The sequence below is a fragment of the Aquipseudomonas guryensis genome, assembly GCF_014164785.1.
Classification (GTDB): Bacteria; Pseudomonadota; Gammaproteobacteria; order Pseudomonadales; family Pseudomonadaceae; genus Aquipseudomonas; species Aquipseudomonas guryensis.
Window position 1 is genome coordinate 1 of the sequence record NZ_JACJFN010000006.1, and the last position, 163,687, is coordinate 163,687.

Consider the following 163,687-nt stretch of genomic DNA (forward strand, 5'->3'; position numbering starts at 1 on the left):
CTTGGAGCGTCCATTGTGTATGACGTGTATCCAGGCCCGTAGTGTGAGCCCCTAACTAGTGGTTCAAGCCGCTCGCTTCGCTCACTCGGGACCGGCTAAAGCCGGCCCCTTAACCAAACGTTATGCACCAAAACCAGGAATGCGTACATGGAAGAATTTAATACATATGCATATTTCTGGGTTGGCGAATTTGACTGCGACCCATCAGAGATAACTGACCTGCTAAAAATACAACCTAGCAGAGTCGTTCTTAAAGGAGAGCAGTTAAACGTCGCAACTCATACCGTTAGGAAAAAAAGCTTTTGGGAGTTTAGAAGTTCGTTGCCAACCACAGAGATGTTCCAAGACGCACACTTGGAAAATTTACTTTCCATGCTTGCACCGTTAAAAAACGAAATAGCACAGCTACAGCTAAAATATGAAACAGGAATATCCTGCGTAGGTTATTACACAAATGTTAACCCTGGCTTCCATCTAAGCGCAGAGCTTATAAAGTCATGCGCATCATTGAACTTATGCATTGATTTCGATCTATACAATTATTCTGGAAATACAAATGGCGCATAACAACTGGTTCAAACCGTTCACTGCGCTCACTGGGACGGGCTAAAGCCCGCCCCTTAACCAAACGTTGTAGGCATGAGAAGGTCATGAGCATGGAAGCAGTTGCAACGAGAGAGCTTGAGTTCTCACCCAAAGGAGAAACAGCTCGATCCCCGCTTACGATTGAAGTATTCAAACCGTTTCAGCTTCAGCCGGGGCAGGTCTCGTTTAATTTCGCTCCAGGCACCTCAGGCTGCCGTGTTGAATTCAAAGGTTTAGGCACCAGTAAATTCAACTCAATATTCTATGGCGCAGATCTGTTACAAGCCCTTCAGCTTGCAGCCGACATTGACCCAATACTTCGGCGAATTAATAAAGAATATGAGCTTTATTTTCTTGATGGAGAGTCCTATTTTGAATAAAGCAATCGGAGTGCATTCCTACAACAATGCGCTCAAAGCGCTCACTTCGTTCGCTGGGACCGGCGAAGCCGGCCCCTTAGCTTAATCGTTAGCAGGCTTTAGCATGACTCCTACGCTCTCAGAAAGATATCGCGGAAGCTTACTTGGGCTGGCTTGCGGAGATGCCGTTGGTACAGCTGTAGAGTTTCGATCTCGGGGTTCATTCACACAAATAACAGACATGATTGGTGGAGGCCCCTTTGGCCTCCAGCCAGGTAAGTGGACTGATGACACCTCAATGACTCTCTGTCTCGCTGAAAGCCTCCTGAACAAAAATGGTTTCGACGCAAAAGACCAAATGGGACGATATCTCAACTGGTGGCAGTGGGGGTATCTAAGCTCCACAGGTGACTGTTTCGATATTGGAATGACGGTGCGTCAAGCACTCAATACGTTTCAAACAACAGGCAACCCCTACGCTGGGTCTACTGATCCTCAGAGCGCAGGAAACGGATCTCTTATGCGTCTTGCTCCCGTCGTGCTCTTTTACTACCCAGACGTAGAGCAAGTACTTACTTCTTGCGCAAATAGTTCGCGAACTACGCACGGAGCACCTGAGGCAATTCAATGTTGCATGCTTCTTGGCTTGCTGCTGACAAAGGCACTTGCCGGGGAGCCAAAATCCGCACTGCTTAAGCTTCAAAGTGAAGAATTCAATGAAACAAAGGTAGTCCAACTTGCAGCAGGAACCTTTATTGAAAAAACACGCGCCAATATCACTGGCTCGGGATACTCAGTCGAGTCACTAGAGGCTGCGTTATGGTGCTTTCACCATACAAATAGCTTCGAGGCTGCTGTTCTAGAAGCTACCAATCTTGGGGACGACGCCGACACGACCGCCGCTATAGTCGGGCAGTTGGCAGGAGCACATTACGGGGCTAGTAATATTCCAGCGCATTGGCTGGAGCTGCTTCACATGCGTAACGATATTGAGGCAACCGCAGATGCATTGCTCCGCGCGTCAAAAGCCCGCTAACAACTGGTTCAAGTCGTTCGCTTCGCTCACTCGGGACCGGCTAAAGCCGGCCCCTTAACCAAACGTTAGCGGCCACGGGGAGTTATATGAGACTCATAACAGCAATACTGTTAATTTTGTCCACGTACTCAGCCTTAGCCGATGAGCGCTATGAATTTTATAAATTCAACTGCTCCACAGTAATCCCCAGCTTCGAAGTCAATCGCATTAGTTACTGGAACATAAGGCAAGCCATCTGGCCAGAAGACTATGACTGGACAAAACACGTCCAACTACTTAAACGGCTTGAGCGCGAAAATAATATTTATGTCTTCAATGAATGGTACGGATATTACGATTCCCCTCAAGTCACTTTCAGTTGTGGAGAGTTTCAGGCAACGATCAACTACGACAAACAGAACCGCGAAATTGGCCCTGTTGGCTCTGAAAAGCCCGTGCGCAGAAATGCATCAATCAGTGTTACATCAAAAAATCGAGAAATTATTAAAAAAATCAACATGGAGTTGATTGCCAGAATGAGTCTTTACAAAGACGAATCAGGACTAATTCTTGCCGAATACTGTACAGGCAATAACTGCACAGAACACCACATTGAAAATATCGAACCACTTTCTAACGAAAGTTTTTTACGGTTAGGTGAAAGTGGCCGCTAACAATGCGCTCAAAGCGCTCACTTCGTTTGCTGGGACCGCGTTCCGCGGCCCCTTAGCTTAATCGTTAGGCAATCATGAACCATCTCAATTTCTCAATAAAAATATTCTTGCTTCTCGTTGGCTACATCATTGCAGCCTTCATAACAAAATTTATTATCATGCTTCCTCTTGCGAATGCCCTGCAGGGTGGAATAGAAAGTGTTTATCTTTCCTTGGTAATCTCCATAGCTGTCGCCGGACTTTGCATAGGAGCCATCTGCACTAAAACAATAAAGAACATCCCCCTTTATGGCGCGCTAGGGCTGGCAACATTAGCAACCACATATAAATTCTTTAGGCCGGATTTTTCGCCGCTTCCGCAAGTTTGGTTCTCAACGGCCTTAATTGTTACTTTTGCTTCCATCATGGTTGGTTCATATGCAGCCAAGCGGAAAGCCTAACAATTGGTTCAAAGCCGTTCGCTTCGCTCACTCGGGACCGCGTTCCGCGGCCCCTTAACCAAACGTTAGGGACAAAACATATGCAAAAGCTCGCCGGGCTTGCAGCACTCTTCCTTGCGACTACTTGTTATGGCTATGGTGACGCATACCGTGGCGACGACCTATACAGAATCAGTCTTATAAATTTAATAGCCACACCAGAAAAATATCACAATAAAAAAGTCAGGGTTATAGGTGCTGGTAGACTTGAATTCGAGGGAAATGCAATATGCCTATCAAAAGATGACATCGTGCATAGAATATCCAATAACTGCCTCTGGATCAGCGTCGATCCAGAGTCCATTAGAGCAACGCAAGAAAAGCTAGAAGAGCTCAATGGAAAGTACGTGCTCATTGAGGGAGTATTCAACTCCGAAAACACAGGTCACATGGGCATGAACAGCGGAGCAATCGAGAGCATAAACAGGTACGATCTCTGGGAGCGGAGCCGCCCCTAACAATGCGCTCAAAGCGCTCACTTCGTTCGCTGGGACCGCGTTCCGCGGCCCCTTAGCTTAATCGTTAGACGTAGGGCCATGAACAGCCACGCCGAATTTCTTGAGCTAGTCCGAAAGCATAAAACTGCTCAAGCAAATTTCAGCCTGAGCAGCAGAGTTGTTGATGATTTAGGTATCGACGGCGACGATGCTGAAGAACTTATTGAAGAGCTAAATACAGAATTTCAGCCTCAAACCATTGATGTGAACTGGTTTAAGTATTTCCACGCTGAAGCGGAGCTTCTGTCATGGAGCTACTACCTAAAGCTACTTGCACAAAAAGTAGGAATCAGAAACAAACCAGCTCTTAGACACATTGAGCAACTAACAGTTGAAAAGCTCATGGAGTTATACAATGCACATTCGCGTAACGTCTAACAATGCGCTCAAAGCGCTCACTCCGTTCGCTGGGACCGGCGAAGCCGGCCCCTTAGCTTAATCGTTAGGGCATCCAATGCATCGCTCACTAGCTGCCTGCCTACTAGCCTTATCTATTGAGGCATACGCAGAACCGGAGAACAACATTGACTGCGCCAATGCATTCTCAACGCCGGACATTGAGCAGTGCGCATCTATCTCTCTCGAAAATACAGAGAAAGAGCTGAATTTAACCTATAAAAAATTGGTGGAAAATCTTTCCCAACCAAACACTGAGTACGAAAATTACACCGAATACAGAAAAAAGCTTTTAACCGCCCAAAGAGCATGGATTACATTCAGGGAAGCGGACTGCGCTGCTCAGTACGAAATGCACAGATCAGGGACTATTCGCAATAGCATCTATCTAGCCTGCAAAGAAGAGCGCGCCAAACAGCGAATAAAGGAGCTTCAAAACTATGCTCCCTACTAGCCCTAACAAATGGTTCAAGTCGCTCGCTTCGCTCACTCGGGACCGGCTAAAGCCGGCCCCTTAACCAAACGTTAGGCTCATGGAGGAACTATGGCGTGGTATGCCATTAGATCTATCTACCACTTCGGCACTAAAGCTGATGGCACGAATATCTTTGAAGAACGGACTGTATGCTTTGAAGCAGAAACGCCTGATGAGGCGCACGAAAAAGCTGCATACGAGTCACAGCAATACGCCGAAGACAATGAGTTCATAGCCCACAATGAGCAAGTGGCCTACAAACAGGATGGAGAAAATCTAATTGATGGATACGAGCTTTGGTCCGAGCTGTTCGAGTCAAGAGAAAGCTTGTCGGAGTTCTGGATTAACCGCTATGAAAAATACACTTACCATCCAGAGCCACAAGCCTAACAATACGCTCAAAGCGCTCACTCCGTTCGCTGGGACCGGCGAAGCCGGCCCCTTAGCTTAACCGTTAGGTGTAGCTGATGTTCTACATGCGTCTTCACAGAACTTGGACCGACACTGATGGCATGATCCAAGTCAGCTTCCAAGCTTCTAATGGGCCGCAATCAGCGACTATTGAGTTCTATGCGTACCCAGAAGAGATTTCAGATTTTTCTAAAGCTCTTATAGAATTTCCGTTTACTCCGAATAATCACGCTAGTTTTGAGTACGGTACCGACCCAAGCTACTGCTGCCTATTCAAGCTTTCCGCGAAGCTTCGCAACCTAAGCGGGCATCCAGTTATCGAGCTAAAGTATGACAATCGGCGCGCAATTCCAGAAAAAGCAGAAGGCCTTTTCTACATGCCATGCGAAGCAACACTAATAAACAGCTTCGGGAAACAGCTTTCAAAATTTGCCACTGGTGAAAAATCAAACATAGAACTTGAGTGGAGCAACACCTAACAATGCGCTCAAAGCGCTCACTTCGTTCACTGGGACCGGCGAAGCCGGCCCCTTAGCTTAATCGTTAGAGATAATATTTGTGCACAATCCATTCAGAACCCCCACATATGAAGACGGCGGAGCCACAGCAAATTCAACAAGCTTGAACATCCTATTGCTTTTATTATCTATCATTGCCTCCTACATGCTGACGAAAGACTTAAGGCACTTACTTGTCACGCACAATGACTCACTGGCACAAGCAGCTAAAATTTCAATACTTCATTACATATATATAAAAGCCATCCCATTTGAAATCGCTTATTTCAGAGCTTTTTCCAGCATCGCCATGCTTATACTCATATTTTTTACAGCCCGAAACAGACATAACTTTTCAAGACACTACTTTTTTGCAATTGCTTATGGGATTACACAACTTGCATATCAAATATTGGCAATAACAGGTGTAATTGAAATTCTTAGGCAAGTATCCGGAAAAAGCATCTTCGACACAGACTTCTGGCTTCACCCAACAATAGCGCCAAGCATAATAGAAGCACTTATAAAACTCTCATTAACTATAGTTCCGCAAATAGCCTTTCTAGTACTATGCGTCACCGTCAAAGCAGCAATACAAAAGCAAAAAATTGAAAATCCATACTCCATGGGCATCTCTAACTAATGGTTCAAGCCGTTCGCTTCGCTCACTCGGGACCGGCTAAAGCCGGCCCCTTAACCAAACGTTAGAGAAAAACATGGAACGTAACCCGATACTACTTGGGCTGGCCGCAGCAGCAATTGCACTTCTAGTCGTTAAGCTTCTCAAAGCCACACTGGGCAGCAGCCTTGCAGACTTCATGCTGGAAGCTATCTATAACCTTCCATGGTTAGCTGGCGGCCTCGTCGCTGGTTACAAGTCTAAGTTTTCCCCAATCAGAAATGGCGCGATCGCAGGTGCACTCTATGGGTTCATCTTCTGCCTAATCGGAATAGCTCAAATTTCATCCCAAACCTATGGATTAGAAGAGAAAATTTCACAGCTTGGCATCGCAGCTGTGGCCATTATAAGATTTGCTTTTATGTTCTCCTTGGCGTCTGCTTTCGGATACTTACAAAAATCACAGCGTGCAATTCTCTAACAATGCGCTCAAAGCGCTCACTTCGTTCGCTGGGACCGCGTTCCGCGGCCCCTTAGCTTAATCGTTAGAAACCACGGAGGGATACATGCCAGAGAACATCGACCAATTTAACGACTATTGTGCAAAAATCCTCTCTCATCTATACGACAAATTTCCATCCCCAACAGCAATACAGACCCACATCTTAGTTGGCGGTGAAATAGATGAATACGAACTTAAAGTATGCCCAAAAACCTCTTTTGGCTCTGACACAGTTCGCTGGCTACGCAATGAAGGTTTTATTGTGGCGGAGGGCGGAAATTTTGGGACTTACCATGGTTGTTACCTTACAGCCAAAGGTCTTTCGGCACTAAATGCCACCCCCGAGTCGCTGGCTCCAGATGAAACAGTAATTGCAAAGCTCAAAAAAGGCTTAGCCACCGGGTCGTCAGAAGTAACTAAGAGCGCCATAGGTGCATTTGTTACATCAGTCATGAGTGGTGTTTTCTAACAATGCGCTCAAAGCGCTCACTTCGTTCGCTGGGACCGGCGAAGCCGGCCCCTTAGCTTAATCGTTATGCCCTAAAGGAGATGCCGTGAACTGTTACATACACGGAGACACTGGAGCAGTTGGAGTATGTAAGTCCTGCATGAAGGGGCTCTGCCATGAGTGCGCGCAGGAAGTAGATGCGTCGCTATCCTGCAAAGGCAGTTGCGAGCAACGGGTTAAATTACTTAACCGCCAGGCGTCAAGCCAAAGCTTTGCAAGCTTGTTCCGTGTCTGGCTGCCAATACTCACCATTATTTATGGGTCGTATCTAGCAGTATCTTGGTCTGGGCTATCCGGGTATCCGAGAGAAACTGGTTTGTTTCTTACGGGAGTGGCGTTCATAGCATTTGGCGTAGCCGTTCTCGTCAAAAATAAGCTTTCGAGTAAAGCATAACAATGCGCTCAACTACCGCTCACTTCGTTCGCTGGACGTCCAAAAGCTGCGCTTTTGGCCGCCCGTTAGCTTAATCGTTAGGTACCCATCGAATGCCTACAGGTGTATATAGAAGAGTTTTTATTACATCAAGATGGGCAATAAAGGTGCCTCGAATAAGAAATATTATTCGAGGGGCACGTTGCAATAGATGGGAAGCAGAGATGTGGAGAGAATGGAGGCCAAAATTCGGATGGGCACACTTATGCCCAGTTCGATTCTGCGACCCTCTGGGACTCGTTCTTGTTATGTACAGAGCACTCCAACCAGTAACTTTTGAAGAGATCAAAATCGCAAACGACGGAGAATATAGCAATTACTACCCCAACCCCGACATGGAGTATAAGCCAGAAAACTGGGGAAAAATTAAAGGCAAAATTGTTTGCTTGGATTACGGCATTGACGAGCCTGAACTAATCACAAAGATCAGGCGTAAATATCAAGAAATGAGTAGCACCTAACAATGCGCTCAAATCGCTCGCTTCGCTCACTGGGACCGGCTAAAGCCGGCCCCTTAGCTTAATCGTTAGGCACAAAATAAATATGCCAGCCATCTCCGTCACCTTGAATGGCAACCTAATTGCCAAGGTTTCAACAGGAAACCTCAACATTCTGTCCGTGAGAGTTAGCGGAGACATTCTTGCAGACACGTTTGCAACCATTGATTTCTCTGGCGGACGGTACGAACCAGATAGCGAGAGCAAACACCTAATTTGGTTAAACGAGCAGGTACTCCAACCTAACGATCAGATAGAGGTTTCCCTTCACGAACAAGGCGAAACATCCCTTATTGGCAAAACCATCGAAGAACTATACCCAGAGCCACCTCAAGCTCACGATGAGTCAATTACTCCAGAGGAAATATTTTCTGAACTATCCCAGCGCAAGGCAGTTCGCAGTGGCTTCCGGTTTGAAATTGTAACCCCCACTGGAGAGGTTCTGAACTCTCGCACCAATCCAGGCGATTACTGTTTTGGGTTTACAACTATATGGAACGGAAAAAATCCTGATCGAGCCAAAACCTGGCTAACATCAAATACTCTTGAACGCATTGCACTTCGAGAAAATGGCTCAGATCATGCGCGTCTCACGCTACAGCTTGGCCAATCAATATTTCTGCGTGTTTGCGCCTAACAATGCGCTCAACTATCGCTCACTTCGTTCGCTGGACAGTCAAAAGCTGCGCTTTTGCCTGCCCGTTAGCTTAATCGTTAGGCAAAGGAAGGCAGCACAGTGTCTGGCTGGCGACGCGAATTTATTAAACTTTCCCCACAACATCAGAGTGCCGCTCAAGCAGCAGCATATTCTGGCGCACTGATCCAACAACCTCTTTTCTTTATCCTCAAAGAAGCTATAAATCTTGGCGAGACCTGCAACCTTAAAAAGGTTATTTCTTACGTTAAGTGGATCGACCAAAATCCTGCAGCCAGTTGCAACGCAGAAATTGAAGAAGACCTATTTATACCGATAGCAAAATCCAGAGACCTACGCACAGGTCTGCTGAAGTCACTCAACAAGCAAGATTTCGAGTCAATAAAGAAATACTTCATAGAAAGTTGGCAGAACGAAGAATATCGAACAGGCAGAATTAAGGACCTCGAAAATGAGTTCAACTCAATACAAGGCTAGTATTTTCAACCTGACACATCTGCGTATCTGCCTAACAAACGGTTCAAGCCGCTCGCTTCGCTCACTCGGGACCGCGTTCCGCGGCCCCTTAACCTGAACGTTAGAGGCCAATCAAAAATGTACGATTGCTTCGGCACCGGATTTGTCGGGTACAGATTAATACTCAGCACCGTAGCAATTTACGCTTTTCTTCTAGGTCTACCTTTAGCAATCACATATGTCGCAACAGGTTTTAAAGAGCATTTTTCAAAGCAAGTTAAACTGGTGGCTCTTTGCACCATAATATTACTAGCTGGAGGCTTCTTCGTTTACGGCCCTGAAATCAGCTATATTGCAGCAGCGTTCATTGCTCTAAATTTCGGCATATCAATTCACGCAGTTATCGTACGAAACAAAACCAAGGGGAGCCTCTAACAAACGGTTCAAGCCGTTCGCTTCGCTCACTCGGGACCGCGTTCCGCGGCCCCTTAACCTGTACGTTAGGCATCAAAGAGGAAGCCTATGTGTCTCGCGGTCTATCTTGGAAGCAGTTGCCCAGTTCCAGAAGTTGAATGGGATAAAGATGCACCAGCGTTTTACGTTGAGGCTGTTGAAGAGTCTGCATCAGTTCGTGAGCGCTTCTCGGTTCCTCATGTCTACTACGCGGGCTCTCATGAAGGGTGCGGTTGCGGCTTCTCCAAGGATGGAGAGGTTGGCGAAGACTTAGAGAAATGCCTGGGGAACTATGCGGCACTTGGTCAAACCGTACGGAAAGCAATGAGTCAAGGTGCCAAAGTTGAACTCTTTGCTTGCTGGGAAGGAGATCAAACGCGGAAGCCGGAGTCATTTTTGTCCATTACTCCGGCCATGCTTGAGTCACGCGCCTTCGAATTCAAGCAGTTGGAGCTTGTGCGTATGGAGCAATCCGATGTCTATTCATCACCTGCGTCCGACTCAATGCCCGCTGCCTAAGAACTGGTTCAAGTCACTCGCTTCGCTCGTTCGGGACCGCGTTCCGCGGCCCCTTAACCAAACGTTAGGCGACAACTGAGCTTTCCCCTCTTAAGATTCATCAATCAACTCTTCCTACGCTGCTGAGGCCCGGCAGAAACTCACCTCATGCCCGCTCTCAGCGCCCAACCCTATGTGGGCTACCGCACCGAATGCGTGCCGTACAAAACGTACCCTCATACAGTTTTGAACGCGCCTCCCCAACGATTCAGTGCCCAGAGCACCGCAATGTCCGCTACGCCCCAGCCCGAACCGCAGCAGAATCATCTTCTGGCAGCCTTGTCACCGGAGGTACAAACTCGTTTGTTCCAACATTTGGAACTGGTGCCATTGCCGCTGCGTTCCGTTTTGTATGAGTCCGGGCGCCCGATGCGCCATGTTTACTTTCCAACTGACGCCATCGTCTCGCTGCAGTACGTGATGGAGAACGGAGCATCGACCGCGATTCTGGTGGTGGGCAACGAGGGATTGCTTGGCATCAGTTTGCTGATGGGCGGGGAAAGTACACCGAGTCGGTCGTTGGTACAGAGTGCCGGTTACGCTTATCGGCTCCCTAGGCAGCGAGTGAAAGAGGAGTTCAACCGCCACGGCCAGTTGTTGCTGCTGATGCTGCGTTATACCCAGGCGCTAATTACCCAAGTCTCGCAGACCGCTGTGTGCAATCGGCACCACTCGATCGACCAGCAGCTCTGCCGCTGGCTTCTGCTGTCCATGGATCGTCTGTCACACAACCATTTGACCATGACGCAGGAGTTCATCGGCAACATGCTCGGTGTGCGCCGCGAAGGTGTTACCCAGGCCGCGTTGAAGTTGCAGCACCTCGGCGTCATTTCATATTCGCGCGGATTGATCAAAGTACTTGATCGGTCAAAACTTGAGCAACTGAGTTGCGAGTGCTACTCAGTGGTAAAGAAAGAAACAGACCTGCTGCTTGACTACATACCGCAGCGTCAGGTGATCACCAATACCGATGCCATTCCCACTGCGACGCTGCCCAAGCCATAGGCATGAGTTTTGGCTCTGTGATCGAGACCGCCTGCACCACCGGGTTGAGCCGGAAACGGCTGCTGGCGTGAGCCAATTCGTACAACGATATTTACTGCCAAGATCCGTGCGCAGACGCGGCTCATACTTTGGTGCGCTTTGCGTGTTATTTGCTGGCCGATAATTCCGCCAGATTTCATGATGGTCAACGAGCAAAGATCCAAGCGCCCTCCCCGCAACAAAGCACTTTTTGACGGATGGGGATACAAGGATGTATCCGCGCCAACGATTAATGTTGACTAGCGCCTTTCTGGCCTTGATCAGCCAACTGCCAGGCTGCATGACCTCTACCCTGCACGCTGACTATAACTATCAAGTAGCGCTTTCCTGGGTGCTGATCACTCGCGATGGCAAGAACCTTGCCATATTGGGCGCCAAGCCTGGCCACCCGCCGCAAACGTCGGCGAGAATCCCACTCACCGCAGCAGACCAGAGGCCAAGGCAAGCGAGCTGCTCGGGATCTGCTTGATATGTTGCCTGTAAAGACTCACCCCATCACAAGGACCCGCGATGAAAACTACCCTCCTCCTGCTCACCTTGACCCTCGCCATGGCCGGTTGCCAGCTAGACGATGAAACCCTGGCTCTGGAGGCCAATGCCAAGGAAGAGCAGGTCTGGACCTTCGTCCAGTTCAACGTGCCGGAAGAAGATGAAGGGCTGGAGTCCTTTTATTACTACGGCAAGGTCTCGAAAAGCCTCTATCAGTTGATCAGCAGCAACCGCCTGCAGAGTGGTTTCCTGCGCTTGCAGGACATGCATTACTGGGGAGATGACGACCTGATTCACACCTACCGCGACCTGCAGAACAGCGGCGAGATGGTGTTTCGCATCGAAGACATCCGCAGCATGAAACTGGTACGCAAGGCGCCCACGCCGGGACTCGGCTATGAGCAGTTCGAGGAGCCGCAGAACAAGGGCATCAAGCCGGCAGCCGCGACACTGGAACAGGGCTCCTGAATCCAGTTCGTAGTCGTTGCACGCGCGGGTATCACCGCCCTGTCGGGCGCCATCGCCCCCCGCCAAACCGCTTCGTTGTGTAAAGGAATACCTGCGTGCGTAAAGGCCTCTCTGCCCTGCTCTGGCTTGCCACCCTGCTCCTGGCTGTGTGGGCCTGGAACCTGAAAGATCCCCATCTGCTGGCGCTGCGCCCTTATGAAAGCGCGTTGCTGATCGGCCTGTGCCTGCTGTTGGCGCTGCTGTTCCAGCGCTACCAGGGGCGCCGGGCCTGCGTGCTGGGTATGGCCGTACTGCTGGGCAGCGCCGGCTTTAGCGCTTATGGCGAGTGGACGCTGCAGCGCCAGAAAGCGGCGGTGCAGGCGGGGGAACTGAGCGGCGCCCGCGTGGTGGGCGCACATTTGCTGGTGGGCTACAGCGATCTCGATGAGTTGCGCATGCTGGTTGGCCGGGGCCTGGTCGCCGGGGTGTTCATCACCCGGCGCAATCTGCAGGAGAAAACCTTCAAGCAACTGCAGGCTGAAATCGTCGAACTGCAGCAGCTGCGCCACGCCGCCGGGCTGCCGGCACTGCTGATCGCCAGCGACCAGGAAGGCGGCCTGGTTTCCCACCTGTCGCCACCCCTGCCGCAGCGCGCGCCGCTGGCCAGCCTTCTCGCAGACTCGCCTAACACCGCGCAACAACTGCGGCGTGCCGAGCAGTACGGGGCTGTGCAGGGGGCAGAACTGGCCCGACTGGGGATCAACCTGAACTTCAGCCCGGTGGTGGATATCAAGCCGGAGACGCCGGGACAACTGCTGGACTTCCACAGCCGTATTAGCCAACGAGCCATCGCCAGCGATCCCGGCACGGTCAGCACCATCGCCCTGGGCTACAGCCGCGGCCTGCAGAGCCAGGGCGTGCTGCCAACGCTCAAGCATTTCCCCGGCCTGGGCAGGGTCAGCGCCGACACGCACCACTTCTCCGCCAGCCTGGATGCACCGCTGGCAGAGCTGAACCAGCGAGACTGGCGGCCTTTCCGTGAGGTCGCCGGGCAGACGCACGCGCTGATCATGCTCGGCCATGTGGTGTTAAGCGCGATCGATCCTGACAATCTGGTCGCCACCTCGCCACGGGTGATTGAGGATTTGCTGCGCGGCCAATGGCAGCACCAGGGCGTGCTGATCACCGATGACCTGACCATGGCAGCGGCCTACAACCGCGGGCTCTGCACAGTCGCAATCGGCGCGCTGAATGCCGGCGTGGATCTGCTACTGGTGTCCTACGATCATGAAAAGGTCTATCCACTGCTGGACTGCCTGAGCCAGGCTCAGGCCAACGGCACTCTGGATCGCAAACAGTTAGAGCGCAGCACCCAGCGGCTTGCCGAACAACAGAGCTGGCTGAGCGAAACGTACCCACAACCCTAAACCGCCGACGTTGACGCCGCAGAGTAGCAAGCACCCACCATCAGGAGTCGCCATGCCAAGATTCAAGCTGTTTGCCGCCCTTGCCACCCTGCTCTGCCTGCCGCCCGCCCTGGCGCTGGAGCAGAACAACAGCGTCAAGATTGCTACCGTGCTGAAGACCCAGAATAGTTGGGACGGCAAGCCACTGGCCTATCCCACAGGACAAGCCGAGGTCACCGGTATGCTCATCGAGATCGCAGTAGGTGGCGAGACAGGCTGGCACCTGCATCCGCTGCCGTCATTCGGCATGGTGCTGGAGGGTGAGCTGGAAGTGCAGCTGAGAAACGGCGCAGTCAAACACCTGAAAGCCGGCGAGGCACTGGCCGAGGTGGTCAACACCCTGCACAACGGGCGCAACACTGGCCAGGTGCCGGTCAAGCTGGTTGTGTTCTATACAGGGACCGTCGGCCAGGCGCTATCGATAAAGCCAAGGCTGCAGCCATGATGCATGGCTGCAGCGTTTCAGCCCAGGGCAGGGTTTAGATACCCGCCCGTCCCGGATCTTCCGGCGGGTTCTCTTCCTCGATTTCTTCCAGCTTCAGCTCCATGCCCCAGTTCGCGACATCGGCCGCGGGCTTCGGCGCGGCCGGTGCGGGAGCAGCCTGGGACGCTGCGGCAACCTGGGCGGCGGCGTTAGCCGGGTTCTCGCGATGCAGCTTGAGCTTGAGGCGCACGTTGTTCGCCGAGTCGGCGTTCTTCACCGCTTCTTCTTCATCAATGCTGCCTTCGTGGACTAGGTCGATCAGCGCCATATCGAAGGTCTGCATGCCGAGGTTCTTCGACTTCTCCATAGTTTCCTTGATCTCGGAGAAGTCGTTGCGCTTGATCTGGTCGCGAATGGTCGGCGTGCCGAGCAGCACCTCGACCGCCGCGCGACGCTTGCCATCCACAGTCTTGACCAGGCGCTGGGAGACGAAGGCCTTGAGGTTGTTGCCCAGGTCGTTGAGCAGTTGCGGGCGACGCTCTTCGGGGAAGAAGTTGATGATGCGGTCCAGCGCCTGGTTGGCGTTGTTGGCGTGCAGGGTGGAGATCGCCAGGTGTCCCGTGTCGGCAAAAGCCAGGGCATGTTCCATGGTCTCGCGATCGCGGATTTCGCCGATCAGGATCACGTCCGGCGCCTGGCGCAAGGTGTTCTTCAGTGCCGCGTGGAAGCTGCGGGTATCCACGCCGACTTCGCGCTGGTTGATGATCGATTTCTTGTGCCGGTGCACGTATTCCACCGGGTCTTCGATGGTGATGATGTGTCCGCCGCTGTTGCGGTTGCGGTAGTCGATCAGCGCTGCCAGGGAGGTCGACTTGCCCGAGCCGGTGCCACCGACGAACAGCACTAGGCCACGCTTCTCCATGATGGTCTTGAGCAGCACTTCCGGCAGCTTGAGGTCTTCGAACTTGGGGATTTCCATCTTGATGTTACGCGCGACGATGGACACTTCGTTGCGCTGCTTGAAGATGTTGATGCGGAAGCGGCCGATATTGGGCAGGGAAATCGCCAGGTTCATCTCCAGCTCACGGTCGAAGTCCGCGCGCTGCTCCGCATCCATCACGCCAGCGGCAATCGCCGCAACCTCACCCGGTTTCAGCGGCTCGGCGCTGAGCGGCTTGAGTACGCCATTGAACTTGGCGCAGGGCGGTGCTCCCGTGGACAGATAAAGGTCGGAACCGTCCTGGCTGGACAGGATCTTGAGCATTGCGGAGAGGTCCATGGGGCGCGCTTCCATCGGTGTGGAGTTAACAAGTTAGGCCATGTTTGCCGCTTCTTCCGGCGAGAACAAGCCTGAAAACCGGCGCCATTCTGATGGCGCAGCAAATGCTGGCACAATAGCAGCCCGAAGAAAATGAGGAGCCCGTCATGGCAAAGGCAATGGCCCGCCACATTCTGGTCAAGACCGAAGCAGAAGCCGCTGCGCTGAAGAAACGCATCGCCGCTGGCGAGGCCTTCGATGTGCTGGCACGCAAGTACTCGACCTGCCCGTCTGGCAAGAAAGGCGGCGACCTGGGCGAAGTACGGCCGGGGCAGATGGTTCGCTCAATCGACCAGGTGATCTTCAAGAAAGAACTGCGCACCGTGCATGGCCCGATCAAGAGCCAGTTCGGCTATCACCTGGTGCAGGTGTTCTACCGCGACTGAGCCACCTGTGCGCAAGCTTCTGTTATCCCGCCTGTCCCACGCGACTGCCCTTCGCCGCCCTAAACCGCTACAATCGCGCCCTTTTGCGCAGCCGCGCCCTCGCTCCCCGGGATTCCAGTCGTGATTTCTACCGCTAACATCACCATGCAGTTCGGCGCCAAGCCGCTGTTCGAGAACGTTTCCGTCAAGTTCGGCAACGGCAACCGCTACGGCCTGATCGGGGCCAACGGCTGCGGTAAGTCGACCGTCATGAAGATTCTCGGTGGTGATCTGGAGCCTTCCGGCGGCCAGGTGATGCTCGAGCCGAACGTACGTCTGGGTAAATTGCGCCAGGATCAGTTCGCTTACGAGCAGTTCAGCGTGATCGACACCGTGATCATGGGTCACGAGGAGCTGTGGACGGTCAAGGCCGAGCGCGACCGCATCTATTCGCTGGCAGAGATGAGCGAAGAAGACGGCATGAAGGTCGGCGAGCTCGAAGGTGAGTTCGCCGAGATGGACGGCTACACCGCCGAGTCCCGCGCGGGCGAACTGCTGCTGGGCCTGGGCATTCCGCTCGAGCAGCACTTCGGCCCGATGAGCGAAGTCGCGCCGGGCTGGAAACTGCGCGTGTTGCTGGCCCAGGCGCTGTTCTCCGACCCGGAAGTGCTGTTGCTGGACGAACCGACCAACCACCTGGATATCAACACCATCCGCTGGCTGGAAAACATTCTGGTGCAGCGCAACAGCACCATGATCATCATTTCCCACGACCGTCACTTCCTGAACTCGGTCTGTACCCATATGGCTGACCTGGACTACGGCGAGCTGCGCCTGTTCCCGGGTAACTACGACGAGTACATGATCGCCGCCACCCAGTCGCGCGAGCAGCTGCTGTCGGACAACGCCAAGAAGAAGGCGCAGATCAGCGAACTGCAGAGCTTCGTCAGCCGCTTCTCGGCCAACGCCTCGAAAGCCAAGCAGGCCACCAGCCGCGCCAAGCAGATCGACAAAATCCAGCTGGCCGAGGTCAAGCCGTCCAGCCGCGTCAGCCCGTTCATCCGCTTCGAGCAGAACAAGAAGTTGCACCGCCAGGCCGTGATGGTCGACAAGATGGCCAAGGGCTTCGACGGCAAAACGCTGTTCAAGAACTTCAGCTTCCAGGTCGAAGCCGGCGAGCGCGTGGCCATCATCGGCCCCAACGGCATCGGCAAAACCACCCTGCTGCGCACCCTGGTCGGCGAACTGACCCCGGATGCCGGCTCGGTAAAATGGACCGATAGTGCGGAAATCGGCTACTACGCCCAGGATCACGCCCACGACTTCGAAGACGACGTGACCCTGTTCGACTGGATGAGCCAGTGGACCCAGGGCGAGCAGATGGTGCGCGGCACCCTCGGGCGCATGCTGTTTTCCAACGACGAGATCCTCAAGTCGGTGAAAGTCATCTCCGGTGGTGAGCAAGGCCGCATGCTGTTCGGCAAGTTGATCGTGCAGAAGCCCAACGTGCTGGTGATGGACGAACCGACCAACCACCTGGACATGGAATCGATCGAGTCGCTCAACCTGGCGCTGGAGAACTATCCGGGCACGCTGATCTTCGTCAGCCACGACCGCGAGTTCGTCGGCTCCCTGGCCACGCGCATCATCGAGCTGTCGGCTAACGGTATCACCGACTTCAGCGGCACCTACGATGACTACCTGCGCAGCCAGGGCGTGATCGTCTGACCGAGCCTGACCGCAATGAAAAAGCCCCGCAGATGCGGGGCTTTTTTTGTTACGACGCGGCCGTTACGGACGACCGAGAAAATCCATCTTGCCGATCTCCAAGCCGTTATGACGGAGGATGGCGTAGGCCGTGGTCAGGTGGAAATAGAAGTTCGGCAACACGAAGTTGAGCAGGTAGTCCTGGCCCGTGAACTTCATCTCGGCGCCCGGGAACCTGAGCACGACCTCCCTGCCCTCGCTGCCGTCGATCTGCGCGGCACTGAAGCCCTCGATAAAGTCCACGGTCTTCTGAATGCGCGCCTGCAGCTCGGCGAAGCTGCTCTCGGTATCGGCGTAGCTGGGCATCTCCACGCCGGCCAGGCGTGCGGCACAGCCTTTGACGGCATCGCTGGCGATCTGCACCTGGCGGGTCAGCGGGTGCATATCGGGCGCCAGACGCGCATTGAGCAATACCGCAGGGTCGATCTTCTTCGCGTCGGCATAGGCGGCAGCCTTGTCGAGGATGGTCGAGAGGTTGCCGAACATACGCACGAACACCGGAATGGAAACCTGGTACATGGAAAGCGACATCGAAGAAACTCCTGTATGAAGAATGGCCATCGGACTCTGCTAGGGTAGCTGCAGTTCAGCCAAGGGAGACTGCATCTTGATGACCGCCGTACAGATAGCCGAGTTTTGCCTGAGCCTGCCCGGCGCCCGCGAAGACCTCAAGTGGGGCAGCAATCGGGTGTTCTCCGTCGCCGGCAACAAGATGTTCGCCATCCTCGATTTTCTCGGCAACGAGCTGGCCTTCAAGGTCGACAAGGAGCTGTTTCTCGGCTTCGTCGACCGCCCCGGCATCCGCCCTGCGCCCTATCTGGCGCGGGCCTTCTGGATCAGCATGGCGCCACCCTTGCCGCTCGGCGACGACGAACTGCGCGAGCTACTGCGTCGCTCGCACCAGTTGGTGGTGCGCAAACTGCCGAAGGTTCGCCAGGTCGGCCTGCTGCTCGATCAGTAAGGCAAGGCACCGCGCAGATAATCGCCAAGAAAACGGCCATCCAGCAGCAGATGGTCGAACCAGAAGCCCTGATGCAGCAAGATGATCAGCCAGAACAGCAGCTGGAACGGCAATTTGCGCGTCTTGTGCCGAAACACCTGCTGCGCCACCAGCGCACCGGGCCAGCCGCCGAGCAAGGCCACAAGCTGCAATTGGCTTTCCGGGATACGCCAGCGCCCCTTCTGCGCGCAGCGCTTGTCGTTCCAGTACTGGCCGAAACTGATCAGGCTGAGCAGCGGATAGGCGCCCAATGCCCACACAACCCCGGCGCCAAGCCAAAGCTGCAAGGCCCCGGCCAGAGGTAGCGCACACAGCATCAGCAGAACGACCAGCTTAAGCGGCAGTTGCTGAATAGCCCCTGTGGCAGCACGAGATGCGCGCGGCACGGACTCCTCTGCCGCAGCGCGCGGTTTGCGCCGAATCGCCGGACGATCCAGGCTCAAGCCTTCGAAGCGCATATGCTCGGCACGCGGGCGCCCCTGGGCATCCTTGCCGGGCACGAACAGCACCGTATCACCCGGCTGCGGACGGCGCTCACCGCGCAGCGCCGAGACATGCACGAACAGCTGCTCACCGCCCTGCTCCGGCAGGATGAAACCGAAGCCCTTGGCATCGTTCCAGCTTTTCAGGGTGCCGCGTTTCTCAGTCGCCAGCATGCTCTCAGTGGGCCTGCACGGTGGCCCAGTCGATCAGGCTGAACTGCCAGGTGGCGAGGATCAGCAGACCGAAACCAATGCGGTACCAGGCAAACACCGCATAGCTGTGGTTGGCGATGAACTTGAGCAGGGCGCGCACGGCGATCATGGCGAAAACGAAAGACACCACGAAGCCCAGGGCGAACACCGGCAGGTCACTGGGCTGGAACAGCTCGCGGTACTTGTAGCCGGAATATACTGCCGCGCCGACCATGGTCGGCATGGCGAGGAAGAAGGAAAACTCGGTAGCCGCACGGCGCGACAGGCCGAACAGCAGGCCGCCAATGATGGTCGAGGCTGAGCGCGAGGTGCCGGGAATCATCGCCAGGCACTGGGCACAGCCGATCTTCAAGGCTTCCTTCCAGGTCATGTCGTCGACTTCCTCGACCGTCACCTCATGCTGGCGCTGCTCGGCCCACAGCATGACTATCCCGCCCACTACCAAAGCCACAGCAACGGTGATGGGGTTGAACAGGTAATGGTGGATCTGGTCGGAAAAGGCAACGCCCAACACCACCGCCGGCATGAAGGCAATCAGCAGATTGAGCGTGAAACGCTGCGCCTGTGCCTGGCGGGGCACGTTGAACGCAACGGTGAGGATCTTGCGCCGGTACTCCCAGACCACCGCGAGGATGGCGCCGAGCTGAATGATGATATTGAAGGCCTTGGCCCGGTCGCCATCGAAGCCGATCAGGTCGGCGACGATGATCTGGTGACCGGTGCTGGAAATCGGCAGGAACTCGGTCAGCCCTTCGACTACACCTAGAATCACTGCCTGCAGGGCTGTCCACAAATCCATGAATTACCTCAGGCTGGCCTCCGATGGAAAGCGGCCGATAACAGGTTGAGCCTGACTTAGCAGGCGGAAAAACGCCGGCATGCTAGCAGATACGCCAGGCCCACGCCGCCTTGACCTACGGCTAATGGCACAGCTTCTAGACTGGTCAATAGTCTTGTGACCTGCCCCAGAACAAGAACAGGGAGTTGCCCCCATGAACAGTATGCGCAATCTGCCCATCAGCCGCCGCCTGTGGCTGATCCTGCTGTCCTCTATCCTCATGCTGCTGGCGCTGGCCGGCCTGATGCTGCAACAGATTCACGGCGACCTGTACCAGGCCAAGGCCCTGAAAACGCGGCATGTGGTGGAAAGCGCGATCGGCGTGCTCAAGCACTTCCATGGCCTGGAAAACGCCGGACTGGCGCGAGCCGAAGCGCAGAAACAGGCGATGGAGGTGATCCGCGGGCTGCGCTACGACCAGGACGACTACTTCTGGATCAACGATCTCGTCCCGGTGATGATCATGCACCCGACCAACCCGAAACTCGAAGGACAGAACCTTTCGGCCAACAAAGACCCGGACGGCAAGTTTTTGTTCAACGAGATGGTCGCCGTGGCGAAGAAGGACGGCGCCGGCCTGGTCGACTACCGCTGGCCCAAGCCGGGCTCGGCCGAGCCTGTGCCCAAGGTGTCCTATGTCGAGCTGTTCCAGCCCTGGGGCTGGATTCTTGGCTCGGGCATCTACGTCGATGATGTGCAGAACGAGTTCCGTGCCCAGGCCTTGCGCACCCTGGGCCTCCTGCTGATCATCGCTCTGCTGCTGGCTGGCCTGGTCATCCTCATCGCCCGCAGCATCGCCAGGCCGCTCGACGAAGCGGTGAATGCCATGGCCAACATCGCCAGCGGCGAGGCCGACCTGACCCGCAGCCTGGATCACAGCGGGCGTGACGAGCTGACGGCTCTGGGCAGCCATTTCAACGCCTTCACCGGCAAACTGCGCGGGGTTATCGGTCAGTCCCTGCAGGCCGCCGGCAGCCTGGATCAGGCCTCGCAATCGCTCGGAACGATTGCTGGCAATGCCCAGCAGCACAGCCAGCAGCAATCGCAGCAAATGGAACTGGTGGCCACGGCGATCAACCAGGTGTCCTACGCCGTGCAGGATGTGGCGAAGAATGCCGAACATGCCGCCAGCGAGGTGCGCCTGGCCGAGGAGCAGGCGTTGCAGGGACAGCACAACATCGACAGCAGCCTGCAGCAGATCGACCAGCTCTCCGCCACCATCGAGCAGGCCGTCGAAGTGATGCGCGCCCTGGCGGCGGAAAGCACGCAGATCGGTAGCGTGCTGGAAGTGATCCGCGCCATCGCCGAACAGACCAACCTGCTGGCCCTCAACGCCGCCATCGAAGCCGCCCGCGCCGGCGAGCAGGGCCGTGGCTTTGCCGTGGTCGCCGACGAGGTGCGCCTGCTGGCTCAGCGCACCCAGCAGTCTACGGCGGAGATCCAGGGCATGATCGAAAGCCTGCAGCGCAACTCGGAAGCGGCGGTCAGGGTGATCAATACCAGCAGCCAGGCATCCCGGCAGACTGTCGAGCAGGCGCGCCAGGCCGGGGAAAGCCTGAGCCAGATCGCCAGCTCACTGCGTAACCTCACGGGCTTGAATGCTTCGATCGCCAGTGCCACTCTGCAACAGTCGCATGTGGTCGACGATATCAACCACAATGTCACCCAGGCGGCTTCTTTGGCTCATGAAAATGCCCTGGCCGCCGATCAATCCAGTGAGGCCAGCCAGCACCTGGGCCACCTGGCAAGGCAACTCAACCAGTTGCTGGGACAATTTCGCGTATGAGGGCTGAATGAGCAGCATGGAACACCAGGAAGTCGACCTGAGCCGGCCACAGAACCAGGACCTGATCTGGGATCTGAACAGCATCGCCCGCCGCGAACTGGCCGAACGCTTCATCAAGCTGTTCGAGAACCGCCTGTGCGTCTATTCCGAGTCGGTACGCCAGCTCTATACCAACTACAACCTGCACTTCCCCAGTGACCAGGGGCGCAAGATGGTGGTGCTACCCAACCCCTACGCCTTCCACGACACCCTGCACGGCATCGAGATCGCCGCCGTGCGCCAGACCGGGCTCTGCGTACTGCCCGGTGTGGTGCTGGGCAAGCCGGGGCTGCTGCTGACCACGCAAATGAAGAATGGCGGCCCGGCGCCCAAGACCATGCCATTCAAACAGGCCCTGGCGCAGATCATCAGCAACCAGAAGAAGATCGGTGACGTGTTCCTGCCGATCATGATGAAAGGCGACCTGCGCGAGTTCGACCAGCAGATGCCCTACATCCACCTGCACCGCCTGCAGGTCCAGCGGCTTACTCGCCTGTCGACCTTCGAGCGCGACGATATCCAGCAGACTATCACCCGCAAGCTGCTGGCACTCTATCGCCAGGCCGACAGCCTGGACTGCTAGGGCATCAGCCCTGCAGTACACCACCCCAGGCCAGCAACAGACTCACGCAGACGATCAGGGTCAACGGCCTGCGCAAGGCCGGGTACCAACGCGGAGCCAGCCCCAGGCTCACAGCCCTTAGATCGCCCAGATAGAGTGCGACAAAGCACAGCAACAGCAAGGGCAACGCCAGGCCGTGCGGCAAATTGCCGGCAATCGCCAGCCAGCCCAGCAGGGGCGGAATCACCGAAAGCCCCAACTGCAGGCGTGCAGCGGTTTCCTGCTGGTCCGCACGCATGGCCAATCCCCAGTGAATGGCGCCCATGAAGGCCAGGATCACAGCAGCATAATCGAGCAAGGCCTCTAGTACCCAAGGGCGCCAGCCTATGGGGATGAGCCACACCCCCAAAGCGCCGGAAATGAACGGTAGCAAACCGGCATAACCCAGCAGCCTGGCCAACAGCGGCGGATGACTGGCATTGAAATCGTACATGTCTTGCTCCTTGTAAGGGTTAACAGCCAACTTAGCAGGCATCAGTAGGCTTCTGGCTGTACTCAGGCAGCTAACTGACAAGTTTGGAATGGCTACTTGCCATCCAGCCACCGGATTGGCATAAACGTACCCCATAACAAAATCGCCACACGGATGTTGAAGTATGCGAACCCTGCGCCGTGCCCTGTATCTGGTCGTACTGCTCGCCCTGCTCGCCGGCGCCGTAGTGCTCTACTACATCGCCAAGCCCAATTTGCCGCAGTTCAGCCCGCCCAGCCAGGTGCATTACCTCGGCCAATGGGATGAGAAAGCGCGCCAGACCTACTACTACACACCGCAGGGTACTCAGGTCAAAGGCCTGCGCTACGACTGGTTCACTGCGCTGGAACTGCCCTTCTCCACCGACAAGTTCGCTACCCCCGACTACCTGGCCCGCTTCGGTTTCCTCACCGATCCGCAGCAGCAAGCCAGCGCGCTCAACCCCGGCAACCTACCTGTAGGTTTCGCTCGCCACCAGGACGTGGAAAGTGGCGCGCAGTTCCTCGATATCACCTGTTCCGCCTGCCACACCGGCGAATTGCGCTACCAAGGCCAGGCCATCCGCATCGACGGCGGCGCCGCCCTGCACTCGCTGGCCTCCACCGTGCCTACCCTCAAGGGCGGCAGCTTTGGTCAGGCGCTGGGCATGAGCATGGCGTTTACCTATTACAACCCGATCAAGTTCAAGCGCTTTGCCAAGACGGTGCTGGGCGACAACTACGAACAAGGCAAAAAACAGCTGCGCAGCGACTTCAAAGTGGTACTCGACCGCCTGCTGGGCACCGCGATGAACGACTGGCACCGCGGCCTCTACCCCACCGAGGAAGGCTTCGGCCGTACCGATGCCTTCGGCCGCATCGCCAACAGCGTGTTTGGCGATGCCATCGACGCCAGCAACTACCGGGTGGCCAACGCGCCAGTCAGCTACCCGCAGGTGTGGGACATCTGGAAGTTCGACTGGGTGCAATGGAACGGCTCGGCCATGCAGCCGATGGCGCGCAATATCGGCGAGGCCCTGGGCGTAGGAGCCACCCTGCACCTGTTCGACGAGAATGGCGGGCAACTGAGCGAGGCCGAGCGCTATCCCTCCAGCGTGCGCCTGCGTGATCTCTACACCCTGGAAGAAACCCTCAAGCAGCTGAAACCGCCGGTTTGGCCGGAAGCAGTGCTGGGCAAGGTCGATATCGAGCTGGCCAGCCAAGGCCGCGCCCTGTTCAGCGAAAACTGCGCCTACTGCCATGCGCCTGATCCCAAGCCGCGTGACGAACGTCTGGCTGCAGCGCGTGATCCGGAATGGCGCATGCGCATCGTGCCGACGCGGATCATCGGCACCGACCCGACCACCGCCGACAACATCGCCGACCACCGCTTCGATATCAGCAAGCTGGGCTGGAAGAAGGAAGAACTGGCCAAGCTGGACGTCAAACTGTTCGGCGCCAGTCTCGACGAAGTCGATTTCGCCAGTATCTCAAGCGCCAAGGGCCTGGCCTACATCACCGCCTATGTGGAAAACCGCGCTTACCAGGATGCCGGCATCCAGCCGCGTGAGCGCTGGCGCATGGACGGCTACGGCCTGGCCATCGGCGTGCAGGAGAAGCGAGGTTACAAGGCGCGCCCGTTAAACGGTATCTGGGCCACCCCGCCTTTCCTGCACAACGGCTCTGTACCCAACCTGTTTCAGCTGCTGTCGCCCGTGGTCGAACGGGACAAGCAATTCTGGGTCGGCAACTTCGAGTACGACCCCAAGCGCGCCGGTTTCCTCACCGGCCAGTTCGACGGCGGTTTTCTGTTCGACACCCGCATCACCGGCAACAGCAACCGCGGCCACGAATTCCGCGACGGCTGCCGGGTCGACGGGGTAATCGGCCGCGCGCTGGCCCCGCAAGAGCGCTGGGCGCTGATCGAGTATCTCAAGGTCATGGGTGATCCGGCGCTGGAAGGCCAGCTCAAGCCCGTCGAAAGCAAAGCCTGGACCCCTGGCCCCAGCTGCCAGATCTGACAAGGATATCCACCATGCTCAAGCGTTTCTGGCTCTGGCTCGGCCGCCTGCTCGGCAAGCTGCTTCTCATCCTGCTCCTGCTCGGCCTGCTGGGCTGGGCGATCGGCGCGCTGTACTACGGCTGGAAGTTTTCCGGCCCGGTATCGACCGAGGAGCAGATCCCGGCCGATGAGGCCGCCCTCACCCAGGGCATCATCGAAGACGCCATCAGTGTGGTCGAACAGCACCGTGACAACACCCGCGTGCTGCGCGATGCCCATGCCAAGGCCCACGGCTGTGTGAAAGCAGAAGTCACCGTACTGCCGACCCTGGATGCGACCCTGCGTCAGGGTGTACTCAGCGAGCCGGGCAAAACCTGGCAAGCCTGGATGCGCCTGTCCAACGGCAACGCCTACCCGCAGTTCGACCGCGCCCGCGATGCCCGCGGGATGGCTATCAAGCTGCTCGACGTGCCCGGTGACAAGCTGCTCAGCAGCCCGGCCACGGCCGGCGACCAGGACTTCGTGATGTTCAACCACCCGGTGTTCTTCGTGCGCGATGTGGCCGAGTACAAACAGAACTTCGCAGCCCAGGCCAACGGTCAGAAGATCCTCGCCTTCTTCCCCAGCTGGGATCCGCGCAGCTGGGAGCTCCGTCACCTGATCATCGCCCTGAAGACCCTAAGCCCGGCGCCGGAGAGCCCGGTGGCAACCACCTACAACTCCATCGCTCCGTTCAAGCTTGGCCCACACAACATCAAATACCGGGTGATTCCCGACCCGGCCAGCTGCCCGTCCTACGCACTACCGGAACAGAACGAAGACCTGCCTAATTTCCTGCGCAGCGCCCTGTACCAGCAGCTGTCGCTGGATCGCGTGCCGGCCTGCTTCGCCCTGCAGGTACAGCGGCAGAACCCCGAACACTACATGCCGATCGAAGACCCCAGCGTGGAATGGAGCGAAGCCATCTCGCCTTTCGAGACCGTGGCAACCATCAAGGTGCCGGCCCAGGACTTCGATAGCCGCGAGCAGAACCTGCTCTGCGACAACCTGTCGTTCAACCCCTGGCACGCCCTGCCCGAGCATCGGCCGATTGGCGGCATCAACCGCCTGCGCAAGGCCGTGTATGAAGCAGTGAGCGTGTACCGGCACCAGCGCAACGACGCGCCGCAGGCGCACTGAAACAGCAAGGCCGCCCTTCGGGCGGCCTTCGTATTGCTGTAGCCCGGATGCAATCCGGGGAAGCAGGCAACTCTGTTCCCGGATTGCATCCGGGCTACGCTCAGAAACGCTGCAGGTCGATCACCGCAAAGCTGGCCACCGTGTCGTGGCCGCGCAGCTCGCCCCCTTCGCGGGCCAGGCCGATGGTCTGCAGACCGGCCTGCTGCGCGGCATCCAGCTCCTCGACGATATCGGAGAGAAACAGAATCTCGTCGGCTGGCAGGCCGATGCTCTCGGCGATACGCCGATACGAGCCCACCTCGCGTTTGGGTCCACTGGTGGTATCGAAATAGCCGCTGAACAGCGGAGTCAGGTCGCCCTCCTCGGAACAGCCGAAAATCAACTGCTGCGCCTGAATCGACCCCGACGAGTAGACATACAGCGCATAGCCCTCGGCCTTCCAGCGCTTGAGCGCCTCCACCGCATCCGGGTAGACATGCCCCTTGAGTTGCCCGGCCTGGTAGCCTTCGGCCCAGATCATGCCCTGCAGCGCTTTGAGCGGCGTGGCCTTGCGGTCTTCGGCGATCCAGCCAAGGAGGATCTCGATGAGCCGGATCAGGTCGGCATCCGCCTCGCCGCTTTGCGCCCGCACCGCGTCCAGTTGTTCGATCAGCAAGGGCTCATCGGCGTGGTGCAGCACGAAATCCGGCAGATGCCTCGCGGCATAGGGAAACAGCACATCGAAAACGAAACTCACCGAGCTGGTGGTGCCTTCGATATCGGTGAGGATGGCTTTGATCGGCATGGGAAAACTCCAGATTTCGGGTGACGATCTCCCCCACAAGCAGTGAGGTGAGACAGGCGGTTTGGCGCGCTCAGACGGGCTGACACGACACAGGCAGCTTCGCAACAGTCCCCTCTCCCGTAAACGAGCGAGGGGAGACAAACGGCTTGTGCTTTGCTGGCAACTACGCGCCGCCCTCCGCCATTTAGGGGGCGCTCGGTAATCAGTCTTCCAAACGCGGGAAGCGGCTGGCGATCTCGTCGCCGGTGAAATTGGCCACCCAGCCCTCGGGATTGTTGAACAGGCGAATGGCCACGAAATGCGGGAACTCGCCCATGTCGAACCAGTGGCGGGTGCCGGCCGGTACCGAGATCAGGTCGTTCTTCTCGCACAGTACGGCGTACACGTAGTCGTCGATGTGCAGGCTGAACAGGCCACGCCCGGCGACGAAGAAGCGCACCTCGTCCTCGCCATGGCGGTGTTCGTCGAGGAACTTGGCGCGCAGTTCGTCCTTCTGCGGGTGATCCCTGTTCAGGCTAACCACGTCGACCGTGACATAGCCCTGCTCACGCATCAGCTGGTCGATCTGCGGGCGATAGGCGGCAATCACCTCGTCCTGGCTGGCGCCGGGCTGGATCTTCGCGGCGGCCTGCCAGCGCTCGAAACGCACACCGACTTCGCCCAGGGTGCTGGCGATGTCTTCCAGGTGGGTCAGCACCTTGTTCGGCACGTCCGGGCTGGACTGGTGGTAGACGGTCAGGCTGCTCATGTTCAATCTCCGGCCCCGGCGGGCTCTCATGTTCCGTAGGGTGCGCCATGCGCACCACGCAGGCGCCTCAGCGTTGCAGGGCGCGTACCTTGAGTTCGCATTCGAAGAGGAATTCGAAGGCTTCGATCTGGCGCAGGGCGTCGCTCATCTGCGCGCCCCAGGTGTACAGGCCGTGGCCGCGGATCAGGTAGCCGACGCAATCCGGGTGTTCATCGAGCCAGACCTGCACCTGGGACGCCAGGCGCGCGATGTCCTGATCGTTGTCGAAGATCGGCACCTCGACCTGGCATTCGTGGGTGCTGACGCCGGCGAAGGCCTTCTGCAGTTCGTAATCGGCAAACACCAGTGAATCGCTCAAACACAGGCGCGACAGCACCGTGGCGTTGACCGAGTGGGTATGCAACACCGCGCCGATCTGCGGCTGCCAGCGGTACAGCTGGGTGTGCAGCAGGGTCTCGGCCGAGGGTTTCTTGCCCGGCTCCAGGCTGTTGCCGTCGAGATCGGTGGCCAGCACGTCGTCCGGCCCTAGCTGGCCCTTGTGCTTGCCGGAGACGGTGAGCAGCGCCTGCTCAGCACTCAGGCGCGCCGAATAGTTGCTGCTGGTGGCCGGCGACCAGCCGCGACCGTAGAGAAAACGCCCGGCCTCGATGATCTGCTCGGCGAGTTGTTCGCGGTTCATGCCTGCTCCTCGCGCAATCGGGTGGCAATGATAAGGGTCGCGGCCAGCGCGACCAAGCTGGCGATGGCAAAGGTCCAGGCCGGCCCCAGGCTGTTCCAGCTATAGCCGGAGTACAGCGCCCCCAGCGCCCCGCCAATGCCGGCCATGGCCGCGTACAGCGCCTGTCCCTGGCCCTGCTGGTTGGCGCCAAAACTGCGCTGGACGAAGTGGATCGCAGCCGCATGGAAGCTGCCGAAAGTGGCGGCATGCATCAGCTGGGCGAACAGCAGCACCGCCAGGTGATCGGCCAGGTTGCCCAGCAGTAACCAGCGCAGCGCCGCCAGGGCAAAACTGGCCGCCAGCACCTGACGCAGGGAGAAACGCGCGAGGATGCGGGTCATGAACAGGAACAGCACGATCTCCGCCACAACGCCCAAGGCCCACAGCAGGCCGATCACTCCGCGGCTGTAGCCAAGCGACTCCAGGTGAATGCTGAGAAAGGTGTAATACGGCCCATGGGACATCTGCATCAGCCCCACGCACAGGTAGAAGGCCAGCACACCCGGCCGGCGCAGCTGGGCCAGGAAACCGCCCTCGCTGGCCACGCTGTTGTTTGCCTGCGGCGTGGCGTTAGGCACCCAGAAGCTGCTCAGGGCAATACCGGCGATGATCAGCAGCAGCGTCCAGGGGTAGACCGCCAGGCTGTAGACCTCGAACAGCTTACCCAGGCCGACCACGGTGAGAATGAAGCCGATCGAACCCCACAGGCGGATCTGCGAATAGCGCGCCGTCTGTTCCTGCAGGTGGGCCAGGGTGATGACCTCGAACTGCGGCAGCACCGCGTGCCAGAAGAAGGCGTGCAAGGCCATCACCAGGGCCAGCCAGGCATAACTCTGATCGACGAAGATCAGGCTCAGGCTGAGCAGCGTGCAGACCGCGCCGAAGCGCACGATGCGCAGGCGCTGGCCACTGCGATCACCGAGCCAGCCCCACAGGTTGGGCGCCACGCAGCGCATCAGCATGGGGATGGCCACCAGCTCGCCGATGCGCGCCGGGCTGAAGCCGAGAAAGTCGAAATACAACGCCAGGAAGGGTGCCGTGGCACCCAGCAGGGCGAAGTAGAACAGGTAGAAGCCGGACAGGCGCCAGTACGGCAGCGCGGCTGTCGTCACAGTTGGCCGAGTACCGGTGTAGTGACCTGCACGCCGGTATTCTGCGCGCGGTGGCGCAGCAGGTGGTCGAGCAGCACGATGGCCATCATCGCCTCGGCAATCGGCGTGGCGCGGATGCCCACGCAGGGATCGTGGCGGCCCTTGGTGATCACTTCCACCGGGTTGCCGTCGACATCGATGGAGCGGCCCGGGGTGGTGATGCTGGAGGTCGGCTTGAGCGCCAGATGAGCAACGATCGGCTGACCGGAAGAAATGCCGCCGAGGATGCCGCCGGCATTGTTGGAGAGGAAACCTTCGGGGGTCAGCTCGTCACGGTGCTCGGTGCCGCGCTGGGCCACCGAGGCGAAGCCGGCGCCGATTTCCACGCCTTTCACAGCGTTGATGCTCATCAGCGCGTGGGCCAGTTCGGCATCCAGGCGGTCGAAGATCGGCTCGCCGAGGCCTGGCATCACGCCTTCGGCGACCACGGTGATTTTCGCGCCGACCGAATCCTGGTCACGGCGAAGCTGGTCCATGTAGGCCTCCAGCTCCGGCACCTTGTCCGGGTCGGCGCTGAAGAAGGCGTTCTGCTCGACGCTGTCCCAGGTCTTGAACGGGATCTCGATCGGGCCGAGCTGGCTCATGTAGCCACGCACCGTGATACCGAAGGCGCCCAGCACCTTCTTGGCGATGGCGCCGGCAGCGACACGCATGGCGGTTTCGCGCGCCGAGCTGCGGCCACCACCCCGGTAGTCGCGGATGCCGTACTTGTGGTGGTAGGTGTAGTCGGCGTGAGCCGGGCGGAACAGATCCTTGATCGCCGAGTAGTCCTTGGACTTCTGGTCGGTATTGCGGATCAGCAGGCCGATGGCGCAACCGGTGGTCTTGCCCTCGAAGACGCCGGCGAGGATCTCGACTTCATCGTCTTCCTGGCGCTGGGTGGTGTGGCGGCTGGTGCCCGGCTTGCGCCGGTCCAGGTCACGCTGCATATCTTCCAGGGACAGCTCGATGCCCGGCGGGCAACCGTCGACGATGGCGACCAGCGCCGGACCATGGCTTTCGCCTGCGGTGGTGACGGTGAACAGCTTGCCGTAGGTATTGCCGGACATGCAGAAAGCTCCGCGAGGGCCTGAACGAGGGGGCGCCAGTATACCTGCGGTGCCCGACCAGTTCACCCTCGATGGCGAGTTGCATCAGGCTGGCGCTCTGCCAGCCTCCAGAATGCGCAGAAACAGTCGATAATTCGCATACCAGTGCCCTGCCCGCCTGGCCCAAGGATGCCCGCCATGACCGATACCGACGCCCAGCAACCCGCAGATGAAGTGCCCGCCGCGCCACAGCCGCATCCCTGGCAGGATCTGCCGGCCGAGCAGTTGCGCCTGTTGCGCCTGGCTCCGCTGCCGACCGACCGACATACCGGTGCGCGGCCGCTGCGCTTTGTTCAACTCGGCCGCGCCGAACGCCATAGCCCGGAACAGAGCCTGCTGCGCCTGAGCATCGACCTGCCAGGGCAGCGCGTGCGCCGCGAGCAGAATGTGCTGGAAGTCTGGGCCGACCACCGCAGCCGCGAAGTGCGTTTCGGCGCCGACAAGGGCCTGCAGATTGAACCGGTCAATCGCGGCATCGGTCGCTTCCTGATGGCCCAGGGCATTCTCTGGGCCCGCCAGCGCTGGCCCAACTACCAGGTCGAGGGCGGCGCCCTGGCGGTCAAGGACATCCTCACCGACGACGCCCGCCTGCGCCGCGACCACTTCCTGCGCGCCCTGGGCTTCGAAGTCGAGTACCAGGACCTGCTGCAGCTGAAAGCCACCTACGGGGCAAAAAGCGTTAGCGCGCTGATCGGTGAATGGAACCGCGAACGTTTGCAGCAGGTGGAGCCACTTGAAGCCGGCGCCATGCTGCAGCAGGCCGACCAGAGCCTGCACGAGCAGGAGGTCAAGATCGGCAAGCTGGAACGCAAGATCGAACTGCTCAAGCGCGAAGACAGCAGCCTGCGCTTCACCATCGGCTGCCTGGTGACCCTGGCGCTATTCCAGGCCGGGCTACTGATCTGGATCGCTACCCGCTAAAGCGATCATTCATCAAGCAGCACTTAGCCGGTAGCCCGGATGCAATCCGGGAAAAACTGCCTGGCTGAACGCCCCCGGATTTCATCCGGGCTACATCGGTTCAGCCATTCAGCCGCGAGCGGAACAGAGCTTGATGCTCGCGGCACTGCTTGGCTGCCAGCAGGAACACGCCGTGACCGCCCTGTTCGAACTCCAGCCAGGTGAAGTCAACCTCCGGGTACAGCGCTTCGACATGCACCTGGCTGTTGCCCACTTCGACGATCAGGATGCCCTGCTCGCTCAGGTGATCGGCCGCCTCGGCCAACATGCGCCGCACCAGATCCAGGCCATCATCGCCGCAGGCCAGGCCCAGCTCCGGTTCGTGCTGGTACTCGGCCGGCATGTCGGCAAAGTCCTCGGCATCGACATAGGGCGGGTTGGACACGATCAGGTCGAAACGCTGGCCCGGCAACCCGGCGAAGCCATCGCCCTGCACGGTGTACACACGCTCTTCCAGCTCATGCCGCTCGATGTTCTGGTTGGCCACTTCGAGGGCCTCGAAGGACAGGTCGGCCAGTACCACTTCGGCCTCGGGGAAGGCATGGGCGCAAGCGATGCCGATGCAGCCCGAACCCGTGCACAGATCGAGGATGCGTGCCGGCTCGGCGGGCAGCCAGGGCGCGAAGTGCTGGCCGATCAGCTCGGCAATCGGCGAGCGCGGCACCAGCACGCGCTCATCGACGATAAAGGGCAGGCCACAGAACCAGGCTTCGCCCAACAGATAGGCGGTCGGCACGCGCTCTTCGATGCGGCGTTTCAACAACGCCAGCAGGTGTTCCTGTTCGTCCTCTTCGAGACGGCAATCGAGGTAGCCATCGGCGATTTCCCACGGCAGGTGCAAGGCGCCGAGCACCAACTGGCGTGCCTCATCCCAGGCATTGTCGGTGCCATGGCCGAAGAACAGCTGCTCGTCATGAAAACGGCTGACAGCCCAGCGAATGTGGTCGCGCACGGTGCGCAGGCGGGATTGGGACACGGGACAGACCTCCAGAACGGGTGGGCGATTCTAGCCGCAAGTGCAAGCGTTTTGCCCGGTCGAATCGGCGCGTTGTGCTGCAAAGGTTCACAGATGGCTCTAGCAAGCAGAGAATAGAACCACAGCCACATCAGGAGCCTGCGTCATGTCCGATCCCAAAACCCTGTTCCAGCTGACTGGTCGTGGTTATGCACCAGCCACCTTGAGCAAGGCCACCCTGTTGATCATCGACGCGCAGGAAGAGTATCGCAGCGGTGTCTTGCAGCTGCCGGACGTGGACGCCGCCGTGGCGGAAATCACCACCCTGGTACAGGCCGCCCGCCGCCTCGGCACCCCGGTCGTGCATGTGCGTCACCTCGGTATTCCCGGTGGCCTGCTCGACCCGCAAGGTCCACGCGGCCACTTCCTCGCCGGACTGGAGCCGCAAGGTGGCGAACCGGTAATCGAGAAGCGCCTGCCCAACGCCTTCGCCGGCACCGACCTGCACGAGCGTCTGCAGCAACTCGGCCACCTCGACCTGATCGTCTGCGGCTTCATGACCCACTCCAGCATCAGCACCACCGTGCGCGCGGCCAAGGACTACGGCTACCGCTGCACCCTGGTAGACAGCGCCTGCGCCACTCGCGACCTGCCCTATGCCGGTGAACTGATCGGCGCTCGCCAATTGCACCGCATGGAGATGGCTGCCCTGGCCGACAACTACGCGATTGTCGTGCCCCAGGCTCATGCGCTGATCTGAACCAGTCACTCAGCAGCTGCAAGGCTGCGCCCCGCGAATGGAACCCTGGCAGCCAAGGCCGGTCATAGCGCCGATAGCCCATGAGGAAATCGGGATGAAGTTGTCTGATGGTTTTGATGCTCGCCGACTGCGCCCACGCGGCCCCGGTGGCTTGCGCTGGCGCCTCGGCGCCGTGTTCGCAGCGTTGTTGGCCAGCCTGGGCGTCCTGCTGACGCTGGCTGGAGCGTCTACCCTGCTTGGCCGCCCGGCCGCGCTAGGCCCGCTGAATGACAGCATCGGCGCCGCCATTACCCTGTTGCTAGGTGGCTTGTTGCTGCTGTGGCTCGGCGTGGGCCTTTGGCGCCGCTGCCGCCGGCATATGCGCCAGCGCTACAGCAACGAACTGAGCCTGTCGCCACGCCTGCTGAAAAAGCGCGGCTGATCCCGGTAAACTGGCCTCCTGTGTGGAGGCACTATGCAAGAAGACGACGACCTGTCCCTGTTTCAATCCGCCGTGCGTGGCGTCAAACCGATCAGCCATGACCGCGCCGATACCGGCAAAGCCAAGGCCGACCGCCAGCGCCTGAACACTCTGCGCCAGGCCGCCACGCTGAAGACCGACAGCATCACGGTTGACGGCCTCTCCGACCTGTTCGTCATCGACGTCGGCGCCGAGGACGAGCTGTACTGGGCCCGCGACGGCGTGCAAGACAGCCAGCTACGCAAGCTCAAGGCCGGCCAGGTGCCTTTCGAAGGCAGCCTCGACCTGCATGGCATGAGCGTGGAAAAAGCCCGCGAAATCCTCTGGGACTTCTTCGCCGAAGCCGCCAAGATGGAAGTGCGCTGCGTACGCGTGACCCACGGCAAGGCCGCGCGCAAGGATGGCAAGCGCCCGCTGATCAAGAGCCACGTCAACACCTGGCTACGCCAGCACCCGCAGGTGCTCGGCTTCACCTCCTGTCTGCCCAGGCATGGCGGCGCCGGAGCAGTCTATGTGCTGCTCAAGCGCACCATGATGGATGGCCGCGACGAGTAACCCTCAGGCCGGGAAGCGCGGCGCGTGGGCCTCATGTTCCACGCGCAAGCTGTTCACCACAAACGACACCGCGTGGTAGAAACCGACTAGCAGCAGGCACTCGATCAACTGCTCGGTGCTGAAATGCTGCTCCAGGCGCAGCCACAGCCCATCGTCCACCTGCGCCTGCGCGTGCAGACCGTCGGCCAACGCCAGCAATGCCTGCTCGGCAGGACTCCACAAGGCTGGATCAATCGGCGTATTGCAGGTATCGGCAATCTGTTGCGGGCTGAATCCAGCCTTGCCGGCAAAACCCGCCACATGCACGCCCCACTCGTACTCCGCCCCGCACAGTGCAGTCGCCCGCAGGATCAACAGTTCGCGCTGGCGCAGCTCGATGCTGCCACGATCGAGCAAGCCGCCGGCGATCATGCGCTGCAGCACCCGCGGGTTGTGCGCCATGCTGCGAAACAGTTTCAGTGGCGGCATGCCCGGTGGCATGACCCGCTCGAAGGCGGCCTGCACCTCGGCGGCATAGGGTGGTTGCAGCGGCTGTACACGGGGTATGGACATGGGCAAAGCTCCTGCTCCACTGATATGCTACGAAATAAGTAGCAAACAGAACCTAACCCGCTACTAAAAAAGAAGCAAGGAACTGCAATGAGCTTTCCTCAGCCCGGCGACGCAGTACGCGGCTCGACCACGGGTCGCCCGATCATGGCCCTGCTCGATCTGCTCGGCCGCCGCTGGAGCCTGCGTGTGCTCTGGGAGCTACATCAGGCCCCGGCCAGTTTTCGCGATCTGCAGGCGCGCTGCGAAGGAGTCTCGCCCTCGGTACTGAATACCCGCCTGGGTGAATTGCGTGAGGCACAGTTGCTGGAGAACGGTGAGCGCGGCTATCAGCTCTCCGCCCTCGGTCGGGAGCTGGTGCAGCAGTGTCTGCCACTGGCGCTATGGGCCGACAACTGGGCCGCGCAACTGACTCCGCGGCCTTAAAAGCTGGGCGATCTGGCGTAGCGTGCCCTTGCCAGCCACGCTGCGCCGCCCTACCCTGCGCCCCTGTGCATTTGCATCCCCACAGGAAGATCCATGTCCCTGGAACAGAATTACACCGCGATCCTCGGCCAGCTCGGCGAGGACGTGTCCCGCGAAGGCCTGCTCGACACCCCGAAACGTGCCGCCAAAGCCATGCAGTACCTCTGCAAGGGCTACCAGCAGACCCTCGAAGAAGTCACCAACGGCGCCCTGTTCAGCTCCGACAACAGCGAAATGGTGCTGGTGAAGAACATCGAGCTGTACTCGCTGTGCGAACACCATCTGCTGCCGTTCATCGGCAAGGCCCATGTGGCTTACATCCCCAGCGGCAAGGTGCTGGGCCTGTCCAAGGTGGCGCGCATCGTCGATATGTACGCTCGCCGCCTGCAGATCCAGGAGAACCTCAGTCGGCAGATCGCCGAGGCGATCCAGCAGGTCACCGGTGCCCTCGGCGTGGCCGTGGTCATCGAGGCGCAGCACATGTGCATGATGATGCGCGGCGTGGAGAAGCAGAATTCGTCGATGGTCACCTCGGTGATGCTCGGCGAATTCCGCGAGAACGCCGCCACCCGCAGCGAGTTCCTCAGCCTGATCGGCTGATTGCCGCTGCAACAAAAAACCGGCCCCAGGGCCGGTTTTTTATGGCGAGCTAATCGATATCCGGTACAGCCAAGCACGAGCAAGTCGGGTACCCTGCCGCCCCTTTCAGACACTCCTACAGGAATGACCGGCGATGCTTATCAAGGCACTGCGGATTGGCCTCGGCCAGATCATCATCTTCATCGATTTCATCACTCGCCCACGCAAACTCAAGCGCAGCGCAGAAGCCCAGGCCCAGGTCGAACGCGAAGCCGCCGGCCTGGCGCTGTATCAGTTTCATGCGTGCCCGTTCTGCGTGAAGACCCGCCGCAACCTGCACCGTCTGAACGTGCCGGTAGCACTGCGTGACGCCAAAAACGACGCCACTCACCGCCAAGAGCTGCTGGAACAAGGCGGCAAGATCCAGGTGCCGTGCCTGCGTATCGATGAGTCGGGCGAGAGCCGCTGGTTGTATGAGTCCAAGGCCATCAGCACCTACCTGAACGAGCGCTTCGCCGCGCAGTAAGCCTGTGGGGCAAGGCGCAACGCCCTGCCCCTAAGGGCGTCAGCCGAGCATGCTCACATGCTTGGGGTGGCTGGCAACCCGAGCCAGCCAGGCCTGCACCGCCGGATAGGCGCTGAGGTCGAAGCCCCCCTCGTGGGCCACGTGGGTGTAAGCGTACAGAGCGATGTCAGCGATGGTGTACTGCTCGCCGACCAGATAGGGCGTGCGGCTGAGCTGCTGCTCCATCACCTTGAGCGCCTTGTGGCCGCGCACCATGCACACCTTGAGTTCTTCCTCGCGCTCGGCCGGGCGCCCCTGGTACAGGTGGATGAAACGCGCCACCGCCACGTAGGGCTCATGGCTGTACTGCTCGAAGAACTGCCATTGCAGCATCTGCGTGCGCAGGCGTGGCTCGCTGGGGATGAACTCGCTGCCATCGGCGAGGAAATTGAGGATGGCATTCGACTCCCACAGGTAGGTGCCGTCTTCCAGCTCCAGCACCGGGATCTTGCCATTGGGGTTCTTGGCCAAAAACTCGGCGGTCTGGGTTTCACCCTTGAGGATGTCGATCGGCAGCCACTCGCACTCGCGGCCGAGCAAGTGCAGCATCAGTTTGACCTTGTAGCAGTTACCCGAGCGGTAATCGCCGTAGACCTTGAGCATGGCTACTTACTCCCCTGAGCTTCGCGGCTCCCTTGCGCTTCGCGAACCACGGCCGCCAGGCGGCGCAGGCCTTCGCCGAGTTTTTCCGGCGGTACGTGGCTGAAGTTCAGTCGCAGGTGACCGGGGTTGGCATCCGGCTCGACGAAGAACGGCTCGCCGGGCATGAATGCCACGTTCTGCGCCATCGCCGGCTGCAGCAGAGTACGGGTATCCAGCTTGTCCTTCAGCGTAAGCCAGAAGAATAGGCCACCCTGGGGAATCTCCCAGGTAGCCAGCTCGCCGAAGTGTTCCTCCAGCGCCACCTGCATGGCGTCGCGGCGCACACGGTAGAAGTCGCGGAGCTCGGCCAGGTGCGCGCGGTATTTGTCGGTACCCAGCCACTGCAGGGCCTGCCACTGACCGATGCGGTTGGTGTGCAGATCGGCCGCCTGCTTCAGGCGCAGCAGATGCGGGAACAGGTCCGGACTGGCGATCAGGAAGCCGACACGCAGCCCCGGCAGCAGGGTCTTGGACACGGTACCGGTGTAGATCCAGCTGGTGCGCTGCAGGCGGCTGACGATCGGCGTGGCGCTGCCGGCATCGAACACCAGCTCGCGGTACGGCTCGTCTTCAATCAGGGTGACGTTGAACTCGTCGAGCAGCGCCGCCACCGCGTCACGCTTGGCCTCGCTGTAGCGCACGGCAGACGGGTTCTGGAAGGTCGGAATCAGGTAGGCGAAGGCCGGCTTGTGCTGCTGCAGGCGCTGGCGCAGGGCTTCCAGCTCGGGGCCGTCGGCTTCCTGCGGTACGGTGATGCAGTCGGCGCCGAACAGCTGGAAGGACTGCAGCGCGGCCAGGTAGGTCGGCGCTTCCACCAGGATCTCGGTGCCCGGGTCGATAAACAGCTTGCTGGCCAGATCGAGGGTCTGCTGCGAACCGCAAACGATCAGCACCTGGCTGGCATCGCACTTCACCCCCAGCTTGTTGGCCTCGACTGCGATGGCCTCGCGCAGCGCCGGCTCGCCTTCGCTCATGCCGTATTGGCCCATGCTCGCCGGCATGTCGCTCCAGTCCACCTTGGGCAGCATCGGCTCGGCCGGCAGGCCACCGGCGAAGGACATCACCTCCGGACGCTGCGCCGCAGCAAGGATTTCGCGGATCAGGGAGCTTTTCAGGCGGGCAACACGTTCGGAGAAGGCCATGACAAATCACCGGTAGCAAAGGCGGGACAAATTGGGTCAAACTGATTGACCGAAACTACGCCGACTCGGACAGATACGTCAATATGCTTGACCTGAAAAAGCCGACCAGCCAGCAGGCCGCCATGGAAGCCTTCTTCTTCGGTTACCAGGCCTTCACCGCCAAACCGGATGAAATGCTCGCCCGCCGCGGGCTGTCACGGGTCCACCATCGCATTCTGTTCTTCATCGCCCGCTATCCGGGGCTGAGCATGAAGCAGCTGCTCGGCTACCTGGGCGTGAGCAAGCAGGCGTTGAACATTCCACTGCGTCAACTGCTGGAAATGCATTTGGTGGAAAGCCTGGCGGCGCCGGATGACAAACGCAAACGTCTGCTGGCGCTGACCGACGACGGCGCCAAGCTGGAGCAAGCGCTGCGCCGCGAGCAGGTGAAACTGCTCGAGCGCATGCTCGCAGAAGCCGGCGCCGATGCGGTGAGCAGCTGGTTGGCGGTCAACCAGCGGCTCGGCAACACCCGCCAGGTGCTGCTCGGCGAAGACTGATCAGCCCTGGGCAGGCTGCCCGCGTAATTCCTCGGCACCGCGGAAGAACACCAGCATCATGCACAGCGTGGCGCCCACCAGCGGCACAACGGCCAGCACCATCAGCAGGATGGTGGCCAGCAAACCGCCACCGACGATTTCCATCCAGGCCATCACGCGGAACACCGGATAGACGTCCTTGACCTGCAACAGCCTGATCCCCAGCCACAAAGTCACTCCGCCCAGCATGGCCAGCAAACCGAAGTAGACGAACATCGGCCAGCCGAACTGAGCCAGCTCGACATCGCCGAAAGCCAGGTCCAGCCCCTCCAGCACCAGCATAAAGATGACCGAAAGCCACACCGGCAGGGTTAGGCCGTGGGCATTGAAACGCTGCTCGGCAAAGCCTTTGAAGCGCAGCAGCACGTACGTGCCGAGCAAGACGGTGACCAGCCCAAGGGCCACCAAGCCCTGCTGCAAAGCGGCATCGGCTTGCTCGTCGACGACGAACACCAGCACCAGGTCCACCAAGGACGCAAGCAGCGACACCAGGCATAGCCAACCAAGCACCTGCAGTTGCCCTGCACTCCAGCCCTGCAGTTGTTGGGGGGCTTGTTGATCGACCAGCGCCACCTGTGGCGCGGCATAAGGGTTGTTTTGCTCCATACGACTTCCTGTGTCTGCAATGAAAGGAACAGTACCGTGCAGTTTCGACTCTGGCGAAAACTGTATCGCTCAAAGCATGCACCGCTGTACCGCGACGCTCAGCCTAACAGGGCATAGGCTGCCAGCAAGCCCGGAGTGTTGCCATGACTACTGAACTGTTGCTCGCCTTTATCGCCTTTGCCTTCGTCACCTCGGTTACCCCGGGGCCGAACAACATGATGCTGCTCGCCTCCGGGGTGAATTTCGGCGTGCGCCGTAGCGTGCCGCACATGCTCGGCATCAGCCTGGGTTTCATGATCCTGGTGATTGCCGTGGGTCTGGGACTTGGCCAGTTGTTTGAACAGTTTCCGCCGCTGTACAGCGCGCTGCGCTACGGTGGCGCGGCTTACTTGTTGTACCTGGCCTGGAAGATCGCCGGCGCCGGCGCACCGGATGCCGCCAGCGGCAACAGCAAGCCGTTCACTTTCCTGCAGGCCGCCGCCTTCCAGTGGGTCAACCCCAAGGCCTGGATCATGGCCATCGGCGCCATCACCACCTACACCCCGCATGAAGGTTTTCTGCTCAACGTGCTGTTGATCGCCACCCTGTTCGCCCTGGTCAACTGCCCGAGCGTCGGCCTGTGGACCGTGGCCGGCAGTTACCTGCGCCGCTGGTTGGAGACACCGCGCGTGCTGCGAGCCTTCAATATCGGCATGGCCCTGCTGCTGGTGGCCTCGCTCTACCCTATTCTTAGCGATTTCCAAGGACAGCTCTGATGACCCAGGCTCAACCCCTGCCCTTGCGCCCGCTGGCAGACAGCTCGCCATCGGCAGTCGTCGCCGGCTTCGTTGCCATGCTAACCGGCTACACCAGCTCGCTGGTGCTGATGTTCCAGGCCGGCCAGGCGGCCGGATTGAGTACTGCGCAGATTTCCTCCTGGCTGTGGGCCCTGTCGATCGGCATGGCGATCTGCACCATAGGCCTGTCGCTGCGCTACCGCGCACCGATCGTGGTGGCCTGGTCGACACCCGGCGCGGCGCTGCTGATCACCAGCCTGCCGGGGGTAACGTACCCGGAAGCCATCGGCGCCTTTGTCGTCTGCGCCCTGCTGCTCAGCCTGCTGGGCCTGTCCGGCGCCTTCGAGCGGGTCATGCGCCACCTGCCGGCCTCGCTGGCCGCAGCGCTGCTGGCCGGCATCCTGTTCCGCATCGGCAGCGAAATCTTTATCGCCGCGCAAAGCAACAGCCTGCTGGTGCTGGCCATGTTCTTCACCTTTCTGCTCGGCAAGCGCCTGCTGCCGCGTTATGCGGTGCCGGCGGCGCTGCTGGTCGGCGCAAGCGTGGCCGGTGTGCTGGGCCTGCTGGATTTCAGCCAGTTCGAGTGGCAAGTGGCAGTGCCGGTGTGGACCACACCGAGCTTCTCCTTCAGCGCGGTGATCAGCATCGGCATTCCGCTGTTCGTGGTGGCCATGGCCTCGCAGAACATCCCCGGGATTGCCGTACTGCGCGCCGATGGCTATGACGTTCCACCTTCGCCACTGATCTCCACCACCGGCATCGCCTCGCTGCTGCTGGCGCCATTCGGCTCCCATGGCATCAACCTGGCGGCCATCAGTGCGGCGATCTGCACCGGCGCCGAAGCCCACGAGGATCGGCACAAGCGCTACACCGCGGCGCTCTGGTGTGGGGTGTTCTATGGCGTCGCCGGGATATTCGCGGCGACTCTGGCCGCGCTGTTCGCCGCGTTACCGGCCGCCCTGGTGCTGTCCATCGCCGCCCTGGCCCTGCTCGGCTCCATCGGCAACGGCCTGGCCCAGGCCATGCAGAACCCTGGCGAGCGTGACGCCGCGCTGATCACCTTCATGGTCACCGCCTCGGGCATGACCCTCCTCGGTATCGGCTCGGCCTTCTGGGGTTTGATTGGCGGCGCGCTGACCCTGCTGATCCTCAACTGGCGCAAAACGTAGCCTGGATCTAATCCGGGGGTGGTGTCGCCAGCAGTCCCGGATTGCATCCGGACTAGAAGCGTACTTCCAGCAAACAAAAAGCCCGGGCATGCCCGGGCTTTCTCGTGGCGCAGCGTATCAGGCGGCCTCGGCTTCCTCGCGGGCCAGCTCCTTGCCGTGGGCGAAGTTGACCCACCAGCCGAAGGCTGCAGCCGTGAAGAACATGATGAAGCTGTAGATCGCCGCCGGAATGGCCATGGTCGCGTTGTTCAGCAGCATCGGACTGAGCGCGAGGGCAATCGCCAGGGTGCCGTTGTGGATGCCGATTTCCATGCCGATGGCCACCGCCTGGCGCCGCGGTAGCTGCATCAGGCGGGGCACGCCGTACCCCACCGCCAGGCTGATCAGATTGAACAGCAGCGCTGCCAGGCCAACCACCGGGGCGTAGTCCACCACCGTCTGCCAGTCCTTGATGAAAGCCAGCACCACCACCAGCACCAGGAACAGCGCGGAAATGATCTTCACCGGCTTCTCCATGGCGTTGGCAAAGCCGGGCGCCAGACGGCGAACCACCATGCCGATGGCCACCGGACCGAGCACGATGGCGAACACCTGGACCACTTTGGCGAACTGCAGCGGCAGGGCCTGATCGGCCTCCATGAAGTACGCCAGCGACAGGTTGACGATGAACGGCATGGTCAGGATGGCCACCACCGAGTTCACCGCGGTCAAGGTCACGTTCAGCGCCACGTCGCCATGGGCCAGGTGACTGTAGAGATTGGCCGAGGTACCGCCGGGCGAAGCCGCCAGCAGCATCAGGCCTACCGCCAGCGCCGGTGCCAGACCGAAGCCCTTGGCAATGAAGAAGCACACCAGCGGCAACAGAAGCAGCTGGCAGCCCAGGCCGATCAGTACCGGTTTGGGAAACTTCACCACCCGGGCAAAGTCCGCCAGGGTCAGCGAGAGGCCCAGCCCGAGCATGATGATGCCCAGAGCGATGGGTAGGAACAGGGTATTCAAGGCACTTGCGGTCATTCTTGTTGTTCTCCGAAACGAGTCGGCCGATTCTTCACGACTACCAGCACTCTTGTAACTGGCTTTGCGCGCCAAGGGGCGGTGCTGCTGTTACATAATGCAAAAAAGGCGCCTTGCGGCGCCCTCTGGTTCAGATTGCGGTAGCCCCACCATCCACCGTCAGCGAGTGGCCGGTGGTGAAGCCTGCCCCGTCACAGCAGAGGTAGAGCACCGCAGTGGCGACTTCCTCTACGCGACCGATGCGCCCGACCGGGTGCATGGCGGCGACGAACTCGGCTTTCTTCGGATCGGTTTCAGCTGCGCGGCGGAACATGTCGGTGTCGATCACCGCCGGGCATACGGCGTTGACGCGCACTTTCTTCTTCGCGTACTCGACCGCAGCCGACTTGGTCAGGCCGATCACCGCGTGCTTGGAGGCGGCATAGATGCTCATCTTCGGCGCCGCCCCGAGGCCGGCCACCGAGGCGGTGTTGACGATCGCACCACCACCCTGGGCCAGCAGCAGCGGGATCTGGTGCTTCATGCACAGCCACACACCTTTGACGTTGACACCCATGATGGCGTCGAACTCGGCTTCGCTGCCTTCGGCAAGCTTGCCCTTCTCGATTTCGATGCCGGCGTTGTTAAAGGCGTAGTCCAGGCGGCCATAGGCGGCCAGGGTGCGTTCCATGAGGACCTTGACCTCGGCTTCGCGGGTCACGTCGCAGCGTACGAACAGCGCATCGCCACCGGCTTCGCGGATCAGCTGTACCGTGCCTTCGCCACCGGCCACGTCGACATCGGAAACCACCACCTGCAGGCCTTCGCCCGCAAAGGCCAGGGCAGTGGCACGGCCGATGCCGGCGGCACCACCGGTTACGAGAGCTACTTTGCCGGAAAAGGTCATGCTCATGTCTGTGTCCTCGCAGGGAGTTGGGAATGAGCGCAGTCTAGCCAGCCGCCCGCGTCACGAGCAGCACTATCAGGGTGCCGTGTAAAAGACTATCCATCCGAATGATGAAGACCCTGAGGCCTCCATCATCGATATGGATTAATCTTGCAGTTAATTGAGTTCGCCGACGATCTCGGCCAGGGCCTTGGCCGGGTTGCTGGCCTGGCTGATCGGACGACCGATCACCAGGTAGTCGGAGCCGGCCTGGAGTGCATCGGCCGGGGTGAGGATGCGCCGCTGATCATCGGCCGCACTGCCCGCCGGGCGGATACCCGGGGTCACCAGTTGCAGGCCCGGTTGCGCAGCCTTGAGGGCCGGCGCCTCCTGGGCCGAGCAGACCAGGCCGTCCATGCCGGCCTGGGCAGCCAGGCCAGCCAGGCGCAGGACCTGCTCCTGCGGGGCAATATCCAGGCCGATGCCGGCCAGGTCGTCCTGCTCCATGCTGGTCAGTACGGTCACCCCGATCAGCAGCGGCTTGGTGCCACTGAGTTTGTCCAGCTCGTTACGGCAGGCCGCCATCATGCGCAGGCCGCCGGAGCAGTGCACGTTGACCATCCACACGCCCAGCTCGGCGGCGGCCTTGACCGCCATCGCCGTGGTGTTGGGGATGTCGTGGAATTTCAGGTCGAGGAACACCTCGAAACCTTTGGCCTGCAGGGTTTCCACCACCGCCGGACCGCTGCGGGTGAACAGCTCCTTGCCCACCTTGACTCGGCACAGCTGGGGATCGAGCTGATCGGCCAGGGCCAGCGCGGCGTCACGGGAAGGAAAGTCGAGGGCAACGATGATCGGGGTCTGGCAGGACATGGCGGGCTCACAAGCAAGTCGAAAACGCCGCGCATTGTAGCGAAAGCAGGCGCCGGCGTCAGAACTGCTGCCCGCTAGCCTGCTAGCGCCAGGGCGGTCATGAAACCGGCCAGGGTGATCAGCCCGGTCAGCGCATGGGTACTGGCAAAGGCCTCGGGAATCAGCGTATCGACCAGCATGCACAGCACCGCACCGGCAGAAAAACCCAAAGCAAAGGCCAGCCACATCGGCGCCACACCGGCAAACAGGCCCGGCCCGGCCATCGCCGCTAGTCCGGACAACAGCACGATGCTGCCCCACAGGCCAAACACATAGCTCTTGCTGTGCCCTTCCGCGCGCAAGCCCACGGCACTGGCCAGACCTTCCGGCAGGTTGGCCAGGAAGATCGCCACCAGCAGCACCAGGCTCACTGAACCACCACCGAGCAGACCCAGACCGAGGCCAAGCGACTCGGGAATGCCATCGAGAAAGGCGCCGGCGGCGATCAGCAGACCGAGCATCGAGGTACGTCGCCCGACCTTCTGCCGGTGGCGCCGCTCAACGCGATCCAGCCAGGCGTTGGCCAGGACGAAGACCACACCGCCACACAGTAGGCCGAGCAGGGTCGGTGTGCGGCCACCCAGGCGCAGCGCCTCGGGGATCTGCTCGAAGCACAGCGCGGCGATCAGCACGCCGCTGCCATACGCCATGATCGACGCCACGACCTTGCTCGGCAGGCGCAAAAACACCCCGAGCAGCGCGCCAAGTAGCAGGCTGCTGGCCGCTAGTAGCCCCCACAGGCCGGCCTGCAGCGTTACGTTCCAGTCCATGTCCACTCCATCCGTTTGTCCGCAGCCTAGTCGCTGCCCATTCAACACAGCAATGCTTCCGCACCGGCACACCGCAGTTAGACTGTGCGCCCTCCTCCCGCACAGGCAGCAGTCATGGCCCGTCTCAAGCTCGATTTTTCCCAGCAGCAGTTCTGCTACAGCACCCATATGACCGTGCGCAGCACCGACATCAATGCCAGCAATCACCTGGGCAACGACTCGATGATCTCGATGATTTCCGAAGCACGGGCGCGCTTTCTGTTCGATTTCGGCATCCGCGAAGCGGCCGAGGCGGACGGCATCATCGTCACCGACCTGGCCACCATGTACCGCGCCGAATCCCATGCCCGCGACCAACTGCTGTTTGAAGTCGGGGTGATGGACTTCAACCGCTACGGCGGCGACATCATCTTCCGCATTACCCGTCCGGCCGATAACACGCTAATCGCCCTGGCCAAATCCGGCTTCGTGTTCTTCGACTACCGCCTCGGCAAGGTGGCGGCAATGCCAGCTGATTTCCGCGCCAAGTTCCCTGCGGTCAACTGGCTGGACTGAGGCTGGCGCCAGTTCTAGGGTTAACCACGGATTGCCCAATAAGAGGCATTAACCGAGGAGCCCTGATATGCGCATACGTCATCCCCTTCAACCCCTGCTGCTGGCCAGCCTGGCAGCCCTGCCCATGGCCAGCCAGGCCGAACCTTCCATCGAGCGTGGCCGTTACCTGGTACAGGTGGCCGGCTGCAACGATTGCCATACCGCCGGCTATATCATGGCCCCGGACCAGGTACCGGAAAGCGCCTGGCTGCTGGGCGACAGCCTGGGCTGGAGCGGGCCTTGGGGCGTTACCTACGCCAGCAACCTGCGCCTGGTACTGCCCAAATTGACCGAAGACCAGTGGCTGCAGCTAGCGCGCAATGCCAACTACCGCCCGCCCATGCCCAACCATGCGCTGCGCATCATGGAAGAAGACGATCTGCGCAGCATTCACCGCTTCGCCAAACAACTCGGTGAAGCCGGCCAGCCGGCACCCGCCGCGTTGCCGCCCGGACAAGCCGCTCAAGGCCCGGTGGTGCAGTTCCCGCAACCGCCTACACAACCTTGAGTGATGCGCATCAATACAGTGCGAAACCGGCTATTTGCGCACCGTATTGAGCCGCCCATATCGCCCGACTGCGCTGCACAGGCCGCACAACTTGCCAATAGGCACATTGGCCCGGCTCTTGCTGTAGTACTGCCATAGGCATCCAAAGGCGGTTGCCCCAGATACGACAAAGGCGTCGCACTACCCCGCTAACTAGCGATCAGGTGGTGCGGCGCTTTTTGCGTTTCAGCCCCAACGCATGGGGTGGGTCGACGGGCCGCGATCCGGACGTCGACCGGTAACTCTCTCAGAACCTGTTTACGATTTTCTGGACTAGAGCCAGACAAGGCACAACGACCAACGGGAGTAACAGCCGGAAGGCTGGCCCGAAGGGTGAGCGCTAGCGAATCAAGCAGCCGAGAAAGCGCAGTTTACGAGCTGTAAATGAGCATTTCGAGGCTGCTTTTAACGCGGGATGGCCGACGGCCAGGAGATCGTAAATAGGTACTCAATCTGGCTGTGGCTTCGGCCGCAGGGTTGGGCGCCACAAGCGCCTGGCTCCCCCGGCAACTGCAGGCGACGTGCCCACGATCACGGCAACCTGCAGCCTGCCGGGACTCTCTTTTGCTGACGAGGTGTTGGATGAATACAAGTTTCTGGAAAGCCGGCCACGCACCGACGCTGTTCGCCGCATTCCTCTATTTCGACCTGAGCTTCATGGTCTGGTACGTGCTCGGCCCGATGGGTGTGCAGATTGCCACCGACCTGGGCCTGACCACCCAGCAACGCGCCATGATGGTGGCCACGCCGATCCTGGCGGGTGCCGTACTGCGCTTCCTGATGGGCCTGCTGGCTGACCGCACATCGCCAAAGACCGCCGGCCTGATTGGCCAGGTCATTGTCATCGCCGCCCTCGCAGTGGCCTGGCTGCACGGCATCCATAGCTACGAGCAAGCCCTGCTGCTCGGTCTGTTCCTCGGCTTCGCCGGTGCTTCCTTCGCCGTCGCCCTGCCGCTGGCTTCGCAGTGGTATCCGCCGCAGCACCAGGGCAAGGCCATGGGCATCGCCGGCGCCGGCAACTCCGGCACCGTGCTCGCCGCCCTGTTCGCCCCTGGCCTGGCCGCCATGTTCGGCTGGAGCAACGTGTTCGGCCTGGCCCTGATCCCGCTGGTGCTGACGCTGATCATCTTCGCCACGGTAGCGCGCAACGCCCCGGAACGTCCGCCGGTGAAATCCATGGCCGACTACCTCAAGGCCCTGGGCGACCGCGACAGCTGGTGGTTCATGTTCTTCTACAGCGTGACCTTCGGCGGCTTCCTCGGCCTGGCCAGCACCCTGCCCGGCTACTTCCATGACCAGTACGGCTTCGACCCAGTCAAGGCTGGCTACTACACCGCCGCCTGCGTATTCGCCGGCAGCCTGATGCGTCCGCTCGGCGGCGCCCTGGCCGACCGCATCGGCGGCATCCGCTCGCTGCTGGTGATGTACACCTGCGCCTCGATCTGCATCGCCGCCGTCGGCTTCAACCTGCCCAGCTCGCTGGCCGCCCTGGCCCTGTTCGTGGTCGCCATGCTCAGCCTGGGTGCCGGCAACGGCGCGGTGTTCCAGCTGGTGCCGCAACGCTTTCGCAAGGAAATCGGCGTGATGACCGGTTTGATCGGCATGGCCGGCGGCATCGGTGGCTTCTGTCTGACCGCCGGGCTCGGCGCGATCAAGCAGTCCACTGGTTCCTACCAGCTCGGCCTGTGGCTGTTCGCCAGCCTGGGCATCCTGGCCTGGGTCGGCCTGTACGGCGTCAAGCTGCGCTGGCGCACTACCTGGGGCAGCGCAGCAGTAACTGCCGCCCGCGTATAACCCTGTGCCCGGTGCCGGGCTCACTGCCCGGCGCCACACAGGTCGGTTGCGACAAAGGCGGGGCGACCACAGACTCCCCGCACTGGTCAGGAAAGGTGGAGTGGCAACACTCCAGGGCGTCTAGGTGGCTCGGCCTTTGTCTCAACCGACTTGAATCCTCGGGCGCCTCAGGGCGCTCTTCGCACGAGAGAGCCCGATGGCCCTGCAACTCAGCTTCGGCGAAGCCACAGCAACCGGCCCCCGTGCCGAAAACCAGGACGCTATCCGGGTAGTCACGCCGGCGCCCGCGCTGGCGGCGAGCAAGGGTTTCCTGTTCGCCCTGGCCGATGGCGTCAGTCAATGCGCCGATGGCGGCCTGGCCGCCCGCGCCACTTTGCAGGCCCTGGCACTCGACTACTACGCCACCCCGGAAACCTGGGCCGTGGCGCAATCGCTGGATCGCCTGCTGGTCGCCCATAATCGCTGGCTGCAGGCCAACGGTGGCGGCCAGCCGCTGCTGACCACCCTCACCGCCTTGGTACTGCGCGGCCGCCGCTTCACCCTGGCGCATGTCGGCGACTGCCGGGCCTATCGTTGCCTGGACGGACAGATCGAACGCCTCAGCGAAGACCATGTCTGGGAACAGCCGGGCATGCAGCATGTGCTCAAGCGCGCCATGGGTCTGGATCAGCACCTGGTGGTGGATTACCTGGAAGGTGAACTGCGCGAAGGCGAACGCTTCCTGCTGGTCAGCGACGGTGTCTGGTCGACCCTCGGTGACCAGGGCATCCACAGCATGCTCAAGGACGAGAGCGACCCGGCTGCGGCCTGCCGCGCCCTGGTCAGCGCCGCCCATCTGGCCGGCAGCCAGGACAATGCTAGCGCCGTGCTGGTGCAGGTACAGAATCTGCCGGACAACGACCTGGCCGACACCCTGGCCCAGCTCAAGCACTGGCCGCTGCCGCCGCGCCTGCGCGAGGGGCAGAGCTTCGAAGGCTGGCAGGTCGAACGCCTGCTTGCCGAATCGCGCCAGTCGTTGGTCTACCGCGTGCGTGACAACCAGGCCCGGCGCTGGCTGCTGAAAACTCTGCCGGCCAGCCGCCATGACGAAGAACAGGCCGGCCCCGCCCTGCTCCTTGAGGAATGGTTCCTGCGCCGTGTGGCCGGACGCAACTTCGCCGAAGCCCACCCGCTGCCGCAGCGCCAACATCTTTACTACGTACAGCGCGAGCACCAGGGCCAGACCCTGGCCGAACACCTTCGCCTGTCCGGCCCGTTGGGCTTGCCGGAGTGGCTGGAGCTGGCGCCACGCCTGCTCAAGGCCCTCGGCATGCTGCACCGACGCAACCTGCTGCACCGCGACATCAAGCCGGAAAACCTGCTGTGGTGCGACGACGGCGAGCTGCGCGTGCTGGATTTCGGCCTGGCCTACTGCCCGGGCCTGTCCCGCGACGAGGCCCACGCCCTGCCCGGCACGCCCAGCTATATCGCCCCCGAAGCCTTCTCCGGCGGCAAACCCAGCGCGCAACAGGATATCTACGCCGCCGGCGTGACCCTCTATTACCTGCTCACCGGACACTACCCCTACGGCGAGATCGAGGCCTTCCAGCACCCGCGCTTCGGCAAGCCGACCGCGCCCAGCCGCTACCGGCCGGATATCCCGACCTGGCTCGACGACTGCCTGCTGCGTGCAGTGGCAGTCAACCCCGCAGAGCGCTTCGAAACCGCCGAGGAATGGCTGCTGGCCCTGGAACAGGGCGAACGCCAGACCCTCAGCCTGCGCCCGCGTCCATTGCTGGAGCGCGAGCCGCTCAAGGTCTGGCGCACGGTGGCACTGGTCTCGCTGCTGCTGAATCTGGGTTTGCTGGTGCTGTTGCTGAAATAAGCCAACGCACCACAACAGCGCGACTTGCTTTATAGGGGTGCGCCAGAGGCGCCCAGAGTCCCCGAAAAATCACTGGAAGCCCCTGAAAATCAGATATCTACAGAGTTGGCATGCTGCCTGCTTTAGAGAGATCGACAGTACATAAAAGCACTGCCTTCAACGTAGAAGGCGCTGCTTCCCGACAGATCGGGGCAGGACAAAGGCGTCCTCGCTAGGCAACTAGCGGGACGCCTTTTTTGTTTTATGGCTTGCCATCCCTGGCAGCCACTTTTCAAGTCGTCGCGGAGCGACGCTAAAAACTGCTCCCGACAGTTTTTTCTCGTGATTTCTACGCAGGAGATGGCCGGCATGAAAAAACTCAAGCTGGTAATGGTTGGCAACGGTATGGCCGGCGTGCGGACGCTGGAGGAGCTGCTCAAGCTCGCTCCCGACCTCTACGACATCACCGTGTTCGGGGCCGAGCCGCACCCGAACTACAACCGCATCCTGCTCTCGCCAGTATTGGCCGGCGAACAGAGCTTCGAGGAAATCGTCCTCAATGGCCTCGACTGGTACCTCGACAACAACATCGAGCTGCGCCTGGGACGCAAGGTGGTCAGCATCGACCGCAAGAAGCGCGTAGTTACCGCCGACGACGGCAGCACGGCCGAATACGACCGCCTGATCCTGGCCACCGGCTCCAATCCCTTCATCCTGCCGGTGCCGGGCAACCGCCTGGAAGGCGTGATCGCCTACCGCGACATCGCCGACACCGAGAAAATGATGGAAACCGCTCGCACCCACAGCCATGCCGTGGTCATCGGTGGCGGCCTGCTCGGCCTGGAGGCGGCCAACGGCCTGCGCCAGCGCGGCATGGACGTGACCGTGGTGCACCTCTCCGAGTGGTTGCTCGAGCGGCAACTGGACAAGACCGCCGGCAAGCTGCTGCAACAGGCTCTGGAGGCCCGCGGCATCCACTTCCGCCTGAGCGAGCAGACCGAGGAGCTGCAGGACTACGGCAACGGCCGCGTCTGCGCCGTGCAGTTCAAGAGCGGTGACGTGATCCCCGCCGACCTGGTGGTGATGGCCGCCGGCATCCGTCCCAACACCGAACTGGCCGAGAAGAGCGGCATCCCGTGCAACCGCGGCATCCTGGTCGACGACTGCCTGCAAACCTACGACCCACGCATCTATGCGGTCGGCGAGTGCGCCAATCACCGTGGCATCGCCTACGGCCTGGTCGCCCCGCTGTTCGAACAGGCCAAGGTCTGCGCCAATCACCTGGCCATGCTCGGCACCGCGCGTTACCAGGGCTCGGTGACCTCGACCAAGCTCAAGGTGACCGGCATCGACCTGTTCTCCGCCGGCGACTTCATGGGCGCCGAAGGCACCGAGACCATCACCCTCTCCGACCCCATCGGCAGCGTGTACAAGAAGCTGGTGATCAAGGACGACGTGCTGGTCGGTGGCTGCCTGTACGGCGACACCCTGGACGGCGGCTGGTACTTCCAGCAGATCTGCGGCGCAGCCGATATCAGCCAGGTGCGCGATCACCTGATGTTCGGCCAGGCCAGTATCGATGCGGCAAACGCCAGCGCAGCCAAGGATACCGCCCGTGCCTGACCTCAGCCTGCAACCCATCATGGCTCCGGCCACCCAGCACACCGCCGCCACCTGCTGCTACTGCGGCGTCGGCTGCGGCGTGCTGATCGAGCATGACGGCGAGAAGATCCTCGGCGTCCAGGGCGACCCGAATCACCCCGCCAACTTTGGCAAACTGTGCAGCAAGGGCTCGACCCTGCACCTGACCGGTGACCTCGATGCCCGCGCGCTCTACCCCGAGCTGCGCCTGGGCAAGGGCCTGGCCCGCTCGCGCACGGACTGGGACAGCGCCCTGGATCACGCCGCCAATGTATTCGCCGAGACCATCCGCGAGCACGGCCCGGACAGCGTGGCCTTCTACATCTCCGGCCAGCTGCTGACCGAGGACTACTACGCCTTCAACAAGCTGGCCCGTGCCCTGGTCGGCACCAACAACATCGACAGCAACTCGCGCCTGTGCATGTCCTCGGCCGTGGTCGGTTACAAGCGCAGCCTGGGTGCCGACGCCCCGCCGTGCAACTACGAGGACATCGAGCAGGCCGACTGCCTGCTGATCGCCGGCAGCAACATGGCCTACGCCCACCCGATCCTGTTCCGCCGACTGGAAGCGGCCAAGGCCGCACGCCCGGAGATGAAGATCATCGTCGTCGACCCACGGCGCACCGACACCTGTGACCTGGCCGACCTGCACCTGGCGATCCTGCCGGGCACCGATGTGGCGCTGTTCCACGGCATCCTGCACATCCTCATGTGGGAAGGCTGGGTCGACCACGCCTACATCACCGCCCACACCGAAGGCTTCGAGGCCCTGAAGAGCCTGGTACGCGAATTTACCCCGACAGCCGTCGCCGATATCTGCGGCATTGCCCAGGCCGACCTGCTGCGCGCCGCCGAGCTGATCGGCAAATCGCCGGCGTTCCTCTCGCTGTGGTGCATGGGCCTCAACCAGTCCAGCGCAGGCAGCGCCAAGAACAGCGCGCTGATCAACCTGCACCTGGCCACCGGGCAGATCGGCAAGGTCGGCGCCGGCCCGTTCTCCCTCACTGGCCAACCGAATGCCATGGGCGGCCGCGAGACCGGCAGCCTGAGCAACCTGCTGCCGGGCCACCGCGAGGCCGGCAACCCCGAGCACCGCGCCGAAGTCGCCCGCTACTGGGGCGTCGACAGCCTGCCGGACAGCCCTGGCCTGACCGCCGTCGAGCTGTTCGAGGCGGTGCGCGTCGGCCAGATCAAAGCCCTGTGGATCGCCTGCACCAACCCGGCCCAATCGCTGCCGGACCAGCAGAAAATCCATGAGGCCCTGGCCACCTGCCCCTTCGTGGTGGTGCAGGAAGCCTTCTTCACCACCGAAACCTGCCACTACGCCGACCTTCTGCTCCCGGCCGCCAGCTGGGGCGAAAAAGAAGGCAGCGTGACCAACTCCGAGCGGCGCATTACCCATGTGCGCCGCGCCGTGCCAGCGCCCGCAGAGGCGCGGCCGGATTGGGCGATCACCTGTGATTTCGCCCGTCGTCTGGAACAACTGCTCCGCCCCGGCCTGCCCAGCCTGTTCACCTTCCTCAGCAGCGAAGCGCTGTTCGAGGAATACAAACACCTGACCAGCAATCGCGACCTCGACCTGTCCGGTCTGAGCTACGCGATCCTGGATAACCAAGGTCCGCAACAATGGCCCTTCCCGGCCGGCGCCCAGCAGGGCACCGCGCGGCTGTACGAGAATGGCCACTTTCCTACCGCCAGCGGGCGCGCGCAGTTCGTTGCCGACCCGTACTGCGCGGGCAAGGAGAAGCGCGATACGCGCTATCCGCTACTGCTCAACACCGGCCGCCTGCGTGACCAATGGCACGGCATGAGCCGCACCGGCACCGCCGCGCGCCTGTTCGGCCACGCCGAGGAGGCCGTGCTCAGCCTGCACCCGGATGAACTGCGCCGACGCAGCCTGCAGACTGGCGAACTGGTCACCTTGCGCAGCCGCCGCGGCGAGCTGAGCCTGCCGGTACAGGCCGACGAAAACGTGCGCCCCGGCCAGGCCTACCTGCCGATGCACTGGGGCAATCGCTTCCTCAAGGGTCTGGGCACCAACGTGCTGACCCAGCCGGCCTTCGACCCGCTGTCCAAACAGCCGGAGCTCAAGCTCAGCGGTGTCGAAGTGAGCAAGGCCGAGCTGCCCTGGCAGTTCTTCGCCCTGGTCGAAGGCGACGTGCAGCACCGCTTCCAGGCGCTGCGCCCGCTGTTCGAGTCCTTCACCTACGCCAGCCTGACCCTCACTGGCCGCGAGCGCCCGGCCCTGCTGATCAAGGCCGCCAGCGGTGAGGCGCCGCCCGCCGAATTGCTGGCACAGATCGACGCCCTGCTGGCGGTCGACGCTGGCCCGGTGCTGGCCTACGACGATCCACGGCGCACTGTGGGCAAGCGCGTGCGCATCGAGGACGGGCGCATCGTCAGCATCCGCTTGGCCGGCGAAACCGCCGCCCGCGACTGGCTGAAAGGCCTGTGGAACGACGGCCAGGCCGACGCCGACCTGCGCCGCTGGCTGCTCGCCCCGCTGTCCACCCCGCCTGGCAGCGACGGCAAGAAGCTCAGCAAGACCCTTTGCAACTGCCTGAACGTCAGCCAGGACGCGGTGTGCGCCGGCATCGCCCGCGGCCTAGACCTGAACGGCCTCAAGCAGGAGCTGAAATGCGGCACCAGCTGCGGCTCCTGCGTACCGGAAATCAAACGTCTGCTGGCGACCCACGTCGTGCCAGCAGTAGCGACTGCCTGAGGAGATGACCATGAGCGCAAAAGTCTGGCTGGTAGGCGCAGGCCCTGGTGATCCGGACCTGCTGACCCTCAAGGCGGTGAAAGCCCTCAACCAGGCCGAGATCGTGATGATCGACGACCTGGTCAACCCGGCCGTGCTGGAGCACTGCCCGGATGCGCGCATCGTCCCGGTGGGCAAGCGCGGCGGCTGCCGTTCCACTCCGCAGGCCTTCATCCACCGCCTGATGCTGCGCTACGCGCGCCAGGGCAAGTGCGTGGTGCGCCTGAAAGGCGGCGACCCGTGCATCTTTGGCCGGGGTAGCGAAGAAGCCGACTGGCTAGCCGAGCACGGCATCGAAGTGGAAATGGTCAACGGCATCACCGCCGGCCTGGCCGGTGCCACCAACTGCGGCATCCCCCTGACCCTGCGCGGCGTGGCCCGCGGCGTGACCCTGGTCACCGCCCACACCCAGGACGACAGCAGCCTCAACTGGCCGGCCCTGGCGCAGAGCGGCACCACCCTGGTGGTGTACATGGGTGTGGCCAAGCTGCCGGACATCCGTGAAAGCCTGCTGGCCGGCGGCATGCGCGCCGACATGCCGGTGGCGATGATCGAGAACGCCTCGCTGCCCCACCAGCGCGAGTGCCGCAGCAGCCTGGCGAGCATGCAACAGGACGCCCACGACTTTCAGCTCAAGAGCCCGGCGATCCTGGTGATCGGTGAAGTGGCCGCGCAGCAACAGATTCACGCTTTGGCAGAGATTGCCTAATCCCCTTCGCTCCTGCGGAGAAATGCTTTGCCCGGCCTTTTGGCCGGGCATTTTTTTTGCGCAGATCCCAGGGTAGAGAGTGCTCCTTGGCCAGGTTGGGAGTGGCGAAAAGAACCCACTCACTCAGCGCTGGCCCAATACCAGACGGTAGCCCCCCAAGACGATCCCTTGAACTCCGGCATGGTCTCGCCCTGGGTGAAATGACGCCGCGAGTTGTGCTGGGCCGGGCTGAACCAGTAACCGGTTTGGGGGCAGGACTGGCCTGCGTGCACCGGGCCAGGGGTATTGTGCTTGGGTGTGTTGTTGCGCGCATAGGCGACCAGATCCTTGGGGTAGACCATATGGTCGATCTGGCTGTCATCGATATTGTAAAGATAGGCGATGGCACCAGCCTCGAAGGCCCAATAGCCAACATAGCTACCCTCATCGCCGTCTATGTCTAGATGACTGTCATGCCAATTGGTCTGAAGATCAGCAAAGGCCGAATACCACTGATTGCAGTACTGCTTCAGTAGAGCGGATGCTTCTTCTGGCGTAGGGGCATAAATGGCCTGGATCAGTGGCGTATAGAGATCGTGATACCACTCGTCTAGGTCAGAGCGATTGGGGAGCACCTTGCGCAACAGGTCTTCATAAAGGGTGTCATCACGAGCGTATCCGGCGTTGTCCAGCAGGGCGACGAAACGCTGTAACAGGTCTGTGCGATGCAGCAGGATGCACAAACTTATCACCTGCACACACTCTTCATATTCCCCTGGCCAGTCGTCGATGGCCAATGGCGATATATCAGGTATCTGCTCCTGGACTGCCAGGGCATGCTGATAAGTCTCGTAATCCTTGATCAGCTGCTCCAAACGTGTGGGCAGGGCCTCAATAGGATCGCCAGCGGTATAGCAGATAAACAAGCCATCCAAGGTCGCATCTTTAAAGTGCGCTGCACGCAGGGCTAGCTCTTGCTCCGGGGTGTCGGACTCCATTTTCCGGTTCGCCCAGCGATCAGGCGTTTCATCAAAGAAGGTAATGGCTGCCCGGTAGTAAGATTCGGTGATGAAGGGTTGGCGCCTATTCATACAGAGGCCTTTTCGAGTTGCAGAGTGGGCTGCTCGCCATACTTCTTGGCCAGAGCGGTTTTTCGCTTATTTACGGCGATACGAATCTCTTCTTCCCCATAGTGGAAAGCCTGATGATCGCTGTGGCTTTTTTCTGAGTGATTCTTCAGTCGTGCCTCGGCGTGCTTGCTGGGGCTTTGGCTGGGGTGATAAAGGGGGGTATAGAAGAGATGACGGCTATAAGAGCTCAATATACTGTCGCGGAGCACGCGGTTATTTAGAGATTTCAGGTTGTTCCTGATCCAGTCGCGACTCATTTGCACCAAAATTCGGCTTTTCTTGCTGGTGCTGGTTGAGTCGGCCGTTTTTCCCGCGCCCCCTGTTTTCCCACTGGCTTTGCTTTTCTTCTTTTCGGGGCTTTTCCCTGCTGTTGACTCTTCTTCTCGCGGCTCCAAGAGCTCGCTGGCGTCAGTGATGCCGGAAGTTCCCAGCTTTGAGGTGATGCTCGGCTTGCGTGTTGTGTTCGGCTTGCGCAGGAATTTTGGGGCATCTTCATTCTTGCTTGCTTTGGCCTCCACAATGGCAAAAAGCTTATTGTCGTTTTGATCTGGATCGGCACGCCAGATGGCATCTATTCCAGTACCGTTTGCCCCGTCGGTGAGTTTATAAAGTACATGTGGAGTTTTGGGGCTACCTCCCTTCGATAGCTTGCCCAGTTTGGTCGCGCTGGGTTTACCCTTTTGCCATCTGCCCTCGACGCCCTTGTCATGGCCGTCCCAGTCTTTTCCCCAACCCAGCTTATATGCGCAGATATAGTCGGCGATGTGTTCGCCGCTGACGCCGAGCCCTTCATTGCTTAGATCAGGCAGTGCCTGTTGCCCGAGTGTCGCATTGTCAGCTTTTTGGGCGGCGGTTCCGCGGCCACCGTCTTTACCTTCGGCGGCGACATTACGGTCTTTGCCTGCTGGTTTTTTCTGCTCTGCGGGGTTGCTGCTACCGGTGGCCGAAGCGGAGCTATTACGTTGCATTCGTTTCCATTTGTTCAAGCGTTTCTCAACGATGCCGACCATCATCGGCATCTGATCACGCGATGTAGCCAGTACGGTGAGCACGGCTGACTGGAGAAGTCTGGGGAGACTTTGAAAGGCCGAAGATCCCTTCACACCAGCAATAATTTCGTCGAGTTCGGATCGCAGTGCAGAGGCGTTGAAGATATCGGACAGCAACTCTTCGGGGCTGGTCTTAATACCGCACTCTGCCAGTACGAAGCGCAGAAGATCGAAGAGTACTGGAGCAAAGCGCTCGGGATCCTTGTTGACGATACGTAGGCTCTTTTTTACTCCGTCACCCGGACCTGGCACCCAACCTACAATGGCTAATAGCAGATCGAACTGGGCATCTTCCGTATGCGCAGGCGTATCGGCGTTATAGAGATGTACTGCTGATTCGATCGTGTCGTAGGCATCGACGGCCTGCCCCAAGAAAGGAACGGCCCCCAAGGCAATGCCTGCCGCCAGCTCTATCAATGCCTCTTCGTAGGCTGCCTGGCGCTCGAGTTCTTCCTTGCTTTTGGTTGTTGCCTTACTCATTCCAGCCTCCCTGCTGCTGCTTTGATCAAGTGCTGCAGATCCACATTGGCCGGATCTAGGCCAAGCTTGCGCAAATCATCGTTTATGTCTCGATCCGTGACCTGGAGGGTTTTGATGGAGCCTCTGGTATAGGGGCGAGGATCTTCTCCGTAATGAACTTTGGCGGGGCCTGGCGGCACATCCTCCAATCGAGCAAAGCCTCGCTTATCCAGTATCCCTTCACGTACCGACCCATCACTGAATTCGACACGGTAAGCAGCCTCTGGCACAGGTTCGAGATTCGGGTAGTGCAGGTTCAGTTCGAGCCAGGAGCTGTTTTTCTTGGCGCTTTCCAGCAGATTGCCCGCTTTGCTGGTATCGGCTTGCAGCATTGCTCCAGGCAGTAGGATGGCGATGCCGCTACCCACGCCCGGCGCCCCACCCGAGTTGATCTTGATCATCGCCCCGCTCAGGGTCACACCACCCGGATCGAGCTTGAGCCAGCTGCCGCCACCCTTGGCGGTGAGCTCCATGCCGGCCTCGATCACCACCTTGCTGCCGGCGTGGTAGTGGATTTCGTTGCCGGCCTCGGTGAACTGGGCCGAGCCCAGTTTGATGTGCTGAGTGCTTGCTACTGTGAGGTGGTCATTGCTGCGTGCCTCGACCTTGCGGTCTGCGTGGGTGATGCGGTGTTCCTCGGCCTTCAGTTCGGTGTAGCTGTTGGCCTCGACCGTGTCGTGGCGCTCGTGGCCGATGCGGATCCTCTGGTCGTTTTCGACGTTTTCGTCCCAGTCTTTCTGCGCGTGCAAGTAGATTTGTTCCTGGCCCTTGCGGTCCTCGAAGCGCAGTTCGTTGTAGCCGCCGCCACCGGGGGAGCTGAGGGTCTTGAACACGCTGCGGGTCTTGTTCGCCGGCAGGTCATAGGGCACCACGTGCTCGGCGTGGTACAGACAGCCGGTGAGCAGCGGTTGGTCGGGATCGCCTTCAAGGAAGGTGATCAGTACCTCCATGCCGACCCGCGGGATGGCGATGCCGCCGTAGCGGTCGCCGGCCCAGCTGCTGGCCACGCGCAGCCAGCAGCTGGTCTTGTCGTCGGCCTGGCCCTCGCGGTCCCAGTGGAACTGCACCTTCACCCGACCGTACTGGTCGCAGTGGATCTCCTCGCCTTTGGGGCCGGTGACCACGGCCGTCTGGCTGCCGAGCACTTTAGGCTTGGCATGTTGCAGGGCCGGGCGGAATGGATCGGCCCAGCGCGTGGCGCTGAAGCGATTTCGGTAGCCCTGCTGGAAATCCTCACCATCCAGCATCTGGCCGGCCCGGCTGCCACCGATGAAGTCAGTCACCGACTCTTCCAGCACCTGCGGCTGCTTGCCTTCGTGCCATACCTCACGTAGCAGCCACAGGTCATTCAATGCTGCGCTGGGGTGCTGCTGCAGGCTGAGGAAGTGGCCACAGGCCAGGTACGCATCGCTCTTGCCGTCGGCCTGGGTGTAGTCGCTGCGCAGGCGCTCCAGGGCGCGCTTGGCCAGATGTTTGCCGCGTTCGCGCTCAGTGAAGCGGCCGGGGAAATCGTAGACCTCCAGGCTGGGCTGGAAAGCGCTGCTCTGGGTGGCTTGCAGGGTCAGGCGCGGCTTCTCGAAATCGTAGTCGCGGTAGCTGGCCTGAGTACTGCGCGTGGCCAGGCGCACGTTGAACGCACGGACTACCGCATGTTCGGCTGCCAGGCCGCTGTCCTGCTGGTAGTTGAGCGGCGGCAGCTTGCGGAACACCGTCTGGTCGTCACCAAACACCAGTGCATGGACATTCGCGCTGTGCTGGAAGTGAAAGCTGATGCCCTCCTCTTCGCACAGGCGCTGAATGAAGTGCAGGTCGGATTCGTCGTACTGAGTGCAATAGTCGCGCGCGGGATAGACGCTGCCGAGCTGGAACTTGTAGGCGCCCTGTTGGATGCCGTGCTCCTCGAGCAGTTGCGCGATGATCTGCGGCACGCTCAGTTGCTGGAAGATGCGCTGGTTGTAGCGATGTTGCAGGTAGGCCAGCTGCGGTCTAAGGCTGATGTTGTAACGGGTCAGGCGCCTGCCGGAATCACCCTGTTCGATGGCGTAGACCAGGCCATGCACACCGCCTCCAGCGGGGCCGAAGGCGAGAAAGGCCGGCTGATTGAGCAGCGCTTGCAGATCCAGCTGCGAGTCCTGGCTGACCAGATCAATACTGAACTCATACGGCTGGTTGAGCTCCTCGCGGCCCTCGAACGCCAGTACCTGCAGGTCGCTGGCGATACCCTGAATGCTCAGGGAAATAAGCGTTTGATTGGCATCCCTCACGCCTTAACCTCCTTCCTGGAGTTTGCAGAAGGCGCAAGGGTGCCCAAGCGGGCGCACAGCTTCAATCGCCGGATTGCCGAATCATGGCCCCGGTCAAATAAATCGACTATTTAACCGCACCAGACCTGCTGCAATGGCGCGAGACAGCCGCGCGCATTGCAGCAGGACGCCAGCCGGCAGCTATTCCTGCCAGACCACCTCGCCGGAACGACTGCCCCAGGCGTGGAAATGCGGACTGTAAGCGCCCTCGACCGAGGCCCGCTTGATCTTCAGGGTCGGCGTCAGGAAGCCGTTCTCTACCGCCCAGACTTCCGGCACCAGCACCAGCCCGTTGAGCTTCTCGTGCTTGTCCAGCGCCTGGTTGGTTTCCTCCAACAGACGCTTGAGGCTGCCTTCCAGCTGCTCGCGCGGCTCCTTGCGACCGGCTTCGGAGAGCACGCACAGCGCCAGCGGCTGCGGCAGGCCATCACCAACCACGCAGACCTGCTCGATGTGCGAGTGCACCGCCAGGCGGTTCTCAATCGGCGCCGGGGCCACGTACTTGCCTTTGCTGGTCTTGAAGATTTCCTTGATGCGCCCGGTCAGGCGCAGGTTGCCGTCGGCATCTTGCTCACCCTTGTCGCCGGTCCGCAGGAAGCCGTCCTCGGTCATGGCTTCGGCAGTCTTGCCCGGTTCCTTGAAATAGCCCTGCATGGTCGAGCCGCTGCGCACCAGCACCTCGCCCTCCTCGCTGATGCGTACTTCCACGCCGGGGTTGTTCTGGCCGATCCAGCCCTGCTTGAACTTGCCGGGACGACAGACGTGCGAGTAGCCACAGTTCTCGGTCATGCCATAGACCTCCTGCAGCTCCAGGCCCAGGCGGCGGTACCAGTTGAGCAGCGCCTCGGGCACCGGCGCCGCACCGGACAGGCCATAGCGCACGGCATCCAGACCCAGGCCGCGCAGCACCTTGCGACCGAACAGTCGCCCGAGCAGCGGCAGGGAGAGAAGGAAATCCAGCTTGCTGGCGGACATCTTCGAATAGACGCCCATCTGGAACTTGGTCCAGATCCGCGGCACGCCGAAGAACACCGTCGGTCTGGCGCGGCGCAAGTCAGCGAGGAAGGTATCCAGGCTCTCAGCGAAGTACACCGTCAGGCCGCTGTACAGCGAATTGAGCTCGACGAACATGCGCTCGGCCACGTGGCACAGCGGCAGGTAGGACAGCACCCGATCATTATCGGAAACCCCGAACAACTCAGTGGCATGGCTGGCGGTGAAGCCGAAGTTGCCGAAGTTGTGCATCACGCCCTTGGGCATGCCGGTGGTGCCGGAGGTGTAGATGATGGTGGCCAGCTGGTCGGCTGCAGGACGCGGGGTGTCCTGGATCGGCGCACTGGCCTGCAGGTCCTGCCAGGTACGATCGAATCGGCCGTGCGGATGCAGCGGCAGGCATACAGTGACAACGCCCTCGGGTACGCCGGGAGCCATGGCCGGCCAGTCATCCAGCTTGCCGATAAAGGCCACGCGGGCCTCGGCATGCTCCAGCACCTGGCGCACGGAGTCACCGGTGAGATTGGGATACAGCGGCACCGAGACATGCCCGGCCATCCAGATCGCCAGGTCGGTGACGATCCAGTGTGCGCAGTTCTTCGAGATGATGGCGATCCGGCTGCCCGGTTCCAGCTCCAGGCCACGCAGCCAGCTGGCAGCGCGCCGCGCCTGCTCACCGACCTCGGACCAGCTCAGTTCCTCGACCTGGCCATTGCCCTGGGGCTGGATCAGGTATGTCTTGTTCGGATGACGCGACTCACGCTCGAAAAACACCTCGAGCGGTAAACGGACTGCACTGGCCACGGGGCCTCCTTGTTTTTTCTTATTGTCACAGGGAGCAACCAAGCACTTGCTTGGTTGAATATTCCATGCGTCAGGAGGCAGTGCAAGTTAAGAAATGTTTCAGTTCCCGCAACAGCTCTAGTGCGGGTGATGCAGCGCGTCGAGCGCCAGCGCGCCGGCCAGCAGGTGTTCGCCGGAGAGGCAAACCAGGCTGGCGGTATGCAGGGTGATCGGCTGTTGCAGGTTTCCATGCACCAGCAATCCGGCAAGAGAGCCTAGCAGCGGGTTGTGGCTGACGATCAGGTATTCATCGGCAGCGTCGGCATCCAGTTGCTGCAGCACGGCGCGTGGGTCGTCGTCCGGAGTGAGCCAGTCGAAGGTGGTCAGCGGCAGTTGCAAGCCGAGGGTTTCGCGTACCAGTTCGGCCGTCTGCTGGGCGCGCCGATAAGGGCTGACGAGAATTTTCGTCAGCGCCACGCCGCGCAAATGCTTGGCCGCATGGCGGACTTCCTTGCGCCCGTGCTCAGTCAGGGCGCGCTCCGCATCGCTGCGCGCCCTGGGCTCAGCCTCACCGTGCCGCAACAGCCATAACTTCACAGCTTGGGCTCTTCGTCCACCACCGGATGGGCCGCGGGCGGAATGCTGTGCGGCTCGTTGTCTTGCGGCGCTCGCGGGGTCGGCCAGTCAGCGAACGGCCAAGGCTTTTCTTCGGTGTTGAAAGTGCCAAAGCGGCCGATCTGCTGCAGGTACTGGCTGAGGCTGTCACCAAAGCCTTGCAGACCGCCATTGGGGGCGCCGTAGAACAGGCGGTAGCCCAGCTGCAGCAGCACCACACCGCCGAGGATGATTTCCGCCAGCTGCCAGACGATGGTGAAGATCACCATCCACAGAATGCGCAACAGGATGGATTCACGCTCCAGTTCTTTACTTGGTTCACTCATGTCGCTCTCCCAATCTCGCTAGGTTTCAAAAACCACTGGTGGAAATGAAATCGACGTCGGTCTTCGGCTCGGCGCGCATCAGCGCCTCGATCACCTGGGCCAGGGTACGCCCCTCGAAGAGAATGGCATGCAAACCCGTGACCAAAGGCATGTAAATCTGCAATTCCTCGGCCTTGGCCTTGAGCACCTTGATGGTGTTGACCCCTTCGGCCACCTCGCCAAGCCTGGCCACGGCGTCTTCCAGGCTGAGACCTTCGCCAAGGGCGAAGCCGACCTGATAATTGCGGCTCTTCGGTGACGAACAGGTGACGATCAGGTCACCAACCCCGGCTAGGCCGAGGAAGGTCATGGGATTGGCACCCAGCTTGACCGCAAAACGGGTCATTTCCGCTAGGGCACGGGTGATCAGCATGCTCTTGGTGTTCTCGCCCATGCCCATCGCCACAGCCATACCGGCGATGATCGCGTAGACGTTCTTCAGCGCCCCGCCCAGCTCCACGCCGAAACGGTCGCGGCTGGCGTAGACGCGAAAAGTGCGCCCGTGCAGGGCCTCTTGTACGCGTTGGCAGAGCGCTTCGTCTTCACTGGCGATCACGGTGGCGGTCAGTGCCTGCTCGGCCACTTCGCGTGCCAGGTTGGGCCCGGACAGCACGCCAATGCGCGCTTGTGGGGCTACTTCCTCGAGGATCTGGCTCATCAGCTTGAAGCTCTGCGCCTCGATGCCCTTGGTGGTACTGACCAGCAGCTTGCCGGCCAGCGCACCTGCTACCGGCTGCAGGGCCTGGCGCAAGGCCGAGGACGGCAAGGCGACGAATACCAGCTCGCAGGCGGCCAGGGTCTCGGCCAGGTCGGTCACCGGCTCGACGCCCGGGTGCAGCTTGATGCCCTTCAGGTAGCGCGGGTTCTCGCGCTGGCTACGCATCGCGGCGGCCTGCTCCGGATCGCGCATCCACTGGCGGACGCGCTGGCCATTCTGCGCCAGCAGGTTGGCGATAGCGGTGCCAAAGCTGCCGCCACCCAAGACGGCGACTGGTTGTTGCTCGGTCATGATCGATCCAATCAGAGCCATCGAGATGGCGAATGGGCGGCATTATTGCGGAGCATCCGCCGACCGACCAGCCCTCAGAGCGCTTGCGCGCAGCGACAGACTGGCAAATACGCGTTTGTCGATTAACATGCGGGGCATTCCGCCCTATAGCAAGGCCGTTGTGTGTACCCGAACCTGTCCCTCCGCCGCCCATCCCACTCACGCCAGCAGATTCCGCCGCTGCAGGCTCTGCACCTGTTGGCTGGAGCTGGACACCCATGATCTTCGGCCGTAACTGGACTATTCATAGTCGTACCCAGCTGATCAGCGTCGGCCCCGCCCTGTTGCTGACCGTGCTACTCATCAGTTTCTTCACCTATGAACGCCTGCAGGACCTGCGCCAGGAACTCAATCGTACTGGCCAGCTGATCGCCAGCCAGCTGGCCCCGGCGGCCGAATACGGGGTCATTTCTGGCAACCTGGAGGTGCTCGACAACCTGCTGCGTTCCACGCTGACCACCTCGCACGTACGCTTTCTCGAAGTACGTGACCGTGAAGAAAACATCCTGGTCTATGTCGAGCAGAACAGTCATCCAGGCAGCACGTCGGTGGAGGTTTTCCATGCCCCCATCCACCTGCAGCAAGCCGGCCAGCCAGGCATTCGCAACAAGCTCAGCGACGACTACCTGGGGCGTGTGGTGGTCGGCATGTCCGGTGAGGCATTCACCAGCCGCCAGCAGGCCATTCTGTTCAAGGCCGCCGTGCTGGGCCTGTTCGCCCTGCTCCTGACCTTTCTCCTGGCGCGCCAGCTGGCAAGGCGCCTGGCCCAGCCGATCAGCGACATGGGGCAAGCCCTGCAAGCCCTGCAAGCCCTGCAGAGTGGTAACTACCAGCCGCCGCTGGCGGAAACCGCCACCGGCGAGCTGGGCGACCTGGCCCGGCATATCAACAAGCTGGCGCTCAGCCTGGCCGATGCCAGCCATGAGCAGCAACTGGCCATGACCCAGTTGATCAAGACCCGCGAAGAAGCCGAGCAGGCCAGCCGGGCCAAGTCGGACTTTCTGGCAATGATGAGCCATGAGCTGCGCACCCCCATGAACGGTGTGCTGGGCATGTTGCAGCTGCTGGAAACTACCGAGATGACCCAGGAGCAGGACGAATACGCCGCCCTGGCCACCGAGTCGACGGAACATCTGCTCAAGGTGATCAACGACATCCTCGACTTCTCCCGCATCGAACGCGGCGCCCTGGAGCTGGAGCGCATTCCGTTCAATTTGCTGGAGCTGCTGCAGGGCTCGATCCAGGTGTTCCAGCACAGCGCTCAGCAACATGGCTTGCACCTGACTCTGGAGAACCAGCCGGGTCTGGAACAGTTCGAGGTACAGGGCGACCCGACGCGGATCCGCCAGATCCTGGTCAACCTGCTGGGCAATGCGCTGAAGTTCACCGAAGACGGCGGCATTCGCATCGAGACCCACTGGCAGCCGCTGGATAACGAAGTGCTGTGGTTCACCTGTGCCGTACATGACAGCGGCATCGGCATCGCACCGCAGCGGCTGGAACGCATGTTCGACGCCTTCCAGCAGGCCGACTCGTCGATCTCCCGGCGCTATGGTGGCACCGGCCTCGGCCTGTCGATCGCCCGCACATTGGCCGAGCGCATGGGCGGCACCCTGCATGCGCGCAGCACGGAGGGCCAGGGTTCGGTGTTCACCCTGGAAATCCCCCTGCCGTTCAGCTTGCGCACGCACACAGAGGAGCCGGGCAATCAGCCACTCGGTCACTATGGCGAAGGCCAGGAAGTGCTGCTGGTAGAAGACAACCCCGTCAACCAGACCGTGATCGAAGCCATGCTGCGCAGCCTCGGCTATCGGGTCAGCCTGGTCAGCGATGGCGTCCAGGCAGTGCACAGTGCCAGCCAATGCGCCTATGCAGCGGTACTCATGGATTGCCGCCTGCCGGTCATGGATGGTTACGAAGCCACCCGGCAGATTCGCCAGCTGCACACGTACAGTAAGACCCCGATCATCGCCCTTACGGCCAATGCCTTGCAGGGCGATCGCGAAGCCTGCCTGCAGGCCGGGATGAACGATTACCTGGCCAAACCATTCAAGCGCGCCGATCTCGAGCGCATATTGCTGCGCTGGCTCAGTAAACGGAGCCACTGAGGGTGCTAAAGTCAGAGCCAGAGTGGCCTGGCGGGGGTCGTCACGATTCGAGGACACAAGTGTTCACCGCGGACTGTGACTTTCACCACAACGCAACAGTCTATGACTACGCTGCCGCCAGACGGCAATCAGGATGTAACACATAGCCCCGTGCGGCGGGGCCATTGAGGAGCTCGCATGACCAAGCAAAACGCCTTTACCCGGGAAGATCTGCTGCGCTGCAGCCGCGGCGAGCTGTTCGGCCCGGGTAACGCGCAACTGCCCGCCCCGAACATGCTGATGATCGACCGCATCGTGCACATCAGCGAAACCGGCGGCAAGTATGGCAAAGGCGAAATCGTCGCCGAGCTCGATATCAATCCGGACCTGTGGTTCTTCGGTTGCCACTTCGAAGGTGACCCGGTGATGCCAGGTTGCCTGGGCCTTGACGCTATGTGGCAGCTGGTTGGCTTCTACCTCGGCTGGCAGGGCAATCCGGGCCGCGGCCGCGCCCTGGGTTCGGGTGAAGTGAAGTTCTTCGGCCAGGTGCTGCCCACCGCCAAGAAAGTCACTTACAACATCCATATCAAACGCACCATCAGTCGCTCGCTGATCCTCGGCATCGCCGACGGCACCGTCAGCGTCGATGGCCGCGAGATCTACAGCGCCGAAGGCCTGCGTGTTGGCCTGTTCACCTCTACCGACAGTTTCTAAAGGATTTTTCGCATGCGCCGCGTCGTGATCACCGGTCTGGGCATCGTTTCCTGCCTGGGCAATGACAAAGACACCGTTTCCGCCAACCTGCGTGCCAGCAAGGCGGGCATCCGCTTCAATCCGGCCTACGCCGAAATGGGCCTGCGCAGCCAGGTTTCCGGTTCGGTCGATCTCAATCTTGAAGAGCTGATCGACCGCAAGGTCCTGCGCTTCATGGGCGATGCGGCGGCGTATGCCTACCTGTCGATGGAACAAGCGATCAAGGACTCCGGCCTCACCCCCGAGCAGGTGTCCAACCCGCGTACCGGCCTGATCGCCGGCTCCGGCGGCGCCTCCACGCTGAACCAGATGGAAGCCATCGATACCCTGCGCGAAAAAGGCGTCAAGCGCATCGGCCCATACCGCGTCACCCGCACCATGGGCAGCACCGTGTCGGCCTGCCTGGCCACGCCGTTCCAGATCAAGGGTGTGAACTTCTCCATTTCCTCGGCCTGCGCCACCAGCGCGCATTGCATCGGCCAGGCCATGGAGCAGATCCAGCTGGGCAAGCAGGACATCGTATTTGCCGGCGGCGGCGAGGAAGAGCATTGGACCCAGAGCTGCCTGTTCGATGCCATGGGCGCCCTCTCCACCCAGTACAACGAAACCCCGGAAAAAGCCTCGCGTGCCTACGATGCAAAGCGTGACGGTTTCGTCATCGCCGGCGGTGGCGGCATGGTGGTGGTCGAGGAACTGGAACACGCGCTCAAGCGCGGCGCCAAAATCTACGCGGAAATCGTCGGCTACGGCGCCACCTCCGATGGCTATGACATGGTTGCGCCGAGCGGCGAAGGCGCGATCCGTTGCATGCAGCAGGCACTGGCTACCGTTGACGCCCCCATCGATTACCTGAACACCCACGGTACCTCCACCCCCGTGGGCGATGTCGCGGAAATCCGCGGCGTGCGTGAAGTGTTCGGCGACAAGGCACCACCAATCAGCTCGACCAAGAGCCTGTCCGGTCACTCCCTGGGCGCCGCCGGCGTGCAGGAAGCGATCTACTGCATGCTGATGATGGAAGGCAAGTTCATCGCCGGCTCGGCCAATATCGACGAACTGGACCCGGAACTGGCCGACATGCCAATCCTGCGCCAGACCCGTGAGAATGCCGAACTGAATACCGTGATGAGCAACAGCTTCGGTTTCGGCGGCACCAATGCCACTCTGGTCCTGCAACGCTACAAGGGCTGATCCTTCGGCCCCATGAAAAACGGCGCCTGCGGGCGCCGTTTTTGTTAGCGGGCAAGACTCAGATCTTGAAACGCGCCACCAGTGAATTGAGATCGACCGCCAGACGCGACAGCTCCTGACTGGCAGCGCTGGTCTGGTTGGCACCCGCCGAAGTCTGCAACGACAGATCGCGAATGTTCACCAGATTGCGGTCCACCTCGCGGGCAACCTGCGCCTGCTCTTCGGAAGCACTGGCAATCACCAGGTTGCGCTCATTGATAGAGGCAATCGCCTGGGTAATGTTATCCAGCGCCTGTCCCGCGGCACGAGCCACCTCCAGAGTGGAACGAGCGCGCTGGTTGCTGTTCTGCATGGAACTGACCGACTTTTCGGTACCCTGCTGGATACCGCTGATCATCTGCTCGATTTCCTGGGTCGACTGCTGGGTACGGTGAGCCAAGGCGCGCACCTCATCAGCCACCACGGCAAAACCTCGGCCTGCATCGCCAGCACGAGCCGCCTCGATAGCCGCGTTGAGCGCCAGCAGGTTGGTCTGTTCGGCGATGGAGCGAATCACGTCAAGCACCTGGCTGATATCGCGCACTTTGCCGGCCAACAATTCCACCTCGCCAGCAGTAGCCGTCACGTCGCTAGCCAGGTGACTGATCGAGTCGACGGTCTGGCGCACCTGCTCGCGGCCCTGCTGAGCGGTCTGATCGGTCTCCTTCGAGGCCTCCGAGGTGCTCACCGCATTACGCGCCACTTCTTCCACTGCAGCGGTCATCTCGTTGACCGCCGTAGCGGCCTGTTCGATCTCGTTGTTCTGCTGATGCAGCCCACGGGTGGAGTCTTCGGTCACTGCATGCAGCTCTTCCGAAGCGGAAGCCAGCTGGTTGGATGAGTCGGCAATGCTTTGAATGGTGCTGCGCAGGCTTTGCTGCATGGTGCGCAGGGCCGTCAGCAATTGTGCTGGTTCGTCCTGACCAATGATTTCAAAGTTCTGCGTCAGGTCGCCGGATGCCACTACTCGCGCAACCTCAACCGCCTCGGTCAATGGCCGGACGATACTGCGGGTCAGCATCAGCGCCAGGAAGATGGTCGCTACCAGCGCCGCGACGATCAATATGATCACCAGGCCCATGGCATCCTCGTATACCTTACTGCTGAGCTCAGCGGCTTCTTTGGCCCCTTTCTCGTTGAGATGGGTCAGGTCGATCAGAACCTTGGTCATATCGGCGGCATGCTGGTTGAGCTCACCGCTGGCGACTGCAATCGCCGAATCAATATCGTCCTGGGCAGACAACTGCATAACCTTGTCCTGCTCGGTCAGATAACCCGCCTGAGCAATCTTGTAGCGCTCATACAGCTCTTGCTCTTCATCAAGAGTAATCAACGCCTCAAAACGCGCCTGAGACTCGCTCAAATCGCTCTTGAGCTGGTTCAGCTGCGAGGTGTTCTGCTGCACCACGGCTGGATCGCGGATCACGATCAGGCGCAGGGTGGCGGCGCGGATGCGCAGGATGTTCTGACTCATGTCATTGAGCGCCAGAATAGCGGGCAGCCAGACCTCTTTGACTTCCGAAGCCGCGCCATTCATGCGCTTCATCTGCTGCAGAGAAAAGCCCCCAACCAGCATCACCAACAACGCCAGGATGGCAAAGCCCAAACCAGCGCGTGTAGCGATTTTAATATTTCTTAGAGACATGGCAGGTTTCCTGGTAATCACTCGACAAGCTAACGGTAGTTATAACCAGCGGCATGGTCTGATACCAGCCGACGAAAGATTGGAAATACTTTTCAGCAACAGGTTATCGACGCCAACAGTAAGGCCTTTAGCCAGCACGCTGGAAAAGCCCCCCTGCCAGGCCATCGATCAGTACCCGCAAGCGCGACCTTGTCGCTTGTATTGCCTGGCCCATGCCTGCGGTATAACGCAAAAGGCCCGACCACTTGCGTGATCGGGCCTTGCGGAAATTCAAGAGGGATCAGCGAACCTGAAATTGCTGCTCCAAAAGTTTGCGATCGCCCTGGAACACCATGAAGCGCCACTCCCCCGGCACCACTTCGTGATGTTCGGTGAACTCGAAGGCCATCACGTCCTGCTCCGCGCCTGGAGCCAGCTTCTGCAGCACCTCGATCTTGTCCTGACGCCGGCCATCCGGGCCGACCAGACCTGGGGTGAAGTACATCAGGGTCAGCGGCTCGCCGCTTTCGGTCTTGCCGGCCAGGCGATAACGTACGCCGAACTTGGTACCCAGCTGGGCCGGTACCTGCTCGGTCTGCTCTATCTGCTGGTTGGCACGGGTCAGTATCCGCTCGCCCGGTTGCGGGTCCTTGAACTGGGTGGCAAAAACCCCGTACTCGATCGGCCCCTCGACACGCACATCGGCCATCACCAGGCTGGATGCCAGGCTCAGGGCCAGGGCAGTCAGGCTCAACACTTTCATCTCGCGCTCCTTGTTTGGGATGGCGCGAGCCTATGACCAAAGCATGACAGGCTGATGACAAGCCAAAGTCCGCAGGCGTCATTGCGTGGTCTTCGTCGGTCAGCTGGCCAGCAACCCCGCAAGCAGCCATGCTGAACAACGAAGCCACCACCCATGAGTTACCCAATGCCTCGTCTGCTCGCCTTGCTTGCCCTGCTCTGCTGCGGCCACTTGCTGGCCGGCGAGCGCCTGGTCTACCCGCTGCATTCCAGCGAGGATGATCCCGAGGCCTATGTGGTCGAACTTTTGCGCCAGGCCCTCGACAAGAGTGGTGCCGGCCACCAGTTGGTGCCTTCCCGCCTGGCCATGCCGCAGAGTCGCGCGCAGCAATCGCTGGAGCAGAACGACAACAGCGTGCAGCTGATGTGGACCATGACCACCAAGGAGCGCGAGCAGATCCTCCTGCCGGTCCGCATCCCCATCTACAAGGGCCTGATCGGCTGGCGCGTGGCCTTGGTGCGCGAGGAAGACCGCCACTGGCTGAAGTCAGTGCGTAGCCTGGCTGATCTCAAGCCGATGCGTTTCGGCCAACGCAGCGACTGGCCGGACACTGCCATCTTGCGCAGCAATGGCCTGCAGGTGGTCACCAGCCAGAGTTACTCGAGCCTGTTCCGCATGCTCGATGCCGGGCGCTTTGACCTGTTCCCACGGGAAGTGGTGGTGGCCTGGGACGAGCAGGCCCGCGCCAATCAGCAAGGCTTGCAGCTGACGGTGGATGAACATGTGGTGCTGCACTACCCCACCGCCTTCTACTTTTTCACCTCACGGGCACGAGCCGATCTGGCCGCGGATATCGAACGCGGCCTGGAACGGATGATCGCCGACGGCAGTTTCGACCAGCTGTTCGACAGCCATCACGGCGCGACCCTGCGCAAGGCTCAACTGGACAAGCGACAGGTCATCGAACTCAAGAACCCCGACCTGCCTGAGCTGACGCCTTTCGCCCGTGAAGAGCTTTGGTACCAGCCGGCCACCCCCAAGTAGAACGAACAGCGCCACCGCCCCGGCCCAGCAACTGGCCAGCGCCCCTGGTTGCGTCCGCTGAGTGACGACCTGCGCAGCCCTATCACCCCGTTCTACTGCCACTCGGCTAGCAATTCAGCGTCGCGGTGCCGATCCGCCCTCAGAATGGCCGTCTGCCGCAGGTATTTGGCGCCGATGTGCGCCTATGCGTGCTGGTCTGAGGACAGTAGCCTGGGCTAGGCTGAAGCCTCTACCCGCCAGCCTGGAAATAGCCATGATCCGCATCAGTACAGAGAACGGCCTGCGCCACAGCATCGAAATCGGCGAGCACCTGCTGCACACCGACGTCCCCGTCGAGCTTGGCGGCGAGGCCTCCGGCCCCGAACCTCATGATCTGTTCGATGCCGCCATCGGCGCCTGCAAGGCGCTGACCCTGATGCTCTACGCCAAGCAGAAAGGCATGCCGCTGGACAGCCTGGACGTGCGCGTGGCCCGCGACGATAGCGAAGAGCGCAAAGGCATCTATCGCCTGGCTGTACAACTGGACCTGCACGGTGCGCTGGATGATGCCCAGCGCCAGCAGCTGCTGCGCATCGCCGACAAGTGCCCGGTGCACAAGCTGGTGACCAGCAGCGAGGTGCAAATCACCACCCAACTCGATGAGGCCTGAGATGGCTGGCCTGTTGCTGATCCAGCCGCGCGCGGAAGACATCGCCGGCCAGCCGATCCTGCGCCCGCTGCCTTCGGCCAAATGCCGCAGCGTCGGCCCCTTCGTGTTCTTCGACCATATGCTGGAACAGGCCTACCCGGCTGGCAGCGGCATGAACATCAACCCGCACCCGCATATCGGCCTGTCCACCCTCACCTACCTGTTCGCGGGCGAGCTGCAGCACAAAGACAGCCTCGGTTCGGATCAGCACGTGCGCCCCGGCGATGTCAGCTGGATGACTGCCGGACGCGGCGTGGCCCATGTCGAACGTACGCCCGAGGCACTACGCCAGAGCGGTTCACGCCTGCACGGCCTGCAGGTGTGGCTGGCCCTGCCGCAGGAACTTGAGCAGAGCGAGCCGAGCTACAGCCACCACCCGGCCGCCAGCCTGCCGCGCAGCGAGGCCATGGGCGTGCAGATCACCCTGATCGCCGGGGCTGGCTTCTGCCTCGAATCGCCCGTGCCCATGCACTCGCCCACCCTCTACGCCGAGTTGAAACTGCAGGCCGGCGCCAGCCTGCTGATCCCGGCCGAGCAGCGCGAGCGAGCGCTGTACCTGATCGACGGCGAGGCCAGGCTGGAGGACACCGATCTCCCCCTACACAGCCTGGCCGTACTGCCCGAAGGCGAGGAACTGCTGCTCAGCGCTTGCAGCGAATGCCACCTGGCACTAATCGGCGGTGAACCGCTGGGACCACGGCGGATGTACTGGAACTTCGTCGCCAGCGACCCGGCCCTTCTGGAGCAAGCCAAGCAGCGCTGGGCGAGCGGAGACTGGCCGCAGGTGCCGGGCGAATTGCAGCGTATCGAGTTGCCGAGATAGCCAAAGCAGACCACCCTCAATGGCAACCCGCCATCACCGATGAAGCGCCATGCCCTCTGCCCAACTGTTGTTCCAGGCGTTGTTGCTCAGCCTCGGCGTACTGCTCGTCACACCCACCACCCAGGCGGCGGGCGAATCCTTGCGGGTGGGTTACTTCGATCTGCCACCGCACACCCGAACCGAGGGCGCGCAACCGTCTGGCGGCATTAGCGTGGCGTATTTCGAGCTGATCGCCAGAAAGATGGATTTGCGCGGTGTCAGCTACAGCAGACTGCCACTGCCTCGGCTGCTGAAGATGCTCGAACGGGGCGAGCTGGACATGATCCTGCTCCTAGCCAAGGACGCGGAGCGCGACGCGCGCTTTCTTTACCCGCAACAGGCCCTGTTCAGTACCGCCTCAGTGCTGGCCGTACAGGCCAGCAACCCCCTTGCCGCGATCCACTCGGCAGAGGATTTGCTGGCGCTGCGTATTGGGATCTGGCAGGACGGCTATCGCTCTCCCCTGATGCGCGACCCACGGCTACAACTGCAAACCCTGAGCGGCGACAACGTGATGAACAAGGGTCTGAGAATGGTCGCCGCCGGGCGCGTCGATGCCTTCTACTTCCCTGACGACTTCACCCTGAAATACGAAGCAAAAAACCTTGGCAACCAGGTCCAGATCAAGGTCCTGACAATGCCCGAGCAGCCGCTGCGGGTGTACTCGGTGTTTTCCCGCAAGAACGGCAACCAGTATCTGCCCCGCTATGAGCGAGCCCTGCGCGAGGTGCAGGCGCAGCAGCCCTATGCGGAGTTTTTCGATGCATTCAACGAGGACTGAATTCCGCAACTGGCACTGCGCCACTTGGACTGCATAAGCGCCCCGCCCCATCCACACTTGGGGGTGCAACAGGCTATTCGAGTGCCGTGGCCGCAGCCACCTAGCTGAAAACCTGCCAGTACACGAGCATGCTGAACCGCGCACAGAGCTGTGCCATATCCATCTGCGCTTGCAAAACCAGCGCCGCCTCGCTGAAAGACTTGCGATGCTGCAAGTGTTCAAGCAGATCCGCGCTGCTGTTATCCACCTTACGGGTCTTCAGCTGCAGCCCCTGGCGCCAGACCAGTACATTTTCGCCCGGCCAATTATCTTGCGGCAGCTCTGCACCGGACCACAGCGCCCAGAGCGGGTAAGTCGAGCGCAGTAAGGTCACGCTAGGATGCCATTGCAGACGCACATCCAGCAGTCGGTGCAGCGCCTCCTCGCCCAGACCATCGAGTTGCAGGGGCAGCGCATCGGCAGCATGAAAGGCCTGCAAACGCGCCCATTCCAGGCGAGCAACGTCCGCCAGAAAAGGCCAGTCGGCCAAGGGCGGGAACTGCTCGATAAACACTGCCAGATGCGCACCGTACTCATGCAGCACCGCCGAGCTTGGCGGATGCTGACTGCTGAACAGTGCCGCTAGCGCCGTGAAATAGTCCGCGCCCAGGAACCTCTCCACGGCCGGGTAGACTTGCCGCAACGCCTCGATGCGCCCGGCATGCACAGTGTTGCGCAGAATGTTGAAGCGCTGAGCGAAACGGCGCTCTGGCAGGCTTCCCAGTTGCCAGGGGATAGCGGCCTCGAGCCGATCCAGGGCCTGGGCAAATACGACCTGATCCGCAGCATTCATAGCGGCACATCCAGCGCGACCGCTGGCATGAATGGCACACACTGCAGCGAGCGCACACAGTCGGCCTCCGCTGCCAGTACCGACCAGGTCGGCAAGTTGCGATCCCATTCGACCAGCGTCGGGCACTTGCCGGCGTGGCGCACCCATTCGGCATACAGTTGCCAGGTGGTATCGGCGACCGCGCTGCCATGCTCATCCACCAGTACAAACTCACCGCCGGGCAGTTCAACCCGTGTATGCCCGGCCAGATGCACCTCACCGACTCGCTCCGCCGGTAACTGCTGCAGGTAATCCCGGGGCTCGCCGCCACAGTTGTGGCTACTGATCAGCAGGTTGTTCAAATCCAGCAGCAACCCGCAGCCACTGCGCTGGCTCAGGCTGCACAGAAATTCGACCTCGCTCATATCGCTTTGCGCCAGGCGCAGATAAGCGGCCGGGTTTTCGATCAGCACTTCGCGCTGCAACGCGCACTGCAACTGATCGACATGCTCGACCAGACGATCCAGGGTCGCACGGTCATAGGCAATCGGCAGCAGGTCGCCCAGGTAAACGCTCGCATGACTGGACCATGCCAGGTGCTCGGACACCAACACCGGCTGATAGCGCCGGCATAGTTCGGCCAGCCGTTGCAGATGCCCGGCATCCAGCGCCTGAGCGCCGCCCAGGGACAAGCCGACACCGTGCACGGAAAGCGGCAGATGTTCGCGCAAGGCGCCCATCTGCGCATGCAGCAAGCCACCGGCGCCGAAGTAGTTCTCGACATGGATCTCGATAAAGTCCAGCCGCTGCGGATCGGCCAGCAGCGCCTCGAAATACTGTGGTTTGAACGCCACACCAGCCCCAGCTTGCAGTGGTTTGCAGTTCATCGGCGTGCCCTAGCGGCGCTTGAGCGGAGTCAACGAACCAGTCCCCTTGGGCGTCACGATCGTGGTGCAGGTACCTGTGGGCACCAGCTTCCAGGCATCGCCCTGGTAATCGACCTTGGAGGTTCCGGCACAGGATGTTCCGGGGCCAGCAGCACAATCGTTCTGCCCGGCCAGGGAAATGCCGTAGCACTTTTCCTTGCCGGCGTTGACCGCAGTTTGCGCGGCACTGACGCTCGTGGCGCTGGCCAGCAAGGCACTGGTCAGAGACAGCGCCAGCGTGGCGTTGAAGGTACGACGATCCATATTCAATTCCTCATGCAATCAAGGGTAACGCCAGGCTCACTGCAGCCTGGCAAGCGCCCGCTGCACCGCCGGGCGAGCGCTGATACGCGCCACCCAGTCCTGTACCGCAGGAAAACGAGAAAGCTCGACACCGGCGTAATCCACCACCCGCAGCCAGCCGTAATGGCTGATGTCGGCCAACGAATACTCGGTACCCGCCAGCCAGGGTTGTTGGCTCAGACGTGCCTCGAGTACGCCGGTCAGGCGCACGGACTCACTGCGATAACGCTCGACTGCCACCGGAATCGGTTGTGCGGTCGAGCGCAGAAACCAGCCCGCCTGGCCGAACATCGGGCCGACTGCAGAGACCTGCAAAAACAGATACTCCATGGCGCGCCAGCGTGCGGAGGCGTTATCTGGCAAAAGCCCTGCGGTTTTCTGCGCCAGGTACAAGAGGATGGCCCCGGACTCGAACACCGAGATCGGTTGACCGGCCGGCCCGTCAGGATCGACGATGACCGGGATGCGACCATTCGGGTTAAGCGCCAGAAATGCCGGACGCTTCTGCTCACCGGCGGCCAGATTGAGCGTGATCAGCCGATAGTCGAGGCCCAACTCTTCCAGGGCGATCGGTATCTTCACGCCGTTCGGCGTATTGGCGGTGTACAGCTCGATCATTGCCCCAGCCTCTGAATCTGCTCGGCAAATGCCTCACTCTCGCCCGCCATCACCTCTTGGCAGGCACTGTGCGGATGCTGTCGACGCCGCCAGGCACGGGCGATCAAGTGGTCGATGGAGAGTCGTCCGCCGCCGTGACTGATCAACAGCAGCAACGCCACCGCCCAGGTGCCATGGGTAGCCCAGGCATCGGGATAGACCAGGGTCTGAATCACCAGGGTCATACCCAGCAGGCCGAGCGCCGCCAGGCGGGTGGCCAGGCCCAAAAGAAGCAGCAATGGCAACAGATGCTCGGCACCCACCGCTAACCAGGCCGCAGTAATGGGCGCCAACAGTGGCAGGCGATATTCCTCCTGAAACAGGTACAGCGCGTTATCACTCAGTTGCCAACCATCGACCTTGGTACGGCCGGACTGCCAGAACACCGCACCGGGAAACAGGCGCGCCAGCAACACCGGAGCGCTGCTGAACAAACCAGGCAGACGCGATAAAAGCGGACGAGCACTCATGCTGCATTCCTCGGGCAAGTGAACCGGCCTGGCACCCGATGGCGCCAGGCCGTTCAGGAGTTACAGAGTGTTGGCGGCCTTGTCCTTGATCAGCGGCCAGTTGGCTTCAGCCTTCTGAATGTTGCCCGCCACGTCCTGCGACCACTTCTGGAACACATCGGCGTTGACGTTCAGGTAGAGCTTGCCGTCGACCACTTTGAACTGGGTCGGATCCACGTCGAGCTTCTTGCCCAGCGCTGCGCCCATGGCGCAATAACCGCCGTACTGCGGAGCGTACTGGCTCGGATTGGCCTGGAATTTCTGCAGGTTTTCCGCGGAAGCGAAGTAGTAGGTGGCGCCGTCATGTTTGGCGGCAAAGCGCTTGTCACCGAGGGTCGGCATGCCTTTAGTGAAATAGGCCACGCTGTCATAGCCCTTGAGGATGACGGCCTGGGCATCGACGTTGATGGCGGCGGTAGAAGTCTCGTCGTAGGCGTAGCTACTGGTGACGGTCAGCAGTGCACCAGCACCCAGGGTCAGTGCGGCGGCCAGGGAGCTGGCGATAACGGATTTTTTCAGGTTCATGGGGCGTTTCCTTAGGACTTTTATGAGGTGATCGGGTCGCCGTCGAGGGTCATACCGTCGACGTGGAATCACTCTAAGGAAACAAGAAACGGACAAGAACAGACGCTTTTTGCAAGGAACAATTGCAGCCAATGGAATTAATCGACCACACTTGCTGGCCTACAAGGAGCCGCCCATGGACAGATTCCAGGAAATGCAGGTGTTGCTCGCCGTCGCCGAGGAACAAAGTTTCGCCGCGGCGGCGCGCCGCCTGAACATGTCGCCGCCCAGTGTGACCCGCGCCGTGGCGGCCTTGGAGGAACGCATCGGCACCCTGCTGCTGGCCCGCACCACGCGCAGCGTGCATATCACCGAAGCCGGTCAGCGCTATGTGGAAGATTGCCGACGCATCCTCGCCGAACTGGAGGAAGCCGAAGAGTCCGCCGCCGGCAGCCATGCCATGCCGCGCGGTCAACTCACCCTCACCGCGCCGGTGCTGTTTGGCGAACTCTATGTCACCCCGGTGATGGTCGATTACCTGAACGAATACCCGGCGGTGAACATCAAGGCGTTGCTGGTCGATCGGGTGGTCAGCATGGTCGACGATGGTATCGACGTGGCCATCCGCATCGGCAATCTGCCCGACAGCGGCCTGCACACCGTCAAGGTCGGCGAAGTGCGCCAGGTCATCTGCGCCTCCCCTGCCTACCTCGCCGAACATGGCCACCCGCAGCATCCCGAGCAACTGCAGCAACACCGCATCGTCATGTCGTCTGCCAGTCACCTGCTCAGCGACTGGCACTTCGCCGGCGTCGATGGCCCCGTGAGCGTGCGTACCGAGCCGCGCCTGATCGTCACCGCTAACCAGGCCGCGATCAATGCGGCCTGCATGGGCTGGGGGTTGACCCGCGTACTCTCTTATCAGGTGGCCGGCAAAGTTGCCGCCGGCGAGCTGGAAGTCGTCCTGCAGGACTTCGAGCAGCCACCGCTGCCTATCCACGTGGTCTACCAGGGCGGGCGCAAGATCAGCGCCAAGGTGCGCAGCTTTGTCGACTTCTGCGCCGCCCGCCTGAGCCAGGACGTCGCCCTCAACCCAGGGCGCAAGGGCTGACATGGATCGCCACCATGAGATGAGCGTGTTTCTGGCGGTGGCCAGCGAGCTGAGCCTGGCTGCGGCAGCGCGGCGTCTGCAGATCTCCGCGCCCACCGTGACCCGCGCTCTGGCCTCGCTGGAAAACCGCCTAGGAGTCACCTTGCTGCAACGCAGCACACGCGGCGTCAGCCTCAGCCCGGCTGGCGAGCGCTTTGCCCATGATTGCCGGCGCATCCTGCAGGATGTCAGCGACGCCGAAGCCTCCGCCTGCGGCCTGCATGCCCAGCCACGCGGTCATCTGCACCTGGCCTCGCCGTTGCTGTTTGGCCAGCAACTGCTGATACCCATCGTGCTGGACTACTTGAACGACTATCCCGAGGTACAGGTCTTTGCCCGCTTCATGGACCGCTTTCCCAACCTGCACGAAGAAGGGGTGGACGTGGCCATGCTGGCCGGCGAGCTGGCCGACTCCTCGCTGTTCGCCGTCAAAGTCGGCGACATCCGCCGGATTGTCTGCGCCAGCCCGGACTACCTGGCGGCACAGGGCACGCCGCAGCATCCTGAGGAGCTGCGCAGTCATGCGGTCGTTCACTCCAGCGCCGACGCCCGTCTGCCCGAATGGCGCTTTCGCGAGGGCGCCACGACCCTCAACATTGCCCTGCGCCCACGCCTGAGCTGTGCCACCAACCAGGCCGCCATCGCCGCCGCCTGCCGGCATGCCGGGCTGACTCGCTGCATGAACTATCAGGTGCATGAGCAACTCGCCCAGGGCCATCTAGTGCAGGTGCTGCAAGCCTTCGAACCAGCCGCCGTGCCCGTGCACCTGGCCTATCGCGAAGGCCGCAAGGCCGCCGCGCGCGTGCGCAGCTTTGTCGACTTCGCCAGCCAGCAGCTGCGGCAACACCCGGCGCTGCGCTGAGCACAGCAGCGCGGCCTGGCGCCGAGCCACATTGCTTTCTTGCAGTTGCTGAAATAAAGGATTGCGATTTTTGGTGATTCTGCTGATTCACGCTTAGGCAGAGTATGGCTCCCATCAGCGCGGCCCACTCAGGTAACCCCGGCCCGCTGAGCCCTCACTCACTCAAGCGCGGAGCCCAGCATGTCGCACAATCCGATCAAACTTTACCGTCACCCACTCTCGGGCCATGCCCACCGCATCGAGCTGCTGCTCTCGCTGCTCAACCTGCCCACCGAGCTGGTCTTCGTCGACCTGGCCAAGGGGGCGCACAAGCAGCCGGAGTTCCTGGCCCTTAATTCCTTCGGCCAAGTTCCGGTGATCGACGACAACGGCACCGTGCTCAGCGACTCCAACGCCATCCTGGTCTACCTGGCGCAGAAATACGGCAACGGCCGCTGGCTGCCGAGCGAGCCGCTGGCCGCTGCAAAGGTACAGCGCTGGCTCTCGGTCGCCGCCGGGCAAATCGCCTCGGGGCCGGCCACTGCCCGCCTGATCACCGTCTTTGGCGCGCCGTACAACGCCGAGGAAACCATTGCCCGCTCTCACGCCCTGCTCAAGGTGATGGACCAGGAGCTAAGCGCCAGCGCGTTCCTGGCCGGCGACCAGGCGACCCTGGCCGATGTGGCCGGCTATACCTATATCGCCCATGCCCCGGAAGGCAACGTGTCGCTCGCCGACTACCCGCATGTTCGTGCCTGGCTGGCGCGTATCGAAGCCCTGCCCGGTTTCGTACCGATGCAGCGTACGGCTATCGGCCTGCAGAGCGCCTGAGTCCATCGGGCCTGGCCAGCGTCGCGTTGGATAGCGCGCTGGCCAGTCCCCCCTTACGGAGACCACATATGAACCTGCCTCCCGAACCCACCTCTTCGCCCTGGCATGCCGGGGAGCAGCAGTTGCAGGCCAGCCTCGGGGTCGCCGAGCGCATGGCGGTGTTCGGCAGCAAGGTGATCCGCGACTACATGCCGGATCAGCACCGCAATTTCTACCGACAACTACCGTTCATTCTGCTGGGGACGGTGGATGCCGAAGGCCGCCCCTGGGCCAGTATTCTCGAAGGCGAGCCGGGTTTTGCCCACTCGCCTGATCCACGCCGGCTGCAGCTGGCGACCTCGCCGCAGCCCAGTGACCCTGCGGCCAGCGCCCTGCAAGCCGGCGCGGCGGTCGGCCTGCTCGGCATCGAGCTGCACACGCGGCGGCGTAACCGGGTCAATGGAACGGTCGAGCAGCATGGCGAAAACGGCCTGAGCATTGCGGTCGAACATGCCTTCGGCAACTGCCCGCAATACATCCAGCTACGCCAGTTGCAGCTTCAGCCCCAGGCACCGAGTGCTACCACTGTGGAAGCCGAACAGCGCGACAGCCTGGATGCCGCCGCCCGCGCCGTGATCGGCCAGGCCGATACCTTCTTCGTCGCAAGCTATGTCGAGCACGCCGACGGCAGCCGCTCGGTGGATGTATCCCATCGCGGCGGGCAGAGCGGCTTCGTGCGCGTAGAAGGCAATCGCCTGACCATCCCCGACTTCGCCGGCAACCTGCACTTCAATACCCTCGGCAATCTGCTGCTCAACCCACGCGCCGGCCTGCTGTTCATCGACTTCGCCAGCGGCGATCTGCTGCAGCTCAGCGGACGCACCGAGCTGATTCTCGAGGGCCCGCAGATCGCCGCCTTCCAGGGTGCGGAGCGGCTCTGGCAGCTGGATGTCGAGCGACTGGTACGGCGCCCCGCCGCACTCCGGCTGCGCTGGCAATTCGAGGGTTACTCGCCGAACAGCCTGATGACCGGCAGCTGGAGCGAAGCCGAGGCGCGCCTGGCTGCCGAAGCCTTGCGCGAGCAATGGCGCACGCTGCGCGTGACGCGCATCGTCGAGGAAAGCGCCAATATCCGCTCCTTCTACCTGGAGCCAGACGATGGCGCCGGCTTGCCGATTTTCCAGGCCGGCCAGCACCTGCCGCTACGCCTGCGCCTTCCCGGCCAGGAGCAGCCGCTGATCCGCACCTACAGCCTGAGCAGCGCACCTTCCGACCACTTCCTGCGCATCAGCGTCAAGCGCGAGGGCCTGGTCTCGACCTACCTGCACGAGCAGATCGGCGTCGGCAGCCGTCTCGAATGCCGGGCGCCGCAGGGCCGCTTCAGCCTCGATGCCGACCAGCGCCGGCCTGTGGTGCTGCTGGCCGCCGGGGTTGGCGTCACGCCCCTGCTGGCGATGCTGCGCGAGGTGATCTACCAGAACCTGCGCCTACGCCGCTCGCGACGTGTGTGGTTCGTACAAAGCGCCCGGCAGCTGGCCGATCTGGCCTTTCGCGAGGAGCTGCAGACCTTGCTGCAGCGCGGCGGTGAGTCGATACAGGCCGTGCGCCTGCTCAGCCAGCCGGAAGTGCACGCCAGCGAGGGCGAGGACTTCGAGCTGAGCGGACGCATCGATATCGACCTGCTCAAGCAGCTGCTGCCTTTCGACGACTTCGACTTCTACCTGTGCGGGCCGAGTGCCTTTACCCAGGATCTCTACGACGGTCTGCGCGCGCTGAATATCGGCGATGAGCGCATCCATGCGGAAACCTTCGGCCCGTCGAGCCTGCGCCGCCAGGTCAGCCAGGCAGCCCCGGCGCCAGAGCAACCGCCAGCCGCCACCACGCCGGTTGCCGTGCTGTTCCAGCACTCGGCCAAGGAAGCGCGCTGGACACCCGGCAGCGGCAGCCTGCTGGAGCTGGCCGAGAGCCGCGGTCTGAACCCGGAATTCAGTTGCCGCGGCGGTTCCTGCGGCACCTGCCGCACCCGCCTGCTCGCTGGCCAGGTGCACTACCCCATGCCACCTGCCGAAGCGCCCGCAGCCGGTGAGGTGCTGATCTGCTGCGCCATACCGGCCGGCGACAAACCGCTGCTACTCGATCTCTAACCCACATCAGGACCGTGCCATGAACCATGCCGAGCAACGCCCACCCCTGCCCCCCTTTACCCGCGACAGCGCCATACAGAAAGTGCGCATGGCCGAAGACGGCTGGAACAGCCGCGACCCCGAGCGCGTGGCCCTCGCCTATACGGCCGACAGTCGCTGGCGCAACCGCAACGAGTTCCCGTTGGGGCGCGAGCAGATCCGCGCCTTTCTCACCGGTAAATGGCAGCGCGAACAGGAATACCGCCTGATCAAGGAGCTCTGGGCGTTCACCGACAACCGCATCGCCGTGCGCTTCGCCTACGAGTGGCACGATGCCAGCGGCCAGTGGTTTCGCTCCTACGGCAACGAAAACTGGGAATTCAATGAACACGGCCTGATGCGCGAGCGCCACGCCAGCATCAACGACCTGGCCATCAGCGCAGAGGATCGCCTGTTCCACTGGCCTTTGGGCAGCCGTCCGGAAGACCACCCCAGCCTCAGCGAACTCGGCCTGTAACCACCTTTGTCACAACCTTGAAGGTCGGCCTCCTACGCTCCTTGGCCTTGCGGCGCCTTACTGGCGCCGTTGTTTTTTGCTGGCGAATCTAAGTCGCTCCGGCTGCACCCGCAGAGGGGTTAGTGCCCTGCACTATGGGGTAAGTGGCGGCACCGATAGCCGCTATCGAACAGTTGCTGTGCTGGCCAGACCGGATTTACAACGCGAATGCGTCAGGCCTGCTGCTCTTCTGCGGCAAGCTGGCGAATGTAATGGGCAAAACCGGGATCTTCACCGCGCAGCAACTCCGGCAGGCGCGCCCGGAAATCCTCACGCCGGCTCCATTCGCGCATGTAGTCCTCCCAGGAGTGCCAACGACGACGCTTCTTGGCGTCCATGTCGTCTTCGTAGACCAGCAGATAGGCTCGCTCGAACAGCGAGATCAGCATGTCGAAGATCACCCACATGCGCTCACGCTGCTCATCACTGAGATCCGGCGTAGCAGCCTGGCTGCGCAGGCGCAGATCAGGGTTAGCCAGTACCACTTCGAGAAAGTCGATGTAGGCATCGGAAATCTGCTGCCAGATGGCCTCCTCCTCGTTCTCGCGCTCCTTGCGCTGCTCGAAGAGGAATACCCCCAGAGCAAAAGGTAAGGCCACCACGGTGACAATGTAGGACAGCAGTTCCCAGGTTTGCAGCGTCATAAGGGTTCCAGTGCAGGGCAAATCGACAAGGCAACTATTACACCCTGTTAAGCCCTGCTCCGCCCAGCGCTCCTTGATCACCAGGATCTCCGGCAGACAGCCCAAAAACAGCTCCACCATCTGCAGATCGAAGTGCTTGCCACTTTCGCGATGCAGTAGTGGCAGGGTTTCCCCCACCGACCAGGCTGCCTGGCATGGACGCACACTGGTTAGTGCGTCGAACACGTCGGCTATGGCAACGATACGTATGGTGATTAGGATCTGCTCACCCTTGAGGCCATTGGAGTAGCCGCTGCCATCCCAAATCGGTATCACCGGGCAAACTCCAGCACTATCTACCAGTCTAGGGTCACCGCGATGAGCGCTTCCTTCGGGCATAAAAAAGCCCGCCGAAGCGGGCTTGTTCAACAACTGCAGGTCAGGCGGAGAGCTCGACCAGCAGTTTGTTCAGGCGCTGCACGTAGGCGGCCGGGTCTTTCAGGCTGTCGCCGGCGGCCAGGGCGGCCTGATCGAAGAGAATGTGCGACAGGTCGGCGAAGCGCTCCTCGTCTGGCTCGGCGTCCAGCTTCTCGATCAGCGGGTGGGCCGGGTTGATCTCGAAGATCGGCTTGGATTCCGGCACTTTCTGCCCGCTGGCTTCGAGGATCTGGCGCATCTGCAGGCCGAGGTCCTGCTCGCCGATGGCGAGGATCGCTGGCGAATCGGTCAGGCGGTGCGATACGCGCACCTGGGCAACCTGCTCGCCGAGGGCACCCTTGAGGCGCTCGACCAGGCCTTCCTTGGTCTTGGCGATTTCTTCCTGGGCCTTCTTGTCCTCTTCCGAGTCCAGCTTGCCGAGGTCGAGGTCGCCACGAGCCACGTCGACGAAGCTCTTGCCATCGAACTCGCTCAGGTAGCTCATCAGCCACTCGTCGATGCGGTCGGTAAGCAGCAGCACTTCGATGCCTTTCTTGCGGAACACTTCCAGGTGCGGGCTGTTCTTCACCTGGGCGTAGGTTTCACCGGTGAGGAAGTAGATCTTGTCCTGGCCTTCCTTGGCACGCGCCAGGTAGTCGGCCAGGGCCACGGACTGCTCGCCGTCATCACCTGCGGTGGAGGCGAATCGCAGCAGGCTGGCGATCTTCTCCTTGTTGGCGAAGTCTTCCGCCGGGCCTTCCTTGAGCACCTGGCCGAAGTTCTTCCAAAAGGTCTTGTACTGCTCGGGTTCGTTCTTCGCCAGTTTCTCCAGCATATCCAGCACGCGCTTGGTCAGCGCCGTCTTCATCGAGTCGATGACCGGGTCTTTCTGCAGGATTTCGCGGGACACGTTGAGCGACAGGTCGTTGGAGTCGACCACACCCTTGATGAAGCGCAGGTACAGCGGCAGGAACTCGTCGGCCTGATCCATGATGAACACGCGCTGCACATACAGCTTGAGGCCGCGCGGCGCTTCGCGCTGGTACAGGTCGAACGGCGCACGGCCCGGCACGTAGAGCAGCGAGGTGTATTCCAGCTTGCCTTCGACCTTGTTGTGGCTCCAGCTCAGCGGGTTCTCGTAGTCGTGGGCGACGTGCTTGTAGAACTCCTGGTATTCCTCGTCCTTGACCTCGGTGCGGCCGCGGGTCCACAGCGCGCTGGCGCGGTTGACGGTTTCCCACTCGGGCTCGGCCGGCTTGTCCTTCTCTTCGCCGTGGAATTCCTTCAGCAGTTCGATTGGCAGGGCGATGTGGTCGGAGTACTTCTTGACGATGTTGCGCAGGCGCCAGCCATCGGCGAACTCTTCTTCCCCTGCCTTCAGGTGCAGGACGATGCGGGTGCCGCGCTCGGCTTTCTCGACGGTGGCGACTTCGAAGTCGCCCTCGCCCTTGCTCGACCAGTGCACGCCTTCGCTGGCGGCCAGGCCGGCGCGGCGGCTGTACACGTCAACCTTGTCGGCGACGATGAAGGCGCTGTAGAAGCCCACACCGAACTGGCCGATCAGGTGCGAATCCTTCTTGTGGTCGCCGGTGAGGTTCTTCATGAAATCGGCGGTGCCGGACTTGGCGATGGTGCCGAGGTGGGCGATGGCCTCCTCGCGGCTCAGGCCGATGCCGTTGTCTTCGAGGGTGACGGTCTTGGCGTCCTTGTCGAAGGTCAGGCGAATCTTCAGCTCGGCGCCGCCTTCCAGCAGCTCCGGCTTGGCCAGCGCTTCGAAACGCAGCTTGTCGGCAGCATCCGAGGCGTTGGAAATCAGCTCACGAAGGAAGATTTCCTTGTTCGAATACAGCGAATGAATCATCAGGTGAAGCAGCTGCTTCACCTCGGTCTGGAAGCCCAGGGTTTCTTTTTGAGTTTCCACACTCATGGTCGTCTAACTCCACATGCAGGACAGGCCGCAAACGCGGCGGATGTCATGCAGATGGGGACTTCAGAATGAATTTCAAGGGCTTGGGGAAAAACCGGGTCAGGGTTCGAGTAGCTCGACCCGGCTGATTTCATCTGGATGCAGGGCAAAGGTGGCCTGTCCGGCACCACCATGCTGCTGGCTCAGGCGGATGCTGCCGTCTGCGGCAAGGCCGGCGAAGCGTCCTTCGGCCGTGCCACCATTGAGCTTGACCACACGCATGCTGAGGTTCTGGTACTGCTGCGGGTTGCTCAACAGACGCAGCAGCGAGAAACGCTGGCGGCGGTCCGGCTTGGTTCGCGCCGGCTCGTTGAGAGCCACGTCCTCGCTCACCACCGGCTTGGCGGCCACCACGCTCGGCAAGCTCAGCGCCGGGTAACGATCGCCTTTGACCTGCCAGCCACGCGCACCCTTCTCCAGCTGCAGATCCAAGCGCTGTTCCTGGCCATTGACCTTCGCCACCACGGCCAGCGGCACACTGCTGGCCGGAAAGCTTACTGCCGGCAACTCCAGCAACTGCACGACACGGCTGTTGAAGCGCCGCTGAAGGTAATCCTCGACCACATGAGCCAGGGTTTCCTGCGAGTCGAACGCGGTATCCAGTTGCCCGTCGCGGTAGCGCAGGCGATCGGTGAACAACTCCAGGCGACCACTCAGGGTGGTGCCGTATTGCGGTGGCAATACCAGATGGAAATCGCCATTCAGCTTGTTCGGCGGCAGCGCCTGCAGGTCCAGGTGCAGGGTGTAGCCCTTGCTCAGGCGGCGCGCCTCGGGCAAGTCCTGCTCGGGCAGCAGCCAGCTGACTTCGACCTCGGGCAGCTCACCCTGGTCTTCCGGCAGCACATCCAGGCGGATAGGCGCCTGTGTAGCCTGCGGCAGGCGAATCTTCACCTCGCGACGAGCAAAGAAGTCCTGCCCCTCGCGCAAGCTGAGTACGCCATCGATCAGCTCGGCATGCTGCGGCATGAACGGCTGGTGGTTCAATTCACCACGCAACTGGATATCCAGCTCCGCAGGGGCCTGTGCGGCAGGTTTCAGCCACTCCAGACTAAGGATCGCCTGCAGGCGCTCGGCATCTTTGTTGGCCATCAGCACCAGCCCCACGATCAGCGGGATAAAACCCAGAGCCAGCAGGCCAATTGCACTGCGTGCACGACGCCAGTGGCGCAACACATAGATCAGCGTGAGCGGTGGCAGCAGGCTGCCCCAACCCCACAACAGACTGGTGGCGAAAGCCCGCATGACCAGCCAGACCAGCCCGCTCAGCATCAGCAGCAGGCCGCCAAGGATCAGCAACGCATCCATCCAGGATTCCTTATTTTTCTTGGCCGCCGCTACGCTGGGCGCTGCTCAGGGCTCGTCGACCTTGAAGTGCGCACGCGCGGTGGCAATGGGTTCGGTTTGATTGGTCTGCCAGGCCGTGATGGCGACGTTGGCGACGCGGCGTCCCTGGCGCCAGACCTGGCACTGGGCGTAGGTGTCACGATAATGGCCAGCGCGCAGGTAATCTATCGAGAAGTCGATGATTTTCGGCAAATGTGGGATGCCCATGAACATCAGCAGATGGAGCATCGCCGCATGTTCCATGAAACCGGCGATCACCCCGCCATGCAGGGCCGGCAGAATCGGGTTGCCGATGTTGTCCTTGCTCGCCGGCAGGCGAAACACCATGTCGTCCCCCAGGCGCAGGCACTCGATGCCGATCAGCTTGGCATAGGGAATCAGGCTGATCAGGCTGTCGTAGTCATTCTGCTCGTGGGCCTGGCGCACCAGGGTATTGAGGTTCAATGCGGCCATCAGGCACCTCCCTTGAGGACGCTATCGCCTTGCGCAGCCTTACCCATACGCATGAAAGCACCGACCACGTGGGCAATCGGCTCGTCGGGATTGTCCTGATAGGCATAACCACGGGTGAAAATGATGTTCTCGGTGACCCGGTAGCATTCGGCGAAGCCGTAGACATCCTTATGCGGCTGAGCCGGGCGCATGTAGTCGATACGCAGGTCGAGGGTCGGGCAGATCTCAAACTCCGGTAGCACGCAGACCGTGGAAATACCGCAGGTGGTGTCCATCAGGGTGGTGATGGCCCCGCCATGGATCACGCCACTCTCCGGGTTGCCAATGATCTGCGTGCTATAGGGCAGACGCAGGGTCAGACCAGACGGCACTGCCTCATGAACGGCAATGCCCAATACCTGGCAATGGCGCAAGGCCGACAAAAAGCGCTCGGCGCGCTCTAGAACAGGGTTATCGCTCATGACTGCTTTCCCAGGCGACGTTGCAAAAGGCGCGCATCATACCCGCTCGCCGATACGGGCACACAGCCACTCCACAGTAATGAATCACCGACGTGACCATATCCAGCGGAACTTTGGCCAGTCTGCCGCCTCTTATCTCGAGTTACGAGGATAGTCCTCGTCAGGAAAGCCACAGAAGGAGTGCTGCCCATGTCCAAGCCCTTTACCTACGCCCTGCTTCTCGCCGCCACGCTCGGCCTGGCCGCCTGCGAAAAAACTCCGGAAGACAAAATGGAGTCCGCTAAGGAGTCCGCCTCCGAAGCCATGGAGTCGCTAGGTGATGCCGCCAAGGACACCGGTGAGGCCATCGAGCAGAAAACCGATCAGGTGCTGGGCACCGAGCCCACCACTGGCGAGGAAATCCAAGATGCGGCTGATGATGCCGCCGACGCCATTCAGGATGCCGGCGACGAAGCCAAAGACGCCATCGACGGCCAGTAAGCCATAGCCAAGAAAAAGCCCGCTCACGCGGGCTTTTTCGTTTCAGCCCAACGCAGGACTGATCATCAGCAGCAGGCTGCACAACAGCCCCACCACCCACACCAGACTGCGCTGCCAGTGCAGGTCGGCCCAATACAGCAGCAGATAGAGCACCCGAGCGATGACGAAAGTGACCGCCAGGATATTCACCAGTTGCCCGTGGGTCTGGGTGACATGCGCCATCAGCACCCCGACGGCGAACAGCGGGAAAGCCTCGAAACTGTTCTGATGCGCCGCCAGCGCGCGCGCACCAAAGCCGGTAAGTCGAGCCTGCTGGGCCCGCGGGTGACGGTTGTCGTAACCGCCATCGGCATTCATCGCCTTGGCCACGGGGATCTTCGACAGGAAGATCAGCACAGCACTGATAAAAACACACCAGAAAGGCAGGGTCATTCGACTTCTCCTTGGCTGACGCCAGCAACGGGGTCTAGGTGCAGGGCATCTGGTTGTAGTACGCGGAATAGAACTCGCCACGACACAGTACGCACATCACGCTGGTGCTGACCAGCATGGAAAGCAGGTATCGAAGAGTCGCACAGGGATAGCCATGCCCCGCCCCTTTGCAGACAAGGATCTCAAGCGAGTAATGACTGCGGAAACGATCGTGGAATTGGCCGATACGGTGCTTTCGGCCAGCCAATAAAAAAGCCCCGTAGACGTTGATCTACGGGGCTTTGATACTGGAGGCCGATACCGGAATCGAACCGATGTACGCGGATTTGCAATCCGCTGCATAACCACTCTGCTAATCGGCCTCAAACGAAGACGCCGCAAAAAGCGGCGTCAACGTCAACAAACTGGAGCGGGAAACGAGACTCGAACTCGCGACCCCGACCTTGGCAAGGTCGTGCTCTACCAACTGAGCTATTCCCGCGTCTTGGTGACGGGCGCCATTCTATACTTTCAGAACGAGCCGTCAACCCCTTGATTCAAAAAAGTTTATTTCTTTTCCGAGCTGCTGCTGAGATGCGGCCAGGCCGCCAGCAGGTACTGCACCATCGACCACAGGGTCAAACCGGCGGCAATGATCAGCAGCGCGTAACCGAGGCCGACCCAGAAGGTCAGCAGCGGCGGATTGGCCAGCAGAATCACCAACGCCACCATCTGCGCGGCGGTTTTCCACTTACCCAGCTGGGATACGGCGACATGCGCCCGCGCGCCCAGCTCGGCCATCCACTCGCGCAGCGCCGACACGACGATCTCGCGCCCGATGATGATGGCCGCCGGCAGCGTCAGCCACAGGTTGGCATGCTCTTCCACCAGCAATACCAGCGCCACGGCCACCATCAGCTTATCTGCTACCGGATCGAGGAATGCGCCCAGCGGCGTGCTCTGCTCCCAGCGCCGCGCCAGGTAGCCATCAAACCAGTCGGTGATGGCCGCCAGGGAAAAAATCGCACTGGTTGCCAGATAGCTCCAGGAAAAGGGTAGATAGAAGAACAGGATGATGACGGGAATCAGGGCAACGCGCAGAACGGTGAGCAAATTCGGAATGTTCATCAGGACTACTGGCCAGCAAAGTGAGCGGGCATTCTACTCGCTGTGCAAGGCCGCATAAATCGACTCGGCGAGCTTTTTGCTAATCCCTGGCGCCTTGGCGATTTCATCGATGCTGGCGCGGGTCAGTTCCTGCAAGCCGCCGAAATGCTTGAGCAACTCGCGCCGGCGCTTGGGCCCGACACCCGCCACATCTTCCAGGCTGGAAGTACGCCGCGCCTTGCCCCGCCGCGCGCGGTGCCCGGTGATGGCGAAGCGGTGTGCTTCGTCGCGAATCTGCTGGATCAGGTGCAGTGCCGGCGAATCGGCGGGCAAGGTGAACTCGTGTTCGGCATCGTTCAGGTACAGGGTTTCCAGGCCCGGCTTGCGCGTCACGCCCTTGGCCACACCGAGCAGGATCAGCTCGGGCACTGCCAGCTCCTGCAGCACATCGCGGGCCATGGCCATCTGCCCCTTGCCGCCGTCTACCAGCAGGATATCCGGCAGCTTGCCCTCGCCGTCTTTCAGGCGGCTGAAGCGCCGGGTGAGTGCCTGGTGCATCGCGGCATAGTCGTCACCGGCCGTCACACCTTCGATATTGAAGCGTCGATAGTCGGACTTGAGCGGTCCTTCCGGACCGAACACCACACACGAGGCCACGGTCGCCTCGCCACTGGAGTGACTGATGTCGTAGCACTCCAGGCGCTGCAGCGGTTCATCCAGCTCCAGCGCCTCGGCAAGCGCCTCGAAACGCGCCGCCACATGTTGCCGATTGGCCAGGCGTGCGCCCAGGGCTTGCTCGGCATTGGTGACCGCCAGTTGCTGCCAGCGCGCCCGCGTACCGCGCACCCGATGGCTGATCGCCAGCTCCCGTCCACGCAGCTCGGCCAGCGCCGCAGCCAGAGTGGGCAAGTCTTCATGCACGACATTGACGATCAACTCGCTGGGCAGGTCGCGCTCGTGACTGCTCAGGTAGTACTGCGCAAGGAACGCCGCCAGCACGGCGCCACCCTCCTCCTCGATCCCCACCTGCGGAAAGAAGTTCTTGCTGCCCAGCACCCGCCCACCGCGTACGCTGATCAAATGCACACAGGCGCCACCCGGATTGACCATGGCCGCCACCACGTCGACGTCACCGGTACCGCCTTCCATACTCTGCTGATCCTGCACGCGGCGCAGCAGACCGATCTGGTCGCGCAGTTCAGCAGCACGCTCGAACTCCAGGCTCATCGCCGCCTTTTCCATAGCCGCGGACAGCTCGTCGGTCAGCGCACTGCTGCGCCCCTCGAGAAACATCACCGAGTGGCGAACGTCCTCGGCATATTCCTCCGGCTCGACCAGGCCGACACAAGGCCCCTTGCAGCGCTTGATCTGGTATTGCAGGCAAGGCCGCGTGCGGTTCTTGAAGTAGCTGTCCTCGCACTGGCGAACCAGAAAGGTCTTCTGCAGCAGGTTGAGGCTTTCGCGGATCGCACCAGCACTTGGGTACGGGCCGAAATAGCGGCCCTTCTCCTTCTTCGCCCCGCGATGAATGCCCAGCCGCGGGAACTCGCCATCGGAGAGCAACACGTAGGGGTAGGATTTGTCGTCACGCAGCAGGATGTTGTACGGCGGGCGCCACTGTTTGATCAGTGTCTGCTCCAGCAGCAGCGCTTCGGTCTCGTTGGCCGTGATAGTGGTTTCGACTTGCGCGATGCGTGCCACCAAGGCGGCAGTCTTCGGCGCCAGGCCGGTCTTGCGAAAGTAGCTGGCCAGGCGCTTCTTCAGGTTGGAGGCTTTGCCCACGTAAAGCAGCTTGGCCTCGCCATCGAACATCCGGTACACGCCGGGGCGGCCGCTACAGGTGGCAAGGAAGGCACTCGAGTCGAACGGCGCGGACATCTCAGCTGATGGCATCGACCATGCCATGACGCACGGCCAGCAAAGCCAGTTCCACGTCACTGGTGATGGAGAGTTTCTCGTAGATGCGATAGCGGTAGGTGTTCACCGTCTTCGGCGACAGGCACAGCTTGTCGGAGATGGTTTGCACCTTGTGGCAGTTGGCGATCATCAGGGCGATCTGGATTTCCCGCTCGGACAAAGAGTCGAACGGCGAACCGCTGTTGTTCGGCTGGAACGACTTCAGCGCCAGCTGCTGGGCAATCTGCGAGCTGATGTAGCGCTGGCCGGCAAACGCCATGCGGATGGCCTGGACCATCTCCTCCAGTGCCGCGCCCTTGGTCAGGTAACCAGCGGCACCGGCCTGCAGCAAACGGGTCGGAAACAAGTCGTCCTCGCAGGCTGTGACGGCGATGACTTTCAGGTCGGGATAACTGCGCAGCAGTTTACGGGTGGCCTCGAGACCGCCGATGCCTGGCATCTTGACGTCCATCAGGACGACATCCGGCTTGAGTTCGCGAGCTTTCTTCAGCGACTCCTCACCGGAGTCCGCCTGCCCGATTACTTGCAGGCCATCGATATCGGCTAGCATGCGGGTTATGCCTGTGCGAACCAGATCATGGTCATCGACCACAAGTACCTTAATCAAGCGACACCTCGCTGAAAGCCACTGCCGTAGGCGCAATACGTGGAGCTTGGCGCAATAACGTCAGAAAGCAAACGCCAGAAAACCGTATTCGGCAAGAAGCCACGGCACAACCGATTCATACCGAGCCCGGGGTTGAGGGCGCGAGATTCTACTGGAGTCCTTTCTGGCTATTCCAGTGCGCCATTAAAAAGACCTGAACCAGCCGGCTCAAATACCCCCTGCCCAACATTAAAGACCTACAGGGTGGTCAATAATACCTTCCAGATCGGCATGCACCAGCGCGCTGATCGAGCTGATTTCAGCAGCTCGATGCACTCGATGACAACATGCTCGACACAACTTAAGAGCAAATACTTAACCACACGAACTGTATCCAGATCGGATAGGCATAACTAGAAACGCCCTCCAGCTTCGCACCGCACTTACCTCTGAACCCATTGGTTTTCAAAGACTTTCGCCGGTCGCCTAACTATGCAGGCTTGCGCCAAACAAGCCAAGACCCGTATTCATGCCCAGCAATGGCCAGACGTTCTCAGCTAGCGCTGATCACAACTGGCCGATCATCGCGAATCGATTCAGTTTTCCGTAGCCAGTCGCACAAGGTTGCGGCCGCTGGTTTTGGCCTGATACAGCGCCCGGTCGGCCTGCTCCATTAGCTCGGCGGCGCTGAGTCCCTGACCGCAGGCAACCCCGGCACTGAGGCTGACGCTGAACTCGCTCAGCTCGCCGGCGAAGCGGATGAGTGAGAACTGTTGACGGATACCGTCGAGGATGTGCAAAGCCTGCTCGCCAGTACAATCGGGGAGCACCGCCATGAACTCCTCGCCGCCATAGCGGCCCAGGCTGTCGATGCGCCGCAAACGCTGGCGTAGCAGATTGGCCAGAGCGCGGATGACGTTGTCGCCTACAGCGTGGCCATGGCTGTCGTTAACCTGCTTGAAGTGGTCGATGTCGAGCATCACCACACTGACTGGCTTGCCGCTGCGTTGGGCGCGCTCCTGCTCGATGGCCACTTGCTCCTTGATGTCGGCGTGCTTGAGCAGCCCGGTCAAGCTGTCGCGCGACAGCGCATTGCTCAACAGACGGGCACGCTGGGCACGGGCGAACACGGTAGCAATCAGGCTATTGTCGGAGATCGGCTTGGTGACAAAGTCGTCGCCGGCCTTGATCAGGGCACGCATTTGCAGGGCGATATCGGTTTCCGCCGACAGGTAGATGATCGGAACGCGCAGCCAGTCGTCATTGAAGCGCACCATTTGCGCCAGTTCAGGGCCGGAGCAGTCGGGCATATTGACGTCCAGCAGCAACACTTCCGGGTTGAACCTGGCCATAGCCTCAAACAGCTGCTGCGGGTCATTGACCACTTCCACCAGCATGTCGGCGCCACGCAGCACTAGGCTGTAGCGGTTGGACAGGTCGCGGTCATCGTCAACGATCAATACCCGATAGGGCTCGCCGCTCTGCTGAGCAAAACAGCGCTCCAGGCGACTTTCCAGCTTGGCTACGTCCACCGGCTTGCTGAAGAAGCCCATGGCACCAATCCGGGCTGCCTGCAACTGGGTGTGAAAGTCGTACTGGGTGGTGATCACCAGCAGCGGCAGCGGCTCTTCCAGGCGTTTTTGTAGCGCTGCCGCGTACTCCAGACCGCTTTGCTGCGTGCTGCCCAAGTTGACGTCGACGATCAGCGCGTCGGGCAGACCTTCGACCAGGGCCGCATCCAACTCGGCGGCGGTGAGAAAATGACGCGCTTCATAGCCGAAGGTGTTGAGGGTCAGGCGGATGGTTTCACCAACCTTGGCCTGGTCTTCGAGAATGTAGATACGGTAGACGCTTTCAGCACGCGCCCCCTTGCTCAGGGTATTGCTGGCCGAAGCCTGCTGCCTCGGCGTGGCCGCCTGCTGATGGCTGCTGGCCAGTTGCTGCAGGGCCTCGACGAAGGCCTGCAAGCCCTGCTGCTGCAGCTGCAAACTGTTGAGCCATTGTTGGGTCTGCAGTTCCAGTTCGCGGGCGCGCTGGCCCAGTTCGGTGAAACCGAAAGTGCCGGCGCTGCCGGCCAGTTTGTGCAGCTGCTCACGCAACTCGCCCAGGTATGCCAGCTGCTCGCCCGGCTCGGCGGCCTGCTGCAGCTGCTGGGCCTTGTCCGCCAGTTGTGGCAATTCCTCGCGCAAGCGCTGGGCGAACTGCTCGCCCAACTGCTGCAGATGAACCTGTAGATCCGCCAACTGTTGTTGCCGTTTATCCATGGGCCTGACTCCAGATCGTGCGAATCTGTGTCGCAAGCTGCATGGGATCGAATGGTTTGATAATCACCTCGCGGGCCCCCAGACTACGGTAATGCTCAATTTCATTGGGCTGCACCTTGGCCGTCATGAAGGCCACTGGAATCTGGCTGATATCCACCAGGTGACTGAGGCGCTCCAGGGTTTGTGGCCCATCCATGCCCGGCATCATTACATCCAGCAGGATAAAGTCGGGAGCAAAGCCCTGCACCCGATCCAGGGCATCCTGCCCGCTGCTGCAACTGAGAACCTGAAAACCGCCCACCGCCTCCAGGGCGACCCGGGCCACAGCCTGGATCGAGGGATCATCCTCCACATGCAGGATGCGCTTGAGTTCAGGCATGGTCGTTCTCCTTGGTTGGCAACAGGCGGGCCAATACGTCGAGGAAGTGTTGCGTATCCGTGCGGGACTTGGCCAGTGCAGCTTCGACCCGGCAGAGCTGCTCGCTGCTCAACTCTGCCGAGGACAGTACCACTACCGGCATCCCAGCATGCAAACGGTGGATTTCCTCGATCAGCTCAAGGCCGCTGCCGTCGGGCAGCCCTAGATCCAGGAGGACCAGATCTAGACCACCTGCCGCAAGATAGGCTCGGGCCTCGGCCAGACTGCCAGCGCCGACAAAGTCGGCCAACTGACGGCCCTGCTCGGCGATCACCTGTTGCAGGTCGCGGTCATCTTCCACATGCAACACACGCGGCTTGTTCGGTAGTCCCCGGGTGGCATGGCGTAGGCTACTGAGCAGGCGCTGCGGATCAATGGGTTTGTCCAACCAATCGACGGCCTGGAAACTACCCTGCAGATCGAGCTGACCCTGCTCGTAAGCGGCGGAAATCACCAGAATCGGCAGTGCGCTGTGGGCCGGGTCCTGGCGCAGCTCACGGATCAGCTGCAGGCCATTGCCATCGGGCAGGTGCAGATCAAGGGTGATCGCGGCAATCGACTCCTGCGCCAGCAACCGGCGCGCCAGGGCCAAGCTATGGGCCTGAAGCACCCGGTAGCCAGCGCCCTGCAACAGCACCTGCAATAGGCGAGCGATGTCCGGCTCGTCCTCCACCACCAGGATGCTCGGCTGCTGCGGGCTCACCGTGGGCGGGTTGTCAGCCAGCACTGGCAGTTCGAACCAGAAGGTACTGCCCTGGCCTTCCCGGGAGTCGAAACCGACCTGGCCGCCCATACGCTCGATCAACTCCTTGCTGATGGCCAGGCCCAGGCCGGTGCCGCCTTTCTCACGCTGATCACCGCTGTCAGCCTGGGAGAACTTCTGGAACATATGGCTGCGGAAATGCTCGGGAATGCCACGCCCCTGGTCACTCACGCTGATCCGCACGCGGCTGTCGCGCAGGGTGCTGTGCACACGTACCTGGCTGCCAGGTGGGGAGAACTTGATGGCGTTGGAGAGGAAATTGGCCAGCACCTGCTGCAGGCGCAGGGCATCGGCGCGTACCTGTGCCGGCAAGCCATGATCAAGCACCAGCTCAATCTGATGCTGGCTGGCGTAGGTCTGGTTGCTGTCCAGGCTTTCCTGCAGTTGCTGGTCAAGGTCCAGGCTGCTCAGCTCGAAGCTGAGCTTGCCAGCAGCCAGCTTATCCATATCCAGCAGGTCATTGATCAGATGACTCAGGCGCTGGCTGTTCTGCTGGGCGATCTCCAGCATCGGCCGCATGGCCTCAGGGACCAAACCAAAGGCGCCACCATTGACCAGACCCAGCGAGCCAGCGATGGAGGTCAGCGGCGTGCGCAGTTCGTGGCTGACGGTGGAGACGAAGTCGCTCTTCAACTGCTCGATACGTTTCTGCTCGCTGAGGTCCATGGCGGTGCCGCTGACGCGCAATACCTGCCCCTCGTCCGAGCACTGCACCAGGGCCCGCAGCAGCACCGGCAGACTCTGGCCATCCTGGCACAGCAGGCGGCATTCGTGGCTCAGGTAGTGTTCACGCTGCTCAGCCGGCGGCTGCAGTAGCTGCTGCAGGGTGTCCAGATCATCCGGGTGAATCAGCTGTTTCCAGCTGGCGAGTGGCGGTTGCGGGCCCTCGCCGGGGTAACCCAGCATCTGCCAGGCACGGGCCGAGGCAAAGAAGCCGTGGCTGGCCATATCCAGATCCCACCAGCCATCATGCCCACCCTGCAGCACCCGCTGCAGGCGCTCTTCGCTGCGCCGCACCTGCTCCTCTTGCTCGCGCAGCTGTGCAGTCATGCCATGGGCCAGAGCCAAGGCATGCTGCTGCCCCATGGCCAAGGCGCGAGCAAGAAAAAATAGCAGCAGGCTGATGGTGCCGCCCATCAGCAACAAGCTGTTTTGTCCTTGTGCAAAACCCGCGTAGAAAGCGGGCTGGGCATAGAAATGCAGAGTCCAGGTCTGCCCGAGCATTTGCAACTGCGCCTGGCCCTGTGGGACCTGACGTGGCTCGATGCGAGGATGACTGGCGAACAGCAGTTGGGCGTGATCGGCCTGGGCGCCAGAAAACAGGGCGAAATCGATCTGCAACTTGCGGCCGCCGAGGATACCGGCCATTAGGTCGTTGACCCGATAGGGGCTGTAAACGAAGCCCTGCAAAGCCTCTAGACGCTCCACGGGAGTATTCAGGTGGCTACCCGTACGGTAGATCGGCAGGTACATGAGCAATCCGGCCTGCACCGGGCCATGGGTTTCCTGAACCAGGGTGACCCTGTCGGTGAGCCAGGCCTGGCCGCTGCTAGCCGCCTTGAACATGGCCTCCTGGCGCACCGGTTCGGCATACATGTCGAAGCCAAAGGCGGCCAGGTTGCGCCCGGTAAAGGGCTCCAGATAGAGGATTGAGGTATACAGTTGACGCGAGCCTGGCGGCCGTACAGCGAAGTTGATGAAGCCCTCGCGGCGCAGGGCCGTCTCAAAGGCATCAAGCTGGTCCGGACGGATCACCTGGCTGTAACCCACGCCCTGAATACCGGGGTAGTTGAGCCCCAGATCAAGGCGCTCAATATAGCGCCGCCACTCCTCGCGACTGACCGCTTCACTGCCTTCGAACAGGCCGGCTGCACCCAGCAGAATCTGCCGGTGATAACCCATGCGCTTCTCGATGGCCTCCACCACCTCCTCACTGAGCTGCTGGAAGTGCAGCTCGGCGGCCGCCAGCTGGCTTTGCCGCAGACTGTGCCAGGCGAGCAGGGTCGCCAGCAGGCTGCACAACAGCACCAGAGCGGGCATCAGACGAAGCCCCTGCAGCAGCTGAGGCAAAACCGCTTTCAGGCTGTTCAAGCATCCACTCCCGACTGCAGTGGTAGTTCCACCCAAAAAGTGCTGCCCTGGCCAGGTGTGGAGTCGAAGCCGATCTGCCCGCCCATTTGCTCAATCAGTGCCTTGCTGATGGCCAGACCCAGGCCGGTACCGCCCTTCTTACGGCTGTCACTGGAGTCGGCCTGAGAGAACTTCTCGAAAATCCGCCCGGCAAATTCCGGACTGATGCCAGGCCCCTTGTCACTTATCAGGATCCGTACCCGCGCACCCAGCACCTGGCTGTGCAAGTGCACCTCGCCATGGGCTGGAGAAAATTTCACTGCATTGGAAAGCAGGTTGCTCAATACCTGCTGCAGGCGGAAAGGCTCAACCAGCACCCATACACTGGGGCCGTCGATAAGGCTGAGCTGGATGCCATGTTGATGAGCAAAGCCCTGGTGGCTGGCGATGCTCTCATGTAACAGGACATTGAGTTCCTGAGCTTGCAGGTTGAAGTCCATCTTGCCGGCAATCAGCTTGTCCATGTCCAGCAAGTCATCGATCAATTGGCGAAGACGCCGGCTGTTCTGTTCGGCGATGCCGAGCATTTCTGTCATGCCCTCGGGCACCGGCCCCAGAGCACCAGCCTTGATCAAACCGAGCGAACCGGCGATGGAAGTCAGCGGAGTGCGTAGCTCGTGACTGACGGTGGAGACGAACTCACTCTTCATCCGCTCGATGCGCTTGCGCTCGCTGACATCATTGATAAAGCCATGCCAGATGATCTCGCCATTGCTCAGGCGTTGCGGTGATGAGACCCCTTCGACCCAGCTGATGCCACGCTGCGGATGCATGACCCGGTACTCCAGGTGCCAGGGCTGCAAGGTCGCTGCCGACTCGGAGATACTGGCTGCCACGACGGACAGGTCATCGGGATGGATCAAGGAAAATACTGGACCGGCATCCTCGCTGACCGACTCCGGGGTCAGACCGTAGATCTGCGCAATACCCTGACTGGCATAGGGAAAGTAGCTACTGCCATCGCTACGCAGGACAAACTGGAAGACCATTCCGGGCAGATGGGCAGCGAGTTTTTGCAGGCGCTGCAGGGCTTCTTCGCGAAAGCTCAGGTCATGGGCGATGCACAGGTAGCCCTGGGGTATCTGGCTCTCCAGGTTGATCGGCGACAGGGTTAGCAACACCGGCACGCCGTGGCCATCCTGATGCAGCATTTGCAACTCGTGCATCTGCGTCTGCTCACCCGCCTGGGGTAGACTCGGACGCAGACTGTCGGCGGGTAGCTGGCGCCCTTCTGCTGGCAGCAGCTGTCCCAGGTGTTGGCCCAGCAGGGCCTCGGGGCTATAGCCCAGGAAGGTACTGACGCCGGGGCTAGCCTGCTGAATCAGCCCCTCCTGATCGGTTACCAGCACAGCGGTTCCGGCGCTGCGGAACATGGCCTTGTGCACGGCAGCCTGCTCGCGCTGGCGCCGGGCCTGCAGGCGCATCTCGAACAATTGTGTGACCTGTCGGGACAGCAATTGCAGGGTACGTCGCTGTTCGGCACTGAGCTGACGTGGCTGACGATCAATCACACACAAGGTACCCAGGTTGTGGCCATGGCCATCACTCAGGGGCATGCCGGCATAGAAACGGATATCCGGAGCACCGGCGACCAACGGGTTATCACAGAAGCGCGGATCCAGCAGGGCGTTGGGGATCTCGAAGATCTCGTCACCGTGGATCGCATGGGCACAGAACGCCACTTCCCGCGGGGTTTCGCTAGCATCGAGGCCAACCCGGCTCTTGAACCACTGGCGTTCTGCGTCGATCAGCGAGATCAGCGCGATGGGCGTCCCGCAAATCTGCGCCGCCAGGCTGGTGATGTTGTCGAACATCTCCTCAGCCGGGGTATCCAGCAATTCAAAGGCCAGCAAGGCGGCCAGTCGATCTGGCTCGTTGAGCGGAATGGCGGGAAGACCCGGATGCTTATTCATGTGCTGGCGTCCTGTGGCTTGGTGACGCTAATAGGCAGCTCGAACCAGAAGGTACTGCCCTGCCCCTCGACCGAGTCAAAGCCAATGCGGCCGTGCATGCGCTCTATCAGCTCTTTGCTGATCGCCAGGCCCAGACCGGTGCCACCCTTCTGCCGGCAATCGCTGGCATCAGCCTGGGTGAACTTGCTGAAGATGCGCGCCCGGAAGTTCTCGCCGATGCCCGGCCCCTGGTCGCGCACGCTGACGCGCACATGGCCCCCTTGCACGACAGCCGCCACCTCAACGCTGCTGCCTGGTGGGGAAAACTTGGCTGCATTCGACAACAGATTGGCCAGCACCTGGGCCAGCCGTTGACCATCGACCGTCACCGCTACCTGACAGGGCGGGCCAAGCAGTTGCAACTGTACCTGATGCTGGGCGGCGTAAGGCTGGTTGTGCAGCACGGCCTCTTGCAGCAGCGACCACAATGGCTGTTCACGCGCCTCGAAACGCATCTTGCCAGCCAACAGCTTCTCCATATCCAGCAGATCATTGATCAGTTCTTGCAGGCGCTGGCTATTAGCCTGGGCGATCTGCAGCAATTCGCGCATAGCCGCCGGCACCTCACCCAGGGCTCCGCCATTGACCAGGCCGAGCGCACCGGCAATGGCGGTGAGCGGAGTACGCAACTCATGGCTGACGCTAGCGGTAAATTCGCTTTGCAGACGTTGCAGGCGCAAACGTTCGCGCATGTCCTGCACATGCAGGATACGCACCTCGCTGGCCGAACCCAGTTGACCGAGGATGGCGGCGCTGCATTCCACGGCGATCTGCTGTTGCTGGCCATCGAGCAGCTGCAGGAACCAGCTGTCGTTATGCCCGAAGCGGAGTGTGGCCAGCCGCACCTGCAGCTGTTCACGCTCAGCCGGGACACACAACTGCATCACCGAACGCTGCAGCAACTGGGTGGGAGACTGTTGCAGCAGGCGGCAGAGGGCCTGGTTGACTGCCAGCAGTCGCCCCTGAGCATCCAGCAGAGCCATGCCTTGGGGCGCCAGTTCGAAGGCCTGGAGAAAATCGCGCTGACTCTGGCTCAGAGCGAGCAACAGACTGGTCTTGCGCTGCTGAGAGTGCAGAGCCATGCCGATCAGAGCACTAACCGCCAATGCCAGCCCCCAGCCCACCAGGCGTAGGCCTCTGAGTAAGGGCGGCTGGGGATTCAGTAAACGCGCCTGCAGCTGCCAGTTGGCGCCCGCCAGAAACACCGGCAAATGCAGCTCCGTGTCAGGAGTGGAGGTAAGCGCAAGCTGCTGTGCGGCATCCAGGGGCAGCAGCGCGATAGCCAGGCCACGCTGGCGCGCAACCGCCTCGACTTCGGCGAACAGCCGATCAAAGTCGATGACCGTGCTGATAAGCCCCCAGTAGCGCTGGTCGGCAAGAAACACCGGTACCCGATAAATCAGCCCTCGTCCGCCCTGTACCAGCTGCAGCGGGCCATCCAGGCGCGGCTGTGCGCTAGCGATGATGCGCTGGATAGTCGGCCACTGTTTGGGCAGATCCGGGTAATACAGGCCCAGGGCTGCTTCGTTACCACTGAGGGGGTAGAGGAAGTCGATCCGATTGTCCGGCGCCAGGCCAATATTGCGGATATAGCGCCCCTGCTGGAACAGGCCCTGCAACCAGGGCTCAAGCTCTGCCGTGTCGATGCGACCCTGCCTGGCAGGTATATAGCTGGCCAGGCCGGTGGCCAGATGCAGGGTGGCGTTGAGCTCACCGAGCAGCACCGCCCGCACCTCATTGGCATGGGCCAACAAGCGTTGCTGTTCGGCCTGCTGTTGGCGCAAGCCATATTGCTGCAGCAGCAGCTCGACACCCAGGCCTAGCAACAGCAGCAGCCCCAGGCTGGCCAACCAATTTAGGTACTGGCGAGGTGCATGATGCTGGCTCATGGACTCTACTCCAGCGGCAGGTCGAACCAGAAGGTACTACCCTGCCCCTCCCGTGAGTCGAAGCCGATCTGGCCGCCCATGCGCTCAATCAATTCCTTGCTGATCGCCAGCCCCAGCCCGGTGCCACCCTTGCTCCGACTATCGCTAGCATCGGCCTGGGAGAACTTGCTGAAAATGCGCGCCTTGAAGGCTTCGGGAATGCCTACCCCCTGGTCATGCACACTGACGCGCACCCAACCGTCACGGATCATGGTGTCGACATTCACCGTGCTGCCGGGCGGAGAAAATTTGGCGGCATTCGATAACAGATTGGCCAAGACCTGGGCCAGGCGCTGGTTGTCGACCCGCACCAGGCAGGCAACCGGCACGGTTGATAGGGCAAGGTGCACCTGATGCTGATCGGCATAGGGCTGGTTGTGCTGCACCGCCTCGCCCAGCAACGACCACAACGGTTGCTCGCGCAGCTCAAAGCGCATCTTGCCCGCCAGCAGCTTCTCCATATCCAGCAGGTCATTGATCAGTGCGCTCAGGCTCAGGCTGTTGATGTGGGCAATCTGCAACATCTGCTGCATGGCGGCCGGCACCTCGCCCAGGGCGCCGCCATTGATCAGCCCCAGGGAACCGGCGATGGACGTCAGCGGGGTGCGCAACTCATGGCTGACGGTGGAAACGAACTCGTTCTTCATCTGCTCAATGCGTTTGCGCTCGCTGATATCGCGGATCACAGCGATAAAGCGACATTGGCCCTGGTGAGTGATCTGCGACACCGCCAGTTCGAGGGTGAATTGCTCGCCATTCTTGCGCTGACCGAGCAGCTCGCGCACCGTGCCGATCAGCCTGGCTACGCCGCTCTGGCGGTAGGCCTGCAGGTACTCATCGTGGCTCGAGTGATCGGGCTCAGGCATCAGCATCCTGACATTGCGCCCCTGCACTTCGCTTGCCGGGTAACCAAAGACGCGTTCGGCAGCCTGATTGAAGGTCTCGATAAGGCCCTGTTCATCAATGGTGACGATGGCGTCGATGACATTGTCGAGCAGGGTGCGCAAGTAGTCCTCGCGCTCGCGGACAGCTCGCTCAGCCTCGACCCGCTCACTGAAATTCTGAATTTGCGAGACGAAATGCAGAGGCTGGCCTTGAGCATCACGCACTAGCGACACGCTGAGCAGGATCCAGATGATGCGCCCCTGGCTATCCAGGTAACGTTTCTCCAACTGGTAGCTGTTGATTGCGCCGGCCAGCAGTTGGTCGAGCAGATGCAGGTCACCCTGCAAGTCGTCGGGATGGGTCAGGCGCTGGAAATCCAGTTGCAGGAGTATCTCTCGGCTGTAGCCGAGCATGTTGCAGAGGGCATCGTTAACCTCCAGCCAGCGGCCGTCCAGGCTCACCAGCGCCATGCCCTGAGGCGCGGTGTTGAAGGCATTGCTGAAACGCTGCTGGCTGACCAGCAGCGCATCTTCGGCGGTCTTGCGGTCGCTGATATCCCAGATAAAGCCGGAGACCCAGAGCAGATGGCCGTCCTGGTCATATTCGCCGCGCCCTTTCTCGCGCACCCAGACGCTATGGCCGTTGGCATGCTGCAGGCGGTAGGTCAGCTCGAAGCTTTCCTTGCGCTCGATGGCTACCAGTGACTGGTAAGTGAGGTGCAGGTCGTCGGGATGGACGATGCTGGAGAAGGTGCGCACCTTGTTGTTGATGAAATCACTGGCCGGGTAACCGGTCAGATTGGCGATCTCGTCGCTCATGTAACGCATGGTCCACTCGACATCGTTTTCGCAGCGATAGACCAACCCTGGCAGGTTGGCAACCAGGCCGCGAAAGCGGCTCTCGCTCTTCTGCAGGGCGCGGTTAGCCTGCTGCAGTTCACTGATATCGCTGGCGATTCCGAGGAAGCCGCTGATCCTTCCTGCACCATCGAACATGGCACTGACCGTCAGGTTGACCCGGCGCTGGCGACCGTCCTTGCATTGGTAGGTCCACTGACGGGTTTCCGGCTCGCCGCTACGAGCGTGGTGGATGAACACCTCGAAGCCGCTGATCGGACGGCCTAGTTGCTGGGTCAGGCGCTGGCCACGTCTGTCGACTTCTTCGGCCAGGTGGAATAGCGCTGGGCTGTGCTGGCCGATCACCTCCTCGGCGCGGTAGCCAAGCAGACGCTCGGCGCCGGTATTGAATAGATTGATCAGGCCGTCCGGATCGGTGGCGATGATGCTCACCCCGGTCGCCGAGTCGAGCACCGCCTGCAGGAAGGCGCGCGCCTCGCGTACCGCCTCCTGCTGCTGGCGCATTTCGCTGACATCAGCATGGGTGCCGTACATCATCAACGGCTGACCGTCGCTGGTGCGACTGACCACTCGGCCACGGGTATGCACCCAGACCCAGTTCCCGGCCTTGTGGCGCATGCGGCACTGGCAGTCGTAGTACGGTGCTTCCCCGCGAAAGTGCACCTGCAAATGCTCATTCGAACGCGCCAGGTCATCTGGGTGGCAAAAGGTAGCCCAGGTGCTGATATCGATAGAGCCCAACTCGGACAGCTGATAGCCGATGATTTCCGCCCAGCGTTCGTTGAACACCGCAGCCCCCGTCTGCACGTTCCACTCCCAGGTGCCGACGTGGGTACCTTCGATGATGCTAACCAGGCGCTCGCGTTGGGCCTTGAGCGCCTCCTCGGCGCAGGCCTGCTCGGTCACGTCCTGCACTGTGCCGATCAAGCGTACCAGGCGGCCGTCATGATCCGGCTGCAGACGGGCCAGCTCCTGCACCCAGCGCACTTCGCCATTGGGACGAACAATGCGGTGACGCACGTCGTATTCGCCGCCCTGCAGCACCCGCGCTTCGCTGGCCTCGATCAGTACCAAGTCATCGGGGTGCACGCAGCGCTTGAAGCTTGTCAGGCTCGGGACAAATTCTTGCGGGTCGTAGCCAAAGATGTCGTAGATCGGCTGCGACCAGTACAGGCTTCCGTCATCCAGATTGGCTTCCCAATGGCCCAGATGGGCGATGCGCTGGGACTCGTCCAGGCGCTGCAGCAAGGTCTGCCGGGCCTGTTCCTGCTGCTGACGCTCCAGGGTGGCGCCGACCCAGCGTGCAAACAGACGCAAGAATTCGCGCTCGGTCTGATCGAAAGGTGCCTCACGGCCTTGCGCTGCGCAGAAAGCCAGAGTGCCGAAAGGCTGGCCACCAACGCGGATGGCGATACCTATATAGGTCTCCAGCTGGAACAGGGGATAGCATGGGTGACGGGCATATTCGCTGTCGCCCATGTGGTCGATGGCCAGTACGTCGTCGCTTTGCAGGGCGATGCTGCAGTAGGTATCGCCAAGGCTGAAGCGCTGACCATCCTCCAGGCTATCCGGCGGTGATACTTGGGCCAGTACCCGGTAGTCATCGCCCTCGATGCGGCTGATAAGGCCTAACGGGGTAGCGTAAAAATCGGCCCCCAGGCGCAGAGCTGCTCGCAGCTGCTGCTGGCTGTCCAAATGAGACAGGGCAGCAATCTCGTTGAGCGCACGCAGGGCCTTCTGCTGACGTTGCAAGCTCTGCTGGGTCTGCTGGCGCTGGATATCACGGCGCAATGCTTCGATCAGTTGGCCAAGGGTGGCCAGCAAGGGTTGCAGCTGCGCGGCAAAATCCTGGGGATAGCCGTCAGGGCGATTGGCCAGGCCGAGCATGCCGATAAACTGACCATTAGCAAATAAAGGCAGCCCGGCAAAGGACCGCAACTCCGGGTGCCCGGGGGGCAACCCACCGCGACGTGGATCAGCGGCGGGATCGTTACTGATAAGCGCCTGGCCGTCACGGATGACTCGGCCAAACAAGGTGTCCAGATTGCGAAACTCCAGGCCCTGGGGCGCCTGCTGCGCATAGAAATCCGCACTGGCCTGATCCCAGGCGATATTGCTGATGGCATAGGTGCGCAGATAACGCTGCTGCTGGTCGTCGAGCAGAATCTCGCCAATAAAGCCGAACTGGCTGGCACTCAGTTCCAGGATGCGGACCAGCAGAGCATCGAAGCTCTCACGCTGATTATCGGCCTGGATATAGGCGGCCTGGGCCTCGGCAATCAACGCCAGCAGCTGGCGCGCCTGCTCGCTCTCGCGATGGCGCTCCTGCAGCCTGGCCTGATGCCCTAGCATCAGCTTGCGAGTGCTCGCGCGGGTGGCCCAGAGCAGCAGCAAAAGCAGGCTCAGGGCGCCCAGCCAGGCCAGCGCCCATTTGCCCACCAGCTGTTTTTTCTCGTACTGGTGACGCTGATACAGAGGGCTGATATCACGCCACAGCAAGGCCACCGCCTGTAGATCTGCAGCTGTACCCGGCACCTGTCCATAGCTGGGCAAGACGACCTGGTTGAGCAGATAGTAACGGCCCCGGTCTTCCAGCAGACGAATACTGTCGCCTGCCTCGGCAGCCGGTAGCAAACCGCTGGTTTGCCAACGCTCGGCCTGGGGGCGCGAGGCCCTGGCCAGGCGCCAGGTATTCGCGGACAAATCCAGGCCACGTAACGACTCGCCGCTGCGCACAGGCTCTAGAACAGACTGCCCCAAGCGCAGGGCGATACCCGCATCCAGCTCATGATCGAGCTCCTGCAGGTTGTCGAGCACCTCGAGTACCACTTCCAGCGCACCGATGGTACGCACGCCCTGCTCGTCGTCGAGCTGCACCGGGCTGATGGCGCGTACCCCGGAGCTGCGCGTCCCCAGAGTGAGGCCAGCACGGGCCTGACCGCCAGCCATGACGTCGCGCAGCATAGGCCGTTGGCTCAATTGCAGGTCGCCGAAGGCATTCGGATTGTGTACTCGCAACAGCACCTGCCCCTCGCGTCCCAGGTGTACATAGAGGCGGAAGGGATGCTTATCCTGAAGAATGCGCCAGCGAGGCAGCAGACGGATATAGAGCTGATCGCGAATCTGTCGATAGCTGGGATGCTGCGCGCTCAGCCCCTGGGTTTGCAGAACCAGAGCCTGGCGGACCAGGTCCACCAGCAAAGTGTCGGCAGCTAGGCTTTCGGCCAGCAGCAGTGCCTCGGCATTCTGCCGTTGTTGCGAACTGAGCAGAGCCAGACGTTGCAGCTCGCTCTGGCTGTCCAGCTGCAGTTGCCAGAGGCTTTCGCGCTCGACCAAAGCACGCCAAGCAAGGCCGACAAAGAGCAAGGTTAGGCCGAGGCTACCAAACAAAATAATGGCGCGAATGGTGGTGGAACTGTTCCGACCCATGGTTGGCTCTTTCTGGCCTTTTACTGCGTTTAACTCAATCCAGCTAAGCGGCGCAAACGTGCCAGCTTGGCGCTATCGGGCTGCGGTCCCAGCTCGCTGGCAGCCAGATGCATGACAATCGCTTCACGCTTGGTGTTGATTGTCGGTAGAGCATAGCAAGCACCGATCAGCTCCCGCAGTGGATTAGGTAAGCGCCAGTGGATTTTCAGGCGCGCAGCAACCTCACTGCTGGCGCCACTCAAGGCTTGGCTGAGTTCCTCCAGGCTCAGCGTGTGACCACTGTTGCGCCAGCGCTGGGCCTGCTGGAGCACACACAACTCCCCCATACGATGCAACAGTGCCGCACTGTGCAGCGGCGCGGGATCAAGCCTGCAGGCAGCAGCCAGTTCCGCTAGGCGCTGACAAAGAACCTGGATCTGTTCATAGGCTGCCATGGCCTGAAGTTGGAGTTCGGCGTCTTCCAGCTCGGCTGCCGGATTCAGCGCCAGCCCCAGGGCAATATTCAGACTGGTGCCCGCGCCCAGGGTCTGCAGGGCCTGAGTCAAACTCAGGCACACCTCACCGCCACTGCTGTACTGGGCGCTGTTGGCTGCGGCCAGCAGTCGTGCCGTGATGGCCGGTTCATCACGCCCCAGATTATGCAGCTGACGCAAATCGGCGGGCTGCCGGCCGAGCGCCCTGAGCTTGTCCAGAGTGCCTGCCTGCAGCGGCATATCCAGTTCGTCAGCGGCCTGGCTACTGAGAAATTCACTGAAGTTGCTGGCCAGCGAGCTGCTCGCAGGGAAACTCAGGTCAGCAGAAGGTAGTAGCCGATTGAGGCAATCGAGCACCTTGGGCATTTGGAATGGCTTGCTGATAAAGGCATTGATACGCAACGAGCGCACCTCCAGCACGCTGTCGCGATCGGCACGCCCGGTGATCATCACTAGGGGAATCTGGCTGTCCTGCTTGCGGATCTGCTCCAGCAATCGGGTGCCGGGGCCGTCGGGAAGATTCCAGTCACAAATCACCAGATCGGCTGATTGCCGCTGCCACTCCGCCAAGGCGGCGCTGACACTAACCTGGCAACTGATCTGCGCCTGAGGACGCAAACTATGAACAATCTGCCGCAACAGATCGGCAATCCAGGCATCGTCTTCAAGAATTATCACACGCATGCAGTACCCCTACTGGCTCAGCCTAGAAGAAGTACACACTATTACGTGGGTAGAGGCCATCACAGGAACAGAAGAATCCCCCCGTAAACACATTCAGCACCGCAACGCGGGATTGAATCAGCCTGTAGGGTGTGCGGGGTACCTATGGGGCATTCACCAGTACAAAAACGCGAAGCCCCGCATGGCGGGGCTTCGGTGATAAATATGGCGGAAGCGGTGAGATTCGAACTCACGGAAGAGTTTCCCCTTCGACGGTTTTCAAGACCGTTGCATTCAACCGCTCTGCCACGCTTCCGGCGCTTGCTGCGGGCGGCAATCTTACCGGAACGCAACACACTGTCAAACTCTCGTAATTGGCAGACTATCGCGGTCTGTTATGATCGACTTGACTGCGGTCACGGACCCAACTTGTCACTACAGGAGTGTTGTCATGCACGAACAAGATTACGCGCTCAGCCATGCGCAGGTCGACCAGCAGGAAGTCAGCAAAGTCCTGCGCAATACCTATGGCCTGCTGGCCCTGACCCTGGCCTTCAGCGGCCTGGTTGCTTACTTCGCCCAGCAGATGAACCTGCCCTACCCCAACATCTTTGTGGTGCTGATCGGCTTCTACGGCCTGTTCTTCCTCACCATGAAGCTGCGCAATTCGGCCTGGGGCCTGCTGTCGACCTTCGCCCTGACCGGCTTCATGGGTTACACCCTGGGCCCGATCCTCAACCGCTACCTGGGCATGAGTGGCGGCGGTGAAGTCATCAGCTCGGCCTTCGCCATGACCGCTCTGGTGTTCTTCGGCCTGTCGGCCTACGTGCTGACCACCCGCAAGGACATGAGTTTCCTCGGCGGTTTCATCACCGCGGGCTTCTTCGTCCTGCTGGGCGCCACGCTGGCCAGCTTCTTCTTCCAGATCAGCGGCCTGCAACTGGCGATCAGCGCCGGCTTCGTGCTGTTCTCCTCGGCCTGCATCCTGTTCCAGACCAGCGCGATCATCCACGGCGGTGAACGCAACTACATCATGGCTACCATCAGTCTGTATGTATCGATCTACAACCTGTTCGTCAGCCTGCTGCAGATCTTCGGCATCATGGGCAGCGACGACTAAGTTGCTTCTGCTGCACAGAAGCCCGCTTCGGCGGGCTTTTTCATGCCTGTACAAGCATCTGCAGCGTTCTGCCTTTATCATGACGGCAGAGTGTTATCGCGGGATTGTCATGAAGTTTGCCATTGCCCTGTTCGCCCCGGCCCACCTGCCCTCCTCACGCCGCGCCCTGCGCTTTGCCGAGGCGGCGCTTGCGGGCGGGCATGAGATCGTGCGCCTGTTCTTCTATCAGGACGGCGTGCACAGCGCCTCGGCCAATACGGTGAATGCCCAGGACGAAGTGGATCTGCCGGCCGAGTGGCGCGCCTTCGTCGAACAACAAGGGCTGGATGCCGTGGTGTGCATTGCTGCCGCCCTGCGCCGTGGCGTGCTCAACGAGGAAGAAGCGCAGCGCTACCAGAAGCCGGCCGCCAATCTCTGCGCGCACTGGGAGCTGTCGGGACTGGGTCAGCTGCACGAAGCCAACCAACTGGCCGACCGCCTGATCTGCTTCGGAGGCCACTGATGAGCAAATCCCTATTGATCATCAGTCGCCAGGCCCCCTGGGCCGGCCCCAGCGCCCGCGAAGCACTGGACATAGCCCTGGCTGGTGGTGCCTTCGATCTGCCGCTGGGTTTGCTGTTTCTCGATGACGGGGTGTTCCAACTCCTGCCGCAGCAGCAACCCGCCGCTCTGCAGCAGAAGGATCTGACCGCCAATCTGCAGGCCCTGCCGATGTTCGGCGTCGAATCGCTGTATGTCGCCAGCCGCAGCCTCAGCGAACGTGGCCTCAGTGAACAGCCCCTGGTATTGCCGGTGGAGCAGCTCGACGACAGCCAATTGACCCTGCTTATCGACCGCTACGACCAAGTGATCACGATCTGATGGCCACCCTGCACCTGCTTTCCCATTCGCCCTTCAGCGACAGCCGTTTCGCCAGTTGCCTGCGCCTGCTTGGCCCGCAGGACGGCCTGCTGCTCAGCGGTGACGCCGTGTATGCCCTACAGCCCAACACCGTTCAACTGCAGGCCTTGCAGCTGATGCCGGAAAGCATCGCCCTGTACGCCCTCGACGAAGACCTGCAAGCGCGCCATCTACAAGTGCCAGACCGCGCCCAGGCAGTCGATTACCCCGCCTTTGTCGAGCTGTGCACCACCTACGCCAAGGTCAACAGCTGGCTATGAGCAACCTGATCGTCGATGGCCGCAGCATCGCCTTGGACAAGGATGGCTACCTGGCCGAGCTGGACGACTGGTCGCCCGCTGCCGCCGAGGCTCTAGCTACCGCTGAAGACCTGCAGCTGAGTGCCGAACACTGGGAAATCCTCGAGCTGCTGCGCGCCTTCTACGCCGAGTTCCAGCTGTCGCCGGCCACCCGCCCGCTGATCAAGTATGTGGCCCTCAAGCTCGGTCCGGAAAAGGGCAACAGCTTGCACCTCAACCGCCTGTTCAAGGGCACGCCCGCCAAGCTCGCCGCCAAGCTGGCTGGCCTGCCAAAACCGACCAACTGCCTGTGAAAGTAGCGCCCATGATTCTCGTAGCTCCCCCGGAACATCCTTTCGCCCAGTTCGTGCGCATCCTCGGCAAGGGCAAGCGCGGCGCGCGCAACATGAGCCGCGAGGAAGCCCGCGAAGCCATGGGCCTACTGCTCGACGACAAGGTCGAGGACACCCAGCTCGGTGCCTTTCTCATGCTGCTGCGACACAAGGAGGAAAGCGCCGAGGAACTGGCCGGTTTCACCGAGGCCCTACGTGAACGTCTGGTGACGCCGCCGATTGCAGTCGACCTGGACTGGCCCAGCTATGCCGGTAAGAAGCGCCACCTGCCCTGGTTCCTCCTGGCCGTCAAAGCCCTGGCCGCCAGCGGCGTGCGCATCCATCTGCACGGCGGCGGCGCGCACACCGCCGGACGCCTGTACAGCGAGCAGCTGCTGGAATCGCTCGCCATCCCGATCTGCCAGTCGTGGGAAGAAGTGGCCGAGAATCTGGATCGCCACAACCTGGCCTTCACCCCGCTGGGCGCCTGGGCGCCACAGTTGCAACGGATGATCGACCTGCGCAACACCCTCGGCCTGCGCTCGCCGATTCACTCGCTGGCACGCATCCTCAACCCACTCGGGGCGCGTTGCGTGATGCAGAGCATCTTCCATCCCGGCTACCAGGCCACGCACCGCGAGGCCAGCCAGTTGCTCGGCGACACAGCCATCGTGATCAAGGGCGAAGGTGGTGAGATCGAGGTCAACCCGGACGGCCAATGCCACTTGTACGGCACCGCCGGTGGCGAGAACTGGGACGAGGAGTGGCCGGCGCTGTCCGCCCAGCGCCACGTCAAGCCAGAGCAGCTTGACCCGGCACATCTGCTGGCCTTCTGGAATGGCGAGGCGGAAGACGCCTATGGCCGCCTGGCGGTGCTCAGCACCATTGCCCTGGGTTTACGCGCTCTGGGCGAGCCGAGCGAGAGCGCACTCGCCCGTGCGCAGAGAGTCTGGGACACGCGCCTTCAAACGTCCGCCTGAGCGCCTTCAAACCAGGCCAGCTTCTCGCGTAGCTGCACCACCTCACCGACTATCACCAGGGTCGGCGCATGCACCTCATGCTCGGCCACCAACTGCGGCAGGTTGGCCAGAGTCCCGGTAAAGACTCGCTGATTCTGTGTAGTGCCCTGCTGCACCAGCGCCGCCGGAGTATCCGCCGCGCGACCATGGCGAATCAGCTCGGCGCAGATGGCTGGCAGCCCGACCAGGCCCATGTAGAACACCAGGGTTTGCCCCGGCGCACTCAGCTCGCCCCAAGGCAGGTTGCTGCTGCCGTCTTTGAGATGGCCGGTGACGAAACGCACCGATTGCGCATGGTCGCGATGGGTCAGCGGAATTCCCGCATAGGCCGCGCAGCCCGATGCCGCAGTAATCCCCGGCACCACCTGGAACGGGATGCCGTGGGCCGCCAGCTCCTCGATTTCCTCGCCGCCGCGGCCGAAGATGAACGGGTCGCCACCCTTGAGGCGCAACACCCGCTTACCCTGCTTGGCCAGGTCGACCAAACGCTGGTTGATCTGCTCCTGCGGCACGGCATGTTCTGAGCGCTGCTTGCCAACGTAGATGCGGTCGGCATCACGGCGGCACAGGTCGACGATGGCCGGCGCCACCAGACGGTCATACAGCACCACATCGGCCTGCTGCATCAGGCGCAGGGCGCGGAAGGTCAGCAGATCCGGATCACCGGGGCCAGCACCGACTAGGTAAACCTCACCCAGGGCACGCGGGGCAATGCCAGCGATCTTCGCCTCGAGCTGACGCTCGCCCTCACCCAGCTTGCCGGCGAATACGCTTTCGGCGATCTGCCCCTGGAACACGTCTTCCCAGAACACCCGGCGCTGCTGCACATCGGGAAACAGGCCACGCACCTGGGCACGGAATTTCTTCGCCAGCCCGGCCAGTTGGCCATAGGTGGCGGGAATCCAGGTCTCGATCTTGGCGCGAATCAACCGTGCCAACACCGGCGCATCACCGCCACTGGTGATGGCGACAATCAGCGGCGAGCGGTCGACGATGGCCGGGAAGATCACACTGCACAGCTTCGGCGCATCCACCACATTGACCGGAATGCCACGTACCTGAGCCTGGGCGGAAATCTGCGCATTCAACGGCTCATTGTCGGTAGCGGCAATCACCAGGCACACCCCATCCAGATCATCCGCCTGGTAGCCACGCTGCAAAACCTGGGCACTCGGCCCGGCCAGCTCGCGCAACTCGTCACGAATCTCCGGAGCCACCACGCGCAAGACCGCACCCGACTCGACCAGCAGCCGCGCCTTGCGCAGCGCCACTTCGCCACCGCCGACAACCAGTACCAGGCGATCCTGCAGTTTGTGGAACAGGGGAAGAAAATCCATGGCGCATGCTCTCGATCAGACAAAACAAAACGGGGCAGCACTGGCCACCCCGTATTCTGCAACTTAGGTCCGGCTTAGCCGATAACCTCGATACCTGCCATATAGGGCTTCAGCACGTCAGGCACACGGATGCTGCCGTCGGCCTGCTGGTAGTTCTCCAGCACCGCCACCAGGGTGCGGCCCACCGCCAGGCCGGAGCCATTGAGGGTGTGCACCAGCTCCGGCTTGCCGGTTTCCGGGTTACGGTAGCGCGCCTGCATGCGCCGGGCCTGGAAGTCGCCACAGTTGGAGCAGGAGGAAATCTCGCGGTACTTGTCCTGGCTCGGCACCCAGACCTCCAGGTCGTAGGTTTTCACCGCGCCGAAGCCCATGTCACCGGTGCACAGCGCCAGCTTGCGGTACGGCAGCTCGAGCAGCTGCAGCACGCGTTCGGCGTTGGCGGTCAGGCTTTCCAGGGCTTCGAAGGACTTGGACGGTTCGACGATCTGCACCATCTCGACCTTGTCGAACTGGTGCTGGCGGATCATCCCGCGGGTGTCGCGGCCCGATGCGCCGGCTTCGCTGCGGAAGCACGGGGTGTGGGCGACGAATTTTATCGGCAGCTGCTTGGCGTCGAGGATGGCGCCGGCGACGATGTTGGTCAGCGACACTTCCGCAGTCGGAATCAGGTACAGGTCGGCCTGCTCGTCGCGCTGGATCTTGAACAGGTCTTCCTCGAACTTCGGCAGCTGGCCGGTGCCCTGCAGCGCAGAGGCCTGCACCAGATAAGGCGTGTAGGCCTCCTCGTAACCATGCTCGGCGGTGTGCAAGTTGATCATGAACTGCGCCAGGGCGCGGTGCAGCCGAGCGATGGGGCCGCGCAGCAAGGCAAAACGGGCGCCGGAAAGCTTGGCGGCGGTCTCGAAGTCCAGCCAGCCATGCTGCTCGCCGAGGGCGACGTGATCCTGCACCGGGAAGTCGAAGCTGCGCGGCGTGCCCCAGCGCGAAACTTCGACGTTACCTTCTTCATCCGCGCCAACCGGCACCGACTCATCCGGCAGGTTGGGGATGTTCAGCAGCAGGTTGTCGAGCTCGGTCTGGATGGACTCCAGCTCGCGTTTGCCCTCTTCCAGGTCGCTGCCCATCTTGTCGACTTCCGCCAGCAGCGGCGCGATGTCTTCGCCACGCTGCTTGGCCTGGCCAATGGACTTGGAGCGGGTATTGCGCTCGGCCTGCAGCTGTTCGGTGCGGGTCTGTACGGTCTTGCGCTGGGCCTCGAGGGCCTCGAAGCGCGCCACGTCCAGCTGGAAGCCACGGGTAGCCAGGCGGTCCGCAATCTCCTGCAGTTGGGTACGAACCAGTTTGGAGTCGAGCATGGGATGTTCTCGTCTAGATCAGAGCTTGGTTAATGTCAGGCCGGCCCAGGTGGCGAGCAGACCGCCCAGCACGCTGGCAGTCGCATAGCCGATGGCCAGCGGTGCCTGGCCGCTTTCCAGCAGGCGCAGCGTGTCGAGGGAGAAGGATGAAAAAGTGGTCAGGCCGCCAAGGAAGCCCACCATCAGCCCGGCGCGCAGCTCCAGCGGCACCTCGGGGCGCAGCAGAAACAGGCCGTACAGATAGCCGATCAGCAGGCAGCCGATAATATTGACCGCCAGGGTAGCGCCATAGAAGTGCTGCGGCCAGTTCGCGCTGACCCAGTTGCTGGTAAAGAAACGCAGCAGGGTACCAACCATGCCGCCCAACGCGACCGCGATGACCACACCGATCATGGCTTTCTCCGTTTGCGCGGGCTGGCGGCATCCAGCGCGGCAAGATGTGCCAGTTTGTCGCGAATCTTCAGTTCCAGGCCACGCGGCACCGGCTGATAGTAAGCCTGCGGCTCGAGCTGCTCGGGGAAATAGTCCTCGCCGGCGGCGTAGGCATCCGGCTCGTCATGGGCGTAGCGGTATTCATCGCCGTAGCCGAGTTCCTTCATCAACTTGGTCGGGGCATTACGCAGGTGCAGGGGCACTTCCAGCGAGCCGTGTTCGGCAGCATCGCGCATGGCGGCCTTGAAGCCCATGTACACGGCGTTGCTCTTCGGCGCGCAGGCCAGGTAGACAATGGCCTGAGCCACGGCCAGCTCGCCTTCCGGGCTGCCCAGGCGTTCCTGCACATCCCAGGCGTTGAGGCACAGAGTCAGGGCACGCGGGTCGGCGTTGCCGATGTCCTCGCTGGCCATGCGCACCACGCGCCGGGCCAGGTACAGCGGGTCGCAGCCCCCGTCGAGCATGCGCGCGTACCAGTACAGCGCACCGTCCGGGTTGGAGCCGCGCACCGATTTGTGCAGCGCGGAAATCTGGTCGTAGAACGCCTCGCCACCCTTGTCGAAACGCCGGCGACTGTCGCCGAGCAGGTTCTGCAGCAGTTCGGGAGCGATCTCGCTGCCGTCCTCGGCCAGATCGGCGGCATTTTCCAGCAGGTTGAGCAGGCGTCGACCGTCACCATCGGCGGCAGCCAGGAGGATCTGAAAGCTCTCTTCCGGCAGGCTCAGGCGCTGTTTGCCCAGGCCCTTCTCCTCCGTCAGCGCACGCTGCACCAGCTTACGCATGGCGGCCTCATCCAGGCTTTTCAGCACATAGACACGGGCGCGCGAGAGCAGCGCGTTGTTCAGCTCGAAGGAAGGGTTCTCGGTGGTCGCACCGATAAAGATCAGCGTGCCATCTTCCACATAGGGCAGAAAGGCATCCTGCTGGCTCTTGTTGAAGCGATGCACTTCGTCGACGAAGAGGATGGTGCGCCGGCCGTACTGGGCGGCCTGCTGCTTGGCCACTTCCACCGATTGACGGATTTCCTTGACCCCAGACAGTACTGCGGAAATCGTTTCGAAGTGCGCCTCGGAGACCTGCGCCAGCAGCCTGGCCAGGGTGGTCTTGCCGACCCCAGGCGGGCCCCAGAAGATCATCGAGTGCAGCGCACCTTGCTCCAGCGCCTCGCGCAGCGGCTTGCCGTGGCCCAGCACATGCTCCTGACCGACGTACTCGTCCAGGCTGGTCGCGCGCAAACGCGCGGCCAGGGGCTGGGCGACGGGGGCGGAGCGAAACAGATCCATACCGGGCGGCAGCGGCCTCTTATTCCTGGATGACGTCGGCGCCCTCAGGCACGTCGAAGGTGAACAGCGCGGGGTCGAGCTGCTCGTTCATCTTCACGCTGAGGAACAGGATATTGGTGCGCTGACCGATGCTGTCGATCAGCTGCATGTCGTTGATCACGCCACGGCGGAACGACAGACGCAGGTTGTCGAACAGGGTGTCCTGGGCCTTCGGCTTGAGCATGAAGTCGACCACTTCACCGGCTTCCTTGAAGCTGATCTCGAAGTTCTCGCGGATCTTCGATACATCACCGGACAGCAGCAGCGCCGGGGTGTGGGTCAGGCGCTGGTCGAGGCTCTGGATGGTCACCTGCATCAAGTCCGGGTCATACAGCCAGACTTTCTCGCCGTTGGACACCAGCAGTTGCTCCTGCGGCGCATCGGTATGCCAGCGGAACAGCCCAGGGCGCTTGAGCGCCAGCTGACCTGCGGTTTCCTGCAGCTGGGTGCCGGTACCGTCGAGGGTCAGCTGGGAGAAACGGGCGCTGATGGTCTGCGCCTGGTTGAGCAGTTCAGTCAGGCGTTTGACCGCTGCCTCGTCGTCCGCCTGGGCGGGGATGGCGACAAAGGCCAGGGCGGACAGCAACAACATGCGCAACAGTCGCATGGAAATCCTCTTCATAGACAAACTGGAAATTAGTCCCGCATCGGGCCCGGTGCGATCACTTCGCGCGAGCCATTGGTATTCATCGACGTGACCACGCCGGCCATCTCCATGGCTTCGATCATGCGAGCGGCACGGTTGTAGCCGATCTTCAGCTTGCGCTGCACGGCGGAAATGGAAGCGCGGCGGCTCTCCAGCACGAAGTTGACGGCTTCGTCGTACAGCGGGTCAGCCTCGCTACCCTCACCGCCTTCGCCGCTGCTGCCGCCATCGAAGCCGCTACCGGCCTCCTCGACGCCCGCCAGGATATCTTCGATGTAGTCGGGCGAACCGCGCTGCTTCCAGGCTTCGACCACGCGGTGCACTTCTTCGTCGGAAACGAAGGCGCCATGCACACGAATCGGCAGACCGGTGCCCGGCGGCAGGTAGAGCATGTCACCGTGACCAAGCAGCTGTTCGGCGCCGCCCTGGTCGAGGATGGTGCGCGAGTCGATCTTGCTCGATACCTGGAAGGCCATGCGGGTCGGGATGTTGGCCTTGATCAGGCCGGTGATCACGTCGACCGACGGACGCTGGGTGGCGAGAATCAGGTGGATGCCGGCGGCACGCGCCTTCTGCGCGATGCGCGCGATCAGCTCTTCGACCTTCTTGCCGACGATCATCATCATGTCGGCGAATTCGTCGACCACCACGACAATGGTCGGCAGGCTCTTCAGCAGCGGTGCGTCATCTTCCATGGACTCGCGGCGGTACAGCGGATCGGTCAGCGGCGTGCCGGCCTCCTCGGCATCCTTCACCTTGCGGTTGAAGCCGGCCAGGTTGCGCACGCCCATGGCGGCCATGAGCTTGTAGCGACGTTCCATCTCGGCGACCGACCAGCGCAGGGCATTGGCGGCCTCCTTCATGTCGGTCACCACCGGGCACAGCAGGTGCGGGATGCCCTCGTAGATCGACAGTTCGAGCATCTTCGGGTCGATCATAATCATCCGCGCCTCTTCCGGCGTGGATTTGAACAGGATCGACAGGATCATCGCGTTGACCCCCACCGACTTACCGGAGCCGGTGGTACCAGCCACCAGCAAGTGCGGCATCTTGGCCAGGTCGGTGATCACCGGCTTGCCGCCGATGTCGTGGCCCAGGGCCAGGGTTACCGGCGACTTGGCGTCGTCGTACTCGCTGGACGAAAGCACTTCGGAGAAGCGCACGATCTGCCGGTCTTCGTTGGGGATCTCGATACCCACGGTGGTCTTGCCCGGAATCACCTCGACCACCCGCACGCTAATGATCGCCATCGAACGCGCCAGGTCCTTGGCCAGGCCGGAAATACGGCTGACCTTGACCCCGGCGGCCAGCTGGATCTCGAAACGGGTGATCACCGGGCCCGGATGCACGGACTCGACCATGACCTCGACACCGAATTCCTTGAGCTTGATCTCGAGCAGGCGCGACATGGCCTCCAGGGATTCCGGCGAATACTGCTTCTGCTTCTTCTCGGCGGCGTCGAGAATCGAAATCGGCGGCAAGGTGCCAGCTACGGCGCTGTCTTCGAACAGCGAGACCTGCTTTTCCTTCAGCACACGCTTGCTCGGCTCCGGCGCTTTCGGCGCGGGCGGCGGTGCAATCACGGGCGCCGGTCGGCTTTCGCGCTCACTCATGTGCTTGCTCAGTGCTTCCTCGCGGGCGATCAGGCGTTCCTTGACCTTGGCCTGTTCGCGGCGATCAGGCACCACCGGCGCGGCCACTTCGCTGACCCGGTCATCGACCTCACGCAGCTTGGCCACCAGTTGCTTGCGCTCGACCCGGGCGCTCCACCAGCGGTTGATCAGACTGTTGATTAGCTCGAACAGGTCCAGGGTGATCTTGCCGGTGACATCCATGACCTTGAACCAGGACAGGTCGGCAAACACGGTCAGTCCAAACAGGAACAGCGAGATGAACAGCAGCGTGCTGCCCTGGATATTCAGGGCATTGACCGCCAGCACACTGAGGCTTTCACCCAGCGCACCACCGGCCGAGGCAGGCAAGCCGCTACCATCCTGGAAGTGGATATCGGCCAATGCAGCGCCGGCCAGCACCAGGAAGACCAGGCCGATCAGGCGCCAGGAAAACAGCCAGCCGCTCCACTGCCAGGGCAGATGGCGATTACGGAACACTTGCCAGGTCTTCACCGCCAGCAGAAGCGGAAACAGGTAGGCGAAATAGCCGAGCACCATGAACAGGATGTCGGCGAACCAGGCACCGGCGCGACCGGCGGCGTTCTGCACCTGCTCGACATTGCTGGTATGGCTCCAGCCCGGGTCATTCTGGTCGTAGGTCAGCAATGCCATCCACAGATAGAGGCAGAGCGCGCCAAGCGCGATCAGCGCACCTTCCTTGAGGCGGTAGTGCAACTGCTGACGCCAGAGGGGGACCTGAGCTGTAGAGGTGGAATTCTTCAAAACGCTGCTATTCCTGCGCCCGGAGCGCGACCAACAATCAGTTGAAAACGTAAAGTCAGACCATTGTACGGATTTACAGGTCCGATGCCATGTCAGGCACCGGGCGGCACGTTTTACCGCCCTTACTGCTTCGGTGTAGCATACCGGCCAGCATCTTACGCACCGCTCAATTTGAGCATGCATTCTCTTTTGTGACAAAGGCTTATGAGGTCTTTTTATGAGCGAAGTCAAGCATTCACGCCTGATCATCCTGGGCTCCGGCCCTGCCGGCTACACCGCTGCCGTCTATGCCGCCCGCGCCAACCTCAAGCCCGTCATCATCACTGGCATCCAGCCCGGCGGCCAGCTGACCACCACCACAGAAGTCGACAACTGGCCAGGTGACGTGCACGGCCTGACCGGCCCGGCGCTGATGCAGCGCATGCAGGAACACGCCGAGCGCTTCGACACCGAGATCGTTTACGACCATATCCACACTGCCGAGTTGCAGCAGAAGCCCTTCACCCTCAAGGGTGACAGCGGCACCTACACCTGCGACGCCCTGATCATCGCCACCGGCGCCAGCGCCCAGTACCTCGGCCTGCCGTCAGAAGAAGCTTTCGCCGGCAAGGGCGTATCCGCCTGCGCCACCTGCGACGGTTTCTTCTACCGCAACCAGGTGGTCTGCGTGATCGGCGGTGGCAACACTGCCGTGGAAGAAGCCCTCTATCTGTCCAACATCGCCAAAGAAGTGCACCTGATCCATCGCCGCGACAAGCTGCGTTCGGAGAAGATCCTGCAGGACAAGCTGTTCGAGAAGGCCGCCAACGGCAATGTGCGCCTGCACTGGAACCACACCCTGGACGAAGTGCTGGGCGACGCCAGCGGCGTAACCGGCGTGCGCCTGATCAACACGGCTGACGGCAGCAAGAAAGAACTGCAACTGGCTGGCGTATTCATCGCCATCGGTCACAAGCCCAACACCGAGCTGTTTCAGGGCCAACTGGAAATGCGCGACGGCTACCTGCTGGTACAGGGCGGCAACGAAGGCAATGCCACCCTGACCAGCATCGACGGCGTGTTTGCTGCTGGCGACGTGGCCGATCACGTCTACCGTCAGGCCATCACCTCGGCTGGCGCCGGCTGCATGGCCGCGCTCGACGCCGAAAAGTACCTCGACGTCTAAGCCTCAGCAGGCGGGCGCCCAGCGCCCGCCCTCCCCCGCATGCTGACCTGGCTGCAACGCGACACCCTCGACTTCCCGCCTCTGGATAAAGCCCTGCGCGAGCCCAATGGCCTGCTGGCCGCCGGTGGTGATCTATCGCCTGCACGCCTGGTCGCCGCTTATCGACACGGCTGCTTCCCCTGGTACTCACAAGGCCAACCACTACTGTGGTGGTCGCCAGACCCTCGCACGGTGCTGTTTCCCGATGAATTCCACCTGTCACGCAGCCTGGCCAAGCTGATCCGCCAGCAGCGCTTCACAGTCAGCTTCGATCGCGATTTCGCCGCAATCATCCAGGCCTGCGCCGCACCACGCGCCTATGCCGATGGCACCTGGATCACCAAAGAAATGCAGAACGCCTACCTGCACCTGCATCGCCAAGGCATCGCCCACTCGGTCGAAGTATGGGAAAACGGACAACTGGTCGGCGGGCTCTACGGCCTGGCCATGGGGCAGCTGTTTTTCGGTGAGTCGATGTTCAGCCATACGGACAATGCCTCGAAAGTCGGCTTCGCCACCCTGGTCGGCAAACTGCGTGAATGGGGTTTCGTCCTGATCGACTGCCAGATGCCCACCCAGCACCTGCACAGCTTTGGCGCCCGAGCGATAGCGCGCAGCGAGTTCGCGACTTACCTGCAGCGCCATCTTGACCAACCGAATAACGCCGACTGGCTCGCCTAGGCGACTCCCGCAGGCTGGCATACACTTGTTCAAAGGTTTTCCCGAGGGTTGACCATGACCGAGCTGGCTCGCCTCAAGTTTTACGCCACCCAGCCACATCCTTGCAGCTACCTGCCCGAGGAACAGGCCACCACCCTGTTTCTCGACCCCAGCCAGCCCATGGATGTGCAGGTGTATGCCGAGCTCTCGGAAATGGGCTTCCGGCGTAGCGGTGACCATCTGTATCGTCCGCACTGCCAACGCTGCACCGCCTGCGTACCAGCGCGCATTCCCGCCGACCAGTTCCTGCCCAATCGCCAGCAGCGGCGCATCCTCAAACGCAACGCCGATATCCAGGTCAAGGCCGTACGCCCGGCGTTCAACGAGGAGTACTACGACCTCTACGTGCGCTACATCGAGCAGCGCCACGCAGATGGCGACATGTACCCGCCCAGCCGTGACCAGTTCAGCACCTTCCTGGTTCGCGACCTGCCATTCGCGCGCTTCTACGAGTTCCGCCTGGAAGGCAAACTGCTGGCTATCGCCGTCACCGACATGCTGCCCAACGGCCTTTCGGCGGTTTATACCTTCTACGATCCCGATCAGGAACGGCGCAGCCTGGGCCGTTTCGCCATCCTCTGGCAGATCGGCGAAGCCGCGCGCCTGGGCCTGCAAGCGGTCTATCTCGGCTACTGGATCAAGAACTGCCGCAAGATGAGCTACAAGACCCAGTACCGCCCCATTGAGCTGTTCGTCAATCAACGCTGGACAACCCTCACCTGAATACCTTGGCGGCACACTGCATTTTCGGGCACAATGCACGCCGCTTTTGCCTGGGGCCAGTTGCGCCGGGCCATTCATTGGATACCGAGGGCTTTACTGCATGTCGAAAGAAGACAGCTTCGAAATGGAAGGCACTGTCGTCGACACCCTGCCCAACACCATGTTCCGTGTGGAGTTGGAAAATGGGCACGTCGTTACCGCGCATATCTCCGGAAAGATGCGCAAGAACTACATCCGCATTCTCACTGGCGACAAGGTCCGCGTCGAACTGACGCCGTACGACCTGAGCAAGGGCCGTATCACCTACCGCGCCCGCTAAGAATCTGTTCAAAGCCTGCTGCAGGTCAGCCACGCTACATTGCACCGGCACGACTCGGCTCGCAAGACTTTGAAAAGGTTCCAAGCCCAGTTGAAATGAAAACGCCCGGCATTGCCGGGCGTTTTCGTTTGCCTGTTTTCAGATCAAGCCGGCTCTGCCGTGGTCTCGAACTCGAAGCGCAGCTCATCGCCAACCAGCTCGATGTGCACCACGCCGCCATGCTCGGCCAGTTCGCCGAAGAGGATTTCCTCGGCCAGCGGACGCTTGATCTTGTCCTGGATCAGGCGCGCCATCGGCCGTGCCCCCATCGCCACGTCATAGCCCTTCTCGGCCAGCCAACCACGCGCCGCATCGCTGACTTCCAGCAGCACATGCTTGTCCTCGAGCTGCGCCTGCAGTTCCGTGAGGAACTTGTCGACGATGCTTTTGATCACTTCGTGACTCAGGCGACCAAACTGGATGATGGTATCCAGACGGTTGCGGAACTCCGGCGTGAAGCTCTTCTTGATCACTTCCATGGCATCGGACGAGTGGTCCTGATAGGTGAAACCGATCGACGCCCGCGCCGCGGTTTCCGCCCCGGCATTGGTGGTCATGATCAGGATCACATTGCGGAAGTCGGCCTTGCGCCCGTTGTTGTCGGTCAGGGTGCCGTGGTCCATCACCTGCAACAGCAGGTTGAAGACTTCCGGATGGGCCTTCTCGATCTCGTCTAGCAGCAGCACACAATGCGGCTGCTTGGTGATGGCCTCGGTCAGCAAACCACCCTGATCGAAACCGACATAGCCAGGAGGTGCACCGATCAGACGCGAAACGGTATGCCGCTCCATGTACTCGGACATGTCGAAACGCACCAGTTCGATACCCATGGCCTTGGCCAGCTGACGAGCGGCCTCGGTCTTGCCAACCCCGGTCGGCCCGGCGAACAGGAAGGAACCCACCGGCTTGTCCGGTGCTTTCAGGCCTGCACGTGACAGCTTGATCGCGGTCGCCAGCGAGTCGATCGCCGCATCCTGGCCGAATACGGTCAGCTTGAGGTCGCGCTCCAGATTTCGCAGCAGCTCCTTGTCGGAACTGGTGACGTGTTTCGGGGGAATCCGCGCGATCTTGGCGACAATGTCTTCGACCTGGGCGACTTCGATACGCTTGGCACGCTTGTCTTCGGGCTGCAGGCGCTGATAGGCCCCCGCCTCGTCGATCACATCGATGGCCTTGTCCGGCATGTGCCGGTCGTTGATGTAGCGCGCCGCCAGTTCAGCCGCTGCGCGCAGGGCCTCGTCGCTGTACTCGATATGGTGATGCTGTTCGAAACGCGCCTTCAGCCCGCGCAGGATACCGACGGTATCCTCGACCGACGGTTCGCTGACATCGACCTTCTGGAAGCGCCGCGCCAGAGCGCGGTCTTTCTCGAAGATGCCGCGGAACTCCTGGAAGGTGGTGGAGCCGATGCAACGGATCTCACCCGAGGACAGCAGCGGCTTGAGCAGGTTGGAGGCATCCATCACCCCGCCAGACGCTGCGCCGGCACCGATGATGGTGTGGATTTCATCGATGAACAGGATGGCATGCGGACGCTTGCGCAACTCATTGAGCAGCGCCTTGAAGCGTTTCTCGAAGTCACCGCGATACTTGGTACCCGCCAGCAAGGCGCCGAGGTCGAGGGAGTAGACCACGCTGTCGGACAGCAAATCCGGCACCTGGCCATCGACAATGCGCTTAGCCAGGCCTTCGGCGATGGCGGTCTTGCCGACACCAGCCTCACCCACCAGCAGCGGATTGTTCTTGCGCCGACGCGCGAGGATCTGTGCCACCCGCTCCACCTCAGACTCCCGCCCGACCAACGGATCGATGCGCCCTTGGCGAGACAGTTCGTTCAGGTTGCTGGCGTAGGCATCCAGCGGATTACTCGAAGCGGCAGACTCGCCCCCCTCGTCATCCTGCATTTCCTGCTCGTTGTCGGAATGATCGGCATGCCCTGGCACCTTGGAGATGCCATGGGCGATGTAATTGACCACATCGATACGCGCCACGCTCTGCTGCTTGAGCAGGAATACTGCCTGGCTTTCCTGCTCGCTGAAGATCGCCACCAGCACGTTGGCGCCGGTGACTTCGCGCTTGCCCGAACTCTGCACGTGAAACACCGCACGCTGCAGCACGCGCTGGAAGCCCAGAGTCGGCTGGGTTTCGCGATCTTCGTCGTGCTGTGGGATCAGTGGCGTGGTGGAGTCGATGAACTCCTGCAAATCATGACGAAGCTTGTCCAGATTGGCGCCGCAAGCGCGCAGAACGGTGGCTGCGGCCTCGTTATCCAGCAACGCCAGGAGCAGGTGCTCGACCGTCATGAACTCATGGCGCTTGGCGCGTGCCTCCTTGAAGGCCAGATTGAGGGTGACTTCCAGCTCTCGATTCAACATAGCTTCACCTCTTACCCAAGCGACCGGTATTAACCGTCCTTCTCTATTTCACAGAGTAGCGGATGCTGGCTTTCCCGGGCGTACTGGTTGACCTGCATGGCCTTGGTTTCTGCGATATCGCGGGTATACACACCGCAGATTGCCCGCCCCTCTGTATGGACGGTCAGCATGATCTTGGTTGCCAGCTCGCGATTGTGGTTGAAGAACACCTCCAACACTTCGACGACGAAGTCCATTGGCGTGTAGTCGTCGTTGAATAGCAGCACCTTGTACATCGGTGGCGCCTGCAACCGCGGCTTGGCTTCTTGGACAGCAAGGCCCGAGGAATCATCCTCGTGCGTAGCTGGACGATCTTGATTGAATGTTAGACGAATCTGGCTGCTTGCATGCATGCGAAAGTGGATGCTTCGTGGCTGGGCGAATACAGATGCTAGACAGGTTTATGACTGGCTTCTCAGCCAGCCGCCGGAGCGCCTTGACTAACGGCGAAAGGGTGTTACAAACATTGAATACCCGTCTCGGGTATCGGGGTTCCGCGCCTTCGCCCAACCCGGCTGATTTCATGCGCGGAACTGAAGTGGATGATACTCCAGTGATGGAGTCCTTTGCAGAGGGATGTCAGCATGCTTAGCGGTAAGGTCAAGTGGTTCAACAACGCCAAGGGCTACGGGTTCATCGTCGCCGATGGCCGAGATGAGGACCTGTTCGCCCACTACTCGGCCATCCAGATGGACGGTTACAAGACTCTCAAGGCCGGCCAGCCGGTAAGCTTCGATATTCTGCAAGGTCCAAAGGGCCTGCATGCTGTGAATATCAGCGCCGCCCTGGCAACCAGTGAATCCCCGGCGACCATCAGTTCGCCACAAAGCACTCCGGTAGAAGCCTGATAAAGAGCTTGCAATAAAAAAGGCCGGTCAAATGACCGGCCTTTTTGTTACCACTCGTCGCTTAATTACATATGAGCGATCATGGCGTCGCCGAACTGCGAGCAGGACAGCAGCTTGGCGCCATCCATCAGGCGCTCGAAGTCATAAGTCACGGTCTTCGCACCGATGGCACCGTTGGTACCCTTGATGATCAGGTCCGCAGCTTCGGTCCAGCCCATATGGCGCAGCATCATCTCAGCGGAGAGGATGACCGACCCCGGGTTGACCTTGTCCTGACCAGCGTACTTCGGAGCGGTGCCATGGGTCGCTTCGAACATAGCGATGGTATCGGACAGGTTGGCACCCGGCGCGATACCGATACCACCTACTTCGGCCGCCAGGGCGTCGGACAGGTAGTCACCGTTCAGGTTCAGGGTGGCGATCACGTCGTACTCGGCCGGACGCAGCAGGATCTGCTGCAGCATGGCGTCGGCGATGGCATCCTTGACCACAATGTTCTTGCCAGTACGCGGGTTCTTGAACTGCATCCACGGACCACCATCCAGCAGCTCGGCGCCGAACTCGTCACGCGCCACTTCGTAGCCCCAATCCTTGAAGGCACCTTCGGTGAACTTCATGATGTTGCCTTTGTGCACGATGGTCAGCGACTCGCGGTCGTTGTCGACGGTGTACTGCAGAGCCTTGCGCACCAGGCGCTTGGTGCCTTCCTTGGAGACCGGCTTGACGCCGATACCGCAATCCTGGTCGAAACGGATCTTGGTGACGCCCATTTCTTCTTTCAGGAACTTGATGACCTTGGTCGCTTCAGGCGAACCGGCCTTCCACTCGATACCGGCATAAATATCTTCGGAGTTTTCGCGGAAGATGGTCATGTCGACGTCACCCGGACGCTTGACCGGGCTCGGCACGCCTTCGAACCAACGCACCGGACGCAGGCAGACGTACAGATCGAGCTCCTGGCGCAGGGCAACGTTCAGCGAACGGATGCCGCCACCGACCGGAGTGGTCAGCGGGCCTTTGATGGAAACAACGTAGTCGCGTACGGCTTCCAGGGTTTCTTTCGGCAGCCAAGTGTCCTGGTCATAGACTTGGGTGGCTTTCTCGCCGGCGTAGACTTCCATCCACGAGATTTTGCGCTTGCCGCCGTATGCTTTCTCGACGGCCGCGTCGACGACCTTGATCATCACTGGGCTGATATCGACGCCAATGCCATCACCCTCGATAAACGGGATGATCGGGTTGTTCGGTACGTTCAGGGACATGTCGGCGTTGACGGTGATTTTGTCACCGGTCGCTGGCACCTGGATCTTCTGGTATCCCATGCTTGACTCCGTTGTTTTCGTGGTCTGACATTCCGCCACGCGGATGGCGTGGCGAATGGAACTTTGGGTCTCGGAAAGGTGCCGCATTCTTGTAGTTTTTCTACAGAAAGTCACGCACTTTTCGACATTTCCTTACATCTTTGGCGCCTCAAGAGCTGCACCGATACTGCCCTGCAGCCGTTCCCGTAGTCAAACTACAGAGAGCACTACACGGCACCACAAACTGAACCGACTTTTATCCTAGCAGCTCAGCCCGAGAATGCGCTGATCTGGCCTCCGGCAGAATCTACCACTAACATCCGCGCCCTAAATTTGCGGAGGTTCCCATGCGTTTTACGCCCCATGTCACGGTAGCCACCGTTGTCGAAGACCAGGGACGCTTCCTGCTGGTCGAAGAGCTGGCTGGCGGCCAGGCGGTATTTAATCAGCCTGCCGGCCATCTGGAAGCAGACGAAAGTCTCATCGACGCCGCATTGCGCGAAACCCTCGAAGAAACCGGCTGGCAGGTCGAACTGACTGCCGTAACCGGCATTTACCTCTACACAGCTCCGAGCAATGGCGTCACCTATCAGCGCGTGTGCTTCGCCGCCAAGCCCTTGCAGCACCTGCCGGATAGCCCGCTGGACGACGGCATCATCGGCCCGCGCTGGCTGACTCGCGAGGAACTAGCAGCCCAGCCCGAACGCTGGCGCAGCGAACTGGTCATGCGCTGTATCGACGACTACCTGGCCGGCGAACGCTTCCCGCTGAGCCTGATTCGCGACCCGGCCTGATTCGCCGCCGCACCGCGGCGCCTGTTAGAATCGCCGTCTTTATTGCAGTCACGCCCAGATTCCTATGTCCAGCAGCATCTCCCCCAGCACCCAGCGCGTCATCGTCGGCATGTCCGGCGGCGTGGACTCTTCCGTTTCGGCCCTGCTCCTGCTTGAACAGGGCTACCAGGTCGAAGGCCTGTTCATGAAGAACTGGGAAGAAGACGACGGCACCGAATACTGCACCGCCATGGATGACCTGGCCGACGCCCAGGCCGTGTGCGACAAGATCGGCATCAAGCTGCACACCGCCAACTTCGCCGCCGAATACTGGGACAACGTGTTCGAGCACTTCCTCGCCGAGTACAAGGCCGGACGCACGCCGAACCCGGACATCCTGTGCAACCGCGAGATCAAGTTCAAAGCCTTCCTCGACTACGCCCTGAGCCTCGGCGCCGACCTGATCGCCACCGGCCACTACGTGCGCCGCCGCGACATCGACGGCCGCAGCGAGCTGCTCAAGGGCCTCGACCCGAACAAGGATCAGAGCTACTTCCTGCATGCCGTCGGCGGCGAGCAGATCGGCCGCACCCTGTTCCCGGTCGGCGAGCTGGAGAAACCCCAGGTGCGCGCCATCGCCGAGAAGTTCGACCTGGCCACCGCCAAGAAGAAGGACTCCACCGGCATCTGTTTTATCGGCGAGCGCCGCTTCAGCGACTTCCTCAAGCAGTACCTGCCGGCCCAGCCGGGCGACATCGAGACCATCGAGGGTGAAGTGATCGGCCGCCACCACGGCCTGATGTACCACACCATCGGTCAGCGTCAGGGCCTCGGCATCGGCGGTCTCAAGGACGCCGGCGACGAACCCTGGTATGTACTTGCCAAGGATCTCAAGCGCAACGTGCTGCTGGTCGGCCAGGGTAACGAACACCCCTGGCTGTTCAGCCGCGCCCTGCTTGCCTCGGAGATCTACTGGGTCAACCCTATCGACCTGAGCAGCCCGCGCCAACTGACTGCCAAGGTGCGCTACCGACAGAGCGACCAGGCCTGCACCCTGGAGCAAACCGCACACGGCTATCGCGCCGTGTTCGCCGAGCCACAGCGCGCCGTCACCCCCGGCCAGTCCGTGGTGTTCTACGACGGCGAGGTTTGCCTGGGTGGCGGCGTGATCGAGAACGCCGAGCCCTGGTTTACCGGAGCCGGCCTGGTATGAGCCCGATTCAGGAACAACTCACCGCGCTGGCCGCCGTCTTCGAAGCCACCACCCTGGTCGACAAAATCGCCCGCACCGGCCAGGCCAGCGAAGCCGATATCGCCTGCCTGCTCGGCAGCCTGCTGGTGCGTGAGCCGAAGAACACCCTGGACGTTTACGGCGGTGACGACCTCAACCTGCGCGAGGGTTACAAGGCCCTGGCCAGCGCCCTCGAACGCAACCCGGCGAGCCTGCAACGCGAGCCGCTGCGCTATGCCCTGGCCCTGCTCGGCCTGGAGCGCCAGCTGGCCAAGCGCGACGACCTGCTACAGGTGATCGGCAGCCGCCTGGACCAGATCCAGCAACAGGTCGGCCACTTCGGTTTGACACACGAGAACGTTATTTCCTCCTGCGGCGCGCTGTACCAGGACACCATCAGCACCTTTCCCCGGCGCATCCAGGTGCAGGGCGACATGCGCTTCCTGCAACAGGCCAACAACGCGGCGAAGATCCGCGCCCTGCTGCTGACAGGCATTCGCTCGGCGCGCCTGTGGCGTCAGCTCGGCGGCCATCGCTGGCAACTGGTGTTCAGCCGCAGCAAGCTGCTCAAGGAACTCTATCCGCTGCTGCGCAGCTGACATGAGCCTCCCCTCACGCAGCGTAAAACCTCTACAAGGCGCCCTGCTGCTGGCGCTCTCCGCATTGCTGTTCTCGCTGATGGGTGTCGGCATCCGCGAAGTCTCCAGCAGCGTCAACAACGAGTCGGTGGTGTTCTTCCGCAATCTGGTCGGTGTGCTGTTCTTCCTGCCGCTGGTGCTGCTCAAAGGCACCCAACCGCTGAAGACCGGACGCCTGAAATCCCACCTGTGGCGCACCACCTACGGCCTGGCGGCGATGTACTGCTTCTTCTACGCCATCGCCCACCTGCCGCTGGCCGACGCCATGCTGTTCACCTACTCGGCGCCGGTGTTTACCCCGCTGATTGCCTGGTGGTGGCTTAAAGAGCCACTGACCCGACGCATGCTGCTGACCACCGGCATCGGCCTGATCGGCGTGCTGCTGGTCGCCAAGCCCAGCCAGGCGCTGCTCGACAGCCAAGCCCTGGTCGGCCTGGCCGCGAGCATTCTGGCCGCCTTCGCCTTCGTCTCGATTCGCGAGATGAGCAATAGCGAGCCGGCCTTTCGCATCGTGTTCTACTTCGCTCTGTTCAGCACGCTGATCTCCGCCATCCCGCTGACCTGGGCCTGGCAAGCGCTGGACAGCCACGACCTGGGCCTGCTGTTGGTGATCGGCCTGCTCGCCACCGTCAGCCAGATCGTCATGTCCAAGGCTTACGCCCTGGCCCCGCCCGGCATCATTGGCCCGATCGCCTACCTGGCCATCGTTTTCGCCGGGCTGATCGCCTGGCTGCGCTGGGGTGAAACACCCGATCTGACCTCTCTATTCGGTGCTGCGCTGATCTTCGGCGCCAGCCTGTTGTCCATCAGCCGGCGCTGAACGGTGCATCGGCAAGCGCGGCGCCCGTCACGATTTCATGTATGATGTGCGCCCTTTTCGTTGACCGACAGTCCGAGAACGCCTCCATGCAGCTCTCCTCGCTCACCGCGGTTTCCCCCGTTGATGGCCGTTACGCCTCCAAAACCAGCGCCCTGCGCCCGATCTTCAGTGAATACGGCCTGATCCGTTTCCGCGTCATGGTCGAAGTGCGCTGGCTGCAGCGCCTGGCCGCCCATGAGGGCGTCAGCGAAGTCGCACCCTTCTCCGCCGAAGCCAACGCCCTGCTCAACGAGCTGGCGGACAACTTCGCCATCGAACACGCCGAGCGCGTGAAAGAGATCGAGCGCACCACCAACCATGACGTCAAAGCCGTGGAATACCTGCTCAAGGAACAGGCCGCCAAGCTGCCGGAACTGGCCGCCGTGAGCGAGTTCATCCACTTCGCCTGCACCAGCGAGGACATCAACAACCTGTCCCACGCCCTGATGCTGCGCGAAGGCCGTGACGGCGTGCTGCTGCCGCTGATGAAGCAGATCGCCGCCGCCATCCGCGAGCTGGCGGTCAAATTCGCCGACGTGCCGATGCTCTCGCGCACCCACGGCCAGCCGGCTTCGCCGACTACCCTGGGCAAGGAACTGGCCAACGTGGTCTACCGCCTGGAGCGGCAGATCGCTCAGGTGGCAGCCGTGCCGCTGCTGGGCAAGATCAACGGCGCCGTAGGCAACTACAACGCCCACCTGTCGGCCTACCCGCAGATCGACTGGGAAGCCAACGCCCGCCAGTTCATCGAAGGCGACCTGGGGCTGCAGTTCAACCCCTACACCACGCAGATCGAGCCGCACGACTATATCGCCGAGCTGTTCGACGCCATTGCGCGCTTCAACACCATCCTCATCGACTTCGACCGCGATGTCTGGGGCTACATCTCCCTCGGCTACTTCAAGCAGAAGACCGTGGCCGGTGAAATCGGCTCTTCGACCATGCCGCACAAGGTCAACCCGATCGACTTCGAGAACTCCGAAGGCAACCTGGGTATCGCCAACGCACTGTTCCAGCACCTGGCCAGCAAACTGCCGATCTCGCGCTGGCAGCGCGACCTGACCGACTCCACCGTGCTGCGCAACCTCGGTGTGGGCTTCGCCCACAGCGTCATCGCCTACGAAGCCAGCCTCAAGGGCATCGGCAAGCTGGAGCTGAACGAAGCACGCATCGCCGCCGACCTGGACGCCTGCTGGGAAGTCCTCGCCGAGCCGATCCAGACCGTGATGCGCCGCTACGCCATCGAGAACCCCTACGAGAAGCTCAAGGAGCTGACCCGCGGCAAAGGCATCAGCCCGGAAGCGCTGCTGACCTTCATCGACGGCCTGGACATGCCGGCCGCCGCCAAGGCAGAACTCAAGCAACTGACCCCGGCCAACTACATCGGCAACGCCGTAGCCCAGGCCAAGCGCGTCTGACAGACGCTTCTTACTTGCACGCCCGGCTGTGCCGGGCGTTTTTATTTCAAAGGCTTGCACATGACTACTGATGTACCTCTGCAACTGCTCGGCGGTCTTACAGCCCGTGAATTCCTGCGCGACTACTGGCAGAAGAAACCCCTGCTGATCCGCCAGGCCATCCCTGACTTCGAAAGCCCGATCAGCCCGGACGAGCTGGGCGGCCTGGCCCTGGAAGAAGAAGTCGAATCACGCCTGGTCATCGAGCACGGCGAGCGCCCCTGGGAACTGCGCCGCGGCCCGTTCGCCGAGGACGCCTTCGGCCAGCTGCCGGAGCGCGACTGGACCCTGCTGGTGCAGGCCGTCGATCAATTCGTCCCGGACGTCGCCGAGCTGCTCAAACACTTCAACTTCCTGCCCAGCTGGCGCATCGACGATGTCATGGTCAGCTTCGCCGCACCGGGCGGCGGCGTCGGTCCGCACTACGACAACTACGACGTGTTCCTCCTCCAGGCCCACGGTCAGCGCCGCTGGAAGATCGGCCAGATGTGCGATGCCGAGAGCCCGCTGCTGCCGCACGCCGACCTGCGCATCCTCGCCGACTTCGCGCAGACCGATGAATGGGTACTGGAGCCGGGCGACATGCTCTACCTGCCGCCGCGCCTGGCCCACTTCGGCACCGCCGAGGATGACTGCATGACCTACTCGGTCGGCTTCCGCGCCCCCAGCGCCGCCGAAGTACTGACCCACTTCACCGACTTCCTCGCCCAGTTCCTGCCGGACGAAGAACGCTACAGCGATGCCGGCACCGCACCGACCGATGACCCGCATCAGATCCAGCTGGACGCCCTCGACCGCCTCAAGGCCCTGCTCGCCGAGCACATGGGTGACGAGCGCCTGCTGCTGACCTGGTTCGGCCAGTTCATGACCGAGCCACGCTACCCCGAGCTGGTCGCCGGCACCGACGTCGAGGACGACGAACTCCTCGCTGCCCTCAAGCAAGGCGCCGTACTGGTACGTAACCCCAGCGCGCGGCTGGCCTGGAGCGAGGTGGATGTCGGCCTGGTGCTGTTCGCCAGCGGCCAGAGCCGCCTGCTGCCAAGCAACCTGAAGGAGCTGCTCAAACTGATCTGCGCCGCCGACGCGTTGCACGGGGACAACCTCGGCCAATGGCTCGCTGACGAAGAGGGGCGTAAGCTGCTCTGCGAACTGGTCAAGCAAGGTAGCCTGGAGTTTGCTGATGAGTGAGATTCACGTCCGCCTGGCCCACTGGCAGAAGGACAACGCCGAGCTGCGGCGCATCCGCGAAGCCGTGTTCATCGCGGAACAAGCGGTACCCGCAGAACTCGAATGGGATGATGAGGACATCGAGGCCGTGCACTTTCTCGCCCTCGAAGGTGACTATCCGATCGGCACCGCCCGCCTACTGGCCGACGGCCAGATCGGCCGGGTTTCGGTGCTCAAGGATTGGCGCGGTCTGAAAGTCGGCGACGCCCTGATGCATGCAGCCATCGCTGAAGCGGAAAAACGCGGCCAGCGTGAACAGAAGCTCAGCGCCCAGGTGCATGCCACGGCATTCTACGAGCGCCTGGGCTTTCATATCGAAGGCGACGAATACCTGGAAGCCGGCATCCCCCATGTGATGATGGTGCGCCATAGCGACTAGAGGTTCGGATGAACGACGAAAACGCCCCGCCAGACGAAAACCAGACCGAGTTACCGGCCATTGATTTTCAGTCGCCGGGGCGTTTTACCGTGCATAATCCGGCCAGCCCAGGCGTCATCCTGGAACAGCGTGAACCCGCCCCCTTCCTGCTGGGCGAACACCAGACCCTGCAGCGTTTCAGCAGCGCCGAAGAAGCCCAGGCCCACGCCCTGGCCCTGCTGCAACAGAGCCGCAACAGCCTGTGCCTGTACACCCCCGACCTCGAGCCCTGGCTGTACAACCACAGCAGCGTGCAGGACGCCTGCACCCGCTTCCTCCTGGCCAGCCCGAAGAACCGCCTGCGCATTCTCGTGCGCGACGTCTCGCGCCCGGTCAAGCAAGGCCATCGCCTACTCAACCTGGCGCAGCGCATCAGCAGCAACCTGCATATCCGCCGCCTTAACCCGGATCACCCCAGCGAGGAAATCGCCTACCTGCTGGCCGACGCACGCGGCCTGCTGCTGCGCTCGCACCCCGAGGACTATGCTGGCTATGCTTTGTATAACGACCCCGGTCGCGTGCGCCTGCAACAGGCACTGTTCGACCAGGCCTGGGACATCAGCCTGCTAGACCCTGACCTACGGAGTTTTCTGTTATGACCCTGCGCGCCTGCCTGGCTGCCCTGCTGCTTGTCCTCAGCCTGCCGTCACTGGCCGCCACCGAATTGATCCAGCTGAACTACCGCACCGCCGACGAGGTGATCCCGGTGGTGCAGTCGGTGCTCGACGGCCAGGGCAAGGTCAGTGCTTACGGTAATCAACTGGTGGTCAACGCCTCACCAGAGAAGATCCAGGAGATACGCAACCTGCTCGGCCAGCTGGACACCGCACCGCGGCGCCTGTTGATCAGCGTCGACACCAGCGAATCGGGCTACCAGGACAGCGAAGGCTACGCCGTCAATGGCTCGGCCAGCATCGGCGGCGTCGACATAGAAGCCGGTCGCGGCGAAGTGCATGGGCGCGACCAGGTGCGCATCATCCGTCGCTCCACGGATAGTGACCGTGGCGGCGTGCAGCAGATCCAGACCACCGAAGGCTACCCGGCACTGATCCAGGTCGGCCAGAGCGTGCCACTGACCACCACCAGCACGGGCCCTTACGGTCAGGTCTATCAGAACACCCAATACCGCAATGTCACCCAGGGCTATTACGTCACCGCCAGCCTGACGGGTGAAATCGTGCACATCAGCATCAGCAGCAACAACGACCGCATCAGCCGCAATCAGCCGGGCGTGATCGATGTGCAGAGCGCCGACACCCGGGTCAGTGGCCGCCTGGGGGAATGGATCACACTGGGTGGCGTCAGCGAGCAAAGCCAGGGCAATGACGACGGCTTCCTGCGCCGCCACTCCACGCAAGGCGCCAACGACATGAGCATGCGCATCAAGGTCGACGCACTGGATTAGCCACAGCGGCCCTGCCAGAGCATGTAGTGGCGACGCACGGGCACTACAAAATCGTTGACGAACCCCCACTTGAAGGGCATCATTGCCCCGCTCCCGCTAGCCAGGGGCTCTGTTGAAGAGCCTCCAGATCGGCTCCGTACCACCATTCGGAACGATCCGTGTTTTAACAGCCCACAAGGCGTTTCGACGAGGTTGCGACTGGAACGAAAGTTGTCCTGAGGGACGGGGAAGCCTAAGCGTATAAGTAAGACCGCCAGACCAGTGCAGCGCCCAACGGTTTCCACGAACCGGCAAGCAGCGTCAACTGATTAGCGGACTGCTTGCTCATCACCCCCTCCTCTCTGCTCCACTCTCGTCTCGGTCGATATTTCGACGTTCTGCTTTGTGTCGCCCGCAACAGCAAGTTTTTTGCACGTTGGTTTTGGGTGGGAAGTCGGTGCTCAACCAAACTCACACTTTGAAGGATTGACCATGTCAGCTTATCAAAACGACATCAAAGCCGTTGCCGCCCTGAAAGAAGCAGCAGGCAGCAGCTGGAGCGCTATCAACCCGGAATCCGTGGCCCGCATGCGCGCCCAGAACCGTTTCAAGACTGGCCTGGAAATCGCCCAGTACACCGCTGACATCATGCGTAAGGACATGGCCGAGTACGACGCCGACTCGTCCGTCTACACCCAGTCGCTGGGTTGCTGGCACGGCTTCATCGGTCAGCAGAAGCTGATTTCGATCAAGAAGCACCTGAAGACCACCAACAAGCGCTACCTGTACCTGTCCGGCTGGATGGTTGCTGCCCTGCGTTCCGACTTCGGCCCGCTGCCGGACCAGTCGATGCACGAGAAGACCGCAGTCTCCGACCTGATCGAAGAGCTGTACACCTTCCTGCGCCAAGCTGACAGCCGTGAACTGGACCTGCTGTTCACCGCCGTTGACGCTGCCCGCGCTGCTGGCGACAAGGCCAAAGAAGCCGAGCTGCAAGCTCAGATCGACAACTACGAAACCCACATCGTACCGATCATTGCCGACATCGACGCTGGCTTCGGTAACCCGGAAGCCACCTACCTGCTGGCCAAGCGCATGATCGAAGCAGGCGCTTGCTGCATCCAGATCGAAAACCAGGTTTCCGACGAGAAGCAGTGCGGTCACCAAGACGGCAAAGTCACCGTGCCGCACGCTGACTTCCTGGCCAAGATCGCTGCCGTTCGCTACGCCTTCCTCGAGCTGGGCATCGACAACGGCGTGATCGTTGCTCGTACCGACTCCCTGGGTGCTGGCCTGACCAAGCAGATCGCTGTAACCAACGCTCCGGGCGACCTGGGCGACCAGTACAACTCCTTCCTGGATTGCGAAGAAGTTTCCGCTGCCGACCTGAAGAACGGCGACGTCGTTCTGAATCGCGAAGGCAAGCTGCTGCGTCCGAAGCGTCTGCCGTCCAACCTGTTCCAGTTCCGCGCTGGCACCGGTGAAGCGCGCTGCGTACTGGACTGCATCACCTCGCTGCAGAACGGTGCCGACCTGCTGTGGATCGAAACCGAGAAGCCGCACGTTGGTCAGATCGCTGCCATGGTTAACGAGATCCGCAAGGTCATCCCGAACGCCAAGCTGGTCTACAACAACAGCCCGTCCTTCAACTGGACCCTGAACTTCCGTCAGCAGGTATTCGATGCGTTCGTTGCCGAAGGCAAAGACGTTTCCGCCTACGACCGCGCCAAGCTGATGAGCGTCGAGTACGACGCCACCGAACTGGCTCAGGTTGCCGACGAGAAGATCCGTACCTTCCAGCGCGACGGTTCGGCTCAGGCTGGCATCTTCCACCACCTGATCACCCTGCCGACCTACCACACCGCCGCACTGTCCACCGACAACCTGGCCAAGGGCTACTTCGCCGACCAGGGCATGCTGGCCTACGTGAAAGGCGTACAGCGTGAAGAGCTGCGTCAGGGCATCGCCTGCGTCAAGCACCAGAACATGGCTGGCTCTGACATCGGCGACAACCACAAAGAGTACTTCGCTGGCGAAGCAGCTCTGAAGGCAAGCGGTAAAGACAACACCATGAACCAGTTCCACTAAGAGGAACCGGCTCACCGGCAAGGGCTACGCCCCGAACCGAGAGTGTTGCTAGAAAAACCCCAGCAGTGATGCTGGGGTTTTTTGTTTCTGGCGCAAGAGCCACCCGCCACCAAGCAACAGCCACCGAGCGCTCAACGGCAAAAAATTCGGCCGAAAAAGACCTACTCTTCAAAAACCAGCAATTTATTTATTCTGCAAAAATACAGAACACACTGATCACGCCCCGGAAAAATCAGGCCCTGTAAACAATTACTGACGGATATCTTTCATAAAGGCGTCAACTCGCTCCAGATAAACGCCAGAAAAACCATCAGACCAAAGCATTAGAGCCCCTTCCAGCGAGCACAGACCCGTAAACTCAAGGTGTGCGACGCCTCTGCAAGATCGCAGTCCGTTCATTTTTTTATTCAGAAAAATTTACTTACTAGGCCATGCGCGCATAAAATTGCGCCCATACTTTGCAGGGCAACCCGAACCGGGTTGTACCTCTTCAATAATAGAAGGCCGTCCCTTACCCAAGGAGAACCGGCATGCCTGATGCGGTATCGACCATGTCCCACAACTGGGCTTTCGCTGTATTCCTGCTCGGCGTTTTCGGGCTCATCGCTTTCATGCTCGGTCTTTCCAGCCTGCTGGGGAGCAAAGCCTGGGGGCGCAGCAAGAACGAACCCTTCGAATCCGGCATGCTGCCCGTCGGCAGCGCACGCCTGCGCCTCTCGGCAAAGTTCTATCTGGTCGCGATGCTGTTCGTGATCTTCGACGTTGAAGCTCTCTTTCTCTTCGCTTGGGCAGTCTCGGTACGCGAAAGCGGCTGGGCCGGCCTGATCGAAGCTACAGTTTTTATAGCAATTCTGTTGGCAGGTCTTGTCTATCTTTGGCGTATCGGTGCGCTCGACTGGGCACCCGAGGGTCGTCGTAATCGGCAGGCGAAGCTAAAACAATGAGGCTTTGGCGATGCAATACAAACTTACTCGGATCGATCCGGATGCGCCTAATGAGCAGTATCCGATCGGCGAGCGGGAGACTGTCTCCGACCCGCTGCTAGAAGACCAGGTCCACAAGAACATCTACATGGGCAAACTTGCCGATGTTCTTAACGGCGCAGTGAACTGGGGGCGCAAGAACTCCCTCTGGCCATACAACTTCGGCCTGTCCTGCTGCTATGTGGAAATGACCACCGCCTTTACCGCGCCGCATGACGTGGCACGTTTTGGCGCGGAAGTCATTCGCGCATCCCCGCGCCAGGCAGACTTCATGGTCATCGCCGGCACCTGCTTTATCAAGATGGCTCCGGTCATCCAGCGCCTGTACGAGCAGATGCTGGAACCCAAGTGGGTGATCTCGATGGGTTCGTGCGCCAACTCCGGTGGCATGTACGACATCTATTCCGTGGTCCAGGGGGTCGACAAGTTCCTCCCGGTCGACGTCTATATTCCCGGTTGCCCGCCCCGTCCCGAAGCATTCCTGCAAGGCCTGATGCTGCTGCAGGAATCCATCGGCCAGGAACGTCGCCCGTTGTCCTGGGTGGTCGGTGATCAAGGGGTTTACCGTGCCGACATGCCTTCGCAGAAAGAACAGCGCCGCGAACAGCGGATCGCCGTAACCAATCTGCGCAGCCCCGACGAAGTGTGAGCCTGGGCTCGACTGAGCCCGCCTACTGACGCCGTTGACCGATAGCGACCGAGACCATGACTGCAGACAGCGTTCTGTCCATACCGCCGTACAAGGCTGACGACCAAGATGTGGTCGTCGAACTGAATTCCCGTTTTGGCGCCGAGGCCTTTACCGTGCAGAGCACCCGCACCGGTATGCCGGTGCTGTGGGTGGCGCGCGACCGCCTGATCAACGTCCTGACCTTTCTGCGCAACCTGCCGCGCCCCTACGTCATGCTCTACGACCTGCATGGCGTCGACGAGCGCCTGCGCACCCAGCGCCGTGGCCTGCCGGGCGCAGACTTCACGGTGTTCTACCACCTGATGTCGCTGGAACGGAACAGCGACATCATGATCAAGGTTGCCCTGAAAGAAGGTGACCTCAATGTGCCTAGCGTCACCAGCATCTGGCCCAACGCCAACTGGTACGAACGCGAAGTCTGGGACCTCTACGGCATCACCTTCCAGGGCCACCCACACCTGACCCGCATCATGATGCCGTCGACCTGGGAAGGTCATCCGCTGCGCAAGGACTACCCGGCGCGCGCCACCGAATTCGATCCGTTCAGCCTGACCCTGGCCAAGCAGCAGCTCGAGGAAGAGTCGGCGCGCTTCAAGCCGGAAGACTGGGGCATGAAGCGGGGCAGCGAGCACGAGGACTATATGTTCCTCAACCTCGGCCCCAACCACCCCTCTGCTCACGGGGCGTTCCGCATCATCCTGCAGCTCGATGGCGAAGAGATTGTCGATTGCGTTCCGGAAGTCGGCTACCACCACCGTGGCGCTGAGAAGATGGCCGAACGGCAGAGCTGGCACAGCTTCATTCCCTACACCGACCGCATCGACTACCTCGGCGGGGTGATGAACAACCTGCCGTATGTGCTGGCCGTGGAAAAACTGGCCGGAATCACCGTGCCGCAAAAGGTCGACGTGATCCGCATCATGCTGGCCGAGTTCTTCCGTATCACCAGCCACCTGCTGTTCCTCGGTACTTATATCCAGGACGTCGGCGCGATGACCCCGGTGTTTTTCACCTTCACCGACCGCCAGCGTGCCTACAAGGTGATCGAAGCCATCACCGGCTTCCGCCTGCACCCGGCCTGGTACCGCATCGGTGGCGTCGCCCACGACCTGCCGCGCGGCTGGGACGGCCTGGTCAAGGAGTTCGTCGACTGGCTGCCCAAGCGCCTCGATGAGTACGAAAAGGCGGCACTGAAGAACAGCATCCTGATCGGCCGCACCAAGGGCGTGGCCCAGTACAACACCAAGGAAGCCCTGGAATGGGGCACTACTGGTGCCGGCCTGCGCGCCACTGGCTGTGATTTCGACCTGCGCAAGGCACGCCCATACTCTGGCTACGAGAACTTCGAATTCGAAGTGCCGCTGGCCGTCAACGGCGATGCCTATGACCGCTGCATGGTCCGTGTCGAAGAAATGCGCCAGAGCATCAAGATCATCGACCAGTGCCTGCGCAACATGCCGGCAGGCCCGTACAAGGCGGATCACCCGCTGACCACGCCGCCGCCGAAAGAGCGCACCCTGCAACACATCGAGACCCTGATCACTCACTTCCTGCAAGTCTCCTGGGGCCCGGTGATGCCGGCCAACGAGAGCTTCCAGATGATCGAGGCGACCAAGGGCATCAACAGCTACTACCTGACGAGCGACGGCAGCACCATGAGCTATCGCACCCGGATTCGCACACCCAGCTTCCCCCATCTGCAGCAGATCCCTTCGGTGATCCGCGGCAGCATGGTGGCGGACCTTATCGCGTACCTGGGCAGTATCGACTTCGTTATGGCCGACGTGGACCGCTGATTATGAACACGCTAATCCAGACTGACCGTTTCACTCTCAGCGAAACCGAGCGCTCGGCCATCGAGCACGAGATGCATCACTACGAAGACCCACGCGCCGCTAGCATCGAAGCCCTGAAAATCGTGCAGAAAGAGCGCGGCTGGGTACCGGACGGCGCCGCCGATGCGATTGGCGCGATCCTCGGCATCCCGGCCAGCGATGTCGAAGGTGTGGCCACCTTCTATAGTCAGATTTTCCGCCAGCCGGTGGGTCGTCACATCATTCGAGTCTGCGACAGCATGACCTGCTTCGTCGGCGGCCACGAGAACCTGCTCGACAGTCTCAAGGACAAGCTCGGCATCGTGCCCGGACAGACCACAGCCGACGGCCGTTTCACCCTGCTGCCGGTGTGCTGCCTGGGCAACTGCGACAAGGCCCCGGCGGTGATGATCGACGACGACACCTACGGCAACCTCGACGCCAATGGCATCACCCAACTGCTGGAGGCCTATGTATGAGTAGCAAAACGCTGACGTCCATCGGCCCGGCCAACCGCATAGCCCGCAGCGAAGAAACCCATCCGCTGACCTGGCGCCTGCGCGACGACGCGCAGCCGGTGTGGCTGGAGGAATACCAGGCCAAGAACGGCTATGCCGCCGCGCGCAAGGCCCTGGGCGAAATGGCCCAGGCCGATATCGTGCAGACGGTCAAGGACTCCGGCCTCAAGGGCCGCGGCGGTGCGGGCTTCCCCACTGGGGTGAAGTGGGGCCTGATGCCGGCCGACGAATCCATGAACATCCGCTACCTGCTGTGCAACGCGGATGAGATGGAGCCCAACACCTGGAAAGACCGCATGCTCATGGAGCAGCTGCCGCACCTGCTGGTGGAAGGCATGCTGATCTCCGCGCGCGCGCTCAAGGCTTACCGCGGCTATATCTTTCTGCGCGGCGAGTACGTCGACGCGGCCGCCAACCTCAACCGCGCCATCGAGGAAGCCAAGGCCGCCGGCCTGCTGGGCAAGAACATCCTCGGCAGCGGCTTCGATTTCGAGCTGTTCGTCCACACCGGTGCCGGGCGCTACATCTGCGGTGAAGAAACCGCGCTGATCAACTCCCTGGAAGGCCGCCGCGCCAACCCACGCTCCAAGCCGCCCTTCCCCGCCGCCGTCGGCGTGTGGGGCAAGCCGACCTGCGTGAACAACGTCGAGACCCTGTGCAACGTGCCGGCGATCGTCGCCAACGGCGTCGACTGGTACAAAACCCTCGCCCGTCCGGGCAGCGAAGACATGGGTACCAAGCTGATGGGCTTCTCCGGCAAGGTGAAGAACCCCGGCCTGTGGGAGCTGCCTTTCGGCCTGCCAGCCCGCGAGCTGTTCGAGGACTACGCCGGCGGTATGCGCGACGGCTACAAGCTCAAGTGCTGGCAGCCCGGCGGCGCAGGCACCGGTTTCCTGCTGCCCGAGCACCTCGATGCCCTGATGTATGCCGGCGGGATTGGCAAGGTCGGCACCCGTATGGGCACAGGCCTGGCGCTGGCGGTAGACGACAGCGTCAACATGGTCTCGCTGCTGCGCAACATGGAAGAGTTCTTCGCCCGCGAGTCGTGTGGCTGGTGTACGCCGTGCCGCGACGGTCTTCCGTGGAGCGTGAAGATTCTCCGCGCGCTGGAGCGTGGCCAAGGCACCCAGCAGGACATCGACACCCTGCTCGGCCTGGTCAACTTCCTCGGCCCCGGCAAGACTTTCTGCGCCCACGCACCGGGTGCCGTCGAGCCGTTGGGCAGTGCGATCAAGTATTTCCGTCCGGAGTTCGAGGCTGGCGTAGCCAGCAACAGCGCCCCGGCAACGACGGGGCAATTCGCCCCCGCGTGAAGTTTTGCGTGACGGCGGCCACTTATCTGGCCCCGTGACACACCGTGATTCCATTAGCCAAGCCTGCTTCGGTGGGCAAAGAAGAAACCTGAACCATGGCCACTATCCACGTAGACGGCAAAGATTTTGAAGTCGATGGGGCGGACAACCTGCTGCAGGCCTGCCTGTCCCTCGGACTCGACATCCCCTACTTCTGCTGGCACCCGGCGCTCGGTAGCGTCGGCGCTTGCCGCCAGTGCGCAGTCAAACAGTACAGCGACGAAAACGACACCCGTGGTCGCATCGTCATGTCGTGCATGACGCCGGCCACCGACAACACCTGGATCTCCATCGACGATGAGGAATCCAAGGCGTTTCGCGCCAGTGTCGTCGAATGGCTGATGACCAACCACCCGCACGACTGCCCGGTCTGCGAGGAAGGCGGCCACTGCCACCTGCAAGACATGACGGTGATGACCGGCCACAACCAGCGCCGCTATCGCTTCACCAAGCGCACTCACCAGAACCAGCAGCTCGGCCCGTTCATCTCCCATGAGATGAACCGCTGCATCGCCTGCTACCGCTGCGTACGCTACTACAAGGACTACGCCGGCGGCACCGACCTGGGCGTCTACGGCGCGCACGACAACGTGTACTTCGGCCGCGTCGAAGACGGCACGCTGGAAAGCGAGTTCTCCGGCAACCTGGTCGAGGTCTGCCCGACCGGCGTGTTCACCGACAAAACCCACTCCGAGCGCTACAACCGCAAGTGGGACATGCAGTTCGCCCCGAGCATCTGCCACGGCTGCGCCAGCGGCTGCAACACCAGCCCGGGCGAGCGCTACGGCGAGATCCGCCGCATCGAGAACCGCTTCAACGGTGACGTGAACCAGTATTTCCTCTGCGACCGCGGCCGCTTCGGCTACGGCTACGTCAACCGCGACGACCGTCCGCGCCAGCCGCTCTTCAATGGCGCAAAACTTGGCCTGGATGCCGCACTGGACAAAGCCGCCGAGCTGCTCAAAGGCAAGCGCGTGATCGGCATCGGTTCGCCACGCGCCAGCCTGGAAGGTAACTTCGCCCTGCGTGAGCTGGTCGGCGAAGCCAACTACTACAGCGGGATCGCCGCTGCCGAGCTGGACAACCTGCGCCTGATCCGCGACATCCTGCAGAACGGCCCGCTGCCAGTGCCGACCCTGCGCGAGGTGGAACACCACGACGCGGTGTTCGTCCTCGGTGAAGACCTGACCCAGACCGCCGCGCGCATGGCCCTGGCCCTGCGCCAGGCGGTCAAGGGCAAGGCCACCGAAATCGCTGCCTCGATGAAGATCCAGGACTGGCACATGGCCGCCGTGCAGAACGTCGCTCAGGACGCTCTGCACCCGCTGTTCATCGCCAGCGTCACCCCGACCCGCCTCGACGACATCGCCGAAGCCTGCGTGCACGCCGCCCCGGCCGACCTGGCCCGTATCGGCTTTGCCGTGGCCCATGCTATCGACCCGAGCGCCCCGGCCGTGACCGGCCTGGATGCCGACGCCGCCGAGCTGGTGCAACTGATCGCCGACGCCCTGCTGGGTGCCAAGCGTCCGCTGATCGTCTCCGGTGCCTCGTTGGGCAGCAAGGAGCTGATCGAGGCCGCAGCCAACATCGCCAGCGCGCTGAAAAATCGCGAGAAGAACGGCTCCATCAGCCTGGTCGTCCCGGAAGCCAACAGCATGGGCCTGGCCCTGTTTGGTGGCGAGTCGCTGGACACCGCCCTGGAAGCCCTGACTGCCGGCCAGGCCGACGCCGTGATCGTGCTGGAAAACGACCTGTACCGCCGCGCCGATGCCGCCAAGGTGGATGCCGCCCTGGCAGCCGCCAAGGTGGTGATCGTTGCCGACCACCAGCAGACCGCCACCAGCGCCAAGGCCCACCTGCTGCTGCCGGCTGCCAGCTTTGCCGAAGGCGACGGCACCCTGGTCAGCCTGGAAGGCCGCGCCCAGCGTTTCTTCCAGGTGTTCGAGCCGAGCTACTACGACAGCAACATTCTGGTTCGCGAAGGCTGGCGTTGGCTGCACGCACTGCACAGCACAATGCAGGGCAAGACCGTCGACTGGACTCAGCTGGATCAGGTCACCGCAGCCTGCGCCGCCAGCAGCAATCTGCTGACTGGCATCACTGCTGCTGCGCCGACTGCCTCGTTCCGCATCAAGGGCCTCAAGCTGGCCCGTGAACCTCACCGCTACAGCGGCCGTACCGCCATGCGCGCCAACATCAGCGTGCATGAGCCGCGTCAGCCGCAGGACCAGGACTCGGCCTTCGCTTTCTCCATGGAAGGCTATTCGGGCAGCAAGGAAGACCGTCAGCAGATCCCGTTCGCCTGGTCGCCGGGCTGGAACTCGCCGCAAGCCTGGAACAAGTTCCAGGACGAAGTCGGCGGTCACCTGCGTGCCGGTGATCCGGGCGTGCGTCTGATCGAGGCCAAAGGCGAGAGCCTGCCGTGGTTTGCCGTCAACGCCGCGTTCAATCCAGCACAAGGCACCCTGCAAGCCGTTCCGCTGCATCACCTGTTCGGCAGCGAAGAAACCTCTGCCCGCGCCGCGCCGCTGCAGGAGCGCATCCCACAGCCGTATGTAGCGCTGGCCAAGGCCGAAGCCGACCGTCTGGGTGTTAACGACGGTGCCTGGCTCAGCCTGAACGTAGGTGGTCAGACTCTGCGCCTGCCACTGCAGATCAACGAAGATATGGCCGTTGGTCTGGCCGGTTTGCCGGTCGGCCTAACAGGCATCCCGGCGCTGCTGGCCGGTGCCGTGGTCACCACCATCCAGGAGGCCGCGCAATGAGCTGGCTGACACCTGAGGTGATGGACGTGCTGATCGCGGTGCTCAAGGCCATCGTGATTCTGCTGGTAGTCGTGGTCTGCGGTGCGCTGCTGAGCTTCATCGAACGCCGCCTGCTCGGCTGGTGGCAGGACCGCTACGGCCCCAACCGCGTTGGCCCGTTCGGCATGTTCCAGATCGCAGCCGACATGATCAAGATGTTCTTCAAGGAAGATTGGACGCCGCCGTTCGCCGACAAGGCGATCTTCATCCTGGCGCCGATGATCGCTTTCGCCGCCATGCTGATGGCCTTCGCGATCATCCCGGTTACCCCGACCTGGGGTGTGGCGGACCTGAACATCGGCATCCTGTTCTTCTTCGCCATGGCAGGTCTGTCGGTGTATGCGGTGCTGTTCGCCGGCTGGTCGAGCAACAACAAGTTCGCCCTGCTCGGCGCCCTGCGCGCCTCGGCACAGACGGTGTCCTACGAGGTATTCCTGGCCCTGGCGCTGATGGGTATCGTCGCTCAGGTTGGCTCGTTCAACATGCGCGATATCGTCGATTACCAGGCCGAGAACCTGTGGTTCATCATTCCGCAGTTCTTCGGTTTCTGTACCTTCTTCATCGCTGGCGTGGCGGTGACTCACCGTCACCCGTTCGACCAGCCGGAAGCGGAGCAGGAACTGGCCGACGGTTATCACATCGAATATGCCGGGATGAAATGGGGCATGTTCTTCGTCGGTGAATACATCGGCATCGTGACCATTTCGGCGCTGCTGGTGACTCTGTTCTTCGGTGGCTGGCACGGCCCGTTCGGCATCCTGCCGCAGATCCCGTTTATCTGGTTCGCCCTGAAAACCTGCTTCTTCATCATGATCTTCATCCTGCTGCGCGCCTCAATTCCGCGCCCGCGGTATGACCAGGTCATGGCCTTCAGCTGGAAGTTCTGTCTGCCGCTGACCCTGATCAACCTGCTGGTGACCGGCGCCGTTGTGCTGGCTACGGCCCAGTAAGGAGTAATAGCGATGATCAAATACATCTGGGATGTGGTGCATGGCACCTGGACCCAACTGCGCAGCCTGGTGATGGTGTTCAGTCACGGCTTCCGTAAACGCGACACCCTGCAGTACCCGGAAGAGCCGGTCTACCTGCCGCCGCGCTACCGTGGCCGCATCGTGCTGACCCGCGACCCCGACGGCGAAGAACGCTGCGTGGCCTGCAACCTGTGCGCCGTGGCCTGCCCGGTTGGTTGCATCTCGCTGCAGAAGGCCGAGATGCCGGACGGTCGCTGGTACCCGGACTTCTTCCGCATCAACTTCTCGCGCTGCATTTTCTGTGGCCTGTGCGAAGAAGCCTGCCCGACCACGGCGATCCAGCTCACCCCGGACTTCGAGATGGGCGAGTTCAAGCGTCAGGACCTGGTGTACGAGAAGGAAGACCTGCTGATCAGCGGCCCGGGCAAGAACCCGGACTACAACTTCTACCGCGTTGCCGGTATGGCCATCGCTGGCAAGCCGAAAGGCGCTGCACAAAACGAAGCCGAACCGATCAACGTCAAAGGCCTGTTGCCCTAAGGAGAGGACATGGAATTCGCTTTCTACCTCGCTGCGGGCGTTGCCGTGGCGTCCACGTTCAGGGTCATCACCGCGAGCAATCCGGTGCACGCCCTGCTTTATCTGATTCTCTCGCTGCTGGCCGTGGCCATGACCTTCTTCGCCCTCGGCGCCCCCTTCGCCGGCGCGCTGGAGATCATCGTCTACGCCGGCGCGATAATGGTGCTGTTCGTCTTCGTGGTGATGATGCTCAACCTCGGCCCGGCTGCCGCCGAGCAGGAGAAGAAATGGTTGACGCCCGGCATCTGGACCGGACCGGCGATTCTCTCCGCGATTCTCCTCGGCCAGCTGCTTTATGTGCTGTTCCAGGCCCCGAGCGGTGCTTCCATCGGTCTGGTGACCGTGGATGCTAAAGCCGTGGGTATCGCCCTGTACGGCCCCTATCTGCTGGCCGTCGAGCTGGCCTCGATGCTGCTGCTCGCCGCCCTGGTCGCCGCCTACCACCTGGGCCGCCACGAAGCTAAGGATGCAACGCCATGAATGCAATTCCCATGGAGCACGGCCTGGCCCTGGCCGGCGTGCTATTTAGCCTGGGCCTGATCGGCCTGATGGTGCGGCGCAACATCCTGTTCATCCTGATGAGCCTGGAAGTGATGATGAACGCCACCGCCCTGGCCTTCGTCGTTGCCGGCAGCCGCTGGGTACAGGCCGACGGGCAGATCATGTTCATTCTGGTGATCACCCTGGCTGCCGCCGAGGCCAGTATCGGCCTGGCGATCCTGCTGCAGCTGTATCGCCGCTTCCACACCCTCGATATCGACGCTGCCAGCGAGATGCGCGGATGAATCTTCTATTCCTGACTTGTCTGTTCCCCCTGCTCGGCTGGTTTCTGCTGGCCTTCTCCCGTGGCCGCTTCTCCGAGAACCTCTCCGCCCTGATCGGCGTCGGCTCGGTCGGCCTGTCGGCGCTGACCGCCGCCTGGGTGATCCTGCAGTTCAACCTCAACCCGCCAGCAAATGGCGTGTTCACCCAGGTGTTGTGGCAGTGGATGAATGTCGCCGGCTTCGCGCCGAGCTTCACCCTGTACCTGGACGGCCTGTCGCTGACCATGCTCGGCGTGGTCACCGGCGTCGGTTTCCTCATCCACCTGTTCGCCAGCTGGTACATGCGCGGTGAAGAGGGCTATTCGCGCTTCTTCGCCTACACCAACCTGTTCATCTTCAGCATGCTGCTGCTGGTGCTCAGCGATAACCTGCTGGTGCTGTACTTCGGCTGGGAAGGCGTGGGGCTGTGTTCCTACCTGCTGATCGGCTTCTACTTCAAGCACACGCCGAACGGCAATGCAGCGCTGAAGGCCTTCATCGTCACCCGCGTTGGCGACGTGTTCATGGCCATCGGCCTGTTCATCCTGTTCCTGCACCTCGGCACCCTGAATATCCAGGAGCTGATGGTGCTGGCGCCGCAGAAGTACGTGGCCGGTGACAGCTGGCTGTGGATCGCCACCCTGATGCTGCTTGGCGGCGCAGTGGGTAAATCCGCCCAGCTGCCGCTGCAGACCTGGCTGGCCGATGCCATGGCCGGTCCGACCCCGGTTTCCGCACTGATCCACGCGGCGACCATGGTCACCGCCGGCGTCTACCTGATCGCGCGGACCCACGGTCTGTTCCTGCTGACCCCGGACATCCTCGAGCTGGTCGGCATCGTCGGCGGCGTGACCCTGGTCCTGGCCGGCTTCGCCGCACTAGTGCAGACCGACATCAAGCGCATCCTCGCCTACTCGACCATGAGCCAGATCGGCTACATGTTCCTCGCCCTTGGCGTGCAGGCCTGGGACGCGGCGATCTTCCACCTGATGACCCACGCCTTCTTCAAGGCCCTGCTGTTCCTCGCTTCCGGTGCGGTGATCAACGCCTGCCACCATGAGCAGAACATCTTCAAGATGGGCGGCCTGTGGAAGAAACTGCCGCTGGCCTACGCCAGCTTCATCGTCGGTGGCGCCGCCCTGGCTGCACTGCCGCTGATCACCGCCGGTTTCTACTCGAAGGACGAGATTCTCTGGGAAGCCTTCGCCAGTGGCCACCAGTGGCTGCTGTACGCCGGCCTGGCCGGTGCCTTCCTGACCTCGATCTACACCTTCCGCCTGATCTTCATCGCCTTCCATGGCGAGCAGCAGACCGAGGCCCATGCTGGCCACGGTGTGGCCCACTGGCTGCCGCTGGGTGTGCTGATCGTGCTGTCGACCTTTATCGGCGCGCTGATCACTCCGCCGCTGGCCGGTGTACTGCCGCAGAGCCTCGGCCATGCCGGTGGCGAGGCCAAGCACAGCCTGGAGATCGCGTCCGGCGCCATCGCCCTGGCCGGTATCGTCCTGGCTGCACTGCTGTTCCTCGGCAAGCGCAGCTTCGCCACGGCCGTTGCGCAGAGCGGCCCGGGTCGTTTCCTGTCGGCCTGGTGGTTTGCCGCCTGGGGCTTCGACTGGCTCTACGACAAGCTGTTCGTGCGCCCCTACCTGCTGCTCTGCCGTCTGCTCGGGCGTGACCCGATCGACCGCAGCATCAGCCTGATCCCGCGCCTGGCCCGGGGCGGCAACGCCCTGCTGGCTCGCAGCGAGACCGGTCAGGTGCGCTGGTACGCCACGTCTATCGCCGGGGGCGCCGTACTGGTGCTCGGCCTGCTGCTGATTCTGAATTAAGGAAATCCAACCGTCATGATTCTGCCCTGGCTAATCCTGATCCCCTTTATCGGCGGCCTGCTGTGCTGGCAGCTCGAGCGTTTCGGTAACACTCTGCCACGCTGGATCGCCCTGCTGACCATGGGCCTGCTGTTCGGCCTGGGCCTGTGGCTGTGGGCCACCGGCGACTTCAGCCTTGCTCCCGCACCGGGCGCCGATCCGGTCTGGGCTGCCGAATTCCAGCTGCAGTGGATCGAACGACTCGGCATCAGCGTGCACCTGGCGCTGGACGGTCTGTCGGTACTGATGATCAGCCTCACCGGCCTGCTCGGTGTACTGTCCGTACTCTGCTCGTGGAACGAGATCCAGAACCGCGTCGGCTTCTTCCACCTCAACCTGATGTGGATCCTCGGCGGCGTGGTTGGCGTGTTCCTCGCCGTCGACCTGTTCCTGTTCTTCTTCTTCTGGGAAATGATGCTGGTGCCGATGTTCTTCCTCATCGCGCTCTGGGGTCACAGCGGTAGCGACGGCAAGACACGCATCTATGCCGCCACCAAGTTCTTCATCTTCACCCAGGCCAGCGGCCTGGTGATGCTGGTGGCGATCCTCGGCCTGGTATTCGTGCACTTCGACCAGACCGGCGTCCTCACCTTCAACTACGCCGACCTGCTGAAAACCAAGATGGCCGCCGGCACCGAGTACATCCTGATGCTCGGCTTCTTTATCGCCTTCGCGGTGAAGTTTCCGGTGGTGCCGTTCCACTCCTGGCTGCCGGACGCCCACGCCCAGGCCCCGACCGCTGGTTCCGTGGACCTGGCCGGTATCCTGCTGAAAACCGCCGCCTACGGTCTGATGCGCTTCGCCCTGCCGCTGTTCCCCAACGCTTCGGCCGAGTTCGCGCCGATCGCCCAGTGGCTCGGCGTGTTCGCCATCATTTACGGCGCCCTGCTGTCGTTCGCCCAGACCGACATCAAGCGCCTGGTGGCCTTCTCCAGCGTGTCGCACATGGGTTTTGTGCTGATCGCCATCTACTCCGCCAGTGAGATTGCCCTGCAAGGCGCGGTGGTGCAGATGATGGCCCACGGTCTGTCCGCTGCGGCACTGTTCATCCTCTGCGGCCAGCTTTACGAGCGCCTGCACACTCGTGACATGCGCGAGATGGGCGGGATCTGGGCACGCATGCCCTGGCTGCCAGCCGTGAGCCTGTTCTTTGCCGCTGCCGCCCTGGGCCTGCCGGGCACCGGCAACTTCGTCGGTGAGTTCCTGATCCTGGTCGGCAGCTTCCAGAGCGCGCCGTGGGTCACCGTGCTGGCCGCGACCGGCCTGGTGTTCGGCTCGGTCTACTCGCTGATCATGATTCATCGCGCCTACTTCGGCCCGGCCAAGGCGGACACCACTCTGCCCGGCCTGAAACCGCGCGAACTGAGCATGGTGCTGGGCCTGGCCGTGCTGCTGATCCTGCTGGGCGTCTACCCGCAACCGGTGCTCGACACCTCGGCCGCCAGCATGCAAGGCGTGCAGCAGTGGCTGGGTAGCGCTCTCAATCAACCTGTTTTGGCCCGGTAAGCTGCTTAATGGAAAGTCATGCTATGCAACTGACGACTCAACATTTCATCGCGCTGCTGCCGCTGCTGATCACCAGTGCCACTGCGGTGCTGGTGATGCTGGCCATCGCCTGGAAACGTAACCATGCGATGACCTTCGGCCTGTCGGTGCTGGGCCTCAACCTGGCCCTGCTGTCGCTGATTCCGGCCCTGGGCGTAACGCCCATCGAAGTTACCCCGCTACTGCTGGTAGACAAGTTCGCCTGCTACTACATGGCCCTGGTGCTGGCTTCGACCCTGGCCTGCGTGACGCTGATCCACGCCTATCTGGGCGGTGAGTCGGGCAAGGGCTATCCGGGCAACCGTGAAGAGCTGTATCTGCTGATGCTGCTGTCCGCCGCCGGCGGCCTGGTACTGGTCAGCGCGCAGCACCTGGCTGGTCTGTTCATCGGCCTGGAACTGCTGTCGGTGCCGACCTACGGCATGATCGCCTACGCCTTCTTCAACAAGCGTTCGCTGGAAGCCGGCATCAAGTACATGGTGCTGTCGGCCGCCGGTTCGGCCTTCCTGCTGTTCGGCATGGCCCTGCTCTACGCCGAGTCCGGCAGCCTGAGCTTCGCCGGCATCGGCGCCAAGCTGGCTGCTGACGGCCTGCCGAGCCTGCTGGCGCAGATCGGCCTCGGCATGATGCTGATCGGCCTGGCCTTCAAGCTGTCGCTGGTGCCCTTCCACTTGTGGACCCCGGACGTCTACGAAGGCGCGCCGGCACCGGTGGCTGCCTTCCTGGCAACCGCCAGCAAGGTCGCGGTGTTCGCCGTGCTGCTGCGTCTGTATCAGATCTCGCCGGTTACCGCCGGTGGCTGGCTGACCGAGCTGCTGACGGTTATCGCAATCGCCTCGATCCTCTTCGGTAACCTGCTGGCCCTGCTGCAGAACAACCTCAAGCGCCTGCTCGGTTATTCCTCCATCGCCCACTTCGGCTACCTGTTGGTGGCGCTGATCGCCAGCAAGGGCCTGGCCGTGGAAGCGGTCGGCGTGTACCTGGCCACCTACGTGCTGACCAGCCTCGGTGCGTTCGGCGTTATCACCCTGATGTCGACGCCCTACAGCGGCCGCGATGCCGATGCCCTGTACGAGTACCGCGGCCTGTTCTGGCGCCGGCCATACCTGACTGCCGTGTTGACCGTGATGATGCTGTCGCTGGCCGGCATCCCGCTGACCGCCGGCTTTATCGGCAAGTTCTACGTGGTCGCCGCCGGCGTGCAAGCGCAGCAGTGGTGGCTGCTCGGCGCACTGGTGCTGGGTAGCGCGATTGGCGTGTTCTACTACCTGCGCGTCATGGTCACCCTGTTCATGGTCGAGCCCAACTTGCGCCGCCACGATGCGGAGCTGCACTGGGCGCAACGTGCCGGCGGCATGATGCTGCTGTTCGTCGCTCTACTGGCGTTCTTCCTCGGCGTCTATCCGCAGCCGCTGCTGGAGCTGGTGCAACAGGCGGGCCTGGTGGCTATCGCCCAGTGAGGCGTTAATCGCGACGAAGAACCCGGCCAAGGCCGGGTTTTTTGTTTCTGTGAAAAGGCCAACATGGGCTGAAGCAGCCCCCACAGAGTGCGCCTTGTAGCCGGGTGAAATCAGGGAGCGTGCATTCTCCGGATTTCATTCGGGCTACAAGAGCTCGCGCTCACACAGCACACAGAATGAAAAAGGCGCCCTGCGGCGCCCTTTTACTCACAGCGGCGACTCAGATCCGGAACTGCCGCACCAAGGTGCCCAGGCGCTCGCCCAGCCCCGCAAGGTTGCGCGAGGTCTCGGCACCATGGCGGGTTTCCTCGGCCACGCTGTCCACCGCCACGGCGATCTGGTGCACGCTGCGGTTGATCTCTTCGGCGACTGCCGTCTGCTCTTCGGCGGCACTAGCAATCTGCGCGTTCATCGCATTGATGGTACCGATCAGTTGGGCAATCGCATCCAGCGAAGCACCGGCCTGGTTGGCCTGCTCGCTGGTAGCGTCACCAGCATCGCTGGAACGGCGCATGGCCGTGACCGCATCCCGGGTTCCGCCCTGCAGGCGATCGATCATGCCCTGGATTTCCTGGGTGCTCTGCTGGGTACGGCTGGCCAGGGCGCGTACCTCGTCGGCGACCACGGCAAAACCACGCCCGGCCTCACCGGCACGCGCCGCCTCGATGGCGGCGTTGAGCGCGAGCAGGTTGGTCTGCTCGGCGATGGAGCGAATCACATCGAGCACGCTGACAATCGACTGCACATCCTGCTGCAGGGTGTCGAGGGACAGGCCACTGCTGCGGATATCATCTACAAGGGCATGGATACGCTGGATGCTGCCATCCACCACGCGCTTGGCCGCCTGGCCTTCACCGTCGGTCTGCTGCGCCGCCTCGGCCGCGCCCTGGGCGCTGCGCGCGACTTCATGGGCGGCAGCAGACATTTCGTTGATCGCCGTCGCCACCTGATCGGTCTCATGGCGCTGGCGCTCCATGGCCTGCTCCGAGCGCTGCGCCTGGGTCGCGACCTCGCCGACCAGCACCGTCAGCTGGCCAGTCATCTCGGCGATCTGCCGTACCAGGCTGTGGATCTTCTCGACAAAACGGTTGAACGAGCCCGCCAGTTCACCCAGCTCATCCTGGCTGGTAACCGGCAGACGGCGAGTCAGATCGCCCTCGCCTGCGGCGATGTCGTCGAGGTTGGCTTTGATGAGTTGCAGCGGACGCAGGAACGCATTGCTCAAGGCCAGGCCGATAACGCCGAACAGCACCAGCATGACCAGGGCGATCACCAGGATGCTGGTGAGGATGGTGCCGACACGCTCGTCGATAGCCGCCTCCACCTCAGCCACTTGTGCCTCGACGCCATCCAGATTGACCGCCGTGCCCAGGGCCAGATCCCACTTGGGCAGGTAATAGCTGTAGGCCAGTTTAGGTACCAGCACGCTGTCATCGGTCGGCAATGGCGAGCTGTACTCGACGTAGTTGGAACCGTCCTTGGCCACCCGCACCAGCTCGCGGTTGACGTAGACGCCGTTGGGGTCCTTGCGATCAGACAGGTTCTTGCCGACATCCACCGGGCTGGCGCCGCGGAACAGGCGCACCACCTGCGAGTCGTGACCGAAGAAGTAACCATCCTTGCCGTATTTGATCTGCGCCAGAATGGCGATCGCCTGCTCGCGGCTGGCCATATCGCCCTGACTGGCCGCGTCATACAGGCTCTGCACCGAACCCAGGGCAATCTGCATGTAGTGCTGCAGTTCCTGGCGGCTCTCCAACATCAGACGCTCGCGCGTTTCCCTGACTTCATCCTCTGCTAAACCCAGCAGGATCTTGGCCGCCGCACCGCTGAGGACCACAGCGAACAGAATGACCGGCAGCAAGGCCAGCAGCAGAACTTTGCTTTTCAGGGTAAGACGCATCATCCATTCCTCTTGTTTGAACCGTCCGAATGCAAAACGGGGCTGCCGACTTATCGGCAACCCCGTCGATAACTTGTGCGACCAGTCGGTCAGCACAGTCTAGCCGGCAATGGCTTTTCTTCCTTTACAGCACCATCGCCGCGACCCAGCCGAATACCAGCAGCGGCAGGTTGTAATGCAGGAAGGTCGGCACCACGCTGTCCCAGATGTGGTTGTGCTGACCGTCGACATTCAGCCCGGAGGTCGGCCCGAGGGTCGAGTCGGAAGCTGGCGAGCCGGCATCGCCCAGGGCACCGGCGGTGCCGATGATGCTGACGATGGCCAGCGGACTGAAGCCCAGCTGCACGCCCAGCGGCACGAAGATCGCCGCAATGATCGGTACGGTGGAGAAGGACGAGCCAATACCCATGGTCACCAACAGACCAACCAGCAGCATCAGCAATGCACCGATGGCCTTGCTATTGCCGATCCAGGCCGTCGAGGCATCGACCAGGGTCTTCACATCACCGGTGGCGTTCATCACCTCGGCAAAGCCCTGGGCGGCAATCATGATGAAGCCGATCATGGCCATCATCTTCATGCCTTCGGTGAACAGGTCGTCCGCTTCCTTCCAACGCACCACGCCGGACACCGAGAAAATCACGAAGCCGACCAGCGCCCCGACAATCATCGAGTCCAGCCACAGCTGCACGACAAAGGCCGCCGCCACGGCCACTGCGGCCACCAGCAGGCTCAGCGGGTTATAGGTGACGCTGACCTGCTCGGCCTGTTCGATCTTCTCCAGGTCGTAGATGCGCTTCTTGCGATAGCTGAAGAACACCGCGATCAGCAGCCCCACCAGCATGCCGATAGCCGGGATCAGCATGGCCTCAGTGACGTTGACGCCGACCACGTCCACACCGCCCTTGACCACGTTGGCCAGCAGGATGTCGTTGAGGAAAATGCTACCGAAACCCACCGGCAGGAACATGTAGGGCGTGATGAGGCCGAAGGTGATCACGCAGGCGATCAGTCGGCGGTCGATCTGCAATTTGGTTAGCACATACAGCAGCGGCGGAACCAGCAGCGGGATGAAGGCGATGTGGATCGGCAGGATGTTCTGCGACGACACCGATACCGCCAGCAGCAGGCCGATCAGCAGCCACTTGACCTCGCTGGAACCCTTCGCCTCATTACGCCCGACCAGGGCCAAGGCCTTGTCGGCCAGGGCATGGGCCAGACCGGACTTGGCAATCGCCACGGCGAACGCACCCAGCAAGGCATACGACAGCGCCACCGTGGCACCCGCGCCCAGGCCCTTGTTGAAGGCCGCCAGCGAACCCTCCACGCCCAGACCACCTAACAGGCCACCGGCCAGGGCGCCAACGATCAGGGCCACCACGACATGTACGCGGCACAGGCTGAGGACCAGCATGATGCCGACTGCGGCAACGACTGCGTTCATGACTCACTCCCATCAGGATAAGAAATATCGAGCAGCAGAGCCCGACAAAAAAGCGCAGCACTCTGCCCGATGGGTCAGCTTCTGTCAAAACTAAAGACGTGCAGGATACTGAGCAAACTGTGCATAATTCTTGCCTTGGATTTCAGCTGCTCCCCCTGAATGCTCATGTGGCTCTGTATTTCGCTAGCGCAAGCATCAAGTCTGCTCTGCGCGCACCGATACAGAGCTTGTAGTCTGAACTGATAAGGACCCTGCCGATGCAGTCCCGTAGTCTGTCCATCCAGTGGAAAATCACCCTCCTCGCCGGGCTCTGCCTGCTGGCCATCGTCACGCTGCTGGTCGGCGCCTCGCTGTACCAGTCCAAGCAAGGCGCCGAACTGGTCAAGGACGCCAGTGCCAACATGCTCGAAGAGTCCGCCCGCCTGCGCATGGGCGCCCGTGGCGAACTGCAGGGCATCCGCATTCAGCGCTACTTCATGGATGCCTACCAGTACGGCAAGGGATTCTCGCGCCAGGTGCTGTTCCTCAAGGATCAGGCGGAAAAGCGCTTCCTCGATGCGTTCGACCTGCGCGAAGACCTGACTCGTCAGGTGCGCACCGCGCTGGATGCCAACCCCAACCTGATTGGCCTCTACGTGGTCTTCGAGAGCAATAGCCTGGATGGCAAGGACGAACTATTTGCCGGCCAGGCAGAGCTGGGCAGCAACGACAGCGGGCGCTTCTCTCTATATTGGTCGCAGAGCACACCAGGCCAGCTGGAGTCCGAGGCAATGGACGAGGCGCAGCTCAGCGACACCACGGCCGGGGCCAGCGGCACGCCCTACAATGCCTGGTACACCTGCCCGCGCGACTCCCGCAAGGCCTGTGTGCTTGACCCTTATTACGACGATATCAACGGCAAGCAGGTGCTGATGACCAGCATCGCCTTTCCCCTGATCCAGAACGACAAGGTCATCGGCGTGCTGGGCGTCGATATCAGTCTGGAAAGCCTGCAAGAGCTCAGCAGCCAGGCCAGCCAGGAGTTGTACGACGGTGAGGGCGAAGTCAGCATCCTCAGTCCCGCCGGCCTGCTGGCCGGGCATAGCCCTAATGCCGGCATCTTGGGCAAGCCCGCAGAAACGGCCTACCCGGGCGAAGGCAGCGAACTGACGGCGCTGGTAGGCAGCGGCCAATCGCAGTTCATCGAACATGAAAGCATGCTGCGCGTGCTGGAGCCGCTGCTGCCGATCCCTGAATCCAAACCCTGGGCCGTGCTGCTCGAAGTGCCGCTAACCACCCTGCTCGGCCCAGCCCAGCAGCTGGAAGACCAGCTCGATCAACAACGTACCGATGACACCGCCGTGGCCCTGCTGCTGGCCTTGATCGCCATTCTCCTCGGCGTGCTGTTGATGTGGCTGACCGCGCGTGGCGTGACCCGGCCGATTCTCGACGTGGCCGCCATGCTGCAGAACATTGCCAGCGGCGAAGGCGACCTGACACGCCGCCTGGAATACGCCAAGGCCGACGAGCTGGGCACCCTGGCAGGCTGGTTCAACCGCTTCCTCGACAAGCTGCAACCGGTGATCGCTGACGTCAAACGCAGTGTGCAGGATGCCCGTCAGACCGCTGACCAATCTGCCGCCATCGCCAGCCAGACCAGCGCCGGCATGCAGCAGCAGTTCCGCGAAGTCGACCAGGTGGCCACCGCCTCCCAGGAAATGAGCGCCACCGCGCATGACATGGCCAACAACGCCGCCCAGGCCGCCGATGCGGCACGCAGCGCCGATGCGGCGACCCGCGAAGGCCTGGCGGTGATCGACCGCACTACGCTGTCGATCGAACAACTGGCCGCCGAGCTGAGTGCAGCCATGCAGGAGGTCGAAGGCCTGGCCAGCAGCAGCGAGAAGATCGGCTCGGTGCTGGAAGTGATCCGCGCCATCGCCGAACAAACCAACCTGCTGGCCCTCAACGCCGCCATCGAAGCGGCCCGCGCCGGTGAGGCGGGCCGTGGCTTCGCCGTGGTCGCCGACGAAGTACGCAATCTGGCCAAGCGTACCCAGGACTCGGTAGAGGAAATCCGTCAGGTCATCGAGGGGCTGCAGAGCGGCACCCGCGAAGTGGTCAGCACCATGCACAGCAGCCACAAACAGGCCCAAGGCAGCGTCGAGCAGGTCGAACAGGCGGTGACTGCTCTGCGCAGCATCGGCGAGGCGGTCAGCGTGATCAACGATATGAACCTGCAGATCGCCAGCGCCGCAGAGGAACAGAGCGCGGTGGCCGAAGAGGTCAATCGCAACGTGGCCAATATCCGCGATGTCACCGAAACGCTCTCTGGTCAGGCCGAAGAATCGGCACAGGTCAGCCAGTCGCTGAACAAACTGGCCAACCACCAACAGGGCCTGATGGATCAGTTCCGCGTCTGATGCAGCATACCGCCCCGGCACCGCCAAGGTGCCGGGTTGACGCATTCCGTCGGTGCGCCTGGCGTCATCCCCCTTGCCCCGCCCCAGAGCGCTCGCTAGCCTCTGCGCCCAGTCTTCCCTGATGAGAGTTGCGCATGTTGAATATCGTCCTGGTCGCCGGCTCCAGCCGTCGCGACAGCCAATCCGCCAAGGTAGCCCGCTTTCTCCAGCAACGCCTGATCGACCTGGATCTGGCCAGTGCATCCAGCGTCAGCGTGATCGACCTGGGTGAACAGCCCCTGCCGCTCTGGCCGAGTGATGATCAAGGCCCTTGGGACGCCTATCAACGGCAACTGTTGGCGGCTGATGCGCTGGTGGTGATCGCTCCGGAGTGGAACGGCATGGCCGCGCCGGCGATCAAGAATTTCTTCCTCTACGCCAGCAAGTTCGAGCTGGCGCACAAACCGGCTCTGCTGGTCGGTGTGTCCTCGGGTATCGGTGGTGCCTACCCGATCAGCGAGCTGCGTGCCTCCGGCTACAAGAACTGCCGCCTGGGTTATCTACCCGAGCACCTCATCGTGCGTCAGGTAGAAGCCGTGCTGAACACTGGCCAGGCAGCCAACGAAGACGATCTGCGCATCCGCAAGCGGATCGATTACGCCCTGGATATCCTCGGCAAATACGGTGTGGCCCTGAAACCGGTGCGCGAATCGATCGACCTGAACATTGCCGCGTTCGCCAACGGCATGTAATTCAGCCCGATAATGAAAAAGCCCGGCAAATGCCGGGCTTTTTATCCGCCTAACTTAGACAAGCCACGCGCGGGCAGATGAATGGCCACACGCAAGCCGCCGAGAGCACTGTCATGCAGGGCGATGCTGCCGCCCCAGGCCTCGACGATATCGCGCACGATGCCCAGCCCCAGTCCGTGGCCACTCACCTGCTCGTCGAGACGCACGCCTCGCTCGAGCACATCGCGGCGCAGCGCTTCGGCGATTCCAGGGCCGTCATCCTCGATATCCAGCGTATAACCACCGGCATCACTGGCAACGCGCAACGCGACCCTTGCCTGCGCCCACTTGCAGGCGTTGTCCAACAGATTGCCGAGCAGTTCGAGCATGTCTTCACGGTCCCAGGGCAAACGCAGCCCCGGCGGCGCCTGCCAATCGAGCTCCAAGCCCTGCGGGTGAATCATCTGCAACGTGCTCAGCAACCCCGGCAACTCCTGCGCACAATCGAAATGCGCACCAGGCAATACGTCGCCAGCCAGACGAGCGCGCCCCAACTCGCGCGCCAGGCGCTGTTCGATCTGCGTCAACTGCTCACGCAAGCCACTCTGCAGCTCCGGCTGCTCCCGTAGCTCTGCGCGACTGCTCAGGCTGAGCAGCACCGCCAATGGGGTTTTCAAGGCATGGCCGAGATTGCCAAGGGCATTGCGCGAGCGCCGCAGGGTGTCTTCGGTATGGGCCAGCAGGTGGTTGACCTGGGTCACCAGGGGCGCAAGCTCGACCGGTACGCTGGCATCCAGCTCACTGCGCTGGCCATTCTGCAGCTGGACGAGCTGCTGGCGCACCTGCTCAAGCGGGCGCAACGCCGAGCGCACGGTGTAACGCTGTGCCAGCAGAATCAGCAGTAGAGCGCCGCCGCCGAGGCCCAAGCCAATCCATTCGATGCGCCGAAAGCTCTGCAGAATCGGGGTGTAGTCCTGGGCTACGACAATCGTGAAACGTTGGCCATAGCGCTGATAGTCACCACGCCAGACCAGCAGTCGCTGACCGTGAGGGCCATCGCCCAGCTCCGCCTGCAAACCGGCGCTCGGTACCTGGGGCAACTGGCGATCCCACAAGGAGCGCGAGCGCCAACTCTGCTCGGCAAAGTCGATGCGAAAGTACAACCCGGAGAAAGGCCGTTGATAGGCCGAGGTCAGCCGCCGTTCATCCAGCTGCACACCCTGCGGGCCACGCACGATGGCAATCAGCAAGGCTTCGGCTTCATCGCGCAGGCCGCTCTCCAGATAGCTGCGCAAGCTGTGATCGAACAGCCACAGGCTGGCCTGGGCCAGAGCCAGCCCCACCAGCAGTAACGCCCCGGCCAGGCCGAGGCTGAGACGACGCTGGATCGACTTCACCCGCTCACTCCGCTGAAGCGATAACCCTGGCCACGGCGAGTCTCGATCACCTCGCGCCCGAGCTTGCCGCGCAGGCGGTTGACATGCACTTCGAGAACATTGGAGTCGCGCTCGGTCTCACCATCGTAGAGGTGTTCAGCCAGATGACTTTTCGACAGGAGTTGCCCCGGGTGCAGCATGAAATAACGCAGCAGGCGGAACTCGGCGGCCGTCAGCTCGATCTCCTGGCCATTGCGCGTTACGCATTGGCGGCCCTCATCCAGTTGCAGCCCAGCAGCCTCCAGTTGCGGCTGGTTGGCCAGGCCATGGGCCCGACGCAGCAGCGCCTGGATACGTAGGGCCAGTTCTTCCGGATGAAACGGCTTGGTCAGGTAATCATCCGCACCGGCCTTGAGGCCGTCGATGCGCTCAGCCCAGGAGCCACGCGCAGTCAGAATCAGCACCGGGGTGGCCAGGCCACCGGCGCGCCATTCGCGCAGTACCTCAAGCCCGGGTTTACCCGGCAGGCCAAGATCGAGAATGATCAGGTCATAAGGTTCACTGGCACCCTGGTAAACAGCGTCCCGGCCATCGGCCAGCCAGTCCAGCGCATAACCTTGGCGGCCCAGGCCGGCGATCAGCTCATCGGCCAGTGGCACATGGTCTTCAACCAGCAGCAGGCGCATCAGTCCTCCACCTCGTCCTTAAGAAGGCGCCCATCGCGGGCATCCAGTTCCAGCTCGCGCACCGTGCCGTCACTGCTCAGCAGCTCGACCTCATAGACCAGTACATCGTCTTCTTCCTCCAGCTCGGCCTCCAGCAAACGTGACCCCGGATAGCGATCCAGGGCCGTTTGCACCAGTTGCTCAAGAGAAAGGATGACGCCTTTCTGGTGCAGGCGTAGCGCATCGTCGTGCCCCAGGTCGCGGGCCTGCACCTCAAGTGCCAGTACCGCGAGAACCATGACGACGATCCCGCTATAACGTGCCACGAACTTCATTAGTCATCCCGATGATCTTGCAGGACTTGGCCGGAGGTGGCGTCCAGCTCCAGATCCCATTGCTGGTTCTGGGCATCACGCAACTCGACCTGATAGACATAGCGACCGTGCTCATGCTCCAGCTCGGTGTCTTCCACCGTCGCGCCCGGATGCTTGGCGATGGCCGCCGCATTGAGCTTTTCAAAGGATTGAATGGTACCTGCATCACGCAGTTTGAGCGCCTCATCCGGTCCCAGATCACGGGCCTGGGCCAGGCCAGCAGAGGTGACAAGAGCAACGGTGGTAAACAGGGCGGTCAGTATTTTCATGGTGATTCTCCTTGGTAAGCGGTATGTGCTTGCTACGAGAGCCAAGATACCCAAGGCGACTTAACTCAAACTGAATCGGCTCGAAGATGGCTGCATCATTCACCCGCTGAACCTGCTTGGCCTGGCGACCCAGGTCACTATAATCGCTCGCTTGTCCGTTGGAGACCCGTATGAGCGCCATCCATATCAAGTCACCCGCCCTCAGCTTGCGTGCCGGCAAGCGGGCCCTGACACTTATCCGTGAGCGTGGCCTTCAACCCGCCGATGTCGCCATTCTGCCTGGCGCCGCTGGCGGGCCGAAAGGTCTGGGGATTCAGGGGCTCGATCTGGCCCTGTTTGGCGACTGGCTGCCACGTGTTCCACGTGAACGCACACTGATCGGCGCCTCGATTGGTTCCTGGCGCTTCGCCAGCGCCTGCCTGCCTGACGCCAGCGCCGGTATTCGGCGCCTCGGCGAGCTGTACACCAGCCAGCGCTTCGCCAAGGGTGTGAGCATGGCCGAGGTCTCGCGCAGTTGCGTCAGGCTGCTCGATGAACTGCTCGATGGGCAAGATGCGGCAGTCTTGAACAACCCGCTTTACCGCCTGAATATTGTCGTGGTGAAGAGCCATGGCCTGCTGCGCCATGACCACAAGGGTAAACTCGGCCTGGGATTGTCCTCGGTGATTGGCAACAATCTGCTCGCCCGCCAACGTTTGGCGCGCCATTTCGACCGGGTCATTCTCCACGATATTCGCCAGGTTCCACCACTGGCCAAGCTTGAAGACTTTCGCTCGCACTTCCATGCCCTCGACAGCAGCAACCTGCGCCAGGCACTGCTAGCATCCGGCTCAATTCCCATGGTGATGGAAGCCATTCGCGAAATTCCAGGGCTGGAGCCGGGCGCTTATCGTGACGGCGGCCTACTCGACTATCACCTGGACTTGCCTTATGCCGGCGACGGCGTGGTGCTCTATCCGCACTTCACCGACAAGGTTGTGCCAGGCTGGTTCGACAAGGGCCTGCCCTGGCGACGTGGAGATACACAGCGCCTGCAGGATGTACTGCTGCTCTCCCCCTCCCGCGAGTACCTGGCCGCCCTACCACACGGCAAGCTGCCGGATCGTAGCGATTTCAAACGCTTCCTAGGCAATGACATGGGTCGCGAGAGTTACTGGCGCCAGGCGATGGCCGAAAGCGAACGCCTCGGTGACGAATTTCTCGAACTGGCCGATAGCGGTCGCCTCGCCGATCGTCTACAACCGCTCTAACGCGCAGCAGCACTTCGCAAAGGAATGCCCCCCCAATGAAACATCTCAGACGCCTCGGACTTGCCGGCAGTTACCTGCTTACTCTTGGTAATGCCGAAGCCGCCTTGAACGCTCAGGGCCAGCAGGAAGTCGCCGAGCTACTTGGCTTTGTCGAGAGCAGTGGCTGCACCTTCATTCGCAACGGCGACGAACACGCCCCCGCCGATGCTCGTGCCCATCTGCAGAAGAAACTCGACTATCTGAATGACAAAGGACTGGTGGACTCCGCGGAAGACTTCATTGTCCGCGCGGCAACCGAAAGCAGCTTCAGCGGCACTCTCTATCAGGTCGATTGCCAAGGCAAGAAACAGCCATCAGCCGACTGGCTGAACAGTGAGCTGCAGCGTTTGCGCGGCAAGCACTGAAGCGACTCTGCGGGGTAAGCTGTTAAACTATCCACCAGCTTTGGTCGCCCCTCGCGACCAGCCCGTCATAGAGCACCAAAGATTGGAACTGTTCAAAGAATTCATTTTCGAATCCGCCCACCGCCTTCCGCATGTGCCGGAAGGTCACAAATGCGGTCGCCTGCATGGTCATTCATTCCGTGCGGCCATCTACATTGAGGGTGAGGTAGACCCTTACACCGGCTGGATTCGCGACTTCTCCGAAATCAAGGCGATCTTCAAGCCGATCTACGATGTGCTCGATCACAACTACCTTAACGACATCCCTGGGCTGGAGAACCCCACCAGCGAGAACCTCGCCAAGTGGATCTGGCAGAAACTCAAGCCAGTTCTGCCAGAACTCTCCCGTATCTGTATCAAGGAAACCTGTACCAGCGGCTGCGAATACCGCGGCGACTGACTGAATCTGCAAAGAAAAAAGCCACCTCCGGGTGGCTTTTTTATGTCTTCAGTTGCGTGCTTACAAGAGCTCGCACTCTGGTTAGCCATCGCAGCGCAAGGCAAGCAGCGGCGCCTGCTCGACCGCTAGAAAACCACGCTCAGCGCCCCGAACTTTTCTAGCGCACAAAGCCAAACCCCCAACCCGTTTTCACGGATTGGGGGTTTGGGGATAGGAGCTTGACGATGACCTACTCTCACATGGGGAAGCCCCACACTACCATCGGCGATGC

159 protein-coding genes, 3 tRNA genes and 2 pseudogenes are annotated in these 163,687 nt (G+C 61.5%); 96 read left to right on the top strand and 68 right to left on the bottom strand.

Annotated features, from left to right (window positions below; translation table 11 throughout):
* The first annotated feature begins 147 nt into the window (after positions 1–147).
* The 20 genes from H3H45_RS19135 to H3H45_RS19230 all read left to right on the top strand — a co-directional run bounded on the left by H3H45_RS19135 (position 148) and on the right by H3H45_RS19230 (position 13,960).
* The gene (locus H3H45_RS19135; RefSeq protein WP_182835295.1) at positions 148–567 is read left to right on the top strand and encodes a DUF4279 domain-containing protein; all 420 of its coding nucleotides are present in this window, start codon (positions 148–150) and stop codon (positions 565–567) included.
* Positions 568–650: 83 nt separating this feature from the next.
* Complete coding sequence (locus H3H45_RS19140) at positions 651–965, top strand: hypothetical protein (protein WP_182835296.1); 315 nt, start codon at positions 651–653, stop codon at positions 963–965.
* Between the two features lie 103 nt (positions 966–1,068).
* Positions 1,069–1,980, top strand: coding sequence for an ADP-ribosylglycohydrolase family protein (locus tag H3H45_RS19145; RefSeq protein ID WP_182835297.1), 912 nt, complete (start codon positions 1,069–1,071; stop codon positions 1,978–1,980).
* 86 nt (positions 1,981–2,066) lie between these two features.
* Positions 2,067–2,633, top strand: a complete 567-nt coding sequence (locus tag H3H45_RS19150) for a hypothetical protein (RefSeq protein WP_182835298.1) — start codon at positions 2,067–2,069, stop codon at positions 2,631–2,633.
* Positions 2,634–2,707: 74 nt separating this feature from the next.
* Entirely contained in the window at positions 2,708–3,073 is a 366-nt protein-coding gene (locus H3H45_RS19155) for a hypothetical protein (protein ID WP_182835299.1), read from the top strand.
* An 80-nt stretch (positions 3,074–3,153) separates the two neighbouring features.
* Entirely contained in the window at positions 3,154–3,570 is a 417-nt protein-coding gene (locus H3H45_RS19160) for a hypothetical protein (protein WP_182835300.1), read from the top strand.
* A gap of 78 nt (positions 3,571–3,648) precedes the next feature.
* Positions 3,649–3,987, top strand: coding sequence for a DUF1493 family protein (locus tag H3H45_RS19165; protein WP_182835301.1), 339 nt, complete (start codon positions 3,649–3,651; stop codon positions 3,985–3,987).
* A 76-nt stretch (positions 3,988–4,063) separates the two neighbouring features.
* Positions 4,064–4,459 carry a lysozyme inhibitor LprI family protein gene (locus H3H45_RS19170; protein ID WP_182835302.1) on the top strand — a complete coding sequence of 132 codons (396 nt, stop codon included), beginning with the start codon at positions 4,064–4,066 and terminating at the stop codon, positions 4,457–4,459.
* Between the two features lie 90 nt (positions 4,460–4,549).
* Complete coding sequence (locus tag H3H45_RS19175; protein ID WP_182835303.1) at positions 4,550–4,870, top strand: DUF4288 domain-containing protein; 321 nt, start codon at positions 4,550–4,552, stop codon at positions 4,868–4,870.
* A gap of 77 nt (positions 4,871–4,947) precedes the next feature.
* On the top strand, positions 4,948–5,370 hold the full coding sequence (locus tag H3H45_RS19180) for a hypothetical protein (protein ID WP_182835304.1): 423 nt from the start codon (positions 4,948–4,950) through the stop codon (positions 5,368–5,370).
* A 79-nt stretch (positions 5,371–5,449) separates the two neighbouring features.
* A complete protein-coding gene (locus H3H45_RS19185) occupies positions 5,450–6,031 on the top strand; it encodes a hypothetical protein (RefSeq protein ID WP_182835305.1) in 582 nt (193 codons plus the stop codon).
* A gap of 73 nt (positions 6,032–6,104) precedes the next feature.
* Entirely contained in the window at positions 6,105–6,488 is a 384-nt protein-coding gene (locus tag H3H45_RS19190) for a hypothetical protein (RefSeq protein WP_182835306.1), read from the top strand.
* 85 nt (positions 6,489–6,573) lie between these two features.
* Positions 6,574–6,978, top strand: a complete 405-nt coding sequence (locus tag H3H45_RS19195) for a hypothetical protein (protein ID WP_182835307.1) — start codon at positions 6,574–6,576, stop codon at positions 6,976–6,978.
* Between the two features lie 1,015 nt (positions 6,979–7,993).
* The gene (locus H3H45_RS19200; RefSeq protein WP_182835308.1) at positions 7,994–8,584 is read left to right on the top strand and encodes a hypothetical protein; all 591 of its coding nucleotides are present in this window, start codon (positions 7,994–7,996) and stop codon (positions 8,582–8,584) included.
* A 99-nt stretch (positions 8,585–8,683) separates the two neighbouring features.
* Positions 8,684–9,079, top strand: a complete 396-nt coding sequence (locus H3H45_RS19205) for a hypothetical protein (RefSeq protein ID WP_182835309.1) — start codon at positions 8,684–8,686, stop codon at positions 9,077–9,079.
* 501 nt (positions 9,080–9,580) lie between these two features.
* The gene (locus tag H3H45_RS19210) at positions 9,581–10,030 is read left to right on the top strand and encodes a hypothetical protein (RefSeq protein WP_182835310.1); all 450 of its coding nucleotides are present in this window, start codon (positions 9,581–9,583) and stop codon (positions 10,028–10,030) included.
* 267 nt (positions 10,031–10,297) lie between these two features.
* On the top strand, positions 10,298–11,074 hold the full coding sequence (locus tag H3H45_RS19215; RefSeq protein ID WP_182835311.1) for a Crp/Fnr family transcriptional regulator: 777 nt from the start codon (positions 10,298–10,300) through the stop codon (positions 11,072–11,074).
* Positions 11,075–11,623: 549 nt separating this feature from the next.
* On the top strand, positions 11,624–12,070 hold the full coding sequence (locus tag H3H45_RS19220; RefSeq protein WP_182835312.1) for a hypothetical protein: 447 nt from the start codon (positions 11,624–11,626) through the stop codon (positions 12,068–12,070).
* Positions 12,071–12,165: 95 nt separating this feature from the next.
* Entirely contained in the window at positions 12,166–13,476 is a 1,311-nt protein-coding gene (locus H3H45_RS19225) for a glycoside hydrolase family 3 protein (protein WP_182835313.1), read from the top strand.
* Positions 13,477–13,528: 52 nt separating this feature from the next.
* Positions 13,529–13,960 (top strand): cupin domain-containing protein, encoded by a 432-nt coding sequence (locus tag H3H45_RS19230; protein WP_182835314.1) that lies wholly within the window; start codon positions 13,529–13,531, stop codon positions 13,958–13,960.
* 34 nt (positions 13,961–13,994) lie between these two features.
* Here H3H45_RS19230 and H3H45_RS19235 read toward each other — a convergent pair whose 3' ends face one another.
* Entirely contained in the window at positions 13,995–15,218 is a 1,224-nt protein-coding gene (locus tag H3H45_RS19235; protein WP_182835315.1) for a PilT/PilU family type 4a pilus ATPase, read from the bottom strand.
* A 146-nt stretch (positions 15,219–15,364) separates the two neighbouring features.
* On the opposite strand from H3H45_RS19235, the gene H3H45_RS19240 reads away from it, so the two are divergent.
* Together H3H45_RS19240 and H3H45_RS19245 are read left to right on the top strand one after the other, a co-directional pair.
* Entirely contained in the window at positions 15,365–15,643 is a 279-nt protein-coding gene (locus tag H3H45_RS19240; RefSeq protein ID WP_182835316.1) for a peptidylprolyl isomerase, read from the top strand.
* Positions 15,644–15,763: 120 nt separating this feature from the next.
* Positions 15,764–17,350, top strand: a complete 1,587-nt coding sequence (locus H3H45_RS19245) for an ABC-F family ATPase (RefSeq protein WP_182835317.1) — start codon at positions 15,764–15,766, stop codon at positions 17,348–17,350.
* 63 nt (positions 17,351–17,413) lie between these two features.
* Here H3H45_RS19245 and H3H45_RS19250 read toward each other — a convergent pair whose 3' ends face one another.
* Positions 17,414–17,920, bottom strand: coding sequence for a DUF1993 domain-containing protein (locus tag H3H45_RS19250; protein ID WP_182835318.1), 507 nt, complete (start codon positions 17,918–17,920; stop codon positions 17,414–17,416).
* A gap of 79 nt (positions 17,921–17,999) precedes the next feature.
* Between H3H45_RS19250 and H3H45_RS19255 the strand changes: the two genes are divergently transcribed.
* A complete protein-coding gene (locus H3H45_RS19255) occupies positions 18,000–18,350 on the top strand; it encodes an MmcQ/YjbR family DNA-binding protein (protein WP_182835319.1) in 351 nt (116 codons plus the stop codon).
* Here the strand turns inward: H3H45_RS19255 and H3H45_RS19260 are convergent.
* Positions 18,344–19,045, bottom strand: a complete 702-nt coding sequence (locus H3H45_RS19260) for a DUF1294 domain-containing protein (RefSeq protein ID WP_182835320.1) — start codon at positions 19,043–19,045, stop codon at positions 18,344–18,346. The genes H3H45_RS19255 and H3H45_RS19260 overlap by 7 nt on opposite strands.
* Before the next feature lie 4 nt (positions 19,046–19,049).
* Positions 19,050–19,883 (bottom strand): undecaprenyl-diphosphate phosphatase, encoded by an 834-nt coding sequence (locus tag H3H45_RS19265; protein WP_182835321.1) that lies wholly within the window; start codon positions 19,881–19,883, stop codon positions 19,050–19,052.
* A 193-nt stretch (positions 19,884–20,076) separates the two neighbouring features.
* On the opposite strand from H3H45_RS19265, the gene H3H45_RS19270 reads away from it, so the two are divergent.
* Together H3H45_RS19270 and H3H45_RS19275 are read left to right on the top strand one after the other, a co-directional pair.
* Complete coding sequence (locus H3H45_RS19270; RefSeq protein ID WP_182835322.1) at positions 20,077–21,708, top strand: methyl-accepting chemotaxis protein; 1,632 nt, start codon at positions 20,077–20,079, stop codon at positions 21,706–21,708.
* Positions 21,709–21,715: 7 nt separating this feature from the next.
* A complete protein-coding gene (locus H3H45_RS19275) occupies positions 21,716–22,330 on the top strand; it encodes a hypothetical protein (RefSeq protein WP_220494374.1) in 615 nt (204 codons plus the stop codon).
* Positions 22,331–22,334: 4 nt separating this feature from the next.
* On the opposite strand, the gene H3H45_RS19280 is transcribed toward H3H45_RS19275, so the two are convergent.
* The gene (locus tag H3H45_RS19280; protein ID WP_182835323.1) at positions 22,335–22,802 is read right to left on the bottom strand and encodes a DUF3429 domain-containing protein; all 468 of its coding nucleotides are present in this window, start codon (positions 22,800–22,802) and stop codon (positions 22,335–22,337) included.
* Positions 22,803–22,965: 163 nt separating this feature from the next.
* On the opposite strand from H3H45_RS19280, the gene H3H45_RS19285 reads away from it, so the two are divergent.
* Positions 22,966–24,840 carry a di-heme-cytochrome C peroxidase gene (locus tag H3H45_RS19285; protein WP_182835324.1) on the top strand — a complete coding sequence of 625 codons (1,875 nt, stop codon included), beginning with the start codon at positions 22,966–22,968 and terminating at the stop codon, positions 24,838–24,840.
* Between the two features lie 14 nt (positions 24,841–24,854).
* Entirely contained in the window at positions 24,855–26,000 is a 1,146-nt protein-coding gene (locus tag H3H45_RS19290; RefSeq protein WP_182835325.1) for a catalase family protein, read from the top strand.
* Between the two features lie 100 nt (positions 26,001–26,100).
* On the opposite strand, the gene mtnC is transcribed toward H3H45_RS19290, so the two are convergent.
* From mtnC to aroC, 5 genes are all read right to left on the bottom strand, one after another.
* Complete coding sequence (gene mtnC / locus H3H45_RS19295; protein WP_182835326.1) at positions 26,101–26,784, bottom strand: acireductone synthase; 684 nt, start codon at positions 26,782–26,784, stop codon at positions 26,101–26,103.
* A gap of 202 nt (positions 26,785–26,986) precedes the next feature.
* Entirely contained in the window at positions 26,987–27,532 is a 546-nt protein-coding gene (locus tag H3H45_RS19300; RefSeq protein ID WP_182835327.1) for a 1,2-dihydroxy-3-keto-5-methylthiopentene dioxygenase, read from the bottom strand.
* Between the two features lie 67 nt (positions 27,533–27,599).
* Positions 27,600–28,211 carry a methylthioribulose 1-phosphate dehydratase gene (locus tag H3H45_RS19305; RefSeq protein ID WP_182835328.1) on the bottom strand — a complete coding sequence of 204 codons (612 nt, stop codon included), beginning with the start codon at positions 28,209–28,211 and terminating at the stop codon, positions 27,600–27,602.
* The gene (locus H3H45_RS19310; RefSeq protein WP_182835329.1) at positions 28,208–29,362 is read right to left on the bottom strand and encodes an MFS transporter; all 1,155 of its coding nucleotides are present in this window, start codon (positions 29,360–29,362) and stop codon (positions 28,208–28,210) included. Before H3H45_RS19310 ends, H3H45_RS19305 begins: the two co-directional genes overlap by 4 nt.
* A complete protein-coding gene (aroC, locus tag H3H45_RS19315; protein WP_182835330.1) occupies positions 29,359–30,450 on the bottom strand; it encodes a chorismate synthase in 1,092 nt (363 codons plus the stop codon). The genes H3H45_RS19310 and aroC overlap by 4 nt, the downstream gene beginning before the upstream one ends.
* Before the next feature lie 177 nt (positions 30,451–30,627).
* Between aroC and H3H45_RS19320 the strand changes: the two genes are divergently transcribed.
* Complete coding sequence (locus H3H45_RS19320) at positions 30,628–31,410, top strand: hypothetical protein (protein ID WP_182835331.1); 783 nt, start codon at positions 30,628–30,630, stop codon at positions 31,408–31,410.
* 100 nt (positions 31,411–31,510) lie between these two features.
* Here H3H45_RS19320 and prmB read toward each other — a convergent pair whose 3' ends face one another.
* Positions 31,511–32,425 carry a 50S ribosomal protein L3 N(5)-glutamine methyltransferase gene (gene prmB, locus H3H45_RS19325; protein ID WP_182835332.1) on the bottom strand — a complete coding sequence of 305 codons (915 nt, stop codon included), beginning with the start codon at positions 32,423–32,425 and terminating at the stop codon, positions 31,511–31,513.
* 145 nt (positions 32,426–32,570) lie between these two features.
* On the opposite strand from prmB, the gene H3H45_RS19330 reads away from it, so the two are divergent.
* The 3 genes from H3H45_RS19330 (at position 32,571) to H3H45_RS19340 (ending at position 34,179) form a co-directional block, all read left to right on the top strand.
* Entirely contained in the window at positions 32,571–33,164 is a 594-nt protein-coding gene (locus tag H3H45_RS19330) for a cysteine hydrolase family protein (protein ID WP_182835333.1), read from the top strand.
* A gap of 94 nt (positions 33,165–33,258) precedes the next feature.
* The gene (locus H3H45_RS19335) at positions 33,259–33,585 is read left to right on the top strand and encodes a hypothetical protein (protein ID WP_182835334.1); all 327 of its coding nucleotides are present in this window, start codon (positions 33,259–33,261) and stop codon (positions 33,583–33,585) included.
* 33 nt (positions 33,586–33,618) lie between these two features.
* Positions 33,619–34,179, top strand: a complete 561-nt coding sequence (locus H3H45_RS19340; RefSeq protein ID WP_182835335.1) for a Smr/MutS family protein — start codon at positions 33,619–33,621, stop codon at positions 34,177–34,179.
* 3 nt (positions 34,180–34,182) lie between these two features.
* Here H3H45_RS19340 and H3H45_RS19345 read toward each other — a convergent pair whose 3' ends face one another.
* Positions 34,183–34,731: a carboxymuconolactone decarboxylase family protein gene (locus H3H45_RS19345; protein WP_182835336.1), complete on the bottom strand. Its 549-nt coding sequence runs from the start codon at positions 34,729–34,731 to the stop codon at positions 34,183–34,185.
* 87 nt (positions 34,732–34,818) lie between these two features.
* Here H3H45_RS19345 and H3H45_RS19350 point away from each other — a divergent pair, with 87 nt between their 5' ends.
* The 3 genes from H3H45_RS19350 (at position 34,819) to H3H45_RS19360 (ending at position 36,298) form a co-directional block, all read left to right on the top strand.
* On the top strand, positions 34,819–35,154 hold the full coding sequence (locus H3H45_RS19350; RefSeq protein WP_182835337.1) for a winged helix-turn-helix transcriptional regulator: 336 nt from the start codon (positions 34,819–34,821) through the stop codon (positions 35,152–35,154).
* A 93-nt stretch (positions 35,155–35,247) separates the two neighbouring features.
* Entirely contained in the window at positions 35,248–35,793 is a 546-nt protein-coding gene (folE, locus tag H3H45_RS19355) for a GTP cyclohydrolase I FolE (protein ID WP_182835338.1), read from the top strand.
* A gap of 133 nt (positions 35,794–35,926) precedes the next feature.
* The gene (locus tag H3H45_RS19360; protein ID WP_182835339.1) at positions 35,927–36,298 is read left to right on the top strand and encodes a glutaredoxin family protein; all 372 of its coding nucleotides are present in this window, start codon (positions 35,927–35,929) and stop codon (positions 36,296–36,298) included.
* A 39-nt stretch (positions 36,299–36,337) separates the two neighbouring features.
* On the opposite strand, the gene H3H45_RS19365 is transcribed toward H3H45_RS19360, so the two are convergent.
* Together H3H45_RS19365 and H3H45_RS19370 are read right to left on the bottom strand one after the other, a co-directional pair.
* A complete protein-coding gene (locus H3H45_RS19365) occupies positions 36,338–36,940 on the bottom strand; it encodes a glutathione S-transferase family protein (protein ID WP_182835340.1) in 603 nt (200 codons plus the stop codon).
* A gap of 2 nt (positions 36,941–36,942) precedes the next feature.
* Positions 36,943–38,121 carry an aminotransferase-like domain-containing protein gene (locus H3H45_RS19370; RefSeq protein ID WP_182835341.1) on the bottom strand — a complete coding sequence of 393 codons (1,179 nt, stop codon included), beginning with the start codon at positions 38,119–38,121 and terminating at the stop codon, positions 36,943–36,945.
* Positions 38,122–38,204: 83 nt separating this feature from the next.
* Here H3H45_RS19370 and H3H45_RS19375 point away from each other — a divergent pair, with 83 nt between their 5' ends.
* The gene (locus H3H45_RS19375; protein WP_182835342.1) at positions 38,205–38,660 is read left to right on the top strand and encodes a MarR family winged helix-turn-helix transcriptional regulator; all 456 of its coding nucleotides are present in this window, start codon (positions 38,205–38,207) and stop codon (positions 38,658–38,660) included.
* On the opposite strand, the gene H3H45_RS19380 is transcribed toward H3H45_RS19375, so the two are convergent.
* Complete coding sequence (locus tag H3H45_RS19380; RefSeq protein ID WP_182835343.1) at positions 38,661–39,305, bottom strand: hypothetical protein; 645 nt, start codon at positions 39,303–39,305, stop codon at positions 38,661–38,663.
* A gap of 143 nt (positions 39,306–39,448) precedes the next feature.
* Between H3H45_RS19380 and H3H45_RS19385 the strand changes: the two genes are divergently transcribed.
* Both H3H45_RS19385 and H3H45_RS19390 read left to right on the top strand, forming a co-directional pair.
* On the top strand, positions 39,449–40,060 hold the full coding sequence (locus H3H45_RS19385; RefSeq protein WP_182835344.1) for a LysE family translocator: 612 nt from the start codon (positions 39,449–39,451) through the stop codon (positions 40,058–40,060).
* Entirely contained in the window at positions 40,060–41,250 is a 1,191-nt protein-coding gene (locus H3H45_RS19390; RefSeq protein WP_182835345.1) for a benzoate/H(+) symporter BenE family transporter, read from the top strand. Before H3H45_RS19385 ends, H3H45_RS19390 begins: the two co-directional genes overlap by 1 nt.
* A gap of 117 nt (positions 41,251–41,367) precedes the next feature.
* Here the strand turns inward: H3H45_RS19390 and H3H45_RS19395 are convergent, their stop codons facing one another.
* The 4 genes from H3H45_RS19395 to H3H45_RS19410 form a co-directional block, all read right to left on the bottom strand.
* Positions 41,368–42,264: a bile acid:sodium symporter family protein gene (locus H3H45_RS19395; protein ID WP_182835346.1), complete on the bottom strand. Its 897-nt coding sequence runs from the start codon at positions 42,262–42,264 to the stop codon at positions 41,368–41,370.
* 130 nt (positions 42,265–42,394) lie between these two features.
* On the bottom strand, positions 42,395–43,156 hold the full coding sequence (locus H3H45_RS19400; RefSeq protein WP_182835347.1) for an SDR family oxidoreductase: 762 nt from the start codon (positions 43,154–43,156) through the stop codon (positions 42,395–42,397).
* Positions 43,157–43,306: 150 nt separating this feature from the next.
* Positions 43,307–44,002 carry an orotidine-5'-phosphate decarboxylase gene (gene pyrF, locus H3H45_RS19405; RefSeq protein ID WP_182835348.1) on the bottom strand — a complete coding sequence of 232 codons (696 nt, stop codon included), beginning with the start codon at positions 44,000–44,002 and terminating at the stop codon, positions 43,307–43,309.
* 74 nt (positions 44,003–44,076) lie between these two features.
* Positions 44,077–44,811, bottom strand: a complete 735-nt coding sequence (locus H3H45_RS19410; protein ID WP_182835349.1) for a ZIP family metal transporter — start codon at positions 44,809–44,811, stop codon at positions 44,077–44,079.
* Positions 44,812–44,925: 114 nt separating this feature from the next.
* On the opposite strand from H3H45_RS19410, the gene H3H45_RS19415 reads away from it, so the two are divergent.
* From H3H45_RS19415 to cobA, 7 genes and pseudogenes are all read left to right on the top strand, one after another.
* Positions 44,926–45,366, top strand: coding sequence for a thioesterase family protein (locus H3H45_RS19415; RefSeq protein WP_182835350.1), 441 nt, complete (start codon positions 44,926–44,928; stop codon positions 45,364–45,366).
* Between the two features lie 67 nt (positions 45,367–45,433).
* Positions 45,434–45,913, top strand: coding sequence for a cytochrome C (locus H3H45_RS19420; RefSeq protein ID WP_182835351.1), 480 nt, complete (start codon positions 45,434–45,436; stop codon positions 45,911–45,913).
* A 621-nt stretch (positions 45,914–46,534) separates the two neighbouring features.
* On the top strand, positions 46,535–47,746 hold the full coding sequence (locus H3H45_RS19425; RefSeq protein WP_182835352.1) for a nitrate/nitrite transporter: 1,212 nt from the start codon (positions 46,535–46,537) through the stop codon (positions 47,744–47,746).
* A 196-nt stretch (positions 47,747–47,942) separates the two neighbouring features.
* Entirely contained in the window at positions 47,943–49,610 is a 1,668-nt protein-coding gene (locus tag H3H45_RS19430; RefSeq protein ID WP_182835353.1) for a bifunctional protein-serine/threonine kinase/phosphatase, read from the top strand.
* 348 nt (positions 49,611–49,958) lie between these two features.
* A pseudogene (locus H3H45_RS19435) lies at positions 49,959–51,167 on the top strand (NAD(P)/FAD-dependent oxidoreductase); the annotation flags it as partial.
* Between the two features lie 64 nt (positions 51,168–51,231).
* Complete coding sequence (locus H3H45_RS19440) at positions 51,232–53,952, top strand: nitrate reductase (protein ID WP_182835443.1); 2,721 nt, start codon at positions 51,232–51,234, stop codon at positions 53,950–53,952.
* A 10-nt stretch (positions 53,953–53,962) separates the two neighbouring features.
* Positions 53,963–54,700 (top strand): uroporphyrinogen-III C-methyltransferase, encoded by a 738-nt coding sequence (cobA, locus tag H3H45_RS19445; protein WP_182835354.1) that lies wholly within the window; start codon positions 53,963–53,965, stop codon positions 54,698–54,700.
* Positions 54,701–54,819: 119 nt separating this feature from the next.
* On the opposite strand, the gene H3H45_RS19450 is transcribed toward cobA, so the two are convergent.
* From H3H45_RS19450 to H3H45_RS19480, 7 genes are all read right to left on the bottom strand, one after another.
* On the bottom strand, positions 54,820–55,770 hold the full coding sequence (locus H3H45_RS19450) for a PoNe immunity protein domain-containing protein (protein WP_182835355.1): 951 nt from the start codon (positions 55,768–55,770) through the stop codon (positions 54,820–54,822).
* Entirely contained in the window at positions 55,767–57,338 is a 1,572-nt protein-coding gene (locus H3H45_RS19455; protein ID WP_182835356.1) for a hypothetical protein, read from the bottom strand. The genes H3H45_RS19450 and H3H45_RS19455 overlap by 4 nt, the downstream gene beginning before the upstream one ends.
* A complete protein-coding gene (locus H3H45_RS19460; protein ID WP_182835357.1) occupies positions 57,335–59,641 on the bottom strand; it encodes a type VI secretion system Vgr family protein in 2,307 nt (768 codons plus the stop codon). The genes H3H45_RS19455 and H3H45_RS19460 overlap by 4 nt, the downstream gene beginning before the upstream one ends.
* A 180-nt stretch (positions 59,642–59,821) precedes the next feature.
* The gene (locus H3H45_RS19465; protein ID WP_182835358.1) at positions 59,822–61,477 is read right to left on the bottom strand and encodes an AMP-binding protein; all 1,656 of its coding nucleotides are present in this window, start codon (positions 61,475–61,477) and stop codon (positions 59,822–59,824) included.
* Between the two features lie 117 nt (positions 61,478–61,594).
* On the bottom strand, positions 61,595–62,053 hold the full coding sequence (gene sixA, locus H3H45_RS19470; RefSeq protein WP_182835359.1) for a phosphohistidine phosphatase SixA: 459 nt from the start codon (positions 62,051–62,053) through the stop codon (positions 61,595–61,597).
* The gene (locus H3H45_RS19475; protein WP_182835360.1) at positions 62,050–62,397 is read right to left on the bottom strand and encodes a DUF4389 domain-containing protein; all 348 of its coding nucleotides are present in this window, start codon (positions 62,395–62,397) and stop codon (positions 62,050–62,052) included. The genes sixA and H3H45_RS19475 overlap by 4 nt, the downstream gene beginning before the upstream one ends.
* Before the next feature lie 25 nt (positions 62,398–62,422).
* Positions 62,423–63,445, bottom strand: a complete 1,023-nt coding sequence (locus H3H45_RS19480) for an NAD(P)H-dependent glycerol-3-phosphate dehydrogenase (protein ID WP_182835361.1) — start codon at positions 63,443–63,445, stop codon at positions 62,423–62,425.
* Between the two features lie 257 nt (positions 63,446–63,702).
* Here H3H45_RS19480 and H3H45_RS19485 point away from each other — a divergent pair, with 257 nt between their 5' ends.
* The 3 genes from H3H45_RS19485 (at position 63,703) to fabB (ending at position 67,515) form a co-directional block, all read left to right on the top strand.
* Complete coding sequence (locus H3H45_RS19485) at positions 63,703–65,592, top strand: ATP-binding protein (RefSeq protein ID WP_182835362.1); 1,890 nt, start codon at positions 63,703–63,705, stop codon at positions 65,590–65,592.
* A 177-nt stretch (positions 65,593–65,769) separates the two neighbouring features.
* Entirely contained in the window at positions 65,770–66,285 is a 516-nt protein-coding gene (gene fabA, locus H3H45_RS19490; RefSeq protein ID WP_182835363.1) for a 3-hydroxyacyl-[acyl-carrier-protein] dehydratase FabA, read from the top strand.
* Positions 66,286–66,297: 12 nt separating this feature from the next.
* Positions 66,298–67,515, top strand: coding sequence for a beta-ketoacyl-ACP synthase I (gene fabB / locus H3H45_RS19495; protein WP_182835364.1), 1,218 nt, complete (start codon positions 66,298–66,300; stop codon positions 67,513–67,515).
* Positions 67,516–67,573: 58 nt separating this feature from the next.
* Here fabB and H3H45_RS19500 read toward each other — a convergent pair whose 3' ends face one another.
* Positions 67,574–69,199, bottom strand: a complete 1,626-nt coding sequence (locus H3H45_RS19500; RefSeq protein ID WP_182835365.1) for a methyl-accepting chemotaxis protein — start codon at positions 69,197–69,199, stop codon at positions 67,574–67,576.
* A gap of 280 nt (positions 69,200–69,479) precedes the next feature.
* Complete coding sequence (locus H3H45_RS19505) at positions 69,480–69,941, bottom strand: DUF3859 domain-containing protein (RefSeq protein WP_182835366.1); 462 nt, start codon at positions 69,939–69,941, stop codon at positions 69,480–69,482.
* A gap of 165 nt (positions 69,942–70,106) precedes the next feature.
* On the opposite strand from H3H45_RS19505, the gene H3H45_RS19510 reads away from it, so the two are divergent.
* The 4 genes from H3H45_RS19510 to H3H45_RS19525 all read left to right on the top strand — a co-directional run bounded on the left by H3H45_RS19510 (position 70,107) and on the right by H3H45_RS19525 (position 73,295).
* On the top strand, positions 70,107–70,964 hold the full coding sequence (locus H3H45_RS19510; protein ID WP_182835367.1) for a substrate-binding periplasmic protein: 858 nt from the start codon (positions 70,107–70,109) through the stop codon (positions 70,962–70,964).
* 253 nt (positions 70,965–71,217) lie between these two features.
* On the top strand, positions 71,218–71,613 hold the full coding sequence (locus tag H3H45_RS19515) for an OsmC family protein (RefSeq protein ID WP_182835368.1): 396 nt from the start codon (positions 71,218–71,220) through the stop codon (positions 71,611–71,613).
* 1 nt (position 71,614) lies between these two features.
* Positions 71,615–72,475: a pirin family protein gene (locus H3H45_RS19520; RefSeq protein ID WP_182835369.1), complete on the top strand. Its 861-nt coding sequence runs from the start codon at positions 71,615–71,617 to the stop codon at positions 72,473–72,475.
* A gap of 82 nt (positions 72,476–72,557) precedes the next feature.
* Positions 72,558–73,295, top strand: coding sequence for a substrate-binding periplasmic protein (locus H3H45_RS19525; protein ID WP_182835370.1), 738 nt, complete (start codon positions 72,558–72,560; stop codon positions 73,293–73,295).
* Positions 73,296–73,395: 100 nt separating this feature from the next.
* Here H3H45_RS19525 and H3H45_RS19530 read toward each other — a convergent pair whose 3' ends face one another.
* The 6 genes and pseudogenes from H3H45_RS19530 to H3H45_RS19555 all read right to left on the bottom strand — a co-directional run bounded on the left by H3H45_RS19530 (position 73,396) and on the right by H3H45_RS19555 (position 77,026).
* Positions 73,396–74,127: an HvfC/BufC N-terminal domain-containing protein gene (locus tag H3H45_RS19530; RefSeq protein WP_182835371.1), complete on the bottom strand. Its 732-nt coding sequence runs from the start codon at positions 74,125–74,127 to the stop codon at positions 73,396–73,398.
* A complete protein-coding gene (bufB, locus tag H3H45_RS19535) occupies positions 74,124–74,993 on the bottom strand; it encodes an MNIO family bufferin maturase (RefSeq protein WP_182835372.1) in 870 nt (289 codons plus the stop codon). The genes H3H45_RS19530 and bufB overlap by 4 nt, the downstream gene beginning before the upstream one ends.
* 9 nt (positions 74,994–75,002) lie before the next feature.
* The gene (locus H3H45_RS19540; RefSeq protein ID WP_182835373.1) at positions 75,003–75,296 is read right to left on the bottom strand and encodes a BufA1 family periplasmic bufferin-type metallophore; all 294 of its coding nucleotides are present in this window, start codon (positions 75,294–75,296) and stop codon (positions 75,003–75,005) included.
* A gap of 36 nt (positions 75,297–75,332) precedes the next feature.
* A complete protein-coding gene (locus H3H45_RS19545; protein ID WP_182835374.1) occupies positions 75,333–75,953 on the bottom strand; it encodes a glutathione S-transferase family protein in 621 nt (206 codons plus the stop codon).
* Positions 75,954–76,039: 86 nt separating this feature from the next.
* A pseudogene (locus H3H45_RS19550) lies at positions 76,040–76,462 on the bottom strand (DoxX family protein); the annotation flags it as partial.
* A 60-nt stretch (positions 76,463–76,522) separates the two neighbouring features.
* Positions 76,523–77,026, bottom strand: coding sequence for a YHS domain-containing (seleno)protein (locus tag H3H45_RS19555; protein ID WP_182835376.1), 504 nt, complete (start codon positions 77,024–77,026; stop codon positions 76,523–76,525).
* A gap of 175 nt (positions 77,027–77,201) precedes the next feature.
* Here H3H45_RS19555 and H3H45_RS19560 point away from each other — a divergent pair, with 175 nt between their 5' ends.
* The 5 genes from H3H45_RS19560 to H3H45_RS19580 all read left to right on the top strand — a co-directional run bounded on the left by H3H45_RS19560 (position 77,202) and on the right by H3H45_RS19580 (position 82,446).
* Positions 77,202–78,116 (top strand): LysR family transcriptional regulator, encoded by a 915-nt coding sequence (locus H3H45_RS19560; RefSeq protein WP_182835377.1) that lies wholly within the window; start codon positions 77,202–77,204, stop codon positions 78,114–78,116.
* 1 nt (position 78,117) lies between these two features.
* Positions 78,118–79,017 carry a LysR substrate-binding domain-containing protein gene (locus tag H3H45_RS19565; protein ID WP_182835378.1) on the top strand — a complete coding sequence of 300 codons (900 nt, stop codon included), beginning with the start codon at positions 78,118–78,120 and terminating at the stop codon, positions 79,015–79,017.
* Positions 79,018–79,197: 180 nt separating this feature from the next.
* A complete protein-coding gene (locus H3H45_RS19570) occupies positions 79,198–79,827 on the top strand; it encodes a glutathione S-transferase (protein ID WP_182835379.1) in 630 nt (209 codons plus the stop codon).
* A gap of 68 nt (positions 79,828–79,895) precedes the next feature.
* Positions 79,896–81,950: a pyridoxamine 5'-phosphate oxidase family protein gene (locus H3H45_RS19575; protein ID WP_182835380.1), complete on the top strand. Its 2,055-nt coding sequence runs from the start codon at positions 79,896–79,898 to the stop codon at positions 81,948–81,950.
* A 19-nt stretch (positions 81,951–81,969) separates the two neighbouring features.
* Complete coding sequence (locus H3H45_RS19580; protein ID WP_182835381.1) at positions 81,970–82,446, top strand: nuclear transport factor 2 family protein; 477 nt, start codon at positions 81,970–81,972, stop codon at positions 82,444–82,446.
* 212 nt (positions 82,447–82,658) lie between these two features.
* Here H3H45_RS19580 and H3H45_RS20130 read toward each other — a convergent pair whose 3' ends face one another.
* From H3H45_RS20130 to H3H45_RS19605, 5 genes are all read right to left on the bottom strand, one after another.
* On the bottom strand, positions 82,659–83,444 hold the full coding sequence (locus H3H45_RS20130; protein ID WP_220494376.1) for an HD-GYP domain-containing protein: 786 nt from the start codon (positions 83,442–83,444) through the stop codon (positions 82,659–82,661).
* A 103-nt stretch (positions 83,445–83,547) separates the two neighbouring features.
* Complete coding sequence (gene htpG, locus H3H45_RS19590; RefSeq protein WP_182835382.1) at positions 83,548–85,452, bottom strand: molecular chaperone HtpG; 1,905 nt, start codon at positions 85,450–85,452, stop codon at positions 83,548–83,550.
* A 99-nt stretch (positions 85,453–85,551) separates the two neighbouring features.
* Positions 85,552–86,796 (bottom strand): MFS transporter, encoded by a 1,245-nt coding sequence (locus H3H45_RS19595; protein WP_182835383.1) that lies wholly within the window; start codon positions 86,794–86,796, stop codon positions 85,552–85,554.
* Between the two features lie 45 nt (positions 86,797–86,841).
* Entirely contained in the window at positions 86,842–87,288 is a 447-nt protein-coding gene (locus H3H45_RS19600; RefSeq protein ID WP_182835384.1) for a PaaI family thioesterase, read from the bottom strand.
* Positions 87,288–87,749: a PaaI family thioesterase gene (locus H3H45_RS19605; RefSeq protein WP_182835385.1), complete on the bottom strand. Its 462-nt coding sequence runs from the start codon at positions 87,747–87,749 to the stop codon at positions 87,288–87,290. Before H3H45_RS19605 ends, H3H45_RS19600 begins: the two co-directional genes overlap by 1 nt.
* A 189-nt stretch (positions 87,750–87,938) precedes the next feature.
* Between H3H45_RS19605 and H3H45_RS19610 the strand changes: the two genes are divergently transcribed.
* Positions 87,939–88,229 (top strand): hypothetical protein, encoded by a 291-nt coding sequence (locus H3H45_RS19610; protein WP_182835386.1) that lies wholly within the window; start codon positions 87,939–87,941, stop codon positions 88,227–88,229.
* 42 nt (positions 88,230–88,271) lie between these two features.
* Here H3H45_RS19610 and H3H45_RS19615 read toward each other — a convergent pair whose 3' ends face one another.
* The 14 genes from H3H45_RS19615 to H3H45_RS19680 all read right to left on the bottom strand — a co-directional run bounded on the left by H3H45_RS19615 (position 88,272) and on the right by H3H45_RS19680 (position 108,328).
* On the bottom strand, positions 88,272–88,661 hold the full coding sequence (locus H3H45_RS19615) for an MAPEG family protein (RefSeq protein WP_182835387.1): 390 nt from the start codon (positions 88,659–88,661) through the stop codon (positions 88,272–88,274).
* Positions 88,662–88,949: 288 nt separating this feature from the next.
* A tRNA-Cys gene (locus H3H45_RS19620) sits at positions 88,950–89,023 on the bottom strand.
* 43 nt (positions 89,024–89,066) lie between these two features.
* A tRNA-Gly gene (locus tag H3H45_RS19625) sits at positions 89,067–89,142 on the bottom strand.
* A 65-nt stretch (positions 89,143–89,207) separates the two neighbouring features.
* Positions 89,208–89,768, bottom strand: coding sequence for a CDP-diacylglycerol--glycerol-3-phosphate 3-phosphatidyltransferase (pgsA, locus tag H3H45_RS19630; RefSeq protein WP_182835388.1), 561 nt, complete (start codon positions 89,766–89,768; stop codon positions 89,208–89,210).
* 33 nt (positions 89,769–89,801) lie between these two features.
* Positions 89,802–91,625: an excinuclease ABC subunit UvrC gene (gene uvrC, locus H3H45_RS19635; RefSeq protein ID WP_182835389.1), complete on the bottom strand. Its 1,824-nt coding sequence runs from the start codon at positions 91,623–91,625 to the stop codon at positions 89,802–89,804.
* 1 nt (position 91,626) lies between these two features.
* Entirely contained in the window at positions 91,627–92,271 is a 645-nt protein-coding gene (gene gacA / locus H3H45_RS19640) for a response regulator transcription factor GacA (protein WP_173206971.1), read from the bottom strand.
* Between the two features lie 575 nt (positions 92,272–92,846).
* Positions 92,847–94,514: a diguanylate cyclase gene (locus H3H45_RS19645; RefSeq protein WP_182835390.1), complete on the bottom strand. Its 1,668-nt coding sequence runs from the start codon at positions 94,512–94,514 to the stop codon at positions 92,847–92,849.
* Complete coding sequence (locus H3H45_RS19650) at positions 94,507–94,893, bottom strand: response regulator (protein ID WP_182835391.1); 387 nt, start codon at positions 94,891–94,893, stop codon at positions 94,507–94,509. Before H3H45_RS19650 ends, H3H45_RS19645 begins: the two co-directional genes overlap by 8 nt.
* The gene (locus H3H45_RS19655; protein WP_182835392.1) at positions 94,886–97,786 is read right to left on the bottom strand and encodes a CHASE domain-containing protein; all 2,901 of its coding nucleotides are present in this window, start codon (positions 97,784–97,786) and stop codon (positions 94,886–94,888) included. Before H3H45_RS19655 ends, H3H45_RS19650 begins: the two co-directional genes overlap by 8 nt.
* Positions 97,783–99,738, bottom strand: coding sequence for a sensor histidine kinase (locus tag H3H45_RS19660; RefSeq protein WP_182835393.1), 1,956 nt, complete (start codon positions 99,736–99,738; stop codon positions 97,783–97,785). The genes H3H45_RS19655 and H3H45_RS19660 overlap by 4 nt, the downstream gene beginning before the upstream one ends.
* A complete protein-coding gene (locus H3H45_RS20370; protein ID WP_182835394.1) occupies positions 99,735–101,666 on the bottom strand; it encodes an ATP-binding protein in 1,932 nt (643 codons plus the stop codon). Before H3H45_RS20370 ends, H3H45_RS19660 begins: the two co-directional genes overlap by 4 nt.
* A gap of 5 nt (positions 101,667–101,671) precedes the next feature.
* Complete coding sequence (locus H3H45_RS19670; RefSeq protein WP_182835395.1) at positions 101,672–106,876, bottom strand: PAS domain S-box protein; 5,205 nt, start codon at positions 106,874–106,876, stop codon at positions 101,672–101,674.
* Positions 106,877–106,905: 29 nt separating this feature from the next.
* Positions 106,906–108,033, bottom strand: coding sequence for an HDOD domain-containing protein (locus tag H3H45_RS19675; protein WP_182835396.1), 1,128 nt, complete (start codon positions 108,031–108,033; stop codon positions 106,906–106,908).
* Between the two features lie 205 nt (positions 108,034–108,238).
* A tRNA-Ser gene (locus H3H45_RS19680) sits at positions 108,239–108,328 on the bottom strand.
* A gap of 135 nt (positions 108,329–108,463) precedes the next feature.
* On the opposite strand from H3H45_RS19680, the gene H3H45_RS19685 reads away from it, so the two are divergent.
* From H3H45_RS19685 to H3H45_RS19710, 6 genes are all read left to right on the top strand, one after another.
* Positions 108,464–109,132, top strand: coding sequence for a Bax inhibitor-1/YccA family protein (locus H3H45_RS19685; RefSeq protein WP_173206977.1), 669 nt, complete (start codon positions 108,464–108,466; stop codon positions 109,130–109,132).
* A 109-nt stretch (positions 109,133–109,241) separates the two neighbouring features.
* On the top strand, positions 109,242–109,634 hold the full coding sequence (tusD, locus tag H3H45_RS19690) for a sulfurtransferase complex subunit TusD (RefSeq protein ID WP_182835397.1): 393 nt from the start codon (positions 109,242–109,244) through the stop codon (positions 109,632–109,634).
* Positions 109,634–109,993 carry a sulfurtransferase complex subunit TusC gene (tusC, locus tag H3H45_RS19695; RefSeq protein ID WP_182835398.1) on the top strand — a complete coding sequence of 120 codons (360 nt, stop codon included), beginning with the start codon at positions 109,634–109,636 and terminating at the stop codon, positions 109,991–109,993. Before tusD ends, tusC begins: the two co-directional genes overlap by 1 nt.
* Positions 109,993–110,292, top strand: coding sequence for a sulfurtransferase complex subunit TusB (gene tusB / locus H3H45_RS19700; protein ID WP_182835399.1), 300 nt, complete (start codon positions 109,993–109,995; stop codon positions 110,290–110,292). The genes tusC and tusB overlap by 1 nt, the downstream gene beginning before the upstream one ends.
* Positions 110,289–110,624 carry a TusE/DsrC/DsvC family sulfur relay protein gene (locus tag H3H45_RS19705; protein WP_182835400.1) on the top strand — a complete coding sequence of 112 codons (336 nt, stop codon included), beginning with the start codon at positions 110,289–110,291 and terminating at the stop codon, positions 110,622–110,624. The genes tusB and H3H45_RS19705 overlap by 4 nt, the downstream gene beginning before the upstream one ends.
* Before the next feature lie 11 nt (positions 110,625–110,635).
* A complete protein-coding gene (locus tag H3H45_RS19710; protein WP_182835401.1) occupies positions 110,636–111,622 on the top strand; it encodes a glycosyl transferase family protein in 987 nt (328 codons plus the stop codon).
* On the opposite strand, the gene cysG is transcribed toward H3H45_RS19710, so the two are convergent.
* The 6 genes from cysG to ftsK all read right to left on the bottom strand — a co-directional run bounded on the left by cysG (position 111,607) and on the right by ftsK (position 119,149).
* On the bottom strand, positions 111,607–112,998 hold the full coding sequence (cysG, locus tag H3H45_RS19715; protein ID WP_182835402.1) for a siroheme synthase CysG: 1,392 nt from the start codon (positions 112,996–112,998) through the stop codon (positions 111,607–111,609). The two genes, H3H45_RS19710 and cysG, sit on opposite strands and share 16 nt — an antisense overlap.
* A 74-nt stretch (positions 112,999–113,072) precedes the next feature.
* Positions 113,073–114,353 (bottom strand): serine--tRNA ligase, encoded by a 1,281-nt coding sequence (gene serS / locus H3H45_RS19720; protein ID WP_182835403.1) that lies wholly within the window; start codon positions 114,351–114,353, stop codon positions 113,073–113,075.
* Between the two features lie 18 nt (positions 114,354–114,371).
* On the bottom strand, positions 114,372–114,746 hold the full coding sequence (gene crcB / locus H3H45_RS19725; protein ID WP_182835404.1) for a fluoride efflux transporter CrcB: 375 nt from the start codon (positions 114,744–114,746) through the stop codon (positions 114,372–114,374).
* Positions 114,743–116,068: a replication-associated recombination protein A gene (locus H3H45_RS19730; RefSeq protein WP_182835405.1), complete on the bottom strand. Its 1,326-nt coding sequence runs from the start codon at positions 116,066–116,068 to the stop codon at positions 114,743–114,745. The genes crcB and H3H45_RS19730 overlap by 4 nt, the downstream gene beginning before the upstream one ends.
* Positions 116,069–116,087: 19 nt before the next feature.
* Complete coding sequence (gene lolA, locus H3H45_RS19735; RefSeq protein WP_173207002.1) at positions 116,088–116,714, bottom strand: outer membrane lipoprotein chaperone LolA; 627 nt, start codon at positions 116,712–116,714, stop codon at positions 116,088–116,090.
* A gap of 29 nt (positions 116,715–116,743) precedes the next feature.
* Entirely contained in the window at positions 116,744–119,149 is a 2,406-nt protein-coding gene (gene ftsK / locus H3H45_RS19740; RefSeq protein ID WP_268939401.1) for a DNA translocase FtsK, read from the bottom strand.
* A gap of 217 nt (positions 119,150–119,366) precedes the next feature.
* Between ftsK and trxB the strand changes: the two genes are divergently transcribed.
* The 4 genes from trxB to infA all read left to right on the top strand — a co-directional run bounded on the left by trxB (position 119,367) and on the right by infA (position 122,115).
* Positions 119,367–120,314 (top strand): thioredoxin-disulfide reductase, encoded by a 948-nt coding sequence (gene trxB / locus H3H45_RS19745; RefSeq protein ID WP_182835407.1) that lies wholly within the window; start codon positions 119,367–119,369, stop codon positions 120,312–120,314.
* 39 nt (positions 120,315–120,353) lie between these two features.
* Positions 120,354–121,034: a leucyl/phenylalanyl-tRNA--protein transferase gene (aat, locus tag H3H45_RS19750; protein WP_182835408.1), complete on the top strand. Its 681-nt coding sequence runs from the start codon at positions 120,354–120,356 to the stop codon at positions 121,032–121,034.
* Positions 121,035–121,088: 54 nt separating this feature from the next.
* Positions 121,089–121,796, top strand: a complete 708-nt coding sequence (locus tag H3H45_RS19755; protein ID WP_182835409.1) for an arginyltransferase — start codon at positions 121,089–121,091, stop codon at positions 121,794–121,796.
* A gap of 100 nt (positions 121,797–121,896) precedes the next feature.
* Entirely contained in the window at positions 121,897–122,115 is a 219-nt protein-coding gene (infA, locus tag H3H45_RS19760; RefSeq protein ID WP_002553999.1) for a translation initiation factor IF-1, read from the top strand.
* A 143-nt stretch (positions 122,116–122,258) separates the two neighbouring features.
* Here infA and clpA read toward each other — a convergent pair whose 3' ends face one another.
* Positions 122,259–124,529 carry an ATP-dependent Clp protease ATP-binding subunit ClpA gene (gene clpA, locus H3H45_RS19765; RefSeq protein ID WP_182835410.1) on the bottom strand — a complete coding sequence of 757 codons (2,271 nt, stop codon included), beginning with the start codon at positions 124,527–124,529 and terminating at the stop codon, positions 122,259–122,261.
* Positions 124,530–124,558: 29 nt separating this feature from the next.
* On the bottom strand, positions 124,559–124,921 hold the full coding sequence (clpS, locus tag H3H45_RS19770) for an ATP-dependent Clp protease adapter ClpS (protein WP_173207021.1): 363 nt from the start codon (positions 124,919–124,921) through the stop codon (positions 124,559–124,561).
* A gap of 231 nt (positions 124,922–125,152) precedes the next feature.
* Here clpS and cspD point away from each other — a divergent pair, with 231 nt between their 5' ends.
* Positions 125,153–125,416, top strand: coding sequence for a cold shock domain-containing protein CspD (gene cspD, locus H3H45_RS19775; RefSeq protein WP_182835411.1), 264 nt, complete (start codon positions 125,153–125,155; stop codon positions 125,414–125,416).
* 65 nt (positions 125,417–125,481) lie between these two features.
* On the opposite strand, the gene icd is transcribed toward cspD, so the two are convergent.
* Positions 125,482–126,738 carry an NADP-dependent isocitrate dehydrogenase gene (gene icd, locus H3H45_RS19780; protein ID WP_182835412.1) on the bottom strand — a complete coding sequence of 419 codons (1,257 nt, stop codon included), beginning with the start codon at positions 126,736–126,738 and terminating at the stop codon, positions 125,482–125,484.
* Between the two features lie 326 nt (positions 126,739–127,064).
* Between icd and H3H45_RS19785 the strand changes: the two genes are divergently transcribed.
* From H3H45_RS19785 to nuoN, 23 genes are all read left to right on the top strand, one after another.
* Positions 127,065–127,511 carry an NUDIX hydrolase gene (locus H3H45_RS19785; protein ID WP_182835413.1) on the top strand — a complete coding sequence of 149 codons (447 nt, stop codon included), beginning with the start codon at positions 127,065–127,067 and terminating at the stop codon, positions 127,509–127,511.
* 64 nt (positions 127,512–127,575) lie between these two features.
* A complete protein-coding gene (mnmA, locus tag H3H45_RS19790) occupies positions 127,576–128,703 on the top strand; it encodes a tRNA 2-thiouridine(34) synthase MnmA (RefSeq protein WP_182835414.1) in 1,128 nt (375 codons plus the stop codon).
* Complete coding sequence (hflD, locus tag H3H45_RS19795) at positions 128,700–129,320, top strand: high frequency lysogenization protein HflD (RefSeq protein ID WP_182835415.1); 621 nt, start codon at positions 128,700–128,702, stop codon at positions 129,318–129,320. Before mnmA ends, hflD begins: the two co-directional genes overlap by 4 nt.
* Before the next feature lies 1 nt (position 129,321).
* Positions 129,322–130,179, top strand: coding sequence for a DMT family transporter (locus H3H45_RS19800; protein ID WP_182835416.1), 858 nt, complete (start codon positions 129,322–129,324; stop codon positions 130,177–130,179).
* Positions 130,180–130,265: 86 nt separating this feature from the next.
* Positions 130,266–131,636: an adenylosuccinate lyase gene (purB, locus tag H3H45_RS19805; protein WP_182835445.1), complete on the top strand. Its 1,371-nt coding sequence runs from the start codon at positions 130,266–130,268 to the stop codon at positions 131,634–131,636.
* A 60-nt stretch (positions 131,637–131,696) separates the two neighbouring features.
* Positions 131,697–132,863 carry a ribosomal protein uL16 3-hydroxylase gene (locus tag H3H45_RS19810; protein WP_182835417.1) on the top strand — a complete coding sequence of 389 codons (1,167 nt, stop codon included), beginning with the start codon at positions 131,697–131,699 and terminating at the stop codon, positions 132,861–132,863.
* On the top strand, positions 132,856–133,281 hold the full coding sequence (locus tag H3H45_RS19815; protein WP_182835418.1) for a GNAT family N-acetyltransferase: 426 nt from the start codon (positions 132,856–132,858) through the stop codon (positions 133,279–133,281). The genes H3H45_RS19810 and H3H45_RS19815 overlap by 8 nt, the downstream gene beginning before the upstream one ends.
* A gap of 8 nt (positions 133,282–133,289) precedes the next feature.
* On the top strand, positions 133,290–133,919 hold the full coding sequence (locus tag H3H45_RS19820; RefSeq protein ID WP_182835419.1) for a DUF7931 domain-containing protein: 630 nt from the start codon (positions 133,290–133,292) through the stop codon (positions 133,917–133,919).
* Positions 133,916–134,725 (top strand): secretin N-terminal domain-containing protein, encoded by an 810-nt coding sequence (locus tag H3H45_RS19825; protein ID WP_182835420.1) that lies wholly within the window; start codon positions 133,916–133,918, stop codon positions 134,723–134,725. The genes H3H45_RS19820 and H3H45_RS19825 overlap by 4 nt, the downstream gene beginning before the upstream one ends.
* Before the next feature lie 471 nt (positions 134,726–135,196).
* Entirely contained in the window at positions 135,197–136,792 is a 1,596-nt protein-coding gene (locus tag H3H45_RS19830; protein ID WP_182835421.1) for an isocitrate lyase, read from the top strand.
* A 530-nt stretch (positions 136,793–137,322) separates the two neighbouring features.
* Positions 137,323–137,736 (top strand): NADH-quinone oxidoreductase subunit A, encoded by a 414-nt coding sequence (locus H3H45_RS19835; protein WP_173207042.1) that lies wholly within the window; start codon positions 137,323–137,325, stop codon positions 137,734–137,736.
* 10 nt (positions 137,737–137,746) lie between these two features.
* On the top strand, positions 137,747–138,424 hold the full coding sequence (locus tag H3H45_RS19840) for a NuoB/complex I 20 kDa subunit family protein (protein WP_173207044.1): 678 nt from the start codon (positions 137,747–137,749) through the stop codon (positions 138,422–138,424).
* Positions 138,425–138,480: 56 nt separating this feature from the next.
* Positions 138,481–140,262, top strand: a complete 1,782-nt coding sequence (gene nuoC / locus H3H45_RS19845; protein WP_182835422.1) for an NADH-quinone oxidoreductase subunit C/D — start codon at positions 138,481–138,483, stop codon at positions 140,260–140,262.
* Entirely contained in the window at positions 140,262–140,759 is a 498-nt protein-coding gene (gene nuoE, locus H3H45_RS19850) for an NADH-quinone oxidoreductase subunit NuoE (RefSeq protein WP_407926708.1), read from the top strand. The genes nuoC and nuoE overlap by 1 nt, the downstream gene beginning before the upstream one ends.
* Positions 140,756–142,111 carry an NADH-quinone oxidoreductase subunit NuoF gene (gene nuoF, locus H3H45_RS19855; protein WP_182835423.1) on the top strand — a complete coding sequence of 452 codons (1,356 nt, stop codon included), beginning with the start codon at positions 140,756–140,758 and terminating at the stop codon, positions 142,109–142,111. The genes nuoE and nuoF overlap by 4 nt, the downstream gene beginning before the upstream one ends.
* A 95-nt stretch (positions 142,112–142,206) precedes the next feature.
* Positions 142,207–144,915, top strand: a complete 2,709-nt coding sequence (gene nuoG, locus H3H45_RS19860; protein ID WP_182835424.1) for an NADH-quinone oxidoreductase subunit NuoG — start codon at positions 142,207–142,209, stop codon at positions 144,913–144,915.
* On the top strand, positions 144,912–145,904 hold the full coding sequence (gene nuoH, locus H3H45_RS19865; protein ID WP_182835425.1) for an NADH-quinone oxidoreductase subunit NuoH: 993 nt from the start codon (positions 144,912–144,914) through the stop codon (positions 145,902–145,904). Before nuoG ends, nuoH begins: the two co-directional genes overlap by 4 nt.
* Before the next feature lie 12 nt (positions 145,905–145,916).
* A complete protein-coding gene (gene nuoI, locus H3H45_RS19870) occupies positions 145,917–146,465 on the top strand; it encodes an NADH-quinone oxidoreductase subunit NuoI (protein WP_182835426.1) in 549 nt (182 codons plus the stop codon).
* 9 nt (positions 146,466–146,474) lie between these two features.
* On the top strand, positions 146,475–146,984 hold the full coding sequence (nuoJ, locus tag H3H45_RS19875) for an NADH-quinone oxidoreductase subunit J (protein WP_173207054.1): 510 nt from the start codon (positions 146,475–146,477) through the stop codon (positions 146,982–146,984).
* The gene (nuoK, locus tag H3H45_RS19880; protein WP_182835427.1) at positions 146,981–147,289 is read left to right on the top strand and encodes an NADH-quinone oxidoreductase subunit NuoK; all 309 of its coding nucleotides are present in this window, start codon (positions 146,981–146,983) and stop codon (positions 147,287–147,289) included. The genes nuoJ and nuoK overlap by 4 nt, the downstream gene beginning before the upstream one ends.
* Positions 147,286–149,136: an NADH-quinone oxidoreductase subunit L gene (nuoL, locus tag H3H45_RS19885; RefSeq protein WP_182835428.1), complete on the top strand. Its 1,851-nt coding sequence runs from the start codon at positions 147,286–147,288 to the stop codon at positions 149,134–149,136. Before nuoK ends, nuoL begins: the two co-directional genes overlap by 4 nt.
* Before the next feature lie 15 nt (positions 149,137–149,151).
* Positions 149,152–150,681 carry an NADH-quinone oxidoreductase subunit M gene (nuoM, locus tag H3H45_RS19890; protein ID WP_182835429.1) on the top strand — a complete coding sequence of 510 codons (1,530 nt, stop codon included), beginning with the start codon at positions 149,152–149,154 and terminating at the stop codon, positions 150,679–150,681.
* A 23-nt stretch (positions 150,682–150,704) separates the two neighbouring features.
* Positions 150,705–152,180: an NADH-quinone oxidoreductase subunit NuoN gene (gene nuoN, locus H3H45_RS19895; RefSeq protein WP_182835430.1), complete on the top strand. Its 1,476-nt coding sequence runs from the start codon at positions 150,705–150,707 to the stop codon at positions 152,178–152,180.
* 220 nt (positions 152,181–152,400) lie between these two features.
* Here the strand turns inward: nuoN and H3H45_RS19900 are convergent, their stop codons facing one another.
* Positions 152,401–154,086 carry a methyl-accepting chemotaxis protein gene (locus tag H3H45_RS19900; RefSeq protein ID WP_182835431.1) on the bottom strand — a complete coding sequence of 562 codons (1,686 nt, stop codon included), beginning with the start codon at positions 154,084–154,086 and terminating at the stop codon, positions 152,401–152,403.
* A 121-nt stretch (positions 154,087–154,207) separates the two neighbouring features.
* Positions 154,208–155,527, bottom strand: coding sequence for a Na+/H+ antiporter family protein (locus tag H3H45_RS19905; protein ID WP_182835432.1), 1,320 nt, complete (start codon positions 155,525–155,527; stop codon positions 154,208–154,210).
* A 257-nt stretch (positions 155,528–155,784) separates the two neighbouring features.
* On the opposite strand from H3H45_RS19905, the gene H3H45_RS19910 reads away from it, so the two are divergent.
* Positions 155,785–157,929 carry a methyl-accepting chemotaxis protein gene (locus H3H45_RS19910; protein ID WP_182835433.1) on the top strand — a complete coding sequence of 715 codons (2,145 nt, stop codon included), beginning with the start codon at positions 155,785–155,787 and terminating at the stop codon, positions 157,927–157,929.
* A 134-nt stretch (positions 157,930–158,063) separates the two neighbouring features.
* Entirely contained in the window at positions 158,064–158,660 is a 597-nt protein-coding gene (locus tag H3H45_RS19915) for an NADPH-dependent FMN reductase (protein ID WP_182835434.1), read from the top strand.
* Positions 158,661–158,701: 41 nt separating this feature from the next.
* On the opposite strand, the gene H3H45_RS19920 is transcribed toward H3H45_RS19915, so the two are convergent.
* The 4 genes from H3H45_RS19920 to H3H45_RS19935 are packed head-to-tail and all read right to left on the bottom strand — an operon-like array spanning position 158,702 to position 161,323.
* Positions 158,702–160,036, bottom strand: a complete 1,335-nt coding sequence (locus H3H45_RS19920; RefSeq protein WP_182835435.1) for an ATP-binding protein — start codon at positions 160,034–160,036, stop codon at positions 158,702–158,704.
* Entirely contained in the window at positions 160,033–160,701 is a 669-nt protein-coding gene (locus H3H45_RS19925) for a response regulator transcription factor (protein WP_182835436.1), read from the bottom strand. Before H3H45_RS19925 ends, H3H45_RS19920 begins: the two co-directional genes overlap by 4 nt.
* The gene (locus H3H45_RS19930; protein WP_182835437.1) at positions 160,701–161,015 is read right to left on the bottom strand and encodes a PepSY domain-containing protein; all 315 of its coding nucleotides are present in this window, start codon (positions 161,013–161,015) and stop codon (positions 160,701–160,703) included. The genes H3H45_RS19925 and H3H45_RS19930 overlap by 1 nt, the downstream gene beginning before the upstream one ends.
* Positions 161,015–161,323, bottom strand: coding sequence for a PepSY domain-containing protein (locus tag H3H45_RS19935; protein ID WP_182835438.1), 309 nt, complete (start codon positions 161,321–161,323; stop codon positions 161,015–161,017). Before H3H45_RS19935 ends, H3H45_RS19930 begins: the two co-directional genes overlap by 1 nt.
* A gap of 170 nt (positions 161,324–161,493) precedes the next feature.
* Here H3H45_RS19935 and H3H45_RS19940 point away from each other — a divergent pair, with 170 nt between their 5' ends.
* The 3 genes from H3H45_RS19940 (at position 161,494) to queD (ending at position 163,416) form a co-directional block, all read left to right on the top strand.
* The gene (locus tag H3H45_RS19940) at positions 161,494–162,573 is read left to right on the top strand and encodes a patatin-like phospholipase domain-containing protein (protein ID WP_182835439.1); all 1,080 of its coding nucleotides are present in this window, start codon (positions 161,494–161,496) and stop codon (positions 162,571–162,573) included.
* A 35-nt stretch (positions 162,574–162,608) separates the two neighbouring features.
* Positions 162,609–162,977 carry a YfeK family protein gene (locus tag H3H45_RS19945; RefSeq protein ID WP_182835440.1) on the top strand — a complete coding sequence of 123 codons (369 nt, stop codon included), beginning with the start codon at positions 162,609–162,611 and terminating at the stop codon, positions 162,975–162,977.
* Between the two features lie 82 nt (positions 162,978–163,059).
* Positions 163,060–163,416 (top strand): 6-carboxytetrahydropterin synthase QueD, encoded by a 357-nt coding sequence (gene queD, locus H3H45_RS19950; RefSeq protein WP_182835441.1) that lies wholly within the window; start codon positions 163,060–163,062, stop codon positions 163,414–163,416.
* Positions 163,417–163,687: the final 271 nt, after the last annotated feature.

Bases quoted from the DNA above. Each gene is read 5' to 3' on its own strand.
- H3H45_RS19335 (WP_182835334.1), top strand. From the start codon at position 33,259: ATGAAGTTGTCTGATGGTTTTGATGCTCGCCGACTGCGCCCACGCGGC.
- H3H45_RS19570 (WP_182835379.1), top strand. From the start codon at position 79,198: ATGTCGCACAATCCGATCAAACTTTACCGTCACCCACTCTCGGGCCAT.
- H3H45_RS19450 (WP_182835355.1), bottom strand. From the start codon at position 55,770: ATGAATAGGCGCCAACCCTTCATCACCGAATCTTACTACCGGGCAGCC.
- folE (WP_182835338.1), top strand. From the start codon at position 35,248: ATGTCCCTGGAACAGAATTACACCGCGATCCTCGGCCAGCTCGGCGAG.
- H3H45_RS19200 (WP_182835308.1), top strand. From the start codon at position 7,994: ATGCCAGCCATCTCCGTCACCTTGAATGGCAACCTAATTGCCAAGGTT.
- H3H45_RS19755 (WP_182835409.1), top strand. From the start codon at position 121,089: ATGACCGAGCTGGCTCGCCTCAAGTTTTACGCCACCCAGCCACATCCT.
- H3H45_RS19140 (WP_182835296.1), top strand. From the start codon at position 651: ATGAGCATGGAAGCAGTTGCAACGAGAGAGCTTGAGTTCTCACCCAAA.
- H3H45_RS19240 (WP_182835316.1), top strand. From the start codon at position 15,365: ATGGCAAAGGCAATGGCCCGCCACATTCTGGTCAAGACCGAAGCAGAA.
- H3H45_RS19255 (WP_182835319.1), top strand. From the start codon at position 18,000: ATGACCGCCGTACAGATAGCCGAGTTTTGCCTGAGCCTGCCCGGCGCC.
- H3H45_RS19605 (WP_182835385.1), bottom strand. From the start codon at position 87,749: ATGAGCGATAACCCTGTTCTAGAGCGCGCCGAGCGCTTTTTGTCGGCC.
- H3H45_RS19595 (WP_182835383.1), bottom strand. From the start codon at position 86,796: ATGGATGCGTTGCTGATCCTTGGCGGCCTGCTGCTGATGCTGAGCGGG.
- H3H45_RS19575 (WP_182835380.1), top strand. From the start codon at position 79,896: ATGAACCTGCCTCCCGAACCCACCTCTTCGCCCTGGCATGCCGGGGAG.
- H3H45_RS19580 (WP_182835381.1), top strand. From the start codon at position 81,970: ATGAACCATGCCGAGCAACGCCCACCCCTGCCCCCCTTTACCCGCGAC.
- H3H45_RS19320 (WP_182835331.1), top strand. From the start codon at position 30,628: ATGACCGATACCGACGCCCAGCAACCCGCAGATGAAGTGCCCGCCGCG.
- hflD (WP_182835415.1), top strand. From the start codon at position 128,700: ATGAGCCCGATTCAGGAACAACTCACCGCGCTGGCCGCCGTCTTCGAA.
- H3H45_RS19135 (WP_182835295.1), top strand. From the start codon at position 148: ATGGAAGAATTTAATACATATGCATATTTCTGGGTTGGCGAATTTGAC.
- crcB (WP_182835404.1), bottom strand. From the start codon at position 114,746: ATGATCGGTGTGGTCATCGCGGTCGCGTTGGGCGGCATGGTTGGTACC.
- H3H45_RS19560 (WP_182835377.1), top strand. From the start codon at position 77,202: ATGGACAGATTCCAGGAAATGCAGGTGTTGCTCGCCGTCGCCGAGGAA.
- H3H45_RS19220 (WP_182835312.1), top strand. From the start codon at position 11,624: ATGAAAACTACCCTCCTCCTGCTCACCTTGACCCTCGCCATGGCCGGT.
- cspD (WP_182835411.1), top strand. From the start codon at position 125,153: ATGCTTAGCGGTAAGGTCAAGTGGTTCAACAACGCCAAGGGCTACGGG.
- H3H45_RS19530 (WP_182835371.1), bottom strand. From the start codon at position 74,127: ATGAATGCTGCGGATCAGGTCGTATTTGCCCAGGCCCTGGATCGGCTC.
- H3H45_RS19480 (WP_182835361.1), bottom strand. From the start codon at position 63,445: ATGACCGAGCAACAACCAGTCGCCGTCTTGGGTGGCGGCAGCTTTGGC.
- nuoK (WP_182835427.1), top strand. From the start codon at position 146,981: ATGAATGCAATTCCCATGGAGCACGGCCTGGCCCTGGCCGGCGTGCTA.
- nuoN (WP_182835430.1), top strand. From the start codon at position 150,705: ATGCAACTGACGACTCAACATTTCATCGCGCTGCTGCCGCTGCTGATC.
- H3H45_RS19910 (WP_182835433.1), top strand. From the start codon at position 155,785: ATGCAGTCCCGTAGTCTGTCCATCCAGTGGAAAATCACCCTCCTCGCC.
- H3H45_RS19660 (WP_182835393.1), bottom strand. From the start codon at position 99,738: ATGAATAAGCATCCGGGTCTTCCCGCCATTCCGCTCAACGAGCCAGAT.
- H3H45_RS19250 (WP_182835318.1), bottom strand. From the start codon at position 17,920: ATGTCGCTTTCCATGTACCAGGTTTCCATTCCGGTGTTCGTGCGTATG.
- H3H45_RS19520 (WP_182835369.1), top strand. From the start codon at position 71,615: ATGGCTGGCCTGTTGCTGATCCAGCCGCGCGCGGAAGACATCGCCGGC.
- H3H45_RS19420 (WP_182835351.1), top strand. From the start codon at position 45,434: ATGCGCATACGTCATCCCCTTCAACCCCTGCTGCTGGCCAGCCTGGCA.
- H3H45_RS19410 (WP_182835349.1), bottom strand. From the start codon at position 44,811: ATGGACTGGAACGTAACGCTGCAGGCCGGCCTGTGGGGGCTACTAGCG.
- H3H45_RS19730 (WP_182835405.1), bottom strand. From the start codon at position 116,068: ATGGATCTGTTTCGCTCCGCCCCCGTCGCCCAGCCCCTGGCCGCGCGT.
- H3H45_RS19500 (WP_182835365.1), bottom strand. From the start codon at position 69,199: ATGTCTCTAAGAAATATTAAAATCGCTACACGCGCTGGTTTGGGCTTT.
- H3H45_RS19925 (WP_182835436.1), bottom strand. From the start codon at position 160,701: ATGCGCCTGCTGCTGGTTGAAGACCATGTGCCACTGGCCGATGAGCTG.
- H3H45_RS19555 (WP_182835376.1), bottom strand. From the start codon at position 77,026: ATGAACCTGAAAAAATCCGTTATCGCCAGCTCCCTGGCCGCCGCACTG.
- H3H45_RS19425 (WP_182835352.1), top strand. From the start codon at position 46,535: ATGAATACAAGTTTCTGGAAAGCCGGCCACGCACCGACGCTGTTCGCC.
- H3H45_RS19350 (WP_182835337.1), top strand. From the start codon at position 34,819: ATGAGCTTTCCTCAGCCCGGCGACGCAGTACGCGGCTCGACCACGGGT.
- H3H45_RS19275 (WP_220494374.1), top strand. From the start codon at position 21,716: ATGAGCAGCATGGAACACCAGGAAGTCGACCTGAGCCGGCCACAGAAC.
- fabB (WP_182835364.1), top strand. From the start codon at position 66,298: ATGCGCCGCGTCGTGATCACCGGTCTGGGCATCGTTTCCTGCCTGGGC.
- H3H45_RS19440 (WP_182835443.1), top strand. From the start codon at position 51,232: ATGGCTCCGGCCACCCAGCACACCGCCGCCACCTGCTGCTACTGCGGC.
- H3H45_RS19835 (WP_173207042.1), top strand. From the start codon at position 137,323: ATGCCTGATGCGGTATCGACCATGTCCCACAACTGGGCTTTCGCTGTA.
- H3H45_RS19180 (WP_182835304.1), top strand. From the start codon at position 4,948: ATGTTCTACATGCGTCTTCACAGAACTTGGACCGACACTGATGGCATG.
- H3H45_RS19265 (WP_182835321.1), bottom strand. From the start codon at position 19,883: ATGGATTTGTGGACAGCCCTGCAGGCAGTGATTCTAGGTGTAGTCGAA.
- H3H45_RS19145 (WP_182835297.1), top strand. From the start codon at position 1,069: ATGACTCCTACGCTCTCAGAAAGATATCGCGGAAGCTTACTTGGGCTG.
- H3H45_RS19935 (WP_182835438.1), bottom strand. From the start codon at position 161,323: ATGAAAATACTGACCGCCCTGTTTACCACCGTTGCTCTTGTCACCTCT.
- H3H45_RS19395 (WP_182835346.1), bottom strand. From the start codon at position 42,264: ATGACCGCAAGTGCCTTGAATACCCTGTTCCTACCCATCGCTCTGGGC.
- tusB (WP_182835399.1), top strand. From the start codon at position 109,993: ATGGCCACCCTGCACCTGCTTTCCCATTCGCCCTTCAGCGACAGCCGT.
- H3H45_RS19830 (WP_182835421.1), top strand. From the start codon at position 135,197: ATGTCAGCTTATCAAAACGACATCAAAGCCGTTGCCGCCCTGAAAGAA.
- H3H45_RS19390 (WP_182835345.1), top strand. From the start codon at position 40,060: ATGACCCAGGCTCAACCCCTGCCCTTGCGCCCGCTGGCAGACAGCTCG.
- H3H45_RS19300 (WP_182835327.1), bottom strand. From the start codon at position 27,532: ATGAGCAGCCTGACCGTCTACCACCAGTCCAGCCCGGACGTGCCGAAC.
- H3H45_RS19210 (WP_182835310.1), top strand. From the start codon at position 9,581: ATGTGTCTCGCGGTCTATCTTGGAAGCAGTTGCCCAGTTCCAGAAGTT.
- serS (WP_182835403.1), bottom strand. From the start codon at position 114,353: ATGCTCGACTCCAAACTGGTTCGTACCCAACTGCAGGAGATTGCGGAC.
- nuoI (WP_182835426.1), top strand. From the start codon at position 145,917: ATGATCAAATACATCTGGGATGTGGTGCATGGCACCTGGACCCAACTG.
- H3H45_RS19705 (WP_182835400.1), top strand. From the start codon at position 110,289: ATGAGCAACCTGATCGTCGATGGCCGCAGCATCGCCTTGGACAAGGAT.
- H3H45_RS19230 (WP_182835314.1), top strand. From the start codon at position 13,529: ATGCCAAGATTCAAGCTGTTTGCCGCCCTTGCCACCCTGCTCTGCCTG.
- H3H45_RS19215 (WP_182835311.1), top strand. From the start codon at position 10,298: ATGTCCGCTACGCCCCAGCCCGAACCGCAGCAGAATCATCTTCTGGCA.
- H3H45_RS19800 (WP_182835416.1), top strand. From the start codon at position 129,322: ATGAGCCTCCCCTCACGCAGCGTAAAACCTCTACAAGGCGCCCTGCTG.
- icd (WP_182835412.1), bottom strand. From the start codon at position 126,738: ATGGGATACCAGAAGATCCAGGTGCCAGCGACCGGTGACAAAATCACC.
- H3H45_RS19600 (WP_182835384.1), bottom strand. From the start codon at position 87,288: ATGGCCGCATTGAACCTCAATACCCTGGTGCGCCAGGCCCACGAGCAG.
- H3H45_RS19565 (WP_182835378.1), top strand. From the start codon at position 78,118: ATGGATCGCCACCATGAGATGAGCGTGTTTCTGGCGGTGGCCAGCGAG.
- nuoJ (WP_173207054.1), top strand. From the start codon at position 146,475: ATGGAATTCGCTTTCTACCTCGCTGCGGGCGTTGCCGTGGCGTCCACG.
- H3H45_RS19785 (WP_182835413.1), top strand. From the start codon at position 127,065: ATGCGTTTTACGCCCCATGTCACGGTAGCCACCGTTGTCGAAGACCAG.
- H3H45_RS19375 (WP_182835342.1), top strand. From the start codon at position 38,205: ATGCTTGACCTGAAAAAGCCGACCAGCCAGCAGGCCGCCATGGAAGCC.
- mtnC (WP_182835326.1), bottom strand. From the start codon at position 26,784: ATGCCGATCAAAGCCATCCTCACCGATATCGAAGGCACCACCAGCTCG.
- H3H45_RS19475 (WP_182835360.1), bottom strand. From the start codon at position 62,397: ATGAGTGAACCAAGTAAAGAACTGGAGCGTGAATCCATCCTGTTGCGC.
- H3H45_RS19900 (WP_182835431.1), bottom strand. From the start codon at position 154,086: ATGATGCGTCTTACCCTGAAAAGCAAAGTTCTGCTGCTGGCCTTGCTG.
- H3H45_RS19260 (WP_182835320.1), bottom strand. From the start codon at position 19,045: ATGCTGGCGACTGAGAAACGCGGCACCCTGAAAAGCTGGAACGATGCC.
- H3H45_RS19615 (WP_182835387.1), bottom strand. From the start codon at position 88,661: ATGACCCTGCCTTTCTGGTGTGTTTTTATCAGTGCTGTGCTGATCTTC.
- H3H45_RS19285 (WP_182835324.1), top strand. From the start codon at position 22,966: ATGCGAACCCTGCGCCGTGCCCTGTATCTGGTCGTACTGCTCGCCCTG.
- H3H45_RS19485 (WP_182835362.1), top strand. From the start codon at position 63,703: ATGATCTTCGGCCGTAACTGGACTATTCATAGTCGTACCCAGCTGATC.
- nuoG (WP_182835424.1), top strand. From the start codon at position 142,207: ATGGCCACTATCCACGTAGACGGCAAAGATTTTGAAGTCGATGGGGCG.
- H3H45_RS19825 (WP_182835420.1), top strand. From the start codon at position 133,916: ATGACCCTGCGCGCCTGCCTGGCTGCCCTGCTGCTTGTCCTCAGCCTG.
- nuoH (WP_182835425.1), top strand. From the start codon at position 144,912: ATGAGCTGGCTGACACCTGAGGTGATGGACGTGCTGATCGCGGTGCTC.
- H3H45_RS19840 (WP_173207044.1), top strand. From the start codon at position 137,747: ATGCAATACAAACTTACTCGGATCGATCCGGATGCGCCTAATGAGCAG.
- uvrC (WP_182835389.1), bottom strand. From the start codon at position 91,625: ATGTCCGCGCCGTTCGACTCGAGTGCCTTCCTTGCCACCTGTAGCGGC.
- htpG (WP_182835382.1), bottom strand. From the start codon at position 85,452: ATGAGTGTGGAAACTCAAAAAGAAACCCTGGGCTTCCAGACCGAGGTG.
- H3H45_RS19430 (WP_182835353.1), top strand. From the start codon at position 47,943: ATGGCCCTGCAACTCAGCTTCGGCGAAGCCACAGCAACCGGCCCCCGT.
- trxB (WP_182835407.1), top strand. From the start codon at position 119,367: ATGAGCGAAGTCAAGCATTCACGCCTGATCATCCTGGGCTCCGGCCCT.
- H3H45_RS19400 (WP_182835347.1), bottom strand. From the start codon at position 43,156: ATGAGCATGACCTTTTCCGGCAAAGTAGCTCTCGTAACCGGTGGTGCC.
- H3H45_RS19380 (WP_182835343.1), bottom strand. From the start codon at position 39,305: ATGGAGCAAAACAACCCTTATGCCGCGCCACAGGTGGCGCTGGTCGAT.
- H3H45_RS19280 (WP_182835323.1), bottom strand. From the start codon at position 22,802: ATGTACGATTTCAATGCCAGTCATCCGCCGCTGTTGGCCAGGCTGCTG.
- H3H45_RS19235 (WP_182835315.1), bottom strand. From the start codon at position 15,218: ATGGACCTCTCCGCAATGCTCAAGATCCTGTCCAGCCAGGACGGTTCC.
- H3H45_RS19415 (WP_182835350.1), top strand. From the start codon at position 44,926: ATGGCCCGTCTCAAGCTCGATTTTTCCCAGCAGCAGTTCTGCTACAGC.
- cysG (WP_182835402.1), bottom strand. From the start codon at position 112,998: ATGGATTTTCTTCCCCTGTTCCACAAACTGCAGGATCGCCTGGTACTG.
- clpS (WP_173207021.1), bottom strand. From the start codon at position 124,921: ATGCATGCAAGCAGCCAGATTCGTCTAACATTCAATCAAGATCGTCCA.
- nuoF (WP_182835423.1), top strand. From the start codon at position 140,756: ATGAGTAGCAAAACGCTGACGTCCATCGGCCCGGCCAACCGCATAGCC.
- H3H45_RS19160 (WP_182835300.1), top strand. From the start codon at position 3,154: ATGCAAAAGCTCGCCGGGCTTGCAGCACTCTTCCTTGCGACTACTTGT.
- pgsA (WP_182835388.1), bottom strand. From the start codon at position 89,768: ATGAACATTCCGAATTTGCTCACCGTTCTGCGCGTTGCCCTGATTCCC.
- H3H45_RS19685 (WP_173206977.1), top strand. From the start codon at position 108,464: ATGCACGAACAAGATTACGCGCTCAGCCATGCGCAGGTCGACCAGCAG.
- nuoM (WP_182835429.1), top strand. From the start codon at position 149,152: ATGATTCTGCCCTGGCTAATCCTGATCCCCTTTATCGGCGGCCTGCTG.
- H3H45_RS19510 (WP_182835367.1), top strand. From the start codon at position 70,107: ATGCCTCGTCTGCTCGCCTTGCTTGCCCTGCTCTGCTGCGGCCACTTG.
- H3H45_RS19370 (WP_182835341.1), bottom strand. From the start codon at position 38,121: ATGGCCTTCTCCGAACGTGTTGCCCGCCTGAAAAGCTCCCTGATCCGC.
- H3H45_RS19330 (WP_182835333.1), top strand. From the start codon at position 32,571: ATGTCCGATCCCAAAACCCTGTTCCAGCTGACTGGTCGTGGTTATGCA.
- H3H45_RS19670 (WP_182835395.1), bottom strand. From the start codon at position 106,876: ATGGGTCGGAACAGTTCCACCACCATTCGCGCCATTATTTTGTTTGGT.
- H3H45_RS19905 (WP_182835432.1), bottom strand. From the start codon at position 155,527: ATGAACGCAGTCGTTGCCGCAGTCGGCATCATGCTGGTCCTCAGCCTG.
- H3H45_RS19345 (WP_182835336.1), bottom strand. From the start codon at position 34,731: ATGTCCATACCCCGTGTACAGCCGCTGCAACCACCCTATGCCGCCGAG.
- H3H45_RS19385 (WP_182835344.1), top strand. From the start codon at position 39,449: ATGACTACTGAACTGTTGCTCGCCTTTATCGCCTTTGCCTTCGTCACC.
- H3H45_RS19515 (WP_182835368.1), top strand. From the start codon at position 71,218: ATGATCCGCATCAGTACAGAGAACGGCCTGCGCCACAGCATCGAAATC.
- fabA (WP_182835363.1), top strand. From the start codon at position 65,770: ATGACCAAGCAAAACGCCTTTACCCGGGAAGATCTGCTGCGCTGCAGC.
- aat (WP_182835408.1), top strand. From the start codon at position 120,354: ATGCTGACCTGGCTGCAACGCGACACCCTCGACTTCCCGCCTCTGGAT.
- H3H45_RS19505 (WP_182835366.1), bottom strand. From the start codon at position 69,941: ATGAAAGTGTTGAGCCTGACTGCCCTGGCCCTGAGCCTGGCATCCAGC.
- H3H45_RS19190 (WP_182835306.1), top strand. From the start codon at position 6,105: ATGGAACGTAACCCGATACTACTTGGGCTGGCCGCAGCAGCAATTGCA.
- pyrF (WP_182835348.1), bottom strand. From the start codon at position 44,002: ATGTCCTGCCAGACCCCGATCATCGTTGCCCTCGACTTTCCTTCCCGT.
- H3H45_RS19810 (WP_182835417.1), top strand. From the start codon at position 131,697: ATGACTACTGATGTACCTCTGCAACTGCTCGGCGGTCTTACAGCCCGT.
- H3H45_RS19455 (WP_182835356.1), bottom strand. From the start codon at position 57,338: ATGAGTAAGGCAACAACCAAAAGCAAGGAAGAACTCGAGCGCCAGGCA.
- H3H45_RS19340 (WP_182835335.1), top strand. From the start codon at position 33,619: ATGCAAGAAGACGACGACCTGTCCCTGTTTCAATCCGCCGTGCGTGGC.
- bufB (WP_182835372.1), bottom strand. From the start codon at position 74,993: ATGAACTGCAAACCACTGCAAGCTGGGGCTGGTGTGGCGTTCAAACCA.
- H3H45_RS19270 (WP_182835322.1), top strand. From the start codon at position 20,077: ATGAACAGTATGCGCAATCTGCCCATCAGCCGCCGCCTGTGGCTGATC.
- H3H45_RS19545 (WP_182835374.1), bottom strand. From the start codon at position 75,953: ATGATCGAGCTGTACACCGCCAATACGCCGAACGGCGTGAAGATACCG.
- nuoC (WP_182835422.1), top strand. From the start codon at position 138,481: ATGACTGCAGACAGCGTTCTGTCCATACCGCCGTACAAGGCTGACGAC.
- H3H45_RS19150 (WP_182835298.1), top strand. From the start codon at position 2,067: ATGAGACTCATAACAGCAATACTGTTAATTTTGTCCACGTACTCAGCC.
- H3H45_RS19645 (WP_182835390.1), bottom strand. From the start codon at position 94,514: ATGGATAAACGGCAACAACAGTTGGCGGATCTACAGGTTCATCTGCAG.
- H3H45_RS19610 (WP_182835386.1), top strand. From the start codon at position 87,939: ATGTCCAAGCCCTTTACCTACGCCCTGCTTCTCGCCGCCACGCTCGGC.
- H3H45_RS19365 (WP_182835340.1), bottom strand. From the start codon at position 36,940: ATGCTCAAGGTCTACGGCGATTACCGCTCGGGTAACTGCTACAAGGTC.
- nuoL (WP_182835428.1), top strand. From the start codon at position 147,286: ATGAATCTTCTATTCCTGACTTGTCTGTTCCCCCTGCTCGGCTGGTTT.
- H3H45_RS19675 (WP_182835396.1), bottom strand. From the start codon at position 108,033: ATGCGTGTGATAATTCTTGAAGACGATGCCTGGATTGCCGATCTGTTG.
- tusC (WP_182835398.1), top strand. From the start codon at position 109,634: ATGAGCAAATCCCTATTGATCATCAGTCGCCAGGCCCCCTGGGCCGGC.
- H3H45_RS19930 (WP_182835437.1), bottom strand. From the start codon at position 161,015: ATGAAGTTCGTGGCACGTTATAGCGGGATCGTCGTCATGGTTCTCGCG.
- H3H45_RS19940 (WP_182835439.1), top strand. From the start codon at position 161,494: ATGAGCGCCATCCATATCAAGTCACCCGCCCTCAGCTTGCGTGCCGGC.
- H3H45_RS19650 (WP_182835391.1), bottom strand. From the start codon at position 94,893: ATGCCTGAACTCAAGCGCATCCTGCATGTGGAGGATGATCCCTCGATC.
- lolA (WP_173207002.1), bottom strand. From the start codon at position 116,714: ATGCGACTGTTGCGCATGTTGTTGCTGTCCGCCCTGGCCTTTGTCGCC.
- H3H45_RS19815 (WP_182835418.1), top strand. From the start codon at position 132,856: ATGAGTGAGATTCACGTCCGCCTGGCCCACTGGCAGAAGGACAACGCC.
- H3H45_RS19155 (WP_182835299.1), top strand. From the start codon at position 2,708: ATGAACCATCTCAATTTCTCAATAAAAATATTCTTGCTTCTCGTTGGC.
- purB (WP_182835445.1), top strand. From the start codon at position 130,266: ATGCAGCTCTCCTCGCTCACCGCGGTTTCCCCCGTTGATGGCCGTTAC.
- H3H45_RS19195 (WP_182835307.1), top strand. From the start codon at position 6,574: ATGCCAGAGAACATCGACCAATTTAACGACTATTGTGCAAAAATCCTC.
- H3H45_RS19360 (WP_182835339.1), top strand. From the start codon at position 35,927: ATGCTTATCAAGGCACTGCGGATTGGCCTCGGCCAGATCATCATCTTC.
- clpA (WP_182835410.1), bottom strand. From the start codon at position 124,529: ATGTTGAATCGAGAGCTGGAAGTCACCCTCAATCTGGCCTTCAAGGAG.
- H3H45_RS19170 (WP_182835302.1), top strand. From the start codon at position 4,064: ATGCATCGCTCACTAGCTGCCTGCCTACTAGCCTTATCTATTGAGGCA.
- H3H45_RS19290 (WP_182835325.1), top strand. From the start codon at position 24,855: ATGCTCAAGCGTTTCTGGCTCTGGCTCGGCCGCCTGCTCGGCAAGCTG.
- H3H45_RS19915 (WP_182835434.1), top strand. From the start codon at position 158,064: ATGTTGAATATCGTCCTGGTCGCCGGCTCCAGCCGTCGCGACAGCCAA.
- H3H45_RS19175 (WP_182835303.1), top strand. From the start codon at position 4,550: ATGGCGTGGTATGCCATTAGATCTATCTACCACTTCGGCACTAAAGCT.
- H3H45_RS19165 (WP_182835301.1), top strand. From the start codon at position 3,649: ATGAACAGCCACGCCGAATTTCTTGAGCTAGTCCGAAAGCATAAAACT.
- infA (WP_002553999.1), top strand. From the start codon at position 121,897: ATGTCGAAAGAAGACAGCTTCGAAATGGAAGGCACTGTCGTCGACACC.
- H3H45_RS19820 (WP_182835419.1), top strand. From the start codon at position 133,290: ATGAACGACGAAAACGCCCCGCCAGACGAAAACCAGACCGAGTTACCG.
- H3H45_RS19540 (WP_182835373.1), bottom strand. From the start codon at position 75,296: ATGGATCGTCGTACCTTCAACGCCACGCTGGCGCTGTCTCTGACCAGT.
- tusD (WP_182835397.1), top strand. From the start codon at position 109,242: ATGAAGTTTGCCATTGCCCTGTTCGCCCCGGCCCACCTGCCCTCCTCA.
- H3H45_RS20370 (WP_182835394.1), bottom strand. From the start codon at position 101,666: ATGAGCCAGCATCATGCACCTCGCCAGTACCTAAATTGGTTGGCCAGC.
- H3H45_RS19305 (WP_182835328.1), bottom strand. From the start codon at position 28,211: ATGAACCGCGAACAACTCGCCGAGCAGATCATCGAGGCCGGGCGTTTT.
- cobA (WP_182835354.1), top strand. From the start codon at position 53,963: ATGAGCGCAAAAGTCTGGCTGGTAGGCGCAGGCCCTGGTGATCCGGAC.
- H3H45_RS19945 (WP_182835440.1), top strand. From the start codon at position 162,609: ATGAAACATCTCAGACGCCTCGGACTTGCCGGCAGTTACCTGCTTACT.
- aroC (WP_182835330.1), bottom strand. From the start codon at position 30,450: ATGTCCGGCAATACCTACGGCAAGCTGTTCACCGTCACCACCGCAGGC.
- H3H45_RS19710 (WP_182835401.1), top strand. From the start codon at position 110,636: ATGATTCTCGTAGCTCCCCCGGAACATCCTTTCGCCCAGTTCGTGCGC.
- mnmA (WP_182835414.1), top strand. From the start codon at position 127,576: ATGTCCAGCAGCATCTCCCCCAGCACCCAGCGCGTCATCGTCGGCATG.